Consider the following 169,871-nt stretch of genomic DNA (forward strand, 5'->3'; position numbering starts at 1 on the left):
TCTATGTCTGGCGCGAAATTCAGGAGAGCGACACAGCGCCTGAAGATGAAGAGATTGAACCTCTCAAAATTCAACCTTCCGTGACGGAGCCATCGTTAAAATGGGCGGCGCTGCAAGCCGTGTTGTCCCTGATCGTCATAGGCATTGCATCCCATATATTCGTAGGTCAACTTGAGGCCATTGGTACAGCGCTACAATGGTCACCACATTTGGTAGCATTGCTGCTGAGTCCGGTGGCGACGGAGCTGCCCGAGATGATGAACACTCTCATATGGATACGGCAAGGAAAGGAACGCTTGGCATTGGCCAATATTTCTGGTGCCATGATGATTCAGGCAACGATTCCCAGTGCGTTGGGTATCTTCTTTACGCCATGGCTTTTTGATGGCTCACTGATGGCGGCAGGAGTCATTACTGCTTTGGCTATTATTTTTCTATGGCAGCTATTTCGACGAGGCGTTGTAGATGCGCGTGCATTGGTCGCCGTAAGCTCATTGTACGGCGTATTTGCCTTGCTGATTGCGTTCTACTTCCCTCTCTAAGGAGCAAAGTGTCAGAGAACGCAGTGTGGTATGGCTTTCCTATTTGGCTAAATTTGCCCTACACGCCAAGAGTGTAATATTAAATTTTGTAAATGTTGCAAAAAATTGATTTAAATGAATTAGACTTTTCAGCGATCCTTGTGACCATCACTAGTGATGATCAATGTATATGTCTCGTCACAAAAGCACTACGCACAGCGATACACCGCCCGAACGATTTGGTTGCGCACTATGGTGGTGAGAAATTTATTTGTCTATTACCGGATACTCAGCATTTAGGCGCGATGAACATAACTCATCGTCAACGCAGTGCTCGCTTTACATTTACTCTAGTTTCCAAGCGGTCACCATTAACTGGCGTTGTGCGTATTCAACCTCATCGGCATTTGAAATGGCAAACGCTTATCGAATCCGCAGATAAGCAATCATACTTAGCTAAAAAGCATGGACGTAATCAAGTCAGCAGGGCCAGCTTGCTACGGTAAACAGCATTATTGAGTGCCAATCGTAAATTTTGATTTTTTGAAATTATCAAAGTTGAAATGTGAAGTGGGTCACGTAGCATTTGGATAAATGGAATCATTGACTACAAGACCAAAATGCATCATGCATTTGACGATTTCTAACTGACAATTAGGCTTAGTGAAGTATCATTTTAGAGCTGGCGCAGTCATTAAAAGCTCTGTAATGGTTTAATTTCCCTACATTAATTAAAGAGAAACTATTTATGTTTGTGATCGATCAAATTATTCTCCTCGCCGCGATTTTGATTATTCTTGGTATTTTATCCAGTAAATTGTCTGCGAGATTGGGTTTACCCGTACTGGTGCTCTTTCTCATGGTGGGCATGTTAGCTGGTGAGGATGGCCCTGGAGGTATTGTTTTTGATAATGCACAAATTGCTCACGCGCTTGGGTCTTTAGCTTTAGCCATTATTTTGTTTGACGGTGGTTTGCAAACACCCATCGCGTCGATTAAGCAAGTGTGGAAGCCTGCTTCTGTGTTGGCGACTTTAGGCGTATTGGTGACAGCCATGATCACTGGTGCTGCAGCGGCTTATATTCTAGATGTTTCCTTACTTTACGGTTTACTGATTGGTGCCATTGTTGGTTCAACCGATGCTGCCGCCGTATTCTCATTACTGCGTAATGCAGGTATTCATATCAACCCACGCCTTAAAGCCACATTAGAAATTGAAAGTGCGACTAACGATCCTATGGCAATTTTTTTAACAGTTGGCTTATTGGAGATCATGGTCAAAGGGCTTGAACCAGGGACTGGATTATTGATGCTGTTTATCCAGCAAATGGGTATCGGCTCCGCAGTGGGTTTAGCGGCAGGCTGGTTATCAGTACGTATTATTAATCGTATCCATCTGACGACCTCTGGATTATATCCTGTGATGGTCGCGGCATTTGGTTTACTGTCCTTTGGCGTAGCAGCTAATCTTGGCGGCAGCGGCTTTTTAGCTATTTTTATCGCTGGTGTGGTGATAGGGAATAGTCGTTTTGTTTTTCAGCGCAGTACCTTTTTATTTCACGATGGTTTGGCATGGTTAGGCCAGATTGTTATGTTTGTTTTTTTAGGCTTGCTGATTAATCCTTCGTCTTTGCTGGATGTCTGGCAGGAAGGACTGATGATTGCAATCGTCCTGACCTTAATCGCGCGACCCTTGTCGGTAATCCCTGTACTGAAGATTTTTGGCTTTAATGCGCGTGAAATTACCCTAGTATCCTGGGTTGGGTTACGTGGTTCGGTGCCTATTATTCTGGCTATATATCCGCTGATTTATGGTCTGCCTGGTGCCAGTCTTATTTTTAGCGTGGTGTTTTTCGTCGTGTTAATTTCAGCGACAATACAGGGGTCAACATTACCCTGGGTTGCACGCGCTTTAGGACTTACGGAACCGCCTCCTGCGACACCTGCAGCGACACTGGAAATTACTGCTTTAGGCGATGTGGATGCTGACATTGTCGAGTATCAATTGGGCGATACCTCACGGGCTTCTGGTCGCCGTTTATCCCAAATGGCTTTACCTGACGGTACAGTAGTGGCGATGATAACCAGAGGAAACAATGTAATTCCACCTAGGGGATCAACCTTCCTGTATGCTGGCGATCATTTATTTATTGTGATGAAGCCCGATGTGCGTGAGTTTGTTGATCTGGTTTGCTCTGGTGTTGCAGAAGCCAATCATTATGAATTACCTACGGGTGAATTGAAGTTGAAAGGCTACACCAAAGTAGCAGATTTAAAGCACTCCTACGGTATTGAACTCTCTGCTAATGATAATTTGTCATTAGATGAAGTGCTACGTCAGAGCTTGACTGACGAGCCGACCTTAGGTGCAAGTAAAGATTTTGGGGAAGTAATATTGCATGTTCGTGAGATGGTGGGTTCGAGGATTGCGACAGTGGGTATCGTACCGAACTCAGCCAATGAAAACTGATACCAAAACAATAATTTGTAAAAGCATAGTTTCATTGTGGTCAATATAGAGATCACACCTAAGCTCAGTGCATCATTTAATCGCGAATGAGTTTGCATAGGTATCTGTCCGAACTTTTGATAAAATCCAGTCAACGGGTTAGCAATCTTGGTGGACAACCGTCTAACCCGCCAGCCCTCGCAAGAGGGCGTTCCTTCTAATTCATCCTATCCAGCAGTGCCATTTCGGCTTTTCTTAGCCAGAAGATATAAGACTTTTTTCTGTCAAATCCCATTAAAGCCCACTGCTCTTTACACAAGTAATGGGCGCGAATAGCACGTTTGCAGTTAATCGATAACTGTTCAACGAGCTGGTCAAAATGGGCGACGTGGGCAGGCACGTTGAGTTCATGCTTTAAGTTGCCACCGCCCAAGGCTTCGCCTAAACGGTCGCAGGCGCTGCGGTTCGAAAACCCCTTGCCCAATTCTTGGTACACCCAATAACAGCCCCAGCGATATAACCCTAACCGTAACGCCTTAATGTTCATCCTCTGCTCGGGTTCATCGCTAAAGGCCATTAGCCACCTCATTTATCTTCTTAACCGAAAGCTTAAACACATCAATGCATATCGATGTCACATCGTCATAGGGCGCATTAGTGCGGCCATTTTCCCAACGTTGGTAAGTGCTGCGACTGATGCCGTAAATCTCAGCCACTTCGTCTTGGGTCATGCCCCGTAAACGGCGCCCTACTTTCAGTAAATCCGCGGCGCGACTAGCCATAAATCCTCCTGCGTGAAGTCCATAACCCAGTTGTGCTATTTGTTATTGTCATTGTCATAACCATCCCACTAACATTGGCTCGTCCGTCTCAGTGGTCGATTGGCGCATAATCTCGGGCGCCACATCATCAAACCCTAGTGTGATTAAGTGTGTGTGGGAGGTAAATGCCTTAAACCGAATCGTTTCACTCCAATATTGCGCAGTGCGAATGCTCACCGGCCCTACATCGTAAGGGAACAAAACGCTCATACGACGGACATTGAAGCGGTGATCTGCATCGGCGAGGCGTTTTATTGCAACGCGGCGGGCCATTCACAAAAGCAAGCTGACATTGCGCAGCACAATGCTAAGGCCGAAGCCTTTAAACAGCGACTGTTATCACTGCGCCCTGCTCTCACCTTCACGGCGTTTAACAGCACCAAGGAGAAATCGGCATGAAGCAATCTGCAGTCATCAAAGACGCTTTACGCCAGTGTTATACCCTGCCCCGCAAACAAGTCGGCAGCTGCCAACAATTTTTAAAACGACTCGCCGAGGAATTGGCAAAGGAAGGTAAATGATGATTTCGACCCAATCGACCGTGGATCAGCAAATGCAAGTGCCGCTCTTTCTTACCACTAAGGAAGTCATGACACGCTACCGGATTAGCTCATCAGCAACGCTTTGGAAGTGGCGAAGAAACGACGGTTTCCCTGCTCCTATCCATAATGGCCGCCATTACTTAAAAGCGTCGCTCGATAAGTGGGATGAAAAACAGCAAGTCGCGGCTTGAATTGATTTATTAAGCCTTAAGATAAAGCCCCATTTTTGGGGCTTTATTTTTAGACCTTTATCGATGGACTGTTAGGCCATAAACTCATCGCCTTCGACATTACAGCCTTTACTACCGCAGTTAGTGCCTACTGCTACAGCATCAGCGATGATAGCGGCAAGTCCTGTGCCGACCAGTACTATTTGGGCAATTAACAAGACACCATCGGTTGATATCCATGCGACCACTGTCGCGATGAATGATACCGCAGCGACTATGGCTCCAAACCAGCTTAGGCCATTGACGATTGTTTTAATGACGCCTTTAATAAACCCTATATTGAATAGTTGCGAGATAAACTGAAATATCAATGTCGCCTTTTTCAGCGTGGTAGAAGCACTGCTGATACCCGTGATCAGTCTCTCCAAGCCAACAGCTTCAGCCCCCAACGCCTGTACTGCCGCTTTTACCATGCTGTCAGTTCGCATAATGCGTATGCTTGCAAGTTGCAGAGCAAGCAATAACACATCAATACAGAATGTTGCGATTGATTTAGTGCAAGGGGAAATTGCCTCTAGATCAATTGCTTCTATTGCTACACTTTCGTTCTCCGTTAACGTTAAAAAACTTTGCATTTCAGTGGCCGCTTGCATTTCGACATTACTGGGCTGTTGGCCTGTGATTATGGCTGCCACAAGCTTCTCTATCTGTGCAGGTGTAGGTTGTGAGTCTGGGAACCACTGTCCAAGAGTCTCAACTGACTCTTTAAGGACTGCACCTAGATGAAATTGCTCATAAGGTCCGACAGAGGCTTGGCAATTTACGGTACCAAACCCTGCAGCATTAAACGAGGGAGATTGCTCTCCGGCCATACGAAGATAGTTACTTGGAAACGCATTTGACGCTATGGAGGTTAAGACCCCACTGGCGCTGTCGCTTAGAACTGCGACATTGAACTTTTCCCAAGGACCAATCGATGCTTGGCAGTTTACGGTTCCAAATCCATTCCCATTAAAAACTGGCGAAGCTTCACCCGCCATTCGTAAATAGTTACTCGGAAAGGCCATAGACTCAAAGGAGACTGTGCCATCGCCGTTACGAATAGCGTTAAAAATCTCCCATGGGTTTTTATCTGGATCATTTTGGTCTGCCTGACAATTAACGGTACCAAAGCCATTACCATTGAACTGTGGTGAATCCTGTCCAGACATTCTCAATAAGCATTGTGGAAATTGATTGGATCTGATCATAACAGGAAATGTTGAGGGGAATATTGGATCACTATTTGAGGCAGAAGTGTTAAGCGTGCTCATAACAAAAGTCCTTTTTAGTTAACTAACAAAGCTATACATCGTCATTGATAACATAGCGTTTTAATGAGCTGAAAAACTGCATCTAGCAGCCCCTAAAAGAAGGCTGTAGCGATCAGTTCATCATTTTTAAGGTTAGTTCAAATGTGACTTTTAACAAAGGCTCACTTCGCTGGATGTTCAACAACAATCGCGTTAGTGGCAATAGTGAACTGATTGAATCATTCATGCGATATTTTGATGTTTTACCGCCCCACTTTATCGGGCGGCAGCCGAGACATTATGTATTCTAAACCTGCTTGATAGCCTGCGGTTTCTGTTGTGTCACCATTTTTGGCGACTAAATAAGTGGCTTTAAACATCATCAACTTACAGACGGTTAGATAATAAAAATCATCGTCTTGCTTGAAAGCACAAAACTTTTTCCACGGTATGGTGATGGATTTACCGCTAGGGGGCACAAACGTTAGCCTCGAGGCTGTGGCGGTCACTGTGTGGCGCCCTTCTAGGCTCGCAAGGCTCTGTAAAGTTGTGTTTTCAATCGTTCGATCCAGAGTGGTTATCTTGCCTGCAAATTTGTTAGCTTGATTTTCGGCGATGTTTTTTAATACAAATTTCCACACAAGAAGGTAAGTGATAGCGCAAATTGCGATTGCGATATATGTCTCTGGGGAGTGAATTTCTACGAAAAAATAAAACAGTAGTAACGGGGATAATAACGGGATCCATAGGAGTAATGCACGAACGATAAGGGCATACAACCACTTAGCTAAACGAGTATTCTTTGCAATGCTTGCTGAATTGATTCTTTCCGCGATTGTGATTAACTGTTCCCGCGTGATTAAAAATTTTAGTTCCATAAAGTCCTTTTTTAACAACAACCTGAGTTCTAATACACCTCATTATAAAGGAGTGTTACTGCGGCTTGGCAACACAACTGACTTACTAAATAAATAAATAAATAAATAAGCCATTTTCAATAGTCAACGGCAAGCATGCCTATGCCCTTCTTTCTAACACGACTATTTTGCTATCACCCAGAGCTGCCAATTTCAGCTTATTTGTCCACTGTTCATAGGCCGCGGCTTGATCATCTAACCAATCGTGTTTGTTGTACACCGCCATCACCCCGCCTAGTAGATGGCCTAGCATCTTCTCTGTGACATGGGGCAACACCCCAGCTTCTGACATTCTGGTCGATAATGTGCGTCTAAAATCGTGAATACGCCAGTCAGGGATTTCTAGTCTTAGTTTGATCTCGCGGACCAGCTTATTTACTGAAGCGATGTTGCCCGGGCGCTTAAGATCGTTTGCAGCGGGAAAACTCCATGGCGAGTGATAGAGGTTTCACTGTTCTTGCAATATGTCGAATAAGGCGGGACTGATTGGCCTCCGGATTGACAAATTAGTTTTGCTATTATTTATCGGGAAGGTCCAGACCATCGACTCAAGGTCAAAATCAGCCCGTTTGGATTTTAATATTTCTGATATATGCCCCCGTAAGTAAACATGCCTTGATAGCATTGGTTACTGCTTTGGTCGCGCGGCATTTATCAAGCTCACGGATGATTTTGCCACACTCTAGAATGGTGAGTACTCGCGAACCGACTTTGGGCGCGGAGCCCACATCACTGACTCGTAATTGAAGAACATCAACAAGCGATATCATTTGTCGGCGAACGGACCAGCTAAGTACCGTCTTTAACTGTTTGAGTATCTCACCTGCGGTGACTCGACTATGAATTGCCTTTTTATCGAAAAATCTATCCACTCGCCGAGTGTGATACTTTCGACTTTGCGATCAGCAAAAGCATCATAGAGATGTGCTCTAAAGCAGGATTGCTACGTAGCAACAATGCTCGGCTTAAGTGCTGCACTTCGCGCCGATAAAAATTGTTCACAGCAATCCCTCAGTGTTGTCTGGCCTGCAAATGTGTTGCGCTGTTTCCAAAACACACGTGGATCTATATTATTTGCCACAGAGTTCCGTAATTCAGGGATCAGTTTCCGTGCGTCAGCTAGTTTCAAATCAGGATAGCGACCAAGGGTTAAGCGTCCAGGTTGATTATCAATCCTAAATCGATACTGCCATGTTATAGTCCCTGCAGGGGTAATACGAACGCTTAAGCCGTCGCGGTCTGCAAGCTCTGGTTTCTCTAAATATGGTTTGCCGTTTATTGCACGTAACCAATTGTCAGATAAAGACATTTTAATTACCCTGTGTACATGTGATTTTAGCTAATCTGACGCAGAACTCAATATATACAGATTATGTACTCACATCGAAGAGCTGCATACTAAATTGATGTGAATGACAACGAATCCAATTAAAGCAATTTAACTAATGATAACATGAAGTTACATGCTTTAGAGAACGAAAATAAATGAAAATGAAAGACGATAAAGCAGGGTCGATTTTTTGGCACGACTACGAAACATTTGGAGCGAACCCAGCGAAAGACAGACCCTCGCAATTTGCTGGTATTCGCACGGATTTAGATCTCAATATCATCGGCGAGCCTGAGACATTCTATTGTAAGCAAGCCACTGATTATTTGCCGTCTCCGGAAGCAATATTAATCACAGGGATCACTCCACAGTTAGCTAATTTAAAAGGCATCCCTGAAACTGAGTTTATGGGACGAATTCAAGCGCTATTTAGCCAACCAAACACTTGTGTTGCAGGTTATAACTCACTGCGTTTTGACGATGAAGTGACCCGTTATGGCTTTTATCGGAACTTTATCGATCCCTATGCCCGTGAATGGCAAAATGGCAACTCTCGTTGGGATATCATTGATTTAGTGCGCGCTTGTTATGCATTTAGGCCCGAAGGTATTAACTGGCCGACAAAGGAAGATGGCTCTCCGAGTTTTAAGCTAGAACATCTTACCCAAGCGAATGGTTTAAGCCATGAGAAAGCCCATGATGCTATGTCTGATGTGTATGCGACCATCGCTATGGCAAAACTCATTCGCGAGAAACAGCCTAAGTTATATCAGTACTATTTTGACCTGCGCCGTAAGCAAGCGGTTAGCGATCAAATCGATGTGCTCAATATGCAGCCTTTGGTTCACGTGAGCTCTAAAATTAGTGCGCGCAATGGTTGTGCAACGTTGATCTCACCCGTAGCGCACCATCCTACTAACAAAAATGCCGTTATTTGCGTTAATTTAGCCATGGATTTAACGCCGCTATTCGAGCTAGATGTCGAGCAAATTAAAACGCGCATGTATACGTCAAGGGCTGATCTTGCCGAAGATGAATTACCTATCGCAGTAAAACAAATTCATCTTAATAAGTGCCCTTTTATCACCTCGGCAAAAATCCTCAGTGATGAGCATGCCGCTCGTTTAGGCATAGATAAAGAATTTGCCAGAGAGCAGTATAAACGCCTAAAACGTCACCCAGAATTACGCGAAAAACTGGCGCTATTATTTGAGCACGATGACAGCAGAGTAACCACAGATCCCGATTTGATGCTGTATTCTGGTGGGTTCTTTAGCCAAGCTGATAAAGCGAAAATGGAAATCATCCGTCATACCCTACCGCAAAATCTAGCGGCGTTAGATTTGCAGTTTGATGATCCACGTATTCCTGAGATGTTGTTTCGTTACCGCGCCCGTAATTACCCTGAACTACTCGATGATACAGAGTCGCAGCGCTGGCGTGAATTCTGTCGAAGTCGCTTAGCCGATCAAGACTACGTACTTAAATTAGAAAATTTGCTACAAGAAACACAAGCGGATGAGACTAAGCAAAAGCTACTTGCTGCCCTTTGTCATTATTTGCGTGAACTTTAAGTTGTGTAAATTCAAGCTTAAGTCTTTTGTTTTATAGTCTTAAGCTTATTTGTGTGCACCAATAGACTCACTCTATTCGTGAGTAACATAAGTTTATCACTCTCGATAGCACTGACATTGACAGCGTATAAACGCGAGCTAACTCGCATTTATGCTGTAACAAAATTACTAGAATGTTCTTCCATGAACTTAACAAATAAGGAATAGGGAAATGCAAGATAGATTCATTCGTAGCATAACCCAACTGCCAACGCCGTTAGCCGATGCACTTATCCCAATGTTGCACCAGAATTTTGCTGGACACATTGATGCGCAGCAACTTGCTACGCTAACAAGTGCAAGCAAAATGACCGAAGCAGAAGTGTTATTAGCATTACTGCCGATAGCAGCGGCATTGGCCAAACCGCCTATCAGTGAGTTTTATGTCGGCGCGATAGCCAAAGGTAAAAGTGGCGATATCTACATGGGTGCCAACTTAGAATTACCCGGTGAAGCGTTATTTCATTCTGTCCATGCAGAACAAAGCGCTATCAGCCACGCATGGCTCAGTGGTGAAAGCCAAATTGTTGATATCATAGTTAATGCCAGTCCTTGCGGTCATTGTCGTCAGTTTATGAATGAACTGGTTGAAGGGAGCAAGATCTGCATTCATCTACCCGCACAGGAAAGCCATCCTCTGGCCTATTATTTACCCTATGCTTTTGGGCCAAAAGACTTAAATGTCACTTCGCCCTTAATGGCCAAGCAACAAACTGAATTTGCACTAGACAGTGCCGATCCTATGATCATAGAAGGCTTAGATCATGCAGGTTTAAGCTATGCACCTTACACCCAAAGTTTTGCCGCTGTGGTATTAGAAACCCATGATGGCGCAACCTATTGTGGTCGCTACGCAGAAAATGCGGCATTCAATCCTTCTATGCTGCCCATGCAGATGGCATTATCAAATCTGGCGCGCCACAATCGTGAATTTAGCGATATCAGCCGTGCGGTTTTAATTGAGTCATCTCAAGGAAAAATCAGCTTAGTTGGCGCGACTATGGATGCGCTCCATACCGTTGCCGCCATCGAACTTGAGCACATAGTGGTAGATCCAGTGTAACGTCTGCTTCAAGATGCCAAGGTGCTTCAAAATGCCAACGGCGAAATACGTTAATGCGTATTTCGCCGTTGGATTATTCAATTAACATTTCAAAATCAATCTATAACGCGCTAATGCTGACGACTAATCATGCTCCATTCTGTCTTCTACTAACCACGTCATTGAACTTAACCAGATACTCCCCCTTACGCTCCTCCATCCTAATAAAACAAGCTTGCCGCTCCACTTCCGACATAACGCGCCACGCTAAAATTTCATCAAGATGCCTGAAACAACCTAAACAAATATCTTGCTGATCTAAACAACAATTTCGAATACAAGGAGTGACAGTAGGATCATTCTGACCAGACGGCATATTCATTGCCACAAGGTTCAACAAAATGGAATCGACGGCCTCCCGGAAAACTAAAGATGTCAGCTGTGATAATGCCACCAGCTGTTACGACAGCCGTCAGAGTCAATTCTAAGTTCTGGCTGTAGATCACAATCAGCGGGCAACCTTTTGCGAGGGTGAAATTCACGTCGGCTTGATAGAATCCCCCAGTAATGCCGACATCCATAAAGCAACTGTATTCAGGGCCATAATCGACATAGGTCCATCCAAAAACTTGGCTAAAAAAAGCCTTAGAACTCGCAATGTCGCGACTTGGGATTTCCAAATAATTGATACTGTGGTGACGGTTCATAGACTTCCTTGCTATTTAATCAGGACACAAAATGATGAACATAAAATGCGTAAGTAAAAATGGGAGCCAAAGCTCCCATTCTATTCGCGGCTTTAACTCAGGTTAACCTTGGATTAAGGCTGCGGCAAGTCCAATCAGACCGCCAAACACGCCGCCCCAAATCACTAACCAACCTAAGTGCGTTTGGATCATGTCCTGAACGATTTGTTTCACCATTTGCGGTGTTAACTCGTTTAATCTTTGCTCCACTATGTTAGCAATTTTAGTTTGCAGATCGGCCATCACATTTGGCTGTTCAATTTCTTGTTTCAGCAACTCGTGAAATGCATCGCTTTGTGCCATTTCAACTAAAGAAGCTTTCATCTTTACAATAAACGGCTCTTTTAACGGCAATAAGGCATCTGTGCCACCAAACATAGACAACATGCCGCCAAAGGAAGATTGGGCGACTGTGCTAATTAACGCATCAAAAGAAGGCGCTAAATCAACCTTTTCAATCACTGGGGCCAAGTCTATTTTACTCAGCCCTTCTTTTTCAGACAGGAATCGGTCGATATTTTCAGTGGTAAAAAACTGTTTCATCATCAAATGAGCAATACCCGCCTTAAACTCTTCAAAACGAGAAGGCACGACTCCCGAACCATAGAGTCCGGGGACTTTCTCAAACAACATATAAACTGCAACCCAGTTGGTAATCGCACCCGATAAAGCAAATAATCCGACATTCAGGACAATTGCCGAATTCATCAGGTAACCCACAACGACCAAAGCTGCCGCCAATAAATTCGTCACTAAACTCTTATTCAATCTCATATCCCCTAATGTGGCATCGATAAGATGCAAAACTCGCCTATATTAACAAGTTAACGGGAGTCAGGTCTAACACTCAAACCACAGTAAACAAACCCGTTTTAAAATCTGTTTTCAGTGCTAAGTCTTGGCGCAAGGGGCAAGATGAAGCCCATCAACTAAGCCGCAGCGTCACTGAGCCACAAGAAGCTGATTAGCCAGCACCGAATAAAGTGAATCTCCTTGTAGAACATTAAGTTAATTTAATGTTTGCCGACCTAAAAAACGCAAAAATTTTAATTTGCCGCTTGTGAATTATCAACTTGCCTCAACTACACTCAATCAAGATAACGCACAAAAAATATGGCTCAGAATACAGCCGGCACTGAACACTGACAGTTAACCTCGGCTCAATACACAAAATTTACCCAAAATAGAATAAAGGATGCGCTTATGGAATCGGCTTTTAACACAGCAGGGGCGTTAAGTTGGCATGAATTGACAACCCATAATACCGAAGAAGCTATGCACTTCTATGCTGAGATTTTTGGTTGGCACTTTAAAACAGTCAAAATGCCCCACGGTAATTATCATATTATTGAAAATCAGGGCGTCAGTATTGGGGGGATCACCGATAGTTTGCTCCCAACGCTTCCCTCACATTGGACCGGCTACATTACCGTTAACGATGTCGATCAAGTCGCTATCAGCGCAAAAAAGCTTGGCGGGGATATTCTGTTTGGTCCTGAAGATATTCCCGAAGTAGGCCGTTTTTGTTGGATAAAAGATCCACAAGGCGCCATTATTGCAGCGATTAGTTATTTAAATCGCTGATCAAAAATAGCCTCCAATATAGCGAGTATTGACGACTCAAATCATTAGCCATAGGCTGAAACACATGTAGTTATCAATGTAGATGATAGGTTACCACTCAGGAACGTCTTAGATCAGAAGACGTTATTGTCTGTGTAATACCAAGATTTCATTGGTAAAAATATAAATAATTTCTGGAAACATTAGCATTATTCGCTAGAATGTCCGTACTTATGGAAGTTTTTCCCTGTCTTATGCATTGGAGCCTTGATATTAATGCTGACCCAGTTATCGCAATTCAGACACTCTTTTTTTGCCCTCCCAAGATACCTGCGAGTGATTATTTACCTCACAGCAGTCTACCTTAGCTATGTCTGCACATTAGGTTTAATCCTCCCCTATGCGATAACCACGCTGGCACCAGAAAAACTCTCAACTCTGCTCGCTCGTCCCGTCACCCTCGGTGATATACGCATTAACCCTTTTAATTTCAAAGTCGAAATCGACCAACTGGCCATTAAAGAAAAAGACGACAAACCTTTTGCTGGCATTGCACAAGTCCAATTCGAAATACACTTTTGGCGATCTGTTTTTAATCGCGCCGCCGTTATCGAAAACATACACATACAAGCGCCCTACGCACATATCATTCGCGGGGAAAAAAAAGGGAAAGCTGGATTCAACTTCGACGATATTCTGCAGACCTTGAACGAGCATTCATCCACCGATACAGAAACGACACCCGCTGAAGCCAGCTCACCCGTTCGTGTCCTGCTCAGCCAATTTGTGTTGGATGCAGGACAATTTAACTTCGATGACAAAATTACCCACGCTCAAGTGAACTACCCCAATATCAATCTAAAACTCAGTTACCTTGATACTGAATATTTGATGGCGGCATCATCGGCATCGATAACACCAGCCATAAAAGTAAACAAAGTTGATAATACAACACCAAACGCCCAATCAACGTCTGACTCACCCATTGTGCCTATCAAGCACAATCACTATGCGATACAACTCAGTGATGATCATACTGGTGAAATCAGTTTGCAGGGGCAATTCCAATTGTTCCCGCTAAAAGTTGCGGGTGACATCCAAGTCGCCAAACTGAAACTGACACCACTATGGCGATTTATCGACGATCAATTTAATCCCGTCCTCACGGATGGCGAGCTCAGTATTAAAACTCAATATCAAGTGGATCTTGCCGAGAATGGCGAGTTACAAGTCATCAGCAACAATGGCCAGTTTATTGTTGAAAAACTTAACCTTAACGACAAAGATCGCTCAGTGGTCAAGCTCCCCATGTTTGCCCTCGACGGCATTTCAGCCAACTTGAAGCAGCAGAAAGTGCATATCAACAAACTCCACAGCGATGGCCTAACAATGAGTGCCATTTTGAACCCAAACGGGCTCGATCTTGTTGGCTTATTCATGCCTAAATCGTTAAGTGCCTCCACAACGACTACGCAGCCGGTTGCTAAACCAATCGATGCTAAGCCAGCAGATGCTCAATCGCTTGAGCGCGTACAAGTTGCGCAAGAGGAAGAAAAACGTCAAATAGCAGAGACTGCCACTGGTCCAAGCGATAGCGCAAACAAAGCAACGGAAAGCGAATTAGCCGCAACTAACGAGAGTGATAAAACAGAACAAAAGACAGAAGCGACCGCAAATGTCACCACTGATGCCACTAAAGAAACCGCTGCAGAAGTCGCTTCTGAGGCAGATCCTCTGCTGCCAATCAAGCAAGCGCCTAAGACACCTTCAAAAGACACTTGGTTAGTGCAACTCGATGCGCTCAATATTGAAAACTATGACCTTAATCTATCGGAACAAAAGCTAACGGCAACACCGCAGCAATGGCGAGTGTATCCGCTTAATTTTTCAACTAAGGTCATCACGAGTACCTTAACCGCTCCTATTGAATATGAGCTACAACTCAGTCTCAATGATCAAGGTACTTTGAGCTCTCAAGGCCAAGTCGATGTGACGGGCGAAACCATAGATGCCAATATCCAACTCGATAAGCTTGCATTAACCCAATTTCAGCCCTACTTAGCGCCCTACGTGAATATCCAGCTCAAGAGCGGTCTATTAAGCTCAGCAGGCAAGCTGACCGCCGATGCTAAAGGCAAAGCCATTTACGGTGGCAGTGTTGAGCTCGATGATTTAGCTATTCATGACAAATTGCGTAATGCTCCGCTGGTCAAATGGCAAAAGATGAATATCAATCAACTGGATTTTGACCAACAGAAAAATCAAATCAAAATTGATCACTTAGCCTTTAATCAACCCTACGCCAAAGTGGTGATAGCCAAAGATAGAACCACTAATATCAGCGATCTTATCGTTGAGGCTCCGGCTGCAAATAGCAAGACAACTAAAAACACAACCACAGCCAGTGCTAAGCAAACCGAGCTGCAAACGGCAAGCAAGACAACGCCTGAGTTAAGCCTCGATATTCAAAAAATTAGCTTTAGCCAAGGCTCGGCTTACTTTGCCGATAACTCACTGACTCCGAATTTTGCTTCGGGAATTGAGCTGCTTGAAGGCAATATCACTCACCTGTCGTCCACGCCAGGGACTAAGGCCTCGGTCGATATCAAAGGTAAGATAGACAAGTATGCGCCTGTAACTCTAAAAGGCGATATTAACCCTTTGCTAGATATGCCATATTTAGATCTCGACTTAGTCTTTAAGAGCGTTGAGTTAACCTCAGTCAATCCTTACTCAGGCACCTATGCGGGTTACTACATAGATAAAGGGCAGCTATCACTATCGCTGAACTATCAACTCGATAAGAACAAGCTCAAGGGCAGTAACCATCTGGTCATAGACCAACTGAAACTTGGTAAACCCAGTGACAGTGACCTTGCCACTAGCTTACCCATCACGCTCGCGATTGCCCTGCTGCAGGACCGTAACGGCGTGATTGATTTAGGCATGGAAGTCTCTGGCGATTTAGACTCACCTAGCTTTAGTGTCGGCAGCATCATAATGACGGCGATTACCAATGTAATCACTAAAGCCGTCACAGCGCCCTTCACTTTCTTAGCAGGACTCATAGGCTCTGACGAAACCTTAGATAAGATCAGCTTTGCCGCAGGCAAATTCAGCCTAAGTGAAGATGAGCAAAAAAGTTTAGACAAACTCGCTAGCGCCTTACTCGACAGACCTATGCTCAAGCTTAGCGTTGAAGGGGAAGTCGATGCCATCAATGACAGCCAAGCCATTGCTGAGCGCATCATGAAGCGTAAATTGGCTAAATTAGCCAATATCGAATTCAGTGCGTTACCTGATGATTTAAGTCCGAGCCAATTCCCGACCCAAGGGCCGCTTGCTGATGCGTTAGTAAAGCTTTATGAACAAGAAGTTAAAGCCGATCCTACCCAAATCAGAGACACTGTTATCGCAGAGGCCAAAGACGCGCAGCTTTCCGATGACGAAATCACCACCCGCTGGCATATCGCTTTATATAATCTGTCGGTAAAAGCGCAGAATGTTAACGATGGCATGTTGGGTAATTTGGCCCAAGAAAGAGCCAAAGCCGTTAAAGCTTACCTTGTGGACGTGAAAGAAATTGCTCCAGAGCGGATCTTCTTGCTCGAAAGCCGAGTGAGTTTAACCCAGAATGCAGCCCAAGTGAGCCTCACCATTGATGCTCAATAACTTAGCCAATTAACTTGCTTTTTATATAAAACTAAGCCCGCTAAAGTTCGACTTTAGCGGGCTTTTACCTTATGGCTAAGCGTCATAACCAATCAAAAAACCATTCTTCTACAATCAAATCATCTATCTGTTAATTCACTCTAAAATGTTGGCCGTGCTTGGTGCCATAGGTTACACTCTGCGGCCTTTATACAACTGAGATCACAGTTTTTAAACGACTGGGTCTCAGACTCGCCGCACGCTTTCTGTGGCGCCATGACGCACAAATGTTCTTCCACAAAAATTATCATTAAGGTCAATAACATGTTTATCATTCGCTGGATTTTAGGCAGGATTATTCTGTTTTTAAACTTCGTATTTAGCCCTAGGAAGCGCCAACGTCCACTGGCTGAGCAACAAAAAATTGATGCTCAAACTCAAGCATTAGCCCTGTATCAATATCCTGCATGCCCATTTTGTGTAAAAGTCCGCCGTGCAATGCGTCGCCAAGGACTCAACATAGTGACCCACGATGCTAAAAAAGCGCCGCATAAAGATGAACTCATCGCTCAAGGCGGCAAACAGCAAGTGCCTTGTCTGCGGATTGAAGAAAACGGTCAAGTACAGTGGTTATATGAATCAAAAGAAATCATTAACTACTTAGACCAACGCTTCGCCTAAATCACGGCGCAACGGTCAGCGCAAATATACAAATAAGTGCGTCCAATAACCTTTTCAATCGTCTGTTCAATGGGATCCTTACAAAGGGCTTTACGTTGGAATGACGAGGTTTCGGGCGCAGTTCTTTTATTGCGTTGTTTTATCGCATTTACTTACGCCACAAATATTCACGGTCAGAATAATCAAATAACCACTGGGGCTGATACACCACCAATAGCGTCACCACCATGCCATTAAGCAATGCCTCTGGGAATGCCAGCAAAGGGATGAGTATCAGGTAGTCGTCTACTAACACATTCCAATCGTAATCCGCTGCAGACCACAACCACATCGCCCAACTCAATTGATGAAACACAGTTGAGAGGCCCGCATTGATAAAACCACCGACGAAGATGAATACAAAAATATGTTTAGGAAATAAGTGGTAACTGCGACTATATAGGATAAAACACAGAAACAGCGGTGCAGCCATAGCGAACAAACTAAAAGCACCAAAATCAGCGGGCTGCTTTAATACAAAAAGACTAAAAAAAGCGCTAGGCAACAGCAACATTAGGGTCGCAAGACGCCAGCCGAACATCAGCATACAAGTGACAATTCCCAGAAAATGCAGATGTAACCCAGTTTGAATACTGGCATTTAACGACCACAGCGCATTGATCCCCACCAACGTCAGCAACAAACGTAATTGGAGATGTTTATCCCGCCGGAGCTGCACTAACTCTTCTTTTGGCCATATGGCGTAGAGCCATAACGCCAAGAACATAAGGCATATACCTTGAGTCAGGCCCATATCCCATTCGATTTGCGCCCATTTATTCGACCAAAACGCCCACATTACTCGCCCATCCTTAATCCATTACACCTATCGGCGCGTACTCACCCTATGAGAATGCCATAAATCCATGAACTTTAGGGCCATATTAAGGTATTCTTCTGTCAGTTAATAACCTAAGAGTTAAATTTGATTATGCCGTTTCGATATCTCAGCCTTGCCATCTTAAGTTGTTTCTCGCTCATCGCCTGCAGCAGTGCGCCAATTGACCCGAGTGAACTCGCCGGAAAATTACGGGATAAGTTGACGACAGATATTAAAAGCGATGGCCTTAAACTCTTCAGCTACAAAGCGCGTCTGGTCGATGAAAAGTCGACAATGAATGATACCGAGCGCCCTTTTCCACACGAGGCACGCATACGTAATATGCAAGATCCCCGTGAGCAACGTCGCGCGATGCAAGATCTACAGGACTCATTAGAAATTTGGGGGAGACAGGTTGATTTAGGTTTAATCAAAACCCTTGAAATGACGGGTTATTGCCGCGAAGGTTATATTGAATTAAGCCGAATTATCGAGCCCGGTCGAGGAGAAATCCGCGGTGAGTGCCAAGAGGGGGCAACCAATGCTGATAAACAAAAATTTATGAGCTATTAACTAAACTCAAAGTAATGAAGAAACATGCACAGTTGCTAATACAAAAAACTGAAATCGGCTAAAAATAGCTAAAACGATAATAAGCAGAATAAAAAGCAAGCATGCGCGTATGAGACAATACGCGCATTCACATCACACTAGACTGATTCGGTCAGTGGCACAGCACGATTTTCCAATAACACAGGGATACCTTCAGTGATCGGATAAGCAAGTTTATCTGCCTTACAAATCAACTGCTGCGTCGTTTTATCGTACTCAAGTTTTCCCTTACACACAGGGCAAGCCACTATATCTAACAATTTTTTATCGAATGCCATGGAAGTTTCCTTATTTAGCTGCAGCCACTTCACGAAGACGTGCGAGCAGCTGTTCATCAAATTGTGGGGATAGCTTGGCATCGACCGCCAAATACCACCAGTTTTCTTGTGCAAAATCGCGACATTTAACCGCATCTTTTTCTGTCATCAACAGTGGCAAGCCTTGGGCTAAATCACCTAACTGGGTTTTATCGTAGGCCTGATGGTCATCAAAACCATGGCAGAAGGCCAGTTGATAGCCTTGTGCGCGCAACGATTCAAAGAAGCGCGCTGGATTACCTATGCCCGCCATCGCAACGAGCGGCAGAGACTTATCGAAAGTATATTCACCAGACATCGCATCACATTTAACAGGCTTCACTGCCGTAGGTGTCAGTTGCATTTCGAACTGCCCTTTTGCCGCTGGGCCGCCATTACTGACAATAAAATCCACGGTATCGAGACGCCACGCGCCTTCACGCAATGGACCTGCTGGCAATAGCAAGCCATTGCCTAAACCGCGCTGACCATCAATTACCACCAGCTCAATATCGCGTGCCAGAGCATAATGCTGTAGGCCATCATCACAGATGATGACATCAACACCAAACTCAGCAATAAGCGCATTAGCCGCATCGACCCGTTTAGCGCCAACCACCATAGGCACTTGAGTACGCGCCACTATCATGGCAGGTTCATCACCCACCTCTGCCGCACTTGCACCTAAGCAAACCGATTTAACACCTTGAATATCAACACCGTAACCACGACTGATCACACCGGGGTGAAATCCATGTTGGCGCAGTAATTCAATCAGATAAATCACAGTTGGCGTCTTACCGCTGCCACCGACGGTAATATTACCGACGACGATGACAGGTACAGGCATTGCAGTTTGTGATTTCATCCCTAGGTGAAACAAAGCGCGGCGCACATAAGTGATAACCGCGAATAAGCCAGATAAAGGTAACAAGAGCCATCGCAGTGGATGGCCCTGATACCAGATTTTATTCACTAAGGCCTGCATCTAACTACCAAATTGCATTTGGTATAATTTGGCGTACATGCCATCTAATTCCAATAGTGATTGGTGTGTCCCGCGCTCGACGATACGCCCCTGATCGACTACTAAAATCTGATCGGCACTCTCGATGGTCGACAACCTGTGGGCGATCACTACAGATGTGCGGTTTTGTCTGAGGTTATCTAACCCTTTTTGAATGGCTTTTTCTGACTCAGTATCCAGTGCAGAGGTCGCTTCATCGAGGATCAACACGGGCGCATCACGTAGCATAGCGCGCGCAATCGCAATCCGCTGCCTTTGACCACCGGACAATAACACACCATTCTCACCCACTTGGGTATCAAGGCCTTGGGGCAGCTGATCAATAAACTCCATCGCATAGGCCAAGGTCGCAGCTTCAATGATCTGCTCACGAGTCGCCTCACCGGGATAGGCGTAGGCGATGTTGTTGGCAATCGTATCGTTGAATAAGGTCACCTGTTGCGATACCAGTGCCACTTGATTGCGCAGCGATTTTAGCGAGTAATCGTAGATGCTGACGTCATCAAGCAGAATATCGCCGGATTCAAGGCCGGTATAAAAACGGGTCACTAAACTCGCAATAGTCGACTTACCTGAGCCAGAACGTCCAACTAAGGCTAAGGTTTGCCCGGGTTTGACTTCAAAATCGACATTCTCAAGAGCACGACGATCTTGGCTGTCATAGGTAAAACACACATTATCAAAACGTAGATGACCCTTAGCACGCTCAACAGTATAAGTTCCCGTATCTGACTCAGGCAGCGTATCCAGTAATTCAAACACTGTGGTACAAGCCGCAATACCCCGTTGAAATTCGGCATTCACTCGGGTTAAGTTTTTGATTGGCTGTAACATGGCCATCATGGCACCAAGAATCGTCGCGAAAGTACCCGCGGTAAGATCGGCTTTCATGCTGTCTAAGCTTGCCGCATAAAGTACAAAGGCTAAGGCGAATGAACCAATAATCATGATCAGAGGCTGACTAATGGCTTGTGCCACAGCTAACTTCATATTTTGATGGCGGTTTTGATCGTTTACTTTAGCAAAACGGGTTGCTTCGGTTTCCTGTCCACCAAAGGCCAATACGTTTTTATGGCCTTTAATCATTTGCTCCGTAGTCGCACTCACCCCGCCCATGGCGGTTTGAATTTGCTTAGAGACCTTGCGGAAACGACGACTAACCACCGCAATGACCATGCCCATGATAGGACCAATCACAAGAATACAGAGGGATAGCTTCCAAGAGTTATAGAACATCAGCACCAGCATACCAAACACAGTCACACTATCGCGGACGATGGAAATCAAAGCACTTCCCGATGCTCGAGCGATTTGCTCAGTATCAAAAGTCACTTTTGAGATCAAGTTACCGGTATTTTCCTTATCCATATAACTGACAGGCAGGCTCAGATAATGCTCAAACACTTGCTGACGCATGTCCATGATCAAACGTGCACTCATATATGAAATGCCGTAAGTCGAAACAAAGTTAGCAAAGCCACGTAGGGAAAACATAACGATAACCACAAGCGGCGCCATCATAAGCACGTCGTTGTTTGCGTGAAAACCTTCACTGGTTGGCAATGCTATGCCGTTGGTCACCGCAGCAGGTGCGCCGCCGGAGAAACCCTTATCAATAAAGGGGCCGATGAAAGCGATAAAGGCGGCATCGACGAGACCATAAATAATTAATCCCGCAACTGAAAGCATAAACATGCCTTTCATCTGTTTTATATAGCCCAGTAATCGTTTGAAAACTGTCCACATTTCGTCTTTAGGAGATGTTGTCATTGATAACACTAAATTATGGCAAAGTAGGCATTCTACTCTGGATTAATCAAGTCACCAAATCTAAACAGAGAGTTGTACCAAAATGGCGCTAAATCACCACGATAGGTCTTAACCTCTCGCTCAGACTGCTGAAAAATCACACTAATCTGCCCTTCTATACCTGTAGTTAGGCCCATAATCTCCCGTTGCTGATACCGTTCAACCACTGTGGATTTTGGAAATCCCCAGCGATTAGCAAAACCAGCAGGAAACAAGACTAACTTGGGGGCAACAGCATCAATAAAGGCTTCAGTTGACGAGGTTTTACTGCCGTGGTGGGGCGCAACGAGCACTTCACTTTGTAACTCATACTCACCACTTAGGGCACGACTTAATAGCGAAGTTTCGATTTGCTTTTCGATATCCCCCGTAAGCAGTAGACTCTGCCAGTCATCATCAATGCGTATGACACAGGAACCGTTATTACCCGCTAACGCTTGAGGCGGAGAAAGCAAATTCAAGCTCAGCCCTTGCCATTGAATCTGCTTTGGACGGCAATCTTGGCCGCTAAAGCCAGCCACGTCTGTGATCACTAAAGCCTTAGGGTAAGCCTCAATCAAAACAGGGGCACCACCGGCATGATCGTTATCGCTATGGCTGATAACAATATAATCAATCTCTTGAATGCCTTTAGCTTTTAGGAAAGGTAATATCACCCGCTCCGCATAACTGAAGTCATCACCAAAGGCGGCACCAGTGTCGTAAACCAGCCCTCTACCATTCTTTTCAATAACCACAGCTAAACCTTGGCCTACATCCAGTAAATGCATAGCCCATCGATTATTTTGAACGGGTGACCACAGCGTAATACAGAAAAGCAAAGCGGGAATAAACAGTAAACTCAGCAGGCTTAACCAAGAAGTATAATTTTTATTTTTAGGCACATAGCGCCATAACACACCACCGATGAGCGCGGATAACCCCAAGGCTAATATCGTATCTGAAAGCGCTAACCAATGGGCTGGCAATTGCTGGCTTATGTCTAGCAACTGCGCATAGGGTGATAAACTCCAATCACTTAGGCGAAGCAGTCCTAACCAAGAGAACCCAAACGCAGTACCAACCCACCAGCATATAAATCCCGCCATAGCTAATGGGATAACAACAAAACTAAACCATGGCACAGCTAGGATATTCATCCACAAGCTGTGTAAACTCACACCACCAAAGAGTGCTCCTTGCAGTAATCCAAGCCCAAGGCTCAAGCGCCACTGGATGGCCCAAAATTGTAAAAGCCCCGCGCCTACACGCGTCCTTCGAGTCGACACAGCCGTAAACTCTTTGGGCTGGATGACTAAGGTATATAAAATCACCCCTAAAGCACAAAACGACAGCCAAAATCCCGCACTTAAACAAGCAAGCGGGTCGAGTAACAATACGACAAACAATGCAAACAGCAAGCGCTCCCACGCAGTAGAAAATCGCTTTAATAAACTCAGTAGCATTAACAGTAAAATCATCACGAGTGCACGCTGAGTCGATACACCAAAACCTGCAAGATAGGCATAAAATGCTGCGCCTATACCTGCCGCGACTAACGCAAAAGTCATATTACGTCGACTCTGATGTGACACAAAACGACTCAATCCAAACAAAAGGCAAGCGTATACCCATGCCGCGACAACGGAGAGGTGCAAACCGGAAATCGCCACTAAATGGCCAGTGCCAGTCTGCCTTAGTGCTTGCCAACGAGCTTGTGAGATCAAATGCTTATCCCCCAAAAGCAAGGCGAGTAAAATGTCACCTTGAGGTAAAGAGGCTAATTCAGGTGTCAATGCGCTTATGAGGTCATTACGCAATGAAGGCGAAACCGCAAGTAACTGCGCCTCAATCACTCGCCCTTTACCGACCACATGTTGACTGATTAATTGTTTTTGTTCGTTGTAGCCGCCTTGATTTAGCACGCTAGCAATGCTCTTAGGTGTCAAGGTAAACAGCCAAACCTGACCCACATCGACTTCTGGCGGATCTTTCCACGTGAGTCGCAATTTTGCGTTTGGTCCTAAGATTAAATTTGGTTTAATGAGCGATATATCCAAACTTAGCCAGTCGCTGTTTCGACTAACTAGTGATATGATTTCGCCCCTTACCTGTATAGGTTGTTGTAACACTGGCAAATCCTGCCTAGATAATCCTAAGCAAAAACCAGTTAGCCATGCTACCGCAAAGAGCCCACCTGCACAGACAGGGATTTTTCGGTGTAAGATTAACGCCCCAACAACAAGGTAGGGTATGTAACTGACTGGCGGCAGCGAAGGCCATAACATCGCTGATAATAAGATGGCACTAAAGCCAAACATGAATCGATTCATAGTGAATTAAGTTAAGACAGCAATTTCAGCATATGCCAAAAAAATTAATTAAAAGATTTATGCCTAAGCCTGAAACCTTGCGTGAGCATAAACACTTACGCATGTTCGGACGCTTGTTACATAATCCCAATCTATGGGCACTTAATCGAAAATCCGCCCCAGGCGCATTTGCCGTAGGGTTATTTGTCGCTTGGATCCCCATGCCATTTCAGATGGTTGTTGCAGCGGCTTTTGCCATTCTATTTAACGTTAATATTCCTGTTTCAGTTGCATTAGTATGGATAACCAATCCCTTAACTATGCCAGTGATGTTTTATGGGGCGTATTTGCTCGGAGCTAAAATACTCGGCCATGCTCCGCAAGATTTTGCCTTCGAAGCAAGTTGGCAATGGATTGAAGCATCGCTTGCGACTATAGGTCCGGCATTCTTACTCGGGTGTCTCGTGCTAGGAGTGGTTTTTTCCGCTGTCGGTTATTTGCTGATTAATAATCTGTGGAAATATTCAATTATGTTTAAGTGGCAGAAACGCAAGAATAAATAATCTTTTATATTCAAACCGCTTATGTTGGTACAACGATTGAGTCAAGGTAACAGCATAAGCGGATTAACACATTCGCTCTCGCTTCCCTTTTGTTCATCATGTGAATCACCTTTTACAATACAACCACGTTAACTCCACTTTGCGCCGAATTTAAGATCGTACATATCTGTGAATTAAATCACACAGCGGCGCCTAGCTTTTCCCTAAAAACAGATTTTTGCTGTTACTATTTATAAAAACATCAAGTAGGGAATATCCATGCCTTTTTATCATCAATATGGTTCTAAAAGCCTTAAAGCCGTTGAACACTTAGTCCTATTTATTATTGCCATTGCCACCGTTGTCGCAATAGGCCAAGAAATTGTGCATATCATCTCTGTACGTATGGTCGCACTGGCCGATTTACTCTTGTTATTTATTTTCTTAGAAGTGTTAGCCATGGTGGCTAACTACTATGAATCCGGTAAGTTACCAGTACGTATGCCGCTTTATATTGCGATTGTCGCCTTGGCCCGTTACCTAATCTTAGATATGAAGAGCATGGAAGACTGGCGTATCGCAGCAATATCATTATCGACGCTAATTTTAGCGGCAACCGTGATTGTGATTCGTTGGGGCCAATTAAAAATGCCTTATCCAAAAAATCAAGAATACGACAATTAATCAAATACCTGAGTTGGTGCTATTGAAACCTAAATCAATGGCACCTGCTGTTCTCGTTTTAAAACTATTATCAAAGACCTAGCTTTCACATTGGTATTCTGCCAAAAAGCAATTATGCTAGTTTTACTGAGATCAATAATTTACGGGGCAATTGAGTTATGGGTAACCATACTAGTGGTTTTGAAGAAAAACGCACATCACTGCGAGTCGACATGGAAGCAGAGCGCGTGGTCTTGAATTGGATCGACACTCAAGGCATGAAGCAAACTGATGAAGGTGTGTGTATCGACTTAGCAAGACGCGGCATTTTATTCGATTATAAAAATCCGTTTGCACTCGGGGAACTCATCGAAGTGACCTTTAATCCCAATTCAACCCAACAAAATACCGTTAAAGGACAAGTCTGCCGTTGTGCGAGATGCCATGACCAAAGCTACCATATTGCTATGCAACTGCTTTAATTTAACTTAAATTTCGCAGCTTTAATGGCTCTGTTCTACACTCAATGAATTGAACAATTCATTAAGGGGCGTCTGTATGATCTTGCTGGTAGGTGGTGAAAAAGGTGGTAGCGGAAAAAGTTGTCTCGCTCAAAATCTTGCCGTTTATATTAAGCAAAAATTTCAGGCAAACGTCCTCATGGTCGATTGTGATCCCCAACGCACGACTTCAGATTGGATCCAAGCAAGAAATAATGATCCAAGCCTCCCAAGCATTAATTGCATCCAACTTTACGGCAAGATTCGTAATGATTTACTCAGCCTCAATGAGCGTTTTGACTACGTAATTGTAGATTGTGGTGGCCAAGATAACTTAGCCATGCGCGCAGCTATGTCGGTAGCGACTTATGTTGTTATCCCCCTCAGACCCAAAAGACGCGATCTCAAAACATTACCCCACATGGAAGACATGCTAAGTACTTGTAAGATGGTGAATCCTAAAATGATCGCGACTATAGTGCTAACCCAATGCCCAGCGCTTCCCACACAGTTTAAACGCATTTTAGAAGCCAAAGATGTGGTGCAATCCTTTGGACTAAGAGTGCTAAATTCAGTTACATTTTGCAGAAATATTTATGATGACAGTGAAGAAAGAGGCTCTTCAGTCGTCGAAATAGAACCCGATGGGAAAGCAGCCGATGAGATCCGCGCCATAGCGGATGAGTTATTCGCAATGCCACCAGAAAATAGCTATGAGCTTAACTGATCTTAAACGTAAGAAACCTAAGCAAATCATCAAGCCGGTTTCTGTCGATGATTTCATTGAAGATGCCAATAACTACGCCTTAGGTAAGGCGAGTTTATTAGCCGCGCCCACCACACACACCACTGTTAAGGGCTTAGATAAAAAATCGACTAAGATTTATCGCCACGCGACCTTTACCCTCACTGAAAACAGCATTTCTCAGCTTGACGCCCTATCGAAATCCACCAATATTGCAAAATCTCGATTACTGCGTATTTTGATCAATGAATTTACCCAACTCACCCCCGCACAGCAGGAGCAAATTGCAAATAAGCGCCACGATGAAACCTGAGCTTCAACAAACCGATTACACGTCTAAGTGACTAAAAACTAATCAACGAAATAAAATGAGTACGCTATGTCACTGTGTATTATACCAATCACATTAAATAGTTAGTCAGTTCAGAGCCTCACTGGCATCTCAATCCAAGGCGCATTGATGCAGAAATGGTCATTCCCTTTTAAGTAATGCAACACCGGAGTGGGATGCCTGTGTGGCTCCCGAAGGCGGCTGATGTTAATGGCATCGCGCTTTATACTGCGTTTAAGGCTTTTGACAGAGCACCGCTATGCCTTCAAGCCTTCGCCTTGTCTAAAGCTAGTTAAATTCCCGCTGAATGAACAGATATTTAATACGATGGGTATTAATGCTCACAATTTCGCCCAGCTACAAGTTGAATACCTTGGGACGTTTCGTAAAACTTACCTTTACCTATAAGTAACTCAATTAATGCTTCGGCACTCAAATCAGTTGCACTACAAGTATGGTATCGAGCCGCCGAGCCAAACTTTTGCTCCATCATGAAAATTAATTCAGGCTTTATAATAGCGGCCCCTTGAGCTACCATCAGCGCCATAACATCATGACCGTGAACAGAATTGGACATATGTCCTCCTAAAGATGCAATATTATTGTTCTTTATATCCTAACGGTTAAATTCGAACCCTGATCTCGCGCACAAACTTTCAAATAGGGACGACTGCGCCGACATCTGTGACGATAATGTGAGCCATTATGTCTTTGATCCTATTACTGACCCAACAGATGTCGCTGTACTTAGTGATCGTTTACTTAGTCAGTAAAACGCCACTGTTTAAACTGTTTGCCGAAACGTCTCCTCGTCTGCCACATAAGATTTTTATGTATCTGATTTTTTCGAGTTTCTGCATCATGGCCACTTATTTTGGTGAGCAAACCTCGGGAGCGATTGCCAACACTCGTGCTATGGGCGCAGTTTTAGGCGGATTATTAGGAGGACCGGTTACTGGTTTTCTGGTGGGGCTGACTGGTGGGCTACACCGCTACAGTATGGGCGGCTTTACTGATATAGCCTGCGCCATCTCCACCACCTTAGAAGGCTTATCCGCAGGGATGATAAGCTTCTACTTAAGACGCGCAGATAAAAGTGAGCTCATCTACAATCCATTACTCGTTTGCCTAGTGACTTTTTATGCTGAAATGATGCAAATGAGCATCATACTTTTGGTCGCACGCCCCTTCGATGATGCATGGGAATTGGTACGTCAAATCGCGCCGCCCATGTTATTAGTCAATTCCGTGGGAGCAGCACTCTTTATGAGCATGATCCGTGACCAAAAAACCATGTTTGATAAACTCTCATCGAGCTTTTCGACTAAAGCATTAAAAATTGCCGAACGCAGTGTCGGATTACTATCCAAAGGATTTAACGAAGAAAGTAGTAGTCACGTCGCCCAAATCGTCATCGAAGAAACCAATGTGGGTGCAGTGGCCATCACGGACAGGGAAAAACTGTTAGCCTTTATTGGCATAGGCGCCGATCACCATCTCCCTGGTACACCGATTTCGTCCAAAATAACCTTAGAAGCCATCAATCAAAATAAGGTCATGTTCGCCGATGGCGTTGAAACGCCCTATGCATGCTCTATTTCTTCTCATTGCCGTCTAGGGTCAAGTCTAGTGATCCCGCTGCGCAGTGATACCGAAGTCATTGGCACGATTAAACTCTATGAGCCTAAGAATAAACTTTTTTTGAATATCAACCGTACTTTAGGTGAAGGTATTGCCCGCCTGTTATCGAACCAAATTCTTTATGGGCGTTTTGAGCAACAGCAAAATCTACTGACTCAAGCCGAACTTAAATTGCTGCAGGCTCAAGTCAATCCGCACTTTTTATTTAATGCACTGAATACCATTAGCGCGATTATCAAACGTGATCCTGATATGTCTAAGCAGCTACTGCAGCAGTTATCGCAATTTTTACGGATCAATTTAAAGCGAACGACAGGCTTAGTGACGCTTGGGGATGAGCTAGATCACATAGCGTCCTATCTCACCATTGAAAAAGCGCGTTTTATTGATAAATTGCAAGTCAGTATCGCGATACCTGAATCACTCTACCACTGTAAAGTCCCCGCCTTTACCCTGCAGCCAATTATTGAGAATGCCGTAAAGCACGGCACTTCGCACATGATTGAGCAAGGGCAGATTAAAGTGACTGGCAAGCTCGAAAATGATGTGCTGGAGCTAGAAGTCACAGACAATGCCGGGTTGTATCAGCCCATTGAGGGCTCAGAAGGCCTAGGGATGAACTTAGTGCATAAGCGAATTCAAAATATTTTTGGCGAACAATACGGCGTGACAGTGGAGTGCGAGCCCGATCAATTGACTCGTGTCACCATAAGATTGCCCATAGAAAGCCCTGAAACATCAAATATGGATAACCGCACGTGATCACTTGTTTAATTGTCGATGATGAGCTGTTTGCTCGTGAAGAATTAGCTGACCTTTTGGGGCAAGAACACGACATCCAAATCGTCGGTCAATGCGCCAATGCTATTGAGGCATTACAGAGCATAACCAAAGAAAAACCTCAGTTAATCTTTCTTGATATCCAAATGCCACGCATTTCGGGCATGGAACTTATTGCAATGCTCGACCCCGATGACATGCCGAAAATCGTGTTTGTCACCGCCTACGACGAATTTGCCGTCAAAGCCTTCGACAATCATGCCTTCGATTATTTACTCAAACCCATAGATGCCGACAGACTCAGTAAAACCCTCACTCGTGTGCGTAAAAATCTAACGCCTCAGGCTATGGACTCCATTACCCCAAAGAGTCTTGAACATATTCCCTGCTACAGCGGCAATAAACTCAAAGTCATTGCAATCCAAGATGTGGAATATGTGTTCAGTGACTTAAGCGGCATCCATGTGGCCAGCACGAAAGGCAAAGTCCATACCCAGTTGACCTTGAAAGTGTTCGAAGAAAAAACCCCACTGGTGCGCTGCCATCGGCAGTATTTGATTTCACCTAAGGCGATTGCTGAAATTGAGCTGTTAGATACAGGGGCTGAAGTCACCACTCATTTAGGCGATAAAGTACCCGTATCACGCCGCTATCTTAAAAGCCTTAAACAGCTATTTGGCTTTCAATAAACACAATCCAAAAGTCATCTTAGCAACGTATTTTTAGCCATAAGATAGCCAACAACACTCACCGTTAACATACAATGGTAACCACTTAAGCTCACCAATTGCCGCTCACACTGCATTTTCGACCACTCATTGAAATTGCAAAGTTTTATATCAACAACTTGTTTACACTCGCCAGAACTCAAATGGGGAGATAACAAAAATGATGTGGTTCCTACTCTGTGTCGGTCTACTGATCGGCGGCTACTTTATCTACGGCGCTTTTGTCGAGAAAGTCTTCGGCATTAACGCTAATCGTCAAACACCCGCTTTCAGTCAAACTGATGGCGTCGACTTTGTGCCTATGTCTAAAGGCAAAGTCTATCTAATTCAATTATTAAACATTGCAGGCGTAGGCCCAATCTTTGGTCCTATCTTAGGTGCACTCTATGGTCCTGCAGCCATGTTGTGGATTGTAGTTGGCTGTATCTTTGCAGGTGCAGTACATGACTACTTCTCCGGTATGTTGTCAGTGCGCAATGGCGGTCAATCCGTGCCAAACCTTGCGGGTAAGTATTTAGGTAAGAGCGCCAAACACTTCATGAACGTGTTTGCTATTGTGCTGTTACTGCTCGTCGGTGTGGTCTTTATCTCTGCGCCTGCTGGCTTACTTGGCAAGCTTACTGGCTGGGATGTCAGTATCTTCGTTGGTATAATCTTCGTCTATTACCTGATTGCAACTGTGGTACCTGTCGATAAAATTATCGGTCGTCTGTACCCCTTCTTTGGCGCTTTATTGTTCTTCATGTCGTTTGGTTTAGCTTTCGCAATTATGCTATCAAGCGAGCATACCTTACTGCCTAACGTACAAGCGGGCGATTTCTTCCAAAACTTAAATCCGAACGACATGCCACTTTGGCCTGCCCTATTCATCACTATTGCCTGTGGCGCAGTATCAGGTTTCCATGCAACTCAATCACCGTTAATGGCCCGCTGCGTTGAAAACGAGACGAATGGTCGCTTCGTCTTCTTTGGCGCCATGATTGGCGAAGGCATTATCGCATTGCTTTGGTGTGCCATCGCGTTGTCTTACTTTGGCGGAGTAGAAGGGTTAAGTGCGGGTATGTCAGGTAACCCTGCCAACGTCGTCTATGAGGCCTCTACTGGTCTGTTAGGCGCTATCGGTGGCTTTATGGCTATCCTAGGGGTGATTATTCTGCCGATTACCTCAGGCGATACGGCTTTTCGTTCTGCGCGTTTGATTCTGGCTGAATTTTTCAACATGCCACAAATCTCACTACCAAAGCGCTTAGTGTTAGCTCTGCCACTGTTTGTTATCGGCGGCATATTGACCCAAGTGGACTTTGGTGTGATTTGGCGCTACTTCGGTGTAGCAAACCAAGCCACTGCAGTATTAATGCTGTGGACGGCTTCGGCTTACCTGCTACGACATAACAAACTACATTGGATTGCGACAATTCCAGCGATGTTTATGACCACTGTGGTTATCACCTTCCTACTGAACTCGTCAACCTTAGGTGCAGGTTTACCTATGACGGTATCAACCATAGCGGGCATAGTCACAACCTTAGTGATTACAGCACTCTTGATTGTGAAAACCAAAGGTAAAGGCGAAATTGATTTACCGGTTGAAACTGAGCTTAAAGAGACAGTCAAAGACTAGTCAAACAATTCAAATGACCAACCTAAAACAGGCGCTTTATTGCGCCTGTTTTGATCATACTGCTCCACCAATAACAGCTATCACAGGTTTAAGCTAGCAAGGTATTCAAGCTTGACTCGATACCATTCCACACTGTATCAGGCATACAAAACTGCTATACTCCCGCCATAGCACACTGCAACATGCATAATATGAATCAATCGAATAACCCGCTCCACGGCATTAAACTGGAAACGATCATCACTTATTTAGTCGAGAAATACGGCTGGGAAGAATTAGGTGAAAGAATTAATATCCGCTGTTTTACCCACGATCCCAGCATCAAATCCAGTTTACGTTTTTTGAGAAAAACAGAGTGGGCGCGGGATAAAGTCGAATATCTTTATTTAAGAGCCAATAAATTACCCTTGCCGCCACCTAAAGCGGAAGCGAGTCAAACCGCTAAGAAGCCTGCGGCAAAAATTGCGACGAAGAAAACCAATCAAACTCCCCCTGACAAGTCTGTTAAAAGCGATAAACCCAGCACAGATGACAAAATAAATAGCCATATTTGGGGTAACAGTTAATCTTCGCCCTCTGCAGCCATAAAACGTGAACAGCCCTCACTTAAGGGCAGTATTATCATCAGCTCTATCGCGCTTTTTGCCAAATAAGCCAAAAATTAGCTTCAGTTTTCCAATTAATGGCCGATAGCGATTTGAGTATCAACACAGTTTGCATCTAATGGAGTATGGAATGAGCATTAATGGAATAAACAGTGCCACAATCGGCTCAACTTTCACTCCGGTATCGAGCGCATATATCGCAGCAACTCCTGCCACAACAAAAACGGCGACTAATGAATCGACAGCAGATGCGCAGGATACTCAAGACACAGTCTCCATTTCTTCAGCCGGCCGCGCCGCATTGTCCGCAGATGTAGGTGCCCCTTTAAGAGACAATGCTGCAGCCAAAAAAGATGGAATAGAAAATGATGCGTCAGAAGAGCCCATGACGTTAATCGACCAACAGATCCAGAAAATAAAAGAGCAGATCAAAGCACTACAAAAAATGCTGGCCAAACTTAAAGGAGATGACTCTGAGGTTGCGGAGCAACAACGTAAGTTAATCCAAGAACAGATAATGCAGCTAAGTAGTCAAATAGCAACCTTGACTGATAAGAAGATGCGCGACGCGCAAAAGTCAGCTTAGACAAGATAACTTACCAATAGTCTTTGTAATACAGCCCGTAATGGATGATAACCTAGATAGGAAAGCTAAACATTAAACGCCAAACATTGAGCCCATCGCCACGACGATAACTAAATCCGATGCGATCAACACTCAATAATTCACCGCCTAACGGCTTAGAAAAGGCAAGGGAGAAGCCTGCCTCATAGCTGCCAGAAACAATAGTATCTTGCTCTATCTCGCTGATAAATCTGAGTTCATTGAAATACCAATAACCCACGGCAAAGATCCTTGGTTGCACCTGCAGATCCCACCATTGCCAGCGTGGTGCTAACCCTAAATCAACACCTGTTTGTAGTACTGCAAATTGATCCGAAAACTTACCATAGTGCTCACTGTACCCAGCAAAGCGTAATCTCGATACCCACACAGCATCCTGCCCTGCTAAGGTAAAGTCATACAAGCTACTGATCCCTGAGGCGATAATAGCAACGTTATCGTTTTTATCGAAGTTAGTGCCAAAACCGATATCTAAATACCCTTCCATTCGAGTATTTTCGCTCGCCTGCCAATGATGCTCAAAACCTGGGGTAACTGTCATAGTGCCTATCGACGACGGTAACTCGCCTTCAGTGATATCTTTGGCTAAATAATCAAAAAAGCCAAAGGAGATAGGTAACCGTAACCAAGTTTGGCTACCGCTATCTTTCTTCAAATCAAAAGTTAACGGAATACTAACGACGGTGGCATTTTGGTTTGCAGCGCGGTAAACGCCAGTGCCAAGATAACTACCAAAGGCGTAAACAGAATTTGGATTAGTGCTAGTTTCTATCGGATTACTACCATTAGCATTATTAGGTGCATGATTGATAGAAAAGTCGGAATAATCCGCTTGAGATGCAGATATAAATGTATTTGTAGCAGAGACACTATCGGCAAAGGTGGTAGGAATAACGCTCAGTAATGCCAAGCACATTAGCGACAAGCTTAATAGCAACCGACTGAAACAATGGCTCAATTGACTTAAACCTTCCTCATTTTTAACTCAATCGGTCGACTCATCATGATGACAAAACTACTTATTTTCATCCATAAAATGATATTCAGACATCATGTGTCCAAGCTCAGTGGATTTAGTTTTTAAGTACGCTTCGTTATAACGATTTTTACCAACTTGCAGCGGTACGCGCTCAACCACTTCGATGCCAAACTCCTTCATCGCTTTCACTTTACGCGGATTATTGGTCATCAAACGCACATGCTTCACCCCTATCTGTTCCAGCATAGGCTTGATCATGTCGTATTTACGCATATCCGCTTCGAAACCGAGTTGCTCGTTGGCTTCAACCGTGTTGGCGCCTTTATCTTGCAGCTCATAGGCGCGAATTTTATTCAGCAAACCAATGCCACGGCCTTCTTGGCGTAAATAGAGGATAAAGCCACTGCCCGTTTCCGCAATATTTTGCATGGCAGCTTGTAACTGAAAACCACAGTCACAACGCAAGCTAAATAAAGCATCGCCGGTTAAACACTCGGAATGAATACGGCCCAACACAGGTTCATCCGCACTGAGCGTACCGAATGTGAGCGCAACATGCTCTTTACCTGATTCGGTATCTTCAAAACCATGCATGGCAAACACGCCCCAAGGAGTGGGTAACTTTGACGTCGCGACATATTTTATCGACATACTTAACCTTAACGACAACTCTCATTCCATGAGACGAATAAGATCCCTAGAAACAAAACGAGGATTAGGCACTTAGCCAACTAAGCGCACCATTCTAAAGTGTTTTCGAACAATCCAGAAATACTTTAGTGTTTTAATCAACTAAACCAAACATGAATGTCTTTTCGATGGGCAGCACGAAGGAATGGATTAAAACGAAGCAGTGCATTAAATACAAGGAGCACAAACACGTGATCGACACTCGATCCCGTGCCAGTGACATCCTATCCCACATTAAAATTTTGCGGGAGCGTATCCAGTAACTTCCGTTAGCCCCATTTCACGGCCGATAGCCGTCATAGGGTGGATTACCACAAGCCCTTTGACAGACTTTTTCAGTTTGCCCATGTCTGCTTGTTCCGCTTTTGTCAAAGCACGATGGAAAGGCAAACCTTTAATATCTGACCCTTGCTTATTCAATAAGCGGGTTTGTTGCCCTTTCACACTGCCGATTTGCTTAGTGACCGCAGCGATTTCGCGTTTGAACTGGGCAATAATGACGTCATCGCCTCTTTGTTCAGCCGCAGCAAGTTTACGACGAAATTTATCTAATTTATCGTTAAGCTGCTGCAGTTCTTGCTTTAAATTCATTCTGTTACCTTAAATTACCTAAGTTAGCCACAGTAAAATCTTAGCCTGATTATGCTAGCGTCTGTGTCAAGGCCTGAGATTATAGCAGCAAGTTACAGATCCTCGTTACCGCTTTTATAACAAACGAATGATCTGATTGCTGCTACCGCGAAAGACAAGACTCGGATCGGCAAGACTTTGTTCAAATTTTCCGTCCACCAGCACATCAATATAAGCCAACACGGCGCGCTGTTCATCACTCAACTCATCGAGCACATAACCTGTCCACAGCCAAATATCCTTCCCCTTACACTCAGCCTTGACTCGTTTGACGAGCGTCAAAATGGCACTGAGATTGACAGGCAATAAAGGATCTCCGCCCGAAAGCGATAAACCACGGCGCACAATCCGCTGATCATTGAGATCGGCAATAATCCTATCTTCCATCGTCCTATCAAACACATGCCCAGAACGGGGATCCCACGTGCTTTGGTTGTAACAACCGCGGCACTGGTGCTCACAGCCAGAGACAAACAAGGTCGCACGGGTACCTGGGCCATTGACCACATCGATAGGGAAATATTGATGGTAATTCATTGATGGTCACTCATAGTGCATTTCATCTTTTAACACTGACACTCATCCCGTGGCACTATTTGATGCCACGGAATAAGTCTAACAGGCAGAATAAGGTAATAGTGTTACAAGTGTTTGATCCTGCGTTTTACTTCTTCTTGCTTGCCATAATTAAAGGGCCGCGCATCAGGACTGCCTAAGTAACCGCACACACGGCGCGTCACAGAAACCCGACTAGGCTCATGATTGCCACACTTAGGGCAAGTGAACCCTTTACTGGTACAACTAAATTCACCGGTAAAGCCACAGTCGTAGCATTCATCAATTGGCGTGTTAGTGCCATAGTAAGGCACGCGGCTGTAGCTATAATCCCAGACGTTTTCCAGCGCTTCGAGGTTATGCTGCATATTGGGATATTCGCCATAACAAATAAAGCCGCCGTTCGCGATAGCGGGATATGGCTGTTCAAAATCAATTTTATCGTAAGGGTTAACACTTTTTTCCACATCGAGGTGGAAACTATTAGTGTAATAGCCCTTGTCCGTCACCCCTGTGACTAGCCCAAATTGCTTCGCATCCAGTTTACAAAAACGGCTGCAGAGACTCTCACTTGGCGTGCTATACAGACTAAAGCCATAACCTGTTTCGGCCTTCCATGCATCCGTGGCCGCTTTAAGATAGGCTACAATAGCGACGGCTTTTTCCCTCAATTGTGTATCATCAAATACATGGGTTTGGGGGCCATAGAGTGCATTCATGGTTTCATGCAGTCCAATGTAACCGAGTGAAATCGACGCACGGCCATTTTTAAAGATTTGCGCCACATCATCATCAGCGCGCAAGCGTACACCACAGGCGCCTTCCATATAGAGGATAGGTGCCACGCGGGCTTTAACACCGTTCAGTCGCTCAATACGGGTATCCAGTGCTTTACGAGCTAATACTAATCTGTCATCTAAAATGCGATAAAATTCAGCTTCATCGCCATTGGCTTCTAAGGCAATCCGCGGCAGGTTTAAACTGACCACTCCCAAATTATTGCGCCCTTCATGCACAAGCTCGCCATTTTCTTCATAGGTGCCTAAAAAGCTACGGCAGCCCATTGGGGTTTTAAATGAACCGGTCACTTTCTCGACTTGCTCGTAGTTGAGAATGTCGGGATACATGCGCATTGTCGCGCATTTGAGCGCCATCTGTTTTACATCGTAATTGCAATCGCCCGCTTTATGATTAATACCATCGCGAATCGCAAACACTAGCTTAGGGAATACTGCCGTCTTGCGATTTTTACCCAATCCCGCCATCCGCACTTTGAGCATAGATTGCTGAATTAAGCGTGATTCCCACGACGTACCTAAACCAAACCCAAAGGTCACGAACGGTGTTTGGCCATTGGCGGTGTGTAAAGTATTGACCTCATATTCCAAAGACTGGAATGCATCGTGACATTCTTTTTCAGTTTGCGCCGTGGCAAAGGCTTTGGCGTCGGTAATCTTCCAATTCAGGGCAATTTGGTAATGCTTGTCGTAGCTCTTAGCGACAAATGGCGCTAACACTTCATCGATACGGTTGATAGTAGTTCCGCCATAGATATGACTCGCCACTTGGGCAATAATCTGCGCGGTCACCGCTGTCGCTGTTGAAATAGACTTAGGGGTTTCAATTTCGGCATTACCCATTTTAAAGCCGTGGGTCAACATGCCAGCTAAATCAATCAACATGCAGTTAAACATCGGGAAAAACGGAGAGTAATCTAAGTCGTGGTAATGGATCTCGCCCGCTTCATGGGCAGCGACTACATCCTTTGGCAAAATATGACTCTTGGCGTAATGTTTGGCGACTATGCCCGCGAGTAAATCCCGCTGAGTAGGAATGACTTTTGAATCTTTATTAGCATTTTCATTGAGTAAAGCCGCATTGCTTTGCTCAACTAAACCACGGATTTCGAGGTTGAGTTTACTGGTCGCTTCACGGCACACATCTCTGTCGTGGCGGTATTCGATATACACCCGCGCCAGGGACTTGTACGGCCCTTCCATCAGTAAATTCTCAACCGCATCTTGTAGATGGTGGATATCGACTTCAGCTAATGGCGCGACGCTCTGACTGATACACGCTGCCACTGTCGCTGCATAGTCGCCATCCTCTATTCCAACTGAGTTTGCAGCGGCATTCACTGCATCCCTTATCCTTGTTTCATCAAAAGGTGTGCGGCAACCATCACGCTTAATTACGACTGGCATTGTTCAGTTCCTCTCCATCTCGCCTAAAAATTAACACTACATCTAGTGATTTTAAAAGCATAAAACACAATATGTAGAGCATTAGGCTACAATGACGGTAAGGAGTCCATGATCCAGATCATAGTTTTTAGGATGAAATAAAAGAACAAACAAGAACTGCAGCTAGGCCCAATTATCTGAAAATTGCGCCTTGACCTGCTGATTAAACCCAGCTAGTTGAATGCGTGACAATTTGTGTTTATCACGCACTATGGATGTGAATTAACGTTTAGCAAGCGCAAGATAACTACTGAGTTGGCCCGATGCTGACTGATGCGCCCCCATAGATGAGGCGAGTTGCATCATAGATTTTAGCCCCTGCCACTGCTGCTTTTGAGCATCCGTAAGCGGAGGTTCAGAATTCAAATAATCCGTCAATTGGCTAAGGACTTTCGTGGCCTTCTGGGCTAGCACCGGCGACTGAGCATCATCCATATTGGTTAAGACGTTCTTAGCATCAACTAAGGTATTGATAAGAGGATTATTGGGTGATTTTTTAGCTAATGATTTGATTTCATCATCTAAAAAATCTTGCAACGATTGTTTAGTCGGCGTTGTTGTGCTCGGCACTGTAATACCGTTTTTCGATAAACGCTCGAGTTGCACATCCGATAAAATGCCATCTTTTTGTAAGCGCGACACCAATGCGGGAATATCGGCGACGCCAAATTGACCATCGGCAAAAAAATCCTTCGCCATCGATTGAATTTTCTGTGCGCGTTGCGCCCGTGGCGACAGCGCTATCTCATCGGTTTTACCTTTATCGGGTTTGGTAGCATCCGTCTGCGTTTTATTTGTTTCTGTCGTAGTATCGGTTTTAGCCGTGCTCGTCTTTTGGCTATTGGCACCATAAGCATCGGCGATACTGGCACTGCTGCGATTAAGATTAAAGGCATTTAAAATAGAATTCATCGTCAAAAATTCGGCGTCTAAGACTCAATGACGGTTTTAAAGCAAAAACTAAGCCAATCAAGTATTAATCAGTGCAACCCCTGAGTTAATAGCATCACTATGCATAAACTAACTTATATCTAGGACTGTATGTCTTCGATCAAGGCAAGACATTGCCGCCTTAGTAAATCGAGTGCCTCAGCGTCCATCTGCACTTTATCAAGCAAGGTTTGCTTCAAGGCAAGAGCTTCGTGCCTGATACCCTCTCCTTGACTTGTCAGAGTGATCAGCTTTTTCCGCTCATCTTCAATGCAGGCCAAACGCGTGATCAAGCCTTTTACCTCTAATCGCTTAACGATAGGCGTTAGCGTCCCCATATCGAGCTTAGTCGCCGCTGATAGCTGGGTTTGGCTACAGCCGTTTTGACGCCACAGGGTTTGCATCACCAGATATTGAGGGAAAGTTAACTCGTATGCCTCGAGTAGAGGCCGATAAGCACGCACTAATGCATTGCTCGCAGAATATAACGCGAAACAAACATTATCGGATAAACAGAGTGGAGCTTGGCTATGAGTCTGTTTTGTAGCGTCTAGCTCAGGTTGAGGTAAGCAATTCTGCACGTTTAAGCGCCTGTCATTTAAACATAACACTATCTTATCCGATCTGTCCCACCCCATCTAGTTTGCGCGCAAACTATTTGCATTCAATCTTAAAGCCACGTAGAGTTAACATCATTAGTTTGCGCACAAACAAAAAGTGATTTTTTATGAAGAGTATGACTGAAACCCGTGAAATCCATCTAGCTAGTCGCCCAGAAGGCATGCCTACAGCACAGAACTTTACTTTAGTAAATAAAGCGTTAGCACCTCTCGCTGATGGACAAGTGCTGATTAAAAATCTATGGATGTCGGTTGACCCTTACATGCGCGGGCGCATGGTTGATCGCAAGAGTTATGTTCCGCCCTTCGCCTTAAATCAAGTCTTAGAAGGCGGTGCGATTGGTGAAGTTATCGCGTCAAAAAACACCAAGTTCCCGGTTGGTACTAAAGTCAGCAGCATGCTAGGTTGGCGTGAACACGCAGTCACAGATACCGCAGGACTGACAGCTTTACCACTAACTACGCTTGATAATTCACATTTCCTCGGCGTACTCGGAATGCCAGGCATGACAGCTTGGACAGGACTGACTCACATTACAGATTTAAAAGCGGGTGAGACACTGTTCGTTTCCGCAGCCTCTGGCGCAGTAGGTAGCGTAGCCTGCCAAATTGGTAAACTAATAGGTGCTCGTGTAATAGCCTCTGTCGGTTCAGATGAAAAAGCTGAATTATTAAAAAGTTATGGTGTTGATGCGGTCATCAATTACAAGACTTGTGGCAATCTTACCCAAGCGTTGACAAAAGCCGCCCCAGAAGGAATTGACGTGTATTTTGAGAACGTCGGTGGCGAGCATTTAGCCGCAGCGCTGAGCAATATGAAAGATCATGGACGTATCGCTGTTTGCGGTATGATTTCGCAATATAACAACACAACTCCAACACCTGGCCCTGACAACTTAGCCCTAATTGTAATGCGAAAACTCAAGTTAGAAGGTTTTATCGTATCCGAACATTGGGCGCATTATCCTGAGTTCACCGCAAAAATGGCTCAATGGTTAGCGGAAGGCAAAGTCAAAGCAGAACAAACAATTTATCAAGGGCTTGAACAAGCACCTGATGCTTTTATCGGTCTATTTGAAGGTAAGAATCGCGGTAAAATGTTGGTAAAACTAGCCTAAGTCACCAACAAAGCGGTATAAACATCTCAATATGATATAGCAAATAGTCGGTATCGCGAAAGTGATACCGACTTTTGTTTATCTTGCAATCAAACGCTATCTATATGAAAGCTTTTGACTCTACATTTTGCATCATCAGCCTTTCCAGAGCGCAGCTTCAATCAAGTGGGCGACTTTCTCCACCGCCGCTTCGCCGGCGGCAATCGCCTCATCAGCACGATGAAACTCCATAGTGCCGATATTTCCCACCTCTGGCACAATACAAATATCTGGTGGATCGCCCATCAACCGCGCCCGCTTATGTCTTTGCTCTAAAATACCCATAGATTGCGACATCACAGCAATCATCCCCGGATTCGATTTAGTGCCGAGTGAAAACTTATCGGTTAGGTTGCTGACATAATCTCGGCCACGGGCGAATAAATCCATAAAGCCCGTTTCTTGTCGCGCTGGCATATCCATTTCAGCTTGGACAGTCCTTTGGCTGGTCATATTCACGGGTAACACTTGGATACGCCCAGAATGATAACCATATAAATCCACTGCAATCACTACATCAACACCCATGGCACGGCTGACCGAAACAGGAACAGGATTCACTACAGCACCATCGACTAACCAGCGATCTCCTTGTCTGACCGGGGCTAAAATCCCCGGCATGGAGCAAGAGGCCCGTACCGCTTGCCGTAAATCCCCTTCAGTAAACCAAATTTCCTGACCAGAGTATAAGTCAGTCGCGACGGCTGCAAAGGGACGATTGAGATTCTCAATATTCACATCTCCTATACGTGCATGCAGCACATCGAACACCTTGTCTCCGCCGATAAGCCCGCCTTTACGCCATCGAATATCCATCAAGCCAAGCACGTCCCAACTAGAAAAACTGCGCACCCATCTTTCTAACTCGGGTAAATGATCATGGGCGTAAGCGGCCCCCACTAAAGCCCCCACCGAACATCCAGCCACTTTATCGGGCTTAATACCCATGGCAGCTAAACCATTCAATACACCTATATGTGCCCAACCTTTCGCCGCCCCACTACCCAAAGCAATACCTACCGAAGGGGTTGTTCCGTTAGCCATAAATCATTTCTCCTGTAACTCAATGCAGTACACGATAACGTAAAATCCTGCCATATCCACTGTCAATCGGTAAAAACGACACAATTAAGAGGTTGTAACACCAATGTAAATAAATACAATCAACAGAGCATAAATGGCACACTTTCTACATCAATCCGTGCATGAAGCAGAGATAATCACCGATGTGGATAGCTGAGCAAGGGCGATTAAGGCTATAATCTGCCCTTACTAAGATTTAGGGGATATACCTTTGCAATTTACCGATTTTTCTCTGGACCAGCGTCTGCTTCAAAGCATAAAACATATGGGGATCACAGAACCCACCGCCATCCAGGAACAAGCACTGCCTATCGCATTGGCAGGTAAAGATTTAATGGCGTCATCAAAAACGGGCTCAGGTAAAACCTTAGCGTTTTTGTTACCCGCATTGCAAAGAGTCATTTCTACCCGCTCACTGTCGAAACGTGATCCTAGAGTCTTGATTTTATTACCGACCCGCGAACTAGCGCATCAGGTTTATAGTCAGCTTCGCCTGCTTGTCGCCAACACCCAATACAAGGCCATCAGCGTACTGGGCGGTGAAAACTTTAATGACCAAGCCAAAGCCTTAGCGAAAGAACCGCATTTTATTGTCGCGACTCCAGGCCGTATCGCCGATCATTTAGAACAGAAGCATCTTTTTCTCAATGGCTTAGAGTTATTAGTCCTCGATGAAGCCGACCGCATGTTAGATTTAGGCTTTGCCCCGCAGTTAAAAGCCATCAACGATGCAGCCGATCATAAACGTCGTCAAACGCTGATGTTTTCGGCCACGTTAGATCACGACGAAATCAATGATATCGCAGCAACATTACTAAAAAATCCAGCGCACGTGGCGATTGGCGCGGCTCACTCTGAGCATAACGATATTCATCAACGTATCTTTTTATGTGACCACTTAGACCATAAAGAAGCGTTATTAGCCCGTTTGCTCAAAGATGAAACCCATAAACAAGTGATTATTTTTACCGCGACGCGTCCAGATACTGAGCGCTTAGCCGCTAAATTAACCACGCAAGGTTTTGCAACCGCCGCACTCAGCGGTGATTTAAAGCAGGCCGCACGAAACCAAATCATGGACCAATTTGCCCGTGGCCAACAACAAGTACTAGTGACAACCGATGTCGCCTCTCGCGGCCTGGATTTGCTCAATGTGTCCTTGGTCGTTAACTTCGACATGCCTAAATTTGCCGAAGAATACGTGCATCGTATCGGCCGTACTGGTCGTGCAGGCGCAAAAGGTGATGCGATATCGCTCGTCGGGCCAAAAGATTGGGACAACTTTAAGAAAGTCCAAGTCTTCCTCAGAAAAACCTTTGAGATCAGCACAATTCCAGGCCTAGAAGCTAAATTTAGTGGTCTAAAAAGCAAAGCTAAACAAACGCCAGTAAAACGTGTTGCTAAAGCGGAGCTTGCTAAAGGTAAGAGCAAAAGAACCAAAGCAACCACACCAGCACCGTCGCGGGATAAGCGTTTCATCACGGGCGTGGATGTCGGCGATGCTCCTATGCGTAGAAAACCTGCTGCGGCACAATTACTGCAAGATAATGATACTGAAGAAGTTTAAAACTAATTTATGCATAAAGGCCGGTGGATTTAACATCAGATATTATCTCTGATACAAATCACATAGGCATGATCTAATACTGGAAATTGACATACTAAAATTATCAGTCTGTCGCCAAGCGAATCAAAAGCGCATGGTAAACACTGATCCTCATGTCATTTCCAGCTACAATAGCGCTATTATCGATATTTTGAAGGTGTAACATGAGAGTTTGTGGTGTTGAATTAAAAGGTGGCGAAGCCATTATCAGTTTATTGAGCTATGAAGGTGAAACCTTCAATGTGCCAGAATGCCGTAAGGTGTCTTTCACCGTTTCCCAATCTGCTACCACAGAAGCTATTCGTGAGTTTCACTTCGCTTTTCATAAGCTTATGCAAGATTATCGCGTTGATGAAGTTGTCATCATAGAACGTGAGCAAAAAGGTAAACTCGCGGGTTCAGCGACAAGCTTTAAACTTGAAGCAGCCATTCAATTAGGGGAATTACCCGTCAGTCTATTGTCTCCTGTCACTATCAAAGAGCAAAACAAGCGCAATCCACCCCAAGTTGATTTCGATAGTTTAGATCTTAAAAAAGTACAGCAGTTAGCTTTCGAAGCCGCTTATGCCCATCAAAATCGCCGAATTTTTGGCAAAGTATAAGTAATGTGATGAACTCAGGCTCCGAAGTCATTCGGAGCTAAATCCTCTATGAATCCATTAAAGTACTTAAACGGTTACAGCCCTGATATTCAGCAGCAGGTACAGCAACATCTCGATGCTGGCACATTACCCAAGCTATTGCTGAAACGTCATCCTGTCATACATAGCGTTCGTAGCGATAAAGCGCTGTACGACTATACTCAGACGATTAAAAATCAATTTTTACGCCAGTCCTCCCCGCTCTCAAAAGTGATATTTGATGACAAAATTAATATTAGCCATCATGCACTTGGCTTGCATTCTTACGTAGCACGAGTTCAAGGCAATAAAATCAAAGCGAAGAACGAAATTCGCATTTCTTCGCGTTTAAAGCGTGTGCCAGAACCTTTGTTGCGTATGGTCGTCGTACATGAATTAGCCCATTTAAAAGAAAAAGATCACAACAAAGCTTTCTATAATTTGTGTACCCACATGGAGCCGGATTATCACCAGTTTGAATTTGATTTGCGCTTATTATTGACTTGCATCGACGCTAACATATCCCCTTATTCTGCAGATAAAGTCGATACCTGACCTTCGTATATTTTTCGCCCAAAACTTGACTGATAATAGTTTTCATTTAGAATGTTGTAGTATCTAGTGCTGCAGAATACTGTAATGACAATGACGAAACAGAATATCGACAAACTCTTAAGCAAGTGGTGTAAAAAGCAAGCTAAAAAGTTACTCAAAACACAGGCGAAATCTGTTTCAAGTTCAGGAAAAGCGATTCCATCCTTATCTCGTCTGAACACCCTGACTGATAAATCTTTGACGAATAAAAAGGCTCAACGAAAGCACCTCACCCAATTACTCTCTAAGCATATTGCTCAGCAAGAATTTGCCCTTAGCAATAAATCAACACTCAAAAAACAATTAAAACTCGCAAAAGCTAAGTTTATTGCCGCAAATGATGCGACATTTTCATCGACTATTATTACTCGACTTTCTCCTTTACCCACAGAACACAGCTTTGCATTACGCCCCTTTAAAAAATCACCCTGCGGTGGCTGTCCCGCATTAAAAGGTAAATTGTGCAAGTGCGCATTAAAAGTGATGCAAAGGCGCCACGCAAGCTGATAGGCACTATTTAGCACTGCATATTTGGTTCTCTGTTCAGTCCTTAATAAAAAACGTTATAAGCTCTTCAGCCGCACAATTTTCCTCTTCGCAACCTTTTGAATGACTCGCTATACCACTTCTAACTGAAGATTCTATCTATTTTATCCCCTTATGTTTTATCGCCACGACTTCGAATCGAATAAATTTTAAGCTTTCATACAACTCGAACAGTACTCGTGATAGCAAAAAAATGCCTACCACAATAAGCATTTTGGAAACAAAAATGCCGATGAAATTTTCATTTCATCGGCATTGATAAACTCTTCTAGAAAATCAGTACTATTATTTATTCAAACTTTGATACTATAAATTCTATTAGCTTAGGTTTGGCTAACCTAAGTTCATTATAGCTTCACGACTCTTCACCATATTAGTGAATGTGCGTAAATCTTGATTCGCTAACTTGCTCGACATAGGAATATCGGCTTTCAACGGATCAACAGGTTTACCATTGATATGGAATTCATAATGCAAATGTGGACCAGTCGAACGACCTGTATTACCAGATAAAGCAATCACTTGACCGCGAGTTACACGTTGACCTTTACGCACTAACGCCTTAGACAAATGTAGGTAACGGGTACGGTACTTACCACCATGTTCAATCACAATATACTTACCGGCAAACTGATGGTCCGTCACTAAACTGACAATTCCATCACCAGGTGCAATAACTTTAGTCCCGATTGGCACGGAAAAATCTGTTCCATTATGGGGAGAAATACGCCCTGTGATTGGGTGTTTGCGATGGCTGTTAAAACGTGAACTCATACGCGGTTGCTTAGCTAACGGATAACGTTGGAATGCCCGAACTAAACTCTGGCCTTTAGCATCATAATAACTACCATCAGAATATTGATATGCACTAATTTCAGAACGACCACTTTTAATACTGACGCCTAAAATTTGGCTACTTCCCGTCGGTTCACCTTCAACATATTGATCATTTACCAAAACTGAGAATTTGTCACCAGCTCGTAAATCACGGGCAAAATTCAATTTTTCTTTGAGTAAATCTTCAATTCGCTGAATATCTGCAGCGGCTAAGCCCATTTTTTGGGCTGAAACGTAGAAAGAACCTTTAATATCGCCAGTCAAAATTCGATTTTGCCAAACACCTTCAACGTTCACTTCTTCAACATTAAAACTACCGTCTTCATAACGCGTAAAAACCACTTGGCGGGCAGCGTTAAAATAAAGTTCTAATTTTTGTAACTGACCTTCACTATCAAGCCAAAATTGCATTCTGTTACCAGGTAACAAGGTATCAAGTGCCAAAATGTTTAAATCAGCTTCTAAAACCTTATACATAGTCTGCTGATCAACACCCGCCTTGGAAAATAACCCACTTAAGGTATCACCGGAAACGATAATTCGCTCAAACTGGGGAGCATTATTAATGAGTGCAGCTTGATCTAGGACTTCAGGTTCAGAAACTTGAGGGAGAATATTTTCAATATCGAGAACAACAGGGATACGCTGAGCAGTTGGCGTAACATGGTTATTATTCGGCATCAACATCGCAGCACCCATCAACAAACTACCCATTAATAGAATGTTCTTTTGGGTCGATGATAAGTTCTGCAAACGGGTTTGCGATAAGTTGATAAAGTTGGGTTTGCCTGTTTGCAACGCTTTTCACCTTTCGTTAACTTTGCGTTCTATTTTTGACCAGTCCCTTTGAGGGAAGCCCGAATTTTTTCCAACTTATATCAAAAAAACGATTATGACAAACGCTATTTCACTCTTTTGTTGCACCATTAATGAAAAACATGCGCTAGTTGGCATTTCCAACTCACTTTGTGTGTATTATCCGAATGTTAAACACGCAGGAGATACAATAAATAACACTTATAAAACAATTTGTTATTTATCGTACTCTGTGAGAATGAGCAACTAAGGCAAAACTATCGTCATTTCGCTCCCATGTGAGGTTTTATTGATGTCGATGCGGGTATTTATCTGCTCTTTCATTTCCGACACGTGCGAGATCACCCCTATCATGCGGCCAGAGGATTGCAAATCCATCAGGGTCCGAATGGCCAGTTCTAAAGAATCTTGATCTAAACTGCCAAAGCCTTCATCGATAAATAAAGTATCGAGTTTAATACCACCTGCATAGGCTTGCACTACATCAGATAGGCCTAGCGCCATAGATAATGCTGCCATAAAACTTTCACCACCGCTTAAGGTGGCCACAGGACGCACTTTGGAGGTATAAGCATCTTCTACTTCCAATTCGAGCCCAGAAGCTTTGTTACCCTTTGCCCTATCTTCCTTACGTAGTAAACGATAACGCCCTTTGCTCATTAGGTGTAGCCTGTGGCTTGCCTCTAACAACACATCGTCAAGCAGTACGCTTAACACAAACCGTTGCAGACTGATCTTATTACCTGTATTTCCATTAGCGACATCTGCAAGGGTGCCAATAACCGCATATTCATCTTCCAAAACCTTAGCTTTTGCATCGGCAATACTCAGCTGGGTTTGGGTTTGCATCAGTAATACTGTGCGAGTGTGAAGCAACTGCCATGCCTGCTCGGCAGCGTGTAATGCTTGCTGCGCGAACTCAAGCTCAGCAGCCAGCTTAATGCTATCGGGTAGTACTTTATCCTTAAGCTTAAGCGCTAACTGCTCGCACTGTGCCTTGGTCAAAGCACTGCGCTGCTGGTAAGCCTCAATTTCGCTGGCTAATGCACGCTGTTGTTCTTCATCCAGCATGGACTCAAATAAGGCCTGTTGATCGGCAAAACCTGCTGCGACTAATTGCTGATTGAGTTGCTGCTGTGCACGCGTTTGCTGGGCTAATGCCGCCTCAGCAGCATTTTCAGCACCATTAAGTGCCGCTTTAGCCGCAACAAAAGATTGGCCAGTCTGTTGTTGGAGATCCCTAACACTAGCAATCTGTTGCTTAATTTGGCTGATACTTTGCTGATTTTGCGCGATTGCTGCGGTTAAGGCCTCAAGCGTTGCAAGTGCAGATGGAACACTTTGCTGCATTTGCGCTAACTGCCCCTGCAATATATCCACTTTAGATTGCAGTGCGCTGTCGTGTGTTTGTCCTTGCTCTAACTTTTGTTGTAGATGCGTTTCCTGTGCGTGCAACAATGCAATCTCTTGCTGTAACAGCTGTAACTGCTGATGGGCTTGCTCCGCTTGAGTGAGTGAGAAAGCGTATTGCGACAAGGTATGTGTATGTTCGTCTAAAGAAATATCAACCGCAGTGCCCAATTGGACCGCGAGATCTTGTACTTGCTGTTGCAAGGTTTCTAACTGCGTTTGTAGCCCACGATATTCCGCTCTGGCTTTGCTCAGGATTTCTTGAGCATTCGTTTCAGCCTCTAGTGCTAATTGCAGCGCTTCATCACTTGGGAGCGGCTCTTGGCTTTGTGCTGGCTGTGGATGTGTTTGGCTGCCACAAACGGGGCAAGGTTCATCTTGCTGTAATTGCCGCGCTAAAATAGCGGCCTGCCCTTGGTGCCAAGTCAACAATAAGGCTTTATATGCAACCTGTGCTTGCTGATGCTGAGCACTGAGTTGTCGCCCTTTGACTTTAGCCTCAACAAGTTTTGCCTGTGTCGACGATACCCTTGCCGCCACTTGTTGCCATTGCTGATAGGTAGACAATAACTGCTGTTGCTGCTGATGCGCTTGTTGCAATGAGAGGCGAGTTTCGCTGTTGGCCTGTAGTTGCGGCAGAGCGGATTCCAATTCACGGCGTTTTTGGACTGCGGTGGTTAACTCATGTTTGCTGTTCTGAAGTTGTGTTTTCGCGCTAATGAGCTGCGTTTGCTCTTGTTCAAGGGTTTTATTAAGCCTATCCAATTCCCTGAGCTGCGGCCCTAAGGCATTCAGTTGCTGTTTAACCTGTTCCTGTTCGAGTAACGACGCTTCCAACACGGGCAAATCAGCGGTCTTAAGCTCTGCGTTATCGAAGGCTTTTTTAGCATTGATTAATGCTGTTTTCGCATGTTCAAGGGCAAAACTTGCCGCCTTGGCTTCCTGCTCACGGGCCACAAACACCTCAATCATGGGTACCAAGTGCTGCGCCTGTTTGGCCAAATTCAGTTTATAGGTTTGCGCAGCCATGTTTTCTTGCTGCGCATCAAGCACTACTACCGTTTGAGTTAAGGCATCAAACTGCACAAATTCGGCCAATAAATGCTGGGCGGCATCGCTGGTTTTTATCACCCATTGTTGCTGCTGTAATGCCTGTTCTTTCGCACTTTGGGCTGTTTCAAGTTCTGGCATAAGCTTAGCTAATTCACAGCTAAGCTCGTCATCGGATGCTAAACCCGCACTTTGTAAAATGCCATCACGGCGACTGCGTTGATCTTTCACTAAGGCGCGGATATCTGCAGCCTTACTTTTTAAGGAATCTTCAATACGTCGGTATATATGCGTTTGAAATAGCTGACTAAATATCAGTTCTCTGGCTTTAGAGTCTGCCATTAACAATTCGCGAAATTTTCCCTGCGGCAACACCATCACTTGGCGAAACTGCTCCACATCAAGGCCAGTTAAGGCTTCAATCTCAGCGGTTGCCTCAGAGACTTTGCTCGCTACAAGCAAACTTTCATTACCCTCAGCGTCTATCTTATATAACTGAGCTTCGGGCTTCTGCACCGTTGAGCCGTCACCGCTTTTTTTAACCCTGTCTTGCTCTGGCACACGGCGAATACGATAACTGCTATTACCCAACTGAAAACTAAAAGTGACTTCTGTTAGCAGACTATCATCGGCCATATCGCAGCGCATCTGGCTGCCTTCACGCTCATTACCTGTGGTTTTGCCATAGAGGGCAAAGCAAATACCATCGAGCAAGGTCGTCTTACCCGCACCTGTGGGTCCATTAATCAAAAATAATGGATTAGTCCCTAAGGCCGTAAAATCAAGTTGTTGAGTCGATGCAAAGGGGCCAAAGGCTGACATGGAAAGGCTAAGTGGTCTCATGCTTGGCGCTCCTCATTGTGTAGCTTAGTCAGGAGTTCATCCATCACAGCTTGCTGTGCTTGTGTTAATGACTCGCCGGACACTTGAGAGAAAAAGTCACGGAACATGTCCATCTCGCCTTTTTTGATATGATCTCGGCTCAAGGTGACTTGTTGCTGCCCCGCCATCAGACCAGTCCGCTCTAAATGCAGCACATTAGGGTAAACAGCTCTCAATTTTCCCATAGCATCTAAAATGGCATGTTTATCAAGGAGTCTGACCATAAGGTAGTCCTCACGCTTGATATCCGTTTTACCTTGGGCGAGTAATGTGGCTAACTCCCCTTCTAAGATACGGACATCGCGTATCGACGTTAATGGCAATAAACTAATTTTAATCGGCGTTTGCGCACTAAGTTCGACTAAGGTCACCGACTTATGTTGACGTTGTTCGCTAAAGGAATACTTCAAAATCGATCCTGAGTAGCGCACATGCTCTGCACCTTTGTATTGCGGTCCGTGCAAATGCCCAAGGGCGACATAATCAAACTCAGTAAATAGCGTTGGCGATATTTTATCGGCGCCACCAATGCTCAGTGGTCGCTCAGATTCTGACTCACTGCCACCATCCAAAAAACAATGGCTTATCACCACTTTCGGCAAACCTTGGCTATCGTGCTGGCGTACTTGTTCAAGCAATAGCGTCATTGCGGCCTCATGGCTTGCCGCCTCACACTCAAAAACTTGGCGCACTGTGGCAGGTTCGACATAGGGCAAGGGATAAAACACCACATCACCACTTGAACTCGATAAAGTAATGGGATGAATGTCAGCACTCAAAGGCCCAATAATATGTAACCCACTTGCCGCCATTTGTTTTGCTGCAAAACCTAAGCGCTCGTGACCATCGTGATTACCTGCAATCATAATGACTTGCAGGCCTAAATTATGTACTAAGCGGTTAAGCACATCATCTAACAGCGCAACCGCATTCGCAGGCGGAATCGATCTGTCATAAATATCCCCCGCCACAATCACGGCATCCACCTTGTGTTCATCCGCTAGAGCAATAATTTGCTCGAGCACAAATGCTTGATCATCCAGTAGTGATTGATTGTGTAATTGACGACCTATGTGCCAGTCCGAGGTGTGGATAAATTTCATAATCGCTCTTTTTAAGAAGTGGTGGCGCTAAACCCGAGCGCACATGCCGCCCGTCGATACAAAATAAGTCTGGCAAGATAGACACTGCACTTATATCAATCGGATTAAATATGTACACAATATTTAAAATACACGCCAAAACAATAAGAAGCTTAAAAAGTGTATTAAAAATGACAGGTAATACTATTCAAAAAACTTGAAAGAGTACACCTAACTCAAAGTAGGATGAGACGTTTTAAGTCGTCATTTGGCGGATCTTTTGGGTGATATCCACCTCGGCTTAACTTTTGAGCCAAGATGGACGCCACTAAGATACACTCATGCGCAGCTTAAAGAGCGTCTATTGATGAGTGAGTTTTATAAAATGCTTAATATCAAATAGTTTACGAAAATAAATTATATTGGCTCGCCAAAAGTTTAAAACTCATAGCAAGGGACATAGTCACCACCAATGGCTTGATAATCTTTGTACCTTTAGTGACAACGAGACGAGAACCCAAGGTTGCGCCAATCGCTTGCCCTGCCAGCATGACTAATCCTAATAACCAAATCACTTTTCCGCCCAAGGCAAAGAAGATCAGCGAAGCAATGTTAGTGGAGAAATTAAGTAGTTTTGCGTGGGCAGTTGCCTTCGCCAAACCAAACCCCGCAAGCGATACAAAGGCCAGCGCAAAAAAGCTCCCAGTACCAGGGCCAAAAAAGCCATCGTACAATCCCACGCCCAATGCCGCAGTAAAAGCAAATGCGGTAGGTGTCAGCACTTGATGTTTATCATCTTCTGAAATCTTTTTCGAAAATAAAAAGTAACAACCAATAGCCAAAATCAAAAAAGGTAACATCAACTCCAGCACTTCAGTATCGACGAGTTGAACTAGAATCGTACCCAATGCCGCACCGATAAATGCACAAATCAAGGCTAACTTAACAGATTTAAGATCAACCAGCCCTTTACGGACAAAGTACAAACTCGCAAAAAAACTGCCGCCACAGGCCTGCAGCTTATTTGTCCCTAAGGCAACCGCAGGCGGCAAGCCTGCCCACATAAGTGCAGGAATGGTCAGCAAGCCTCCGCCACCAGCGATTGAGTCAATAAAACCAGCCACCATAGCGACGGCAAAAAGTATCGCTGCGATTTGTAGAGTCAGTTCAAATTCCATGATGATTTATTATTCTTCTGATAAAAAAGAGAGTGATTGCCGAACATTAGACTGCGTTTGCCAAATAAACGCAAAGGAGTTATTGTCGCCACAGCGTGAGATAAACTCACACAAAATCCCGAGTCCTGTTCTGATTTTCCAGCAGTAGGAAATAAAATGTTTGCCGAACTACCACCCCTCAATTCTCTCCGTGCCTTCGAAGCCGCAGCACGTTTACAGAGCATGACATTAGCCAGCAAGGAGTTGCATGTCACCCATGGCGCAGTCAGCAAACAAATCAGAGTATTAGAGGATTATTTAGGTTTTGCACTCTTTGTACGCTTACATAAAAAAGTTGGTTTAACCGATGAAGCCAAACGCTATTTACCCCATGTTCAAGCCGCTCTGCAAACATTATCTAGTGCTACCAGTGACTTGCGCCGTCAGCCCACTAAACCGCAAACCTTAGCTATTAATGTGCTGCCAAGCTTAACCATCAATTGGCTCATTCCAAGAATGGAGCAGTTTAAATCCCGCCATCCACACTTGTATGTCGACTTATCCATTGGCGACTTTGCCGTGGATTTTAGCCAAGGTCGTTATGATATTGCGATCCGTAGTAGCACAGTCATCCCTAAGGGCGCGAATTATATCAAGCTGATGGATGAGGATTTATGCTTAGTTTGCGCGCCTTCGTTAGCGCCTAAACTGCAAAATATCGAGGACATTAATCACGTCACGTTACTGAAACACACCACAAGACCCGAACTTTGGGAGTATTGGGCGGAAAAGGTGGGTTTAACACTCACCCAAGCACAAACCTTTGGTGTCGAGCATTTTTATATGTTGAGTCAAGCGGCTGCGAGTGGCATGGGCGCAGCACTTATTCCGCGATTCTTCATCGAAGAACAACTGGCAAACGGCAGCTTAGTCATCCCCTTCGACGCCCCCTTCACCAGTCCCTATCGATATTATTTACTCACCCCAAAATCCCCAAGCCTGCCGTTAAAAGCTCAAGCTTTTATCGACTGGTTATTAGAGATTTTTGCGCCCTATCGTCATTAATCTGCATTAAACGTATCTCAGTTCAAGCGAGGCACAATAACGCTATAAATGCCAAACGAGGCTATTGAGATCACTAACTGAGCGCAGAAAAACACCAATAAAAAACCACCCAAAAGGTGGTTTATTAGATTCAGGCTTAAAGCGCATCAGAATTAGTGATTGCAATGCTCACCGTGAACATGGTCATGGTCATCATCGTCCATAAACTCATCGTCACCGTCTTGATGTTGCATTACGCCCCAACCGTCGGTCATGCCGCCGAATTCGGCAGCAAAATCATTTAGCATGACTTCTTGTTCAACCAATGTATCGTACTCAGGCACCATATTGAGACAAACAATGATTTCCCACTTACCAAGCTCATCATTCAGATTCAGCTCAAGCTCGCCTTCCAAGTCAGAATTTGTTAATTCTTCTAACGCAGTTTCAGCATCGCGTTGGTCATCAAAAACCAAAAAGAAATCAACATCTAACTCTTTAGTTAAATCGATTCCCGCTTCAGCCATTGCGGCCAGCATTTTACCATTGTCATCATCTGGAAATTGCATTTCTTGCTCCACTGTTTCAGGCTTATTCTGCCGCAATGATTTGAACTGATTCACCATTAAAGCTGACGATGTCGCCCGCGATAATTTTTTTACGTTTACGAGTTTCAACTTCACCATTCACAGTGACTTGACCTTCGTCGATAAAATGTTTGGCTTCACCACCCGCATTGCTCATGCCTTGCACTTTTAATACTTTGTACAATTCAATGAAATCTTCGCCAGAATGCAAAGCCAATTGATTAATTTGCGCCACTTAATACACGCCTTCTAAAAATAAACCTGCGGCATTATACCAGCACAGTACAAAATTCGCTGAAGATAATTTGGCTAGAGACGTCTTTCATCGGCGAGTAGGCCAAAGGCTGATTCATCGAGCCAGTTTTCACCTATTTTGAATTGCTGCCTGAGTAAACCTTCAAGCCGAAAGCCACACTTTTCGAGTACTCGTGCCGATGCGTGATTATCTTTAGCACAATGCCCAACAAATTTATGTACATTGAAACTTAAACAGGCCCAATCAATGACCGCCATTAAGCTCTCAGTCGCATAACCTTTACCGTGGCCCTCGGCCGCCAGTAAATAACCCACTTCGGCACGCTGTTCCTCGAAACTTTGACAATAGAGGCCCGTTAAACCGATAAACTGCCCAGTATCAACGGTCTCAATCACTAAGGTCAGCCAATCGCCAGAACCGTAGAACCAAGTATCAGAACGCTGCTGAAACTTACTGCGGATCACCTCTTGCGACTCTGGAACGCGTACAAAACGATTAATCTCAGGATCGTTATGCAGTGCATAAAAATGTTCCCAATCACTATCTTGTAAGCTCCTGAGTTTCAATCTATCAGTGTAGAGTTCCAGCATAGTGACTCCGTGATGAGCATATAAAACAAAACGGCAGCAAACGCTGCCGTATCAAACAAGCTGTATTAGATAAGCGGTAAAACTTACGCGCGGCTGGTCACTTCAAGTAAATGAAAGCCAAATTGCGTTTTCACGGGGCCTTGTACTTCGTTTAATGGTGCACTAAAAACCACTTCATCAAACTCTCTGACCATCATGCCAGGACCAAATGACCCCAATTCGCCGCCTTGGGCACCTGATGGGCAAGAAGAGTGCGCGCGAGCAATTTGAGCAAAATCTGCGCCTTCCATTATTTGCTGTTTCAGCGCTTGACACTGCTCTTCACTGCTAACTAACAAATGTCTTGCTGTTGCCTGGACCATAGTAAAACTCCTGTAAGGATCATGAGACATTTGCCCCAAATATCATTGAGTTCCCACTAAAACATTCGTTTTAACAGGTTTTGAATCAACAGTATAAAAACTTTCTGTTGAATAAAAAAGTCTTAAAATGCCGTCACTGACAACAAAGTCAAGTAACGGCACCTTACACGGCTAAGCTTGTTTCGACGCAATCCAACGATCGATCTTGTTTTCCATGACCGCCATGGGTAATGAACCTGAGGTGAGGATTTGATCGTGGAATGCTTTTAAATCAAATTTATCACCCAAGGCTTTTTCTGCGCGGGCACGCAGTGCCAAAATCTTCAACTGACCGACCTTGTAAGACAAAGCTTGACCAGGGATCGCCATATAGCGCTCCACTTCAGCGACTATGTCACTCTCAGCCATAGGCGAGTTGTCTTTCATGTACTGAATCGCCTGTTCACGACTCCAACCTTTAGAATGAAGGCCAGTATCAACCACTAAGCGCATTGCACGCAGCATTTCATCGGAAAGCTTACCAAAATACTGGTAAGGATCGGTAAATAGCCCCATCTCAATACCTAAGTATTCAGCATAAAGTGCCCAACCTTCCTCGAAAGCGGTATAACCGCTAAAACGCTGGAACTCAGGCACACCGGTTAGCTCTTGTTTGATCGCGATTTGGAAGTGATGCCCAGGAGCAGCTTCGTGCAAAGATAAGGTCGTCATCCCCCACTTAGGCTGTGCTTTGAGGTTATAAGTGTTGATATAAAACACCCCTGGACGGCTACCATCCACCGCAGGCGCTTCATAAGAGGCACCCGCTGCCGATTGTTCTCTAAAACTTTCAACCGGCTTAACCACATAATCAGCCTTTGGCATCACATTAAAGTAGTTAGGTAAGACATGATTGATTTTATCTTTTAATACCATATAACCATCAATCAAGTCTTGGCGATCGCTATAGAAATACTGCGGCTCTGAAGATAAAGACGCAAAAAACGCCTTCAAATCACCCTTAAAACCGACCTGCTCACGCACCTTATCCATCTCAGATAAAATTCGCGCCACTTCACTTAAACCAATTTGATGAATTTCATCTACAGACATAGTGGTGGTCGTATGTGAGTTCGCCAGATGCTGATACCAAGCTTTACCGTTAGGCAAACCTGACCAACCATCAGTCGCCCGCGATTTAGGTAAATAGGTTTGCTTAAAGTAATCGCGTAAGTTCGTTAACGCTGGCACGATACGCTCGGCTATCATGGCTTGATAACGGGTGGTCAATTCCGCTTTATCTTGCTCTGAAAAACTCTCGGGGAAATGCTGGATTGGCGAGTAAAAAATGCTCTGAGTCGCATCCGTCGTTAACATAGCATCTAACTGAGGAATAATGCGCTCTACCAACACTCGAGGTAGTACCACTTTACTTTCAATGCCTTGATTCATACGATTTTCAGCAAGTGCGACCCACTTGATGAAACCATCGACTCTCTGTTCCCAATTACGATAATCTTGGACAGTCTTAAAAGGTTGTGCACTTTCGCCACTTCCCAGCTGCACCATAGTAATGACAGTGCTATAGAACTGGCTTATCGGCATAAAGCGTGAAGGGAAAGTTTCGTCCACTAACGCCATATCACGGTCATAGACGAACAGGTCATAACTCAACTGTAAATCCGCAGGCAGTTGCTTTGGATCTATCGCACGCACCTGAGCTAAATAGTGAGTATTAAGATCATGGCGAGCCTTGAGGTAATCCTCAGTTAAATCCCCACCGAAATCGGCGTTATAGTCATTAACGCCGACAAAAGTGGCGTAGATGGGCTCAAGCTTTAGGTAATCTTTAAAATAAGCATCCACAAGCGCTAAGTAACGCTGCTCTGCCGTTTGTGTTTCGCCCTGCACTGCTGGCGTATTGGCCGAGCTATTTTCTTGAACTGCAGTGGCTTCAGGCTTAGAACAACCTTGAAGGGTGAAGATTAACGCTATCGAACCTGCCAATAAACCCAATTTCATTTTAATATTTCTCCTTTTTGGCCCGCTATTGCAGAACTGTTTCTATACTTAGTTCAAGGTCTGCTATCGGAGTTAATCTATGATCTACTCGTTCCGCAACTCAGGTTTCAGGGATCCAGAAACTGGAGTCTATAACCAAACCTATTTCATGGAAGTATTCAACCGAGAATGGCATCGTCACATGAGAGACCACCAAAGCTTGGCACTATTGTATCTGTGCCCTCACATTCATGAAACCGTCAAACAACCCCATTTACTGGAATTCTTTACTAAACAAGTGCAAGAAGCGCTATTAAGAGCAACAGATATGATTGCTAGGCTAGATCACAATCACTTTGCGTTGGGTTTGTTCAATATAGATGAGGTGGGGACGGAAGTAGTGTTAAAACGAATAGAACAACAAATATCTGACTTTAATCAAGATTTTGGTAAACATCATAAACTGACAATCGACTATAAACTGGCTGCCTGTATTTGCCTACCTACACAGGAAAGTAAAATAGAGTCACTCTTCAGTAATGTCAGCCAACTTTCACAACAGCTTGAAAAAAATCATGATCAATCACAAGCTTTAATCCGATTACAGTAAATAGGTTTATTGATACCAAAGAAAAAGCCCCTTGCGGGGCTTTCGATTCAAACACTAAACTGCGAAGTAATTACAGCGTGATATTATGCATACGTGCTTTCTCTTTAATATAAGAGATATAGCTATTTGCACTCTTCTGTGTCTTCTTATCATTAGCAGCTAACACTGCACGGTTATAAGCCGACTTATACTGTTTCAAACTTAAATGAGCCAAAGCTAATTCGAAGTTTGCTTCACCAGGATGATCAATACCCATTGATATGGCTTTTTCAAGCACAGGGATCGCAGCTGTATATTGTTCATTCAAGTTTAATAAGCGACCTTGTTTCAAGTAAGTCTTGCCATCATTGGTGATGGCTGCAGCTTTACCGTAATACTCAGCAGCTTGCTTAAACTCTTTCGCATTTTGATAGAAACCCGCCAAAATCTCTAAAGACTTAGCGTCCTCAGCGATCATGCCTGATTTCATATGTTTCTGATAAATTTTAGCAGCTTGATAAGGAGCACCTTTTTGTGCCATTAACTGCGCTAAACGCGTAATGTTGCCCGCGCTATCTAAGAAACCATTTCTATAAGCCAAATCGTAAGTTGCAAGAGACTTGTCATAGTCTTCAACCATCAAATAAAACTGTGCTAATTGAACCCACAATCTGCCATCATCCGGGAATAAAGGCACCATGACTTCTAACACGCCAACAGCTTTCTTGTACTTCTTCTGATTGAAGTAAGCTGTCAGTTTCATTTGATACAGACCTTTGTCGGGAGCTTCAGCTAATGAAAGACCTTTGTCGGCCACTTCAATCACTTTATCCCACTGCTTAAGTTCTGAATGCGCAATACCAATACGGCGATACATTTGAGAATCGGATTTACAAGTAAATTCCATCCACTTGTAATAATAAGGAATCGCTTCCTTAAACTTTTTCTCTTGTAATAGCAAATCAGCATAAAGGCGCATAGTTGCTGCATGATCTGTACCACCTAAAATATCAGCTTCAACAGCTTGTTTTAGGTACTTGATCGCGGTATCCATTTTGCCTTTCTCGGCATAAAAGTTACCCAACATACGTGCAACATAGGCTTTATCGAAGTCGTTCTTGGCATTTGCCTCTAGCAAAATAGCAATAGCTTCATCGACCTGACCATTGGTATAAGCTTCAAATGACTTCTGAACTTTCTTCGCCGCACCTTCGCCCACGGCTTTAGATTGACGTTTGTCGATAGCACACTTTTCTTCTGCGACTGCAGATGAAAGAGTTAATGAACCTCCACAAACAGAAAGCAATAATAGAACTGCGATTTTATTAACATTACGCATTATTGGTTGCCTCCTTTATCTAAGGTGAAGTCTAGTTGTACTGTCATACCAGGTTGTTTCAATGGCTTGCCATCAACAATCTTAGGCTTGTACTTCCACTTCTTCAGTGCACGAATAGCTTCTTTATCAAATAAGCGTTTTGGTTCTGCTTGAATAACTTCAACGTCGTCGATACCACCGAGTTCGTTAATGGTAAAACGAAGTTGTACCCAACCTTCTTTACCATCACGCGCCGCAGCAATTGGATACTGAGGTTCGATACGAACGATAGGTGTAGCATCACCATCGCGAGTCATCATATTGCCTAATTTAAAACCGGTACTTGGACCACCAGCTTCTACACCCCCCATATTGAACGACATTGCTGTGTCAATATTGCTCGAAGATTCTGGCGGCGTTGCCTCAGGCTTCTGTGGCTGTTCTGGCGGTGGCGGCGGCTTAGGCACTACCCTTGGCTTATTCTGTGCTTTTGAATCCTGTCTATCCATAGTGATTTCAATTACAGGGGTCTCGGCCGATGTTTCGCCGCGCTGTGCGCCGCCACCGACCAAGAACGCCATAAAAGCGAACAGACCAAAAGTCACAGCAGCACCAATAATGATCGATACTAGTGCTCTTAGCATATTAATCGTTCCCCGCAGATACCGAAATTTTATCTATACCAGCCGCTTTGACTTGGTCTAGAACTTTAACAACTAAGCCGTGCATTGCGTCTTTATCAGCCTGAATCAATACAGCAGCTTCAGGAGCTTCAGCCAGCATGCGCTCAACGTTTGCCGTTACACGCTCGATATCAACCTGACGGTTTTCCATCATGATCACGCCTGTTTTACTGACGCCGATAAAGATGTTAGCCGAAGGCTTTGAAGTCGCTTGCGAAGCTTTTGGTTTGTTATAATCCAAACCAGAAGGTTTCACAAATGACGTTGTTACAATGAAGAAGATCAACATGATAAACACGATGTCGAGCATCGGTGTCATATCAATTTGCGCTTCCTCGTCTACACTGGAATGCTTTTTACGTGCCATGTTCAATCTCTCTCTAGTGGTGCGGCATGCTGTCTTTTAGCTTTTCTAAACTGATTTTCATTTTTACATCCAGACGAGTACTAAAGAATACTCCCGATAATGCTGCAACCATCCCCGCCATCGTGGGCATAGTCGCCATTGAAATACCAGCCGCCATTAAACGAGCATTACTCGTCCCCTGAACTGCCATCACATCAAACACTGAAATCATACCGGTTACGGTACCTAACAAACCTATCATAGGACAAATAGCTACTAAGGTTTTAATCATCAGCATACGTGCATTCAAATCTTGCTTCGCTTGGGACAGCCAAGCTTCACGGATACGGTGTGCGTACCAAGAGGTTGTTTCCTCTCTAGCATCCCACGCAGATATGATAGCTTTATGTTGCTTTGGTGATATCCAATTAAGATACCAATAACGCTCAAGCATCAATACCCACATGAAGAACAATACAAACGCAACCAACCAAAGGACGTTTCCTCCAGCGGCCATGAAGCCCCTGACGGAATCCCATATGTCCATCAGGTATAGCATCATTAGTTAGCCCTCTTCTCAGCATGTGCTGCGATAATGCCCGCACTTTGCTCTTCCAAAATTTGGGTGATTGATTTGCTACGCGCAACGAGTATTGCATGTAGTAACATCAGTGGCAGAGCCGCAACTAAACCTTGTACTGTAGTAACCAGAGCCATAGAGATACCACCCGCCATCAGTTTAGGATCGCCAGTACCGAACAGTTGGATACTTTGGAAGGTCGCAATCATACCAGTTACTGTACCTAGTAGACCTAACATTGGGCCGATAGCTGCAATGACTTTCAAAATTGAAATTCGAGCTTCTAATGCAGGCGTTTCTTTCAGAATAGCTTCATCCAGTTTCAACTCTAATGTTTCAACATCAACATCTTTGTTTTCATGGTAAACCTTCAAGATACGACCAAGGGCATTGTTACCTGGGTTATCAACATTCTTAGCTTGGCGTTTAACTTTTGCACCGATAGCTGCCAGCACAACGAAACGCTCAACCGCAATTAATAAACCAATAGCAAGTAATATCAGAATAATATAACCAATGGTACCGCCTGACTCGATACGATCTTCCATGCTAGCTTTGTTCGTAAAGATGTTTAACAGTACGCCACGTGCAGGGTCAATATAGAAAGGTGCTGTACCAGAGGCCGTTTCTTCCCATTTAGCAACAGCGCTAACTTGATAGCCTTCAGGTTGTTGAGATAACTGCTGAATTAAACCTAATTCAGGGTTATATACAACGTATTTACCGTCAGCCGTTAAGTTATAAGCACCAATACGATGAATAGTCGTCGTTTTCACGTTACCATCAATTTCGGTAACAGAACCTTCAAATTTAACCACTTTGCCAGATTGCGCCATTTCAAATAGCTGCTCTTGCCAAAATTGTTCTAACTCTTCAATTTTTGGCAATTGCTTACGGGCACCTAAATCAGCGATAAACTTATCGCGATTTGGGAATTGAGCACTGATGTTTGAGCTTGCCAGTTTACCAGCGAAATCACCGGCTTCACCTTTAACTACACCAAACATTTCACCCAAGTCACCTTGAGCCGTTTTTAGATCTTCTTCTAACTGAGCAATTTTACGCTCGTTATCTAAGAACGCTTGGTTTAAATCTTTACCACGTTGCTTTTCAGCAGCTAACGCATTTTTTTCTTTTTGCAGTAAAGCGGCCTTATCGCCACGCTCTGCTTGGAACTCTTGCTCACGCTTGCTGTTGACTTTACCTTCTGCAGCGCGTTCAACTTTAACTTGTTGCAATAATTGGTCAATTGACTTAGGCGCATCAGCAGCGCTCGCCATACCAGCAGTTAAAGAGAAACTTGCAGCCAACACAGCTGTAGTAATTAACTTCTTCATTATTGTGCAGTCTCCGCAGCAGGAATTGGTAACGCGAATAGATCTAGAGCGCCTTGTTTACGGGCAATGCGGATACCTTTGGTCAGTTCACGCAAATAGCTGTCATCTAACTTATCCCAACCCTTAGATTCTGGGTTGTACATCCAGCCAGTCTTTTGATCTAAACTCTGTGCATAAAGAGCAACACGACCTAAGTTAAAGAAGTCAACCAACACTTCTTTGCCATCTAGGTTTAACTTACCTTGGTTAACGGCAACAGCACTACCGTATTCACGCTCAATACTATAAGCATCAAGAATTAGACGGTATTTTTCTGCTAGTGTTACTTCGGCAGTATTAAGAAGTTTTTTCAGTTCATTAACACGATTAGTACGTATTTCAGAATTGAAAGGTAAATCTAATTGAACAAACTGTTCTAATGACTCAACCATTTTAAACATTAATGGCACAACACCTTGGCGAAGTTTATCTACACCATTGATGTCACCCTGCACTGAATCCATTGTCTTTTGTTGATCAGCGACTAAGCTTGCAACGTAATCGTTATATGATTTCAGTGATTCGCGCTCATCTGCGACAGAACCATACTCAAAAAGCATGTCTTGTGCTTGATCGAAATACTTATCAACGTTCTTTTGCGACGCAGCAGCATCAGCATGGATCATACTATCCGCTTTCTGCACGTCGGTAAGAGGATCTGCAACTACTAAGTTGCTGCTCGCTAATGCCAGCACGCCAACAAGTGCAGTAGCGATTTTTGTTCTATTGCTTACCTTGGACATAGTTCCCAACCAATTTGAAGTGAATAAAAAGGTTTAACTTACCAGCAACATAACGACAAGGAATAAATACTTGCCGAAAAAATTTCTGTAAGTTCGTCTTTCTCTTGTGATTCTTAGTTTTTTCTTCCCTTTCCTACGCCCTTACAGGCATAGACCCGCTGGCATCATTTCACAAAATGTTGACCTGTGTCAACATTTCAGACGACTAAAAACTAGTGTAAAGAAGCGCTAATAATGAAATTTTTTACGAAAGGTGTTTTTTTAGGCGGAAATGAATCTTTAGGGTTATTACTTTTTGTTCCAAAAAATAAAAAATTAATTAAAAACATATAAAATCATAACGATAGCTAACGGCCAACTTTGTGTATCCTGTTTATTAAAATTAACATTTTTTAACATAAAGACGACTCAAGTAGATGCTCTTTACTCATATCCTACTCCTCTCAATCAAAATTTACTTAAGGATTAGGAGTGAAACAGTATTAAAGAAATCGAAGACCCAGTTTTTTCGAGAAATGTTAATAGTAGAAGAATTTAGAATGGATAATTTAAAGGAAGCTTTCATTAATTTGACTCATCCGAACTGCGGATAAAAGCGAACAAAACCCAATTGCAATAAAGTCATCACTCCCTAGCTGTGGCCTTACATCAGTCTGAATATAGCAATTTCAAAACCTATTTAACTGAATTTATCTGCCCGAAGCACTTCCTTAATTCACCAGCGATACCGGCATTCTTAAACTGTTCTGAACAACCTTAGCGCCATGAGTCTCTGTTTAACCGCTAATTCAAACCAACTGGCATCGTTTTTAATAACTTAACTAACTTAAACTCAGAATGCTTGGACTTGATGCTGCGTAACCGATTTATGATCAATAAAGTTTTTGATTAACTGAAAAATATTTCTCAGATAGTACATCTAAGGCGACGTAGTTGCCTGAGTTTTAGTGAATTTCATCAAAGGTCCAGTTGCTTATGCCTTCCAGGCTAAAAAGATGAGCATAAAAATCAACTAGAAAAGAAAATACCCATTTATAACCGATGTTAACTAACCCGCTAGCAGACAAAACCAAATTAAATACCGTAAATATAAAAAAGCCCTCTAGACATCCAGAGGGCTTTATACCAACTAAATCTTAAAACTTAAATCTTACACCCGCATAGTAACGACGACCAATTGGATCATAAGTACTCGCAGCAGTTTCTACACCAGTGCTACTATCTGGCAATCCACTGATAATTGGTGGAGGATCTTGGTCGAATAAGTTATTAATACCAACATAAAACTCAGCCATATCAAATGGACGATATGCTACATTTAAGTCATGGTAAGTAACAGAACCAACACCAACAGACTCGGGAGCTAAGTCGTAGCCTGACAGGAATGAATCATCTAGGAATGACTCACCAATATAGGTCGTATTCCAAACAATATTGAAATCACCAATTTCATAGCCTAGTGATAAGTAAAACTTATCTTGTGGAGCATTAATTTCCCCATTAAAATTATCTGGCTCAGCACCTGGCAACGGTATTTCATAACCTGTAATCACATGGGTATATGCTAGACGTGCATTGGTTTGACCGACTAAACCATAATCTTCTAAATCTTTAGCGTAAGTTATGACATAGTCAACACCCGATGTAGCATAACCACCGCTGTTGGTTACAGCAGAGTCAATATACTCTAAAGAACCAGCACTGTTCGGGCCTTCAGGTGCTTGTCGACGGGTAACAAAACTACATAATGCAGCATTACCTCCGTAACATTGATCCAAAATGTACTGACGGTCAGTACTAACTATAGCGTCTTCAATTTCAATGTCGAAATAATCAATATTAAAATCAAAGTCCTCTAATACCGCAATACCATCTGGTGAGTAGGTTACACCATAAGTCCATGACTTACCTTTTTCAGCGTCTAAATCTGGGTTACCACGGTTAAAACCACTAATACCTTGAATATCTGATTGATTTAAAGTGAATGCCCCATTTTGAGCAATGTTTGCCATCACACCAGCATCTGTTCGGCATGCCTCAGCTTGCGCGCCTGTTGTTGTTGCTGTCACCCCCTGACAAGGATCAGTTAAACCAGGTGGGAAAGTTTGGCTTGGTGGTGAATACAGCTCATTTATGTTTGGTGCTCTAGTTGATATCGCACGAATTGCCCTAAAACGAAGCTCATCAATTGGTGCCCAATCAAGAGCAACGTTCCAGCTTTCAGTATTGCCTACGGTAGAATAATCAGAGAAACGTACTGCACCACGTAAATTTAACTGCTTAGCCATAAATGCATCAGCAATCAATGGCACATTCACCTCAGTGAAATATTCCATCACATCAAACTCGCCCTCAGTGCTTGGTATAGCATTACCCGCATTTAAGCCAGCTTGTTGTAACGCATCAAATTCACTACGAGCATATTCCTCACGGTACTCGGCCCCCACTGCAACACCGACGAAACCAGCAGGTAATTCAAAGACATCACCAGAGATATTCATACCTGCAACTGTTTGTGTTGCAAGTGTGTTTAACGAGCTAGGTGCATTCACATAATTAGCGGCTTCAGGTGACACAGTGCCTGCGCCAAATATATTGATCGGCACACAACCTTGAGCGCGAGCAGTAGCATCACGACATACTTTGTTACCATATTCATCAGTAACAGCTTCTAACGCAGATTTAAAATTCAGAACGTTAACTTGCCCAGTGCCAGTTTGTCCTTCTTTACTTTGACCGTATGAGAAATAAGTATCTAAAAACCAGCCGTCAGCTAATTCGCCATCAATACTAGTCATAATACGGAATGTATCACGGTCAGCTCTGCTACCACGGTTAGCTATATCAGACATACGGCGAGTGAAAGAGATATCTCTTAAACCATCACCATTTGTATCTGTAGCTAAGTTATAAAGCTCATCAGGTATCACAGAGTTGCGAACTAAAGTACGCTCATATTCACCGGGATTAGTCGCACTTTCAATAAATTGTTCAAACTCTACAGGAAGCTGTCCACCAGAGCCTTTAAAAATATCTACAGAAGACAGTGCAAAGGGTTCTAACTGGCTCTGTGTTTGAGTTGACGCATAGGTTCCTTCAAGTGTAGCGTTCCATCCATCCGCAAACTCATACTTACCTGTCGCTGCAAAAAGGTAGCGCTCTGTAGGTACCGCAATTGTACGAATAGCGTTGCGGTTGTAGCCGTCAGCTTCACGGGTATCTGTTCCATTGGTTGAGAAACCAGAGATAAAGTTACCGTTCTTATCATAAGTATATGGCTTACCACCTGCAACAAAACGGCCTTGTGGTGCAAAACTTGAATAAAATGGTTGCATCGGCGTAAACATATCTTCAGGCAGACCCGTTACTGCAGCACCTAAAGATATTTGATCTATTGCTGAACGATCACGATCGCGTGAATAAACTGCACCTTGGTTAGTGTAAGCACCATGCACCATGATGTTACCTTTGCCGTTAGCAGATGATGTACCCATAGTAAATTGAATTTGATCATCTTCGCTATCACCTTCGGCGCTTTGACCTTTTTGAACATCAAATTCAATACCTTCAAATTCTTTTTTATAGATGATGTTAACTACGCCAGCCACAGCGTCTGAACCATAAACGGCTGAAGCGCCGCCCGTCATAATCTCAACACGCTCAATGAATTGTGTTGGAATTGTATTTAAGTCAACAGCAGTATCACCTGGTACGCCAGACACAAAGCGACGTCCATTAACCAAGACCAAGGTACGAGCTGTTCCTAGATTACGTAAGTCAACAGTAGCAACTCCAGAACCTGATGTTAAAAAGTTAGAGTTAGTACGGCTGAGTGCTGGGGCACCAAATGCTGGGTTTTTAAGCAGCAATTCTTGAACGTTAGCAACACTCGAAGTGTCAATCTCATCTGCGCCAATAACCTGCACAGGTGAGAAACCTTGCAAGTCTGTTGAACGAATGCGAGATCCTGTTACTTCAATTTTCTCAATTGTTTTTTCCGCAACAACTGCCTCACCTTCTGCTGCAGCAACAGAAAATGTGCTTAGAGCAGCAACAGCTGCACTACCAACTAATGCGTACTTTATTGAATGGCTTAAAAAGCTGTTCTTATACATTGTCAATCTCCCTATATAAGTATGTCTTTATTATAATATTCCCATCGTCATCACACGACAGGTCACACCTAAACGCAACACAACAATCTAAATCAGCCCAATAAAATCACATTTAAAACACTTAATCAACAATTGAAACTGAAATAACACAACGATCGCTGTTTGTGAATAGTTTAAAGCTGATGATTAGCCATAAGCTTTGTCTAGTGTCGAATTGAATAAAAATCATAAATCAATGAAATTTAAGCACTTATTTCATAGTGATGGAGAGTTCCCCATTATCAAATTGAAAAACAACTCAAACATAAATACTTGCAAAAAATTAACACTTAAAATCACTTTTAAGTATAAGTGCTCAAAAAACCTGACATTTTATGGCTAAATTTTGTTCAACAAAATGGGGGGGATCATTACAACATGGGAATAATTTTCAACAAACAACCTCAGTTCTGCTTAAACATGCACTTTTAACCAAAGTGATTTTAATACCGACATTTGACTGGATTTGACTTGTCCTTGATTGCCAATAAGAACAATGACCAAAGATGTCTATGATAGTTTACGTGTGCGGGCAGAACTGACGAGTTCTGAAAATTTGTCGAACAAATACAATAACAAAATTTGAATTACCTTCCATTTGAGAAGCGCTCGTTATTTAAGGTGACCAACTTATTGAAATAAATGACTTAATCTAAATGACCATTACGCTATATACCAGTTAGTTTTCCATTTTCTTCATTCTGATGATAAAAAACCCCAAGTTGCCTCAGGGTTTTTATAATTAAAGCTGGAACAAAATAATGACTCCCGCTAACGAGGATTTAGAACTTCATACTCGCACGAACGAAGAAATAACGACCTAACATTTCATAAGTATATGGATCTGTGTTTGAGTCATTATTACCTGTGTAATAGGGAGGCTCTTTATCAAACAGGTTATTGATACCACCTGATAGACGAATGTTTTGAGTTAAATCATAAGATCCTGATAGATCATGGTATATAACACTCCCAACTGTTGGTGCATAACAACTAGATTCTTTGCCTTTACAAGCAAATGAGTCCATCCCATCAATATAACGAGCTTCGTAAGTAAAGCTCCAGTCATCTGCACTAGCAGTGATGTTCATATTACTCTTGAATTTTGCATAGGCTCCCGTACCGCCGGTAATGTAACCACGATAATCCACAGCAACACCATCAGGATCGAATTCTTCATATTCGGTCAGAATTGATGTATCCCAACCTGCTTTCCAATCCAATCCTAGAGCTGAAAATGCATAAGCAACATTAATGTCATAACCCGCAGTGTTCGTCGCACCGATATTTTGTAGGCCATTGTCAAACTTAATACGACCACTGTTATCAATCTGAATATTAGAAGATTGACACAATACAGTATCAGTATTGATCTTATTACCTGCAGCATCTAAACATTGGTTAGCAATATAATTGTTGTCAACAGAAGTTATAGTGTTTGTTAATTCAATATCGTAGTAATCAACAGTCATAGACAGACCATCTACGAAGCTTGGTGAATAAACTAAACCTATCGTTGTAATGTCGGCTTCTTCTGGAGTTAATAACCCATTACCGCCAACAGTGACTTCTGCTTGGTCTTGTTCTGTTGCAGGATGAACAATTTGTTCGAAGGATGGTGACTTACCACCATATAACTCATCAACAGTTGGAGCACGGAATGCAGTAGACAACCCCCCACGGAACATAAGGTCATCATATACTCGCCAAGTTAAGCCTAGTTTCCATGTAGTGTCATCACCAAACGTGCTGTAATCAAAATAACGCATTGCAGCACTCAGATCGAGTTGTTCCACTAGTGGTAACCCACTTAACAATGGGATAGCCAATTCAGCATAAATTTCATTAACGCTAAAATCACCACCGGTAGGTTCTACCCGAGGATCATTAGCTAACCCCTGTGCTGTTAATGAATCTGGTGTAAACTTTGCTGCTTCTTTACGATTCTCGTATCCAGCAGCAAAGCCCATCATACCCGCTGGTAGCTCAACAATATCACCCGATAAGGTTGCAGCAATAATATCTAACTCACTTCCACCACTATTTACTTCGGTATAAATGAATGGAGTGATGCTCTCACCTTCCCATGAAGACTGTAAAAAAGGATCAAATTCCCCCTTTAAAACTGCTGCATTAATTGAACCTAAATTATGTAGATTTGCCAGAGTATCGACAGAGTCGTTGCGACCTTTATTATAAGAGGCATCCCAACTCCAGCCATTATCAAATTCACCTTCTACGCCTAAAACAATACGAATAGTGTCTACAACTTGACTAAAGTCACGGGTACCGGACTCAACCATGCGACGACCATAAGAGAGTTCCTCTCCAGGCTTAACCCATGGCAGCAGGTCATCGGTCATCCAACCACCAGCTGAAATAGGATTATAAACCCATGCATCGCTGTTCCAAATTGGTTGAGGAGCCATTTGTTGATTTGACCAACGCTTTGAATACATAGCCTCAGTAAAGAAACGAGTTGTATCTGTCAACTCATAGGTTCCAGCAGCCGTGAGATTCAAGCGTTCCATTGGCGTCGATAGATAACTATCTTTCGCATAGTTATATGCATCATTTGCAGTAACATAATCATGGTAAGTACCACCTCTACCACTTAGATCTGCAGTATCGCCCCAAATATGACCACCTTGAGAATAACCACTACCACCGCAAAACAAGCTAATTTTACCACTTGCATCAGGCTTAGTTTCTGTTACAGGGCAATCAGAAAAATCACGGTCAGCTTGGCTTGCCTCGCCACGCTTTGTATACTGTGCGCCTATAACGACATTGCCTTTATCAAAGGTGTTACCCAAAGTCATATCAATCGTAGACTCGTCAGCATCACCTTCTCCAGAAATGCCGGTTTGGGCGTTGACTTCAAAACCTTCAAAGTCTCTTTTCAAAATTACGTTAACCACACCAGCAATAGCATCTGTACCATAAACCGCAGAAGCACCATCTTTAAGTACTTCAACTCTTTGGATCATAGAAACTGGAATCGTATTAAGGTCAACAGTAGAAGCAGCTCCTGTACCAGAAGCAATCATTCGACGACCATTAACCAAAACTAGAGTACGGTTAGTGCCTAATCCTCTGAGGTTTATGCGAGAATTACCACCAGAACCATTATTTATGCCAGCGTTAGTCATAGCACCGCCAGCCGAAGTCATTTTCTGCAAAACATCATCAATCGATATTGCACCAGAGGAAATAATGGCTGAAGCATCAATCACGCTAACAGGACTAGCAGTTTCCATATCTGCGCGTTTAATTCGCGAACCAGTTACAGCTATACGCTCAACTTTTGCTCCATCTTTATCATCTGCAAATGTAAAAGGTACATTTAATACCGTAGCAGTCACACCGCTAATCAGTGCAAAGCGCACAGATTTTGCTATCAAGTTTTTTTTATGCATTGTCAATCTCCCGGGAAAATCATGTTTTTATTATAATTTGCTTATTTAATAAGCAGTTTTAAACAAGGGCACCTTAAACATTTCGAAGTGCTGCGGAAGCATAAAATCATATGAGAGACATTTAATCAACAAAAAGATAACTAAATACAAACAAAAAATACACAATGTTTTTTTATTACAAATTGACTTATTGTTAAAAACAAAAAGCCAGTCATTGCTGACTGGCTTTTTGTTAAAACAGTGGTTTCTACTATATAGAAACTGAAAACTTAAAGTGTGTAACGGATACCAATTGCAACACCGTCAGATTCTGAAAGCGCCATTCTAGCTTCTTGTTCTTTATCTGCACTGGTAAAATCGCTGTAATCTTTACGTGCTTCTACGTAAAGCACTGTGTTTGGGTCCCATACAAAATGCAAACCAACCACGACAAACTGACGTTTGAACTCATCGTTAGGATCGGCATTAAAGTTAGGTTGAATGACGTAGTCTTTACCAGCATCAAGCACGTTGTAAGAAATGAATGGACGTAACCCATTGTCAAACTTGTATGAAACTAAACTTTCAATACCATAGGCGTCTTTAATCAAACGACCAATATTGTCTGTGTCATGATTTTCTTGTCTGTTGACGTTTGCAGCAGCGTATAAGCCATTGCTATCGAAGTTACCCCAAGTGATACCCGCACCGTAGATAAGATCAACCGCTGTGGTTTGTTCGCCGTTACCAAAACTCACATCAAACTCACCGCGGTTAACACCCGCAGTTAAGGTCAGCATATCAGTGGCTTTATAGGTCAGCGCGCCACCATAAGTATAATTGTATTCTACTTGTTGAGCTGCTTTATCACCGCTTTCCCAGTTCGCTTGACACTGAGCTTGTGAAATATCATCCGTTGTATCACAGGTATAAAAGCTGCTGTTTTTCAACTGAGCTTGAACTGCAAAGCTTACATCGCCAAATGCATTGCGATATTGAACTGTTTTATCACCACGACCAACACCGTTTACCGCGCCATCATCTTTATTATAAGTGTAAACACCTGCAGTGTTACCGTCCCACACAAAACCATAGTTAGTGTTGTAAACGACATCGTACCAAGCGCCCCACTGCTTACCAATAGTCAGTGTTCCATAAGTGTCATGGGACAGACCAGCGTAACCTAAACGGTTATAAAAGAACTCTTCTTGAACAGATTCGAAGCGATTGTTATAGACGATGTCGCTACTACCTACAGGGTTCACACCCCATTCCAATTTAGCAAATGCTTTCCAACCGTCAGTCAACTCACGATTAAAACCAAAATTAATGCGAGATGCGCCGTTAACAACCTCTGTTTCCCCTTGAGTGTTGATCACGCGTGCATCAATAAAACCACCGATTTCTACGGCATTTTTATTATCTTTATAGATCTCGATAGCTGAGACTGATGGAACTAAAAAAATTGCTGCAAGCGCAGTTGCTACTAACGTCTTGTTCATTTGGTGCTTAACCTTTTTTGTTTATGTTCTGTCAACGTCATTCCGTTGTTATATTTCCTTACAATTTCCTCTTAAAGGGTAGCAAACTTTCAATATTCCCTCAAAGCTAAACCTAAAGAATATGTCGATTAACATCACAAAAACAAACCAGTTAACCTCTACAAAACAGGTTAAAACGCTACATTCGCCACCCTGCGCTACACATAAAGAACATTAAAAACACTATATTAACAGTAACTGCTTTGACGCAATATCCATGTAGTTTAGTTTCATTATCGAAAAAACAGGCTCGGCAATAGGGCCAATTTGCTTATCAATGTAGTATTGGTAATCAATTGGTGACGTTCTGTACAGTAAGGATTCCGGTCCATTTACAGTAATCTGATAATCAATCTGCGCCCCACGCTTGCCAAAAGAGGCATCTCCTGTTAAGTCGCATAATTGTTGAGCGACTTTAACATGAGGAGAAGATTTAGCCGTGTAATCTTCAATATTGCGTCGCATACGTTTGCGAAATACCAAATCATCATCCAACTCGCCATCAAGCAGCTTTTCAAACACACTGGCCAAATAAACACTGATATCCCTTTGGTTAAACATCCGTTCATAGAGTGACTCTTGAACTTTGCGCGCTAAAGGGCTCCAATCACTGCGCACTTGCTCCATACCTTTAAAAGTAAGCTCAAGTTCATCGCTCGCATTACGCCACGCGCCAACATAACGTTTTTTACTGCCTTCTAACGACCCTCTTAAGGTCGGCATAAAAAACTGCTCATAGTGGCGTTCAAACTGTAACTCGAGAAAACTCTCAACTTGATGATCTTCACCGATCTTAGCCTGCCACTTAGCATTAATTTCCCGCGCCAGAGTGTTACCTAAGGCGTTAATGTCTGAGAGATCAGGCTCGCTGCCAAGCCAGACAAAGGTCGAATCCGTATCGCCGTAAATCACTTGATAGCCCATCTCTTCTATCCATGCGCGGGTTTGTTTCATGATTTGATGGCCACGCATAGTGATCGAACTTGCTAACTTTGCATCGTGGAAAACACAACCTTGAGAACCTAAAACCCCATACAACGAGTTCATGATAATTTTTATCGCTTGGGATAAAGGCGCATTGTGCTCACTTTTGGCCTTTTCGCGCTGCTCAGATAATGTTTGGATAAGCTTAGGTAAAATGGGCTGTTGCCGACTGAAACGGCCACCGAGAAACCCCGCAACACAGTCAGACTCGGGCAATTGCAAACCTTCAATTAATCCCTTAGGGTCAATCAAAAAAGTACGAATAATGGAGGGATATAGACTTTTAAAATCGAACACTAAAATATGCTTATAAAGTCCCGGTACAGAATCCATCACATAGCCACCGGGGCTTTCGATCCCATCACTCGCAGGAGCATCGGGAGCGACGTAACCTGCTCGATGTAGATGCGGTAAATACAAATGATTAAATGCCGCCACCGAAGCCCCAACCCGCCCCAACTCTAAACCTGTTAGTTCAGCTCGCGCGAGGGCGAACTCCCATAATTGAGTATGACTAAAAATATCCCACACCAGACGGCTGTCAGTAAGATTGTAATGCGCTAATGCTTGTTTGTGGGCCTTAAACAGCTGATCAATTTCTTCAACGCGATTATCCACGTTATGAATGGCCTTGCCTTCACCTAATAATTTCCGCGAAACAAATTCCAACGAAAACCGCTCAAAATGATAGAAAGCGGCTTTAAGCCAATCGATACCATCGAGTACCACACGGCCCGGTAAAACTAAGGTTTCTGGCCGAAATTTATTATCGACTTTCCACTCAAGCTTTGCCCCGCCGCGGCCAATGGTGAGCGGAATACGATGTAATAATGCACGGCGTGACAATAGCGCGAGATCGAAACTCACCACTGACCAACCGATAATAAAGTCAGGATCAAACTCATGGAACCATGCGATTAATCGATGAATGAGTGCAGCCTCATCGGCCACCCATTCAATATATTCGGGAGAGTTTGATTCAGCCTCACCCACCATAATCACTTTTTCATAAGTCTGCTTGAGGCTATCTTGCTCACCGTCTCGGCCACTGTCTTGACCATATAGTGCAACCGAATAGAGTACCCCCTCAAAGCTGCATTCAAAATCCAGTGAGATACAACACAAATGTACAGCCGTTAATGGGGCAATACTCTTAGCCCGCTCGGCGATAAACACGGGCAGCGAATTAGCCTCAAAACTGTCACTCGTCGGCGCAAGGAGGCTATTCGTCGAAGAGAAATGCCCTAAAAACGCCACATCAAGTGCCACAAACCGCTCGATTAAATAACGCTGTTCAGGGCGAATGTCGGCTTCAAATAAGGGGATGTCGGCATCTTTAGCGATGCGCTGTAAGGTACGTAAGCTGTTGCTCGATTTAGCATAAACACCACTGACTGCGCCGCCTTTAAAGCTTTTGAGCGCTAACGGTACAAACCGCAATGCTTGACCCGGCGTTTGCAACTGCAAAGCCGTGACATCAGTTTGATGACAAAAACAAATGTGTTCAGTGCCTTGCACTTCCACCAGCACAGGGCCTTGGGCGGTAGCCAGATAATACTGCAACACTAAACTCCCATGACGATGAATCGCATGGCGTGTTAAGACTCGACCTTGTACACTAACGGCCGCGGTAGCCTCTGACTTCATCGCATGGGTTCCCAAATCGCATAGCTAGTCAATTTAGATGGTTTCTCAATTAAAATGCCGCCAAATGGCAGAAAAGTTTCTTAGGCTATGCAATCACTGTTATTATGTACAGCATTAATTCGATAAAGTAGTGACGCATGTTACCTGACAATGTAAAAACCCAGATCCGCGCCATCTATAAGGATATTGCTACCGCCTTGCCTAATTTTAGGCCGCGCCGCGAACAAAACTATATGGTAGCGGAAATCTCTAAGACCCTCGCCGGCGACTATGATAAAGATAGGCGCATCATAGTGGTCGAAGCAGGCACTGGGATCGGTAAATCATTGTCTTACATCCTCGGTACCATTCCACTGGCATTAGCGAGCAAGAAAAAAGTCTGTATCGCCACCGCGACCGTTGCCTTACAAGAACAATTACTGCATAAAGACTTGCCCTTCTTCCTTGAGCAATCCGGCTTAAATTTCCGCTTTGGCCTAGTAAAAGGTCGACAACGTTATGTATGTCTATCGAAACTGGCGATGCTCATCGGTGACGACAACAGTGCACAAATGGCCATGTGGCAAACTAAACCAGACAATAGCCAAGTGGCTATGATGCACGGCCTGTTAAAAGACTATAACGAAGGTCGCTGGAACGGCGAAATCGACACCTTAGCCGTGCCGCTGCCCGATCACCTGTGGCAACAAATCGCCTGCGACAAACACAGCTGTCATCGCCAAGTCGCCAGCCACAGAAATTGCCCGTTCCATAAAGCCCGCGAAGATGTCGATACTTGGGACGTGCTCATCGCCAACCACAGCTTGTTATTCGCCGATTTAGAATTAGGCGGCGGCGTGATTTTGCCCGATCCCGAAGACGTGTTTTATGTTATCGACGAGGCACATCACTTACCCATTGTGGCGCGGGACTTCTCCAGTGCACAGGCCACGCTTAGGGGCGCCTGCGACTGGCTCGAAAAAATTGGCAAAACCTGCGCTAAGTTACAAAACCAAATAAAAAGCAACAATATCATTGCCCCCGCGCAAGCGATGCAAGATCATTTAGGCGATCTTATCAGCCAACTCAATCAAGTGGCCCACTATTGCGATACCCAGACCAAACACTTTGCCAATCCTGAAAACCGTCTGCGTTTTGAGCACGGCAAACTACCAGAGTCATTACTCATTCTCGCCGAAAACCTTGCTGTGACCTCTAATCTTGCCCTCAAACAGTTTAATAAAATGCTGTCACTGCTGGCCGAGGCGATTAAAGATGGCGATATTCCTAAACATCAATCCGAAGCACTATTGGCCGAAACCGGATTTATGCTGCAAAGGCTCGAAAACCTGCAGAAATTGTGGAGGATGATGGCCAAGGAAGATAAGCATAAAGGTGCACCTATGGCGCGCTGGGTCGAACTCATCACAGGTAAACAAGTGGATTATCTGTTTAGCGCTTCACCTATCGAAGTCGGCTTTATGCTGGAATCCATGCTGTGGCAAAAGGCCGCAGGCGTAGTCTTATGTAGCGCCACGCTGCGCGCACTCAATAACTTTGACCATTTCGTGCATCAAGTTGGGTTGTCACTCAATGATGGCAGTCGTTATTTAGCCTTACAATCGCCCTTCGATTACCCCAATAATGCGACACTTTATTTACCCAAAATGCGCACTGAGCCGACGGATGATGCCTATACGGCTGAACTTGCCGAACAAATCATCACCCTTATTGAAGGCGAAATGGCAACCTTAGTGTTATTCGCCTCCTACTGGCAAATGGAAAAAGTGGTTGAATTACTTGAAGGTAAACTCACCACTGAACTACTTATTCAAGGCAATGCGCCACGGCAACAGTTGTTAGAAAATCATAAAGCTAAATGCGATAAGGGCGAACCAAGCATCTTGTTTGGCACTGGCAGTTTCTCTGAAGGTCTCGACTTACCGGGCGATTATCTGACTAACTTGATCGTCACTAAACTGCCCTTTGCCGTGCCAACCTCGCCCGTTGAGCAAGCGCATGCAGAATATGTCAAAGTCAAAGGCGGTAATCCCTTCTTACAACTGACGATCCCAGATGCTTCACGTAAGCTTATTCAAAGTTGTGGTAGATTACTGCGTAAAGAGCAAGATTATGGCCGAGTGACCATTTTAGATAGGCGGTTAGTCACTAAACGCTATGGCAAGTCCTTACTGGATGCCTTACCGCCCTTTAGACGTGTTATAGAGTAGGATTAAAATTTGGAATTGTTACTCGAGCCCAGTCATTGGGCCCTGTTGGCAGTCATAGGTCTTATCGCTGGATTCATTGATGCCGTCGTGGGTGGCGGTGGCCTATTGTCGATCCCCGCACTGTTAACCTTAGGCATTGCGCCGCATACCGTATTAGGCACCAATAAGTTAGCCGCAAGCTTTGGCTCTTTTATGGCGGCTTGGACCTATTATCGCAAGCACCTCTTTAAACCCTCGTTTTGGTACATGGCTTTTATCGCCACCTTTATCGGCGCGGTATTGGGCAGTTTTTTAGTCTATTTAGTCGATACCCAATGGCTCGAAAAAGTCCTGCCGCTGCTGATCATTGGCATCGCCATTTACAGTTTAGTCAGCCCCAATGCGATGTCAGACGTTAACTGCCAAGTACCAACCAGCAAGCCGCCAGCCAAGCAACAATGGCTACAGGGACTGGCTTTAGGCACTTATGATGGTTTTGCAGGCCCAGGCATTGGCGCATTTTGGACCGTCACATCTGGCTCTTTGTATAAACTGCCTTTACTGCACAGTTGTGGCCTTGCCCGTGCGATGACTTTTACCAGCAACTTGACCGCACTGACTATCTTTGGCTGGCTTGGACAGGTACAGTGGCAAATAGGTCTGTGGATGGGATTGTGCATGATGTTAGGCTCATTTATCGGTGCCCGCTGTGCGATTAAATTTGGCATGCCATTTATCCGCCCACTGTTTATTTTGATCGTGCTAATGATTGCAACGAATTTGGCATGGAGCGCATGGTTGTGAACACCCAACAATTAATGGTGATGCTGAAGAATCAGCTTAAAGCCTTAGAACAAGAAGTGCTGCAACACGATAATCGACTCGCGCCGCCGCAGCGTAAACTCCTGCAAGAAACGGAGCGTTTTAATCACTCGCTGTTTGTCCAACACGGCGCCCAACTCGGCCCCTGTATTGAACAAATTCGTAGCAGTATTATGCAGCTCGAAAAACAAATTAAGCTTAAACTCGCCCCCCAGACCATTGCCCTGAGCTGTGAGCGGATCCAAGATAGATTTACCGCAGTCAAACGAGCCTTGCTGACCACTTCTATCGACATTAAGTCTAAAACTCAGCAGCGTGCCAGTAGCCGTGCCCGTTTTGCACAACGCCAGAATCAGTCTCACCAAGCCAGTGGTTTCGATTGGATCGCCAATAACGTGATGCAAAATAGTCATGAGATCTACGAAGAATTGAACAAACATCTGAATTGGGCGAAAAAATTTGAACAAAAAATTGAAGAAATGGAATCAAAACTTGAAAACTGTCATAGTGCTGACAAAATAAAATTGCAAAATGACATCCTTTTGATGCATCGTCGTCTAGGAAAATGCAGGCAAGCTATTAGTTATATAGAAGATCGCATTCAAATATTCGAACGCCCGTATCAGAGTAATAACCGTTAAGGAGTAACAATGAAATCACTTTTGCCAATTAGCAGCCTGCTAGTATTACTCGGATCTGCCTCAGCCTTCGCTGCAGATCTGAACATTCCTATGTCATTTGAGTACCTTGCTCTTGATGGTAAAAAAGTCGAGTCGAGCGTATTCAACCATAAAAGCAGCTTAGAATTGGCCCCCGGCACTCACAAAATCGCCATTCGTTATCATGAAATGGTAGAGGATGATTTTAGTGACAGCCAAACCTTTGTTAAGTCAGCACCTTTCATCGTTACTTTAGATGTTGATGGCGACCATCAATATTACCTGCAAGCGGCCGAAGGTGAAGTCGTTAAAAAGCCTAAAGTTTACGCGCAAAACCCACAAATCAAATTAACCCGTAGTGACAAAGGCAACGTCAATTACCAAGTGGTGAATACCAATTTAGAAGAAGAAAGCTTTGTCTCTCGCCTTTTCAGTGGTAATCAAGCCGTTGACGTATCCGGTACTGCCGCAGCAGCAACCGGTGCAGCAGGCGCTGTGGTTGCCGTTGCACCAGCACCCGTGGCAACATCGGCGACCGTTAGCGCGACGTCACTCACTGCCCCCGTAGACACTTCTAAAGCAACAGCTGCCAATCCACAACAAATGTTGCAATACTGGTGGTTACAAGCGGATGAGAAAACACGTAAAGAATTTATGAGCTGGGCAATTTCACAGCTATAACAACTTGCGATAACGAGGTTTAGTCAATATTGACTCTGATCCCACTGGTTTATCACGCCAGCTATTCCAAGCTGGCGCTTCCTCCCCATCACAGATTTCCCACCACTAAATACGCACATTTACGGCAGTACTTACTCGATAACCACATTGCCACGACTGCACAATTCCACGCACCAACGGCCATGACTGCAGAAGATGTAATGCAAGTGCATCAACGCGAGTACGTAGAGCAGTTTATCGCAGGCACTTTGCCAACAGCGGCGCTTAGACGGATTGGTTTTCCGTGGAGTGAAGCCTTAGTTGAGCGCACCTTGCATTCTGTGGCTGGCACCACACTCACTGCTTCATTAGCCATAAATCAAGGTATTGCCCTGCACCTAACGGGTGGCTATCATCACGCCCATTACGATTTTGGCAGCGGCTATTGTATTTTCAACGACCTTATCCTCGCGGCCAGAAATGCCATCGCGAGCCAGCAAGTACACAAGGTACTGATTTTTGATTGCGATGTGCATCAAGGTGACGGCAGTGCAACCCTCAGCCACCAACATCAAGGGATCATCAGTTGCTCGATTCACTGCAAAGAGAATTTCCCGAGTCGTAAGCAGCATTCCCACCATGATATTGAACTAACTAAAGGAGCGGACGATAGTGCGTATCTTGAAACTGTGGAGCAGACACTCGCCCTCCTTATCCGAATCCATCAACCAGATCTGATTCTTTATGATGCTGGGGCCGATATTCATCAAAATGACGATCTTGGCTTGCTCAATATCAGCCAAGAAGGACTGTTCAGACGGGATTTAACTGTGTTATCAATGGCAAAATCGGAAAATATTCCAATTGCAGCCGTGATAGGCGGCGGCTACAGCAGAGACGCACTACAATTAAGCCAAAGACACAGCCAACTTTTTATTGCGGCAAATCATTTGTGGTAGCAAACTCAATGAAAACCGTCATGGAGCATAACAATGCAACTCGAAATCCGTAATTACTACGAAGTTCTTTTAATGGAAATATTGTCAGATGAAGGACTTATGGACGAACTTCCTGAGGACTATCTCGCCGACTTATGTTGCGTGACCTTAAATCAACTGCCAGTGCGCTACATACGCCACCTCGTCGATACTTACTTCTTTGAAGACTATAACGAGCTGCAGGAATTAAAGCGTGAGATCCAAACCGCACTAGAAAAGTCCCGCGCTTTTCTTAAACAAAATCTGCAAAAAAGATTACAGGAAGAAGCCGAAGCCAATCGTTAATTTCGTTAAAGGTTACTGTTGAGAGCATTTTTAGCCGTTGTCGTGGCAAGAAAAGAGGCAGGCAATGGATTATCTCATTGTGCAAAAATATTAACGCTATAAATGATTAACAGCAGAAAACGGAAATAGTCTGCAAGCTAAAATATTGAATAACATAAATTGAGTAGATATAGAGAAGTACAACGGAAATAAGCAGAGGAACTGCTGAATTGGAGGTTCCCCTAGAGCCGACACCCCGGCACACGAGTCGCTTGCTGCGGTTGCTCCCTTCCGGGCCTGGCCGAGTTCACAAGTTATCATTGCGGGGGGACCCTAGGGTCACCATAACTTCGAACATTACTTTGAATGACATAAACCAAAGCATTGCTTGAACGCGAAGGATTATCCCCCATGGACCCTATGGGATCAAGCGCTAATCGATAAGATCTCTTAATATCCCACCTAACTGCACAATCTATAAGCAAATGGAGTGATTGAAATGATAAAAGCCTGCAAATGCAGACTTTTATATATGTTTTACTGAATCTCTTATCATAAAAATCAGCAGGCTACAGCGCAATCATCGCCAAAGGTGGTTACAACTTGATCAAATGGCGATTTTGCTCAATTATCTTAGCCCCAACACCAGAGACATTCGCTAAGTCATCTATAGCATTGAACTTACCATTTTTAGTGCGATAGTCGACAATCGCTTGAGCCTTTGCGGCACCGATCCCTTTGAGTACGAGTAACTGCTCGGCTGAAGCGGTATTGATGTTAACTTGAGCGGCATCTGGCATAGATTTTTTCGCATCAGATGCCATTTCACCCGCTTCAGTTTTAGCCTGTACTTTCACGGCGACCTTGGTTGGGGTTTCTGTTGCAATTGCTGGGCTTGCCAAAAAAGCCGTTAATGCTATGGCACTCATAAAAGCAGGTATACGATTTGTGGTTTTCATAACAATTCCTCTATTCCATGATTTGCGGCCTTTCGTCCTACTTCCGTGGCCTCAAATCAAAAATAGTCTAAGCTGTCCCGAAATACCAAATCGGCGTCATAAATATTCACTATCGCTAAACTTCTGTCTTCGGCTCAATGAGCTAGTGCTTGACTATGATAAAAAGATGCAAAAAGCATCCTTTTATCATTCAAATAGCTAACGGTCTTTAAAATAACAACATTCATTAAGCTAATCGAGCTAGCGCTTGGTTCAAGTCGGCGATGATGTCGTCACAATCTTCTAAACCAATAGAGATCCGCAGCAAATTATCACCAATCCCAGCGGCAGCCCTTGCCTCTGGCGTATAAGGTGAATGCGTCATCGATGCAGGATGTTGAATCAGGGATTCAGCATCACCTAGACTCACCGCAATTGAGAACAACTTTAGATATCCGACAAAGGCCATGGCTTCTTCTAAATTTGCCGCCAGTTCAAACGCGATAACACCACCAGCACGTTTCATCTGCTGGCCAATGAATTTATGCCCTTGATGAGATTTAAGCCCGGGGTAATACACACGTGTAATGCTTGGATGTTCCGCCAAAAACTCTGCCACGCGCTGGGCACTATCGCAATGGCGCTGCAAACGCACATCTAAGGTTTTAAGACCGCGTAAGATCAGCCAAGCATCATGTGGCGATATCACAGCGCCAATATCCTTTAAAATTTCATACTTCACTTTATGGAGCTGCTCTTCACTGCCACACACTATCCCCGCAATCACATCACCATGACCATTCAGATATTTAGTCGCACTGTGGATCACCAAATCAATACCAAAATCCAGCGGCCGCTGCAGTAATGGAGTCATAAAGGTATTATCGACAATACTGACCAACTGGTGACGTTTAGCAATAGTCGCAATTGCCGCTAAATCAAACACCTGTAAATGGGGGTTGACTGGGGTTTCACAGAAAATGACCTTAGTATTGGATTGAATCGCCGCTTCTATTTCTGCTTCCGATGAAAAGTCCACTAGGGATACTTCAATACCAAAGCGAGCAAACTGAGTCGTCATTAGCGCATAAGTACAACCGTATACGGCATTCGACGCCACTAAGTGATCGCCCATCTGCAAATTAGCCAGCAATGCGGCGGATACTGCGCCCATACCAGAAGCAGTTGCTGCTGCGGCCTCAGCCCCTTCTAAAATCGCCATTTTACGTTCAAGCTCAGCGGTTGTCGGATTCCCTAAGCGCGTGTAAATATACCCCGGCTCATTACCCGCAAATCGCTCACCACCTTGCTGTGCAGACTCAAACACAAAAGTCGCACTTTGGTAAAGCGGCGTGACTAAGGCACCAAAGGCCTCTCGCTCATGGCCGCCATGAATAACCTGTGTTGCCGCCTTCCACATCTTGCCTGACACATCTTGCATACCTAGCTCCTTGTCATTGGAATTGAGCAGTTCCCGTTCTTGATTGATTGTTGGTGTGGAGCGCTCAATGCCCGCATTATGGATAATCTAATAGATAAGTTAATGAAACATTAGCCCTATCGAATAAGCCCTACCATAACGCGGCCAAGCACTTAAGCCAGTAGCATGGCAAAAATAGCAGCGCTCAAAAGTGTAATTAACTTGTTACATAGCACTTTTACGTCGCACTTAGTCATACTCGGTACCTGCAAAGAAAATCATAAAAAATGCGCCAAGGAACAAGTCCATTAGCGCATCTGCTTTCGGCCATTTCAATCGGTTAATTATTTGATATTAAATAGCATCTACTCTTTAGACTTATCTTTAGCTGGCCGAGAGACTTTGTCATCAACATCGGCGAATTGGCCTTTTAATGCGTCGCGACCTTCTTTGGTAAACAGCTTGCCTGAAAACTGCTTAAGTTCGATCAACAATTCCTGATGCACTTTAGACAATTTAGGCCTTTGATCTTCTCTAAACACAATCGGCCGACACAGCGCCATGGCTTGATATCCAAGACGCGCCGTTAGCATACCGCCGCCTAAACCTTGGGCCAAGCGAGCAGACAATTTACCGGTCATTTCAACCGATAACAGCTGTGTTCCTAAATCGGTAACTAACTCACTGGTACCCGCATAAATAATATTAATGATAATACTGCGGATAAGTTTAATCCGGCTCCAATAACCTAGCTCAATGCCATAACAACGGGCCACATCGCGCAGCATACGTTGATTACGCCATAGGATAATCGCCATATCGAGCACAGCTAAAGGGCTGGCCGCCAGTAAAACTGCCGACTCGGCTGCATATCTTCGCACCACTTTCTTTGCCAGTTCATCCCGCTCAGTCAGCACTAAGTCCTCGAATAACAAGACTTTCTCGGCATCATTATGTTCATCTTTTAATGAACGGCGAAGTTGCTGCAAACCTTGGCTGTCTTCATAGTGGCAAACGATATTATCGATAAAGCTGTCTGCTTCACCCATTTGCATGCTCTGCGCTAGCCTTGCACCTGTTTCTTGAGTATCGGCGACCTGTTTGAGTCGCTTGAGCTTACGGTATTCACTGACTGCGCCCGCCAATGCCCACGCACTGACAACCCCAAGCACCACACCATAAAAACTGAACAACCAAGGGCTCTCAAGCCAAGCATCCCTCAGTCCTAATCCTGTTTGAACGACTACAAGCAGCAATAAACTCACAGCAGCTAGACGGGCGAGCCAAGACCAACGGCGTGATTTAACAAGTTGAGGCGATACCGATTTAGCATCAATCATTTTTGGATGGGCAGACAGCGTTTCATCCATCAATTCCTCAATATCGGCAGCCACTTCTTGCACTGGCGTATGGGGATCAAAGGCTTTCGCCCCTTTGAGCTCCTCTTTGCTGGGTTTGAGATCCACGACTTCTGGGTCAAACAGCTGCTGCTTTTTCAGCGGCTTTTGTTTAATGGCCTGTTGTTCAATGGATTGCTCAACTGATTGTTCAGCCGAGCGTTCAAATGAGTTCGCAGAAGAATTAGAAGCCTGCTCATTAGCGTTATCCGATAGCTTTAACGTCATTCCAACTTATCTCCCAGTAAGTACTGCAGCAAATGATCGAGACGAATATGGTCAAAATGCACTTGAGAGGGGTCAACATTGGCATTGCTCGGCGGTGCAAAGCCGACAAAGTTAAACCCTTGGTCACGCCAAAAATGCGCTTCAGGTAAGCGAGTGGGCACTTCGCCTGGAAACAAGGTCAGGGCTTTACCGTTGAGTCCCATCCCCTGCACGACTTCCACCTCGCCCTCTTGGGTCGTTACCATGCCATGGCGAGTCGCTTTAATGGCGCTAATCGCCATAGTCTCCACTTTACAACCATCGAAACTGGCAAAATGCTGACTGTGTTTCAGCATATCGGTCAGCAGGGACAAAACATGGCTCTGCTGATCGCGGGTCACATGGTCAACCTTGCTCGCGGCAAACAATAAACGGTCGATGCGGGGGGCAAATAACCGCCGTAAATAACTCGATTGGCCAAACTGAAAGCTTTCCATAATGGCATTGAGCGCCGCGCCCATATCCTCAAATTGCTTTTTACCGCGATTCAACGCACTAAAACAGTCAACAAGTACTAACTGCCGATCAAAACCGGCAAAGTGGTTTTTATAGAAAGGCTTAACCACTTTAGCCACATATTCTTGATAACGTTTTTCAAGTACATGGAATCCACTGTGTTTATCGCTTTGCGAAAGCTCAGCAAACTTTTCATCATTAACCAATAAAAGGGGGAAAAAAGCCAATAAAGGAGCCCCCTGCCATTCACCCGGCAATAACATGCGCCCAGGTTGCGCTTGGTAATAACCTTGCACATGCACTAAATCATTGAGTAATAGCTGATATTGATCGGCAATCTGCTTTAATTGCTGCTCATCGGCGCTGGCGGCTAAATCCAATGAAATCAAAGATTGTTCAAACTCAGCATACAAAGGCGAGCTTTTAAGATTCTCGATGCGAACTTGTTGAGCACGGCACCAAGTAACAAAGTCTTGGCGCAACATAGGTAAATCGAGTAACCATTCGCCAGGATAATCGACTATGTCCAAATACAAGGTGGCGGTATCAGAAAACTTGGCCAGTAAGCCCTTCTTAGGCTGGTATTTAATCGCCAAGCGTAACTCAGAAATAGTACGGGTAGAGGCTGGCCAAGTCGCAGGTTCGGAAGTGAGCGCTAACATGGCGCCTTGATAATCAAAACTGGCGATTTCAAGATCCGGCTGCATGGCACGCTTAACACCGAGTAAACGCTGATCGCGGCTCACTTGCCACAGTGGCAAAGCACTGTTGTTGCGGGCGTGGGGTAAGGTTGAGACAGGTCCAGAATTGAGTAACTGATTGACTAACCCTGTGATAAACGCCGTTTTTCCTGCACCAGAAAGCCCAGTCACGGCCAAACGTAAATGCCGGTCCGCGGTGCGATGTAACAGGGATTGGCCCTTTTGGGTTAATTTATGGAGCGAGGCATCAAGCATTCCCATAGAGACTTCCCTTATGTCGAATGATGTTAACTTATGTCAAGTGATGTTGACTATACACTGGAATGGAGCAGAGATTAAGCAACAAGGGCGGACATGGCCGCCCTTTAGAAGGGTTACAAACTATTGATTTGTCTTTTTAAATCAAAGTTGTCAGAGGTGACATGGCGTTCTAAATTTTGTAGCCTGACTTCCAGACTTCGAAATTGATGACTCACGTCGCTTAGCGCTTGCTTTGCGGGTTCTCCCGACTGCCACGGCTTCTTCTTCACCTCAATATCGTCCCTATCGTACGACTTCTGTGGCTTGATGTCTAAAATCACCCATAAAGCGACATAGATGATAAATACCACACCTGAGCCGCCGAGTAAGAAGATAGACACAGTCAGCACTCGCACTAACCAAGTTTCAATCGCAAAGTACTCGGCAATCCCTGCACATACACCCGCTATTTTGCCTGACTGGGGAATGCGGTACAAAGTACGGCCATTAGATCCTCTCATGTTTCCCCCTCCATTCGGGCGATTCTGTATCCAGAATGGCCTCTAAGGTCTCGATACGCGCCGCCATTTTATCGGCCTTGGATATCAAATCATTGAGTTGTGAAAACTCTTCCTCAGTGAGTCCCTGGCTCACTTGTCGCTTACTGCGATAATGAAGAACTAACCATATTGGCGCGACTATCACCATGAAAATAATAATCGGCGCCATTAGCACGTCCATATCCATAACTCACCTCTGAATTGTTATTCTTTTGACTTAGTTGGCGCTTTACCTTTTACCTTGGCTTTGAGCGCTGCCAGTTCTGCATTCACAGAATCTTCCGCTTCTAGCGCCGCAAACTCATCGGCTAAGGTCTTCTTGCTGCCAAGATCGTAAGATTCAACTTGGGCTTCTAAGCCTTCGACACGGCGCTCATATTGCTCAAACTTGAGCATAGCATTGTCGATCTTGCTTGAATCTAGCTGCTTTTTCACTTCTAAGCGTGATGACGCTGTTTGAGTGCGCAAAATAATGGTCTTTTGACGCGCTTTTGCATCGAGCAGCTTTTCTTGCAACATGCCCACTTCATCTTTCAAGCGTGCGATATGTTCATCGATGACGGCTAACTCTTGAATCAGCGTATCTGCTAAACCGGTCGCTTTTTGTTTTTCAACTAAAGCGGCTTTCGCTAAGTCTTCACGGTCTTTGGACAGTGCCAGTTCAGCCTTATCTTGCCAATCTTGCACTTGCTCTAACACGCGGTTGATACGACGTTGCAGCTCTTTCTTTTCAGCTAATACTTTAGCTGAGGTAGAACGCACTTCAACGAGTGTGTCTTCCATTTCTTGGATAATCAGTCGAACCATTTTTTCTGGGTCTTCGGCTTTATCCAGCAATGCGCTGATATTAGAGTTAATGATATCGGCGAAACGAGAGAAAATTCCCATAATCCTATCCTCAAATTGATGTTGGTCTCGTACAAGGTAATACACTAACCGTGCCAACTTTAATTTCTTATTTAAATACAGCCATTTAAACAAAATATTAACTTTTACTTCCTTTTACGCTTCAAGCCACTTATTATCATTTTCACCAAATTTTAGCGCGAAAGACTAAAAAATATCGTGGATAATAAATTTCAGCAAGACAACCTTATCGGTCAATCCAACGCCCTACTCGAAGTGTTAGAACATGTGTCGCAAATAGCGCCTCTGTCTAAACCCGTACTGATTATTGGTGAACGTGGTACAGGTAAAGAGCTTATTGCCGAACGCTTACATTATCTGTCTAAGCGCTGGGATCAAAGTTTTATTAAGCTAAACTGTTCATCTTTGAGTGAAAATTTACTCGAGAGTGAATTATTTGGCCATGAGTCAGGAGCCTTTACTGGCGCCAAAGGCAAACACGAAGGCCGCTTTGAGCGCGCCGACGGTGGCACCTTATTTCTTGACGAATTAGCCAACACCTCAGGACTTATCCAAGAAAAGCTCCTGCGTGTCATTGAATATGGCGAATTTGAGCGGGTCGGCGGCAGCAAAACGGTGCAGGCTGATGTTCGTTTAATCTGCGCCGCCAACGAAGATTTACCATCACTTGCTGACGCAGGCGAATTTCGTGCCGACTTGCTCGATAGACTCGCCTTCGATGTAATTACTCTGCCACCACTGCGTTGCCGCCCAGAAGACATCATGACGCTGGCGGAATATTTCGCCGTTGGCATGGCGCGCCAATTAAAGCTGCAGCTATTCAGCGGTTTCAGCGCCCATGCGGTCGAGCAATTAATGACCCACGACTGGCCGGGTAATATCCGTGAACTTAAAAACGTGGTCGAGCGCAGCGTTTACCGTAATGGTGGTGAAAATAGGCCCATCGATCATATTACCCTCGATCCCTTTGCTTCACCGTATCGGCCTAAAACTCGGATCAAGACCCGCGAACGTCAAATCACCTCAGTTGCGCCAACAACAGTTGCCAGTACGCCACAATCTGCGCCGATATTTGAGGCTGAAGTACAAGTCAATACTGAGTATTCAACAAATTGCTTTAATTTTCCGTTAGATTTTAAAGAGCAAACGGAGCAGTACGAAATGGATCTGATCCAGCAGGCACTCTCAAACAGCCAATATAACCAAAAGAAAACCGCCGACATGCTCGGATTAAGCTACCACCAACTGCGTGGCATCCTTAAAAAGTACAATTTACTTGATAAAGCATAAGCAGATTGCCCACGGGGGAGATGCACTGCTAAAATAGCCGTTCATAGTCGATAAAATAATGATTTATAAATGAGTGTGCTAATTAGACGCCTGTGCCTAACAACTGCAGTTTCTTGCATGAGTTGGTTGTTGGTCGCGTGTGGCCCCCAACAACTCCCTTCTGGTTTGGTGTATTGCTCCGAAGGGAACCCTGAGTCTTTTAATCCACAATTGGTGACATCTGGCACGACAATCGATGCCACCTCGCATCAAATTTATAGTCGCCTAGTGGATTATGACACCCAGTCAGGCAAGATTGTCCCTGCCTTGGCGACGAGTTGGGCCATGTCTGATGATGGCTTAAGCTATCGTTTCACTCTCAGGGAAAACGTGCAGTTCCAGCATTCAAAACGTTTTTACCCAACTCGCCCCTTTAATGCCGACGATGTGTTGTTCTCCTTTAATCGTATTATCGATACCCAGCATCCTTATCATTTTGTCTCCCGCACGGGTTATCCCTTCTTCCAAAGTATTGGCTTTTCTCAGCAAGTTAAAGGGATAGAAAAGATAAACGATCATGAAGTGGTCTTTTACTTAACCCGCAAAGACGCTTCTTTTCTGTCGAATTTAGCCACCGACTTTGCGGTGATCTTATCAAACGAATACGCGCAGCAGCAGTTAGCTTTAGGTCATCCTGAAAACGTCGACCACTTTGCCATTGGTACAGGACCGTTCACCTTAGTGCAATACGCTAAAAACGAATATATCCGCTATCGCCGTAATCCCGATTTTTGGGGAGAGCCAGCAAAAATCGATATGCTGGTATTTGATATCACGCCCAAAAGTACAGTTAGGCTCGCTAAGCTTATCGCCGGGGATTGCAGCGTTTCTGCGCTGCCCAAAGCAGGTGAACTGCCTGTTATCAAACAGCATCAAGAATTAAACATCGAATCACAACCAGGTCTTAACGTGGCATTTTGGGCCTTTAATACGCAAAAGCCACCATTAGATGATGTTCGCGTACGTCGTGCACTGGCCTATGCTGTTGATAAACAAAATATCCTGCGAGCGGTTTATCAAAATACTGCCATTGAAGCCACCGGCGTTCTGCCGCCAGCATCATGGGCCTACGAAAATAACAAAGGACTTGTCGATTACAATCCGCAAAAAGCACGCGACCTATTAAAAGAAGCTGGTATAAAAAATCTCAGCATCAATATTTGGGCCATACCGGTTGCCCGCGCTTATAACCCCAATTCGTTGAAAACGGCCGAATTAATTCAATCCGATTTAGCAAACATCGGCGTAAAAGTGAATATCGTCAGTTACGATTGGAGCGTATTTAATCAGAGACTGAGCCGCGACGACTATGATTCTGTGCTGATTGGCTGGAATGCTGATAACAGCGATCCCGATAACTTTTTTAATCCGCTGCTGAGCTGCGCAGCAATGCAATCAAACAACAATCGTTCTCGCTGGTGTAACCCTGAGTTTGATGCCATCTTAAACAGCGCAAGGGAAGTATCAGATCAAGCGGAACGTAAAGTGATTTATCAACAAGCAGAAGCCTTTTTAGCTGAACAAGTACCTATGCTGAGTCTGGCCCATGCCAAACGTGTAGCGTTAACTCGCAGTGATATCAAGGATATGCAGCTTACGCCTTTTGGTGGGATTTCCTTCACCCATACTAGCCAAGCACCACAGGAGGCGAATTAATGTTTACATACCTACTGCGTCGCCTCAATTTATTTCTTGCTACTTCGTTAGTCATGGTGGGTGTCTTATTTTACGCTACAGGCTTGTTTCCAGTTGAGCGCACCTATGCACTCACTGGCATACATACACCGACGGCGACCCAACTGGTTCAAATAGAACAGGACTACAAATTAGATAAAAACCAAGCGTGGCAATTTATCGCTTACCTACAACAAAGGCTTAGCGGTAATTTAGGGATTTCAGTCACGTCACATCAAGAAGTCGCCGAAGAACTCAGTGCCGTCCTGCCCGCCTCCTTCGAACTTGCTGTGATGGCGGGTATTATCGCAATTTGCTTGGGCGTGCCCTTAGGCGTGCTCGCCTCCCAGAGTCAACATAAGCTCACCCAAAATACCATTATGGCGATTACCCTAACGGGCTACTCTGTCCCCGTATTCTGGTTAGGCCTTTATCTTTCGCTTTGGTTTGGAGTCGATCTTGGTTGGTTACCAATTTCGGGACAAATCAATTTGCTCTATGAAATCAAGCCCGTCACTGGCTTTATGCTAGTGGATACCTTGTTGTCAGAGTCAGAATACGGCATGTCGGCATTTAAAGATGCCCTGCTGCATATCATTTTACCTGCCACAACCCTGGCCGTGTTACCTTTTACTGTAGTGGTTCGTAGCACCCGTTCGGCAATGGTGAATGTGATGAATCAAACCTTCATTCGCGCCGCCGAAGCCAGAGGCATGCATACTGGCACGATTATACTGCGCCACGCCCTGCCCAATGCGCTGATCCCCGTACTTAAACATTTAGGGCTAATGCTTGGCTCATTTGCCAGTTATGCCATAGTGGTTGAAATGATTTTCTCTTGGCCTGGTGTAGGATCTTGGCTAGTTTCAGGGATTTACCAACGGGACTATACTGTTATCCAAGGTGGGATTTTGGCCGTGGCCCTATTGATTATCTTCCTAAGTATCTTGATTGAAGTGCTGCACACAGCCTTTAATCCACTGAGCAGAAAAGACCTTTATGCCACCAGTTAAAATTTATCAAGAAGATCAAATTGCCTCCCCGACTATGCGGGTTTGGATTAACTTTTCGGCTAATCCTTTCGCTTTAGCAGGTCTGTGGACGATTGCATTTCTGCTCTTGCTAACCCTGTTTGGCCCTATGATTGCGCCCTTTCCGCCAGAGGCACAAGATCCAAGAGCCTTGCTATTGCCACCCTCTTGGGACCCTTCAGGGACAGTGGCGCACTTTTTAGGGACTGACGATCTCGGCCGCGATATTTTCAGCCGATTATTACACGGCGCGCACTTGACCTTTGGCATGGCGCTGCTGATCGTAGTTACTGCATTATTCACAGGCTTTATCATAGGGTCGTTGTCGGGCATGATGCGGGGCTTAAAATCCAGTATTCTTGGTCATTTGCTCGATGCGCTGTTATCAATTCCTTCATTATTAATGGCCATTTTAGTAGTTGCTGTAATGGGACCAGGGCTTGAAAATGTGTTCTGGGCGGTCGGGATAGCCTTAACCCCACAATTTGTGCGCTCCATACACCAGTCAGTGCATGAAGAATTACAAAAAGAATATGTCACAGCCGCGCGTTTAGACGGCGCTAACTCGATGCAAATTTTTTGGTATGTCATTATGCCAAACGTGTGGGAAGTGGTGATTATTCAAACCACACTTGCCATTTCAGCTGCTATTTTAGATATCGCTGCCCTGGGTTTTTTAAGCTTGGGCGCACAGGCGCCGAGTCCAGAATGGGGCGCTATGGTCGCCCAAGGAATGGATAATTTACTAACAGCGCCTTGGGCCGTAACTATCCCAGGCTTAGCAATTCTTTTCAGTGTGCTTTCCATTAACTTGGTTGGCGATGGCCTACGGTCGGCGCTTGCGCCCATCAGAAACTAACTTATGCCCTTACTCGACGTACGAAATCTAACGATTGAACTCGATACGCCCCACGGTAGAGTGCGGGCGCTAGAAAAAGTCAGCTTAACGCTCAATGCGGGCGAAATTCATGGGCTAGTCGGTGAATCTGGCTCAGGACGAAGTTTGTTAGCCAGAGCAATTTTAGGCATCCCCGGCCCTAACTGGACTATCACAGCAGACCGCATGATGTGGGATGGCAATAACTTGATGGCCATGAGCTCAAAAGAGCGCCGTAATCTGATGGGTTCAGACATGGCGATGATCTTCCAAGATCCGTCTGGCAGCTTAGATCCAGCACAAACCGTTGGCAGTCAGTTAATGCAAGCTATGCCTAAAAATCCCAACGCCTATTTTTGGCAACGGCGCAGGCATGCACGACTTACAGCACAGAAATGGCTGCATAAAGTCGGGCTCAAGAATCCGCGGCAGGTGATGTCTAGCTACGCATGGGAATTATCCGAAGGCGAATGCCAAAAGGTGATGATTGCGATGGCGGTTGCTAACCAGCCTCGCCTCTTGATTGCAGACGAACCCACAAGCTCGATGGAGCTCAGCACTCAGGCGCAAATTTTCAGATTATTATCCCAATTAAATCAATTACAAAACGTATCGATTCTATTGATCAGCCACGAGCTGGAAACCTTAGCCCAATGGTGCGATCACTTATCCGTGCTCTATTGCGGTCAAGTCATGGAATCTGGGCCGACGGACGAAGTGATTAAGCAGCCTTATCATCCTTACACTAAGGCGTTACTCGAAAATATGCCCGACTATTCAGGCTCAGGTGGTCACAAGGCGATTATGCCTACCCTACCGGGTTCTGCGCCCGCCTTACAGCATTTGCCTATTGGTTGTCGTTTAGGGCCACGCTGCCCTGAAGCACAAAAAAAATGCGTTAATCAGCCAAATTTGAGTCATATCAAAGACCGCTATTTTGCCTGTCATTTCCCTTATCACGGCGAAACCCATAATGACGACCCCACTGCTTAAAGTTAATGACCTTTATAAAAGATATGATACTGGTTATAAGGGCTTTTCCCGCCAATATAACGATGCATTAGCGCCCGTATCCTTTGAACTCGAACGCGGTGAAACCTTAGCGATAGTGGGTGAGGCGGGTTCAGGTAAAAGTACCCTCGCCCGCATTTTAGTCGGTGCAGAGCCCCGCAGCGGCGGCGAGATTTTTTTCGAAGGTGAAGCCTTAGATAGCCGCAATGTGAAGCAAAGATGCCGCTTAATTCGGATGATTTTCCAAGATCCGAATACTTCACTGAACCCGCGCCTAACGATTGGTCAATTACTCGATGAGCCGCTGCGTTTCAACACCCAAATGTCAGCGCAATCGCGGCACACCCAAGTGGTCGATACCTTACGAAAAGTAGGTTTATTACCCGAGCATGCGGAGTTTTATCCGCACATGATTTCCGAAGGGCAAAAACAACGAGTCGCAGTAGCACGAGCCTTAATGCTCAATCCTAAAATTATCATTGCCGATGAAGCCTTAACCGCTCTGGACCTTTCGGTGCGTTCGCAAATTCTTAATTTGCTGTTAAAACTGCAAAAAGATCTCGGCTTGTCTTATATCTTCGTGTCCCATAATCTCAATATTATTCGCCATGTCAGCGATAAAATTATGGTACTGCACAAAGGTGTAATGGTTGAAAAAGCTGATACAGAACAAATATTTAATTCACCAAAACATGAATACACCCAGAGGTTGGTCCAAGAGCAGAGTCTGTTTGTTCACAAACGCTAAACTGCTCCAACCACTTAAATAATCAGGTGAATTGGCTAAAAATAGGTGCCATTTACCCGCCGAAATATTTATCCTATTGGTCATTTTGATAGAAGAAGCTTAAATATGATTATCAAACCAAAAATTCGTGGATTCATTTGTACCACTACACACCCTGTCGGTTGTGAAGTAAACGTTCAAGAACAAATCACCTTAACTAAAGCAAAAGGCAAGATCGCTAACGGCCCGAAAAAGGTATTAGTAGTCGGTTCATCAAGTGGCTATGGTCTGTCTTCACGTATCGCAGCCGCTTTTGGTAGCGATGCCGCAACGATTGGCGTGTTCTTCGAAAAGCCAGGTACTGAAGCGAAACCAGGTACTGCAGGTTGGTACAACTCTGCCGCTTTCGACAAATTTGCTAAAGCGGAAGGTTTATATTCTAAAAGCATTAACGGCGATGCCTTTAGCCATGAAGCTAAACAAAAAGTCATCGAGCTTATCAAGCAAGATCTTGGTGAAATTGACATGGTTGTTTACTCACTGGCATCACCAGTGCGCAAACTCCCTGATTCAGGTGAGCTTATCCGATCAGCTTTAAAACCCATTGGCGAAACTTACACAGCGACTGCCGTTGATACCAATAAAGACTGCATCATTGAAGCCACCGTTGAGCCAGCAACTGAGCAAGAAATTGCTGATACTGTCACCGTTATGGGCGGCGAAGATTGGGAACTGTGGATTAAAGCCTTATCTGAAGCCGGTGTATTAGCGGATAACTGCAAAACCGTAGCCTATAGCTATATCGGTACTGAACTGACGTGGCCAATTTACTGGCACGGCGCCCTTGGCAAGGCCAAGATGGATCTGGACCGCGCAGCAAAAGCGTTAAATGAACAACTGTCAGCCACTGGCGGCAGCGCAAATGTTGCAGTGCTAAAGAGCGTTGTGACTCAAGCGAGTTCGGCCATTCCTGTCATGCCTTTATATATCGCTATGGTATTCAAGAAAATGCGTCAGGAAGGTCTCCATGAAGGTTGTATGGAGCAAATCTATCGCTTATTCAGTGAGCGCCTATTCCGTGCCGATGGTGCAAAACCTGAGACCGACAGTGATAATCGCTTACGTTTAGATGACTGGGAACTGCGTGAAGATATTCAGCAACACTGCCGTAATTTGTGGCCACAAGTGACCACAGAAAACTTATCAGAATTGACTGATTACCGTGAATACAAAGCTGAATTTATTAAGTTATTTGGTTTTGGTATCGAAGGCATTGATTACGATGCCGACGTTAACCCATACGTTGAATTTGACGTTATCGAACTCTAATCAACTCGATAGCGAATCACTGCTTATCACAAACGTTAAACGCCACTTTTTAGTGGCGTTTTTATTTATAACTCCCAGATTAAGATGCGCTACACTAGCTGCAGTTGACCCCTAATAATCCCTCAATAAGGAAAATCAATGAAAATTAGCGCAAGAAACACCCTCAGCGGTACAATCAAATCCATAGAAATGGGCGCTGTAAACAATGAAGTGACAATAGAACTTGCACCCGGTGTCGTACTGACCTCTGTGGTGACTAAAGCTTCCTGTGAGCGCCTAGGGCTCAAAGTGGGTGATTCGGCTTATGCCCTCATCAAAGCCAGCAGCGTAATGATTGGCGTTGATGATTAACCATTCAATTCAGTAACGTGGCGATTGAAGTAATGGAATATGGAGTCTGACAGTGTTGCTATAGCGGATATCCTTCGAACTTCATTGGTAAACTTTATCGAATTAAAAAAAAGGCCAAGTGAACTCACTTGGCCTTTTCTATTTAATCAGTCGGATAGTAAATTTAATAACTCGCTATCCTCACTGAAATTATTCTTCTACAGGGTAAAGCACCTTAGCATTGGCTTTAAGCGAATCGATCAAGCCACGGTAGTCTGCTTCACTGTATTGTGCGTTCAGACGTTGTTTAAGTGCATTAACTAGCTCATCACTCACACCTTCTGCAGCGTTGACTTTATCCAGTGCAACCACAGCATAACCGTTTGCTAAACCAACGGTATCAACAACAGGAGTGGTACTTGGTGTTGGCATTTGGAACGCTTTGCCTACAATCGCAGCATCAACGTCTTGCGCGCCACGGCCTAGTTTCGCTTTAGACACTAAACCAAGATCAGTTGCACCCGCTTTAACTTGTGCCATCAGTTCCTGTGCTTTTGCACGGGCGGCTTCGTTTGCTTGATCTTGCTTCAAGCGCTCAGTGATGTTGGCTTTCACTTCAGCTAAGGCCAAAGTACCCGCATCATGATGTTCTTTCACTCGGATAACAACCACATGGTTAGGTTCAAGCTCAATCACTTCACTGTTTAAACCTTTCAGCATCACAGTTTCAGAGAAGGCAGCTTTAACTAAGTCAGGCTTGTTTAGCTCAGCAGGTGCGTTATCGCGAGAAAACAGTGCTGTAGTCTTAACATCAACGCCAACAGCTTTTGCGGTTTCAGATAGTGTATCTGGCACTTCATAGCTGGTATCCGCTAATTTACTTTGTAAGCTATAGAACTGGTCAACCGCTTTCTTATCTTGCAATTGAGCCACTATCTTAACTTTCACATCAGCAAACGGTACAGTCGCGCCAGATTGCACATCTAATAGCTTGATAATGTGGAAACCAAAGTCTGTTTTAACCACCGCAGAATGTTGGTCTTTATTTAATGCAAATAAAGCGGCATCAAATGCGGGGTCCATTACACCAGGTTCAAACCAATCCAGTTTACCGCCCTGCTCTGCACTCAAAGTATCATCAGAGTTAGCTTTAGCCAGATCAGCAAAATCGGCACCGCTATCTAATTGCTTAGCAAGATCTACAGCCTTGGCTTTTGCTGTCGCTTCATCGTTACCTGGCATAACCAAAATATGCGCGGCAAGACGCTTCTCGTTAGAAACATATTGTGCTTTATGTTCTTCGTAATACGTTTGTGCTTCTTCATCAGAAACTGGATTATTTTTAGTAAAATCAGCAGCATTCAGTTCAACATATTCTAGACTCACCATCTCAGGGCTCATAAACTGCCCTTGGTTTGCGTCGTAATAGTTTTTCACTTGCTCGTCAGTCACAACCGCTGTCGCTAAGAATGGTGCAGAATCGACAATAACATAGCGCACATCACGGGTTTGGCCTTGTAACTCAGCCAATTGCTTAGCTTCGCCAGGTAACACGAATTCAGTACCCACAAGGGCTGCAGTTAACTGACGACGGGTCATATCGACACGCATCATGTCTCTGAAAGTCTGTGGCTGATAACCTAACTGACGCAGAATCGCCTGATAACGATCGTTATCAAATTTGCCATCAGTTTGAAATGCCGGTTCAGCTCTCATTGCAGCAACAATTTGCTCGTCAGATACACGTAGACCCATAGCCTTAGCAGCTTGATCTATCAACTTGTCAGCCACTAAGCGTTCTAATACGCTCTGCTTAATGCTTTGTAAGTATTTTTCGTCAGCAGATAACGCAGCAAACATTTCACCTAGCTGTTGCTCCATGCGAGAGCGCTCGCTCTGGTACGCCTGCTCTAGCTCGGCTTTAGTGATCTTGTCACCGTTCACTTCTGCTGCAGACACATCAGTTGTTGAACCTAAGTAACTACTGACTCCTGCAAATGCAAAAGATAAAATCACAAGTACGAGAATGCCTTTAGCAATCACGCCTTGCGAACCATCGCGGATCTTTTCTAACATCAGATTTCTCGCTTGTTGCGATTAACAAAATAAAAAGGCGCATCAGGTTGAGATGCGCCTTTCTGTAATTTATGGGGAATATTCAGACGCTACCACTGGTAAATTCTAAAACCCCGAGTAATGGTAGAAATTAAGCTTCATATTCCATTACTTTCAATTCGTAAAAAGCACTGATAAACAGTGCTTGTCATTACGAACGCCTTACAAAGGCTACGATATTAATGATTAATTAACAGCGTCTTTCAGTGCTTTACCAGCTTTGAATGCAGGAATTTTAGCTGCTGCGATTTTGATTTCTTCACCCGTTTGTGGGTTGCGACCAGTACGCTCAGCGCGTTCACGCACTTCAAAAGTACCAAAACCAACAAGAGAAATTTTATCACCTTCTTTCAGACCTTCGGTCACAGCAGCGATAAAAGAATCCAGTGCTCGGCCAGCAGCGGCTTTAGAAATGTCAGCACCAGATGCGATTTTCTCGATTAGTTCAGATTTGTTCATGTCATCCCCTTGAATGTAATTTTTTTGCGCCGCAACCAAATCCGTCTCTAGAGCGGTCTGCGGAGGCTTTTATAACAAGCTTGAATTCAAAGTTCAAGCTGAGTTCGAAAACCAAAGAATTAAAACTGGATACAGCTCAAAACCAGTTGCGCCAAGGGCTTGGAGCAGCTGGCTCTCCACAGACCTAGGCTACCACAGGTCTGCGCTTTGTTAAGCCCCTTTTTTCATTTTTTTTAACGTGATAGCGCAATTTCTTGCGTTATGCCAAGTTTTTAACCACTTCGAAGCCTTCAACTGGTCTTTCTAGGGCCAGTTTTAACACTTCATCGACCCAACGCACGGGACGAATTTCTAAATCGGCAATCACATTGGCAGGAATTTCTTCCAAATCGCGCTCATTTTCTTTTGGAATAAGCACCAATTTTATGCCGCCGCGGTGAGCTGCTAGCAGTTTTTCTTTCAAACCACCGATAGGTAACACTTCACCACGTAAGGTTATTTCACCAGTCATGGCCACATCGGCACGCACTGGGTTACCCGTTAAGCTGGATACTAACGCGGTACACATAGCCGCACCAGCAGATGGACCATCTTTGGGTGTCGCACCTTCTGGCACATGCACGTGGATATCACGCTTCTCGTAGAAATCCGCATTGATACCTAATTGTTCCGCACGGGCGCGAACAACTGTCATCGCTGCTTGAATCGACTCTTGCATCACGTCACCAAGAGAACCAGTATAGGTTAACTTCCCTTTACCTGGTACTGAGGTTGCTTCAATCGTCAGTAAGTCACCGCCCACTTGAGTCCAAGCTAAGCCAGTCACTTGACCGATTTGGTTCTTAGACTCGGCTTTGCCGTAATCAAAGCGCTGCACGCCAAGGAAAGACTTGAGATTCTCTTGGTTAACAGTCACAGACTTGACCGACTTATCGAGCAAAATCATTTTCACGACTTTACGGCAAATCTTAGACAATTCACGCTCGAGTGAACGCACACCCGCTTCACGGGTGTAATAACGGATAATGCCAACGATAGCACTATCATCGACTTTAATTTCAGTGGCTTTTAAACCATTGCGCTCGATTTGCTTATTCAGCAAATGTTGCTTAGCAATATTCAGCTTCTCGTCTTCGGTGTAACCCGATAAACGAATGACTTCCATACGGTCAAGTAGTGGCCCAGGAATATCCATGGAGTTTGACGTTGCAACAAACATCACATCGGATAGGTCGTAATCGACTTCGAGGTAATGATCGTTAAAGGTCGCATTTTGCTCAGGATCTAACACTTCTAATAAAGCAGAAGCCGGATCTCCGCGCATATCAGAACTCATCTTGTCGATTTCATCGAGCAAGAATAACGGGTTTTTCACGCCGACTTTAGCCATCTTTTGAATGACTTTACCCGGCATAGACCCAATGTAAGTACGGCGGTGACCACGGATTTCCGCTTCATCACGCACGCCACCGAGGGCAACACGCACATACTTACGACCGGTCGCCTTAGCGATCGATTGACCTAGCGAGGTTTTACCCACACCTGGTGGCCCCACTAAACACAGGATTGGCCCTTTAAGCTGACGCACTCGGCTTTGGACTGCCAAATATTCCAAGATACGTTCTTTGACTTTTTCAAGACCAAAATGATCGGTATCGAGTACTTCTTGGGCTTTGGCTAAATCACGTTTGATTTTAGAGCGTTGGCTCCAAGGCACAGCCGTCATCCAATCGACATAACTGCGAACCACCGTCGCTTCAGCCGACATTGGTGACATCATGCGTAACTTGTTAAGCTCGGCGAGGGCTTTCTCTTTCGCCTCAGCGGGCATATTAGCCTCTTCAATCTTACGATTTAAGGCTTCAAATTCGTCATGGCCTTCATCTAAGTCACCCAGTTCTTTCTGGATGGCTTTCATCTGTTCGTTCAGATAGTACTCACGCTGACTCTTTTCCATCTGTTTTTTAACGCGAGTCCGGATACGTTTCTCAACCTGTAATAGGTCGATCTCCGATTCCATCATCGCCATTAGATATTCCAGACGTTCGCCGACGTTGACCATCTCAAGCACAGATTGCTTATCTTCAAGCTTAAGTGGCATGTGTGCGGCCATAGTATCGGCCAGACGCGCCGCTTCATCGATACCCGATAAAGAGGTCAAGACTTCTGGCGGGATCTTTTTGTTCAGCTTGATATAACCTTCAAACTGACCAATAGCACTGCGCACTAACACTTCTTCTTCTTTGTCTTCCAGCGGTTCTGATTCCAGATACTCAGCCTTAGCCACAAAGAATTCTGTTTCTTGGGTATAACGGGTAATACGGGCGCGACGACCGCCTTCAACCAGCACTTTGACTGTACCGTCTGGCAGCTTAAGTAACTGTAAAATAGAGGCAACCGTACCCACTTCGAAGATGTCATCTTTTGATGGTTCATCGAGCTCGGCATCACGCTGCGCCACTAAAATAATTTGCTTATCCTGCGCCATTGCCGTTTCGAGACATCGAATAGATTTTTCTCGTCCGACAAATAACGGAATTACCATATGGGGATAGACCACCACATCTCGCAGTGGCAGCACGGGGAGTTCGATATGCGCTTCACGCTCTTGGGTCATAGTTCGATTCCGTTTTGGTGAAATGGATTAATACTGGAGTATATTGGGACGCTTTATGGAGTTTCAATGGCTAATACGAAAAAAGGAGTCCATTGGACTCCTTGTTTTTCAGTTTATTAGCGATCAGTACAATTATTGTTCGCCTGATGCCACTTGGGCCTCATTGTGCTCGTAAATCAAGATTGGAGCTGATTCCCCTTTCACTACTGATTCATCCACAACGGCCTTCACCACACCGTCAACGGATGGGATATCGTACATAGTATCCAGCAGAATACTTTCAACGATGGAGCGTAGGCCACGGGCACCAGTCTTGCGAGACATGGCTTTGTGAGCAATCGCTTTAAGCGCATCTTCGCGGAACTCAAGCTCAACACCTTCCATCTCAAATAACGCACTGTATTGCTTAGTTAGGGCATTTTTAGGTTGAGATAGAATTTGTACTAAAGCTTCTTCATCCAGCTCAGTCAGAGTCGCAACCACTGGTAGACGACCAATAAACTCAGGGATTAAACCGTATTTGACTAAATCGCCAGGTTCTACTTGTGATAACGTTTCAGAGATCGTCGCCTTCTCTTTCTCGCCTTTCACCTGTGCACCAAAACCGATACCCGAGCCAACGTGCGCACGTTGCTCAATCACTTTCTCAAGCCCTGCAAATGCACCACCACAGATAAACAGGATCTTAGAAGTATCGACTTGTAAGAATTCTTGCTGTGGATGCTTACGGCCACCTTGTGGTGGAACCGCGGCAACAGTACCTTCAATCAGCTTAAGCAGCGCTTGCTGTACACCCTCACCCGATACGTCACGGGTGATTGATGGATTGTCTGACTTACGACTAATTTTATCGATTTCATCGATATAAACGATACCACGCTGCGCCTTCTCAACATCGTAGTCGCACTTTTGCAGCAACTTTTGAATGATGTTTTCAACGTCTTCACCCACATAACCCGCTTCAGTCAGCGTAGTAGCATCTGCCATAGTGAAAGGCACATTGAGTGAGCGCGCAAGGGTTTCAGCCAGTAGGGTTTTACCGCTACCCGTTGGACCGATAAGCAAAATATTACTCTTGCCCAGCTCGATACCATCTTTAGGCGATGCATTTTTTAAACGCTTATAGTGGTTATACACTGCCACAGAAAGCACTTTTTTCGCTCTGTCTTGGCCAATAACATAATCGTCTAAATGTGCACGCAACTCATGTGGTGTCGGTAATTTATCGCTATCACGCTTTGGAGAGATTTCTTTAATCTCTTCACGAATGATGTCGTTACATAACTCAACACATTCGTCGCATACATACACTGATGGGCCAGCAATGAGTTTTCTGACTTCATGCTGGCTCTTTCCGCAAAAAGAGCAGTACAGCAATTTACCGCTGTCACCATTATTTTTGTTGTCGCCCATTAATTACCTCATTTGCAGTCTGCTCTACTGCCTGTCTTAAATTTGCTTAACTTTTACAAAGCATAGCTCAGTCAAAAGCAAAAATCAGCCGCGTTTCGTCATCACAGAGTCAACTAAGCCATATTCGACGGCTTGAGTTGCACTCATGAAGTTGTCACGATCGGTATCGCGTTCAATCACTTCGAGCGGTTGACCTGTGTGTTCAGCGAGCATTAGGTTAAGCTTATTTTTAATGCCTAAGATTTCTTTGGCATGAATAGCAATATCTGATGCTTGACCTTGGAAACCACCCAGCGGTTGATGGATCATCACGCGAGAGTTTGGTAAACAGTGACGCTTACCCTTCTCACCGCCGGCTAACAAGAAAGCGCCCATACTGGCGGCTTGGCCGATACAGACAGTGCTAACATTCGGTTTGATAAACTGCATGGTATCATAAATCGCCATGCCTGCAGTGACAGAACCACCAGGGGAGTTAATGTATAAAAAAATATCTTTATCTGGGCTTTCTGATTCTAAGAATAATAATTGCGCCACGATAAGGTTTGCCATGTGTTCTTCAACTTGACCTACCAAAAAGATAATCCGCTCTTTCAACAAACGAGAATAAATATCGTATGAGCGTTCACCCTTAGCAGTCTGTTCGATCACCATAGGCACTAAAGCACTTTGTATGTCTGACGCATTATGCATTATTCACTTCCCTAAATAAAAATGGCTCGCATGAGGAGCCTCATACGAGCCATTATAAATGGCGAACAGCTAATCAAGTCAAGCTTAGCTTATGCGCGACCGGTAGCCTTGTTCATAAATTCTTCAAAAGCGACTTGTTTTTCGGTCACTTTGGCAGATTTCAACAGTGCTTCAACCGCTTGCTCTTCTAAAGCAACGTTGCGCATGTTTTGCATCAGCTCTTTGTTGCTGTTGTAATAAGCAACAACTTCACTTGGATCTTCGTAGGCAGAAGCCATAGAAGCGATCAAGCCTTGTACGCGTTCATCTTCCGCTTTCAGTTCGTTAGTCTTGATGACTTCGCCTAATAACAGACCGATTTTAACACGACGTGCAGCTTGTTCAGTGAACAATTCAGCTGGCAGTTCTGGCATGTTAGCCGATTGGCCGCCAAAACGTTGCATGGCTTGTTGACGCAGAACGTTAACTTCGCCATCGATCAATGCATTTGGCAAAGTGATATCGTTGTTAGCTAACAGACCATTGATCACTTGCTCTTTCACGTTAGCTTTTAACGCTTGCTCAAGTTCACGGTTCATGTTTTTACGGATTTCAGTTTTAAGGGCTTCTAAGCCACCTTCGCTGATACCAAACAGAGCAGCAAACTCATCGTTTACTTCTGGCAGGTTAGCCGCTTGCACTTCTGTCAGCGTAATCGCGAACTTAGCCGCTTTACCTTTCAGGTTTTCAGCGTGATATTCTTCAGGGAAGTTCACGTCGATAACAAATTCTTCACCCGCTTTGTGACCTAAGATACCCGCTTCAAAACCAGGGATCATACGGCCGCTACCTAGTTGCAGTTCGAAATCATCAGCTTTGCCGCCTTCAAACTCTTCACCGTCAACTGAGCCAACAAAGTTCATTTTCACTTTGTCGCCATCAGCAGCTTCACGCTCAACAGCAGCGAAAGTCGCGTGTTGTTTACGTAAGGTTTCAATCATAGTGTCAACGTCAGCGTCAGTCACTTCAGCTTTTGGCTGTTCTACTTCGATGGCATCTAAGCCTTTCAGCTCAACTTCTGGATAGATTTCAAAGGTAGCGATAAATTCGAATTTTTCGCCATCAGTAGAACCAGGAACAAAAGTCGGTGCACCCGCTGGGTTTAACTTCTCAGCAATAATTGCTTCGATGAAGTTACGTTGCATCACTTCACCCATGATGTCTTGACGAATCGCTGCGCCATAACGTTTGTTTATAACAGTAACAGGCACTTTACCAGGACGGAAACCTGGGATACGAGCACGCTTAGCTTCACGTTGTAAACTGTCTTTAACCAGCTTTTCAATTTGTTCAGCAGGAACAGAAATGGTCAGGCGACGCTCTAGGCCTTGGGTTGCTTCAACAGAAACTTGCATTGTTTTACCTCGAAATTTGTCTAACGTCCTTTGTAATAGCCGATTCATCAACTATTCAGGTATTCGTTTCTTGATCATTAAATTTGACTACAATGCCCACCACAACTGGCTTTAGGCACAGGTCGCTCATAGTTGATATCTATCAAGACGCGACATTATAGCCACCGTTTTCTGCAGAGTCGAGCCTCAACAGCCGAATCTGGGGTATAAAAAAAGCGACACAAGGTCGCTTTTTTTAATTTGTACTCAAAGTACTAAAAATGGGGTGACTGATGGGGCTCGAACCCACGACAACCGGAATCACAATCCGGGACTCTACCAACTGAGCTACAATCACCACTGAAACTGGTACGCCCGGCAGGATTCGAACCTGCGACCACCCGCTTAGAAGGCGGGTGCTCTATCCAACTGAGCTACGGGCGCATGGTTTACAGAATTTTCTGTATCCTAACCGATTTGGAAAGCATTTATGCTAACCCTATCACTCGCCTATTTGAGTCCAAATTATCTTTGAATTCATTGAAGCAAACGATAATAAAGTGGTCGGTGATAGAGGATTCGAACCTCTGACCCTCTGGTCCCAAACCAGATGCGCTACCGGACTGCGCTAATCACCGAAGGTCTTACATTTTACTTGGTATCAACTCAGAGGGTTCCCTCTGGTCCGCTCTGGTCCGCTCTCATCCAAAATCTGGATGCACTATCGGACTGTGCTAATCACCGAAGGTCTTACATTTTACTTGGTATCAACTCAGAGGGTTCCCTCTGGTCCGCTCTCATCCAAAATCTGGATGCACTATCGGACTGTGCTAATCACCGAAGGTCTTACATTTTACTTGGTATCAACTCAGAGGGTTTCCTCTGGTCCACTCTCATCCAAAATCTGGATGCACTATCGGACTGCGCTAATTACCTAAGGTCTTACATGACAGTTTCAGCGCAAGATGAACACATCTGCCTGAGAACGGAGCGCATCTTATCCCCTCACTTTACACCCGTCAACGATTTTTTTATCGTTCGACTCTAGGTGCTGAATTATCAGGCTAATCTGGTTTTTTTTATCCACTTGGCAACGGCTTTAACCATGACACAGTAGCTGTGCCCTGTTAAAATAGCCACGATTGCCAATCTCTGTGTTAACTACTGTTTTCACCATCGCCCATATAAAGGATATCCTACACCCATGACAGCCCAAATAATCGACGGCAAGGCGATTGCTCAATCCATCCGCACTAAGCTCAGCGAAAAAGTCACCGCCCGCAAAGAGGCTGGACAACGCGTACCGGGTTTAGCCGTAATATTAGTGGGAGCCGATCCGGCATCACAAGTTTATGTTGGCAGTAAACGTAAGGCTTGTGAAGAAGTTGGATTTCTTTCTCGTTCATACGATTTAGAAACAAACTGCACTGAAGATGAATTACTCAACCTGATTGATAGTCTTAATGATGATCCGACAATTGATGGCATCTTAGTGCAACTGCCATTACCCGCACATATCGAAGACTCAAAAGTCATCGAGCGTATCCGCCCAGATAAAGACGTCGATGGATTTCACCCGTACAACGTCGGCCGTTTAGCCCAGCGTATTCCGGTGCTGCGCTCTTGTACCCCAATGGGCATAATGACACTCATCAAATCCACTGGCGTTGATACCTATGGTTTAGATGCTGTTGTGGTTGGCGCATCCAATATTGTCGGCCGCCCAATGACCTTAGAGTTGCTGCTGGCTGGCTGCACCACCACTACTTGCCACCGCTTCACTAAGAATCTCGAACAAAAAATTCGTCAGGCAGATCTCGTGGTCGTTGCAGTGGGTAAACCTGGCTTTATTCCTGGTGAGTGGATCAAGCCCGGCGCTATCGTCATTGACGTAGGCATTAACCGTTTAGATAACGGCACCTTAGTCGGCGATGTGCAATATGACATTGCAGCGCAAAATGCCAGCTTTATCACTCCAGTCCCCGGCGGTGTTGGCCCGATGACGATTGCAAGCCTATTAGAAAACACCTTATATGCCGCCGAGCAGTATCATGACTAGGTTCTAAGTTCTAAGTTCTAGGTTCTAGGTTCTAGGTTCTAGGTTCTAGGTTCTAGGTTCTAGGTTCTAGGTTCTAGGTTCTAGGTTCTAGCAAGCATAAAAAAACCTGCATGATGCAGGTTTTTTATTTACTGAAGATTTTCTTGAATTAAAAATATAGCGAATAAGCTTATTTCTTACGCCAAGTGGTGCCACTTGGACCATCTTCAAGCACAACGCCCAAAATATCTAAACGATTACGCGCCACATCCGCAGCAGCCCAATCCTTTTCGGTACGAGCACGGTTACGCTCAACGATTAAGGCTTCGATTTCGGCCACTTCATCGTCACTACCGCCACCTTGAAAGAAGGCCTCTGGCTCTTGGCTTAATAGACCTAACACATCCGCTAATTGCTTCAAGGTGACCGCTAATGCCGATGCCTGTGCCATATCGGTCAGTTTTAAACGATTGATTTCACGCACCATATCAAATAGAACGGAATAGGCTTCAGGTGTATTAAAGTCATCATCCATCGCCACTTTAAACTTAGCAATAAACTCTTCTGCAGGCGCTGCAACGACAGTTAAGTCGACATCTTTAATCGCGGTATACAAACGCTCTAAGGCTGAGCGAGCTTGTTTCAAGTTATCTTCTGAATAGTTCAGTTGGCTACGATAATGACCAGATAATAAGAAATAACGCACAGTTTCAGCATCATAGTGACCAAGTACATCGCGAATAGTGAAGAAGTTGCCTAAGGACTTAGACATCTTTTCACGGTCAACCATCACCATGCCAGTGTGCATCCAATAGTTGACGTATGGCGTGTCATGGGCACAGCAAGACTGAGCGATTTCATTCTCATGATGTGGGAACTGTAAGTCAGAGCCGCCGCCATGGATATCAAAATGCAAACCTAAATGTTTGCTGTTCATGGCCGAACATTCGATATGCCAGCCAGGACGACCCGGTCCCCATGGAGATTCCCACGTTGGTTCGCCAGGTTTAGACATTTTCCACAACACAAAATCCATTGGATTTTGCTTGGTTTCGTCCACTTCAACCCGAGCACCGGCTTGCAGTTGATCTAAATTCTGGCCCGATAAACGGCCATAATCAGGATATGAGGCCACGCTGAAAAGCACATCACCATCGCTCGCCACATAGGCATGACCACGGGCGAGTAATAACTCAACCATGTCGATGATTTCAGCAATGTGAAGGGTCGCGCGCGGTTCAAAATCGGGGCGCAACATATTTAAGGCATCGAAGTCTTGGTGCATTTCACCAATAAGACGCTCGGTTAAGGCTTCACAGCTTTCGTTATTCTCGTTAGCGCGCTTGATGATTTTGTCATCAACATCAGTAATATTGCGCTGAAAATTCACTTCATAACCCGCGTAACGCAGGTAGCGCACTATCATGTCGAAGGAAACAAAAGTACGGCCATGACCAATATGACAGAGATCGTATATGGTCACACCACACACGTACATCCCAATTTTCCCGGGATTAATTGGCTTAAATTCCTGTTTTTGGCGGGTAATACTGTTGTAAATCTTCAACATCGATATTCTCTTCAATGATACATTCAGGTGTAAAATCAAGGAGTCAGTCTATCACGGCCTGACAGGTTTTGAATACTGCACTTTGCGCGCAATCCGAGATAAGTTAGAATCGCGCCACTATTTACACTGAGTATGAAAACATGATCACATTACACACTAATTTGGGCGACATTAAACTGCAACTGAACGCTGAAAAAGCGCCGTTAACAGTAGCAAACTTCATGAAATATGTTGACGAAGGTTTCTTCGACGGCACTATCTTCCACCGTGTGATAGACGGTTTCATGATCCAAGGTGGTGGCTTCAACGAAGACATGAGCCAAAAGCGTTGTAACGAGCCAGTGAAGAACGAAGCCAATAACGGTTTATCAAACCGTACTGGTACTGTCGCTATGGCGCGTACTTCAGATCCACATTCAGCTACTGCGCAATTCTTCATTAACGTGAACGACAACACTTTCCTCGATTTTAAATCAGAAACCTCACAGGGCTGGGGCTACTGCGTATTCGGCGAAATCGTTGAAGGCATGGACATTATCGAAAAAATTAAAGCTGTTAGCACAGGCAACCGTGGTATGCATCAAGATGTGCCATTAGAAGCCATTGTGATTGAAAAAGTCAGCGTCGCGGCATAATACGGCGAATGCGAACTCTATTTATAGGCGATCTGCACCTGAGTGCAGATCGCCTTGATATCACCCAAGCGTTCACTCGCTTTCTCGACACTGAACTCGATGATGCTGACGCCCTTTATATCCTAGGCGATTTGTTTGAAGTCTGGGTTGGTGATGATATTGCCTTGCCTTTTGCCCTAGACATCGCCGAAAAACTCAAGCAAGTATCACAAAAGTTACCCGTGTATTTTATCCATGGCAACCGTGACTTCATGCTAGGCAAACAATTTGCGCGCGCCGCAGGCATGCAAATTTTACCCGAAGTCACTCGCCTCAATTTATACGGTGTCGACACTGTAATTTTGCACGGCGACAGCTTATGTACTTTAGATAAGGCCTACCAACGCTTTCGAAAACTGCGCAGTTTATCGCTGTCTCGTTGGCTGTATGGTTGTTTATCCAAGAAAACCCGTCAGGGCATTGCTGATAAAATTCGCAGCAAGAGCAAGAACAGCAATAAGCAAAAAAGCTACACTATCATGGATGTAGAGCCCAATGCGGTCGATGTGTTATTTGCCAAGACACACACTAAGCATATGATCCACGGTCATACCCACAGACCAGCCATTCATCAACTTGCTAATGGCTGTAAGCGTATAGTGGTTGGTGATTGGTATGAACAAGGCAGTGTGCTCAGTGTGAGCGCTGAAGGGATTAATTTACAGTCCTTACCCTTCGACCCTATGATGACCTAAAGGCATTGGCTTAAGTAGGCCTCATTTAGTGTTACTTAAGCTTAAATAGCTTAAATTTTTAGCTTTAATAGCTTGAAAATACTGTGATTAACGGTTTTTTAGAACCGTTAATCGTTTCAGCTATATGGACTTAACTCTACTCGTTTGGGGAAGCAAAACCGTTCAAATTAATTTAATAGAGGCGACCCACTGTGGAAACGAAACTCATCATCCTGCGCCAAAATCAACTCCGCTTCTAACTCGCCAAAGTACTTCACTCGCTCACTAATATCCTCAGGTGAAACCAACTGAGCTAACGCAAGATAATCTTGATAATGTCGCGCTTCAGAGCGCAGCAGTGACACATAAAACTTACTCAGCTCACCGTCTAAATAAGGCGCGAGTTTAGCGAAGCGCTCGCACGAGCGAGCCTCAATATATGCCCCTACAATCAACTTATCCCGCAAAATATCTTTCTCATGGGTTGTCACATGACTCATCATGCCCTTGGCATAACGACCCGCGCGAATATTGCGGTAATCAATACTGCGCTTGTGCATTAAATCCAATACTTGTTCAAAATGATGAAACTCTTCTTTAATCAAGCGGATTAAAGGTGAAACTAAATTCGCAGCAAACTTAAAGTTGGGCTTAGGTATAAGGTCAGTTACCAACTCATTCTTTTTCACATCACGGGCTAAAAAACTTTCCACATCATGTTCTTGCGAATAAATAAACTCTTCATAGGGTTTAGCCCACGCCAACAGGGTTCGACCACTGTCTTTATCTAACGCATATTTTCGTAGCAAAAAAATCGCTGTCTGAGCGGCTTTTAACTCACAGTTACAATGGTCGATCAGCAACTCATCCAAGGAATCTGATTTTATCGCGACATCAATCCAAGTTTGCGGTGTTTCACAGTGAAGAAATGCGTGGATGGGGGCAAGAAGTTGCAGCATGGACTCACTCAATATCATTCTGAATATCGCACTATTTTACGCATATTTACTCATAAGCTATAGCATTAGGCTTAAGTAAACTTGACGCGCTGAACTTTTTGTTCAATAAATAATCTACACTCTAAAGAACTGAGATCCTGATCACACAGCCTCTCACTTCTCGATGTGTAACCAATCGATGGATAAAGAGACAGGACACTATTTTAACCTCGATTGTAGAGCTGTTATCAGCTCGTCTGACGTTTGGCGAGCCATTCATCAATGCTGAACAAGGATAATTATAATGATACTGAATCACTTAATGGGGCTATACACTCATCCAAAACAAGAGTGGCAAACCATTGAAAAAAACCATGAGGCACTGAAAAGTAGCTTAAGCCATGTAGTACTTATCGCCTTAATTCCGGCGGTGTGCAGCTATATAGCTACGGCTTACATTGGCTGGAATCCTGGCGCTGGTGATCCTATTTACCTTACACCACAAAGTGCCCTGTTTATGTCCGCAGGCATGTATTTAGGCCTGATTGCAGGTGTATTCGCCCTTGCCTATTTAGCCTATTGGATGGCAAAAACCTTCGATGCTAACCCAACTTACACCCAAGCATTAGAGCTCGCGTCCTACACTGCAACCCCGTTGTTTATGGTCGGTTTAGCCGCATTATATCCAGTGCTATGGTTTATCATGATAGTAGGGTTGATTGGTTTAGCCTACTCAGTCTATTTACTGTACGCGGGGGTGCCTATCATTATGAATATCCCTGAAGAGAAAGGTTTTATCTACGCTAGCTCTATGGTGACAGCAGGCTTAGTACTCTTGGTGGGGCTAATGGCAACTAGTGTCATTTTATGGAGCTTAGGCTTTGGTCCTATGTACCAATAACCATTTTAATTCATCACAAATTTAATCAACAGCAACTCAAGCTCTGCGTCGCAATTGATTTGTAGCAGAAAATAAAAAAGAAGGCCGCAAAGGCCTTCTTTTTTGAGTTGAATTAACGCTCTGAGCGAGTTAACAGATAAGTTTGACTCATTCAGTCAAACAGCTCCACTTAAGCAAAATCACTCGAAAGAATCACGCAGCGCTACGGTTAAGTTAAACACTAAATTATCCGGCGATGAATCTTTACTGTCAGCGCAGAAATAGCCTTCACGCTCAAACTGATAGGCTTGTTCCGCAGGTGCATTCACTAGGCTTGCTTCTGCAAAACCTTGTACCACGATCAATGATTCAGGGTTCAACACTTCATCCACAGTCTCTGCCGCAGCAGGATTAGGATCGGTAAATAAACGCTGATAGAGACGGAATTCAGCAGGCTTAGCTGTAGATGCCTCAACCCAATGGATCACGCCTTTGACTTTACGGCCATCTGCAGGGTTTTTACCTAAAGTTTCAGGATCATAAGTACAGTAAACCGTCGTGATATTACCTTCGCTGTCTTTGTCACAACGTTCAGCTTTAATCACATAGGCATTACGTAAACGCACTTCTTTGCCTGTAACTAAGCGTTTGTATTGTTTGTTGGCTTCTTCTTTAAAGTCAGCCACATCGATCAATATTTCTCGGCCAAAGGCTAATTCACGCGTCCCCATGCTCTCATCATTTGGATGAGCGGCCGCTTGAATGTACTCAAGTTCACCTTCAGCATAGTTTTCAATGATGACTTTCAATGGACGCAATACGGCCATCGCACGCGGTGCATGTTCGTTCAATTCTTCACGAATACACGCATCTAACATGCCGACTTCAATCATATTCTCTTGCTTAGTCACGCCGATACGTTGACAGAACTCGCGAATTGACGCTGGTGTATAACCACGGCGACGTAAGCCTGCAATCGTTGGCATACGAGGGTCATCCCAACCTGACACGAGTTTACGGGTCACAAGGTCGTTCAGCTTACGTTTAGACATCAAGGTATATTCGAGATTTAAGCGAGAAAACTCGTATTGACGAGTACGATTCGGCGCTTGAAAATCGTTCAAATTATCCAACACCCAATCGTATAAACGACGGTTGTCTTGGAACTCTAATGTACATAAAGAGTGGGTAATATGTTCTAACGCATCAGAAATACAGTGCGTGAAGTCGTACATTGGGTAAATGCACCACTTGTCACCTGTTTGATGATGATGGGCAAAACGAATACGGTAGATGATAGGATCGCGCATACACATGAATGGCGATGCCATATCAATTTTGGCACGCAATGCGCACTCGCCTTCTTTAAAACCACCGTCGCGCATCTTAGCGAATAAGGCGAGGTTTTCTTCGACTGATGTGTCGCGGAAAGGACTGTTTTTACCTGGCTCTTTTAACGTACCACGGTATTCACGGGTTTCATCTGCATTCAAAAAACACACATAAGCCAAACCTTTATTAATCAGTTCAACCGCATATTGATGTAACTGATCAAAATAGTTTGATGAATAGCGAACGTCACCATCCCACTGGAATCCAAGCCAACGCACATCCGCCTGAATAGAATTCACATAATCAATGTCTTCTTTTTCAGGATTAGTATCGTCAAAACGTAAATTACACAGACCGTTATAGTCTCGCGCTATCCCAAAATTTAAGCAGATAGATTTAGCATGACCAATATGAAGATAGCCATTCGGTTCCGGCGGGAAACGAGTCTGTACACTCGTGTGCTTACCGCTTTGTAAATCTTCATCTATGATATTACGAATAAAGTTACTCGGACGTACTTCAGTGTCCACATGACTCATGGAATTCCTCTTTGCGAACAATGGCAATTTTAAGAAAACCAGCATGATCCTACAGATCACCACTAGTTACAATGCCTAGGGTTAAAAACTCTGGTTTTTGACTGTCTGGGGTTATAACCGCGATAGTAAAACAATAAAAGCAGCCATGAAAGCTGCTTTTATCTTTGATCTAACTAAGCTGACATTTATTATTCAGTCACGCCGACTCAGTAAATCTTACTCGGTGATAATGCGGATCCCAGGAATAATCTGCTGGCTTCTTTTACCTTTACGTTTCAACCACAGATAAAAAGCGGCTAATGCAAACAAGAAGAAACCAATCCACAGACTTGATTGAACTGGGTGCTGCGTAAAGGTAGCGGCTTGATAAACTACCGTTGCAGAACCATAAGCCAGTGAGAAAGTCCACGTTGCCGCAAACGTCGCCCACCGAGAACCAAACTCATGCACTAAGGCGCCCATTGCCGCAACACAAGGAGTATAAAGTAAGATAAACAGCAAGTAGGAGAAAGCCGCAACTTTACCACTAAAACCTGCTTGTAAAGCACCAAAAGTCGATGTCGCAACACCTTGTTCTTCAGCCACGGTTTCTTTATTGGTTAAATCACCGACCGACAGTTTAAGCGGATCTTCAAGATCTAAACCAAACAAGTTAGCTGGAATCGTTGCCAGAGCCGCATTAAAGCTTTCGCTCAATGGTGCAAGCTCTTCATCTGTCGGCGCCGCGCTACTGTATAGACTGTTTAAGGTACCAACAACCGCTTCTTTGGCGAAAATACCCGTGATAATACCGACGGTTGCAGGCCAGTTATCCTGCTCTATGCCCATAGGCGAGAAGATAGGCGTAATTTTTTGACTCGCGACACTCAGCAAAGATGCTTGGCTATCTTCATGGCCAAATGTACCATCAACACCAATAGCATTAATGAAGTTCAATAAGGTCACGACTAGAACAATCGTTTTACCTGCGCCTAATATAAAACTCTTAGTGCGTTTACCTGTACGAACCATAACAGCTTTCAGCTTAGGTAGTTCATAACTTGGCAGCTCCATCACCACAGCACTACTGCTGCCGGGTAATAAAGTGCTTCTGAGTAATAAACCCGTACCGATAGCGGCAAAGATACCAATAATATACAGCAAGAAGACTAAATTCTGACCTGAATCAGGGAAGAAAGCCGCCGCAAATAGTGCATAAACAGGAAGACGTGCACCACAGGACATAAATGGCGCCATCATCCCTGTCACAATACGCTCACGCTCACTACCTAAGGTTCGCGTAGCCATAATTGCAGGCACTGAACAACCAAAACCGACAATCATAGGAACGAATGCTTTACCAGGCAGGCCAATACGACGCATTAAACCGTCAACCACAAATGCAGCGCGTGCCATGTAGCCAGAACTTTCGAGGATCGACAAACCGAGGAAAAGCGCCGCAATAACAGGAATAAAGGTTGATACGGTTTGAATGCCTTGGCCGACACCTCCCGCTAAGATAGTGACCAACCAAGCCGGAGAGCCCATGCTCGTCAAGAATGAACCGAAGTGATCGACAAACAGTGCGCCAGCAAAAACATCAAAGAAATCAATAAAAGCACTGCCAATATTAATGCTGAACATAAACATCAAATACATCACAAACAAAAACACAGGAATGCCAAGCACAGGATGTAAAACGAGTTTATCTAATTTGTCACTGAGGGTGAGGAACCCTGACTCTTTCACTGAACCTTGAAAGACTTGTTCAACGAAATTAAAGCGCGTGGTCGCCACCATCACTTCAATATCATGGCCTTGCTGAGCGATAATCTGAGTACAGGAATTCACTTCATCCTGCAGTTCAGCATTTTTACAGCTACCACAACCTGAACCATTACCAAGCATAGCCAAAGCGCGGCCACGGCTTAATTGGGCATCTTTACTGCAGAGTAACTGCACGCCCGCTTCAATTTGTTCATCATAGTGAAGCACTAATGGGGCTTCTGAGACTCGGCCTTGAAGTAAATCGAGTACCTGTGCCTGCACTTTAGCGACATCGGCAGGATCTCGCGAACACACGCCAATCACAGGGCAACCCAGCTCTTGGCTCATTTTCTTTAAATCGACTTTAATCCCACGTTTGACAGCCGAATCAATTTTATTCAGCACCACTACCATAGGGATAGCGAGTTCACGTAATTGGGCTGTGAGATATAAGTGACGTTCGATATTAGTGGCATCGACTAAATTGATAATGCCATCGACACGTTGCTCGGCAAGGTATTGCTGCGCAATTTGCTCATCAAGTGAACAATCGCAACTATTACCCGCAGGAAGAAGGTCGTAAATACCCGGTAAGTCTGTCAGATAGACGTCAGCACCGTTTAAGGTGAAATGACCAGTCTTTTTTTCGACCGTAACACCAGACCAGTTACCCACTTGCTGATTTGCGCCTGTTAGCGCGTTAAAGAGTGTAGATTTACCCGCGTTAGGGTTTCCTACTGTGACGCAATGAAACTGCTTAGCCATTCGTCTTTTCCACCTCAATGATGTCTGCCAAATCTCTGCGCATACAAAGTTTACTACCACGAATATCCAGTTCGAGACCAGAGCCCATAGGTGCGTATCGGATCAATAAAAAACGCGTATTTGGCGTGATCCCCATGGACAACAACTTGCGCTTCACGGTTTGTGGCAGCGCCAAACGCCCCACTTCAGAAATAAGACCGCGATCGCCGGGACTGAGTTCGCTTAACTTCATTACGTATTCCACCTTGCAACAGGTTCAGCTCGAAAAACTGCGCCCATTGTAACCGAGCGATGACACTAATAACTTTACCTAGATCAAGATTTTTGATTGGTAACGATAATAGTTTTCAATTGTGTTGGGTATTATGTGATAAAAATTCCAATGAATAAACGACCAACCGAAAATAAAAATCCGCACCTTAGCATTAGTGACTATCAAGCGATGCACAGAAGTCAAAACGCTGTAAACAAATCCCACCCGAAGCAAGTGTGATCAAAATCACATTTAATCTATATCGCCTGTAAAATCATCCCTCTTTACAGTGAAAAGACCACGCAATGTTAAGCATGTGTCACACACTTGTTCTAATATTAACCAGGCTCAATAAGCTAAATTAGCAATGTCGAAAGCGTAAAAAATAACAAATATAAATGCACTCGGGAAAACATAACCATGGAAATAGGGCTAAAGTTCAGAAGCATAGCTAAGGCTATGCTATGTATTTTGTTATCAATCGCAAGCGTTTCGGCCTCAGCGACCCCTTGGGATGACAAAAAACCAGAAGAAGTTGTTGCGACATTAGACAAAAAATTCGCCGAAGGTAAGTATTCCGCTAAAGGCGCTGATACTTGCCTGATGTGCCACAAAAAAAGTGCCGTGGTGATGGCGATATTTGAGGGGGTTCATGGCAACCCCAAGGTGAAAGGTTCACCCATGGCCGATTTGCAGTGCGAAGCCTGCCACGGCCCGTTAGGGAATCATAATAAAGGTGGCAAAGAGCCGATGATCACCTTTGGCGCAAACTCCCCTGTTCCAGCGCAAAAGCAAAACAGTGTCTGTATGAGTTGCCACAATGACAGTCAACGTACCGCATGGAAAGGCAATCACCACGATAACGCCGATGTCGCCTGTAGCAGCTGCCATCAAGTGCATACCGCAAAAGATCCTATCAGCGATAAAGCCAATGAAGTCGCCATTTGTACCCAATGCCATACCCAACAAAAAGCCGATATGCACAAGCGCTCGGCGCATCCATTACAGTGGCAACAAATGGTGTGCAGTGACTGCCATAATCCCCACGGCAGTTTAAACGATTCAAGCTTGAAGCAAATGAGTGTTAATGAAAATTGCTATAGCTGTCATGCCGAAAAGCGCGGCCCTAAACTGTGGGAACATGCCCCCGTCACCGACAACTGCGCTAATTGCCACAATCCCCATGGCAGCGTGAACGAAGCCATGCTGATCAGCAAACCGCCACAACTGTGTCAGCAGTGTCACGCTTCGGATGGCCATAGCAGTAATGCCTATTTTGGCAATCAAACCAATGCCTTCACTTCTGGTAATTCCTGTATGAATTGTCACGGACAAGTGCATGGCTCTAACCATCCTTCTGGCAAATTACTACAGAGATAACAAGGGAATGATCATGCGAACAGCTAAAATGTCCCACCCTAGCGCTTATTTCTCCCTCACTTTGCTGGCTTGGGCGATAAGCGGTGTTTTGACTCAAGCACACGCCGAAGGTTATGAGCTGCAAGAAGCAAATCGAAGTAGCATAAAGACAGAGGCATGGAGCTGTAAGCAATGCCAACCTAATACAGGGCATATTGGCAATGTCAGTGCCAGCCTCGCTTACAACGATAGTGAGGACAGCCGTTTCGGTAACCGCACAGGGACAGATAATGATGGTCTCGTTGGCACCGTCGGTGCGGATATGGTGTACAAAACACCGTCGGGTTATCAAACCGAGCTGGTCGCGGACAAGTTAGGTTTTGATGCGGGCTCAGCCAAGCTCACAACCGGAAGGCCGGGGAACTATCAAATCAACTTGGGTTATAGAGGCTTAGCAAACTATAACCATAATCAACTCAAAAGCCCCTATACCTCAGTGCAAGATAAAATGTTATTGCCCGATAACTGGATAACAGGCGGCACAACGCAATCTATGCCTATGTTACAAAGCAGCCTTGTTAGCCAAGAGTTAAGTATTCAACGTGATCGCTTTAGTATCGGTGGTTACTACGCGGGCAAAATATCACCTGAAGGTGACAATAACAGTCACTACAAAGCCTCGCTAAACTATCAGCATGAAGACCGCAGCGGCGCCAAAAAGACCAGCGCCAATATACTCACCAATAGCGTTATGCTAGCCCAACCAATTGATGACAGTACTGATGAAGTCGATGCGAGAGTTTATTTTAACGGTTCAGGCTGGCAAGCTGGCATCAATAGCCAAATCAGCCAATATAAAAATGATCACCAAGCCATGCTGTGGCAATCTGCCTACACTCCCACCTTTGGCGCAGCATACTTAGGCCAGAATGCGGTCGACCCCGACAATAAAGCCTACCGAGTTGCCGCAGAAGCCTCTGGGGGGGCAAATGGTCAAAATGTATTGATGCACGCAGGCTTTAGCCGCATGACCCAAGATGACACCTTTATTCCTGCCACCATCAATGGCCCATCGCCCGTCCTGCCTGCGGATACCTTAAATGGCCAAGTCGATATTGTAGAGATGGACCTTAAATATTCAGGACGGATCAACCAAGATTTAAGTATGCAGGCAAGTTACAACTATCAAGACAGAGATAATAAAACGGCTCAATTAGACTTTCCGCAGATCGTCACCGACAGTATTAATCAAGGCACAGCCCAAAATAGCCTTTATGATAAGCGCACCAAAAAACTCGAACTTAAAAGCAAATACCGTTTTACCTCAGCGGCTTATGCCGAAGCGGGTTACAGCCATAATGAAAACGATTATGCCGAACTCGACCGCCAATCCATCGATGAATCTGGCGTGTTTGCTAAACTAAGTTATCGCTATTCGCCCGCATGGTCAGCTTGGTTGAAAGGAGAAGCACTAGAGCGAGATGGCAGTGAATATCATTCCGTCGCAACCACTCAAAGTTCAAGTAATCCTTGGCTACGTAAATCCTACCTTGCCGATAGAAAAAGACAGAAAGTCACCTTACACACGGATTATCAGAGCGACATTGGTCTATCTCTTGGTGCCAGCTTACACAGTATTAATGACGACTATCATCATACCCTAGTAGGTCTAACTCAGGTGTCCTATCTCGGTTACGACTTGTCAGCCCAATATATGCTGAGCAGTGACCTCAATTTAACCGCCTTTGTTAACCAAGATTGGCGCGATTCAGACCAAGCGGGCAGTAATTCCTTCTCGACACCCGATTGGTACAGCACTGCCGAGGAAAAATCGACCTTGATTGGTGCAGGGCTTAGTTATCAAAACCTGTTCGATCATCACCTCGATATTGGTTTGGATTACAGCTATTCCGACGGACAGAGTGATACAGAAGTGACCTATGGCATCACCAGTCCCTATGGCGATTTTTACGCCCGCAAGCACAATATTAATGCCTACGCCAAATATAAGTTTGCCGACAGTATGTCACTGCGCGTCGATTGGTTATTCGAAAAATATCAAGATGCTAACTGGCAAAACCAAGGCACAAGCTGGGACACGATTCCCAACGTACTCAGTTTTGGTGATATGGGCCACGACTACAACGCTCACTACTTAGGCTTGACCTTAAGCTACCAAATGTAACTTAGGCACTGACAGCGCATTCCAAGGATAGAAATATGAACAAGTTTGCAAAAATTCGCACTCAATTCAGTCTTATGCTGGCCTTAGTCTCCCTATTAAGCGCCTGTGGCGGTGATAACGGCCAAGATGGTAATCCCGGTGAGCCTCAAGTAAGCAATCAAGATGATGAAGCCGTGGTTGGTATCCCATCGGCGACATTTATTGCAGCGCAGCTTCTCCCCAAAGGTTATACAGGCGCGGGGAATAGCAGTGAATGGCAGCACTTTACCGCTGAAACCTGCGCGGCAACTTGCCCTGGCAGTCTCACAGATCATAAAAACGGTCACTACAGTTACACCTTCAGCGCCGCATTTAATGGCATGAATGGAGTGACGTTTATACCAGAAGCGACCCAAAGAATGGTGGTCAAAATTGGCGGCGATAAACTTGCCGATAATACGCCCTTACCTATAACCAATCAGCATTATGACTGGCAATCTTCAGGTAGTAATGTCGCTTACACCCGCAACTTAGTCACAATAGAGACCTGTAATAGTTGCCACAGTAATCTAGCTTTCCATGGCAGTAGATATAATCAAATCGAAACCTGCGTCACCTGCCATAACAGCAAAAAAGTCAGTAACCCTGCGGATATTTTCCCACAAATGATCCACAGCAAACATTTAACTGGCTTCCCGCAACCCATTAGTGACTGCCAAACCTGTCACGTCGATAAGGCTGAGTTAACCGAACAGCAAAACTGGCGCAGAGTCCCGACCATGCAAGCCTGTGGTGCCTGTCATACACAGATCAATTTCCCCGCAGGCGAAGGACACCCAGTGCAAACAGATAACAGTAACTGCGTGGCGTGTCATAATGCCGACTGGACCGCAAGCGTACACAGTGATGAAGCTAAAAACGCGGCAGTGATGCAATTTAGCCCAAGCATCACCAGCGCCAGTATGGATGCCAATGGTACGGTCACTGTTGCGGTTAAGCTGATGAATCCAGCCACAGGAACTGTGTATAGCGAAAGTGCCGATAAACTAAAATTTATCAATGATTTAAGGGTATATGCCAACTGGGGAACCAGTTTTGATTATGCGACCCGTTCAGCTCGCTCGATTAAACTGCCGGAATCCACACCCATATCAGGCTCTAATGGCATTTATATCTATACGATAGCGGGCCTTACTGTGCCAGCAGGCACTGAAACGGATCATGGCGGACTTGCGATTCAAGGCAGAGTCTGTGCCAAAGATAAAGTACTGGTTGATTGCACGACTGAACTGGCGGAAGTGTTAGTGATTAAATCCAGCCACAGTTATTTTGATATGGCAGCATTGAGCAATGAAGGTCGCCGTAGCGTTGTGAGCAATGCAAGCTGCGGTAATTGCCATGGTGATCAAAAACTGAATATTCACGGCTCACGTAACGATCTCGATGGTCAATGCCAGTTATGCCATAACGCCAATATGCTGGCCGATGCGACGGCAGCCAATCCTTCAATCACGTCATTTGACTTTAAGCAGCTGATCCACGGTATTCACACCAGTCAATTCACGGGGTTTGAAAGCCTAAACTACCCAGGAAAAATCGGTAACTGTGCCCAATGTCACGTTAACGATACTGCGGGGATTTCTACCGTCGCCCTCCCCTTAAATTCAGCGGTACAACCCCTTGCCCTCGATAACGGCACTTTTACCAGCCCAATTGCCGCTGTGTGTAGCAACTGCCATTCAGATACCAGCACTCATAACCACATGGCTCAGCAAGGTGCTGTTTTTGCAGGTACAAAATCCGATGCAACCGCAGGAACTGAAACCTGTGCTTTCTGTCATGGACAGGGCGGAGTCGCGGACGTGTTGAAAGTGCATCCAATAAACTAACCCTATGATGCTGGCCTAAAAAGGCCAGCAACTGCAGATATAAAAGGAACTCATACGATGCAGTCATCTACTCCTAAAGAAATAGTCAGATCTCAGTCACATTACCCGCCTAAAGTGACTGATAAATACCAGTGACTTAGTTAGCCTTACAGATGGAAAACTAATTCCACACATCTTATGCGGGTAATGAGATTTATTCTTATTTGCCAGGCGTTTGATGATGATTACAACTATTGCAGGGAAATATCATGATGAAACGGTTCAATTTCAATACCGCAACAAAAGCGATGTTGGGTGCCGGTTTACTCTCTCTACTACTCGCCGGTTGCGGTGGTAGTGACGGTAAAGATGGTGAAGACGGAAAACCGGGTCCGGTAGGCTTAGACATAAGTCAAGCCACCACACTCAAAGCCACACTTGAAGATGTAAAAATTGACAACGGCACTGTCAGCGTAGACATAGTACTAACGAATGCGAATGGCGTTCCTGTGACGGGCCTAGAGCAATACGCTCAAATCAATGCTATCGGATTGGGTATTGCAAAACTTACCCCTGAAAGTGGCAAAGGTTACAAAACACCTCAATGGGTCAGCTATATCAACTCAGTGAAAGCAGCTGATCCTGCACGCAGTCTTGCAAATTATAGCTATACCGATGGTAAAGATAGCGCTGGCAATCCTATTACTAAAGAAATGAAATTTACACCTGGTGATGCTATTCAAGCGAACATCGAATCTAGTTGTAAAACCACTTGTTTAACAGTGGTTGATAGTGGCGTTTACCGCTATACCTTCCAAACCAATTTAAGTACTTTGCCCGCTATTGAAGGTCTCGATTTAACCTACGACCCAACATTAATACATCGCATTACTTTAGAACTTCAAACCGATGGCAGTAAAGATGCCAAGTTAGTCAACAGCCATATCGACTTCTTACCAAGCGATAACTTTAGAGTAGCTAAAGAGACGGAAACGCGTACGGTTGTCGATTTAGAAGCGAACTGTATCAAGTGTCACAGCACAAATTATAGCGATACATCTTCTACTGCTAAGCCATTAGCACTACATGGCGGAAGACGGATCGGAATAGCAAACTGTCAAGTTTGTCATACCAGCTACAGTAAAGATCCAGAAACAGGATCACCTTTGGATATGGGCGCCATGGTTCATGCCATTCACAAAGGTACTTACGCTATGGTGGGTTACAGCGGAACGGCTTATGACTTTAGCGGTACTATGGCTAAAGCTGCGGCTGAAAGTGGCTACCCACAATACCGTGAAGGTAAAGACGTTTCTGAACGAGTCACTCTGCCTGTCTCTATCGGGAACTGCCAGTCTTGCCATAGCACAGATGACAAAGGACCCGTTGATGCCGCGAGCTTTAAACATCACAAAGGTTTAGCCTGCGCATCTTGTCACATGTCAGGTTTTAATCCAGTAGATAACAGTGAATGGTTAACGCCACCTGAAGGTCAAAAAGACCGTGGTTTCGTTGGTAACTATTTCCATTACTATGCAACACCTGAAATTGACGGTATTCCAGGTGCAAACCTAGTCAATGTATTCCAAAATGGAGGCTGCGCTTCTTGTCACGCCGAACAAGGTGAAGAAGGCAGCGCTAAATATCACTTAGCAAAAGCTAATGCCACTAAGTTACTGCGAACTGAATATGCCTATAAGTTAGAAAATGGCACATTTGATGTGGCTAAAGGAGAGTTAACATTCACAGTCGATTGGCACAGTGATGTTGCTCCACATCAAGATCCTAAAGTGAAAGAGTTTTGGGTCAGCTTAACGGCATTCAATGGCACTGAATACACCATGGGCCCACGTCCATCTAATGGTACTTTAGGTCGTAGCGAAAACCGTATTTCTGTAAATTTGGCCAAAGTTGAGACTAACGCTAACTTAACAGCGGTACCAAATGGCTCAAAAGTAACATACACATTAACAGGCATTAAAGCTGTTATTGGCACAAGTTCTGTTCCATACAAACAAATTGTTAGTATTGGTAAAGGCTTCATGGACGGCAAATTGCTGATCTGTGCAAACTCTGCAGAACTCGATCCAACGATGGATGCTGCGATTGATTGTAGTAACACTGAAGCACCAATCTACGAAGTGATTGTTGGCAGTAATAAAGCTTCATTCTCTGCCGATGCAAGTAATGTTACCGCACGTAGCATAGTCATCTCTGAAGCAAAATGTGCTAACTGTCATGGTGAGAAAGCTGACTTTTCAGCCTCTCATGCGCTGACCCATGCGGCAGACAAGCCTGATAACAGCTGTGGTACTTGTCACTCTGCTGTACCTAATACCGCGGTAGCTTTAGCCGATGGTAGTTGTGTGGCTTGTCACAATGGCGCTCCTGCTCACAGTAAAAAGCCATTTGAACGTGGTTTTGACTTTAAAGTCATGATCCACCAAATTCACGCTGATACTCGCAGTGTTCGCCGTTTAACAACAGATGCAGCAACCTTCCCTGAAAACCCAGCGAACTGCGCGGCTTGTCATGATAAAGGTCAACTTAGCTTAGCTACACTAGGCGATAAACCTGCGTTCTTAGCAAGTACTGGTGAATACTCACCAACCGTTGCAGCTTGTGCATCTTGCCATGCAACGACCGCAACTGACAGCGCAGTGATAGGTCACTTCGAAACCAATGGTGGTGTATATAACGCTGCTGCTGGCACTTATACTCCTGGTAGCGAAACCTGTGCGACCTGCCATGGTGAAGGTAAATCATTTGGTGTGGATAAAGTTCACCCAGTGAAATACTAATATGGAACCGAGTAACGAATCGCAAATCAGTCGTTACTCACATTAAATTCAGCAAAATCCCTCGCACTGCGGGGGATTTTATTTACATAACAGCAATCCCATTCAAACCTTGCTTTTATAGTATAAAGTCAACGCACATTACCCAGATAAAATCCGCTGTTTTTTTGTTCTAGAATCATTTTTACCTCTCGCTTTAAATACCTCTTTAGAAATAGAAAGATCCAAGTCACACATTAGCAAAGGCCTTGGAGATTTTAAGGTCATGTTAGGTTAGCCTTTCCTTGGGGAATTCTATTTCCAGCATCCACTTAAGTCGCTTCTAGTGACCAAAAACACAGACATAGAATCTGTTGGCTCTAGAACATAGCGTTTAAGCAATGCCAAACCTATGCAGGGAAAAAAATGATGAACGCACAAACAACTAAAATCGCACTGCTGTTAGCAGCAAGTGCAGTCACTATGGCCTTAGCGGGCTGTGGTGGCAGCGATGGTAATGATGGTAATCCCGGTGAACCTGGTGGCGAACCTGCTCCAGCGATTCAAACCCTTAATTTCGCCTTTGACAAATCTGTCGTCACTAACGGTATTCCGAGTGTTGAGTTTACCGTCACTAACGAAAATGATTTACCCGTTGTTGGCCTACAAAAAATGCGTTTTGCCGCAGCACAATTAATCCCACAAGGCGCAACTGGTGCAGGTAATGCGTCACAATGGCAATACTTTGGTGATGAAACCTGTGATGTAGCTGCAACATGCCCAGGGACTTTCGTTGACAAGAAAAACGGTCACTACAGTTATACTTTTAGTATGAACCTGACCGCTAACACTAAAGTCACTTATAACGAACAGTTAGCTCAACGAGTATTAATCCGCGCTTATAACACTCCGCTTCCCGATGGTACTCAAGTACCAAACAGTAACGCCTTTGTCGACTTCACTGCCGATACTGGTGCACTGCCAACATACAGTCGCAAAATTGTCGCCACAGAAAGCTGTAATACTTGTCACCAAGATTTAGCTAATGTTAAACATGGCGGCGCGTATTCCGACGTTAATTACTGTGCAACTTGCCACACGGCCGGAAAAGTCGGTGTAGGTAAAGAGTTCAATGTTCTCGTTCACGCTAAACACAAAGACCTCACCTTAGGCTCATTAGAAAGCTGTCAAAGCTGTCACGCAGCAAATGAGGCTACGCCTGATTGGAGTAATTGGTCACGTATCCCAACTGCTGCCTCATGTGGAAGCTGCCATAGCGCAGTGGACTTTGCTGCTGGTAAAGGCCACTCACAACAACTAGATAACTCCAACTGTATCGCCTGTCATAACAGCGATTGGACTGCAGAACTGCACACAGGTAAGACTGCAGACAAAAAAGCCGTTATCGCTCAGTTAGGTATGTCAGCAGCACTTGCTGGTCAAGCTGATGATACTGCAGTATTAACCGTGTCTATCTTAGACAAAGATGGTAACGCAATTGATGCGGCAACCGTTCAAGATAAGATTAAACGTTTAGAGTCTGTTACCAACGTTGGCCCTAACTTCCCGATCATGGGCTACAATCCAAGTCCAGGTAGCGGTAAAGCGAAAATAGCGAAAGACTTAGTCAAAGATGGCGCACTGCAAGAAGGTGTAACCTTAGTTGACGGTAAATTGGTCTTTACAACACCCGCTCTACCTTTCGGTGCAGGCGATACTGATACCGCCTTTACCATTATCGGTTTAGAAGTGTGTAGCACTGGTACAAGCTTAACCGCATGTACCGCAGACAGCGCAACAACGAGCATGAAAGCTGAACTAGCTTTTGGCACTAAGTCTGGTAAAGCACCGAGCATGCGTCATGTTAACTCAGTTGAGTTTGGTACCTGTCAAGGTTGTCACGGTGATAGCTTCGAAATTCACAAAGGCCACCATGCGGGTTTTGTGATGACAGAACAGCTATCACATGCAAAAGATGCCAGCGGTAAGCCAATCGTCGGTGTGGATGCGTGTGTCGCTTGTCATACCCCTGATGGTACCTATGCAAGTGGTGCTAACAAAGGTGCGTTGGAGATGAAATTACACGTTGTTCATGGTAAACAAGGTGTCATCAAAGAATGTACCCAATGTCATAACGACTTCAACCTAGATGCATTCAAGGTCAAAGGCGCTCTGGCAACAACTGCGGGTAAATACACCACGCCAATCACTGCCACTTGTACTTCATGCCACGCGCCAGAATCTATTGGCCACGGCTTAGAAAATATGGGCGCGATTGTGAACGGTGATTATGTTCAAGCCAATCAAGCGGCGCAGTCAGAAACCTGTTTCTACTGTCACAAACCCACACCAACAGATCACACTCAGGTGAAGATGTAATTTGCCCAAGCAGGGGGAGTTCGCTCCCCCTTTCTTGAATTTTGTTGGGACAAATTGGGAAGCCTATTATGAAGAACAGCCTAAAAATGAAAAACCTACTGCCGGCACTTGTCATCTCCATGGCAATGTCTGCAGTGATGTCTTTATGCATCACACCGAGTGCACACGCCTCAAAGTGGGATGACAAAATGACTCCAGAACAAGTCGAAGCCACCTTAGATAAGAAGTTTGCCGAAGGCAGCTACTCCCCTAAAGGTGCCGATTCTTGTTTGATGTGCCACAAAAAATCTGAAAAAGTGATGGACCTTTTCAAAGGTGTCCATGGCGCCATTGATTCATCAAAGAGCCCAATGGCTGGCCTGCAATGTGAAGCCTGTCATGGTCCTATGGGTCAACACAATAAAGGCGGCAACGAGCCGATGATCACTTTTGGTAAGCAATCGACCTTAAGTGCAGAAAAACAAAACAGTGTCTGTATGAGCTGTCACCAAGATGATAAACGCGTATCTTGGAACGGTAGTCACCATGACAATGCCGATGTCGCTTGTGCCTCATGCCACCAAGTGCATGTCGCAAAAGATCCTGTGTTATCAAAAAACACCGAAATGGAAGTCTGTACTAGCTGTCACACGAAGCAAAAAGCAGATATGAATAAACGCTCGAGTCACCCACTAAAATGGGCTCAAATGACCTGTAGCGATTGTCATAATCCCCATGGGAGCATGACAGATTCCGATCTAAACAAGCCTAGCATTAACGAAACCTGTTACTCCTGCCACGCCGAGAAACGCGGCCCAAAACTGTGGGAACATGCACCCGTCACTGAGAACTGTGTGACTTGCCACAATCCTCACGGCAGTGTGAATGATGCCATGTTGAAAACCCGCGCACCGCAGCTGTGTCAGCAATGTCACGCCAGCGATGGCCACGCCAGCAATGCTTACTTAGGTAACACTGGTTTAGGTTCAAACGTCGGCGACAATGCCTTTACGGGTGGAAGAAGCTGTTTAAATTGCCACAGTCAGGTCCATGGTTCAAACCATCCATCTGGCAAGCTATTACAGCGCTAAGGAGACGAGAAAATGAAATTTAAACTCAATTTGATCACTCTGGCGTTACTAGCAAACACAGGTTTTGCAATAGCGGCCGACGGGTATGGCTTAGCCAATGCCAATACAGAAAAAGTCAAAATGTCCGCTTGGAGCTGTAAAGGCTGCGTTGTTGAAACGGGTACGTCTGGCACTGTGGGTGTGGGCGTGGGTTACAACAGCGAAGAGGATATTCGCTCGGCGAATGCCTTTGGGACTTCAAACGAAGTTGCGGGTAAATTTGATGCCGATGTCACCTTCCGTGGTGAGAAAGGCTATCAAGCCAGCGTTGAAGCTTATCAACTGGGCATGGATGGTGGCCGTTTAGATGTCAATGCGGGCAAACAAGGCCAGTATAATGTCAATGTAAACTATCGCCAAATCGCCACTTACAACAGTAATAGCGCCTTAACGCCCTACTCTGGTGTCGGCAGCGATAATTTAACCTTGCCAGACAACTGGGTAACTGCGGGTTCAAGCAGCCAGATGCCTTTACTGATGGACAATCTAAATGCCTTAGAACTGTCGCTCAAACGTGAGCGCACAGGGTTAGGTTTTGACTATCAAGGTGAATCGCTGTGGAGTACGCATGTGAGCTACATGCGTGAAGAAAAAACCGGCTTGAAAAAAACATCAGGTGGATTCTTTAACCAATCCATGATGTTAGCTGAGCCAGTTGATTACACCACTGACTCCATTGAAGCTGGCATTAAACTAAAAGGCGATCGTTGGTTCACTGCACTTAACTACAATGGCTCAATTTTTAAGAACGAGTACAACCAGTTAAACTTCGACAGTGCCTTCAATCCAACTTTTGGTGCTCAAACCTCTGGCACACTCGCCCTTGACCCTGACAACCAGTCACACACAGTGTCGCTCATGGGCCAATACAACGACAATACCAATGTGTTAACAGGTCGTGTGCTTGCGGGACAAATGAGTCAAGACCAAGCATTAGTCACTTCAGGCTATGGCTATCAAGTGCCGACAGAGGCCGTTGATGCCAAAGTTGACCTCACAGGGTTGAACTTAAAAGTCGTCAGTAAAGTGACTAACTCACTGCGCTTAAGTGGTAGCTACGACTATAGCGACCGTGATAACAATACTCAAATTGAAGAGTGGACCCAAGTCAGCATCAACAATGTCAATGGTAAGGTGGCCTATAACACCCCTTACGATAACACTAGCCAACGCTTCAAAGTGGCGGCGGATTATCGTATTACCCATGGACTGAAGCTTGATGGCGGCTATGACTTCAAACGTGACGACCGTAATTATCAAGACCGTGAAACCACGGATGAAAATACCGTTTGGGCACGTTTGCGTGTTAACAGCTTTGAAACTTGGGATATGTGGGTTAAGGGCAGTTACGGTCAGCGTGATGGCTCGCAATATCAAGCTTCTGAATGGACATCTTCTGAAACCAACAGCCTGTTACGTAAGTACAATCTGGCTAACCGCGACAGAACCCAGATTGAAGTTCGAGTCACCCACTCGCCAATCGACAGCTTGACCATAGATTTCGGTGCCCGTTACGCATTAGATGACTACTCTGACACAGTTATTGGCTTAACTGAGTCCAAAGACACTAGTTATGATGCCAACATCAGCTACATGATCACCGATGATTTACTGGCGACAGCCTTCTACAACTACCAAATCATTGAGTCTGAACAAGCGGGAAGCAGTAATTACAGCACCCCAACGTGGACAGGATTCATTGAAGACAATGTAGATGTGGTCGGGGCAGGCCTTAGCTACAACAACTTGCTTGAGAACAAGTTACGCATGGGATTGGATTACACTTATTCAAACTCCGACAGTAACACTCAAGTCAGACAAGGTATCACAGGCGACTATGGCGATTATTTTGCCAAAGTGCACAACATTAACTTATATGCTCAATATCAAGCCACCGAGAAAATGGCGCTGCGCTTGGATTATAAAATTGAGAATTATAAAGACAATGATGCCGCCAATGATATCGCCGTCGATGGGATCTGGAACGTCGTAGGCTTTGGCAGCAATAGCCATGACTACACAGCGCAAATGATCATGCTGAGCATGAGTTACAAACTCTAATCGATACTGTTCATAACACGAAAAGCCCGCATGTTGCGGGCTTTTGTTTAAGTGCAGCAAGATCTTTTAAAGCGATAACATCATGGCAGATAACAGTAAAAATCTTGAATAAGATCAGACTCTGGCGCGAAAGTCCGCCCATAAAAACCTTAATCCTTGAGTTTTGGCTCACTTTAGCGGATCTTAATTCAATCTTTTAGTTAATCCTCTGAGCCCATGCGTATTTATTCTTCACTCTCCCAATCTCAGTGGCTGTTATCACTTTCTGCACTAGTGGGGCTAAGCCTATTACCCTTACCCGCCATGGCGTTCGACCCATCGGGTGGCGCAGCGAGCCTATTTATCATTTTAGGCCTCGGTGGTTTTACCTTAATCAATCTGTTTCTACAGGGCTTATTCTTTTTTGCGGGTCAGTATCGTAGCGCCACTTTTGCCAAACGCCATGTATTAAGCGCACTAATAGTGCCATTAATTACCATTGCGTTAGCCATTTATGATCATAGAGGTTGGAGTGATTTCGCCCTTAACTTAGGCATTATCTGTGTCGGTATTGGACTGATTTTATTGCCACTACAGCTTTGCCAAATCGATAAGCCCAACAATCGCAATGCTGATTGGATCATCAGCCTAGGGGCATTATTTATCTTAACTTTGAGCTATGTGATTGCCCCCTTAGCCTTCTTTACGATTGTACTGGCCCACATCTGTTTAGCTTCAAGCCCAAATCAAATTCCTAAGATATTAAGTTATATCGGTTTAATCCTTGGCTATTCTCTTTTTGGCTACTGGATATATCAAACAGTGATGATGCTCCAATCCTGATTGAAAATGAATGAGCAACGATAAAATTAGCGATTAAATTGACTAAGACGAATCTCACTAAAGCGCCATCGCCACTTTGCGTAACTGTACCGCCATCATGCTCGGCATCAATGGCTAAACTGCTGGCAAAAATCAGCGCCTGTACTTTATGTCAGGCCCATTTACCCTTAGCGCCCAAGCCGATATTACAGGCCAGTACCCAAGCGCGAATTTTGATTGCAGGCCAAGCTCCGGGCGTGAAAACCCACCATAAAGGCATACCTTTTGACGATGCCAGCGGTGAACGGCTGCGCACTTGGTTGAATGTCACGCGGGAGCAATTCTACGACCCCAATCTTTTTGCCATTATCCCTATGGGATTTTGTTTTCCGGGCAGTATCCAAAAAAACGGTAAAAAGCAGGGCGATAAACCACCGCGCCCCGAATGTGCTGCCACTTGGCATCAGGCCTTGCTCGCCCTAATGCCGCAAATAGAGCTAATTGTGATCCTCGGCCAATATGCCATCGACTATCATCTACCGCGCGAATCGTCCGAGGCCGTAAACCCCACTTCGCCGATCACTAAGCCTCAAACAACCAGCAGTAAAATTTCGACCAACGATAAAGTAAAAGCCATCCCCAAACTGAAACCAATAACAGTGACCCAAGCATGCGCGCAATGGCAGCAATATTGGCCTAAGTATCTTGTCTTGCCGCACCCAAGCCCACGTAATAATCTTTGGCTTAAGCAGCATCCTGAGTTTGAACGCGATATGCTACCCAGATTAAGAATGCGTATTGCATCCCTGTTAAACCTTAAACCCCACTAGGCGCCTGTATGTATCTACTTGATTCTGCCATCGCTAAGCAAATTGTGAGTCGCACAATGAAAATCATTGGCCACAATATCAATGTGATGAACGGCCAAGGGGTGATTTTAGGCTCAGGCGACCCTAAGCGTATAGGGTCAACCCACGAAGGCGCGCTGCTGGCGATTGCCCAAAATCGCAATGTGGAGATCAGTCAAGAAGTCGCCTCAGGGCTGCATGGCGTTAAGCCAGGCATCAATTTACCCTTACATTATCAAGGACAAATTATCGGCGTCGTCGGCATTACCGGTGATCCGCGTGAGCTCACCCATTATGGTGAGTTACTTAAAATGACCGCCGAAATGATTGTTGAACAAGCCAACCTGCAGGATAAATTGCAATGGGAGAATCGCCAGCGTGAAGAGTTTATTCTGCAATTGATCAAAGCTGAAACCGATGATGCACAGTTGCACCGCTGGGCAAAACAGCTCGACATTGACATCAGCCTGCCAAGAGTCGCGGCCATTATTGAGATCAGCGAGAAAAACATCCAGAAACACCACTTAAAGACCGATACCACCCCATCGGCCTTGTACTTAGCTGAGGCATCCACTCTGCCCGCCGATGAACGTAGCCCCAGAGTCAGTGAAACCCTCAAGCAAGTGCTGCATCTATTGCAATATCCTGACCGTGGTAACTTGATTGCCATGACCTCAATGTCGCAGTTGGTGATCCTAAAGCCAGCTTTTTTAGATGGAAAACAATGGGATCCTGAGCTTGAAAATCAGCGCATCGATAAGCTGTTACAGCGCTTACCCGCCCAAATGGATTTAAACTTTAAAATTGCCCTAGGCCATTTCTTCCCCGAAAAAGGTGGGATAGCGCGCTCCTATCACACGGCTCAAGAAACCTTAGCACTCGGTAAGCAGCTCAATGCAGAAGAGAATAAATACCTGTTTGAAGATTATTCCCTACAAGTGTTACTTGCAGGGCTAAAACATGACTGGCGCGGTCAGGCGCTGGCAACGCCCTATCAGCAACTCGCCAAGGCGGATAAAAACGGCCAATTACGCAAAACCTTAGCGGCTTACATCACCCACTTTGGCGATGCACAGCAATGCGCGAATGCCCTGTTTATTCATCGCAATACACTGAGATATCGCCTTGATAAAATTCAGCAAATCACCCAAGCCGACATTCAATCCCTGCATGGATTATTAAGCCTGTATCTTGGGCAATTAATTGATACTTCGACTCGCTTAACTTAACGCTCAAATGACTTAACAACTCAACAGATTAGCCAGAAAAAAGCCCGCAGATGACGGCGCAGACCTTATAACCAGATCAATTGAGTAAAACTTGGGCTGTACTAAAAAATTAATTGAAAGATTTATACCGTATCCCCTTTCCTATCCTTTCATATAGTATCGCGTCGATATGCTAGCGCTCTCTACTTAGTCCATTGAAAGGAATGATAATGACCTCAATCAAACTGACTTTACTCGCCAAAGCTTGTCTCATTAGCGGCTTAGCGCTGACTTCACCTTCGTTAATCGCGGCCGAGAAAACCATTCCCGAACTGGTCGATGCCGTCAACGGCACACCCGATGTGGCAAGTCGCGAGGCGGGTAAAAATGTCAAACTGCGTAATCACACTAAGGGATTTTGTACCTCGGGCAGTTTTAAACCGAATCCACAATTACAACAAACGTTGGCAATTCCATTTTTTAATCAAGATAGTATCAAGGTTACAGCCCGCTTTTCCCTCGGCGGTACAAATCCGCAGATCTCAGATAAAACCGCTGGGCGCTTTATGTCACTCAAAATTGATGGCGATAAAGAAAACCTTAACTTTGTCACCACTAACGTTCCTGTTTTCTTTGCCAAAAATCTCGAAGAGTTTTTTAACTTTCAGACCAAAGTGAAACAAGGCCCTGAAGGTAAACAGTGGCTTATTGATAATCAACCCAGCGCCAAAACTTTTTTCGACTATGTTAAACAGCTGCCTCCCAGCCCAAGTTTTGCCAACAGCCGCTACTTCGGTGTAAATAGTTTCCTGTTCAGCACGCAAAAAAACAGTGTTCAACAAGGTGAAACGGTCGCGGGTAAATGGATTTTTGAACCTGTCGCTGGTACTGCCGGGCTGTCAGCCAGTGAACTTGCCAATCTCAGTGATGATTTTTTAAAGGCGGAATTACTCGAGCGCATTAAAACCCAGCCAGCACAATGGAACCTTTACATTCAACTCGCCGAAATGGGGGATGAGATTAATGACCCTACCGTGATCTGGCCTGAAACTCGCCAGCGTTTACTGGTAGGCCAAGTGATGATTAACGGTGAGCGAGACAGCGATCCCCAAGTTCAACAGTGCGATAAAGGCATATTTAACCCACTGTTATTGCCTAAGGGCATTACTGCATCTGCCGATCCGATACTCAATGCCCGCACCGCAGCCTATGTCGAATCCTTTATTCGTCGTCAATAAAGAGTCGAGTTAAGTCCCTCCTGTTTAGGATTGGCAAATAGCCCTATTTGCCAATCCTAATCGACAAGCGCCTCCCTTACCGACAAAACGCCTCCTCCTGCATTCGAATTCACCTAAGCATTTTTGTGCATGAGCACAAAAATGGCGAAACATAACGCGGTAATTCCGTGGATTTAGCCAAAGCTATTCAAACATACCTGCACAATAATAGGATGACCTTAAAGCAGCCCTCATTTGGACTCAGGCCCAAATAAGCACTGCGCCCTACACTATAAGTCAAAAAACTTACTCAAAAACTTCAGCCAAGAACTGAACGGGACAAACTATGAACTTAGTGCTTATTCTCATCGGCGTGATTGCATTTATTGTTATCGCGACCTCAAAATTTAAACTCCACCCCTTTTTAACCTTAATTCTGGCCGCCTTTATCGCGGCCTTCGCCTATGGCCTGCCAAGCGGAGAAATCGCTAAAACCATTACCACAGGGTTTGGCAATATTTTAGGCTATATCGGCTTAGTGATCGTCTTAGGCACTATCATAGGGATTATTCTGGAAAAAAGCGGCGCCGCCATCACCATGGCCGATGTGGTGATCAAGATATTAGGTAAACGCTTCCCGACACTCACTATGTCAATTATCGGTTATCTCGTGTCTATTCCGGTCTTTTGTGACTCGGGTTTTGTGATCTTAAACTCACTGAAACAATCGATGGCGAACCGCATGAAGGTCTCTAGTGTCTCCATGAGCGTTGCCTTAGCCACAGGTCTGTACGCCACTCACACCTTTGTACCGCCAACGCCAGGCCCTATCGCCGCCGCAGGCAACTTAGGCTTAGAGTCCAACTTAGGCTTAGTGATCGGTGTGGGTCTCTTTGTGGCTGCCGTTGCGGCACTCGCGGGTATGTTATGGGCAAACCGCTTTGCCGATGTTGAACCCGATGGGGAAGGCGCAGAAGAACTTAAAGCGCAGGCCAGTGACTATGAAACGCTGAAAAAAAGCTATGGCACGTTACCAAGCCCATTAAAAGCTTTCGCACCGATTTTTGTGCCTATCGTATTAATTTGTTTAGGTTCTATCGCTAACTTCCCTTCAGCGCCTTTGGGTAAAGAAGGTGTGTTTGATGTGCTCGTGTTCCTCGGTCAGCCCGTTAATGCCCTGATGATTGGCCTGTTTTTATCCCTGCTGCTGTTAAAGGGTGAGAATAAGATCAGCGAATTTAGCGAACGCATCAGCCAAGGGCTCGTCACTGCCGCGCCGATTATTTTAATCACAGGTGCAGGTGGTGCCTTTGGTGCGGTATTAAAAGCCACGCCTATCGGTGACTTTTTGGGCACATCACTGTCGGCACTGGGTATCGGTATCTTTATGCCATTTATCGTCGCTGCCGCGCTTAAGTCGGCGCAGGGTTCATCGACAGTCGCGTTAGTCGCAACCTCAGCACTGGTTGCGCCTATGCTTGGCGATATTGGTCTTGGTAGCGATATGGGACGAGTATTAACAGTAATGGCAATTGGCGCAGGTGCGATGACAGTTTCCCACGCCAATGACAGCTTCTTTTGGGTTGTCACCCAATTTAGCCGCATGAGCGTCAAACAAGCCTATAAAGCCCAAACTATGGCGACCCTAATCCAAGGTGTAACGTCCATGGTAACTGTGTATGTGCTAAGCCTAGTGTTGCTCTAATATTAATGAGTTCTTGATTCAATATTGTCCCTTGGGCACATACCGTGCCCAAGATATAGTTCTGTTATACGCCCTAATAATTGCAACAGATTAATGTGCCAGTGATGGATATAAATTCCTTTATATCACCTCAGTTTTAGCACAGGGATGTTGTTGCGCCCAACGTAAGTGGCCTTGGGTTTAGTGTTCAACATTTAGCCCTGTTTTATCCCATTTAGCTGTAGGATTTTTAATGAAAATAGTTATCGCCCCCGACTCATTTAAAGAAAGCTTAAGTGCGCTCGAAGTGGCCAACGCCATAGAACAAGGCTTAAAACAAGTGATCCCCGACTGCGACATAGTCAAAATACCCGTTGCCGATGGTGGCGAAGGCACAGTGCAATCTATGGTGGACGCCACGGGCGGCAGTATTGTCAGCTTAGAAGTCATGGGGCCACTGGGACATAGAGTGCAAGCACACTATGGCATTCTTGGTGAAGGTATTCTCAGCGCTGCGATCAATACAAGTTCTGCTTCAGTTTCACGTGCAGATCCAACGAACAAATCGCCACATCGAGGCGCGATTGCCGTGATTGAAATGGCCTCAGCGTCTGGGCTACACCATGTGCCGAGGGAGCAACGTAACCCGCTGCTTACCACAAGTTATGGCACGGGTGAGCTAATTTGTGATGCGCTTAATCGGGGGATAAAGCACATCATTTTGGGGCTAGGCGGCAGTGCCACCAACGATGGCGGCGCGGGTATGGCCCAAGCGCTGGATATTTTATTGCTCGATGGCCAAGGTAAAACCTTGCCTTCTGGCGGCGCAGCGCTGGCGAACCTTGCTCAAATCGATGTATCAAACGCTCATCCACTTTTACGTGAGTGCAGCTTCGAAGTTGCCTGCGATGTTGATAATCCACTGTGCGGTGAACGCGGTGCATCGGCAATTTTTGGTCAGCAAAAAGGTGCGACGCCCGAGATGGTTAAGCAGCTAGATGCCGCTCTTGCCCATTATGCCGATGTGATTGCCCGCAATGGCATTAGCGATCACCGCGATCATGCCGGAGCTGGCGCTGCGGGCGGTATGGGTCTTGGCGTGATGGCTTTTTTAAATGCCGAGCTTAAACCTGGGGTTGAGATTGTAATGCAAACCGTTGGCCTTGCGGACAAAATCCGTGGCGCCGATTTAGTGATCACTGGTGAAGGCCGCATCGATGGTCAAACCGTATTTGGTAAAACCCCAATGGGCGTGTTAAAGCAAGCCAGACTGCAGGGCATTCCGACTATCGGTATCGCGGGCTGCCTCGGTGAAAACGCCAATGCCATATTGGATCACGGTATGACGGCTATCTTCCCTATCATCCCGCACTTAAGTCCGCTCGATGATGTGCTGGCCAATGCCAAGCTAAACCTTTGCAATACCGCCCGAAATATCGGCGCGGTACTCATGTTAGGCCAGCGCTAATTTTAGGGCTAACATGAATTTTAGGGCTAATGCTCAGGCTTGATGAGTGGCTCGTCGAGTTAAACATAAAGGCGCCATAACGGCGCCTTTGCTTATTTAGGCCGCAACGCTTTGGTAACACAAAATTTTAGTGCTTGATGCCTAAAAGGCCTTGCAGTAAAGTGAGCTCCCTTTTTGGTATTCCGCTGATTGAACATTTGAGAGTCACTGATCGCGCATCACTGGTCGAGAATCACTGGTCCGTTATACTCTTCGAGCCAATTTGCGGTTTCACTATAAAAATTAATAGACGGCAAGCCCCATGACCCAGAAACTCCCTCGCCAAGCCACCGCATCCGAAGCAAGTTTGCTCCGCATTTTTACTGCACCGGAAGATGCAAGCTCAACGCTGAGTATTATTGAGCAAAAGCTCTCCGAGGACTTAGCAGGCTTTTTGGGTGACAGTATCGCCGCGCTCGAAAAACCCTTGTCTGAAATCGAAACCGATTTTCAAGCTTTTGAGATCCCAACTCAGCCGCGTTTTGTCTCCGATTACACCGACGAAATTATGCAAAATTTGGTGGCGCATTCGGTACACACAGCGGCGCCAAGTTTTATCGGCCACATGACTTCGGCACTGCCCTACTTTGTGTTGCCGCTGTCAAAAATGATGGTGGGACTCAATCAAAATCTGGTCAAAATAGAAACCTCTAAGGCATTTACGCCGCTTGAACGCCAAGTGCTCGGCATGATGCACCATTTGATTTATGCCCAAGATACAGATTTTTATCAAAGCTGGATGCACAGCGCCAATCATTCCCTCGGGGCATTTTGCTCCGGCGGCACGGTTGCCAACATCACGGCGCTGTGGATTGCCCGTAACCAATTATTAAAAGCCGATGGCGAGTTTAAAGGCGTCAGCCGCGAAGGCTTACTCAAGGCGCTGCGCCACTATGGCTATGACGATTTAGCGATTTTGGTCTCGGAGCGCGGTCACTATTCGCTAGGCAAAGCCGTCGATCTGCTTGGTATCGGCCGCGACAATATCATCAGCATTCCCACTGGCAGCAATAACAAGGTCGATGTTGCGAAAATGCGTCAAGCCGCCCTTGAACTTGCTAGCAAGAACATCAAAGTATTAGCGATTGTTGGCGTGGCTGGCACCACAGAAACCGGTAATGTTGACCCGTTGACAGAATTAGCTGCGCTGGCAAAAGAGTTAAACTGCCATTTCCATGTGGATGCAGCGTGGGGCGGCGCAAGTTTATTATCCAATAAATACCGCCACTTACTCGCAGGTATCGAACTTGCGGACTCAGTCACTATCGATGCCCACAAACAAATGTACGTGCCTATGGGCGCAGGCATGGTGTTATTTAAAGACCCAGAGTTTGCCCACGCCATTGCCCACCACGCCGAATATATTCTGCGCCGTGGTTCAAAGGACTTAGGCAGCCAAACGCTAGAAGGTTCACGCCCCGGCATGGCGATGTTAGTGCACGCTTGCTTACAGATCATCGGCCGCGATGGTTATGAAATCTTAATCAATAACAGCCTTGAAAAAGCCCGCTATTTTGCCGAACAAATCAAAACCCATGAGGATTTTGAGCTAATCACTGAGCCAGAACTTTGTCTGCTGACTTACCGTTATGTGCCCGCCAGCATCCAAGCCGCCATGCAACTTGCCTGTGAGCAAGCAGACACAGTAAAACTCGCCCGCTTTAACGAGCTGCTCGATGGCCTCACCCAGTTTATTCAAAAGCACCAACGCGAACAGGGTAAATCCTTCGTCTCCCGTACCCGCATTCAGCCCGCCCGCTATTTTAGACAAGCAACCGTAGTGTTTCGCGTAGTACTCGCCAACCCCCTCACCAGCCATGACATTCTCAATCAAGTGCTGGTTGAGCAAAGCGAAATCGCCGCATTAGATAACGAGTTTTTACCCGCACTCATGGCGATGATTGCGAAATAGCCTTTGGTGAATAGTGTGTTGCGGCTAGTCAGTTTTAAATAGAGAGTTTCAAATCGTAAAAACAGCCGCAAAAATCTTTGCGGCTGTTTTTATTTACAGCACAAAATTAGCGAAACCTTACGTTAAATAACAAAGAAAAAGCACTCTGCATCAGTAGCGGGTACGCCGAATTCCATTGCTTCCGTGACACGCCGTGAAGCCATCCATGGCGGCTCGTTGATGACATCCATGTCATCGAAGGTCACGTCAGTAATTGACTTCGCCGTGGCTAATTTCTGTGTAATCTGCTGCATATGGAAAAATACATACCACTATCATATAGGCAGTCTTGCTCCACACTAAGAGTGAAAACTAGCTTGAAAAAAACCAAGGGGGGTAGGTGTATCACTCTTTAGTGAGATTAGCTTTCGCGCCACTAAGGCTAAATGCCTATGGTCTTTCCCTTTAAACAAATCAAACCAAAGTTTGTTAGTTTTATTTTATTTTTATATATGTTACGTTGCTCCAGTGCTTGTTTGCGGCTTGACAGGAAGTTCAGACTTTAGTTTAACTAATCCACGAAAAACACGGAGGCAGACATTTGCACCGAGAATAGTAATGTCTATATGCCAGTAAATTTTTACCAAAAAAGGATTTTATAAAATGAACATTGGAACTAAGGTTGGTCTTTTACTTTCTGTAACTGGTTGTGTGATTGGGGGATACTTCGGTCTTTCACCTGTCTATTCACTGCTACAATCAGGTGCTATATATGGACAAGAAGCTGGCTTATTTTTTGGAATTACAGGTATTGTAATTGGGAGCATGATAGCTGTGATGGCTTATCTTTCTTCGAGAAAGAATTAACAATCTAATACTATATATGATGGACTAAGGCTAAAATTAACTAGCTTAGACCTAATATGAAACTTATCCATTTATTGGGTAGTATCTGGTTGGATTTGGGTTAAATATTTTTCAGAATAAATTTGTTTTCCATTACACAAGGTAGACATGGTGGGTGTTCGACGATAAGCACATCAGATCTTGTAGCACCCATTGTTTACAGCACTATCCATTTTAAATAAGTTTGATTAGCACAAAATAAGTTAAACGTTATTGCCAAGATTAAGTACTGATCATTCACTCCCTTGTGTGTCAAATTCAATTGCTAAATTTAGGTGACCACAATATTCCTTATACGCATAGCGAGTGATTGATTTCTATCACTGATTAAGATTCAAAAGACTTTACCGATTTTATTAGTTTTTGGAATGATGGACATTCTAAGTGATCTGATTGTGGGCAACTTGCTACATGGTTAAGACTATCTAGTATTGCTTTTAGCCGCTTAATGTTGAGATCAATATCAGATGCTTTTTGCGCTAGTAAATTACGATCAATGGTCAATTGATTCGATTCATTAAACATCGTAGTGATTTCGTTTAATTATAAACCTGCAATACGTCCAAGTGAGATAATATTCAATTTATTAATGATTTTAGGGGCATATTGGCGTCTAAGTCCTTTTCTGCCAATGGATTGGATAAGTCCAATTTTTTCATAATATCTCAATGTTGAAGGAGCTAATCCTGATTCGCGTGATACCTCTGCAATATCCATAACATTCACTCTTGACTTAAAGTCGACTTCAAGTTGTACCATGCCTGAACTATATCAATATCAGGAAAGAATACCAAGAGGGAAAACTGAATGGAGATTTCTATTTGGTTACAGTCAATATTAGTGGGTATTGGTGCCACATTAATAATGGATTCATGGTCATGGTGGCAAAAAACGTACTTCATAATCCAACTCTTGACTATGCATTTGTGGGACGTTGGTTTATTTACAGAGGTCAGCTGGTTCATCGGCCTATTATGGCAACCCCATCTGTTAAAGGAGAAACCTTTCTTGGTTGGTTTCTGCATTATTTTATCGGTATTATTATTGCTTTAATTCATGTATTAATCTTTGGGGAGATGTGGTTATTTGAGCCAACGTTGATACCTGCACTAATGACTGGTTTTGTTACCATAGTGTTTCCTTTCTATGTCATTCAACCTTGTCTTGGATTTGGGATTGCAGCAAATAAAACACCTTCACCATGGAAAGCTCGGTGGCTAAGTTTACTGACACATAGCGTCTATGGCCTAGGGCTATTTTTTGCTGCTTTAAGCCTGAAATATTTAGTTCATGTTTAAACTTAGCTATCCATTAAAAACTTTTGTCACAATAATTTAGTTTAGCCAAAGCAATCGCCACTTGTAAAAAACAATGCTAATGTAATGATTCGTATAAAAAGTATAGCTTTCTAAGCAGAATCTGTCGGAGAAAAAGGATGTTTATCAGATATATTTTAATGCTCACTGCCGTGCTGCTATGCCTTTACCCTGTTTGGGGATTAGTGAGCCCAGCAAGCTACTTGCAGGAGATATTAGAGGTTTATCCCGATGCGGAACAAGCCAGTCATACTCAAGTACGAATTACGGCGGCTATTTTATGGATAAGCAATCTGACGCTATCATTTGCGTTACTATTTATTGCAAAATTCATTAAACAACCTCAAACGTACAAATTCGCGAAAATATCGTCTATCGCATTAATTAGCTATCCATTTATTCTGACGATAACAGAGGCAATTTCTCACAGTATTCTATACCGCCACCTAGAACATACTACGTTGACAATCGAGTTTTCAGCGCAAAAAATGTTCTATTTCGTATTTGGCCTGATCATTCTGGGAATTTATCAATCCCAACAAGAGTACAAACGCGCCAAAGAGAATGGTTAATTTATCAACATATTTTAGGGAAAAACCATTGAAGTTCTTTATCTCTTTTATCTTTGCTTTTATTGGCTCAAAATTATTATTCAAATACTTCGATTTTCACTACGATATTTTTAGCGATCCTTTTGATCCATTGAAATTTATTATTGATACGGGGGTGTTCGTTGTTATTTTTATATCAACACAGATACTGTATGAAAAATATTGGGAAAAACGAATAAACAAGAACAGCCATAATTCCCCCAACTAATGCACATAAGGATAATGCGCAGAGGGACTATGAATAATATATGCTGTTAACACGCTCACAAGCGCTAAGCGACCAATCGAAACCACATAGGAACTAGAAAGCTTTATATGCGAAAAAACATTCTCCCACTGATCATGCTAAGTCTTGGCGCATTGCCTCTATATGCTCCAGCACAGGACACCAGCGCGTTATGGGGTAAAAAATACGCTGAGGTGAAATCGAGTTTATTGGCTGCTGGCTGGGTATTAGCACCCGTAGCAGAAGATGAAACGCCAATGACAGAAGATTACCCTGAAATAACCTGTGGTAACGGCGCGATGGCCATTTGCTCTGTCGGCTTTAAGCGAGAAAAAACTACGCTTGCCTTAGTAGTTGAGTCTATTGAACAAGTGCTTGTTGTGACAGGTGAATACTAAATAGCCCAATAGATGATGTTAAACTCAGCCTAAGCATCTAATGTAAACGAGGTAGTGATGTCATCTGTACCCCAATCAAAACAAGAACTTGAATTGGCTATTTACTCAGTTTTCCCCAAATTGATGGCAGACTATCGTTCAATCCCAGCCCAAATATCCCGTGTGTGCAGTATAGAAGGAAACATCAAAGGTACACAAATTAGTGTAAGTGATACCGTCGCTTACCTTATTGGTTGGGGTAAATTAGTGCTCAAATGGTACGAGTTAACATCGCAAGCACTCCCCGTTGATTTTCCCGATACGGGTTATAAATGGAATCAACTGGGATTATTAGCAGAGCGATTTCATCATGAATATAGCCAATGGCAATATACTGATTTACTTGATGAATATGAAATGACAATGGAAAAACTATCAACGCTGATTGCAAGTCTCAGTGATCAGCAACTGTACGGCATAAATTGGTACGATAAATGGACTCTGGGCCGTATGATCCAGTTCAACACTTACTCCCCGATGAAGAATATACGTACCAAAGTACGACGATTCAAAAAAGACAATGCATTACCCTAGTAAACAACTCTTTTAAGCACGGAGGTATTCATGCCAAGTACCCACACTCACCCGCAGTTAGGTCCAAATCCCAACGATAAAGCGCCGATGAAAGGCTTTCCCCAGGTTGGCTTTCTTAAAAATTTTATTTCCCGCGAGAACATTATCGTCGGTGATTACACTTATTATGACGATCCAGCAGGTCCTGAGAGGTTCGAGTCGAATGTACTTTATCACTTTGACTTTATTGGCGATAAACTGAATATCGGTAAATTCTGCGCCATTGCGAAAGACGTGAAATTCATTATGAATGGCGCTAATCATCAAGTATCTGGCTTCTCGACTTATCCTTTTTATATCTTCGGCAATGGCTGGGAGAAAGCGGCGCCCAAGCCCGAAGATTTACCTTTTAAGGGCGACACCTGTATCGGTAACGACGTATGGATTGGTTATAACGCCACTATCATGCCTGGGGTAAAAATTGGCCACGGCGCCATTGTTGCCAGTCAATCCGTAGTAACAAAAGATGTACCACCCTACGCTGTGGTTGGCGGTAATCCTGCCACAGTGATCAAGCTGAGATTCGAGCAAACTGTGATAGATGAGCTTGTTGCCATCGCTTGGTGGGATTGGCCGATAGAGAAAATCACTCAACACCTAGAGGCTATCGCAGGTGCAGAACTCACAACATTACAGCAGGCGACCTAAATAACACCTGTCGCGAGCAAGACTGAACGAAAAATCTCAAGCGACAAGCATTAAGCAACAAACATTAAGAAACCGCCATTAAACGCAAACAAAATCCTATATGCGCAATTTTGTACAAAAGCACTGAGGGTTTCTGGGTTATTATCAGGCACAACCCGCCATTAATACACTAAACTCGGAGGCCTAGTGTGAACACAGAACATGCGGCCTACCAGATTGCCGATGAATTAGGTGGCCTCGAGTTACTCAATGCCCACTACCATAAACAAAACTTTAGTCGGCACACCCACGAAGGTTACACAGTCGGCGTGATTGAAACGGGTGCGCAGCGTTTTTATCGCACCGGTGGCAACCATGTGGCGCCAAAGCACAGCATCATTCTCGTCAATGCTGATGAAGTCCATAATGGCTGTAGCGCGACTGAAGGCGGCTGGTCCTATCGTGCCATGTATCCAGTCCCTGTGCAGTTTGCCGGTATTAACAGTGAGCTAGCAACAAACAACGGTGCGCCCTATTTCCCTGAGCCCGTAGTGTACGATCCTGAATTAGCCGAACTGCTGCGCCTCACCTTTAATACCTTAGATACATCGGACAATCGCTTACTGCGCGAAAGCTTGGTCTATTCAAGCTTGACACAGTTGATGACACGCCATGGCAAGAATCACCCAAGCGATGACCTCGCTGTAATCGCTAAGCCTGCGTTAGCACTGGTGAAATCCTTTATCGACGATCATCCTGCGGCCGATATCTCCCTTGAAGAGCTGGCAACGCTTGCAGGATTAAGCTCCTATTATTTACTCAAACAATTTCAGCGTTATTACGGCTTACCGCCCCACGCTTACCAAATTCAGGCCAGAGTGAGACTCGCCAAAGGAAAAATCAAACAAGGCTCACGGCTGCTCGATGTCGCCCTCGATTGTGGGTTTCACGATCAAAGTCACTTGAATCGACATTTTAAGAAGACAGTCGGTGTTACGCCGGGGCAATTTGCCAAAGAAATAGGCCGCAATATTATCCAAGCCTAAACAATCACTTTAAGTTAATCTGCCATGCTCATTCTTGCTTTCTCCTCGATTGACTAAGCAAGCAAGCTTATCCAAGCATTTATTGTTTAACAGCAACCCCGTCGCCGCTATTTTTAGGAGCCAAAGTGACCACCGACAAGCTTATAGAACCTGATGTTTATCCTGTGCATCCATCGAAATCCAAGGCATTTTTAAAAGGTACATTAGCCATGATGCCGTTGACGATAGCTGTTGTACCTTGGGGAGTTTTAGCGGGCTCCTTCGCCATTGAGGTTGGGCTAACGCCCATTGAGAGCCAAGCCATGTCGGCGATTATCTTTGCGGGCGCGGCTCAATTAGTGGCACTCGGCATGGTGAAAGCCGGTATTGGTCTGTGGAGTATCTTAATTACGACGTTACTCATCACCTCACGCCATCTGTTATATGCAATGGCGATGCGCAGTCAAATCAGTCCTTTGCCGTTAAAGTGGCGCCTAACATTGGGCTTTTTGCTCACAGATGAACTGTTTGCCATCGCCAATCAAGGCAAGTTACATAAGTTCGACCCTTGGTACGCCCTTGGCGGCGGTTTGAGTTTCTATATCGGTTGGAACATAGCCACACTACTTGGCATAGTGGCGGGCAATGCGATCGAGAATTTAGATGAGATGGGATTAGATTTTGCCATCGCAGCCACCTTCATCGCTCTGGTCGTTCCTACCATAAAAAAGCCATCGATTCTCGTCTGTGTATTAGTCTCGCTCACCCTAGCAGTGGTATGCGCCGTTTTTAAAATTCAAGCGGGACTGCTCATTGCCGCCATTGCGGGAATGACGGCAGGTGTACTTTACGCCAAAGTGACCAAGGAAGCGGAACGCGCAGAACAATCAGTAAGTCAGTTAGCAAGCACACAGGCCAAAACAGAAATGGATACAGGAGATGGGCCTGACATTAAGACAAAAACATTGTCAGGAGAAAAAGCATGATTTGGTTAATGATCTTTTCAATGGCGGCGGTTGTGTTTATCAGTCGTCATTTACTACTTGAGCCTAAACTACCGCTGCGATTAAGTAAGGGCACCCAAACCTTTTTAAGTTACTCAGCCCCTGCGGTACTCACTGCAATCTTTGCACCCATAGTGTTTGTGCAAGAAGGTCAGCTTGATCTCAGCCTAGATAACAGCTATCTCATCTGCGCCATAGTCGCTACTGTGTTGGCGCTCGTCACCCGTAATACCTTACTGACCACAGTGCTAAGTATGGGACTATTTTTCTTTATCCACTAAGTCAACAAAGAGTCAGTGTTCAGCAACTGCACTGACTCTTGCATCAATCACTGACACCGTTCCTACCACTCTTTTACACAGCCTAACCCCTCTGAGACATCGCCCCCTAGAAAATTACTTCCACGTTATCTTGATTTTCCACAATCTTCATATATTTAGACTCTTATGTCTGTGCAACTAATAGTATCGGCTTTAACGGTATTTCACACATCGACGATAATGAAAGAGTGATGGTATTTATCAGCAATAACAAAGACTCAAACAATAAAAACAAAATACTTAACCTAACCATATTCAAACTATTTAGTCTCTAAAACGTCCATTCAGAAATGTTATTTACTGTATCTATTACAGCACTCATCTCAGTATAGTTCTCGGTATAGCTCTCGAAATAAAGAGTCCATTCAAAAGGTTTTACATAATAAAATGCCGCATAAATATTAATCCACATTCAAAAACCAACCCACTAAAAATTAAAGTAAATACACTATATTATAAAGTTTTAAATACCGTTTAAAAATAAATAAATTAACACCTTTAACCAAACTCAAACACATCTTAAATTAATTCATTTTTATTTTGTTTAATAAAAATAAAAGTGCTAGTTTTTAGATGTGCCTAGCAGTAATGATTATTTATATGATTTATGACTACATATAATTGCCATCGGCGCTCTCAATGAAAGGACGTATTTTATTAAAATAAAGGAACAATCATGAGAACAAAATCTAGCCTGGGTATATTAACTTTATCCTGTTTAACCGCACTTGGAACTGTTTCTTTGTTGGCCGAAGCCGCTATTCCGAATACTATTCCAAAACTGTCAATGGTAGAACACGCTGCCCCTGATCTTGATTCGCTTAAAAATGATGCAATTAACGACCCCTCGTTTATCAGCTCGTTATTCTCCTTAGGACACCATCTCGGATATGCATGGGCTGGCGGTACAGCATCCCAGTATGTTGGTGAAGACATCGAAGTCAGAAGAGAGTCGAGCAACGAATACAGTCTTAAAGCCCGCTATAACGGCAATGATCCTTATGCAAGCGGCTACAGAGCGAATGAACGTTTGAAGGTAAATTTACAAAATATTCATTTCGTCACTAATCCTCAAAGTCTAAAGTTAGGTTCACCTCAAGTTTATGATCGTGAGGCTATTTATACTGCTCCCGTGGTTATCTATAACTGGGGCGATACCGAAGATACCGGTGTGGCCACCCTAAACTATGATTACACCACTAGCTGGGCCAAAACCGATAATTTCTCTTTCTCCGAGAAAATTAGCGTAACCAATAAATATGAAGTGGGTATTCCAGGAATAGGTGGAGCGAGTTCTGAAATCAGCGCCGAATTTTCTGCCAGCCAAGGTTGGAGTGAAACCGACGGCAAAAGTACAACGATTTCGAGTCAGGCGCAGTACCGAGCAATTATGCCGCCTCGCAGCAAACGTTATATCTCAATCACCCTATTTAAACAAAAGGCGGATGTCCCATACACCTCAAGTTTATATATGATGTACGATATAAAATATGAGAACTTCTTAAAATGGGGTGGTAATGCGCATATTAATCATCCGACAAATAGACCTAACTTCCCTTACACCTTTGGCGGAGCGAATGCGAATAATCTGAATGGACCAGAAGCCTTAGTCGATCAATATCTTCATCAAGATATAAACGGTTATGGTGTATGGGATTGGCCTGCTGCGATTAATTCGGCACAGTCAAAAAGTGGGTTTGAGTGGCAATTAGCGAATATTGTTAGACAACATGGCGCACCTATCAGCGGTAAATTTACCGCAATAGATTCGAGTCAATTTAATATCGATGCCAGTGAATCCTATCCACTAACGGATGAAGACATTGCTAATCGTCCTAAAAGCGCTCAAAAATTAGGACTGAGTCGCAATATTCAGGTTGCCGTCGGCGAGATCCAAAACAATGATGAAGATGGTTTAATCAAAAAACTGAATATTTCGCAATCAAGCGAAGTCATGTTAAACAATTAAAAACGGTGAGCTTAGGCTCTCAATAACAGCTATGACACCAGTATCAGAGAGATCTCGATACAACCAGCCAGTTACTAGCAAATTAGAAATGTAATACAAAGTCACTCATTCGAGTGGCTTTTCTTTCGCTTCTGCTCGCGCCTTCGATTGCTCATCCATCAGGCAAATATAATCTTCAAGCTCTTGCCCAAGAGTGAGATCAAAATGACGGTTTAACCGCACAAGACCTGTGATGCGATCGACCCTGAAATTACGAAAATCAGCACGTAACTCACACCAAGTCAGTAAGGTCCAAGTACCACGCCAAAAATAGATGGCGAGCGGCCTAACTTCCCGCTCGGTAACATCCAGTTTGACATCTTGGTAGAAGAGTTTGACGTATTCGCGGCGCTGAGCCGCATTACGCAAGGGATCAAGGAATTGAAACTCATTGGAATCGAGGTAAAAATCCGGTGAAAACATTAAGGATTGATAGGCTTGTAATCGTTTAGGCAACACAGCTTCGACTTTAATCATCGCCTGCCTCGCGGCGCTACCAAGCTCCTTACCACCCCAAGTTTGCACCATACGCATGCCAACTTGAATCGCTTCGAGTTCGGCTTCGTTAAACATCAAGGGCGGAACATTAACCTCGTGGCGCAACAAATAGCCGACACCCGCTTCCCCTTCAATAGGAATGCCACTTAAACACAGGTCCTGCACATCACGGTAAATCGTGCGTGTGGAAACCTCTAACCGTTCAGCCAACTCTTGGGCTGTGGTCAGGCGTTTATGTTTAAGAATTTGCACTATTTGAAATAGGCGGTCAGCGCGGCGCATTGACTGTGATTCAATCCTTTAGTTGCCTATCCGTTGATTAAGAATTGTGAGTTTATATAAATCACTGACATATCCTGATACTCACTTGAGTGATAGTTTACGATTTGAATCATAAAATCCCGATATAAATCTCAACCTCAGTAGCACTAAGATAGACTTCAAAATCCGTTTGGTAGCGTCGCTGATGAGAGCAATCAGCCGCGCTAAAATAACCCCACACTTGCCCCCAAAGATCGATAACACACTGGGGCATATCACCCTGAGCGGTGAATTTAAGGTACTTGCCCGCGTTAAGCTCCAATGGCGTAAAATGACTTGCATCCACAGGGGCATCAATTGCCTTACCCACCAGTACAGAAAACTCGCCATTCATGTCTGACTCATAATCATAATACACGCCATACATGGGCGAATTGAGCATAGCGGTCAGCTGGGATGATTCAAAAAAGGCTTGCCATAAACTGCCAATTTTAGCGCTATCGACAGACATTTCTGCTCGATTATTCGTGCGGGTGCTTAGTCCAAGTAAGGGTCGAGCATCAATATAAACCACATCCATCTTTGTTTCTTCCATAGATATCTAAACCAATAGGTTAATGTTAGCGTCGTGCCTTAAGGGCACGACGCTAAAAATTTAACACTCGAGACTACTTATCCTTAGACCACAGACCGACTTTATTGCCTTCACTATCGGCAAATAACGCGATGTAACCACACTCTCCACCATTAATCGGCGTCACTGGCAGCAAAATATTCACATTGGCGGCAGCGAGTTTATCCACTAGCGGTTGTAAGTGGGTGCTGAAATGCAAATACACTGTGCTGCCCTGCATTGACGGCTGGCTCATACTGCACTTGACTAGCCCTATGCTCGCCGCACTCGCATCCTCTGTGACTATGCTCGCATATTCCATGTCTTCCATATCGTCACGTTTAAACTCGACCCCAAAATGCTGCTGATAAAAAGCAACGGCACGGTTCATGTCACTGACAGGAATTTCACCCCAAACTAACGGTGCAATAGATAACATTTTCACTTTCTCCTTGTTGAAAAATATCAATGATTCAAAACCTTATTAGTACAATTCAGGACTGAATCATTAACGGGCGACAACAAGAATAAAACAAGGCTACTGACAGCATGATGTCAGTAGCCTTTTAATAAAAGTGAATTTTGGCGTTTTAACTTAACCAGCAACCAAGATTACTTTGGCAAACTGGCTTGATGTGCCTGAATAAAATCATCCATGGCTTTGCTCGCCCTCGCTTGGGCGCTGGCTAAGGTATCTGTATCAACCATAGTTTCTACCACTTCGTAGTAGCACTTAATTTTAGGTTCAGTGCCAGATGGTCTGACAATCACCCGAGCCCCACCCGCTAAGCAGTAAGTCAATACATCGCTCGGTGGTAAGTCGATTTTCTCAATATTTCCATCGGCAAAACGACGCTCAAGCGCCTTTAAATCATCGGTTGAGAGCACATCTAACTCACCAATCTTCACCGGTGGATGCTCGCGCAAATAGGCGCCAATATTGGGCGTGTCAGGTTTTAGCGCAATGCTCACCTGCGCATTGAGATGGAAGCCATGCTCACGGTAAATTTGCTCGAGTCTGTCCCAAATCGTTTGCCCCTTCGCCACCAGCTCGGCAGTCAATTGTGCAAATGCCACCAGCGCCGACAGGCCGTCTTTGTCCCACACCATGCTGCCCACCGTATAGCCAAGGGCTTCTTCATAGGCAAACAGGAACTGATCCTCAGGGGACGTTTTCGCAATCCCCACATTCATCAGCCACTTAAAGCCAGTGAGCGTGGTAAAGCTTTGCGTGCCAAAACCCTGAGCAATCTTAGATAACAGACTCGATGACACTATCGTTGTGCCCGTAAGACGCTGATTATCTTTGGCGTGAGATAACAAGTAATGCCCAAAGAGCACACCAACTTGATCGCCCGTCAGCATCTGATACTCACCATCCTCTTTACGCACTGCGACCGCAAAACGGTCGGCATCGGGATCGTTAGCACAGGCGAGCATAGCGCCGTGTTTTTTCGCCTCGGCAATCACTAAATCCATCGCCCCTTTTTCTTCAGGGTTTGGGAAGTTAACCGTCGGGAAATCCCCATCGGGTTCACGCTGGGAGGCAACCGAATACACTTGGGTGAAACCAGCATCTTTCAATACCGTTTCAGCCATTTCAGCACCCACACCGTGCATGGCGGTATAGGCTAAACTGACCTTTTCAGGGGCGGTATGGTTTTGCAGCACCTCAGCTTGCTGCACGCCATGGCGATAGCTTTGGTAAAAATCGTCCTGCAGGATAATTAACTTACCTTGTTTTACCGCGTCATCATGCTCTAAAAACGGAATCGCTTGATTTGCTGCGCGTTCAATTTGCGCGGCAATGCCAGAGTCGTGGGGCGGAATAATCTGCGCACCATTCTCCCAATAGACTTTATAGCCATTGTATTGCGGCGGGTTATGACTCGCGGTCACCACAATGCCCGCTGCCGCATTAAAATGTTTTACCCCAAAAGCCACCAACGGCGTTGGCGCTACTTTGGACGTTAAGCGTACCTTAATCCCCATAGCGGTCAGTACGCTCGCCGCATCATGGGCAAAATTGAATGAGTCGTGGCGACCATCATAACCAATCACCACACCACGCTCGGCGGCATCTTTAATCTGATCAAGTAGATAAGCACCAAGGCCAGCAGAGGTTTGGCGGATCACCAAACGGTTCATCCCCATAGGCCCAGCACCGACGACACCGCGTAATCCTGCGGTGCCAAACTCCAAGCGCCCCGCAAATCGCGCTGCGAGTTCGGCATCATTGCCGCTATCAATTAGGGTTTGTAACTGGGCTTGAGTGCGAGGGTCTGGATCATTTTCAAGCCAATGGTTTACCTGTAACTGTAGATGGGTATTCATATCACGCCTCATTGAAAATCATTTGCAATCACCTTAGGAAAAAGCACGTAGAAGAACAAGCTAATTTGCATTAATTTCAAAATGAGCCAAGGGTATTGCCATAAAAAACGCACTATCTAACAGGTAATGCCAGATAGTGCGTTGGTGTTAACCTTAAACAAACTTCAACATTAACGAGAGGGTAAAGTGCCATCAAATACACGTACTTTGATATTCTTTTTCAGGTTATCTTGGTCTTGTTGCCATTCTTGCCACTGGGTGAGACTGATACTGAGCTGCAATGAAAAATCAGTAGAAATCCACTGTTTTTGCCCTTGAGTATATTTAGGTGCAGGGACTATGTTACTGGGTCCAATGAAAGACGCAGAACACATAAAGGTTTTGAAATACACTTGGTCAATCGATAAATCGAGGGCGCTGGGCGATGTTAAACATTGACCACTGCCCGGCTCTTGATACGAGGCAAATTGGTACAGGATTGCCGGTGTATTATTGGTACTATCGGGAACTGAAGCAGTTTGATGACAAGATAAACAGCTACTTAATGCATTATCCGCAGGGCCATTTAGGCGCCCATTACACCCTAAGTGTCCCGCATTGGTGTGCTCATTCAAACGGCCAACAACCTCTTGAAATACGGCGCTATCCTTAAGCCCTGTGATTGGGTTTTGCGGGAATGCTGCCGCTCCCACAGTTGCTGGCGGCGTGTCATTCCCCCACATTAATCCCAGAGGTGAGATACGATCCCAAGGATTTTTCTCTTTCGCTTTAAACTGACCATCGGCGACAAAAGTGCCATAGGCCCAGCCCACGGGTGAACGGCTGTCTCGCACTGCAATATCAAACTGCAATAAGTACACATCGGCGACAGAGCGCGGGCATTGCTCTGTTTCCTGTTGGAAACTGCAAGCACTGCCATCGGCGTTTTTACATACACAGAAATCACTGGCACTGATATTGGCTTGCCAAACAGGTACATTTTCAAGGAAAGGATAGTTATTAGGCGTTGCAGTAGTAAACAGTAACTTGCCAATCACACTGCCTTCATTAAATGCAAAATTTTGCTGGGGCATCACAGGTGATGGTGCCCCCGTCCATACCTTGCCAATGCTGTTTGCCGCCTGAGGATTATAAAACCCCACCGCCCACATAGTGGTTTTCAAATCGCCTTGGCCTTTTATCACCATAGTGACGGGGGCTTCTCGGGTCAAGCCATGGATAAATTCCCGCCCACTCATGGGATCATAGGTCTGATAGGGAATATGGTACCAAGAGCGCACCTTGTTGTTACACAGATCCCAGTCTTTACTGACATCGCCTTTGTCGATGTTTCCCTCTTGGATGTACTTCATCACAGCCCAGAGGTATTGCTCAGCTTGGGTATTTTTATCATTTTCACTCAGATTCTTATCGAAGGGATTGAATTTAAGCCAAGGTGCAGCGCTATCTGGTTTAGCACTCGAATAAGCATCGCTGAGGCTAAAAATAGGCCCCTTCCAGCCCGGATAGGCTTGATTGATGGTGACCTGATTATCCCACATACCTGTTTTTGTAAAAGCAGGATCTTGGAAGTAACTTGGATAGGCTCCAGTACAGGTTGAATTTGCGTTAGATCTAGTGTTAGGCGATTGCTTATCTGCAGCTTTTGCGTTGACTGTGGTCAATGAACAAACGGTGAGCAGAAGTATGGCGGTAATGTTGAGTTTCATAATATCGTCCTTGAAGAGTATTAGTCCTAAAAACTCCCTTTGTGAGCCTAAAACTAACAACGGCTCAAATTAAGCATAGACTAATTTTTAACATCTTCTGTAAAGCTTAACGATTCACATATTAAGGATATAAAAAAGGCCGTTTAGCATGACTAAACGGCCGAAACATATTACTTATTGGACTAGCCGTCCAAGCTATTTCTCAACTTCTTGCCCGCGCGTCTTCCACAGCGAATACAAGACACCTAAGACCAACAGACCAAAAGTCACACCAAGGGACACGGCAGTAGGGATAGTAAAGTCCACTATTCCCTCGTGATTGAAATACACTAAACCCACTTTCACCCCGATAAACACTAATACCACTGAAAGTGCATATTTAAGGTACTCGAAACGGTGCACCATAGCCGCCAAGGCAAAATACAAAGCACGTAGCCCCAGAATCGCGAAGATATTTGAGGTATAGACGATGAAAGGATCTTGGGTAATCGCAAAAATAGCTGGAATACTGTCGACTGCAAACACTAAATCCGCGGTTTCCACTAAGATCAACGCTAAAAATAACGGCGTCGCCCACCATCCTTTTGTTAACTGATGATCTTCGCCACGAACCCAGAATTTTTCTTTATGCAGCGTTGGCGTAAAACGCATCTTAGTGCGTAACCATTTATAAAACTTATTATCTTGGATATCACCGTGCTCATCGTTTGAGAAGAGCATTTTCACGCCAGTGAAAATCAAGAAGAGTCCAAATAACACAAGTACACCTTGATACTGGGCAACAAGCACGGCACCAAGACCGATCATAATGGCGCGCAACACTATTACGCCCATAATGCCCCAGAAGAGCACTCTATGTTGGTATAAACGTGGGATACCTAAGCTACTGAAGATTAACGCGATAACAAATACGTTATCCATAGACAGTGATTTTTCAATCAGATAGCCCGTTAGGTATTCCATACCGGCAGTTGAACCCTTGTACCACCAGAGCCAGGCCCCAAACAATAAGCCCATACAGATATAAAAGGCTGAAAGTTTTAAACTTTCAGCCACGGTAATTTCATGCTGCTCCTTGTGCAATACGCCAAGGTCAAAGGCTAATAACGCCAGCACAAAACCGAAAAACATTAACCAAACCCAAAGCGGGTAACCCACAAATAGGGTGGTAAAAAACTCCATAAGTCTCCTTAGTAACACATAACGACTGATCTCAATCAGTAAAGTTGAGCAGATAAACATTAACTCATTATAGAAATATAAACTGTGAAATCTTATATGAAAAATGCAACTATCAAGATTAAAATTCTTTTACAATCAATATGATTATGGTGCTTATTTATACTTATACTTCGAATAAGTTCACTTCTCAATCACAGCGCTTCCCTGAGAAAATCATCTAACCCACCCATTCGTGACATTCATTTAGATAGCAGCCTCGAACAAGCGCGTAGATGCTCTCCAATAATGCAAAATTGCTATCAATCATAAAACTTACACTATCCATTAAACGACGAACTACAGCTAATTCAAGGCTAAAGCCGCTAAGATAAAACTGCCACAGTTGAATTATGGCCACTATTTAGCACTCATTTCTTAACTGAAAATGAATTAATTTAACCGCTTAGTATTGCTATAGCGAGCCTTAAAGAACGGCTAAAAATGTTAGTTATACAAAATATTCATCACTTTCAAGACCCTTGGCTATTCCATATCATCTGAGTGTGATTAACTGCTGCAACAGCGCCGTCTTTTAGCGATCAAAAGCGCCGCGATAATCACAAATAATGAAAAATAATTAATAAAATTCATTACGATAAAATGAATCATTAGCTGCTCGGCGCATAAAGTGCCAGCAATGGGAGTCTTAAGTGTCAATAGAACAAAACCCGCCGCACGCAATGCAGGGCCCACAAGGCTCGCCCCCAACTGAAATGCTATTTGGGCATCCTAAGGGCTTATTTGTCTGCTTTTTTACCGAAATGTGGGAACGCTTCTCTTTCTACGGTATGAAAGCATTACTGTTTCTTTACCTGATTAAATATCATCTATTTACCGATGAATTTGGTTACAACGTGATTGGTGCTTACGGTGCCTTAGTGTATGCCATGCCCGTAGTGGGTGGCTTATTGGCCGACCGCTATATCGGCATGCGTAAAGCGGTGATCTTTGGTGGTGTTTTATTGGTGCTCGGCCACTTAGGTATGGCCTTTGAAGGCCATCAAGCGGTTATCGTTGCGGGTGAAATTCAACGGGATGAACAAGCGCTGCAAGTATTCTATTTATCCCTCGCCTTAATCATTGTCGGTGTGGGCTTTTTAAAACCCAATATTTCCACCATAGTCGGTCAGCTTTATCCTAAATCATCCGCTAAGCGAGATTCTGGTTTTACCATTTTCTACGCGGGCATCAACTTAGGCGCCACCTTAGCCCCGCTAATTTGCGCTTATTTAGGTGAAACCTATGGCTGGAAGTACGGTTTTGGTTTGGCAGGTTTAGGGATGTTAGCAGGTTTGTTGGTGTTTATTCGTGGCAAGAAACATCTGCAAGGCTTCGCTGAACCCAGAGATCCTGCGCGGATTTTAAAGAAAACCGCCGGCATAACGACAGAACAATGGATTTACTTAAGCGCAATTGGCAGCGTAATCATAGTCTGGGGGTTGATTCAAACCCACTCCCTCGTACTTTCGATTAGCAGTTTATTACCCGCAGTGAGCCCAGTGATTTGGTTCTTGCACTCAGTATCACTAGTGCTCGCCTTTGGTATTGGCTGGTTCATGGTGAAATATTGTAATCCGATTGAACGTCAACAGATGTCGGCTTTGCTGCTTTTCATCGTTGCGGGTTTGGTCTTCTTTGGCTTATATGAGCAGACCTATGGCTCTTGGGTAGCATTTTCGGACCGTGTGATGGACCGTAACATGCTCGGCCTCGAATGGAGTGCGGGACAGCTAACCTTCCTCGGTGCCTTCTTTGTGATCAGTTTGTCGCCTATCTTCGCTTGGCTGTGGCCTGCTCTCGCCCGTAAAAATTGCGACCTAAGCAAACCAGTTAAAACCGCACTCGGTATTTTGTTCGCGGGTTTATCCTTTATGGTGCTTGTGCTCGGGATCCAGATGCCGCTAAGCAGTGGCTTAGTGAGTATTTGGTTCTTAGTCGCGGCTTATTTTGTATTAGAAATCGGGGAGTTATTGCTGTCGCCCATAGGCTTATCAGCCGTGACTCAGCTTTCGGTAAAACGCGTAGTCAGCCTGATGATGGGTGCTTGGTTCCTCGGCACTTCATACTCTGAAATCTTAGCCGCCGAATTAAACAAGCTCGCCGCGATTGATACCCAAGGCGGCGTGATAAGTGACGTACCGAGTGCGATGGCGCTATACGAGCAACTGTTTATCTTCTCGGCGCAAATTGGCGTGGTGATGGCATTAGTCTTCTTTGCCCTTGCGCCATTAATGAAAAAAATGATGCACGAGAAAATGGCAACTAACTCAGTTTAAGCATACAAACAAAAAGTCAGTTGGCTTACTTTCGCCCTCTGAGGCGACGGTAAGCCAAGACGATAAGGTGCAAAGCAAGTAACCCCGTAAAAGCCGCGCAGAAAAACAGTAATGCAATCGAGTTTACATCCCTAGGCGCATCACGATAAAGCCACCACCACAGCGGCCAGCCGATGGCCGATAAAGCCGTAAGTTGCCACATACAGCGTTTGCAGCGACCAATCTTTTGCCTGAAAATTGACGTTTTACAATCACCGCAACTCATAAATCCCCAATACCATGATGGCAGTATATCTAAAACTAAAGCGACACTTTAAGCCTTGCCATCCCTTGATGAATAGAGACGAGCGCACGATAACCTAAATCTCGTTTAGCTGCGCTGATATCAAAATAATGGCTGCAGGATAACTGCCGTGCGACAAAACGCGTCATCATGGGCTCTTCTTGCTTCTTTAGGAGGTAATGTACACTTTCTAATACTGCGCCTACTACATAGGCCACAGATTGAGGCACACGCTTAGTCACTGACGGTAAAGCATCGCAGGCCAAAATCAAATTGATCATCTCGGCCATAGTGATGGGTTCATCATTACTCAGAAAATAAGCTTTCCCTTGACACTTAGGCTTTGCTTGGCAAAGTTCCAGTGCCGCCAGCACATGGGCATAGGCAGCGTTATCTATGTAGATGGTATCGACTAGCTTATCTTCGCGGCCAACCAGTTTAAGCTTACCTAAACGCCCGCGCGACAATACCCGAGGCACTAGATGGGGATCGCCAGGACCCCATATCAGATGCGGCCTGAGTGCGACGGTTTTTAACGCATAGGGTGCAGTGGCTTGAGTCGTCACTTGGCTAGATACTTGGGTCACATCAGGATTTTCAAGTGGCATGTCACCCACTTGATTGGCATCGAGCATCATCTTTTCAGCGATGGCTTTAGAGTGGGCATAATGATTCAGGAATCTTGTAGCATAGGGAGTAGACTCATCAATACCCGATTCATCCTGCCCTGCAAAGGTCACACTCGGGGTACTGGTGTAGACTAACTTATCTATTTTTAATGCCTTACAAGCGGCAATTACATTAGCAGCGCCCTTTACATTCGGACAAAAATAGCTGTCTCTGTCACCCCAAACACCCGCTTTAGACGCCACATGAAATACAATATCGCAGCCTTGCATCGCCTGTTGCAGCCGATCTTTATTGACTAAATCCCCTTGCAGCATGACTACGCCCAGTGCTTCAAGTTCGGGATAATGCCCACGCGCAAAACCTGTGACCTTAATGCCCGCGGCTAACAATCTCAGGCAAATCGCTTTACCTAAAAATCCCCCCGCCCCCGTGACAAAGGCGTGTTGCACCTTAAGCGCGAGCTGCGCGAGTGCCGTTTGTTCAGCCGCATCAAATTGGGCAAGCGTCGTGCTCTTGATTGGGTCTTTCGTCATTAAGGGTATCCATTTCAGCACATTTACATGAACTTAAAGTCGGTGTAATAAGTTTAAAATAAGCACAAGGGCTTAAAAATAAGCGAGTTTGTTCAAATGAACACAGAATATAACGTAAAAAATGCAGGAGAAAAGCCGTGGAGTTTCAAATCAACCTTTCGTTTGCGATTGCGCCCAAACGGCTAATTTTTCTCTAAAAATCTTGGCATTATGCCGCACATCCACAGGGAAATCAGGATGGATAAGAAACCGCCTTATGCCCTGAGTCTGCGTAAATTGCTCAGCGATGGCGATCAAATCTTGGTACAACTGCTGACTCTTATTGCACACCAATGACTGGTCGAGTTCGATACAAATTAACGGCTCTATCTCGTTCGCCACTTTCACTCCCACTAAAGCGGAGCGCTTCACATTGGGATGCGTATTAAAAATGCGCTCGCAGGGAATGGAATAATAACGTTTAACAAACAATCCAGTAGCGTCGACTCTGTGGGCCTTACGACCACACATCCACAGAAGACCTTGATCATCAAGATACCCCAAATCGCCCATGCGGTGTCTAACGGTATTGGTTGCTGAGTCCCAAATCTTGGCCGCCGCAGTCGCGCGTTTGCCTTGGCTTTCGTTTTGGCTATCATGCTGACTATTGTTTAGATAATAGGACTGACTCACCATAGGCCCCTGCACGACTATCTCGCCGATTTCACCGTTATTTAGCTGTAAGGCATCATCCCACTCGGGAATAACCTCTTCGCTGATAGCAATAATGCGAATCGTCACGCCATCGATAGCGCGACCGACACAGATACCACCGCCGTTATCTGTGGTGTCAGTCGTGGCAAATAACGCATCGCTGGCAATCATACTAATAGGCAAAGATTCGGTTGCGCCGTAGGAATTTAAAATCGGCACACCTTGGCTCAGCATCTTACTAAAACGGGCGATGGAGGCAATGGTGGCTGGCGCACCCGCGGAAATCACCCGCTGTACGCTGGGCAGTTTATGCTGTTTTTGTTCACCTGCGCGGCCTAAACGTTCGAGCAAAGCAGGATTAACAAAAATATTACTGCATTGATATTTCTCAATCGCGGCAAATAGAAATTCAGGATTAGCAGTAATAGGTTTGCTGGCATCCATTTCTGGAACGATAGACGCCATGCCAAGTGCGGGGCCAAAGAGTGAAAACAGCGGAAAAGTGGCTAAATCGCGCTCGCCATGGCAAATGCCATAATCGTTTTTTAGCGCTTGAATTTGTGCCTCAAACATACCATGGCTATACACCACCCCCTTAGGCGTGCCAGTGCTGCCACTGGTAAATAAAATCGCCGCTATCTCATCAGATTTGAGCATCACCATGGGATATTCAGACTTTGAAGCAGAAGATTGCACTGAGGTGCTTTGCAGCAGAGTCGATAAACTGATGGCGCCAGTAGCGATACGGATTAACTTTGCCGCTAAGCCTGTTTTGCCGTCATCAACATTGAGTAATGACTTAATACTGCCCTTACCCCAACCAAATAGACGTCTAGCAATATGAGCCTTGGGAATACCGATAAAGGCATCGGGCGCGGCTTCAGCAAAACACTGTTTAAGATTGCGGATCCCCATGCCGGGATCAACTAGGATAGGAATAACCCCCGCTTTAAACAGCGCAAAAGTAAGTGCAAAAAAATCCAAACTCGGCGTGACCATAAGCACAGCCTTCATGCCGCGCTCAATGCCATGGGCATTAAGCGCAAAGGCTATCGCATCGCTTTGTCTGTCTAGATTGAGAAAGTCCAACTCGCTGTAACGCAAATTCGCCACAGAAGCGCCCTGAGCGCTTTGTACTGCTACCGCAAGATGATGGGGAATGGCATGGGCGGCTTGCTTGAGATGGCGACAAATATTGGCATCATTAATTATTGCTGACGCAGAAGTGCCCGTTAAAAGCGGCGTTTCCAACGGCGTCACTAAAGGAGCCACTTCAGTCTCAAGCAAGGTCGACATTAACCTGCGGCCTGTTCGGACGGCGCCGCTTCTACGTGGTCGTCAGCCATAAAGCCTTTGATATGGGCAATCACTTCATCGCTGGCATCTTCCAAAATGTAGTGACCACAATCGGCAAATTCATGCACGGTCGCATGGGGCATGTGTTGGCGCCATTTCGCTAAAAAGTGCTTATCGAATACAAAGTCCTTGAGACCCCAGCAAATCAGGGTCGGCACTTTAGCAAATTTAGGTAAACTCGCAGCAATATCAGAGACTAATTGATAATTTCTATCGCCTTCACGCAGTGGAATATCCTGCACAAAACGCAGCGTCGAAATGCGATTGGCCCAAGAGTTAAACGGCGCGACATACGCCTCGCGAATGTATTTCGACATCGGCTGGCGCTTAACACCCACATAGGAAGCAATAGACGAAAAGGCATTGAAACCGCGTACCAACACTGTGCCTAACAGGGTATTACGACAGATCCACAGCGGCCAAGGGAATGGTTTAGTCTCGGGCAAATGGAAAGCGCCCGTGTTCAATATCACTAGGCGTTTAATGCGCTCAGGATAACGCGCCGCATAACCCATACCTATCATGCCGCCCCAATCGTGTACAACTAAGGTAATGTTTTCTTTCACATTCAGGCTATCGAGCAGGGCTTCGAGATCGTCGATACGATTCTTAAGGGTATAGTCATAACCGCTATCGTCTGGCTTATCCGACAGGCCACAGCCGATATGATCCGGCACTATGCATTGGTGAGTGTCTTTTAAGGCGCTAACAAGATTGCGGTAGTAAAACGACCAGCTAGGATTACCGTGAACCATCACCACAGGCTCGCCTTGACCCTCGTTGATATAATGTAGCTTGTTGCCATTACGGCTAAGAAAATGACGTTTAAAAGGCAACAGAGTGTCTAACATGACGCTTCCTATCTTGATTCTTTATGAGAGCGAATAACGGGTTATGTACAGCTGGCTTAGCTTATCGACAGAACTAAAGACTAAGCTATCAACTGAATCATGGACTTACTGGGTTGACTCGAATGTATGCCAGCCATCAAGCAAAGGTGTGAAAAGGTGCAATGCACCCTACCACTTAATACCTAACATCATGCAATTCAATCCACTGCCTATGCCTAAAAAGCTCACTTGATCGCCCGCTTGTAAAAAGCCTTGATCGTGCGCCATCGCAGCAGTCACAGGTAACGACACTGTGCCCATATTGCCCAGCAGCTGATACGTTGGAAATTCTTTTTCGGGGGGAATATTGAGCGCACTCAGTACTTGCTTACGATTTGAAGCGCCTACTTGATGGCAAATCACTTTGTCCACTTGCTCCACCAGCCAATTACGCTGCTCAAGGAAATGCTCCCAAGTGTGCTTCGCCAATTCAACGCCTTCTTTAAGCAAGGTAACGGCATCGGTACGCATAAACTCGCGGTACAGGTTATGCCCCACTTCCTGCAGACCCCATTGACACAACTGATGATGCTCAGGCGCCGATAAGTGCGATGCACCCAGCAATTGATGCTGGCGCACATTTGTCAGCGGCAAGCTGCCATCGGTAAGGATCACCGCCACGGCACCAGAGCCACCGGTTAAGGTCGCCAGTGACTGGGCAAAATTCTGCATGGTCGGATCGGCCAACATGTTATCGATAGTGACATCGACAATATCCCGCGCCGACTCACAGGACACCACCATACCCGCCTTGATTTGACCCAACTCAATACGGTTTGCGATATCTAAAATGCCCGATAACACCCCAAGGCAAGCGTTGCTGATATCGTAAATCGCGGTGTCTTTTGACACCCCCAATTCGGCAGCAATACGACACGCGGTCGCGGGCTCATGTTGATCGCGGCACACGCCGGTATAGACAACCGCACCTAAATCGGCGACATCAATCCCAGTTTCAACCATGGCTTTACGGGCAGCTTTAATCGCACCGTCGGACAATTGATGTCCTTTTGGCCACCAGCGGCGTTCGGTAATCCCAGTCAATGCGGCAAGCTGTCCCATAGGAATACGGAACTTTTGATACAAAGGAGCAAGACGAGACTCTAGCTCACTACTGGAAACCACAACAGGCGCCAGTTCATAGGCCAGGCTATTAATAAATACGCGGGAATATTTCATGAAACTGTTTTATTCGCTCACTAGAATGACTGACCAGCAGGTCAGCTTTCAGTTGTTATTCGTCATTAATGCGACATTTGAACAAGAAAAGCCCGATGATTCAATAAAAAACCATCTTGAGTGTAAGACTTGTCTCACAGCGCAGGTTCCAAACACGACGGCCCTGAATTCACTATCACTAAACTTAAATGCGCTAATATAGAAATAATTCATAAAAAACATCACAGTACAGTATGTTTTTAGACGCGCAAAATTATACCGCCATTTTTTGCGCTAAAATCAGCGTATTTCTTGGTGTGACGCTGTTTGCACAAAATTCACCCACGCAAACACCATATCCTTGTTCCTGCAAAAAACAAGCGCGATCTAAGATTAACCACTGCTCCAGTGCGCTGCGGAATAAATGCGCGACTAAATCAATACGGCGAGTTAATTGTTGTCTTTGTCGCCCAACGTCAAGCCAAGCTTCAAAATCCCTGTTTTTCGCTAAATTAACTGCCTTCGTCTCGGCCGCCCACAGGCAAAAATCCGTAAAACTGCCGCTCAACTGGCTCTGTTTTAACGAGGGTAAAGGCAAATATTCGTCGATTTGTCGACATTCACGTTGCAGTGCATCAAAGCCTAAGCGCCACGCGATTTCTTGATGGCGTAGCGCCTGCTGTTTGGGATTAGCGATCACACTCTGCTGCAACGGTAACTGTAAATCATGGCGACTGAGCTTTAGGCTGCCCTGCTGAGCAAGAGTCGATAACGGCTGATAATGGCTCGCTTGAATTAAATGATAGCAACAGGGAGAAATCGCCAATGCCTGCGTGCCCACCTCGGCCGCCAGCGTTAACAGCCGAACATGCAAATCTCCGCAGGCATGCAAAGCAACCGCTTGCTGCCGTGCAGTTAACGGATTGGCATTTGAGGCATGTTCAGCTTGTGCTTCAACTGTAGTTGTAGATGTGTTTGTCACAGCATGTTCTGCGCCAATAGCAAAGGCATCGGCGCAAATAAAAGTCTGCGATAACTGCCACTTATCGGCAAAGGTCTGCCCTGCTTCACACAGCGGCGCCTGCCACTCTAAGCTCACCACATCAGCGCCGCGAGCTTTAGCAATCAAGCGGCCCAAATGCCCTTTACCCGCACACCATTCCAATACGGGTAAATTAAGCTGGGGTAAATGCTGTACAAAGGCGGTAATTTGCTGCCATTTTCGGCCTTTAATGTGGGCACTAAAGTGCGCCTCATCATCAAAGGACAAACCGCGGTCCTGCGCTTTATCTACCTTTGTGGTATCGGTTATTGCAATATCAGCAATGGCAGTGGTGAGCAATGACAAGTCCCAATCTTGGCCTAATGCCATAAGATCGCGGTTTAATGCCGGTGACAGCACCTTAACCAGCAAAGATTGCTCGGCGTCGAGTCCATCAAGCCCATCATCAGCCAGCGCCCACACAGCTTCGGCCAACTGCGGAAAATCCTGTGCCCAAGGTAAAGCGTTCACTTCAAACGCACGCACTTGCCACAGGGCAGCACTCAGCTCAAGCAACTGATTAAGCTTGTTAAATTGCTGTGAGTAAGTGAATTGTTGCTGCAGATTATCTTGGTTCACGTCATGCCCAGTGTAAAAAATACTTGTCTCGTATTAGGCTGAGCAAATCTGCCCTACGGATGACTTTATGCGAAAACATGTTAGTATCGCGCCCATTAAAAGCACTCAACCTGACTGTTAACTGCAAACCGCAGTCAGCAATACCCTGAAGAGGACACCTATGCTTTCACCTTGCGTCGCACGCTGCGGTTTAAATGACGAAGACTACTGCATGGGCTGCTTTCGACATATCGATGAAATCGTCAGTTGGCGTACGAGCAGCGAAGCACAACAAGCAGCCATTTGTCAGCAACTTCCCGCCCGTAAAGCTTTATTTGAAGGCAGTGAAAATCAGCATATTTTAAGCCGTGATAAATGGTTAGCTGCCGAGGCGCGTTTAACCGACAAGGACTAAACCCCATCCGCTAACGCCACCCTCTGCGCAAGCTCATCCTGCTAACAGCCCACAAGACTATTTTTTCAGCATTGATTTCAAGTCAGCAAAGGGATTGTAGGTCGCCGCGGCTTGTTTGGTCTCAGTAGTGCTACCGTAGCGGATCAATTCTTCAAAACGGGAATGTTCGTTATCGTGGCAATAAAGACATAATAATTCCCAGTTTGAACCGTCTGACGGGTTGTTATCGTGGTTATGATCCCTGTGATGTACAGTCAGTTCACTTAAGTTTTTTGGGGTAAATTCGCGGGTACAGCGGCCACACACCCAAGGATAGAGTTTTAACGCTTGCTCACGGTAACCGCTCTCACGCTTAGCTTTGTACTCCCGCGCATCGGCTAATACTTTATCTAACTTACTCTGGCCTGGCACTGATGACATAGTGTAATCCCTAAAACAAACCCTAAAAAAATTGCCCCAAGGATAATCCGAGTTATCACTTGGGGCAATATATCCCGCACTTTGCGGGTTAATGGTGCACGATTTGTAGACGTAAATGGCTAAGCCGACTTACGTTACAAGCTTACGTTACTTAACTTACGTGGGCATGATCGGCATTCGACAGATGCAAATAGTGTAAGTATTTTTCATACTGAGTCACCACATCCGCGAGGATTTGCTCTTCGGTATAACCCATCACATCGTAATGCTGACCACCTTGTTCAAGGTACACTTCGGCGCGGTAATACAAGGTATTTCCCTGCTCGATTTCAGTCCCTATTGGGTTAGTGATGTCAAAACAACGCGTTCGTACACCGTAAACAAAGGGTAAATTCACCTCATTGCTGATCACTAATCGCACGCGGCCATCTAAGTATTCAAGATCGGCCACTATGCCTTTAGCCATAAAGTGTTGACACACCTTAGATAAAGCGGGCGTAGCCACATTATTCAAGAACACTTGCGCTTCTTCATGGGTAGGATGCGAGACTAAAACCCCAATACGCTCTTCCCAGCTCATATTAGTTTTGGCGTATTGCACACTAGTATTGTGTAACTGCACGCTATTAATCTTCAGCCAATCATTTTTCAGGGCTTTAAATAGGCCCAGACACATGAATAGCATCACCACTAAGAACGGCATAGCACTGGCGATTGCCGCCGTTTGCAGCGCCTGTAACCCACCCGCTAACAACAATACCGATGCCACAACCCCTTGCAACAGGGCCCAGAAAATCCTCTGCCATACGGGGGCATTGTTATCACCTCCCGAGGTTAGATTATCAATCACTAAGGATCCCGAATCCGACGAGGTCACAAAGAAAGTGACAACTAAACAAATCGCAATTCCAGAAAGTAACGTAGGAAACGGCATGTGCTCGAAAAACACAAACAAGGCCACTGACACATCGGTATTCACCGCCTCGGCAAGATAGGTCGCGCCGTGATTCATAATCGAATCAATCGCCGTATTACCAAATACCGTCATCCACAGAAAGGTCAGCGCCGATGGCACAAATAACACACCTATCAAAAACTCACGGATGGTACGGCCGCGACTCACACGCGCAATAAAAGTACCGACAAAAGGAGACCAGGAAATCCACCAGCCCCAATAGAGCAAGGTCCAGCCTCCGAGCCAATCTTCCTTATGTTCATAAGCGTACAAGTTAAAGGTTTTGCCCACTAAATCACTTAAGTAACTACCGGTATTCTGCACAAAAGCCTGCAACAGCATAACCGTAGGGCCAAGGATCAAGACGATAAGCAATAAAATAATCGCGAGACCCAGATTGAGTTCGCTTAAGCGTTTCACGCCTTTATCGAGACCAGAAAATACCGATAATGTCGCCAATAAAGTAATGCCGATAATCAAACACACCTGCACTACAGCATTATTGGGTAAGCCTTCGAATAAATAACTCAACCCAGAATTGACCTGCAACACCCCAAAGCCCAGTGATGTCGCCACCCCAAACATAGTGCCAAGCACAGCAAAGGTATCCACTGTATGGCCAATAGGACCATAAATGCGTTCACCAATTAAGGGATAAAGCGCACTTCGCGGCAGTAGCGGTAACTTATGTCGATAAGAGAAATAGGCCAGACTCAATGCCACCACAGCGTAAATCGCCCAAGCATGCAGTCCCCAATGGAAGAAAGTGATCTTCATCGCCTCTTTTGCGGCAATAAGACTCTCAGGGGTTGCATCCGGCGGCGCCAGATAGTGCATCACAGGTTCGGCTACCCCAAAAAACATCAAACCTATGCCCATACCCGCCGAAAACAACATGGCGATCCAGCTTTTATAGCTGTAGTCTGGCACTGAATGATCTGGTCCTAGTTTGATATCGCCGAAGCGACTGACCATGACAAATATGATAAAAATCAGGAAAAACGCCACACTTAGAATGTAAAGCCAACCGGCTTTCATTTCTATCCATGACTGCATTGATCTAAAAAAGGTGTTTGCCTCTGTGGGCCATACTGCGCAAATCATCACCATCAAGATGATGAAAAAGACCGACGAATAAAATACCGGCGGATTAATACTAGACTTGATGGACATTGACTCTCCCTATTTCTAGCGGGTTCACACTCCAAATATCTCAACATACCAACGGCGAGATAGGACAAAACTTATACTTAAAGTTTGGTTAATACTGCGTGGCTCATCTATGACCAGTATGGGGGAAATCCCAAAGATCATGGCAACGACTCGCTATGGCTAAACGCGACAGGATCTGAACAACGGGATTAACAACACTCGACTTTTTTAAGCCAATGATTGATGGATAAACAGAATTAACACCACTAAGGCAGCTAACACCCGCCTTTAGCATAAAACAAATATATTACTAGAATATTCAGCATAAAAAATGGCGACCATATTGGTCGCCAAAAAATTATACCACAAAAATCATCAAATTTAATTTTAAACGCTAAAACGCACAAACCTTCATCGGATTACTTAGTCGGTGACTGCGAGATACCAGCAGTTAAATTGAAGCGCATCGCCTCCTCAAACGACCAATCAACCATAATTAAATCATCCCGCTTAACTAAGCTCGTCACGCCCGCCATTTGATAACTCAATTGGAACAACACAGGCACCCAATCGCCCTCTGGTAGCGCATCTAACAATGGCTGTGGCGGCGTATCCGTCATAATAAAGCCCACCACAAAACTGCCATTCGCCTGTTTCACTAACACTGTCTTTTGGCTTGTTGGCTTACCATCACGATTCATCAAAGAGGCGATATCACGGATACTGCCATAAACCGATTTAAACAATGGGAAACGCATCAACTGGCGCTCAAGCCAACCATAAAGCCACACAATAGGACTGACAGAAAACAACAGGCCCACGGCAAAAACTAATGCCACCACCAGCATAAATCCCGCGCCGACAAAGTGTTGGTTTATCCCTACCAACTCTAAAATTACAATTCCTAAACCATCTAACGATACAAACAACGACCAAAACAGCCACAAACTCAAGGCCATAGGTAATAGATTCATTAAGCCGCGGGCTAAGGTTTTTTTCATCACACTCTCATTCAGTCATAGGGATACAGAAGGCATAAAATATTTACGCAAAAAACGCCACAAATGCTACCACAGAGTCACTTTTGCACCAGCACATGATGTAAGGTATCTGGCAGTAATAGTCTCGAGCATAGAGACAGCGTTCAAATTCAGGGCCCACTCTGAGCCATTCTAAGGAAAGTAAAATGCGCGTAACCCGCTTAGATCATTTGGTGTTGACCGTAAAAGACATCGCCGTCAGCGTCGAATTTTATCAAACCGTGCTCGGGATGAAGAAAGTGGTATTTGGCAATCAACGTATAGCGTTAAGTTTTGGCGACCAAAAGATTAACCTGCACCAAACGGGCGCAGAATTTGAACCTAAAGCCGCAGCAGCCACGCCCGGCAGTGCCGATCTGTGTTTTGTGGTCAGCCACAACATAGAAGAAGTGATCGCCCATTTAAACGCACTTCAGATTGAAATCATTGAAGGCCCAGTGCTACGAACCGGCGCCACAGGCCGGATAAACTCTGTCTATATCCGCGACCCAGATTATAACCTGCTTGAGTTATCAGAATATCTGCCCGCCTGCACAGGATAAGCGAAGTTAAAAACTTCATTTGAATTTTTTAATCAAAGTCAAAGTCGTGGGGCTTCACCCCACACCCGACCAAGGAGGACTGCTCGTCATATCCTCCTTGGATGCTCCAAGACGCCCCTAACGGAGTTGAAAGCCCCTTGTGCTCATAGCCCAAATAGCTATCGCTTCCGAAGGATGCGTCCCTGCACCAGCTAAAGCTAGTCGGTCATCCATGACCGAACTCACGCACTCTTTATTAAATCAAGAGCTCTATTCGCCCTGCGGCAACTCCGAGGGGATGGCGTATTCCTTAGAATTTTGAGTCATTAGATCACAATTCATCAGCAAAAAATAAGCGAGAGAAATAATAAAGCTAAAACGATATCAAGTAATTACCCATCAAACTGTATAAAAAACTGCTACCGCAAAAAAGCAAATTCCTATAGCATAATTTTACCAATTGACTCGGATGTGGCAGCGGCCAAGTCCAACAAGCGATTTATGCCCTGCAAACAGCACAGCGCATAAATACTAAGACGTTATGAGCCATCAGTAAGCATGATTGAGCAAACTATTAGACATATCTACTCACTTCTATTAAGTGAAAATTATGATGAATTAGAGCGGTTTACCAACGGATCTCGTATGTCTTCAAATGAAATTTGTGAGGCGATTTTAGAATACGGTTATCAGCTGGTTTCGTATCCAGACAACCTGAAACTAAACATCGTAGAAGTAAAAAATAGTAGCCCAAGAGAATGGAGTGTAGTTGCACCAATCTACACCTCTGAGGAGGGTTTATCCGATTTGAGTATTGAGCTGTCACTAATAGAAAATGGCAAAGAACTTTATAAATCAGAGCTAGACAATATTCGTGTGCGTTAGTCAAGCTCATAACAAGTCAAAGCACTCGGACTTGGTAAAGCAGTCACCTTTTTTGTTCCCAAAAAGCCGCCAACTTCACCAAGCTAGTGTTTTAGGCGTTATAAGCCATAGGAAGGTATGGAGTTTTTAATTAAGCCTCATGATGGAATTGGGCCCATCAAACTTGGAATGTCTAGAAAACAAGTCAAAGTGCTATTCGCTGCTTTTTTTACTTTGTCCGATGGGGCTAGCGATTTCTATTTTGATAGTTGCCTTCAAATTGAATTTGAAAACGATTTAGTAGACTTTATCGGTGTATCTCAAAACGATAATTACCAACTTATGTTTGGTGGTATCGACGCATTTGATGTTGAAGGCATAACTTTGTTTAATGCAATTTCCGCTAATGAATCGGAGAGTCACTCGTTTAATGAGTCGGAGTATATTTTCCCTGAACAAATAGTTACTCTCTGGGACATGGACGAACAATACGATAACCTTGGCGATCACAAACGTAAAGTTTGGGCACAGGTTGGTATTGGTACTAAGTCCTACCTTAAAGTGGCAAATGGCTTATAACAAGTCGCTTAAAATGGACGCAAAACAGTTGGCTTGCGCTAATTTTAGCAAACAATTTAGCACCCGTTAGCGAGGCGTTATCCATAGAAATTTTAATCCGGAACTGACGAGTTCGAGTTAAGGCTTTAACTCAAAAATGTCCAAAAGTATGTTGCGTATGTCTTTTAAATCTACAGGTTACGTGAATGCACGAAAGGTGAGCCATGGTGATTAGCGAGACGACCGTCCGCCCCATGGACGGGGCGGTCGAGCATCCAAGGATGATGGGATGGACACCTCTTGTGAAGTAGGCGTCATTTACGCCATATTGAATTTGCACGTTCAATAACAACAAAAGGTGTCCAAAATGAAAGTTACACTAATAGGAATTGATCTCGCAAAAAATATCTTCCAAGTATGTGGAGTTAATCAAGCAGGCAAGAGTGTTTTTAACCGCTCGAT

Annotated in this window: 154 protein-coding genes, 3 tRNA genes and 1 other RNA gene (1 of these 158 running past the window's edge); 76 read left to right on the plus strand and 82 right to left on the minus strand. The window is 44.7% G+C overall.

Features of this window, described 5'->3' with window-relative positions; genetic code table 11:
- From L5L94_RS11225 to L5L94_RS11230, 3 genes are all read left to right on the plus strand, one after another.
- On the plus strand, positions 1-542 hold the end of the coding sequence (locus tag L5L94_RS11225; RefSeq protein WP_263163181.1) for a sodium:calcium antiporter. The gene continues 544 nt to the left of window position 1, outside the view; the window shows 542 of its 1,086 coding nt (coding positions 545-1,086); the start codon falls outside the window, past its left edge; its stop codon occupies positions 540-542.
- A 92-nt stretch (positions 543-634) separates the two neighbouring features.
- Entirely contained in the window at positions 635-1,027 is a 393-nt protein-coding gene (locus L5L94_RS21875; protein WP_263238335.1) for a diguanylate cyclase domain-containing protein, read from the plus strand.
- A 242-nt stretch (positions 1,028-1,269) separates the two neighbouring features.
- Positions 1,270-2,991, plus strand: coding sequence for a potassium/proton antiporter (locus L5L94_RS11230; protein ID WP_263163183.1), 1,722 nt, complete (start codon positions 1,270-1,272; stop codon positions 2,989-2,991).
- Positions 2,992-3,187: 196 nt separating this feature from the next.
- Here L5L94_RS11230 and L5L94_RS11235 read toward each other — a convergent pair whose 3' ends face one another.
- Genes L5L94_RS11235 through L5L94_RS11245 form a run of 3 tightly spaced genes read right to left on the minus strand, consistent with a single transcriptional unit; the run spans position 3,188 to position 4,064 of the window.
- The gene (locus L5L94_RS11235; protein WP_263163184.1) at positions 3,188-3,547 is read right to left on the minus strand and encodes a hypothetical protein; all 360 of its coding nucleotides are present in this window, start codon (positions 3,545-3,547) and stop codon (positions 3,188-3,190) included.
- Complete coding sequence (locus L5L94_RS11240; RefSeq protein ID WP_168823718.1) at positions 3,537-3,752, minus strand: helix-turn-helix transcriptional regulator; 216 nt, start codon at positions 3,750-3,752, stop codon at positions 3,537-3,539. Before L5L94_RS11240 ends, L5L94_RS11235 begins: the two co-directional genes overlap by 11 nt.
- A 54-nt stretch (positions 3,753-3,806) precedes the next feature.
- Positions 3,807-4,064: a hypothetical protein gene (locus L5L94_RS11245; protein WP_251073342.1), complete on the minus strand. Its 258-nt coding sequence runs from the start codon at positions 4,062-4,064 to the stop codon at positions 3,807-3,809.
- Between the two features lie 122 nt (positions 4,065-4,186).
- Here L5L94_RS11245 and L5L94_RS11250 point away from each other — a divergent pair, with 122 nt between their 5' ends.
- Positions 4,187-4,312 (plus strand): hypothetical protein, encoded by a 126-nt coding sequence (locus L5L94_RS11250; RefSeq protein WP_263163186.1) that lies wholly within the window; start codon positions 4,187-4,189, stop codon positions 4,310-4,312.
- Positions 4,309-4,524 (plus strand): helix-turn-helix transcriptional regulator, encoded by a 216-nt coding sequence (locus tag L5L94_RS11255; protein ID WP_105252880.1) that lies wholly within the window; start codon positions 4,309-4,311, stop codon positions 4,522-4,524. The genes L5L94_RS11250 and L5L94_RS11255 overlap by 4 nt, the downstream gene beginning before the upstream one ends.
- Positions 4,525-4,595: 71 nt before the next feature.
- Here L5L94_RS11255 and L5L94_RS11260 read toward each other — a convergent pair whose 3' ends face one another.
- The 4 genes from L5L94_RS11260 to L5L94_RS11275 all read right to left on the minus strand — a co-directional run bounded on the left by L5L94_RS11260 (position 4,596) and on the right by L5L94_RS11275 (position 8,021).
- Entirely contained in the window at positions 4,596-5,714 is a 1,119-nt protein-coding gene (locus tag L5L94_RS11260) for a fascin domain-containing protein (RefSeq protein WP_263163187.1), read from the minus strand.
- Positions 5,715-6,058: 344 nt separating this feature from the next.
- Positions 6,059-6,673, minus strand: coding sequence for a hypothetical protein (locus tag L5L94_RS11265; protein ID WP_131524344.1), 615 nt, complete (start codon positions 6,671-6,673; stop codon positions 6,059-6,061).
- A 139-nt stretch (positions 6,674-6,812) separates the two neighbouring features.
- Positions 6,813-7,100, minus strand: coding sequence for a tyrosine-type recombinase/integrase (locus L5L94_RS11270; protein WP_263163308.1), 288 nt, complete (start codon positions 7,098-7,100; stop codon positions 6,813-6,815).
- A 555-nt stretch (positions 7,101-7,655) separates the two neighbouring features.
- On the minus strand, positions 7,656-8,021 hold the full coding sequence (locus L5L94_RS11275) for an Arm DNA-binding domain-containing protein (RefSeq protein ID WP_263163189.1): 366 nt from the start codon (positions 8,019-8,021) through the stop codon (positions 7,656-7,658).
- A gap of 176 nt (positions 8,022-8,197) precedes the next feature.
- Here L5L94_RS11275 and sbcB point away from each other — a divergent pair, with 176 nt between their 5' ends.
- Together sbcB and cdd are read left to right on the plus strand one after the other, a co-directional pair.
- Complete coding sequence (sbcB, locus tag L5L94_RS11280; protein WP_263163192.1) at positions 8,198-9,616, plus strand: exodeoxyribonuclease I; 1,419 nt, start codon at positions 8,198-8,200, stop codon at positions 9,614-9,616.
- A gap of 211 nt (positions 9,617-9,827) precedes the next feature.
- Entirely contained in the window at positions 9,828-10,718 is an 891-nt protein-coding gene (gene cdd / locus L5L94_RS11285; RefSeq protein WP_105252885.1) for a cytidine deaminase, read from the plus strand.
- A 127-nt stretch (positions 10,719-10,845) separates the two neighbouring features.
- On the opposite strand, the gene L5L94_RS11290 is transcribed toward cdd, so the two are convergent.
- The 3 genes from L5L94_RS11290 to L5L94_RS11300 form a co-directional block, all read right to left on the minus strand.
- A complete protein-coding gene (locus tag L5L94_RS11290) occupies positions 10,846-11,079 on the minus strand; it encodes a DUF1289 domain-containing protein (RefSeq protein WP_263163194.1) in 234 nt (77 codons plus the stop codon).
- Positions 11,054-11,404 (minus strand): VOC family protein, encoded by a 351-nt coding sequence (locus L5L94_RS11295; RefSeq protein WP_105252887.1) that lies wholly within the window; start codon positions 11,402-11,404, stop codon positions 11,054-11,056. Before L5L94_RS11295 ends, L5L94_RS11290 begins: the two co-directional genes overlap by 26 nt.
- Before the next feature lie 102 nt (positions 11,405-11,506).
- Positions 11,507-12,211, minus strand: a complete 705-nt coding sequence (locus tag L5L94_RS11300) for a DUF445 domain-containing protein (RefSeq protein ID WP_105253144.1) — start codon at positions 12,209-12,211, stop codon at positions 11,507-11,509.
- 435 nt (positions 12,212-12,646) lie between these two features.
- On the opposite strand from L5L94_RS11300, the gene L5L94_RS11305 reads away from it, so the two are divergent.
- From L5L94_RS11305 to L5L94_RS11315, 3 genes are all read left to right on the plus strand, one after another.
- The gene (locus tag L5L94_RS11305; protein WP_131524339.1) at positions 12,647-13,027 is read left to right on the plus strand and encodes a VOC family protein; all 381 of its coding nucleotides are present in this window, start codon (positions 12,647-12,649) and stop codon (positions 13,025-13,027) included.
- Between the two features lie 255 nt (positions 13,028-13,282).
- A complete protein-coding gene (locus tag L5L94_RS11310) occupies positions 13,283-16,678 on the plus strand; it encodes a DUF748 domain-containing protein (protein ID WP_263163196.1) in 3,396 nt (1,131 codons plus the stop codon).
- A gap of 303 nt (positions 16,679-16,981) precedes the next feature.
- The gene (locus L5L94_RS11315; RefSeq protein WP_263163199.1) at positions 16,982-17,338 is read left to right on the plus strand and encodes a glutathione S-transferase N-terminal domain-containing protein; all 357 of its coding nucleotides are present in this window, start codon (positions 16,982-16,984) and stop codon (positions 17,336-17,338) included.
- Between the two features lie 148 nt (positions 17,339-17,486).
- On the opposite strand, the gene L5L94_RS11320 is transcribed toward L5L94_RS11315, so the two are convergent.
- Positions 17,487-18,176, minus strand: coding sequence for an energy-coupling factor ABC transporter permease (locus tag L5L94_RS11320; RefSeq protein ID WP_263163200.1), 690 nt, complete (start codon positions 18,174-18,176; stop codon positions 17,487-17,489).
- Between the two features lie 132 nt (positions 18,177-18,308).
- On the opposite strand from L5L94_RS11320, the gene L5L94_RS11325 reads away from it, so the two are divergent.
- Positions 18,309-18,770: a hypothetical protein gene (locus L5L94_RS11325; protein WP_028760398.1), complete on the plus strand. Its 462-nt coding sequence runs from the start codon at positions 18,309-18,311 to the stop codon at positions 18,768-18,770.
- 137 nt (positions 18,771-18,907) lie between these two features.
- On the opposite strand, the gene L5L94_RS11330 is transcribed toward L5L94_RS11325, so the two are convergent.
- From L5L94_RS11330 to L5L94_RS11345, 4 genes are read right to left on the minus strand one after another with little or no spacing between them, the layout of a single operon-like run.
- On the minus strand, positions 18,908-19,087 hold the full coding sequence (locus L5L94_RS11330; RefSeq protein WP_006081200.1) for a Trm112 family protein: 180 nt from the start codon (positions 19,085-19,087) through the stop codon (positions 18,908-18,910).
- Between the two features lie 10 nt (positions 19,088-19,097).
- A complete protein-coding gene (gene lpxK / locus L5L94_RS11335) occupies positions 19,098-20,093 on the minus strand; it encodes a tetraacyldisaccharide 4'-kinase (RefSeq protein WP_263163202.1) in 996 nt (331 codons plus the stop codon).
- Complete coding sequence (msbA, locus tag L5L94_RS11340; protein WP_105252892.1) at positions 20,094-21,902, minus strand: lipid A export permease/ATP-binding protein MsbA; 1,809 nt, start codon at positions 21,900-21,902, stop codon at positions 20,094-20,096. It lies immediately after the preceding gene.
- A gap of 32 nt (positions 21,903-21,934) precedes the next feature.
- Positions 21,935-24,253: a DNA internalization-related competence protein ComEC/Rec2 gene (locus L5L94_RS11345; protein WP_263163204.1), complete on the minus strand. Its 2,319-nt coding sequence runs from the start codon at positions 24,251-24,253 to the stop codon at positions 21,935-21,937.
- A 32-nt stretch (positions 24,254-24,285) separates the two neighbouring features.
- On the opposite strand from L5L94_RS11345, the gene L5L94_RS11350 reads away from it, so the two are divergent.
- From L5L94_RS11350 to L5L94_RS11375, 6 genes are all read left to right on the plus strand, one after another.
- Positions 24,286-24,795 (plus strand): DUF2062 domain-containing protein, encoded by a 510-nt coding sequence (locus tag L5L94_RS11350; protein WP_028760402.1) that lies wholly within the window; start codon positions 24,286-24,288, stop codon positions 24,793-24,795.
- Positions 24,796-25,053: 258 nt separating this feature from the next.
- Positions 25,054-25,458, plus strand: a complete 405-nt coding sequence (locus L5L94_RS11355; protein WP_028760403.1) for a phosphate-starvation-inducible protein PsiE — start codon at positions 25,054-25,056, stop codon at positions 25,456-25,458.
- Positions 25,459-25,616: 158 nt separating this feature from the next.
- The gene (locus L5L94_RS11360; RefSeq protein ID WP_263163206.1) at positions 25,617-25,919 is read left to right on the plus strand and encodes a PilZ domain-containing protein; all 303 of its coding nucleotides are present in this window, start codon (positions 25,617-25,619) and stop codon (positions 25,917-25,919) included.
- A gap of 76 nt (positions 25,920-25,995) precedes the next feature.
- Positions 25,996-26,664: an AAA family ATPase gene (locus tag L5L94_RS11365; RefSeq protein ID WP_028760405.1), complete on the plus strand. Its 669-nt coding sequence runs from the start codon at positions 25,996-25,998 to the stop codon at positions 26,662-26,664.
- Positions 26,651-26,995 carry a replication protein RepA gene (locus tag L5L94_RS11370; RefSeq protein WP_263163208.1) on the plus strand — a complete coding sequence of 115 codons (345 nt, stop codon included), beginning with the start codon at positions 26,651-26,653 and terminating at the stop codon, positions 26,993-26,995. Before L5L94_RS11365 ends, L5L94_RS11370 begins: the two co-directional genes overlap by 14 nt.
- 228 nt (positions 26,996-27,223) lie before the next feature.
- Complete coding sequence (locus L5L94_RS11375; RefSeq protein ID WP_263163310.1) at positions 27,224-27,421, plus strand: hypothetical protein; 198 nt, start codon at positions 27,224-27,226, stop codon at positions 27,419-27,421.
- Here the strand turns inward: L5L94_RS11375 and L5L94_RS11380 are convergent.
- Positions 27,348-27,590 carry a YecH family metal-binding protein gene (locus L5L94_RS11380; RefSeq protein WP_263163209.1) on the minus strand — a complete coding sequence of 81 codons (243 nt, stop codon included), beginning with the start codon at positions 27,588-27,590 and terminating at the stop codon, positions 27,348-27,350. The two genes, L5L94_RS11375 and L5L94_RS11380, sit on opposite strands and share 74 nt — an antisense overlap.
- A 128-nt stretch (positions 27,591-27,718) precedes the next feature.
- Between L5L94_RS11380 and L5L94_RS11385 the strand changes: the two genes are divergently transcribed.
- The 5 genes from L5L94_RS11385 (at position 27,719) to L5L94_RS11405 (ending at position 32,974) form a co-directional block, all read left to right on the plus strand.
- Positions 27,719-29,416 carry a sensor histidine kinase gene (locus L5L94_RS11385; RefSeq protein ID WP_028760408.1) on the plus strand — a complete coding sequence of 566 codons (1,698 nt, stop codon included), beginning with the start codon at positions 27,719-27,721 and terminating at the stop codon, positions 29,414-29,416.
- Complete coding sequence (gene btsR, locus L5L94_RS11390; RefSeq protein ID WP_028760409.1) at positions 29,413-30,123, plus strand: two-component system response regulator BtsR; 711 nt, start codon at positions 29,413-29,415, stop codon at positions 30,121-30,123. Before L5L94_RS11385 ends, btsR begins: the two co-directional genes overlap by 4 nt.
- A gap of 199 nt (positions 30,124-30,322) precedes the next feature.
- A complete protein-coding gene (locus L5L94_RS11395; RefSeq protein ID WP_219252149.1) occupies positions 30,323-31,783 on the plus strand; it encodes a carbon starvation protein A in 1,461 nt (486 codons plus the stop codon).
- Between the two features lie 182 nt (positions 31,784-31,965).
- The gene (locus tag L5L94_RS11400) at positions 31,966-32,349 is read left to right on the plus strand and encodes a VF530 family protein (RefSeq protein ID WP_263163212.1); all 384 of its coding nucleotides are present in this window, start codon (positions 31,966-31,968) and stop codon (positions 32,347-32,349) included.
- A 169-nt stretch (positions 32,350-32,518) separates the two neighbouring features.
- Positions 32,519-32,974, plus strand: coding sequence for a FlxA-like family protein (locus L5L94_RS11405; protein ID WP_263163214.1), 456 nt, complete (start codon positions 32,519-32,521; stop codon positions 32,972-32,974).
- Positions 32,975-33,026: 52 nt separating this feature from the next.
- On the opposite strand, the gene L5L94_RS11410 is transcribed toward L5L94_RS11405, so the two are convergent.
- From L5L94_RS11410 to L5L94_RS11440, 7 genes are all read right to left on the minus strand, one after another.
- Entirely contained in the window at positions 33,027-33,971 is a 945-nt protein-coding gene (locus L5L94_RS11410; protein WP_263163216.1) for a hypothetical protein, read from the minus strand.
- A gap of 57 nt (positions 33,972-34,028) precedes the next feature.
- A complete protein-coding gene (gene ribA, locus L5L94_RS11415; protein WP_006087423.1) occupies positions 34,029-34,643 on the minus strand; it encodes a GTP cyclohydrolase II in 615 nt (204 codons plus the stop codon).
- A gap of 273 nt (positions 34,644-34,916) precedes the next feature.
- Positions 34,917-35,273, minus strand: a complete 357-nt coding sequence (locus L5L94_RS11420) for a YibL family ribosome-associated protein (protein WP_028760414.1) — start codon at positions 35,271-35,273, stop codon at positions 34,917-34,919.
- 114 nt (positions 35,274-35,387) lie between these two features.
- Positions 35,388-35,849, minus strand: coding sequence for an anaerobic ribonucleoside-triphosphate reductase-activating protein (gene nrdG, locus L5L94_RS11425; protein ID WP_105252903.1), 462 nt, complete (start codon positions 35,847-35,849; stop codon positions 35,388-35,390).
- Positions 35,850-35,953: 104 nt separating this feature from the next.
- Positions 35,954-38,071 (minus strand): anaerobic ribonucleoside-triphosphate reductase, encoded by a 2,118-nt coding sequence (gene nrdD, locus L5L94_RS11430; protein ID WP_263163218.1) that lies wholly within the window; start codon positions 38,069-38,071, stop codon positions 35,954-35,956.
- Between the two features lie 261 nt (positions 38,072-38,332).
- Entirely contained in the window at positions 38,333-39,022 is a 690-nt protein-coding gene (locus L5L94_RS11435) for a hypothetical protein (protein WP_173245565.1), read from the minus strand.
- 119 nt (positions 39,023-39,141) lie between these two features.
- On the minus strand, positions 39,142-39,621 hold the full coding sequence (locus tag L5L94_RS11440; protein WP_263163220.1) for a MarR family winged helix-turn-helix transcriptional regulator: 480 nt from the start codon (positions 39,619-39,621) through the stop codon (positions 39,142-39,144).
- A 146-nt stretch (positions 39,622-39,767) separates the two neighbouring features.
- Between L5L94_RS11440 and L5L94_RS11445 the strand changes: the two genes are divergently transcribed.
- Positions 39,768-40,778, plus strand: coding sequence for an NADP-dependent oxidoreductase (locus L5L94_RS11445; RefSeq protein ID WP_263163221.1), 1,011 nt, complete (start codon positions 39,768-39,770; stop codon positions 40,776-40,778).
- Between the two features lie 135 nt (positions 40,779-40,913).
- Here the strand turns inward: L5L94_RS11445 and rssA are convergent, their stop codons facing one another.
- On the minus strand, positions 40,914-41,861 hold the full coding sequence (gene rssA, locus L5L94_RS11450; RefSeq protein WP_263163223.1) for a patatin-like phospholipase RssA: 948 nt from the start codon (positions 41,859-41,861) through the stop codon (positions 40,914-40,916).
- A gap of 250 nt (positions 41,862-42,111) precedes the next feature.
- On the opposite strand from rssA, the gene L5L94_RS11455 reads away from it, so the two are divergent.
- The 4 genes from L5L94_RS11455 (at position 42,112) to L5L94_RS11470 (ending at position 45,227) form a co-directional block, all read left to right on the plus strand.
- On the plus strand, positions 42,112-43,467 hold the full coding sequence (locus tag L5L94_RS11455; protein ID WP_173496518.1) for a DEAD/DEAH box helicase: 1,356 nt from the start codon (positions 42,112-42,114) through the stop codon (positions 43,465-43,467).
- Positions 43,468-43,670: 203 nt separating this feature from the next.
- Positions 43,671-44,108: a DUF3010 family protein gene (locus tag L5L94_RS11460; RefSeq protein WP_028760422.1), complete on the plus strand. Its 438-nt coding sequence runs from the start codon at positions 43,671-43,673 to the stop codon at positions 44,106-44,108.
- 48 nt (positions 44,109-44,156) lie between these two features.
- Positions 44,157-44,681, plus strand: a complete 525-nt coding sequence (locus tag L5L94_RS11465; protein ID WP_168823683.1) for a M48 family metallopeptidase — start codon at positions 44,157-44,159, stop codon at positions 44,679-44,681.
- A 90-nt stretch (positions 44,682-44,771) separates the two neighbouring features.
- On the plus strand, positions 44,772-45,227 hold the full coding sequence (locus tag L5L94_RS11470; RefSeq protein ID WP_173248655.1) for a hypothetical protein: 456 nt from the start codon (positions 44,772-44,774) through the stop codon (positions 45,225-45,227).
- A gap of 372 nt (positions 45,228-45,599) precedes the next feature.
- On the opposite strand, the gene L5L94_RS11475 is transcribed toward L5L94_RS11470, so the two are convergent.
- From L5L94_RS11475 to L5L94_RS11490, 4 genes are all read right to left on the minus strand, one after another.
- A complete protein-coding gene (locus tag L5L94_RS11475) occupies positions 45,600-46,901 on the minus strand; it encodes a peptidoglycan DD-metalloendopeptidase family protein (protein ID WP_113938827.1) in 1,302 nt (433 codons plus the stop codon).
- A 264-nt stretch (positions 46,902-47,165) separates the two neighbouring features.
- The gene (locus L5L94_RS11480; RefSeq protein ID WP_263163225.1) at positions 47,166-50,222 is read right to left on the minus strand and encodes an AAA family ATPase; all 3,057 of its coding nucleotides are present in this window, start codon (positions 50,220-50,222) and stop codon (positions 47,166-47,168) included.
- A complete protein-coding gene (locus L5L94_RS11485; protein ID WP_263163227.1) occupies positions 50,219-51,364 on the minus strand; it encodes an exonuclease SbcCD subunit D in 1,146 nt (381 codons plus the stop codon). The genes L5L94_RS11480 and L5L94_RS11485 overlap by 4 nt, the downstream gene beginning before the upstream one ends.
- Before the next feature lie 383 nt (positions 51,365-51,747).
- Positions 51,748-52,521 (minus strand): TSUP family transporter, encoded by a 774-nt coding sequence (locus L5L94_RS11490; RefSeq protein WP_028760428.1) that lies wholly within the window; start codon positions 52,519-52,521, stop codon positions 51,748-51,750.
- Between the two features lie 156 nt (positions 52,522-52,677).
- On the opposite strand from L5L94_RS11490, the gene L5L94_RS11495 reads away from it, so the two are divergent.
- Positions 52,678-53,565 (plus strand): LysR family transcriptional regulator, encoded by an 888-nt coding sequence (locus L5L94_RS11495; protein WP_168823676.1) that lies wholly within the window; start codon positions 52,678-52,680, stop codon positions 53,563-53,565.
- A 152-nt stretch (positions 53,566-53,717) separates the two neighbouring features.
- On the opposite strand, the gene L5L94_RS11500 is transcribed toward L5L94_RS11495, so the two are convergent.
- The 5 genes from L5L94_RS11500 to L5L94_RS11520 form a co-directional block, all read right to left on the minus strand.
- Positions 53,718-54,113 carry a ribonuclease E inhibitor RraB gene (locus L5L94_RS11500; RefSeq protein WP_105252914.1) on the minus strand — a complete coding sequence of 132 codons (396 nt, stop codon included), beginning with the start codon at positions 54,111-54,113 and terminating at the stop codon, positions 53,718-53,720.
- A 22-nt stretch (positions 54,114-54,135) separates the two neighbouring features.
- Positions 54,136-54,366: an RNA-binding S4 domain-containing protein gene (locus tag L5L94_RS11505; protein WP_028760431.1), complete on the minus strand. Its 231-nt coding sequence runs from the start codon at positions 54,364-54,366 to the stop codon at positions 54,136-54,138.
- Positions 54,367-54,440: 74 nt separating this feature from the next.
- The gene (locus L5L94_RS11510) at positions 54,441-54,977 is read right to left on the minus strand and encodes a GNAT family N-acetyltransferase (RefSeq protein ID WP_028760432.1); all 537 of its coding nucleotides are present in this window, start codon (positions 54,975-54,977) and stop codon (positions 54,441-54,443) included.
- Between the two features lie 83 nt (positions 54,978-55,060).
- Complete coding sequence (locus L5L94_RS11515; RefSeq protein WP_028760433.1) at positions 55,061-55,339, minus strand: peptidylprolyl isomerase; 279 nt, start codon at positions 55,337-55,339, stop codon at positions 55,061-55,063.
- Between the two features lie 171 nt (positions 55,340-55,510).
- The gene (locus L5L94_RS11520; protein ID WP_263163230.1) at positions 55,511-57,340 is read right to left on the minus strand and encodes a DUF885 domain-containing protein; all 1,830 of its coding nucleotides are present in this window, start codon (positions 57,338-57,340) and stop codon (positions 55,511-55,513) included.
- A 79-nt stretch (positions 57,341-57,419) separates the two neighbouring features.
- On the opposite strand from L5L94_RS11520, the gene L5L94_RS11525 reads away from it, so the two are divergent.
- The gene (locus L5L94_RS11525; protein WP_028760435.1) at positions 57,420-57,929 is read left to right on the plus strand and encodes a diguanylate cyclase domain-containing protein; all 510 of its coding nucleotides are present in this window, start codon (positions 57,420-57,422) and stop codon (positions 57,927-57,929) included.
- 70 nt (positions 57,930-57,999) lie between these two features.
- Here L5L94_RS11525 and L5L94_RS11530 read toward each other — a convergent pair whose 3' ends face one another.
- The 10 genes from L5L94_RS11530 to L5L94_RS11575 all read right to left on the minus strand — a co-directional run bounded on the left by L5L94_RS11530 (position 58,000) and on the right by L5L94_RS11575 (position 74,678).
- Positions 58,000-59,247, minus strand: a complete 1,248-nt coding sequence (locus tag L5L94_RS11530) for a tetratricopeptide repeat protein (RefSeq protein ID WP_212599897.1) — start codon at positions 59,245-59,247, stop codon at positions 58,000-58,002.
- The gene (locus L5L94_RS11535) at positions 59,247-59,870 is read right to left on the minus strand and encodes an energy transducer TonB (RefSeq protein ID WP_131524316.1); all 624 of its coding nucleotides are present in this window, start codon (positions 59,868-59,870) and stop codon (positions 59,247-59,249) included. Before L5L94_RS11535 ends, L5L94_RS11530 begins: the two co-directional genes overlap by 1 nt.
- Before the next feature lies 1 nt (position 59,871).
- The gene (locus L5L94_RS11540) at positions 59,872-60,276 is read right to left on the minus strand and encodes an ExbD/TolR family protein (RefSeq protein ID WP_037428129.1); all 405 of its coding nucleotides are present in this window, start codon (positions 60,274-60,276) and stop codon (positions 59,872-59,874) included.
- Positions 60,277-60,289: 13 nt separating this feature from the next.
- Entirely contained in the window at positions 60,290-60,817 is a 528-nt protein-coding gene (locus tag L5L94_RS11545; RefSeq protein WP_113938836.1) for a MotA/TolQ/ExbB proton channel family protein, read from the minus strand.
- On the minus strand, positions 60,817-62,172 hold the full coding sequence (locus L5L94_RS11550; RefSeq protein ID WP_263138191.1) for a MotA/TolQ/ExbB proton channel family protein: 1,356 nt from the start codon (positions 62,170-62,172) through the stop codon (positions 60,817-60,819). The genes L5L94_RS11545 and L5L94_RS11550 overlap by 1 nt, the downstream gene beginning before the upstream one ends.
- Positions 62,172-62,954 (minus strand): DUF3450 domain-containing protein, encoded by a 783-nt coding sequence (locus tag L5L94_RS11555; RefSeq protein WP_113938838.1) that lies wholly within the window; start codon positions 62,952-62,954, stop codon positions 62,172-62,174. The genes L5L94_RS11550 and L5L94_RS11555 overlap by 1 nt, the downstream gene beginning before the upstream one ends.
- A gap of 1,136 nt (positions 62,955-64,090) precedes the next feature.
- Positions 64,091-67,069, minus strand: coding sequence for a TonB-dependent receptor domain-containing protein (locus tag L5L94_RS11560; RefSeq protein WP_263163233.1), 2,979 nt, complete (start codon positions 67,067-67,069; stop codon positions 64,091-64,093).
- Between the two features lie 821 nt (positions 67,070-67,890).
- Positions 67,891-70,527 carry a TonB-dependent receptor gene (locus L5L94_RS11565; protein ID WP_028760444.1) on the minus strand — a complete coding sequence of 879 codons (2,637 nt, stop codon included), beginning with the start codon at positions 70,525-70,527 and terminating at the stop codon, positions 67,891-67,893.
- 269 nt (positions 70,528-70,796) lie between these two features.
- Positions 70,797-72,008 carry a porin gene (locus L5L94_RS11570; RefSeq protein ID WP_028760445.1) on the minus strand — a complete coding sequence of 404 codons (1,212 nt, stop codon included), beginning with the start codon at positions 72,006-72,008 and terminating at the stop codon, positions 70,797-70,799.
- Positions 72,009-72,230: 222 nt separating this feature from the next.
- The gene (locus L5L94_RS11575) at positions 72,231-74,678 is read right to left on the minus strand and encodes a DNA polymerase II (protein WP_263163236.1); all 2,448 of its coding nucleotides are present in this window, start codon (positions 74,676-74,678) and stop codon (positions 72,231-72,233) included.
- 137 nt (positions 74,679-74,815) lie between these two features.
- Between L5L94_RS11575 and dinG the strand changes: the two genes are divergently transcribed.
- From dinG to L5L94_RS11605, 6 genes are read left to right on the plus strand one after another with little or no spacing between them, the layout of a single operon-like run.
- Entirely contained in the window at positions 74,816-76,888 is a 2,073-nt protein-coding gene (gene dinG, locus L5L94_RS11580; protein WP_263163237.1) for an ATP-dependent DNA helicase DinG, read from the plus strand.
- Positions 76,889-76,897: 9 nt separating this feature from the next.
- Positions 76,898-77,671, plus strand: coding sequence for a sulfite exporter TauE/SafE family protein (locus tag L5L94_RS11585; RefSeq protein WP_263163238.1), 774 nt, complete (start codon positions 76,898-76,900; stop codon positions 77,669-77,671).
- The gene (locus tag L5L94_RS11590; protein WP_206765984.1) at positions 77,662-78,330 is read left to right on the plus strand and encodes a primosomal replication protein; all 669 of its coding nucleotides are present in this window, start codon (positions 77,662-77,664) and stop codon (positions 78,328-78,330) included. Before L5L94_RS11585 ends, L5L94_RS11590 begins: the two co-directional genes overlap by 10 nt.
- Before the next feature lie 9 nt (positions 78,331-78,339).
- Positions 78,340-79,029: a DUF2057 domain-containing protein gene (locus tag L5L94_RS11595; protein ID WP_263163240.1), complete on the plus strand. Its 690-nt coding sequence runs from the start codon at positions 78,340-78,342 to the stop codon at positions 79,027-79,029.
- A 29-nt stretch (positions 79,030-79,058) separates the two neighbouring features.
- On the plus strand, positions 79,059-79,967 hold the full coding sequence (locus tag L5L94_RS11600; RefSeq protein ID WP_263163242.1) for a histone deacetylase: 909 nt from the start codon (positions 79,059-79,061) through the stop codon (positions 79,965-79,967).
- A 33-nt stretch (positions 79,968-80,000) separates the two neighbouring features.
- Complete coding sequence (locus tag L5L94_RS11605) at positions 80,001-80,291, plus strand: late competence development ComFB family protein (RefSeq protein WP_028760452.1); 291 nt, start codon at positions 80,001-80,003, stop codon at positions 80,289-80,291.
- Between the two features lie 218 nt (positions 80,292-80,509).
- Here L5L94_RS11605 and ffs read toward each other — a convergent pair.
- From ffs to pspA, 8 genes are all read right to left on the minus strand, one after another.
- Positions 80,510-80,607: signal recognition particle sRNA small type (gene ffs / locus L5L94_RS11610), an RNA gene on the minus strand.
- Between the two features lie 259 nt (positions 80,608-80,866).
- Positions 80,867-81,229 (minus strand): ComEA family DNA-binding protein, encoded by a 363-nt coding sequence (locus tag L5L94_RS11615; protein WP_028760453.1) that lies wholly within the window; start codon positions 81,227-81,229, stop codon positions 80,867-80,869.
- A gap of 226 nt (positions 81,230-81,455) precedes the next feature.
- On the minus strand, positions 81,456-82,649 hold the full coding sequence (gene megL / locus L5L94_RS11620) for a methionine gamma-lyase (RefSeq protein WP_263163245.1): 1,194 nt from the start codon (positions 82,647-82,649) through the stop codon (positions 81,456-81,458).
- A 344-nt stretch (positions 82,650-82,993) separates the two neighbouring features.
- Positions 82,994-84,253 (minus strand): YcjF family protein, encoded by a 1,260-nt coding sequence (locus L5L94_RS11625; protein ID WP_263163247.1) that lies wholly within the window; start codon positions 84,251-84,253, stop codon positions 82,994-82,996.
- On the minus strand, positions 84,250-85,710 hold the full coding sequence (locus L5L94_RS11630) for a YcjX family protein (protein ID WP_263163248.1): 1,461 nt from the start codon (positions 85,708-85,710) through the stop codon (positions 84,250-84,252). Before L5L94_RS11630 ends, L5L94_RS11625 begins: the two co-directional genes overlap by 4 nt.
- A 113-nt stretch (positions 85,711-85,823) precedes the next feature.
- A complete protein-coding gene (pspC, locus tag L5L94_RS11635; RefSeq protein WP_263163250.1) occupies positions 85,824-86,210 on the minus strand; it encodes an envelope stress response membrane protein PspC in 387 nt (128 codons plus the stop codon).
- Complete coding sequence (gene pspB / locus L5L94_RS11640; RefSeq protein WP_006081138.1) at positions 86,197-86,436, minus strand: envelope stress response membrane protein PspB; 240 nt, start codon at positions 86,434-86,436, stop codon at positions 86,197-86,199. Before pspB ends, pspC begins: the two co-directional genes overlap by 14 nt.
- 17 nt (positions 86,437-86,453) lie before the next feature.
- Positions 86,454-87,137 (minus strand): phage shock protein PspA, encoded by a 684-nt coding sequence (gene pspA, locus L5L94_RS11645; protein WP_263163252.1) that lies wholly within the window; start codon positions 87,135-87,137, stop codon positions 86,454-86,456.
- Between the two features lie 177 nt (positions 87,138-87,314).
- Here pspA and pspF point away from each other — a divergent pair, with 177 nt between their 5' ends.
- The 8 genes from pspF (at position 87,315) to L5L94_RS11685 (ending at position 95,445) form a co-directional block, all read left to right on the plus strand.
- Entirely contained in the window at positions 87,315-88,406 is a 1,092-nt protein-coding gene (gene pspF / locus L5L94_RS11650; RefSeq protein WP_219250257.1) for a phage shock protein operon transcriptional activator, read from the plus strand.
- 69 nt (positions 88,407-88,475) lie between these two features.
- Positions 88,476-90,101: an ABC transporter substrate-binding protein gene (locus L5L94_RS11655; RefSeq protein ID WP_263163254.1), complete on the plus strand. Its 1,626-nt coding sequence runs from the start codon at positions 88,476-88,478 to the stop codon at positions 90,099-90,101.
- Positions 90,101-91,132 carry an ABC transporter permease gene (locus L5L94_RS11660; protein WP_028760461.1) on the plus strand — a complete coding sequence of 344 codons (1,032 nt, stop codon included), beginning with the start codon at positions 90,101-90,103 and terminating at the stop codon, positions 91,130-91,132. Before L5L94_RS11655 ends, L5L94_RS11660 begins: the two co-directional genes overlap by 1 nt.
- On the plus strand, positions 91,119-92,009 hold the full coding sequence (locus tag L5L94_RS11665) for an ABC transporter permease subunit (RefSeq protein ID WP_105252931.1): 891 nt from the start codon (positions 91,119-91,121) through the stop codon (positions 92,007-92,009). Before L5L94_RS11660 ends, L5L94_RS11665 begins: the two co-directional genes overlap by 14 nt.
- Positions 92,010-92,012: 3 nt before the next feature.
- Positions 92,013-93,020 (plus strand): oligopeptide/dipeptide ABC transporter ATP-binding protein, encoded by a 1,008-nt coding sequence (locus L5L94_RS11670; protein WP_263163255.1) that lies wholly within the window; start codon positions 92,013-92,015, stop codon positions 93,018-93,020.
- Complete coding sequence (locus tag L5L94_RS11675) at positions 93,001-93,786, plus strand: ATP-binding cassette domain-containing protein (protein WP_105252932.1); 786 nt, start codon at positions 93,001-93,003, stop codon at positions 93,784-93,786. The genes L5L94_RS11670 and L5L94_RS11675 overlap by 20 nt, the downstream gene beginning before the upstream one ends.
- Before the next feature lie 105 nt (positions 93,787-93,891).
- Complete coding sequence (gene fabV / locus L5L94_RS11680) at positions 93,892-95,094, plus strand: enoyl-ACP reductase FabV (RefSeq protein WP_105252933.1); 1,203 nt, start codon at positions 93,892-93,894, stop codon at positions 95,092-95,094.
- Positions 95,095-95,232: 138 nt separating this feature from the next.
- On the plus strand, positions 95,233-95,445 hold the full coding sequence (locus tag L5L94_RS11685) for a molybdopterin-binding protein (protein WP_006085368.1): 213 nt from the start codon (positions 95,233-95,235) through the stop codon (positions 95,443-95,445).
- Positions 95,446-95,634: 189 nt separating this feature from the next.
- Here the strand turns inward: L5L94_RS11685 and L5L94_RS11690 are convergent, their stop codons facing one another.
- The 9 genes from L5L94_RS11690 to L5L94_RS11730 all read right to left on the minus strand — a co-directional run bounded on the left by L5L94_RS11690 (position 95,635) and on the right by L5L94_RS11730 (position 104,732).
- Positions 95,635-97,500, minus strand: a complete 1,866-nt coding sequence (locus L5L94_RS11690; RefSeq protein ID WP_263163258.1) for a SurA N-terminal domain-containing protein — start codon at positions 97,498-97,500, stop codon at positions 95,635-95,637.
- 225 nt (positions 97,501-97,725) lie between these two features.
- Positions 97,726-97,998, minus strand: coding sequence for a nucleoid-associated protein HU-beta (gene hupB / locus L5L94_RS11695; RefSeq protein WP_006081127.1), 273 nt, complete (start codon positions 97,996-97,998; stop codon positions 97,726-97,728).
- Between the two features lie 259 nt (positions 97,999-98,257).
- Entirely contained in the window at positions 98,258-100,615 is a 2,358-nt protein-coding gene (lon, locus tag L5L94_RS11700) for an endopeptidase La (RefSeq protein WP_105252934.1), read from the minus strand.
- A 132-nt stretch (positions 100,616-100,747) separates the two neighbouring features.
- Positions 100,748-102,028, minus strand: a complete 1,281-nt coding sequence (clpX, locus tag L5L94_RS11705; protein ID WP_028760467.1) for an ATP-dependent protease ATP-binding subunit ClpX — start codon at positions 102,026-102,028, stop codon at positions 100,748-100,750.
- Between the two features lie 84 nt (positions 102,029-102,112).
- Positions 102,113-102,721, minus strand: coding sequence for an ATP-dependent Clp endopeptidase proteolytic subunit ClpP (gene clpP, locus L5L94_RS11710; protein ID WP_063883148.1), 609 nt, complete (start codon positions 102,719-102,721; stop codon positions 102,113-102,115).
- An 89-nt stretch (positions 102,722-102,810) separates the two neighbouring features.
- On the minus strand, positions 102,811-104,115 hold the full coding sequence (gene tig / locus L5L94_RS11715; protein ID WP_263163260.1) for a trigger factor: 1,305 nt from the start codon (positions 104,113-104,115) through the stop codon (positions 102,811-102,813).
- 261 nt (positions 104,116-104,376) lie between these two features.
- A tRNA-His gene (locus L5L94_RS11720) sits at positions 104,377-104,452 on the minus strand.
- A gap of 9 nt (positions 104,453-104,461) precedes the next feature.
- Positions 104,462-104,538: transfer RNA gene (locus L5L94_RS11725), tRNA-Arg, on the minus strand.
- A gap of 117 nt (positions 104,539-104,655) precedes the next feature.
- Positions 104,656-104,732: transfer RNA gene (locus L5L94_RS11730), tRNA-Pro, on the minus strand.
- 566 nt (positions 104,733-105,298) lie between these two features.
- On the opposite strand from L5L94_RS11730, the gene folD reads away from it, so the two are divergent.
- Positions 105,299-106,153, plus strand: a complete 855-nt coding sequence (gene folD, locus L5L94_RS11735) for a bifunctional methylenetetrahydrofolate dehydrogenase/methenyltetrahydrofolate cyclohydrolase FolD (protein WP_198572194.1) — start codon at positions 105,299-105,301, stop codon at positions 106,151-106,153.
- A 169-nt stretch (positions 106,154-106,322) separates the two neighbouring features.
- Here the strand turns inward: folD and cysS are convergent, their stop codons facing one another.
- Complete coding sequence (gene cysS, locus L5L94_RS11740) at positions 106,323-107,702, minus strand: cysteine--tRNA ligase (RefSeq protein ID WP_263163263.1); 1,380 nt, start codon at positions 107,700-107,702, stop codon at positions 106,323-106,325.
- A gap of 140 nt (positions 107,703-107,842) precedes the next feature.
- Here cysS and L5L94_RS11745 point away from each other — a divergent pair, with 140 nt between their 5' ends.
- Both L5L94_RS11745 and L5L94_RS11750 read left to right on the plus strand, forming a co-directional pair.
- Positions 107,843-108,337 carry a peptidylprolyl isomerase gene (locus L5L94_RS11745; RefSeq protein ID WP_198572192.1) on the plus strand — a complete coding sequence of 165 codons (495 nt, stop codon included), beginning with the start codon at positions 107,843-107,845 and terminating at the stop codon, positions 108,335-108,337.
- Positions 108,338-108,345: 8 nt separating this feature from the next.
- Complete coding sequence (locus tag L5L94_RS11750) at positions 108,346-109,071, plus strand: UDP-2,3-diacylglucosamine diphosphatase (protein ID WP_105252938.1); 726 nt, start codon at positions 108,346-108,348, stop codon at positions 109,069-109,071.
- 167 nt (positions 109,072-109,238) lie between these two features.
- Here L5L94_RS11750 and miaE read toward each other — a convergent pair whose 3' ends face one another.
- Positions 109,239-110,009 carry a tRNA isopentenyl-2-thiomethyl-A-37 hydroxylase MiaE gene (miaE, locus tag L5L94_RS11755; RefSeq protein ID WP_113938855.1) on the minus strand — a complete coding sequence of 257 codons (771 nt, stop codon included), beginning with the start codon at positions 110,007-110,009 and terminating at the stop codon, positions 109,239-109,241.
- Positions 110,010-110,292: 283 nt separating this feature from the next.
- On the opposite strand from miaE, the gene L5L94_RS11760 reads away from it, so the two are divergent.
- Positions 110,293-110,889: a Yip1 family protein gene (locus L5L94_RS11760; RefSeq protein WP_105252940.1), complete on the plus strand. Its 597-nt coding sequence runs from the start codon at positions 110,293-110,295 to the stop codon at positions 110,887-110,889.
- Between the two features lie 179 nt (positions 110,890-111,068).
- Here the strand turns inward: L5L94_RS11760 and glnS are convergent, their stop codons facing one another.
- The 3 genes from glnS to L5L94_RS11775 form a co-directional block, all read right to left on the minus strand.
- Positions 111,069-112,739: a glutamine--tRNA ligase gene (gene glnS / locus L5L94_RS11765; RefSeq protein ID WP_173245638.1), complete on the minus strand. Its 1,671-nt coding sequence runs from the start codon at positions 112,737-112,739 to the stop codon at positions 111,069-111,071.
- Between the two features lie 216 nt (positions 112,740-112,955).
- A complete protein-coding gene (gene feoB / locus L5L94_RS11770; RefSeq protein WP_105252942.1) occupies positions 112,956-115,250 on the minus strand; it encodes a Fe(2+) transporter permease subunit FeoB in 2,295 nt (764 codons plus the stop codon).
- The gene (locus tag L5L94_RS11775) at positions 115,243-115,482 is read right to left on the minus strand and encodes a ferrous iron transport protein A (RefSeq protein WP_028760477.1); all 240 of its coding nucleotides are present in this window, start codon (positions 115,480-115,482) and stop codon (positions 115,243-115,245) included. Before L5L94_RS11775 ends, feoB begins: the two co-directional genes overlap by 8 nt.
- 441 nt (positions 115,483-115,923) lie before the next feature.
- On the opposite strand from L5L94_RS11775, the gene L5L94_RS11780 reads away from it, so the two are divergent.
- From L5L94_RS11780 to panP, 14 genes are all read left to right on the plus strand, one after another.
- Entirely contained in the window at positions 115,924-116,883 is a 960-nt protein-coding gene (locus tag L5L94_RS11780) for a DmsE family decaheme c-type cytochrome (RefSeq protein ID WP_263163265.1), read from the plus strand.
- Positions 116,884-116,896: 13 nt separating this feature from the next.
- Positions 116,897-119,047, plus strand: a complete 2,151-nt coding sequence (locus L5L94_RS11785; protein WP_263163266.1) for an MtrB/PioB family decaheme-associated outer membrane protein — start codon at positions 116,897-116,899, stop codon at positions 119,045-119,047.
- Between the two features lie 35 nt (positions 119,048-119,082).
- Positions 119,083-120,915 carry an OmcA/MtrC family decaheme c-type cytochrome gene (locus tag L5L94_RS11790; protein ID WP_263163267.1) on the plus strand — a complete coding sequence of 611 codons (1,833 nt, stop codon included), beginning with the start codon at positions 119,083-119,085 and terminating at the stop codon, positions 120,913-120,915.
- A gap of 248 nt (positions 120,916-121,163) precedes the next feature.
- Complete coding sequence (locus L5L94_RS11795; protein ID WP_173245650.1) at positions 121,164-123,695, plus strand: OmcA/MtrC family decaheme c-type cytochrome; 2,532 nt, start codon at positions 121,164-121,166, stop codon at positions 123,693-123,695.
- Positions 123,696-124,097: 402 nt separating this feature from the next.
- Positions 124,098-126,050, plus strand: coding sequence for an OmcA/MtrC family decaheme c-type cytochrome (locus L5L94_RS11800; protein ID WP_173245653.1), 1,953 nt, complete (start codon positions 124,098-124,100; stop codon positions 126,048-126,050).
- A 68-nt stretch (positions 126,051-126,118) separates the two neighbouring features.
- A complete protein-coding gene (gene mtrA / locus L5L94_RS11805) occupies positions 126,119-127,120 on the plus strand; it encodes a decaheme c-type cytochrome MtrA (RefSeq protein WP_028760483.1) in 1,002 nt (333 codons plus the stop codon).
- A 12-nt stretch (positions 127,121-127,132) separates the two neighbouring features.
- Positions 127,133-129,220, plus strand: a complete 2,088-nt coding sequence (locus L5L94_RS11810; protein WP_263163270.1) for an MtrB/PioB family decaheme-associated outer membrane protein — start codon at positions 127,133-127,135, stop codon at positions 129,218-129,220.
- Between the two features lie 216 nt (positions 129,221-129,436).
- Positions 129,437-130,042, plus strand: coding sequence for a hypothetical protein (locus tag L5L94_RS11815; RefSeq protein WP_263163271.1), 606 nt, complete (start codon positions 129,437-129,439; stop codon positions 130,040-130,042).
- A 110-nt stretch (positions 130,043-130,152) separates the two neighbouring features.
- Positions 130,153-130,851, plus strand: coding sequence for a uracil-DNA glycosylase family protein (locus L5L94_RS11820; protein ID WP_263163311.1), 699 nt, complete (start codon positions 130,153-130,155; stop codon positions 130,849-130,851).
- Positions 130,852-130,859: 8 nt separating this feature from the next.
- Complete coding sequence (locus L5L94_RS11825) at positions 130,860-132,098, plus strand: sugar diacid recognition domain-containing protein (RefSeq protein ID WP_263163273.1); 1,239 nt, start codon at positions 130,860-130,862, stop codon at positions 132,096-132,098.
- A gap of 209 nt (positions 132,099-132,307) precedes the next feature.
- A complete protein-coding gene (locus L5L94_RS11830) occupies positions 132,308-133,315 on the plus strand; it encodes a catalase family peroxidase (RefSeq protein WP_263163275.1) in 1,008 nt (335 codons plus the stop codon).
- A gap of 325 nt (positions 133,316-133,640) precedes the next feature.
- Complete coding sequence (locus L5L94_RS11835; protein WP_263144375.1) at positions 133,641-134,999, plus strand: GntP family permease; 1,359 nt, start codon at positions 133,641-133,643, stop codon at positions 134,997-134,999.
- A 232-nt stretch (positions 135,000-135,231) separates the two neighbouring features.
- Complete coding sequence (locus L5L94_RS11840) at positions 135,232-136,446, plus strand: glycerate kinase (RefSeq protein WP_263163277.1); 1,215 nt, start codon at positions 135,232-135,234, stop codon at positions 136,444-136,446.
- Between the two features lie 301 nt (positions 136,447-136,747).
- On the plus strand, positions 136,748-138,397 hold the full coding sequence (gene panP, locus L5L94_RS11845) for a pyridoxal-dependent aspartate 1-decarboxylase PanP (RefSeq protein ID WP_263138169.1): 1,650 nt from the start codon (positions 136,748-136,750) through the stop codon (positions 138,395-138,397).
- 122 nt (positions 138,398-138,519) lie between these two features.
- Here panP and L5L94_RS11850 read toward each other — a convergent pair whose 3' ends face one another.
- Positions 138,520-138,690, minus strand: a complete 171-nt coding sequence (locus L5L94_RS11850) for a hypothetical protein (RefSeq protein WP_263138168.1) — start codon at positions 138,688-138,690, stop codon at positions 138,520-138,522.
- A 349-nt stretch (positions 138,691-139,039) separates the two neighbouring features.
- On the opposite strand from L5L94_RS11850, the gene L5L94_RS11855 reads away from it, so the two are divergent.
- Positions 139,040-139,243: a hypothetical protein gene (locus L5L94_RS11855; RefSeq protein ID WP_198572177.1), complete on the plus strand. Its 204-nt coding sequence runs from the start codon at positions 139,040-139,042 to the stop codon at positions 139,241-139,243.
- 582 nt (positions 139,244-139,825) lie between these two features.
- Here L5L94_RS11855 and L5L94_RS11860 read toward each other — a convergent pair.
- Entirely contained in the window at positions 139,826-139,999 is a 174-nt protein-coding gene (locus tag L5L94_RS11860; protein ID WP_263138167.1) for a MerR family DNA-binding transcriptional regulator, read from the minus strand.
- A 104-nt stretch (positions 140,000-140,103) separates the two neighbouring features.
- On the opposite strand from L5L94_RS11860, the gene L5L94_RS11865 reads away from it, so the two are divergent.
- The 9 genes from L5L94_RS11865 to L5L94_RS11905 all read left to right on the plus strand — a co-directional run bounded on the left by L5L94_RS11865 (position 140,104) and on the right by L5L94_RS11905 (position 147,390).
- Positions 140,104-140,580, plus strand: coding sequence for a DUF2938 domain-containing protein (locus L5L94_RS11865; protein ID WP_263138166.1), 477 nt, complete (start codon positions 140,104-140,106; stop codon positions 140,578-140,580).
- A 137-nt stretch (positions 140,581-140,717) separates the two neighbouring features.
- The gene (locus tag L5L94_RS11870; protein ID WP_263138165.1) at positions 140,718-141,170 is read left to right on the plus strand and encodes a hypothetical protein; all 453 of its coding nucleotides are present in this window, start codon (positions 140,718-140,720) and stop codon (positions 141,168-141,170) included.
- 354 nt (positions 141,171-141,524) lie between these two features.
- Positions 141,525-141,833 (plus strand): hypothetical protein, encoded by a 309-nt coding sequence (locus tag L5L94_RS11875; RefSeq protein ID WP_263138164.1) that lies wholly within the window; start codon positions 141,525-141,527, stop codon positions 141,831-141,833.
- Positions 141,834-141,890: 57 nt separating this feature from the next.
- Positions 141,891-142,406, plus strand: coding sequence for a ClbS/DfsB family four-helix bundle protein (locus L5L94_RS11880; protein ID WP_263138163.1), 516 nt, complete (start codon positions 141,891-141,893; stop codon positions 142,404-142,406).
- Between the two features lie 30 nt (positions 142,407-142,436).
- The gene (locus L5L94_RS11885) at positions 142,437-143,093 is read left to right on the plus strand and encodes a Vat family streptogramin A O-acetyltransferase (RefSeq protein ID WP_168823624.1); all 657 of its coding nucleotides are present in this window, start codon (positions 142,437-142,439) and stop codon (positions 143,091-143,093) included.
- A 188-nt stretch (positions 143,094-143,281) separates the two neighbouring features.
- Positions 143,282-144,118, plus strand: coding sequence for an AraC family transcriptional regulator (locus tag L5L94_RS11890; RefSeq protein ID WP_263163279.1), 837 nt, complete (start codon positions 143,282-143,284; stop codon positions 144,116-144,118).
- Between the two features lie 125 nt (positions 144,119-144,243).
- On the plus strand, positions 144,244-145,083 hold the full coding sequence (locus L5L94_RS11895; protein WP_263163281.1) for an AzlC family ABC transporter permease: 840 nt from the start codon (positions 144,244-144,246) through the stop codon (positions 145,081-145,083).
- Positions 145,080-145,382, plus strand: a complete 303-nt coding sequence (locus L5L94_RS11900) for an AzlD domain-containing protein (protein ID WP_011789923.1) — start codon at positions 145,080-145,082, stop codon at positions 145,380-145,382. The genes L5L94_RS11895 and L5L94_RS11900 overlap by 4 nt, the downstream gene beginning before the upstream one ends.
- 715 nt (positions 145,383-146,097) lie before the next feature.
- Positions 146,098-147,390: an aerolysin family beta-barrel pore-forming toxin gene (locus L5L94_RS11905; RefSeq protein WP_263163283.1), complete on the plus strand. Its 1,293-nt coding sequence runs from the start codon at positions 146,098-146,100 to the stop codon at positions 147,388-147,390.
- 105 nt (positions 147,391-147,495) lie between these two features.
- Here L5L94_RS11905 and L5L94_RS11910 read toward each other — a convergent pair whose 3' ends face one another.
- The 6 genes from L5L94_RS11910 to L5L94_RS11935 form a co-directional block, all read right to left on the minus strand.
- On the minus strand, positions 147,496-148,209 hold the full coding sequence (locus L5L94_RS11910; RefSeq protein ID WP_028760503.1) for a helix-turn-helix transcriptional regulator: 714 nt from the start codon (positions 148,207-148,209) through the stop codon (positions 147,496-147,498).
- Between the two features lie 109 nt (positions 148,210-148,318).
- Positions 148,319-148,768, minus strand: coding sequence for a GyrI-like domain-containing protein (locus tag L5L94_RS11915; protein ID WP_131525748.1), 450 nt, complete (start codon positions 148,766-148,768; stop codon positions 148,319-148,321).
- A gap of 88 nt (positions 148,769-148,856) precedes the next feature.
- The gene (locus L5L94_RS11920; RefSeq protein ID WP_212599862.1) at positions 148,857-149,240 is read right to left on the minus strand and encodes a VOC family protein; all 384 of its coding nucleotides are present in this window, start codon (positions 149,238-149,240) and stop codon (positions 148,857-148,859) included.
- A gap of 173 nt (positions 149,241-149,413) precedes the next feature.
- A complete protein-coding gene (locus L5L94_RS11925) occupies positions 149,414-151,135 on the minus strand; it encodes a phospho-sugar mutase (protein WP_263163285.1) in 1,722 nt (573 codons plus the stop codon).
- Between the two features lie 170 nt (positions 151,136-151,305).
- Positions 151,306-152,844 (minus strand): hypothetical protein, encoded by a 1,539-nt coding sequence (locus L5L94_RS11930; protein ID WP_263163287.1) that lies wholly within the window; start codon positions 152,842-152,844, stop codon positions 151,306-151,308.
- A 195-nt stretch (positions 152,845-153,039) separates the two neighbouring features.
- Positions 153,040-154,026, minus strand: coding sequence for a TerC family protein (locus tag L5L94_RS11935; protein WP_131525740.1), 987 nt, complete (start codon positions 154,024-154,026; stop codon positions 153,040-153,042).
- Between the two features lie 689 nt (positions 154,027-154,715).
- On the opposite strand from L5L94_RS11935, the gene L5L94_RS11940 reads away from it, so the two are divergent.
- Entirely contained in the window at positions 154,716-156,341 is a 1,626-nt protein-coding gene (locus L5L94_RS11940) for a peptide MFS transporter (protein ID WP_263163289.1), read from the plus strand.
- 25 nt (positions 156,342-156,366) lie between these two features.
- Here the strand turns inward: L5L94_RS11940 and L5L94_RS11945 are convergent, their stop codons facing one another.
- The 6 genes from L5L94_RS11945 to L5L94_RS11970 all read right to left on the minus strand — a co-directional run bounded on the left by L5L94_RS11945 (position 156,367) and on the right by L5L94_RS11970 (position 163,505).
- Complete coding sequence (locus tag L5L94_RS11945) at positions 156,367-156,606, minus strand: DUF3624 domain-containing protein (RefSeq protein WP_105249662.1); 240 nt, start codon at positions 156,604-156,606, stop codon at positions 156,367-156,369.
- A 35-nt stretch (positions 156,607-156,641) separates the two neighbouring features.
- Positions 156,642-157,787, minus strand: coding sequence for a 2-alkyl-3-oxoalkanoate reductase (oleD, locus tag L5L94_RS11950; protein ID WP_263163292.1), 1,146 nt, complete (start codon positions 157,785-157,787; stop codon positions 156,642-156,644).
- A gap of 150 nt (positions 157,788-157,937) precedes the next feature.
- Positions 157,938-159,776: an olefin beta-lactone synthetase gene (gene oleC / locus L5L94_RS11955; protein ID WP_263163293.1), complete on the minus strand. Its 1,839-nt coding sequence runs from the start codon at positions 159,774-159,776 to the stop codon at positions 157,938-157,940.
- On the minus strand, positions 159,776-160,687 hold the full coding sequence (locus tag L5L94_RS11960; protein WP_263163295.1) for an alpha/beta fold hydrolase: 912 nt from the start codon (positions 160,685-160,687) through the stop codon (positions 159,776-159,778). Before L5L94_RS11960 ends, oleC begins: the two co-directional genes overlap by 1 nt.
- A 168-nt stretch (positions 160,688-160,855) precedes the next feature.
- A complete protein-coding gene (locus L5L94_RS11965; RefSeq protein WP_028760522.1) occupies positions 160,856-161,905 on the minus strand; it encodes a 3-oxoacyl-ACP synthase III in 1,050 nt (349 codons plus the stop codon).
- A gap of 253 nt (positions 161,906-162,158) precedes the next feature.
- The gene (locus tag L5L94_RS11970) at positions 162,159-163,505 is read right to left on the minus strand and encodes an SAM-dependent methyltransferase (RefSeq protein WP_263163296.1); all 1,347 of its coding nucleotides are present in this window, start codon (positions 163,503-163,505) and stop codon (positions 162,159-162,161) included.
- Between the two features lie 160 nt (positions 163,506-163,665).
- Here L5L94_RS11970 and L5L94_RS11975 point away from each other — a divergent pair, with 160 nt between their 5' ends.
- Positions 163,666-163,899 (plus strand): DUF1289 domain-containing protein, encoded by a 234-nt coding sequence (locus L5L94_RS11975; protein WP_006085323.1) that lies wholly within the window; start codon positions 163,666-163,668, stop codon positions 163,897-163,899.
- Positions 163,900-163,956: 57 nt separating this feature from the next.
- Here L5L94_RS11975 and L5L94_RS11980 read toward each other — a convergent pair whose 3' ends face one another.
- From L5L94_RS11980 to L5L94_RS11990, 3 genes are all read right to left on the minus strand, one after another.
- Positions 163,957-164,319, minus strand: coding sequence for a YajD family HNH nuclease (locus L5L94_RS11980; protein WP_028760525.1), 363 nt, complete (start codon positions 164,317-164,319; stop codon positions 163,957-163,959).
- 151 nt (positions 164,320-164,470) lie between these two features.
- Positions 164,471-166,447 carry a BCCT family transporter gene (locus L5L94_RS11985; protein WP_105249669.1) on the minus strand — a complete coding sequence of 659 codons (1,977 nt, stop codon included), beginning with the start codon at positions 166,445-166,447 and terminating at the stop codon, positions 164,471-164,473.
- A 398-nt stretch (positions 166,448-166,845) separates the two neighbouring features.
- Positions 166,846-167,427, minus strand: coding sequence for a DUF502 domain-containing protein (locus L5L94_RS11990; protein WP_028760527.1), 582 nt, complete (start codon positions 167,425-167,427; stop codon positions 166,846-166,848).
- A gap of 185 nt (positions 167,428-167,612) precedes the next feature.
- On the opposite strand from L5L94_RS11990, the gene L5L94_RS11995 reads away from it, so the two are divergent.
- The 3 genes from L5L94_RS11995 (at position 167,613) to L5L94_RS12005 (ending at position 169,430) form a co-directional block, all read left to right on the plus strand.
- Entirely contained in the window at positions 167,613-168,008 is a 396-nt protein-coding gene (locus L5L94_RS11995; RefSeq protein ID WP_131525733.1) for a VOC family protein, read from the plus strand.
- A 537-nt stretch (positions 168,009-168,545) separates the two neighbouring features.
- On the plus strand, positions 168,546-168,872 hold the full coding sequence (locus L5L94_RS12000; protein WP_263163299.1) for a hypothetical protein: 327 nt from the start codon (positions 168,546-168,548) through the stop codon (positions 168,870-168,872).
- Positions 168,873-168,989: 117 nt separating this feature from the next.
- Complete coding sequence (locus L5L94_RS12005; protein WP_263163301.1) at positions 168,990-169,430, plus strand: hypothetical protein; 441 nt, start codon at positions 168,990-168,992, stop codon at positions 169,428-169,430.
- Positions 169,431-169,871: the final 441 nt, after the last annotated feature.

The sequence above is a fragment of the Shewanella sp. SM21 genome (genome assembly GCF_025654335.1).
GTDB lineage: Bacteria > Pseudomonadota > Gammaproteobacteria > Enterobacterales > Shewanellaceae > Shewanella > Shewanella oncorhynchi.

Bases quoted from the DNA above. Each gene is read 5' to 3' on its own strand.
- L5L94_RS11240 (WP_168823718.1), bottom strand. From the start codon at position 3,752: ATGGCTAGTCGCGCCGCGGATTTACTGAAAGTAGGGCGCCGTTTACGG.
- L5L94_RS11420 (WP_028760414.1), bottom strand. From the start codon at position 35,273: ATGAATTTAAAGCAAGAACTGCAGCAGCTTAACGATAAATTAGATAAA.
- L5L94_RS11445 (WP_263163221.1), top strand. From the start codon at position 39,768: ATGAAGAGTATGACTGAAACCCGTGAAATCCATCTAGCTAGTCGCCCA.
- L5L94_RS11820 (WP_263163311.1), top strand. From the start codon at position 130,153: ATGGCTAAACTGCTGGCAAAAATCAGCGCCTGTACTTTATGTCAGGCC.
- rssA (WP_263163223.1), bottom strand. From the start codon at position 41,861: ATGGCTAACGGAACAACCCCTTCGGTAGGTATTGCTTTGGGTAGTGGG.
- L5L94_RS12000 (WP_263163299.1), top strand. From the start codon at position 168,546: ATGATTGAGCAAACTATTAGACATATCTACTCACTTCTATTAAGTGAA.
- L5L94_RS11915 (WP_131525748.1), bottom strand. From the start codon at position 148,768: ATGGATGTGGTTTATATTGATGCTCGACCCTTACTTGGACTAAGCACC.
- L5L94_RS11960 (WP_263163295.1), bottom strand. From the start codon at position 160,687: ATGTTAGACACTCTGTTGCCTTTTAAACGTCATTTTCTTAGCCGTAAT.
- L5L94_RS11345 (WP_263163204.1), bottom strand. From the start codon at position 24,253: ATGAATCGATTCATGTTTGGCTTTAGTGCCATCTTATTATCAGCGATG.
- clpX (WP_028760467.1), bottom strand. From the start codon at position 102,028: ATGGGCGACAACAAAAATAATGGTGACAGCGGTAAATTGCTGTACTGC.
- L5L94_RS11900 (WP_011789923.1), top strand. From the start codon at position 145,080: ATGATTTGGTTAATGATCTTTTCAATGGCGGCGGTTGTGTTTATCAGT.
- L5L94_RS11795 (WP_173245650.1), top strand. From the start codon at position 121,164: ATGATGAAACGGTTCAATTTCAATACCGCAACAAAAGCGATGTTGGGT.
- L5L94_RS11540 (WP_037428129.1), bottom strand. From the start codon at position 60,276: ATGGCACGTAAAAAGCATTCCAGTGTAGACGAGGAAGCGCAAATTGAT.
- L5L94_RS11985 (WP_105249669.1), bottom strand. From the start codon at position 166,447: ATGTCCATCAAGTCTAGTATTAATCCGCCGGTATTTTATTCGTCGGTC.
- L5L94_RS11870 (WP_263138165.1), top strand. From the start codon at position 140,718: ATGTTTATCAGATATATTTTAATGCTCACTGCCGTGCTGCTATGCCTT.
- L5L94_RS11295 (WP_105252887.1), bottom strand. From the start codon at position 11,404: ATGAACCGTCACCACAGTATCAATTATTTGGAAATCCCAAGTCGCGAC.
- L5L94_RS11520 (WP_263163230.1), bottom strand. From the start codon at position 57,340: ATGAAATTGGGTTTATTGGCAGGTTCGATAGCGTTAATCTTCACCCTT.
- L5L94_RS11965 (WP_028760522.1), bottom strand. From the start codon at position 161,905: ATGAAATATTCCCGCGTATTTATTAATAGCCTGGCCTATGAACTGGCG.
- fabV (WP_105252933.1), top strand. From the start codon at position 93,892: ATGATTATCAAACCAAAAATTCGTGGATTCATTTGTACCACTACACAC.
- L5L94_RS11660 (WP_028760461.1), top strand. From the start codon at position 90,101: ATGTTTACATACCTACTGCGTCGCCTCAATTTATTTCTTGCTACTTCG.
- L5L94_RS11365 (WP_028760405.1), top strand. From the start codon at position 25,996: ATGATCTTGCTGGTAGGTGGTGAAAAAGGTGGTAGCGGAAAAAGTTGT.
- L5L94_RS11265 (WP_131524344.1), bottom strand. From the start codon at position 6,673: ATGGAACTAAAATTTTTAATCACGCGGGAACAGTTAATCACAATCGCG.
- L5L94_RS11655 (WP_263163254.1), top strand. From the start codon at position 88,476: ATGAGTGTGCTAATTAGACGCCTGTGCCTAACAACTGCAGTTTCTTGC.
- L5L94_RS11775 (WP_028760477.1), bottom strand. From the start codon at position 115,482: ATGAAGTTAAGCGAACTCAGTCCCGGCGATCGCGGTCTTATTTCTGAA.
- lon (WP_105252934.1), bottom strand. From the start codon at position 100,615: ATGACCCAAGAGCGTGAAGCGCATATCGAACTCCCCGTGCTGCCACTG.
- L5L94_RS11435 (WP_173245565.1), bottom strand. From the start codon at position 39,022: ATGAATTCTATTTTAAATGCCTTTAATCTTAATCGCAGCAGTGCCAGT.
- L5L94_RS11945 (WP_105249662.1), bottom strand. From the start codon at position 156,606: ATGAGTTGCGGTGATTGTAAAACGTCAATTTTCAGGCAAAAGATTGGT.
- sbcB (WP_263163192.1), top strand. From the start codon at position 8,198: ATGAAAATGAAAGACGATAAAGCAGGGTCGATTTTTTGGCACGACTAC.
- L5L94_RS11990 (WP_028760527.1), bottom strand. From the start codon at position 167,427: ATGAAAAAAACCTTAGCCCGCGGCTTAATGAATCTATTACCTATGGCC.
- nrdD (WP_263163218.1), bottom strand. From the start codon at position 38,071: ATGCCAGTCGTAATTAAGCGTGATGGTTGCCGCACACCTTTTGATGAA.
- L5L94_RS11790 (WP_263163267.1), top strand. From the start codon at position 119,083: ATGAACAAGTTTGCAAAAATTCGCACTCAATTCAGTCTTATGCTGGCC.
- L5L94_RS11825 (WP_263163273.1), top strand. From the start codon at position 130,860: ATGTATCTACTTGATTCTGCCATCGCTAAGCAAATTGTGAGTCGCACA.
- ribA (WP_006087423.1), bottom strand. From the start codon at position 34,643: ATGTCGATAAAATATGTCGCGACGTCAAAGTTACCCACTCCTTGGGGC.
- L5L94_RS11750 (WP_105252938.1), top strand. From the start codon at position 108,346: ATGCGAACTCTATTTATAGGCGATCTGCACCTGAGTGCAGATCGCCTT.
- L5L94_RS11325 (WP_028760398.1), top strand. From the start codon at position 18,309: ATGCCGTTTCGATATCTCAGCCTTGCCATCTTAAGTTGTTTCTCGCTC.
- L5L94_RS11605 (WP_028760452.1), top strand. From the start codon at position 80,001: ATGCAACTCGAAATCCGTAATTACTACGAAGTTCTTTTAATGGAAATA.
- pspC (WP_263163250.1), bottom strand. From the start codon at position 86,210: ATGAGAGGATCTAATGGCCGTACTTTGTACCGCATTCCCCAGTCAGGC.
- dinG (WP_263163237.1), top strand. From the start codon at position 74,816: ATGTTACCTGACAATGTAAAAACCCAGATCCGCGCCATCTATAAGGAT.
- L5L94_RS11810 (WP_263163270.1), top strand. From the start codon at position 127,133: ATGAAATTTAAACTCAATTTGATCACTCTGGCGTTACTAGCAAACACA.
- L5L94_RS11360 (WP_263163206.1), top strand. From the start codon at position 25,617: ATGGGTAACCATACTAGTGGTTTTGAAGAAAAACGCACATCACTGCGA.
- pspB (WP_006081138.1), bottom strand. From the start codon at position 86,436: ATGGATATGGACGTGCTAATGGCGCCGATTATTATTTTCATGGTGATA.
- L5L94_RS11260 (WP_263163187.1), bottom strand. From the start codon at position 5,714: ATGTCTGGACAGGATTCACCACAGTTCAATGGTAATGGCTTTGGTACC.
- L5L94_RS11485 (WP_263163227.1), bottom strand. From the start codon at position 51,364: ATGAAATTTATCCACACCTCGGACTGGCACATAGGTCGTCAATTACAC.
- L5L94_RS11555 (WP_113938838.1), bottom strand. From the start codon at position 62,954: ATGTCCAAGGTAAGCAATAGAACAAAAATCGCTACTGCACTTGTTGGC.
- hupB (WP_006081127.1), bottom strand. From the start codon at position 97,998: ATGAACAAATCTGAACTAATCGAGAAAATCGCATCTGGTGCTGACATT.
- L5L94_RS11760 (WP_105252940.1), top strand. From the start codon at position 110,293: ATGATACTGAATCACTTAATGGGGCTATACACTCATCCAAAACAAGAG.
- L5L94_RS11860 (WP_263138167.1), bottom strand. From the start codon at position 139,999: ATGGATATTGCAGAGGTATCACGCGAATCAGGATTAGCTCCTTCAACA.
- megL (WP_263163245.1), bottom strand. From the start codon at position 82,649: ATGCAAGATGTGTCAGGCAAGATGTGGAAGGCGGCAACACAGGTTATT.
- L5L94_RS11490 (WP_028760428.1), bottom strand. From the start codon at position 52,521: ATGGAATTTGAACTGACTCTACAAATCGCAGCGATACTTTTTGCCGTC.
- L5L94_RS11535 (WP_131524316.1), bottom strand. From the start codon at position 59,870: ATGCTAAGAGCACTAGTATCGATCATTATTGGTGCTGCTGTGACTTTT.
- tig (WP_263163260.1), bottom strand. From the start codon at position 104,115: ATGCAAGTTTCTGTTGAAGCAACCCAAGGCCTAGAGCGTCGCCTGACC.
- L5L94_RS11470 (WP_173248655.1), top strand. From the start codon at position 44,772: ATGACGAAACAGAATATCGACAAACTCTTAAGCAAGTGGTGTAAAAAG.
- L5L94_RS11515 (WP_028760433.1), bottom strand. From the start codon at position 55,339: ATGGTCCAGGCAACAGCAAGACATTTGTTAGTTAGCAGTGAAGAGCAG.
- L5L94_RS11995 (WP_131525733.1), top strand. From the start codon at position 167,613: ATGCGCGTAACCCGCTTAGATCATTTGGTGTTGACCGTAAAAGACATC.
- L5L94_RS11835 (WP_263144375.1), top strand. From the start codon at position 133,641: ATGAACTTAGTGCTTATTCTCATCGGCGTGATTGCATTTATTGTTATC.
- L5L94_RS11320 (WP_263163200.1), bottom strand. From the start codon at position 18,176: ATGTGGGCGTTTTGGTCGAATAAATGGGCGCAAATCGAATGGGATATG.
- L5L94_RS11230 (WP_263163183.1), top strand. From the start codon at position 1,270: ATGTTTGTGATCGATCAAATTATTCTCCTCGCCGCGATTTTGATTATT.
- mtrA (WP_028760483.1), top strand. From the start codon at position 126,119: ATGAAGAACAGCCTAAAAATGAAAAACCTACTGCCGGCACTTGTCATC.
- L5L94_RS11275 (WP_263163189.1), bottom strand. From the start codon at position 8,021: ATGTCTTTATCTGACAATTGGTTACGTGCAATAAACGGCAAACCATAT.
- L5L94_RS11560 (WP_263163233.1), bottom strand. From the start codon at position 67,069: ATGTATAAGAACAGCTTTTTAAGCCATTCAATAAAGTACGCATTAGTT.
- L5L94_RS11615 (WP_028760453.1), bottom strand. From the start codon at position 81,229: ATGAAAACCACAAATCGTATACCTGCTTTTATGAGTGCCATAGCATTA.
- pspA (WP_263163252.1), bottom strand. From the start codon at position 87,137: ATGGGAATTTTCTCTCGTTTCGCCGATATCATTAACTCTAATATCAGC.
- L5L94_RS11400 (WP_263163212.1), top strand. From the start codon at position 31,966: ATGCATAATATGAATCAATCGAATAACCCGCTCCACGGCATTAAACTG.
- L5L94_RS11885 (WP_168823624.1), top strand. From the start codon at position 142,437: ATGCCAAGTACCCACACTCACCCGCAGTTAGGTCCAAATCCCAACGAT.
- L5L94_RS11385 (WP_028760408.1), top strand. From the start codon at position 27,719: ATGTCTTTGATCCTATTACTGACCCAACAGATGTCGCTGTACTTAGTG.
- L5L94_RS11840 (WP_263163277.1), top strand. From the start codon at position 135,232: ATGAAAATAGTTATCGCCCCCGACTCATTTAAAGAAAGCTTAAGTGCG.
- L5L94_RS11830 (WP_263163275.1), top strand. From the start codon at position 132,308: ATGACCTCAATCAAACTGACTTTACTCGCCAAAGCTTGTCTCATTAGC.
- L5L94_RS11480 (WP_263163225.1), bottom strand. From the start codon at position 50,222: ATGAGACCACTTAGCCTTTCCATGTCAGCCTTTGGCCCCTTTGCATCG.
- L5L94_RS11590 (WP_206765984.1), top strand. From the start codon at position 77,662: ATGGTTGTGAACACCCAACAATTAATGGTGATGCTGAAGAATCAGCTT.
- nrdG (WP_105252903.1), bottom strand. From the start codon at position 35,849: ATGAATTACCATCAATATTTCCCTATCGATGTGGTCAATGGCCCAGGT.
- L5L94_RS11575 (WP_263163236.1), bottom strand. From the start codon at position 74,678: ATGAAGTCAGAGGCTACCGCGGCCGTTAGTGTACAAGGTCGAGTCTTA.
- L5L94_RS11685 (WP_006085368.1), top strand. From the start codon at position 95,233: ATGAAAATTAGCGCAAGAAACACCCTCAGCGGTACAATCAAATCCATA.
- L5L94_RS11380 (WP_263163209.1), bottom strand. From the start codon at position 27,590: ATGTCCAATTCTGTTCACGGTCATGATGTTATGGCGCTGATGGTAGCT.
- L5L94_RS11545 (WP_113938836.1), bottom strand. From the start codon at position 60,817: ATGATGCTATACCTGATGGACATATGGGATTCCGTCAGGGGCTTCATG.
- L5L94_RS11630 (WP_263163248.1), bottom strand. From the start codon at position 85,710: ATGGGAATGCTTGATGCCTCGCTCCATAAATTAACCCAAAAGGGCCAA.
- L5L94_RS11305 (WP_131524339.1), top strand. From the start codon at position 12,647: ATGGAATCGGCTTTTAACACAGCAGGGGCGTTAAGTTGGCATGAATTG.
- folD (WP_198572194.1), top strand. From the start codon at position 105,299: ATGACAGCCCAAATAATCGACGGCAAGGCGATTGCTCAATCCATCCGC.
- L5L94_RS11510 (WP_028760432.1), bottom strand. From the start codon at position 54,977: ATGCTGGAACTCTACACTGATAGATTGAAACTCAGGAGCTTACAAGAT.
- feoB (WP_105252942.1), bottom strand. From the start codon at position 115,250: ATGGCTAAGCAGTTTCATTGCGTCACAGTAGGAAACCCTAACGCGGGT.
- L5L94_RS11355 (WP_028760403.1), top strand. From the start codon at position 25,054: ATGCCTTTTTATCATCAATATGGTTCTAAAAGCCTTAAAGCCGTTGAA.
- L5L94_RS11675 (WP_105252932.1), top strand. From the start codon at position 93,001: ATGACGACCCCACTGCTTAAAGTTAATGACCTTTATAAAAGATATGAT.
- L5L94_RS11350 (WP_028760402.1), top strand. From the start codon at position 24,286: ATGCCAAAAAAATTAATTAAAAGATTTATGCCTAAGCCTGAAACCTTG.
- L5L94_RS21875 (WP_263238335.1), top strand. From the start codon at position 635: ATGTTGCAAAAAATTGATTTAAATGAATTAGACTTTTCAGCGATCCTT.
- L5L94_RS11690 (WP_263163258.1), bottom strand. From the start codon at position 97,500: ATGTTAGAAAAGATCCGCGATGGTTCGCAAGGCGTGATTGCTAAAGGC.
- L5L94_RS11525 (WP_028760435.1), top strand. From the start codon at position 57,420: ATGATCTACTCGTTCCGCAACTCAGGTTTCAGGGATCCAGAAACTGGA.
- L5L94_RS11875 (WP_263138164.1), top strand. From the start codon at position 141,525: ATGCGAAAAAACATTCTCCCACTGATCATGCTAAGTCTTGGCGCATTG.
- L5L94_RS11800 (WP_173245653.1), top strand. From the start codon at position 124,098: ATGATGAACGCACAAACAACTAAAATCGCACTGCTGTTAGCAGCAAGT.
- oleC (WP_263163293.1), bottom strand. From the start codon at position 159,776: ATGTCGACCTTGCTTGAGACTGAAGTGGCTCCTTTAGTGACGCCGTTG.
- L5L94_RS11330 (WP_006081200.1), bottom strand. From the start codon at position 19,087: ATGGCATTCGATAAAAAATTGTTAGATATAGTGGCTTGCCCTGTGTGT.
- L5L94_RS11665 (WP_105252931.1), top strand. From the start codon at position 91,119: ATGCCACCAGTTAAAATTTATCAAGAAGATCAAATTGCCTCCCCGACT.
- L5L94_RS11565 (WP_028760444.1), bottom strand. From the start codon at position 70,527: ATGCATAAAAAAAACTTGATAGCAAAATCTGTGCGCTTTGCACTGATT.
- panP (WP_263138169.1), top strand. From the start codon at position 136,748: ATGACCCAGAAACTCCCTCGCCAAGCCACCGCATCCGAAGCAAGTTTG.
- L5L94_RS11980 (WP_028760525.1), bottom strand. From the start codon at position 164,319: ATGTCATCAGTGCCAGGCCAGAGTAAGTTAGATAAAGTATTAGCCGAT.
- L5L94_RS12005 (WP_263163301.1), top strand. From the start codon at position 168,990: ATGGAGTTTTTAATTAAGCCTCATGATGGAATTGGGCCCATCAAACTT.
- cysS (WP_263163263.1), bottom strand. From the start codon at position 107,702: ATGTTGAAGATTTACAACAGTATTACCCGCCAAAAACAGGAATTTAAG.
- L5L94_RS11780 (WP_263163265.1), top strand. From the start codon at position 115,924: ATGGAAATAGGGCTAAAGTTCAGAAGCATAGCTAAGGCTATGCTATGT.
- L5L94_RS11815 (WP_263163271.1), top strand. From the start codon at position 129,437: ATGCGTATTTATTCTTCACTCTCCCAATCTCAGTGGCTGTTATCACTT.
- L5L94_RS11250 (WP_263163186.1), top strand. From the start codon at position 4,187: ATGAAGCAATCTGCAGTCATCAAAGACGCTTTACGCCAGTGTTATACC.
- L5L94_RS11570 (WP_028760445.1), bottom strand. From the start codon at position 72,008: ATGAACAAGACGTTAGTAGCAACTGCGCTTGCAGCAATTTTTTTAGTT.
- L5L94_RS11855 (WP_198572177.1), top strand. From the start codon at position 139,040: ATGAACATTGGAACTAAGGTTGGTCTTTTACTTTCTGTAACTGGTTGT.
- glnS (WP_173245638.1), bottom strand. From the start codon at position 112,739: ATGAGTCATGTGGACACTGAAGTACGTCCGAGTAACTTTATTCGTAAT.
- L5L94_RS11880 (WP_263138163.1), top strand. From the start codon at position 141,891: ATGTCATCTGTACCCCAATCAAAACAAGAACTTGAATTGGCTATTTAC.
- msbA (WP_105252892.1), bottom strand. From the start codon at position 21,902: ATGACAACATCTCCTAAAGACGAAATGTGGACAGTTTTCAAACGATTA.
- L5L94_RS11245 (WP_251073342.1), bottom strand. From the start codon at position 4,064: ATGGCCCGCCGCGTTGCAATAAAACGCCTCGCCGATGCAGATCACCGC.
- L5L94_RS11670 (WP_263163255.1), top strand. From the start codon at position 92,013: ATGCCCTTACTCGACGTACGAAATCTAACGATTGAACTCGATACGCCC.
- L5L94_RS11495 (WP_168823676.1), top strand. From the start codon at position 52,678: ATGTTTGCCGAACTACCACCCCTCAATTCTCTCCGTGCCTTCGAAGCC.
- oleD (WP_263163292.1), bottom strand. From the start codon at position 157,787: ATGACGAAAGACCCAATCAAGAGCACGACGCTTGCCCAATTTGATGCG.
- L5L94_RS11925 (WP_263163285.1), bottom strand. From the start codon at position 151,135: ATGAATACCCATCTACAGTTACAGGTAAACCATTGGCTTGAAAATGAT.
- L5L94_RS11975 (WP_006085323.1), top strand. From the start codon at position 163,666: ATGCTTTCACCTTGCGTCGCACGCTGCGGTTTAAATGACGAAGACTAC.
- clpP (WP_063883148.1), bottom strand. From the start codon at position 102,721: ATGCATAATGCGTCAGACATACAAAGTGCTTTAGTGCCTATGGTGATC.
- L5L94_RS11465 (WP_168823683.1), top strand. From the start codon at position 44,157: ATGAATCCATTAAAGTACTTAAACGGTTACAGCCCTGATATTCAGCAG.
- L5L94_RS11315 (WP_263163199.1), top strand. From the start codon at position 16,982: ATGTTTATCATTCGCTGGATTTTAGGCAGGATTATTCTGTTTTTAAAC.
- L5L94_RS11370 (WP_263163208.1), top strand. From the start codon at position 26,651: ATGAGCTTAACTGATCTTAAACGTAAGAAACCTAAGCAAATCATCAAG.
- L5L94_RS11255 (WP_105252880.1), top strand. From the start codon at position 4,309: ATGATGATTTCGACCCAATCGACCGTGGATCAGCAAATGCAAGTGCCG.
- L5L94_RS11290 (WP_263163194.1), bottom strand. From the start codon at position 11,079: ATGAATATGCCGTCTGGTCAGAATGATCCTACTGTCACTCCTTGTATT.
- L5L94_RS11930 (WP_263163287.1), bottom strand. From the start codon at position 152,844: ATGAAACTCAACATTACCGCCATACTTCTGCTCACCGTTTGTTCATTG.
- miaE (WP_113938855.1), bottom strand. From the start codon at position 110,009: ATGCTGCAACTTCTTGCCCCCATCCACGCATTTCTTCACTGTGAAACA.
- L5L94_RS11310 (WP_263163196.1), top strand. From the start codon at position 13,283: ATGCTGACCCAGTTATCGCAATTCAGACACTCTTTTTTTGCCCTCCCA.
- L5L94_RS11530 (WP_212599897.1), bottom strand. From the start codon at position 59,247: ATGCGTAATGTTAATAAAATCGCAGTTCTATTATTGCTTTCTGTTTGT.
- L5L94_RS11235 (WP_263163184.1), bottom strand. From the start codon at position 3,547: ATGGCCTTTAGCGATGAACCCGAGCAGAGGATGAACATTAAGGCGTTA.
- L5L94_RS11595 (WP_263163240.1), top strand. From the start codon at position 78,340: ATGAAATCACTTTTGCCAATTAGCAGCCTGCTAGTATTACTCGGATCT.
- L5L94_RS11375 (WP_263163310.1), top strand. From the start codon at position 27,224: ATGGCATCGCGCTTTATACTGCGTTTAAGGCTTTTGACAGAGCACCGC.
- L5L94_RS11745 (WP_198572192.1), top strand. From the start codon at position 107,843: ATGATCACATTACACACTAATTTGGGCGACATTAAACTGCAACTGAAC.
- L5L94_RS11550 (WP_263138191.1), bottom strand. From the start codon at position 62,172: ATGAAGAAGTTAATTACTACAGCTGTGTTGGCTGCAAGTTTCTCTTTA.
- L5L94_RS11920 (WP_212599862.1), bottom strand. From the start codon at position 149,240: ATGTTATCTATTGCACCGTTAGTTTGGGGTGAAATTCCTGTCAGTGAC.
- L5L94_RS11935 (WP_131525740.1), bottom strand. From the start codon at position 154,026: ATGGAGTTTTTTACCACCCTATTTGTGGGTTACCCGCTTTGGGTTTGG.
- cdd (WP_105252885.1), top strand. From the start codon at position 9,828: ATGCAAGATAGATTCATTCGTAGCATAACCCAACTGCCAACGCCGTTA.
- L5L94_RS11625 (WP_263163247.1), bottom strand. From the start codon at position 84,253: ATGACGTTAAAGCTATCGGATAACGCTAATGAGCAGGCTTCTAATTCT.
- lpxK (WP_263163202.1), bottom strand. From the start codon at position 20,093: ATGCAGGCCTTAGTGAATAAAATCTGGTATCAGGGCCATCCACTGCGA.
- L5L94_RS11395 (WP_219252149.1), top strand. From the start codon at position 30,323: ATGATGTGGTTCCTACTCTGTGTCGGTCTACTGATCGGCGGCTACTTT.
- L5L94_RS11460 (WP_028760422.1), top strand. From the start codon at position 43,671: ATGAGAGTTTGTGGTGTTGAATTAAAAGGTGGCGAAGCCATTATCAGT.
- L5L94_RS11500 (WP_105252914.1), bottom strand. From the start codon at position 54,113: ATGCAATTTCCAGATGATGACAATGGTAAAATGCTGGCCGCAATGGCT.
- L5L94_RS11905 (WP_263163283.1), top strand. From the start codon at position 146,098: ATGAGAACAAAATCTAGCCTGGGTATATTAACTTTATCCTGTTTAACC.
- L5L94_RS11405 (WP_263163214.1), top strand. From the start codon at position 32,519: ATGAGCATTAATGGAATAAACAGTGCCACAATCGGCTCAACTTTCACT.
- L5L94_RS11910 (WP_028760503.1), bottom strand. From the start codon at position 148,209: ATGCGCCGCGCTGACCGCCTATTTCAAATAGTGCAAATTCTTAAACAT.
- L5L94_RS11785 (WP_263163266.1), top strand. From the start codon at position 116,897: ATGCGAACAGCTAAAATGTCCCACCCTAGCGCTTATTTCTCCCTCACT.
- L5L94_RS11850 (WP_263138168.1), bottom strand. From the start codon at position 138,690: ATGCAGCAGATTACACAGAAATTAGCCACGGCGAAGTCAATTACTGAC.